The organism is Serratia sp. CY74737 (assembly GCF_052166775.1).
Lineage (GTDB): Bacteria > Pseudomonadota > Gammaproteobacteria > Enterobacterales > Enterobacteriaceae > Serratia > Serratia ureilytica.
The window spans coordinates 1-197,776 of record NZ_JBJNOF010000015.1 but is presented as its reverse complement, the minus strand read 5'-3'; the positions used below and the strand labels follow the sequence as shown (position 1 = coordinate 197,776).

General features: G+C 59.8%; 190 protein-coding genes, 3 tRNA genes, 1 other RNA gene and 1 other annotated feature. Of the genes, 87 read left to right on the top strand and 107 right to left on the bottom strand.

Annotated features, from left to right (window positions below):
* Together ACJ8PE_RS20685 and ACJ8PE_RS20680 are read right to left on the bottom strand one after the other, a co-directional pair.
* Window positions 1-3,599 (bottom strand): PAAR domain-containing protein (locus ACJ8PE_RS20685; RefSeq protein ID WP_442536859.1); only part of this gene is annotated, 3,599 nt, incomplete at its 3' end.
* A 31-nt stretch (window positions 3,600-3,630) separates the two neighbouring features.
* On the bottom strand, window positions 3,631-4,062 hold the full coding sequence (locus ACJ8PE_RS20680) for a DcrB-related protein (RefSeq protein WP_197760553.1): 432 nt from the start codon (window positions 4,060-4,062) through the stop codon (window positions 3,631-3,633).
* A gap of 232 nt (window positions 4,063-4,294) precedes the next feature.
* On the opposite strand from ACJ8PE_RS20680, the gene ACJ8PE_RS20675 reads away from it, so the two are divergent.
* Both ACJ8PE_RS20675 and ACJ8PE_RS20670 read left to right on the top strand, forming a co-directional pair.
* Complete coding sequence (locus ACJ8PE_RS20675) at window positions 4,295-5,299, top strand: alpha/beta fold hydrolase (protein ID WP_197760554.1); 1,005 nt, start codon at window positions 4,295-4,297, stop codon at window positions 5,297-5,299.
* A 69-nt stretch (window positions 5,300-5,368) separates the two neighbouring features.
* On the top strand, window positions 5,369-6,019 hold the full coding sequence (locus tag ACJ8PE_RS20670; protein ID WP_197760555.1) for a dihydrofolate reductase family protein: 651 nt from the start codon (window positions 5,369-5,371) through the stop codon (window positions 6,017-6,019).
* 41 nt (window positions 6,020-6,060) lie between these two features.
* Here the strand turns inward: ACJ8PE_RS20670 and ACJ8PE_RS20665 are convergent, their stop codons facing one another.
* On the bottom strand, window positions 6,061-7,677 hold the full coding sequence (locus ACJ8PE_RS20665; RefSeq protein ID WP_197792867.1) for a serralysin family metalloprotease: 1,617 nt from the start codon (window positions 7,675-7,677) through the stop codon (window positions 6,061-6,063).
* Between the two features lie 411 nt (window positions 7,678-8,088).
* On the opposite strand from ACJ8PE_RS20665, the gene ACJ8PE_RS20660 reads away from it, so the two are divergent.
* Window positions 8,089-8,442 (top strand): protease inhibitor Inh/omp19 family protein, encoded by a 354-nt coding sequence (locus ACJ8PE_RS20660; RefSeq protein ID WP_033650455.1) that lies wholly within the window; start codon window positions 8,089-8,091, stop codon window positions 8,440-8,442.
* A 4-nt stretch (window positions 8,443-8,446) separates the two neighbouring features.
* On the opposite strand, the gene ACJ8PE_RS20655 is transcribed toward ACJ8PE_RS20660, so the two are convergent.
* A complete protein-coding gene (locus ACJ8PE_RS20655) occupies window positions 8,447-8,968 on the bottom strand; it encodes a chromate transporter (protein ID WP_033644268.1) in 522 nt (173 codons plus the stop codon).
* Window positions 8,965-9,531, bottom strand: coding sequence for a chromate transporter (locus ACJ8PE_RS20650; protein WP_042785697.1), 567 nt, complete (start codon window positions 9,529-9,531; stop codon window positions 8,965-8,967). The genes ACJ8PE_RS20655 and ACJ8PE_RS20650 overlap by 4 nt, the downstream gene beginning before the upstream one ends.
* Before the next feature lie 103 nt (window positions 9,532-9,634).
* Here ACJ8PE_RS20650 and ACJ8PE_RS20645 point away from each other — a divergent pair, with 103 nt between their 5' ends.
* Together ACJ8PE_RS20645 and ACJ8PE_RS20640 are read left to right on the top strand one after the other, a co-directional pair.
* Complete coding sequence (locus tag ACJ8PE_RS20645) at window positions 9,635-10,546, top strand: LysR family transcriptional regulator (protein ID WP_033643004.1); 912 nt, start codon at window positions 9,635-9,637, stop codon at window positions 10,544-10,546.
* A 290-nt stretch (window positions 10,547-10,836) separates the two neighbouring features.
* Complete coding sequence (locus tag ACJ8PE_RS20640) at window positions 10,837-12,006, top strand: cupin domain-containing protein (protein ID WP_099782980.1); 1,170 nt, start codon at window positions 10,837-10,839, stop codon at window positions 12,004-12,006.
* Window positions 12,007-12,128: 122 nt separating this feature from the next.
* Here the strand turns inward: ACJ8PE_RS20640 and ACJ8PE_RS20635 are convergent, their stop codons facing one another.
* The 4 genes from ACJ8PE_RS20635 to ACJ8PE_RS20620 all read right to left on the bottom strand — a co-directional run bounded on the left by ACJ8PE_RS20635 (window position 12,129) and on the right by ACJ8PE_RS20620 (window position 16,666).
* Window positions 12,129-12,539: a GNAT family N-acetyltransferase gene (locus ACJ8PE_RS20635; protein WP_099782978.1), complete on the bottom strand. Its 411-nt coding sequence runs from the start codon at window positions 12,537-12,539 to the stop codon at window positions 12,129-12,131.
* 271 nt (window positions 12,540-12,810) lie between these two features.
* Window positions 12,811-13,776, bottom strand: coding sequence for a nucleoside hydrolase (locus tag ACJ8PE_RS20630; protein WP_197792870.1), 966 nt, complete (start codon window positions 13,774-13,776; stop codon window positions 12,811-12,813).
* Window positions 13,773-14,828, bottom strand: a complete 1,056-nt coding sequence (gene add, locus ACJ8PE_RS20625) for an adenosine deaminase (RefSeq protein WP_197792871.1) — start codon at window positions 14,826-14,828, stop codon at window positions 13,773-13,775. Before add (ACJ8PE_RS20625) ends, ACJ8PE_RS20630 begins: the two co-directional genes overlap by 4 nt.
* A 494-nt stretch (window positions 14,829-15,322) precedes the next feature.
* Window positions 15,323-16,666: an MFS transporter gene (locus ACJ8PE_RS20620; RefSeq protein ID WP_404768935.1), complete on the bottom strand. Its 1,344-nt coding sequence runs from the start codon at window positions 16,664-16,666 to the stop codon at window positions 15,323-15,325.
* 84 nt (window positions 16,667-16,750) lie between these two features.
* Here ACJ8PE_RS20620 and ACJ8PE_RS20615 point away from each other — a divergent pair, with 84 nt between their 5' ends.
* The gene (locus tag ACJ8PE_RS20615; protein ID WP_117188391.1) at window positions 16,751-17,665 is read left to right on the top strand and encodes an AraC family transcriptional regulator; all 915 of its coding nucleotides are present in this window, start codon (window positions 16,751-16,753) and stop codon (window positions 17,663-17,665) included.
* 39 nt (window positions 17,666-17,704) lie between these two features.
* Here ACJ8PE_RS20615 and ACJ8PE_RS20610 read toward each other — a convergent pair whose 3' ends face one another.
* From ACJ8PE_RS20610 to ACJ8PE_RS20585, 6 genes are all read right to left on the bottom strand, one after another.
* Window positions 17,705-19,168: an aldehyde dehydrogenase family protein gene (locus ACJ8PE_RS20610; RefSeq protein WP_197792873.1), complete on the bottom strand. Its 1,464-nt coding sequence runs from the start codon at window positions 19,166-19,168 to the stop codon at window positions 17,705-17,707.
* 22 nt (window positions 19,169-19,190) lie between these two features.
* Window positions 19,191-19,940 carry an SDR family NAD(P)-dependent oxidoreductase gene (locus ACJ8PE_RS20605; RefSeq protein ID WP_197792874.1) on the bottom strand — a complete coding sequence of 250 codons (750 nt, stop codon included), beginning with the start codon at window positions 19,938-19,940 and terminating at the stop codon, window positions 19,191-19,193.
* Between the two features lie 127 nt (window positions 19,941-20,067).
* Window positions 20,068-20,700, bottom strand: a complete 633-nt coding sequence (locus ACJ8PE_RS20600) for a LysE family translocator (RefSeq protein ID WP_099782968.1) — start codon at window positions 20,698-20,700, stop codon at window positions 20,068-20,070.
* A gap of 67 nt (window positions 20,701-20,767) precedes the next feature.
* Window positions 20,768-21,583, bottom strand: a complete 816-nt coding sequence (locus tag ACJ8PE_RS20595) for an AraC family transcriptional regulator (protein WP_232099387.1) — start codon at window positions 21,581-21,583, stop codon at window positions 20,768-20,770.
* A 167-nt stretch (window positions 21,584-21,750) separates the two neighbouring features.
* A complete protein-coding gene (locus ACJ8PE_RS20590; RefSeq protein ID WP_232095588.1) occupies window positions 21,751-22,596 on the bottom strand; it encodes an MBL fold metallo-hydrolase in 846 nt (281 codons plus the stop codon).
* Between the two features lie 168 nt (window positions 22,597-22,764).
* A complete protein-coding gene (locus tag ACJ8PE_RS20585; RefSeq protein WP_197792875.1) occupies window positions 22,765-23,508 on the bottom strand; it encodes an SDR family oxidoreductase in 744 nt (247 codons plus the stop codon).
* A gap of 110 nt (window positions 23,509-23,618) precedes the next feature.
* Between ACJ8PE_RS20585 and ACJ8PE_RS20580 the strand changes: the two genes are divergently transcribed.
* The gene (locus tag ACJ8PE_RS20580; protein WP_099783203.1) at window positions 23,619-24,512 is read left to right on the top strand and encodes a LysR family transcriptional regulator; all 894 of its coding nucleotides are present in this window, start codon (window positions 23,619-23,621) and stop codon (window positions 24,510-24,512) included.
* 29 nt (window positions 24,513-24,541) lie between these two features.
* On the opposite strand, the gene ACJ8PE_RS20575 is transcribed toward ACJ8PE_RS20580, so the two are convergent.
* The 13 genes from ACJ8PE_RS20575 to ACJ8PE_RS20515 all read right to left on the bottom strand — a co-directional run bounded on the left by ACJ8PE_RS20575 (window position 24,542) and on the right by ACJ8PE_RS20515 (window position 37,994).
* Entirely contained in the window at window positions 24,542-25,126 is a 585-nt protein-coding gene (locus ACJ8PE_RS20575; protein ID WP_099782964.1) for a LysE family transporter, read from the bottom strand.
* A 237-nt stretch (window positions 25,127-25,363) separates the two neighbouring features.
* On the bottom strand, window positions 25,364-26,668 hold the full coding sequence (locus ACJ8PE_RS20570) for a c-type cytochrome (protein WP_197760564.1): 1,305 nt from the start codon (window positions 26,666-26,668) through the stop codon (window positions 25,364-25,366).
* 11 nt (window positions 26,669-26,679) lie between these two features.
* Window positions 26,680-27,138 (bottom strand): (2Fe-2S)-binding protein, encoded by a 459-nt coding sequence (locus tag ACJ8PE_RS20565; RefSeq protein WP_033650458.1) that lies wholly within the window; start codon window positions 27,136-27,138, stop codon window positions 26,680-26,682.
* Entirely contained in the window at window positions 27,138-29,360 is a 2,223-nt protein-coding gene (locus ACJ8PE_RS20560; RefSeq protein ID WP_197794424.1) for a xanthine dehydrogenase family protein molybdopterin-binding subunit, read from the bottom strand. Before ACJ8PE_RS20560 ends, ACJ8PE_RS20565 begins: the two co-directional genes overlap by 1 nt.
* A gap of 201 nt (window positions 29,361-29,561) precedes the next feature.
* Entirely contained in the window at window positions 29,562-30,386 is an 825-nt protein-coding gene (locus ACJ8PE_RS20555) for a M55 family metallopeptidase (RefSeq protein ID WP_197792877.1), read from the bottom strand.
* Between the two features lie 15 nt (window positions 30,387-30,401).
* A complete protein-coding gene (locus tag ACJ8PE_RS20550) occupies window positions 30,402-31,457 on the bottom strand; it encodes a P1 family peptidase (RefSeq protein WP_197792878.1) in 1,056 nt (351 codons plus the stop codon).
* A 172-nt stretch (window positions 31,458-31,629) separates the two neighbouring features.
* Entirely contained in the window at window positions 31,630-33,729 is a 2,100-nt protein-coding gene (locus ACJ8PE_RS20545) for a peptidase domain-containing ABC transporter (protein WP_197792879.1), read from the bottom strand.
* Window positions 33,722-34,996: an HlyD family secretion protein gene (locus ACJ8PE_RS20540; protein ID WP_197792880.1), complete on the bottom strand. Its 1,275-nt coding sequence runs from the start codon at window positions 34,994-34,996 to the stop codon at window positions 33,722-33,724. The genes ACJ8PE_RS20545 and ACJ8PE_RS20540 overlap by 8 nt, the downstream gene beginning before the upstream one ends.
* Window positions 34,997-35,096: 100 nt before the next feature.
* Window positions 35,097-36,173, bottom strand: a complete 1,077-nt coding sequence (locus ACJ8PE_RS20535; RefSeq protein ID WP_232099388.1) for a TcdA/TcdB catalytic glycosyltransferase domain-containing protein — start codon at window positions 36,171-36,173, stop codon at window positions 35,097-35,099.
* Window positions 36,136-36,369: a TcdA/TcdB catalytic glycosyltransferase domain-containing protein gene (locus tag ACJ8PE_RS20530; protein WP_232099389.1), complete on the bottom strand. Its 234-nt coding sequence runs from the start codon at window positions 36,367-36,369 to the stop codon at window positions 36,136-36,138. Before ACJ8PE_RS20530 ends, ACJ8PE_RS20535 begins: the two co-directional genes overlap by 38 nt.
* A 60-nt stretch (window positions 36,370-36,429) precedes the next feature.
* The gene (locus ACJ8PE_RS20525) at window positions 36,430-36,696 is read right to left on the bottom strand and encodes a hypothetical protein (RefSeq protein ID WP_047026332.1); all 267 of its coding nucleotides are present in this window, start codon (window positions 36,694-36,696) and stop codon (window positions 36,430-36,432) included.
* A gap of 56 nt (window positions 36,697-36,752) precedes the next feature.
* The gene (locus ACJ8PE_RS20520) at window positions 36,753-37,037 is read right to left on the bottom strand and encodes a hypothetical protein (protein ID WP_161796309.1); all 285 of its coding nucleotides are present in this window, start codon (window positions 37,035-37,037) and stop codon (window positions 36,753-36,755) included.
* A gap of 213 nt (window positions 37,038-37,250) precedes the next feature.
* Window positions 37,251-37,994, bottom strand: a complete 744-nt coding sequence (locus ACJ8PE_RS20515) for a sulfite exporter TauE/SafE family protein (protein ID WP_197760571.1) — start codon at window positions 37,992-37,994, stop codon at window positions 37,251-37,253.
* Window positions 37,995-38,101: 107 nt separating this feature from the next.
* Between ACJ8PE_RS20515 and ACJ8PE_RS20510 the strand changes: the two genes are divergently transcribed.
* A complete protein-coding gene (locus ACJ8PE_RS20510; RefSeq protein WP_197760572.1) occupies window positions 38,102-38,983 on the top strand; it encodes a LysR family transcriptional regulator in 882 nt (293 codons plus the stop codon).
* 189 nt (window positions 38,984-39,172) lie between these two features.
* Here the strand turns inward: ACJ8PE_RS20510 and dcp are convergent, their stop codons facing one another.
* Window positions 39,173-41,374 carry a peptidyl-dipeptidase Dcp gene (dcp, locus tag ACJ8PE_RS20505; protein ID WP_197794434.1) on the bottom strand — a complete coding sequence of 734 codons (2,202 nt, stop codon included), beginning with the start codon at window positions 41,372-41,374 and terminating at the stop codon, window positions 39,173-39,175.
* 106 nt (window positions 41,375-41,480) lie between these two features.
* Window positions 41,481-42,395 carry a LysR family transcriptional regulator gene (locus tag ACJ8PE_RS20500; protein ID WP_197792883.1) on the bottom strand — a complete coding sequence of 305 codons (915 nt, stop codon included), beginning with the start codon at window positions 42,393-42,395 and terminating at the stop codon, window positions 41,481-41,483.
* Between the two features lie 103 nt (window positions 42,396-42,498).
* Here ACJ8PE_RS20500 and ACJ8PE_RS20495 point away from each other — a divergent pair, with 103 nt between their 5' ends.
* Window positions 42,499-43,662 carry an MFS transporter gene (locus ACJ8PE_RS20495; RefSeq protein WP_442536858.1) on the top strand — a complete coding sequence of 388 codons (1,164 nt, stop codon included), beginning with the start codon at window positions 42,499-42,501 and terminating at the stop codon, window positions 43,660-43,662.
* On the opposite strand, the gene guaD is transcribed toward ACJ8PE_RS20495, so the two are convergent.
* Window positions 43,647-44,963 (bottom strand): guanine deaminase, encoded by a 1,317-nt coding sequence (guaD, locus tag ACJ8PE_RS20490; RefSeq protein WP_108680664.1) that lies wholly within the window; start codon window positions 44,961-44,963, stop codon window positions 43,647-43,649. The genes ACJ8PE_RS20495 and guaD overlap by 16 nt on opposite strands.
* Window positions 44,920-45,249, bottom strand: a complete 330-nt coding sequence (locus ACJ8PE_RS20485; RefSeq protein WP_197760576.1) for a hypothetical protein — start codon at window positions 45,247-45,249, stop codon at window positions 44,920-44,922. Before ACJ8PE_RS20485 ends, guaD begins: the two co-directional genes overlap by 44 nt.
* Window positions 45,250-45,391: 142 nt before the next feature.
* Here ACJ8PE_RS20485 and fecI point away from each other — a divergent pair, with 142 nt between their 5' ends.
* From fecI to ydfG, 5 genes are all read left to right on the top strand, one after another.
* Entirely contained in the window at window positions 45,392-45,916 is a 525-nt protein-coding gene (fecI, locus tag ACJ8PE_RS20480; RefSeq protein WP_197792885.1) for a ferric citrate uptake sigma factor FecI, read from the top strand.
* The gene (fecR, locus tag ACJ8PE_RS20475; protein ID WP_197794442.1) at window positions 45,913-46,869 is read left to right on the top strand and encodes a ferric citrate uptake sigma factor regulator FecR; all 957 of its coding nucleotides are present in this window, start codon (window positions 45,913-45,915) and stop codon (window positions 46,867-46,869) included. The genes fecI and fecR overlap by 4 nt, the downstream gene beginning before the upstream one ends.
* Window positions 46,870-46,983: 114 nt before the next feature.
* Window positions 46,984-49,335, top strand: coding sequence for a TonB-dependent Fe(3+) dicitrate receptor FecA (gene fecA, locus ACJ8PE_RS20470; RefSeq protein ID WP_197760579.1), 2,352 nt, complete (start codon window positions 46,984-46,986; stop codon window positions 49,333-49,335).
* A gap of 200 nt (window positions 49,336-49,535) precedes the next feature.
* The gene (locus ACJ8PE_RS20465; protein WP_060660756.1) at window positions 49,536-50,057 is read left to right on the top strand and encodes a GNAT family N-acetyltransferase; all 522 of its coding nucleotides are present in this window, start codon (window positions 49,536-49,538) and stop codon (window positions 50,055-50,057) included.
* 125 nt (window positions 50,058-50,182) lie between these two features.
* Window positions 50,183-50,932, top strand: a complete 750-nt coding sequence (gene ydfG / locus ACJ8PE_RS20460; protein WP_033642989.1) for a bifunctional NADP-dependent 3-hydroxy acid dehydrogenase/3-hydroxypropionate dehydrogenase YdfG — start codon at window positions 50,183-50,185, stop codon at window positions 50,930-50,932.
* A gap of 36 nt (window positions 50,933-50,968) precedes the next feature.
* Here ydfG and ACJ8PE_RS20455 read toward each other — a convergent pair whose 3' ends face one another.
* A complete protein-coding gene (locus tag ACJ8PE_RS20455) occupies window positions 50,969-51,295 on the bottom strand; it encodes a YnfA family protein (protein ID WP_004938563.1) in 327 nt (108 codons plus the stop codon).
* 148 nt (window positions 51,296-51,443) lie between these two features.
* Here ACJ8PE_RS20455 and ACJ8PE_RS20450 point away from each other — a divergent pair, with 148 nt between their 5' ends.
* Both ACJ8PE_RS20450 and ACJ8PE_RS20445 read left to right on the top strand, forming a co-directional pair.
* Window positions 51,444-51,812 carry a DUF1283 family protein gene (locus ACJ8PE_RS20450; RefSeq protein ID WP_033633135.1) on the top strand — a complete coding sequence of 123 codons (369 nt, stop codon included), beginning with the start codon at window positions 51,444-51,446 and terminating at the stop codon, window positions 51,810-51,812.
* Between the two features lie 89 nt (window positions 51,813-51,901).
* Window positions 51,902-52,201 (top strand): DUF1161 domain-containing protein, encoded by a 300-nt coding sequence (locus ACJ8PE_RS20445; RefSeq protein ID WP_033642988.1) that lies wholly within the window; start codon window positions 51,902-51,904, stop codon window positions 52,199-52,201.
* Between the two features lie 51 nt (window positions 52,202-52,252).
* On the opposite strand, the gene ACJ8PE_RS20440 is transcribed toward ACJ8PE_RS20445, so the two are convergent.
* Complete coding sequence (locus ACJ8PE_RS20440) at window positions 52,253-53,740, bottom strand: MDR family MFS transporter (protein ID WP_197751949.1); 1,488 nt, start codon at window positions 53,738-53,740, stop codon at window positions 52,253-52,255.
* Between the two features lie 509 nt (window positions 53,741-54,249).
* On the opposite strand from ACJ8PE_RS20440, the gene ACJ8PE_RS20435 reads away from it, so the two are divergent.
* The 5 genes from ACJ8PE_RS20435 to clcB all read left to right on the top strand — a co-directional run bounded on the left by ACJ8PE_RS20435 (window position 54,250) and on the right by clcB (window position 59,111).
* Entirely contained in the window at window positions 54,250-54,966 is a 717-nt protein-coding gene (locus ACJ8PE_RS20435) for an ABC transporter permease (RefSeq protein WP_197792889.1), read from the top strand.
* 64 nt (window positions 54,967-55,030) lie between these two features.
* The gene (locus tag ACJ8PE_RS20430; protein WP_223524993.1) at window positions 55,031-55,888 is read left to right on the top strand and encodes a glycine betaine ABC transporter substrate-binding protein; all 858 of its coding nucleotides are present in this window, start codon (window positions 55,031-55,033) and stop codon (window positions 55,886-55,888) included.
* Window positions 55,889-55,897: 9 nt separating this feature from the next.
* Complete coding sequence (gene osmW / locus ACJ8PE_RS20425) at window positions 55,898-56,548, top strand: osmoprotectant ABC transporter permease OsmW (protein WP_015377782.1); 651 nt, start codon at window positions 55,898-55,900, stop codon at window positions 56,546-56,548.
* Window positions 56,545-57,684 carry an osmoprotectant ABC transporter ATP-binding protein OsmV gene (osmV, locus tag ACJ8PE_RS20420; protein ID WP_033642984.1) on the top strand — a complete coding sequence of 380 codons (1,140 nt, stop codon included), beginning with the start codon at window positions 56,545-56,547 and terminating at the stop codon, window positions 57,682-57,684. The genes osmW and osmV overlap by 4 nt, the downstream gene beginning before the upstream one ends.
* Window positions 57,685-57,809: 125 nt before the next feature.
* Window positions 57,810-59,111 (top strand): voltage-gated ClC-type chloride channel ClcB, encoded by a 1,302-nt coding sequence (gene clcB / locus ACJ8PE_RS20415; protein WP_197760584.1) that lies wholly within the window; start codon window positions 57,810-57,812, stop codon window positions 59,109-59,111.
* Here clcB and ACJ8PE_RS20410 read toward each other — a convergent pair.
* Window positions 59,108-59,500 (bottom strand): helix-turn-helix domain-containing protein, encoded by a 393-nt coding sequence (locus tag ACJ8PE_RS20410; protein ID WP_033642982.1) that lies wholly within the window; start codon window positions 59,498-59,500, stop codon window positions 59,108-59,110. The genes clcB and ACJ8PE_RS20410 overlap by 4 nt on opposite strands.
* A 69-nt stretch (window positions 59,501-59,569) precedes the next feature.
* Here ACJ8PE_RS20410 and ACJ8PE_RS20405 point away from each other — a divergent pair, with 69 nt between their 5' ends.
* A complete protein-coding gene (locus ACJ8PE_RS20405; RefSeq protein WP_197792891.1) occupies window positions 59,570-60,064 on the top strand; it encodes a DUF2938 domain-containing protein in 495 nt (164 codons plus the stop codon).
* A gap of 5 nt (window positions 60,065-60,069) precedes the next feature.
* Here ACJ8PE_RS20405 and bioD read toward each other — a convergent pair whose 3' ends face one another.
* From bioD to ACJ8PE_RS20390, 3 genes are all read right to left on the bottom strand, one after another.
* Window positions 60,070-60,735, bottom strand: a complete 666-nt coding sequence (bioD, locus tag ACJ8PE_RS20400) for a dethiobiotin synthase (protein WP_033642979.1) — start codon at window positions 60,733-60,735, stop codon at window positions 60,070-60,072.
* Between the two features lie 144 nt (window positions 60,736-60,879).
* A complete protein-coding gene (gene mlc / locus ACJ8PE_RS20395) occupies window positions 60,880-62,097 on the bottom strand; it encodes a sugar metabolism global transcriptional regulator Mlc (protein WP_197760586.1) in 1,218 nt (405 codons plus the stop codon).
* A gap of 159 nt (window positions 62,098-62,256) precedes the next feature.
* Window positions 62,257-63,147 (bottom strand): LysR family transcriptional regulator, encoded by an 891-nt coding sequence (locus ACJ8PE_RS20390; protein ID WP_047727629.1) that lies wholly within the window; start codon window positions 63,145-63,147, stop codon window positions 62,257-62,259.
* A 147-nt stretch (window positions 63,148-63,294) separates the two neighbouring features.
* On the opposite strand from ACJ8PE_RS20390, the gene ACJ8PE_RS20385 reads away from it, so the two are divergent.
* On the top strand, window positions 63,295-64,563 hold the full coding sequence (locus ACJ8PE_RS20385; RefSeq protein WP_197760606.1) for an MFS transporter: 1,269 nt from the start codon (window positions 63,295-63,297) through the stop codon (window positions 64,561-64,563).
* 50 nt (window positions 64,564-64,613) lie between these two features.
* On the opposite strand, the gene ACJ8PE_RS20380 is transcribed toward ACJ8PE_RS20385, so the two are convergent.
* Both ACJ8PE_RS20380 and ACJ8PE_RS20375 read right to left on the bottom strand, forming a co-directional pair.
* Window positions 64,614-65,900 (bottom strand): glycoside hydrolase family 10 protein, encoded by a 1,287-nt coding sequence (locus ACJ8PE_RS20380; protein WP_197760588.1) that lies wholly within the window; start codon window positions 65,898-65,900, stop codon window positions 64,614-64,616.
* 126 nt (window positions 65,901-66,026) lie between these two features.
* Window positions 66,027-67,823, bottom strand: a complete 1,797-nt coding sequence (locus ACJ8PE_RS20375; protein ID WP_197792892.1) for a glycoside hydrolase family 3 protein — start codon at window positions 67,821-67,823, stop codon at window positions 66,027-66,029.
* 365 nt (window positions 67,824-68,188) lie between these two features.
* On the opposite strand from ACJ8PE_RS20375, the gene tus reads away from it, so the two are divergent.
* Window positions 68,189-69,127, top strand: coding sequence for a DNA replication terminus site-binding protein (gene tus, locus ACJ8PE_RS20370; protein WP_042784423.1), 939 nt, complete (start codon window positions 68,189-68,191; stop codon window positions 69,125-69,127).
* On the opposite strand, the gene ACJ8PE_RS20365 is transcribed toward tus, so the two are convergent.
* From ACJ8PE_RS20365 to ACJ8PE_RS20345, 5 genes are all read right to left on the bottom strand, one after another.
* A complete protein-coding gene (locus tag ACJ8PE_RS20365; RefSeq protein ID WP_028128189.1) occupies window positions 69,117-69,485 on the bottom strand; it encodes a VOC family protein in 369 nt (122 codons plus the stop codon). The genes tus and ACJ8PE_RS20365 overlap by 11 nt on opposite strands.
* A gap of 90 nt (window positions 69,486-69,575) precedes the next feature.
* Window positions 69,576-70,265 (bottom strand): helix-turn-helix transcriptional regulator, encoded by a 690-nt coding sequence (locus ACJ8PE_RS20360; RefSeq protein WP_042784422.1) that lies wholly within the window; start codon window positions 70,263-70,265, stop codon window positions 69,576-69,578.
* A 61-nt stretch (window positions 70,266-70,326) separates the two neighbouring features.
* Window positions 70,327-71,724, bottom strand: a complete 1,398-nt coding sequence (gene fumC, locus ACJ8PE_RS20355; RefSeq protein WP_042784421.1) for a class II fumarate hydratase — start codon at window positions 71,722-71,724, stop codon at window positions 70,327-70,329.
* A 228-nt stretch (window positions 71,725-71,952) separates the two neighbouring features.
* A complete protein-coding gene (locus ACJ8PE_RS20350) occupies window positions 71,953-72,285 on the bottom strand; it encodes a hypothetical protein (protein WP_197792894.1) in 333 nt (110 codons plus the stop codon).
* A gap of 33 nt (window positions 72,286-72,318) precedes the next feature.
* Window positions 72,319-72,585, bottom strand: a complete 267-nt coding sequence (locus tag ACJ8PE_RS20345; RefSeq protein WP_127897192.1) for a hypothetical protein — start codon at window positions 72,583-72,585, stop codon at window positions 72,319-72,321.
* 176 nt (window positions 72,586-72,761) lie between these two features.
* Here ACJ8PE_RS20345 and manA point away from each other — a divergent pair, with 176 nt between their 5' ends.
* Together manA and ACJ8PE_RS20335 are read left to right on the top strand one after the other, a co-directional pair.
* On the top strand, window positions 72,762-73,940 hold the full coding sequence (manA, locus tag ACJ8PE_RS20340) for a mannose-6-phosphate isomerase (protein ID WP_046898452.1): 1,179 nt from the start codon (window positions 72,762-72,764) through the stop codon (window positions 73,938-73,940).
* Window positions 73,941-74,081: 141 nt separating this feature from the next.
* Window positions 74,082-75,614 (top strand): YdgA family protein, encoded by a 1,533-nt coding sequence (locus ACJ8PE_RS20335; protein WP_442536857.1) that lies wholly within the window; start codon window positions 74,082-74,084, stop codon window positions 75,612-75,614.
* 45 nt (window positions 75,615-75,659) lie between these two features.
* On the opposite strand, the gene ACJ8PE_RS20330 is transcribed toward ACJ8PE_RS20335, so the two are convergent.
* Window positions 75,660-76,814 (bottom strand): serine hydrolase domain-containing protein, encoded by a 1,155-nt coding sequence (locus ACJ8PE_RS20330; protein WP_033642966.1) that lies wholly within the window; start codon window positions 76,812-76,814, stop codon window positions 75,660-75,662.
* 103 nt (window positions 76,815-76,917) lie between these two features.
* Between ACJ8PE_RS20330 and ACJ8PE_RS20325 the strand changes: the two genes are divergently transcribed.
* Window positions 76,918-77,823 carry a LysR family transcriptional regulator gene (locus ACJ8PE_RS20325; protein WP_033650491.1) on the top strand — a complete coding sequence of 302 codons (906 nt, stop codon included), beginning with the start codon at window positions 76,918-76,920 and terminating at the stop codon, window positions 77,821-77,823.
* A 29-nt stretch (window positions 77,824-77,852) separates the two neighbouring features.
* Here ACJ8PE_RS20325 and blaSRT read toward each other — a convergent pair whose 3' ends face one another.
* Entirely contained in the window at window positions 77,853-78,989 is a 1,137-nt protein-coding gene (blaSRT, locus tag ACJ8PE_RS20320) for an SRT/SST family class C beta-lactamase (protein WP_182074775.1), read from the bottom strand.
* 206 nt (window positions 78,990-79,195) lie between these two features.
* Here blaSRT and ACJ8PE_RS20315 point away from each other — a divergent pair, with 206 nt between their 5' ends.
* Window positions 79,196-80,077 carry a LysR family transcriptional regulator gene (locus ACJ8PE_RS20315; protein WP_033650493.1) on the top strand — a complete coding sequence of 294 codons (882 nt, stop codon included), beginning with the start codon at window positions 79,196-79,198 and terminating at the stop codon, window positions 80,075-80,077.
* Here ACJ8PE_RS20315 and ACJ8PE_RS20310 read toward each other — a convergent pair.
* Window positions 80,074-81,105, bottom strand: coding sequence for a Mal regulon transcriptional regulator MalI (locus ACJ8PE_RS20310; RefSeq protein ID WP_197794455.1), 1,032 nt, complete (start codon window positions 81,103-81,105; stop codon window positions 80,074-80,076). The two genes, ACJ8PE_RS20315 and ACJ8PE_RS20310, sit on opposite strands and share 4 nt — an antisense overlap.
* Window positions 81,106-81,328: 223 nt before the next feature.
* Here ACJ8PE_RS20310 and malX point away from each other — a divergent pair, with 223 nt between their 5' ends.
* On the top strand, window positions 81,329-82,948 hold the full coding sequence (gene malX, locus ACJ8PE_RS20305; protein ID WP_197760595.1) for a maltose/glucose-specific PTS transporter subunit IIBC: 1,620 nt from the start codon (window positions 81,329-81,331) through the stop codon (window positions 82,946-82,948).
* Complete coding sequence (locus tag ACJ8PE_RS20300; protein WP_197792898.1) at window positions 82,941-84,122, top strand: MalY/PatB family protein; 1,182 nt, start codon at window positions 82,941-82,943, stop codon at window positions 84,120-84,122. Before malX ends, ACJ8PE_RS20300 begins: the two co-directional genes overlap by 8 nt.
* Before the next feature lie 32 nt (window positions 84,123-84,154).
* Here ACJ8PE_RS20300 and ACJ8PE_RS20295 read toward each other — a convergent pair whose 3' ends face one another.
* Together ACJ8PE_RS20295 and ACJ8PE_RS20290 are read right to left on the bottom strand one after the other, a co-directional pair.
* On the bottom strand, window positions 84,155-84,523 hold the full coding sequence (locus ACJ8PE_RS20295; protein ID WP_197794459.1) for an NUDIX hydrolase: 369 nt from the start codon (window positions 84,521-84,523) through the stop codon (window positions 84,155-84,157).
* Window positions 84,520-85,116 (bottom strand): NUDIX domain-containing protein, encoded by a 597-nt coding sequence (locus tag ACJ8PE_RS20290; RefSeq protein WP_197792900.1) that lies wholly within the window; start codon window positions 85,114-85,116, stop codon window positions 84,520-84,522. The genes ACJ8PE_RS20295 and ACJ8PE_RS20290 overlap by 4 nt, the downstream gene beginning before the upstream one ends.
* Before the next feature lie 96 nt (window positions 85,117-85,212).
* Here ACJ8PE_RS20290 and ACJ8PE_RS20285 point away from each other — a divergent pair, with 96 nt between their 5' ends.
* The 3 genes from ACJ8PE_RS20285 to ACJ8PE_RS20275 all read left to right on the top strand — a co-directional run bounded on the left by ACJ8PE_RS20285 (window position 85,213) and on the right by ACJ8PE_RS20275 (window position 87,757).
* Window positions 85,213-85,968 (top strand): DeoR/GlpR family DNA-binding transcription regulator, encoded by a 756-nt coding sequence (locus ACJ8PE_RS20285; RefSeq protein ID WP_033650520.1) that lies wholly within the window; start codon window positions 85,213-85,215, stop codon window positions 85,966-85,968.
* A 135-nt stretch (window positions 85,969-86,103) separates the two neighbouring features.
* Window positions 86,104-87,102: an adenosine deaminase gene (add, locus tag ACJ8PE_RS20280; RefSeq protein ID WP_019455941.1), complete on the top strand. Its 999-nt coding sequence runs from the start codon at window positions 86,104-86,106 to the stop codon at window positions 87,100-87,102.
* A gap of 109 nt (window positions 87,103-87,211) precedes the next feature.
* On the top strand, window positions 87,212-87,757 hold the full coding sequence (locus ACJ8PE_RS20275; RefSeq protein ID WP_069100785.1) for an AAA family ATPase: 546 nt from the start codon (window positions 87,212-87,214) through the stop codon (window positions 87,755-87,757).
* A gap of 11 nt (window positions 87,758-87,768) precedes the next feature.
* On the opposite strand, the gene ACJ8PE_RS20270 is transcribed toward ACJ8PE_RS20275, so the two are convergent.
* Window positions 87,769-88,773: a bile acid:sodium symporter family protein gene (locus tag ACJ8PE_RS20270; protein WP_033640474.1), complete on the bottom strand. Its 1,005-nt coding sequence runs from the start codon at window positions 88,771-88,773 to the stop codon at window positions 87,769-87,771.
* A 73-nt stretch (window positions 88,774-88,846) separates the two neighbouring features.
* A complete protein-coding gene (locus ACJ8PE_RS20265; protein WP_033650498.1) occupies window positions 88,847-89,887 on the bottom strand; it encodes an oxidoreductase in 1,041 nt (346 codons plus the stop codon).
* Window positions 89,888-90,109: 222 nt separating this feature from the next.
* On the opposite strand from ACJ8PE_RS20265, the gene ACJ8PE_RS20260 reads away from it, so the two are divergent.
* The 4 genes from ACJ8PE_RS20260 (at window position 90,110) to rsxC (ending at window position 94,030) form a co-directional block, all read left to right on the top strand.
* Window positions 90,110-90,550, top strand: a complete 441-nt coding sequence (locus tag ACJ8PE_RS20260) for a DUF2569 domain-containing protein (RefSeq protein WP_004938446.1) — start codon at window positions 90,110-90,112, stop codon at window positions 90,548-90,550.
* 135 nt (window positions 90,551-90,685) lie between these two features.
* Window positions 90,686-91,267: an electron transport complex subunit RsxA gene (rsxA, locus tag ACJ8PE_RS20255; protein WP_004938443.1), complete on the top strand. Its 582-nt coding sequence runs from the start codon at window positions 90,686-90,688 to the stop codon at window positions 91,265-91,267.
* Window positions 91,267-91,839, top strand: a complete 573-nt coding sequence (rsxB, locus tag ACJ8PE_RS20250) for an electron transport complex subunit RsxB (RefSeq protein WP_004938428.1) — start codon at window positions 91,267-91,269, stop codon at window positions 91,837-91,839. Before rsxA ends, rsxB begins: the two co-directional genes overlap by 1 nt.
* Window positions 91,832-94,030 carry an electron transport complex subunit RsxC gene (gene rsxC / locus ACJ8PE_RS20245; protein WP_442536856.1) on the top strand — a complete coding sequence of 733 codons (2,199 nt, stop codon included), beginning with the start codon at window positions 91,832-91,834 and terminating at the stop codon, window positions 94,028-94,030. The genes rsxB and rsxC overlap by 8 nt, the downstream gene beginning before the upstream one ends.
* A gap of 33 nt (window positions 94,031-94,063) precedes the next feature.
* Here the strand turns inward: rsxC and ACJ8PE_RS20240 are convergent, their stop codons facing one another.
* Window positions 94,064-94,957, bottom strand: a complete 894-nt coding sequence (locus ACJ8PE_RS20240) for a helix-turn-helix domain-containing protein (protein ID WP_033642950.1) — start codon at window positions 94,955-94,957, stop codon at window positions 94,064-94,066.
* A gap of 365 nt (window positions 94,958-95,322) precedes the next feature.
* Here ACJ8PE_RS20240 and rsxD point away from each other — a divergent pair, with 365 nt between their 5' ends.
* The 5 genes from rsxD (at window position 95,323) to dtpA (ending at window position 100,502) form a co-directional block, all read left to right on the top strand.
* Window positions 95,323-96,408, top strand: coding sequence for an electron transport complex subunit RsxD (gene rsxD / locus ACJ8PE_RS20235; protein WP_033652582.1), 1,086 nt, complete (start codon window positions 95,323-95,325; stop codon window positions 96,406-96,408).
* 9 nt (window positions 96,409-96,417) lie between these two features.
* A complete protein-coding gene (gene rsxG / locus ACJ8PE_RS20230; RefSeq protein WP_033652583.1) occupies window positions 96,418-97,047 on the top strand; it encodes an electron transport complex subunit RsxG in 630 nt (209 codons plus the stop codon).
* Entirely contained in the window at window positions 97,044-97,742 is a 699-nt protein-coding gene (locus tag ACJ8PE_RS20225) for an electron transport complex subunit E (protein WP_033642947.1), read from the top strand. Before rsxG ends, ACJ8PE_RS20225 begins: the two co-directional genes overlap by 4 nt.
* A complete protein-coding gene (gene nth, locus ACJ8PE_RS20220) occupies window positions 97,742-98,383 on the top strand; it encodes an endonuclease III (protein WP_019455952.1) in 642 nt (213 codons plus the stop codon). The genes ACJ8PE_RS20225 and nth overlap by 1 nt, the downstream gene beginning before the upstream one ends.
* Window positions 98,384-98,987: 604 nt before the next feature.
* On the top strand, window positions 98,988-100,502 hold the full coding sequence (gene dtpA / locus ACJ8PE_RS20215) for a dipeptide/tripeptide permease DtpA (RefSeq protein WP_033642946.1): 1,515 nt from the start codon (window positions 98,988-98,990) through the stop codon (window positions 100,500-100,502).
* Window positions 100,503-100,576: 74 nt separating this feature from the next.
* Here dtpA and ACJ8PE_RS20210 read toward each other — a convergent pair whose 3' ends face one another.
* Window positions 100,577-102,670 (bottom strand): prolyl oligopeptidase family serine peptidase, encoded by a 2,094-nt coding sequence (locus ACJ8PE_RS20210; protein ID WP_197792903.1) that lies wholly within the window; start codon window positions 102,668-102,670, stop codon window positions 100,577-100,579.
* A gap of 194 nt (window positions 102,671-102,864) precedes the next feature.
* Window positions 102,865-103,428 carry a helix-turn-helix domain-containing protein gene (locus ACJ8PE_RS20205; protein WP_197760055.1) on the bottom strand — a complete coding sequence of 188 codons (564 nt, stop codon included), beginning with the start codon at window positions 103,426-103,428 and terminating at the stop codon, window positions 102,865-102,867.
* A gap of 115 nt (window positions 103,429-103,543) precedes the next feature.
* On the opposite strand from ACJ8PE_RS20205, the gene ACJ8PE_RS20200 reads away from it, so the two are divergent.
* Window positions 103,544-104,731 (top strand): benzoate/H(+) symporter BenE family transporter, encoded by a 1,188-nt coding sequence (locus tag ACJ8PE_RS20200; protein WP_197792904.1) that lies wholly within the window; start codon window positions 103,544-103,546, stop codon window positions 104,729-104,731.
* A 100-nt stretch (window positions 104,732-104,831) separates the two neighbouring features.
* Window positions 104,832-105,335, top strand: a complete 504-nt coding sequence (locus ACJ8PE_RS20195; protein ID WP_033652588.1) for a cupin domain-containing protein — start codon at window positions 104,832-104,834, stop codon at window positions 105,333-105,335.
* Here the strand turns inward: ACJ8PE_RS20195 and ACJ8PE_RS20190 are convergent.
* Entirely contained in the window at window positions 105,300-106,154 is an 855-nt protein-coding gene (locus ACJ8PE_RS20190) for an aminoglycoside phosphotransferase family protein (RefSeq protein WP_033642940.1), read from the bottom strand. The genes ACJ8PE_RS20195 and ACJ8PE_RS20190 overlap by 36 nt on opposite strands.
* A gap of 180 nt (window positions 106,155-106,334) precedes the next feature.
* Here ACJ8PE_RS20190 and ACJ8PE_RS20185 point away from each other — a divergent pair, with 180 nt between their 5' ends.
* Complete coding sequence (locus ACJ8PE_RS20185) at window positions 106,335-106,715, top strand: RidA family protein (RefSeq protein WP_033644265.1); 381 nt, start codon at window positions 106,335-106,337, stop codon at window positions 106,713-106,715.
* 7 nt (window positions 106,716-106,722) lie between these two features.
* Here ACJ8PE_RS20185 and ACJ8PE_RS20180 read toward each other — a convergent pair whose 3' ends face one another.
* Window positions 106,723-107,103: a nuclear transport factor 2 family protein gene (locus tag ACJ8PE_RS20180; protein ID WP_033642939.1), complete on the bottom strand. Its 381-nt coding sequence runs from the start codon at window positions 107,101-107,103 to the stop codon at window positions 106,723-106,725.
* A 276-nt stretch (window positions 107,104-107,379) separates the two neighbouring features.
* Here ACJ8PE_RS20180 and ACJ8PE_RS20175 point away from each other — a divergent pair, with 276 nt between their 5' ends.
* Complete coding sequence (locus tag ACJ8PE_RS20175) at window positions 107,380-107,649, top strand: hypothetical protein (protein ID WP_072627680.1); 270 nt, start codon at window positions 107,380-107,382, stop codon at window positions 107,647-107,649.
* Here ACJ8PE_RS20175 and ACJ8PE_RS20170 read toward each other — a convergent pair.
* A complete protein-coding gene (locus ACJ8PE_RS20170; RefSeq protein WP_033642937.1) occupies window positions 107,646-108,038 on the bottom strand; it encodes a nuclear transport factor 2 family protein in 393 nt (130 codons plus the stop codon). The genes ACJ8PE_RS20175 and ACJ8PE_RS20170 overlap by 4 nt on opposite strands.
* 200 nt (window positions 108,039-108,238) lie before the next feature.
* Here ACJ8PE_RS20170 and ACJ8PE_RS20165 point away from each other — a divergent pair, with 200 nt between their 5' ends.
* The 4 genes from ACJ8PE_RS20165 (at window position 108,239) to gstA (ending at window position 111,238) form a co-directional block, all read left to right on the top strand.
* Window positions 108,239-108,934, top strand: coding sequence for an HD domain-containing protein (locus ACJ8PE_RS20165; RefSeq protein ID WP_197760053.1), 696 nt, complete (start codon window positions 108,239-108,241; stop codon window positions 108,932-108,934).
* Between the two features lie 95 nt (window positions 108,935-109,029).
* Window positions 109,030-109,293, top strand: a complete 264-nt coding sequence (locus ACJ8PE_RS20160) for a DUF3811 domain-containing protein (RefSeq protein WP_033642935.1) — start codon at window positions 109,030-109,032, stop codon at window positions 109,291-109,293.
* 362 nt (window positions 109,294-109,655) lie between these two features.
* A complete protein-coding gene (gene dapA, locus ACJ8PE_RS20155) occupies window positions 109,656-110,540 on the top strand; it encodes a 4-hydroxy-tetrahydrodipicolinate synthase (RefSeq protein WP_197792906.1) in 885 nt (294 codons plus the stop codon).
* A 92-nt stretch (window positions 110,541-110,632) separates the two neighbouring features.
* Window positions 110,633-111,238, top strand: coding sequence for a glutathione transferase GstA (gene gstA, locus ACJ8PE_RS20150; RefSeq protein ID WP_025302671.1), 606 nt, complete (start codon window positions 110,633-110,635; stop codon window positions 111,236-111,238).
* 39 nt (window positions 111,239-111,277) lie between these two features.
* On the opposite strand, the gene pdxY is transcribed toward gstA, so the two are convergent.
* From pdxY to anmK, 5 genes are all read right to left on the bottom strand, one after another.
* Window positions 111,278-112,138 carry a pyridoxal kinase PdxY gene (pdxY, locus tag ACJ8PE_RS20145; protein WP_197792907.1) on the bottom strand — a complete coding sequence of 287 codons (861 nt, stop codon included), beginning with the start codon at window positions 112,136-112,138 and terminating at the stop codon, window positions 111,278-111,280.
* Between the two features lie 88 nt (window positions 112,139-112,226).
* A complete protein-coding gene (tyrS, locus tag ACJ8PE_RS20140) occupies window positions 112,227-113,501 on the bottom strand; it encodes a tyrosine--tRNA ligase (protein ID WP_197792908.1) in 1,275 nt (424 codons plus the stop codon).
* Window positions 113,502-113,640: 139 nt separating this feature from the next.
* A complete protein-coding gene (gene pdxH / locus ACJ8PE_RS20135; protein WP_033642930.1) occupies window positions 113,641-114,294 on the bottom strand; it encodes a pyridoxamine 5'-phosphate oxidase in 654 nt (217 codons plus the stop codon).
* Window positions 114,295-114,382: 88 nt separating this feature from the next.
* A complete protein-coding gene (locus ACJ8PE_RS20130) occupies window positions 114,383-114,685 on the bottom strand; it encodes an MliC family protein (RefSeq protein ID WP_004931294.1) in 303 nt (100 codons plus the stop codon).
* A gap of 45 nt (window positions 114,686-114,730) precedes the next feature.
* Entirely contained in the window at window positions 114,731-115,852 is a 1,122-nt protein-coding gene (gene anmK, locus ACJ8PE_RS20125) for an anhydro-N-acetylmuramic acid kinase (protein ID WP_033652593.1), read from the bottom strand.
* Between the two features lie 351 nt (window positions 115,853-116,203).
* Here anmK and ACJ8PE_RS20120 point away from each other — a divergent pair, with 351 nt between their 5' ends.
* On the top strand, window positions 116,204-116,668 hold the full coding sequence (locus ACJ8PE_RS20120; protein WP_025159710.1) for a glycine zipper 2TM domain-containing protein: 465 nt from the start codon (window positions 116,204-116,206) through the stop codon (window positions 116,666-116,668).
* Window positions 116,669-116,761: 93 nt separating this feature from the next.
* On the opposite strand, the gene slyA is transcribed toward ACJ8PE_RS20120, so the two are convergent.
* Window positions 116,762-117,193, bottom strand: coding sequence for a transcriptional regulator SlyA (slyA, locus tag ACJ8PE_RS20115; RefSeq protein ID WP_004931301.1), 432 nt, complete (start codon window positions 117,191-117,193; stop codon window positions 116,762-116,764).
* Between the two features lie 180 nt (window positions 117,194-117,373).
* Here slyA and ACJ8PE_RS20110 point away from each other — a divergent pair, with 180 nt between their 5' ends.
* The 3 genes from ACJ8PE_RS20110 to ACJ8PE_RS20100 are packed head-to-tail and all read left to right on the top strand — an operon-like array spanning window position 117,374 to window position 120,511.
* Window positions 117,374-117,610, top strand: a complete 237-nt coding sequence (locus tag ACJ8PE_RS20110) for a DUF1656 domain-containing protein (RefSeq protein WP_025159708.1) — start codon at window positions 117,374-117,376, stop codon at window positions 117,608-117,610.
* 3 nt (window positions 117,611-117,613) lie between these two features.
* Window positions 117,614-118,477: an efflux RND transporter periplasmic adaptor subunit gene (locus ACJ8PE_RS20105; protein WP_015377735.1), complete on the top strand. Its 864-nt coding sequence runs from the start codon at window positions 117,614-117,616 to the stop codon at window positions 118,475-118,477.
* 3 nt (window positions 118,478-118,480) lie between these two features.
* Window positions 118,481-120,511 (top strand): FUSC family protein, encoded by a 2,031-nt coding sequence (locus ACJ8PE_RS20100; RefSeq protein ID WP_033642928.1) that lies wholly within the window; start codon window positions 118,481-118,483, stop codon window positions 120,509-120,511.
* Here the strand turns inward: ACJ8PE_RS20100 and sodC are convergent, their stop codons facing one another.
* On the bottom strand, window positions 120,512-121,033 hold the full coding sequence (gene sodC / locus ACJ8PE_RS20095) for a superoxide dismutase family protein (protein WP_033642927.1): 522 nt from the start codon (window positions 121,031-121,033) through the stop codon (window positions 120,512-120,514).
* Between the two features lie 241 nt (window positions 121,034-121,274).
* Between sodC and ACJ8PE_RS20090 the strand changes: the two genes are divergently transcribed.
* Complete coding sequence (locus tag ACJ8PE_RS20090) at window positions 121,275-123,119, top strand: polyurethane esterase (RefSeq protein ID WP_197792911.1); 1,845 nt, start codon at window positions 121,275-121,277, stop codon at window positions 123,117-123,119.
* A gap of 60 nt (window positions 123,120-123,179) precedes the next feature.
* On the opposite strand, the gene ACJ8PE_RS20085 is transcribed toward ACJ8PE_RS20090, so the two are convergent.
* From ACJ8PE_RS20085 to ACJ8PE_RS20075, 3 genes are all read right to left on the bottom strand, one after another.
* Window positions 123,180-124,076 (bottom strand): aldo/keto reductase, encoded by an 897-nt coding sequence (locus tag ACJ8PE_RS20085; protein ID WP_197760049.1) that lies wholly within the window; start codon window positions 124,074-124,076, stop codon window positions 123,180-123,182.
* Between the two features lie 100 nt (window positions 124,077-124,176).
* Window positions 124,177-124,416, bottom strand: a complete 240-nt coding sequence (locus ACJ8PE_RS20080; protein ID WP_019455980.1) for a DUF1289 domain-containing protein — start codon at window positions 124,414-124,416, stop codon at window positions 124,177-124,179.
* A 21-nt stretch (window positions 124,417-124,437) separates the two neighbouring features.
* Complete coding sequence (locus tag ACJ8PE_RS20075) at window positions 124,438-125,367, bottom strand: LysR substrate-binding domain-containing protein (RefSeq protein WP_187174031.1); 930 nt, start codon at window positions 125,365-125,367, stop codon at window positions 124,438-124,440.
* Between the two features lie 138 nt (window positions 125,368-125,505).
* Here ACJ8PE_RS20075 and ACJ8PE_RS20070 point away from each other — a divergent pair, with 138 nt between their 5' ends.
* The 6 genes from ACJ8PE_RS20070 to rnt all read left to right on the top strand — a co-directional run bounded on the left by ACJ8PE_RS20070 (window position 125,506) and on the right by rnt (window position 131,335).
* Window positions 125,506-126,147 (top strand): NAD(P)-dependent oxidoreductase, encoded by a 642-nt coding sequence (locus ACJ8PE_RS20070; RefSeq protein ID WP_046686966.1) that lies wholly within the window; start codon window positions 125,506-125,508, stop codon window positions 126,145-126,147.
* 136 nt (window positions 126,148-126,283) lie between these two features.
* Window positions 126,284-127,921: a phosphoethanolamine transferase EptA gene (eptA, locus tag ACJ8PE_RS20065; protein ID WP_046898485.1), complete on the top strand. Its 1,638-nt coding sequence runs from the start codon at window positions 126,284-126,286 to the stop codon at window positions 127,919-127,921.
* A gap of 102 nt (window positions 127,922-128,023) precedes the next feature.
* Complete coding sequence (locus ACJ8PE_RS20060) at window positions 128,024-128,644, top strand: TetR/AcrR family transcriptional regulator (RefSeq protein WP_033642921.1); 621 nt, start codon at window positions 128,024-128,026, stop codon at window positions 128,642-128,644.
* An 86-nt stretch (window positions 128,645-128,730) separates the two neighbouring features.
* The gene (locus ACJ8PE_RS20055; RefSeq protein WP_033642920.1) at window positions 128,731-129,834 is read left to right on the top strand and encodes an alkene reductase; all 1,104 of its coding nucleotides are present in this window, start codon (window positions 128,731-128,733) and stop codon (window positions 129,832-129,834) included.
* A 333-nt stretch (window positions 129,835-130,167) separates the two neighbouring features.
* Window positions 130,168-130,575, top strand: coding sequence for a lactoylglutathione lyase (gene gloA, locus ACJ8PE_RS20050; RefSeq protein ID WP_033652600.1), 408 nt, complete (start codon window positions 130,168-130,170; stop codon window positions 130,573-130,575).
* Window positions 130,576-130,651: 76 nt separating this feature from the next.
* Window positions 130,652-131,335: a ribonuclease T gene (gene rnt / locus ACJ8PE_RS20045; RefSeq protein WP_016927925.1), complete on the top strand. Its 684-nt coding sequence runs from the start codon at window positions 130,652-130,654 to the stop codon at window positions 131,333-131,335.
* A gap of 68 nt (window positions 131,336-131,403) precedes the next feature.
* Here rnt and ACJ8PE_RS20040 read toward each other — a convergent pair whose 3' ends face one another.
* On the bottom strand, window positions 131,404-131,751 hold the full coding sequence (locus ACJ8PE_RS20040) for a Grx4 family monothiol glutaredoxin (RefSeq protein ID WP_004931329.1): 348 nt from the start codon (window positions 131,749-131,751) through the stop codon (window positions 131,404-131,406).
* A 416-nt stretch (window positions 131,752-132,167) separates the two neighbouring features.
* Here ACJ8PE_RS20040 and ACJ8PE_RS20035 point away from each other — a divergent pair, with 416 nt between their 5' ends.
* On the top strand, window positions 132,168-132,986 hold the full coding sequence (locus tag ACJ8PE_RS20035) for a C40 family peptidase (protein ID WP_042784370.1): 819 nt from the start codon (window positions 132,168-132,170) through the stop codon (window positions 132,984-132,986).
* Between the two features lie 199 nt (window positions 132,987-133,185).
* Complete coding sequence (gene sodB / locus ACJ8PE_RS20030) at window positions 133,186-133,764, top strand: superoxide dismutase [Fe] (RefSeq protein WP_004931333.1); 579 nt, start codon at window positions 133,186-133,188, stop codon at window positions 133,762-133,764.
* Window positions 133,765-133,836: 72 nt separating this feature from the next.
* Here sodB and cydH read toward each other — a convergent pair whose 3' ends face one another.
* Window positions 133,837-133,926, bottom strand: a complete 90-nt coding sequence (cydH, locus tag ACJ8PE_RS20025) for a cytochrome bd-I oxidase subunit CydH (protein WP_004931335.1) — start codon at window positions 133,924-133,926, stop codon at window positions 133,837-133,839.
* Window positions 133,927-134,250: 324 nt separating this feature from the next.
* Between cydH and purR the strand changes: the two genes are divergently transcribed.
* Entirely contained in the window at window positions 134,251-135,276 is a 1,026-nt protein-coding gene (purR, locus tag ACJ8PE_RS20020; protein WP_004931336.1) for an HTH-type transcriptional repressor PurR, read from the top strand.
* Here the strand turns inward: purR and punR are convergent.
* Entirely contained in the window at window positions 135,264-136,220 is a 957-nt protein-coding gene (gene punR / locus ACJ8PE_RS20015; protein ID WP_197760047.1) for a DNA-binding transcriptional activator PunR, read from the bottom strand. The two genes, purR and punR, sit on opposite strands and share 13 nt — an antisense overlap.
* 123 nt (window positions 136,221-136,343) lie before the next feature.
* On the opposite strand from punR, the gene punC reads away from it, so the two are divergent.
* Window positions 136,344-137,555, top strand: a complete 1,212-nt coding sequence (punC, locus tag ACJ8PE_RS20010) for a purine nucleoside transporter PunC (RefSeq protein ID WP_197792912.1) — start codon at window positions 136,344-136,346, stop codon at window positions 137,553-137,555.
* A 344-nt stretch (window positions 137,556-137,899) separates the two neighbouring features.
* A complete protein-coding gene (cfa, locus tag ACJ8PE_RS20005; protein ID WP_033642914.1) occupies window positions 137,900-139,051 on the top strand; it encodes a cyclopropane fatty acyl phospholipid synthase in 1,152 nt (383 codons plus the stop codon).
* Window positions 139,052-139,123: 72 nt separating this feature from the next.
* Here the strand turns inward: cfa and ACJ8PE_RS20000 are convergent, their stop codons facing one another.
* Window positions 139,124-139,417: an I78 family peptidase inhibitor gene (locus ACJ8PE_RS20000; RefSeq protein WP_033642913.1), complete on the bottom strand. Its 294-nt coding sequence runs from the start codon at window positions 139,415-139,417 to the stop codon at window positions 139,124-139,126.
* A gap of 54 nt (window positions 139,418-139,471) precedes the next feature.
* The gene (locus ACJ8PE_RS19995; RefSeq protein ID WP_033642912.1) at window positions 139,472-140,122 is read right to left on the bottom strand and encodes a riboflavin synthase; all 651 of its coding nucleotides are present in this window, start codon (window positions 140,120-140,122) and stop codon (window positions 139,472-139,474) included.
* A 239-nt stretch (window positions 140,123-140,361) separates the two neighbouring features.
* On the opposite strand from ACJ8PE_RS19995, the gene ACJ8PE_RS19990 reads away from it, so the two are divergent.
* The 7 genes from ACJ8PE_RS19990 to ACJ8PE_RS19960 all read left to right on the top strand — a co-directional run bounded on the left by ACJ8PE_RS19990 (window position 140,362) and on the right by ACJ8PE_RS19960 (window position 144,968).
* The gene (locus ACJ8PE_RS19990; RefSeq protein WP_033652604.1) at window positions 140,362-141,738 is read left to right on the top strand and encodes an MATE family efflux transporter; all 1,377 of its coding nucleotides are present in this window, start codon (window positions 140,362-140,364) and stop codon (window positions 141,736-141,738) included.
* Between the two features lie 181 nt (window positions 141,739-141,919).
* A tRNA-Val gene (locus tag ACJ8PE_RS19985) sits at window positions 141,920-141,996 on the top strand.
* 20 nt (window positions 141,997-142,016) lie between these two features.
* A tRNA-Val gene (locus ACJ8PE_RS19980) sits at window positions 142,017-142,093 on the top strand.
* A gap of 20 nt (window positions 142,094-142,113) precedes the next feature.
* A tRNA-Val gene (locus ACJ8PE_RS19975) sits at window positions 142,114-142,190 on the top strand.
* A gap of 121 nt (window positions 142,191-142,311) precedes the next feature.
* On the top strand, window positions 142,312-142,617 hold the full coding sequence (locus ACJ8PE_RS19970; protein WP_046686960.1) for a cupin: 306 nt from the start codon (window positions 142,312-142,314) through the stop codon (window positions 142,615-142,617).
* A gap of 393 nt (window positions 142,618-143,010) precedes the next feature.
* Entirely contained in the window at window positions 143,011-144,423 is a 1,413-nt protein-coding gene (gene pykF, locus ACJ8PE_RS19965) for a pyruvate kinase PykF (RefSeq protein WP_033642909.1), read from the top strand.
* Window positions 144,424-144,731: 308 nt separating this feature from the next.
* Complete coding sequence (locus ACJ8PE_RS19960; protein WP_004931354.1) at window positions 144,732-144,968, top strand: major outer membrane lipoprotein; 237 nt, start codon at window positions 144,732-144,734, stop codon at window positions 144,966-144,968.
* 140 nt (window positions 144,969-145,108) lie between these two features.
* Here the strand turns inward: ACJ8PE_RS19960 and ACJ8PE_RS19955 are convergent, their stop codons facing one another.
* The 7 genes from ACJ8PE_RS19955 to sufA form a co-directional block, all read right to left on the bottom strand.
* Window positions 145,109-146,122 (bottom strand): L,D-transpeptidase family protein, encoded by a 1,014-nt coding sequence (locus tag ACJ8PE_RS19955; RefSeq protein ID WP_033652724.1) that lies wholly within the window; start codon window positions 146,120-146,122, stop codon window positions 145,109-145,111.
* 298 nt (window positions 146,123-146,420) lie between these two features.
* Window positions 146,421-146,837, bottom strand: a complete 417-nt coding sequence (gene sufE / locus ACJ8PE_RS19950; protein WP_047026200.1) for a cysteine desulfuration protein SufE — start codon at window positions 146,835-146,837, stop codon at window positions 146,421-146,423.
* A 35-nt stretch (window positions 146,838-146,872) separates the two neighbouring features.
* A complete protein-coding gene (gene sufS, locus ACJ8PE_RS19945; protein WP_197792913.1) occupies window positions 146,873-148,099 on the bottom strand; it encodes a cysteine desulfurase SufS in 1,227 nt (408 codons plus the stop codon).
* Entirely contained in the window at window positions 148,096-149,382 is a 1,287-nt protein-coding gene (gene sufD / locus ACJ8PE_RS19940) for a Fe-S cluster assembly protein SufD (RefSeq protein WP_197792914.1), read from the bottom strand. The genes sufS and sufD overlap by 4 nt, the downstream gene beginning before the upstream one ends.
* Complete coding sequence (gene sufC, locus ACJ8PE_RS19935) at window positions 149,357-150,103, bottom strand: Fe-S cluster assembly ATPase SufC (RefSeq protein ID WP_016927936.1); 747 nt, start codon at window positions 150,101-150,103, stop codon at window positions 149,357-149,359. The genes sufD and sufC overlap by 26 nt, the downstream gene beginning before the upstream one ends.
* Window positions 150,104-150,146: 43 nt before the next feature.
* Window positions 150,147-151,643 (bottom strand): Fe-S cluster assembly protein SufB, encoded by a 1,497-nt coding sequence (gene sufB / locus ACJ8PE_RS19930; protein WP_197792915.1) that lies wholly within the window; start codon window positions 151,641-151,643, stop codon window positions 150,147-150,149.
* A gap of 14 nt (window positions 151,644-151,657) precedes the next feature.
* The gene (sufA, locus tag ACJ8PE_RS19925) at window positions 151,658-152,029 is read right to left on the bottom strand and encodes a Fe-S cluster assembly scaffold SufA (protein WP_004931368.1); all 372 of its coding nucleotides are present in this window, start codon (window positions 152,027-152,029) and stop codon (window positions 151,658-151,660) included.
* Window positions 152,030-152,554: 525 nt separating this feature from the next.
* Here sufA and ACJ8PE_RS19920 point away from each other — a divergent pair.
* Window positions 152,555-152,959 (top strand): hypothetical protein, encoded by a 405-nt coding sequence (locus ACJ8PE_RS19920; RefSeq protein WP_004931369.1) that lies wholly within the window; start codon window positions 152,555-152,557, stop codon window positions 152,957-152,959.
* 45 nt (window positions 152,960-153,004) lie between these two features.
* Here the strand turns inward: ACJ8PE_RS19920 and menI are convergent, their stop codons facing one another.
* Both menI and ydiJ read right to left on the bottom strand, forming a co-directional pair.
* Window positions 153,005-153,421, bottom strand: a complete 417-nt coding sequence (gene menI, locus ACJ8PE_RS19915) for a 1,4-dihydroxy-2-naphthoyl-CoA hydrolase (RefSeq protein WP_016927938.1) — start codon at window positions 153,419-153,421, stop codon at window positions 153,005-153,007.
* The gene (gene ydiJ, locus ACJ8PE_RS19910) at window positions 153,418-156,474 is read right to left on the bottom strand and encodes a D-2-hydroxyglutarate dehydrogenase YdiJ (protein WP_182074608.1); all 3,057 of its coding nucleotides are present in this window, start codon (window positions 156,472-156,474) and stop codon (window positions 153,418-153,420) included. Before ydiJ ends, menI begins: the two co-directional genes overlap by 4 nt.
* Window positions 156,475-156,719: 245 nt before the next feature.
* Here ydiJ and ydiK point away from each other — a divergent pair, with 245 nt between their 5' ends.
* A complete protein-coding gene (gene ydiK / locus ACJ8PE_RS19905; RefSeq protein WP_042784360.1) occupies window positions 156,720-157,820 on the top strand; it encodes an AI-2E family transporter YdiK in 1,101 nt (366 codons plus the stop codon).
* 260 nt (window positions 157,821-158,080) lie between these two features.
* An RNA gene (gene rprA / locus ACJ8PE_RS19900) (antisense sRNA RprA) lies at window positions 158,081-158,190 on the top strand.
* A 109-nt stretch (window positions 158,191-158,299) separates the two neighbouring features.
* On the opposite strand, the gene ppsA is transcribed toward rprA, so the two are convergent.
* Window positions 158,300-160,678 (bottom strand): phosphoenolpyruvate synthase, encoded by a 2,379-nt coding sequence (gene ppsA, locus ACJ8PE_RS19895; RefSeq protein ID WP_033642901.1) that lies wholly within the window; start codon window positions 160,676-160,678, stop codon window positions 158,300-158,302.
* Between the two features lie 458 nt (window positions 160,679-161,136).
* Here ppsA and ppsR point away from each other — a divergent pair, with 458 nt between their 5' ends.
* The 9 genes from ppsR (at window position 161,137) to ACJ8PE_RS19850 (ending at window position 170,084) form a co-directional block, all read left to right on the top strand.
* The gene (gene ppsR, locus ACJ8PE_RS19890; RefSeq protein WP_160880175.1) at window positions 161,137-161,997 is read left to right on the top strand and encodes a posphoenolpyruvate synthetase regulatory kinase/phosphorylase PpsR; all 861 of its coding nucleotides are present in this window, start codon (window positions 161,137-161,139) and stop codon (window positions 161,995-161,997) included.
* A 196-nt stretch (window positions 161,998-162,193) separates the two neighbouring features.
* Window positions 162,194-163,240 carry a 3-deoxy-7-phosphoheptulonate synthase gene (locus ACJ8PE_RS19885; RefSeq protein WP_033642899.1) on the top strand — a complete coding sequence of 349 codons (1,047 nt, stop codon included), beginning with the start codon at window positions 162,194-162,196 and terminating at the stop codon, window positions 163,238-163,240.
* Window positions 163,241-163,345: 105 nt separating this feature from the next.
* Window positions 163,346-163,831 carry a glutathione peroxidase gene (locus tag ACJ8PE_RS19880; RefSeq protein ID WP_033642898.1) on the top strand — a complete coding sequence of 162 codons (486 nt, stop codon included), beginning with the start codon at window positions 163,346-163,348 and terminating at the stop codon, window positions 163,829-163,831.
* 172 nt (window positions 163,832-164,003) lie between these two features.
* Entirely contained in the window at window positions 164,004-164,186 is a 183-nt protein-coding gene (gene hemP / locus ACJ8PE_RS19875; protein ID WP_016927944.1) for a hemin uptake protein HemP, read from the top strand.
* A gap of 94 nt (window positions 164,187-164,280) precedes the next feature.
* The gene (locus ACJ8PE_RS19870; protein WP_197760039.1) at window positions 164,281-166,365 is read left to right on the top strand and encodes a TonB-dependent hemoglobin/transferrin/lactoferrin family receptor; all 2,085 of its coding nucleotides are present in this window, start codon (window positions 164,281-164,283) and stop codon (window positions 166,363-166,365) included.
* 66 nt (window positions 166,366-166,431) lie between these two features.
* Window positions 166,432-167,469 carry a hemin-degrading factor gene (locus tag ACJ8PE_RS19865; protein ID WP_033642896.1) on the top strand — a complete coding sequence of 346 codons (1,038 nt, stop codon included), beginning with the start codon at window positions 166,432-166,434 and terminating at the stop codon, window positions 167,467-167,469.
* Window positions 167,466-168,302 (top strand): heme/hemin ABC transporter substrate-binding protein, encoded by an 837-nt coding sequence (locus ACJ8PE_RS19860; RefSeq protein WP_170852773.1) that lies wholly within the window; start codon window positions 167,466-167,468, stop codon window positions 168,300-168,302. The genes ACJ8PE_RS19865 and ACJ8PE_RS19860 overlap by 4 nt, the downstream gene beginning before the upstream one ends.
* A complete protein-coding gene (locus tag ACJ8PE_RS19855) occupies window positions 168,302-169,306 on the top strand; it encodes a FecCD family ABC transporter permease (protein ID WP_033642894.1) in 1,005 nt (334 codons plus the stop codon). Before ACJ8PE_RS19860 ends, ACJ8PE_RS19855 begins: the two co-directional genes overlap by 1 nt.
* Complete coding sequence (locus tag ACJ8PE_RS19850; RefSeq protein WP_033642893.1) at window positions 169,299-170,084, top strand: heme ABC transporter ATP-binding protein; 786 nt, start codon at window positions 169,299-169,301, stop codon at window positions 170,082-170,084. The genes ACJ8PE_RS19855 and ACJ8PE_RS19850 overlap by 8 nt, the downstream gene beginning before the upstream one ends.
* Window positions 170,085-170,905: 821 nt before the next feature.
* Here ACJ8PE_RS19850 and ACJ8PE_RS19845 read toward each other — a convergent pair.
* The 23 genes from ACJ8PE_RS19845 to thrS form a co-directional block, all read right to left on the bottom strand.
* A complete protein-coding gene (locus tag ACJ8PE_RS19845; protein ID WP_197792917.1) occupies window positions 170,906-172,348 on the bottom strand; it encodes a protein adenylyltransferase SelO in 1,443 nt (480 codons plus the stop codon).
* 244 nt (window positions 172,349-172,592) lie between these two features.
* Complete coding sequence (locus ACJ8PE_RS19840; protein WP_142075454.1) at window positions 172,593-173,324, bottom strand: EAL domain-containing protein; 732 nt, start codon at window positions 173,322-173,324, stop codon at window positions 172,593-172,595.
* A gap of 511 nt (window positions 173,325-173,835) precedes the next feature.
* Window positions 173,836-174,849 (bottom strand): lipoate--protein ligase A, encoded by a 1,014-nt coding sequence (locus ACJ8PE_RS19835; protein ID WP_147880679.1) that lies wholly within the window; start codon window positions 174,847-174,849, stop codon window positions 173,836-173,838.
* A gap of 59 nt (window positions 174,850-174,908) precedes the next feature.
* Window positions 174,909-175,373 (bottom strand): NlpC/P60 family protein, encoded by a 465-nt coding sequence (locus ACJ8PE_RS19830; protein ID WP_016927954.1) that lies wholly within the window; start codon window positions 175,371-175,373, stop codon window positions 174,909-174,911.
* 176 nt (window positions 175,374-175,549) lie between these two features.
* A complete protein-coding gene (arnF, locus tag ACJ8PE_RS19825; RefSeq protein ID WP_033642888.1) occupies window positions 175,550-175,942 on the bottom strand; it encodes a 4-amino-4-deoxy-L-arabinose-phosphoundecaprenol flippase subunit ArnF in 393 nt (130 codons plus the stop codon).
* On the bottom strand, window positions 175,939-176,283 hold the full coding sequence (gene arnE / locus ACJ8PE_RS19820) for a 4-amino-4-deoxy-L-arabinose-phosphoundecaprenol flippase subunit ArnE (protein ID WP_033642887.1): 345 nt from the start codon (window positions 176,281-176,283) through the stop codon (window positions 175,939-175,941). The genes arnF and arnE overlap by 4 nt, the downstream gene beginning before the upstream one ends.
* Complete coding sequence (arnT, locus tag ACJ8PE_RS19815) at window positions 176,280-177,944, bottom strand: lipid IV(A) 4-amino-4-deoxy-L-arabinosyltransferase (RefSeq protein WP_197760034.1); 1,665 nt, start codon at window positions 177,942-177,944, stop codon at window positions 176,280-176,282. The genes arnE and arnT overlap by 4 nt, the downstream gene beginning before the upstream one ends.
* Entirely contained in the window at window positions 177,941-178,846 is a 906-nt protein-coding gene (gene arnD, locus ACJ8PE_RS19810; protein WP_033652453.1) for a 4-deoxy-4-formamido-L-arabinose-phosphoundecaprenol deformylase, read from the bottom strand. Before arnD ends, arnT begins: the two co-directional genes overlap by 4 nt.
* A complete protein-coding gene (gene arnA / locus ACJ8PE_RS19805; RefSeq protein ID WP_033644264.1) occupies window positions 178,843-180,825 on the bottom strand; it encodes a bifunctional UDP-4-amino-4-deoxy-L-arabinose formyltransferase/UDP-glucuronic acid oxidase ArnA in 1,983 nt (660 codons plus the stop codon). The genes arnD and arnA overlap by 4 nt, the downstream gene beginning before the upstream one ends.
* Window positions 180,825-181,805 (bottom strand): undecaprenyl-phosphate 4-deoxy-4-formamido-L-arabinose transferase, encoded by a 981-nt coding sequence (arnC, locus tag ACJ8PE_RS19800; protein WP_197792919.1) that lies wholly within the window; start codon window positions 181,803-181,805, stop codon window positions 180,825-180,827. Before arnC ends, arnA begins: the two co-directional genes overlap by 1 nt.
* Window positions 181,792-182,946, bottom strand: coding sequence for a UDP-4-amino-4-deoxy-L-arabinose aminotransferase (gene arnB, locus ACJ8PE_RS19795; RefSeq protein ID WP_197760032.1), 1,155 nt, complete (start codon window positions 182,944-182,946; stop codon window positions 181,792-181,794). Before arnB ends, arnC begins: the two co-directional genes overlap by 14 nt.
* A gap of 401 nt (window positions 182,947-183,347) precedes the next feature.
* Window positions 183,348-184,103: a vitamin B12 ABC transporter ATP-binding protein BtuD gene (btuD, locus tag ACJ8PE_RS19790; protein ID WP_116286377.1), complete on the bottom strand. Its 756-nt coding sequence runs from the start codon at window positions 184,101-184,103 to the stop codon at window positions 183,348-183,350.
* Between the two features lie 5 nt (window positions 184,104-184,108).
* On the bottom strand, window positions 184,109-184,660 hold the full coding sequence (locus tag ACJ8PE_RS19785) for a glutathione peroxidase (RefSeq protein ID WP_033642881.1): 552 nt from the start codon (window positions 184,658-184,660) through the stop codon (window positions 184,109-184,111).
* Between the two features lie 45 nt (window positions 184,661-184,705).
* On the bottom strand, window positions 184,706-185,713 hold the full coding sequence (btuC, locus tag ACJ8PE_RS19780) for a vitamin B12 ABC transporter permease BtuC (RefSeq protein WP_033652456.1): 1,008 nt from the start codon (window positions 185,711-185,713) through the stop codon (window positions 184,706-184,708).
* Between the two features lie 179 nt (window positions 185,714-185,892).
* Window positions 185,893-186,297 carry a DUF2502 domain-containing protein gene (locus tag ACJ8PE_RS19775; RefSeq protein WP_033642879.1) on the bottom strand — a complete coding sequence of 135 codons (405 nt, stop codon included), beginning with the start codon at window positions 186,295-186,297 and terminating at the stop codon, window positions 185,893-185,895.
* Window positions 186,298-186,847: 550 nt separating this feature from the next.
* Complete coding sequence (ihfA, locus tag ACJ8PE_RS19770) at window positions 186,848-187,144, bottom strand: integration host factor subunit alpha (protein WP_004931414.1); 297 nt, start codon at window positions 187,142-187,144, stop codon at window positions 186,848-186,850.
* 4 nt (window positions 187,145-187,148) lie between these two features.
* Window positions 187,149-189,536 carry a phenylalanine--tRNA ligase subunit beta gene (gene pheT, locus ACJ8PE_RS19765; protein ID WP_033642878.1) on the bottom strand — a complete coding sequence of 796 codons (2,388 nt, stop codon included), beginning with the start codon at window positions 189,534-189,536 and terminating at the stop codon, window positions 187,149-187,151.
* Between the two features lie 14 nt (window positions 189,537-189,550).
* The gene (pheS, locus tag ACJ8PE_RS19760) at window positions 189,551-190,534 is read right to left on the bottom strand and encodes a phenylalanine--tRNA ligase subunit alpha (protein ID WP_004931416.1); all 984 of its coding nucleotides are present in this window, start codon (window positions 190,532-190,534) and stop codon (window positions 189,551-189,553) included.
* 187 nt (window positions 190,535-190,721) lie between these two features.
* Window positions 190,722-190,844: a sequence feature (Phe leader region), on the bottom strand.
* Window positions 190,796-190,840 (bottom strand): pheST operon leader peptide PheM, encoded by a 45-nt coding sequence (gene pheM, locus ACJ8PE_RS19755; RefSeq protein WP_121626058.1) that lies wholly within the window; start codon window positions 190,838-190,840, stop codon window positions 190,796-190,798. It overlaps the preceding feature by 45 nt.
* Window positions 190,845-190,957: 113 nt before the next feature.
* Window positions 190,958-191,314: a 50S ribosomal protein L20 gene (gene rplT / locus ACJ8PE_RS19750; protein ID WP_004931417.1), complete on the bottom strand. Its 357-nt coding sequence runs from the start codon at window positions 191,312-191,314 to the stop codon at window positions 190,958-190,960.
* Between the two features lie 43 nt (window positions 191,315-191,357).
* Window positions 191,358-191,555 carry a 50S ribosomal protein L35 gene (gene rpmI / locus ACJ8PE_RS19745; protein WP_004931418.1) on the bottom strand — a complete coding sequence of 66 codons (198 nt, stop codon included), beginning with the start codon at window positions 191,553-191,555 and terminating at the stop codon, window positions 191,358-191,360.
* A gap of 98 nt (window positions 191,556-191,653) precedes the next feature.
* Window positions 191,654-192,205 (bottom strand): translation initiation factor IF-3, encoded by a 552-nt coding sequence (gene infC / locus ACJ8PE_RS19740; RefSeq protein WP_048233542.1) that lies wholly within the window; start codon window positions 192,203-192,205, stop codon window positions 191,654-191,656.
* 3 nt (window positions 192,206-192,208) lie between these two features.
* On the bottom strand, window positions 192,209-194,137 hold the full coding sequence (gene thrS, locus ACJ8PE_RS19735; protein ID WP_004931421.1) for a threonine--tRNA ligase: 1,929 nt from the start codon (window positions 194,135-194,137) through the stop codon (window positions 192,209-192,211).
* Between the two features lie 267 nt (window positions 194,138-194,404).
* Here thrS and ACJ8PE_RS19730 point away from each other — a divergent pair, with 267 nt between their 5' ends.
* The gene (locus tag ACJ8PE_RS19730; RefSeq protein ID WP_442536855.1) at window positions 194,405-195,112 is read left to right on the top strand and encodes an SOS response-associated peptidase family protein; all 708 of its coding nucleotides are present in this window, start codon (window positions 194,405-194,407) and stop codon (window positions 195,110-195,112) included.
* Window positions 195,113-195,367: 255 nt separating this feature from the next.
* Window positions 195,368-196,471: a hypothetical protein gene (locus ACJ8PE_RS19725; RefSeq protein WP_442536854.1), complete on the top strand. Its 1,104-nt coding sequence runs from the start codon at window positions 195,368-195,370 to the stop codon at window positions 196,469-196,471.
* A gap of 192 nt (window positions 196,472-196,663) precedes the next feature.
* On the opposite strand, the gene umuC is transcribed toward ACJ8PE_RS19725, so the two are convergent.
* A partial coding sequence (gene umuC, locus ACJ8PE_RS19720) for a translesion error-prone DNA polymerase V subunit UmuC (RefSeq protein ID WP_442536853.1) occupies window positions 196,664-197,776 on the bottom strand: 1,113 nt, incomplete at its 5' end.

Here is a 197,776-nt window from a genome sequence, read left to right as displayed (position 1 = left end):
CACAGGTTGCCCGCCGCGTCGGTCACCTCCAGCGGCGCGCTGTTCAGATCGGTGTGATACCAGTAAATATCTGCCGAGCGGCTGTCGCCCGCCTGCTCCAGCGCCGCCAGCGGGCTCCACGGGCTGGCCGGATCGTAGCTCCAGCTGCGGCGGCTGCCGTCATCGCGCTGCTCCTGCAGCAACCGGTAGCCCTGCCACAGGAAACGGATCGTCTGTTCGGTTTTGCCCTTGTAGCGCACCGCCTTGCGGCTGCGGCGGCCCAGCGCGTCGTAATGATACTGCGCCTCGAATTCGCCCTGCGGGCCGCGACCATGCGCCTGCACCAGCCGGTTGTCGGCGTCGTAGCGGTAGTGCTGTTCATACAGGCCGTTGCGCCGGCTGATCAGGTTGCCCCAGGCGTCGTAACGGTAAAACAGTTTTTGCCAGTGCGTCAGCCGGTTATCGGCGATCGGCGCCAGCGGCAGGTGCGCGTCGATGTCGCTCTGCGGCCTGCGTTCGCCCAGCAGGTTATCCGCCAGATCGTACACCAGCCGCGCGCCCGGTTTGCCCTGATTGGGTTCGCGGTGTTGCAGCAGGCGGCCCTCGGCGTCGTAACCGTAGTGCACTTCGCCGCGCAGCGCGTCGCTCACCCCGGCCAGCTCGCCGCGGCCGGTGTAGCGATAAGCGCGCCACAGCACGCCGTCTTCCGGCCGGGTCAGTTTGTCGTGGCCGAAGGCGCTGCTCTGCCAGCTGCGGCGGCCCATGGCGTCGTAACGCCGCTGCTGCTGCAGCGCGCCCTGACTGCGGCCGGTTTCCCGGTGCAGGCGATCGCGGGTGAACTCGCTCACCACCTGCTGGTTGAATTTGATAGCGCTGGCGTGGCCGGAACCGTAATACAGCCACTGCAGGCGATCGCCCTGGGGCAGCGTCAGCGCCTGCAGGTTGGCCAGCGCATCCCATTGGTATTGCAGTTCGCCATTCACGCCCTGCTCGCCGAGCAGCCGCCCGGCGGCGTCATAGCGCATCTGCACGCTGTCCGGCTCGATGCCCAGCGCCGCGCCGCTCGCCGTCGGCAGGCGGTTCAGCTCGCGCAGCCGCCCCATGGCGTCGAAACGGTAATGCCATTCAGCACTGGCGTTACTGCGCCAGACCAACTGCCCGGCCTCGTCGAAGCGGAAGCGCTGTTCGCGCTGCATCAGCTCGCCCGCGCCGCCCGGCAGGCCGACCTCACGGTGCTCTTCCAGCAGCCCGGCCGCGCCGTAGCGATAATAGTGGCGGGTGTCGTCCGGGCGCTCTTCGGCCACCACACGGCCCACCGCATCGTAGCTGAAGCGGTAGTCGCCGCCGTTGCCGTTCTCCAGCCGCGTCAGCCAGCCCTGCGGGCTGTAGTGATAGCGCCGGGTGCGGTTGATGCGATCGGTGATGCTGACCGGCAGCCCCAGGGCGTTGTACTGCCAGCGGGTCAGGCTGCCCAGCGCGTCCTGATGTTCGGCCAGCTGGCCGTGCGCGTTCCAGTTAAAGCGCTCTTCGCCGTCGTCCGGGTGGATCAGGGTATGCAGGCGACCGCCGTTATCCCACTGGTAGCGCGTCTGGTGGCCTTCGGCATCGGTCTGCGCCGTCAGTTGCCCCAGCGCATCGTAGGTATAAGCCGTGACGCTGCCGGAACAGTCGGTGTAGCGCGTCAGCTGGCCGCGGGCGTCCCACTCCAGCTTCACTTCCCCGCCCAGCGCGTCGATCACACTGGCCGGCAGGCTCTCTTCGTCATCCGGATAGCGGTAGAGCGTGGCATTGCCCAGCGCATCGACATAGCGCGTCGGGCGCCCCAGCGTGTCCCAGTGCTGCGCTTCGCTGCTGCCGTCCGGGTATGCGACGGCGAACAGCCGGCCGCTGTTGCGCGAATATTGATAGCGCGTCACGCGGCCGAGCGGATCGGTCTCCGACAGCAGGCGGCCATAAGGATCCCATTCGCTCCGGCGCTGCGCGCCGCCGGGCAGCAGCACGCTGCACAGTTCGCCGCGTTGGTAGATAAAGCCGTAGCGGCGCTGGTCGAAATCGGTGTACTGCGCCACGTTGTCGTCGTCATCCAGCCGCCACTCCGCCCGTTTGCCGTCTCCGCGCACCGCGCTGCGGCGCCCGCCGCCGAAGTCATAGCCGAACTCAAGGGATTCTCCGGCGCTGTTGCGATAGGCCGTCACGCGCGGCACGCCGTCGATCTCTTGCCATTGGTATTCGTTCAGCAGTCCGGCGGCGTCCTGGTGGCTGACCATCAGGCCGTCGCGCCAGCCAAAGCGGCGCGTCACCTCACCGGCGCGGTTGCTCACCGTCGTCAGTTGGCCCTGCTCATCGTAACCGTAGCGCGCCAGCGTCCGTTCGCCTTCGGCGGTTTGCAGCGCCACTTCGCACAGGCGGCCCTGCGCATAGCGGCACATCAGGCGCTGCCCGGCGCTGTCCACCAGTTCATTCAGCAGCCCCTCGTCGTCGTAGAACAGCGAGGTGGCGTTGCCGATGGCGTCGGTGATCATGCTGAGCCGGCTCGGCCGATCGCCCGCCAGCGGCGGATAGTGGAAAATCTGTTCGCCGACGTCAAACAGCTGCCAGCTGCCGTCGTCGTTGTGCATCAGCCAGCATTTTTCGGCTTCGCAGTAGGTTTTGTGGCCGCGCGGCACCATAGGGAAAGCGACGAAGTCGCCGGAAGGCGCACGCCACACCAGGCCGTCCTGATACGGCTGCAGGCTGCTCTCCCAAAACAGGTTCCAGCCGCGGCCCAGTACGCTGTCGCCGGGGTTGCCGCTGCGCCAATAGCGCTGCCAGGCGACCGGCAGGCGCGAAGGCAGCACGAAATCGAGATCGTCTTCGCCGTCGAGGAATTTCTGGCCGCTGACTATATCCACCGGCCGGGCGATAATGCCGACCGCGGCGGTGGCGGTCATCAGGGTGCCGGCGCGGCAGGCGATGCGCGCCAGCTTGTTGATGCCGGGCAGCTTGCCCAACAGTTTGCCCAATGCCCCCAGCTTGCCGGCGGCGCCGCCCACGCCGCCCACCAGGCCGGCGAACAGCAGCGTCAGGTCAGAGACCTTGTACAGCCAATCCGGCACTTCGGGCTTGATCGGCAAGGTGGTGACGGTGCCGCCGCCGATAAACACGTTGGGCGAACCTTCCATCACCTGCGCGTCGCAGTTGGTTTTGTCCCCCACGCGCGAGGCGGGCTGGCCGTTGATACTGACCTTGTCGGAGCCCTGCGCCATCTGCATGCTCGGGCCGTCGTCGCTGCAGGCCACCTGGCTGTTGGTGGCGAGCGCGGCGGGTTTGCCGTTGATGAAGACGTTGGGGGAGCCGGTGACGATATTGCCTTTGGGGGTCAGGCTACCGGCACCGGCGTCGGCAATGCCGTCGCGCGCCGCAGTGGCCGCCTCCCCGGTGAGATACCCCACCGCCAGGCTGGCGCCGATGAGCAGCACGCCGACGCCGATACAGGAAGCCGCCAGGCCGGCGACGAACAGCGCGCCCGCCGCCACCGCGCCTGCGGCGGCGATCAGGCCGCCGACAAGGGTGCCGGCAATCATGCCGGCCAGGGCATGGGAATGCCCGATGGTATCGCCGACGCGGGCCGCTTCGGTCATCGTAAGTTCCTTTTACGCAAAGAGTTCATCGTTAGGCCGCCCGGTAGCTGTTCAGCACCTGCTGCAGCAGCGCGTCGTCTTGCGGCGTCAGCTTGCGCGCCATCGCCAAGGTGAACACCAGCACCCGGCCTTCCGCCAGCGCGAACACCGCCTGGTTCTGCCAGATGCGTTTGCCGTCGCGCAGGTAGCTGGCGCGTACCCACTCACCGGCGGCCAGCCCATCGCCCAGCGACGCCGGCTCGCGGCTTTTGAATGCCCAACCTTTCAGCCCCTGCGCCAGCGCATCAAGCTGGCGGGTGACGTAGCTTGCCAGGTTTTCCGCCGGCTGCAGCGCATCGCGGGAAATATTGACTGAGGGGGAAACATCATCGCCGGCCAACAGCACGTTGACGGTGCGATCGGCATAGCCTTCCGGCAAAGCGACGCTGCCTTCGCTGAAAGCGCAGCGGGATAAAGCGGACATGCGAGGATCCTTTTGCATAAATAATACTTAAGCATCGCATAACTTAGCCTTGAAATAAAACCATCAGATACTGCGAATGTTGCACGGCGTGACCCCGTTCACTGTGAAAAAGACCGTTGTCGGAATCTTGCCGGGAATCAAACCTTAATATTACAGAATTATCTGAAACCACTGGCGCGCCAGCGCGCCGATTGTGGCTATACTCGGCTATCGCCCTTTTCAGGAGATCAGGATGCTGAGATTAACCCGCCGCGCGCTGTTATGCGCCACGTTGGCCGCGTTCACCGCCGGCGCTGCCGAAACGCCGAAATTCGGCCCGGAGCTGCAGGGCTTTCACTACCCCTACCCGTTGCAGCAGTTCAGTTTCACCTCGCAGGGGCAGCCGTTAAAAATGGGCTATATGGACGTGCCGCCGGAAGGCGCCGCCAACGGCCGCACCGCGCTGCTGCTGCACGGTAAAAACTTCTGCGCCGCCACCTGGCAGGACACCATCAAGGCGCTGAGCAAGGCCGGTTACCGCGTCATCGCGCCCGATCAAATCGGCTTTTGCTCCTCCACCAAGCCGACGCATTACCAGTATAGCTTCCAACAGCTGGCGCAAAATACCCACGGCCTGCTGCAGAACCTGAACATCAGCAAGGCCATCGTCATCGGCCACTCCACCGGCGGCATGCTGGCCACGCGCTACAGCCTGATGTATCCGCAAGCGGTGGAACGGCTGGTGATGGTCAACCCGATCGGCCTCGAGGACTGGAAGGCGAAAGGCGTGCCGTGGCGCAGCGTCGATCGGTGGTTCGAGCGCGAGCTTAACACCACCGCCGAGGGCATCCGCAACTATGAGCAGCGCACCTACTACGGCGGCCGCTGGAAGCCGGAGTACGATCGCTGGGTGGATATGCTGGCCGGGCTGAACAACGGGCCGGGCCACAGACTGGTGGCGTGGAACTCGGCGCTGATCTACGACATGATCTTCACCCAGCCGGTGTATTACGAGTTCAAGGATCTGCAAACGCCCACCACGCTGATGATCGGCACCGCCGACACCACCGCCATCGGCAGCGATATCGCCCCGCCGGCGGTCAAGGCCAAGATCGGGCACTACGCGGTGCTGGGCAAGCAGGCGGCGAAGCTGATCCCGCACGCCACGCTGATCGAATTCGCCGGGCTGGGCCACGCGCCGCAAATGGAGGAACCGGCGCGTTTCCATCAGGCGTTGCTCAAGGCGCTGCAGCCCTGAGCGGCCGGTTGGCGCAGCCGGCGCGCGGCGGCTAAACTTTCAGCTGGCACTCAACGGCAGGAGACAGCCATGCGACAGATTATTGCCAGCGCCTTCGTCAGCCTCGACGGCGTGATGCAGGCGCCGGGCGGGCAGGACGAAGACCGCAGCGGCGGCTTTCGCTTCGGCGGCTGGACCGCCCCCTACTGGGATGACGCCGTCGCGGAAACGATGGGCGAACTTTTCTCTGCGCCGTTCGATCTGCTGCTGGGGCGGCGCACCTACGACATTTTCGCCGGCTACTGGCCGCAGATCACCGACGAGGCCGATCCGTTTTCCGCCGACATCGCCCGCGTGTTCAATCAGGCCACCAAGTACGTCGCCACCCACCACGGCGAGACGCTGACGTGGGAGAACAGCCAGTGGCTGGGGCAAGACATCCTCGCCCGGCTGCGCGAGCTGAAGCGCACCCAGGGGCCGGTGCTGCTGGTGCAGGGCAGCAGCACGCTGATGCAACAGCTGCTGGCCAACGATCTGGTGGATGAACTGCGCTTGCTCACCTACCCGGTGCTGCTCGGCGGCGGCAAACGGCTGTTCGATGACAACGCGGCGCCGGCGGCCTTCACGCTGACCCACTCGGTGGTCTCGCCCGGCGGCGTCATTGTGGCTCACTACCGCCGCGCCGGCGCGGTGAAAACCGGATCTTTCGTGGCGGAAAGCGCCACAGCGGCCCAGTCGTAAAAAAAGGGCCGGTCGGCCCTTTTCTCTTCCCCTTCCTCACTTCAGGCAAACAAAATATCGCTCTGCTCCACCTGCCCGACCACGTGGATCTTGAAGTCGGCGGCATAGCTGTTGCTCTGGGTGTTCATCAACAGATCGGTGGTGCCGTTGAAGGCGTCGAAGTTGAGCTGGATCTCGCCTTTCTGGCCGCTGAAGGCGCTGCCGCTGTCGATAAAGCGCAGCTCGCTCAGGCTGTTGTTGAAGCGCAGGCCGGAGAGATCGATCTTGTCGATGCCGTGCTCGAAGTCTTCAATCACGTCGAACGCCGCCACCGTCGACTCTTTGGCGTTGAGATAGACGAAATAGTCGGTGAAGTTGTTGGCGTCTTTGCCGCCCCACAGATGGTCCGCCCCCCGCCCGCCGTACAGGATGTCGGAACCGGCGTTGCCCGCCAGCAGGTTGTCCTGATCGTTGCCGATGAGCAGATCGCGCCCGCTGCCGCCGATGGCGTTCTCGATGATCGCCCCGCGCGCGATGGCGACGTTCTGCGTGCCGCCGCCGACGCTGGAGAACGCGCCGTCGTTCAGGTTGATCATCTGCTGCTGGCTGTAGCCGGAGAAGTCCAGCGTGTCGTTGCCGCCGGCGTCCCACACCGCGAAGTTGACCGGTTTGCCGTTGTCCGCCGTGGCGGTCAGGAAATCACGGCCGCTGTTGGAGTTGAAGCCGTACACCGTGTCGCCGGTGCGGGTGTTCATGTTGGCGCCATACAGCTTCTGGATCGCGGCGATGTCATCCACCATCGGCCCATAGCCATACACCCCTTTGGTGTCGGCGCCGGTGTAACCGGCGTTGAAATAGCTCATGATCGAGTATTGCAGCGAATCCTGATAATAAGCCGCGTCGTTCTGGTAACTCGGGTTGCCTAACGATGCGTCATAAGATCCCGGATGCGCCAGCCCCAGGGCATGCCCCAGTTCGTGGGTGAAGGTCTGGCTGCTGAAGTCGCCGCTAACGGGCGCCTTATGGGTGGCGAAATTTTTGTTGAACCACACCGTGCCCGCAAAGGCGTTATCGCTGCCCGATTTGGAACTCGGCGGGTAATAGGCGTAAGCGTTGATGGCATTCGGGCCGCTGCCGGCGGCGGTGCTGCCGTCGGCGCGCTGCGTGAAGTAGGCGAAGGTGATATCCGCGCGGTGGTTGATATCGGTGGACGCCGCCTCGGTGAAGGTTACGTTCGCCACGTCGGCCCACGCCTGCATCGATTTCAGCGCCTGAGCCTGCGCCGCCTGGGTCAACGGCTGCAGCCCCTTGTCGCCGTCACCGGTCTGGCCGATGCGGTTCAGCGCGCTTTGCGTCAGGAAGGAATAGGTCAGCGCGACCGGCTGGTGATACACCTGGTCGCCGTTGTGCGTCAGGCCCGGCCGCGTCAACTGATCGGCGGCGCGATCGAAGCTGAAGTTATCGCGGATTTTACCCAAATTATTAATCGCCGCCCCGCCGCGCTGGTTACTGTACAGGTTCGCGTTGTCCAGCGTGAACAGCGCGCCGTAGCCCAATCCGTCATAGGGGCTGCCGGGCTGGTGATAGTAAAACTGATAGTTATGATCGTTGGGGGATGTGGCGGCCAGGCTGGTGAACTCATCGTCATCTTGCAAAATGTCGTTGTGGCGACTGCTCATTGCATTCTCCTTTTACACACTAGGAATCCACTCGATTTGTAAGACTATTCATCAGTCGTTCTTATCTAAGCCGAGGCTTAGGATTGACCAGTATAGTGACTCACTCCGGCGACGCGAGCCCGCCCAGCCTGGCTTCACCGCGCCGGGCGTTAAAAAGGAGATAACCATAACAATTTGTATTCTCACTATATTAATGAGAAAAATAAGCGCAATAACAGGTTAATCACTCGTCTTTTCGCGCCTTTTAGCGACGGTTAGATCAGAATAATCGAGGATTAAAAAACCTAATCCTTGCCTCATCATCCCGCCGGGAACGTGCTAAGGTGTGAACGGACAGCCGAAAGGAGTGACCCGATGCCAACCCATTTCCTTATGCGCGCCTTGCGTCGCGCCAGCCTGACAGGAGTCGTTATGAGCGTATTGTGCAGCAGTGCCCTGGGCAGTTCACTGCCGTTGCTGGAACCCGCCGCGCTGAAGGGCGACTGGCAGCTCGCCGCCATCGGCGACGGTAAAGCCGTCTGCGAGGTGCAGCTGAGCGACGAAACGGTAGCCAACACCAACGCTTTTCGCTTCAGCGCCTCCGCCGAGTGCCTGCAGCCGCTGGCGCTGCACGCGCTGCCAGTCGCCTGGCGGCCGACGCCGGACGGCATGACGCTGACCGACGCCGAAGGGAGCATGGTGGCGTTTCTGGCTCTGACCGCGCCGAAGCGCTATGAGCTGATCGACCGCAACGGCCCTTCACGCTTTGTGCTGATCCCGCGCTAATCCTTCAGGCAAACAGCAGGCCGAGCAGCGCGCCGCCCGCCAGCACCCACAGCGGATGGAGGCGCTTGCTCATGCTCAATCCCGTCGCCAGCGCCACGATCGCCGCCAGCCGCCAATGGGGCGCTGAAGCCTCGGCGATCAAAAGGCCGCTGGCCACCACCAGCCCCACGGTCAGCGGCACCAACCCGGCCTGCACGATGCGGCGCCACGGGCGATCCTTAAAGCGCCGCCAGGCGCCCATCACCAATAGCGTAACGATGGAAGACGGCCCGAACTTGGCGATCGAAGAAACCAGCAGCCCCGCCCAGCCGGCCACGTGCCAACCGACCAACGGCACGATCATCATGTTCGGCCCCGGCGCGGCCTGCGCCATGGCGAACAGCGCGCTGAACTCCTGGGCGCTCATCCACTGATGCACCTCTACCACCTGCCGCTGCATCTCCGGCAGAATGGTCATGCCGCCGCCGAACGCCAATAAAGAGAGCTCGGTGAAGATCAGCGCCAACGCCATCAACACCCCGCTCATGACGGCCACCGCCACATCAGCAGAATGCTCAGCGGCGCCAGCACCAGCATGGTCGGCAACAGCGGCAGGCGCAGCCAGGCAATGGCGATCAGCGCCAGCGCGACGATCGCCAGCGCCGGCCATTTGCCACGCAGCGGCAGCAGCATCTTGATCCCGGTCGAGAGCAGCAGCCCGGCGGCGGCGGCGGCCAGCCCGGCGAACACATGCTGCACATGGGGATCGTTTTGGAAGCGGGCGTACACCACGCCCAGCCCCACCACGATCGCCGTCGGCGCGCTGATGAGGCCCAGCAAGGCGCACAGCGCGCCGCGCAGCCCGCGAAATTCCATCCCCACCGCCACCGACAGGTTGATCACATTGCCGCCGGGCAAAAACTGGCACAAGCCGAGCAGCTCGGTGAACTGTTCCGCGTTCAGCCAGCGCCGGCGTTCCACCAACATGCTGCGCGCCATCGGCAGCACGCCGCCGAAGCCGATCAGTCCCAGCCACAGAAAGCCCAAAAACAGCGCCGCGTTGCCCGGCGCTGCAGCCGGGTGCGGTTTTAACGTATTGATATCTGACATGACATTGCCGTTCCACATCGCTTGTTTTGATGTCTGGTATCATGCGCGCCGCCGTGCCATGATGTCTAATGCATTCCGGAACAACGAAAGATACCTTTGAGGTATGGCTATGATTGAACTGCGTCGCCTGCGGGCGTTCGTCACCGTGGTGGAAGAAGGCAACATCACCCGCGCCGCCGAGCGGCTGTTTATCCAGCAGCCGCCGCTGACCCGCCTGTTGCAGGGGTTGGAAGACGAATTGGGCGTGAAGTTGTTACAGCGATTGCCGCGCGGCGTGCGCGTCACCGAAGCGGGCGGCGTGCTGTTCGAAGAAGCCCGCGCCCTGCTGGCGCGCGCCGAGCGCCTGCGCGAAGCGGTGCAGCGCGCCGCCCGCGGCGAGCAGGGCCACATCGCCATCGGTTTCACCAGTTCCGCCGCGCTGCACCCGTTCGTGCCCAACCTGCTGCGCCGCTACCGCGACATCCTGCCGGGCATCACCACTCAACTGGAAGAAGCCGGCAGCGGCGAACTGATGGAGGCGTTGCTGGAACAGCGCCTCGACGCCGCCTTCGTGCGCTCGCCGGCCAACGGCATTCCCGGCCTGAGCGTCGAGCCAGTGCTCAGCGAGCCGATGATCGTCGCCCTGCCGCTGGGCCACCGGCTGGCGCAAGAAACGCAGCAACCGCTGCCGTTGGCCGAACTGGCCCACGAGGCGTTTATTCTCTATCGCCGCCCGGCCGGCCAGGGGCTGTACGACGCCATCCTGGCCGCCTGCCACCGCGCCGGCTTCAGCCCGCGCATCGTGCAGGAAGCGCCGCGCCTGCCGGCCACCCTCAGCCTGGTGGGCGCCGGATTAGGGGTGTCAATCGTGCCCGGTTCCATGCGGCGGCTGGGCGGCGACGGCATCGTCTACCGCACCCTCGCCGCAGAAGCGCAGCTCAGCGCCCCGCTTTACCTGGCGCTGCGCCGCAGCCCGGCTTCGCCGATCGTCGAGCGCTTTCGTCAGCTGGTGCTGGAGACCGTGGGGCAGTCATGAAAAGCCCGAACGGCCAATAAAAAATGACGTTCGTTTATTATTTATTTAAGCCTATGAGCGGTGAAAATTAATTCCAATCCATGACTATTCAACTTCCGGTTAATTAATTAAACCCGCTCTCACTTAGTAACAAACGCAAACAAATAAGCGCCTACCCAATAAATTCCAGCCACTAGGATTTAAGGGTCACCGCCTGTTCCCACCGATGACAAAAAATCATTTCAATGGCGATCGCGCCTTCCCTGTCGCCTGCCTCTGCGGGCGCACGGTTTTATATTGGAGAAAACGCTATGCTATCGCGTCGTGATATATTGAAAGTCTCCGCCGTCAGCGCGGCGGCCGCCGGCATGATCGGCGGCATCGCTAAAAATGCCGCTGCCGATGACCATCGCAATATCGTGCCTCCCAGCAGCTATCAGCCGCCTGCCGATGCACAGCATCTCTATAAGTACAAATTCACCGACAGCAAAAAGCGCAGCCTGCCCAACGGCTGGGCGCGCGAAGCCACCGTCGAGCAATTCCCGATCTCCGAAGGTGTGGCGGGCGTCGACATGACGCTGGAGCCGGGCGGCGTGCGTGAGCTGCACTGGCACGCCATCGCCGCCGAATGGGCGTTTATGCTCGAAGGCCATGCGCGCATCACCATCCTCGATCCCGAAGGCAAATGCGAGGTGGCGGATTTCGGCCCCGGCGACGTGTGGTATTTCCCGAAAGGCTATGGCCATTCCATTCAGGCGCTGGCGGACGGCGCGCATTTTATTCTGGCGTTTGATAACGGCCACTTCTCCGAATTCGGCACTTTCAGCATTACCGATTGGGTGGCGCATATGCCGAAAGAGGTATTGGAAAAAAGCGTCAACATGCCGGCGGCGGTATTTTCCAAGGCCAAACAGGGCGAAGCTTATATTGTCGGCGGCGCCGTTCCGCCCGCTCTGCCATTGCCGAAAAACGACGGCGGATTAAATAATGCCCCGCTGACCCACCGCTATGAATTAATGAAGCAAAAGCCGTTCTTTGAAAATGACGCCGGCAGCGTCCATTTGGTGTCGTCGAAAGAATTTCCCATTTCCACCACCATGACCGGCATCATCGAGATCGTGAAACCCGGCGCGATCCGGGAATTGCACTGGCACCCCAACGCCAACGAATGGCAATACTATATCGCCGGAAAGGGCCGCATGACGGTGTTCAGCTCGCACGGCCACGCACAGACGGAAGAGTACGCCCCTTCGGACGTCGGTTACGTGCCGCAGGGCTTCGGCCATTACATCGAGAACATCGGCGATGAGGATTTGAAGGTGCTGATCGTGATGGACAACGGCATTTATCAGGATATTTCGCTGTCCGACTGGCTGGCGAAAACCCCGGCCTACCTGCTGGCGGATAACTTCAACAATCAGGTTGAGGACTGGCAGGATCGGCCGAAAGACAAACGGGTCATGTCACGGCGCAGCCGCTGACGCCACGGCGAGGGAGAGACTCCCTCGCCATCCGTCACATCGGCCAAAGCGTCATATTTCATATTAAGAACAACACCTTGCTCTCAGTGAGTTAACCGAATTCCTTTTATAAAAAACAGATATTACAGTTGTTTGTTCAGATAGGAGCGTGTTATTTCATTGCCGCAATCCAACTCGCCAATCATTTGAAAACCCTGTTTCAGGTAGAAATTGGGCGCCTGAAAGCTAAACGTGTCCACGGAGACGCTGGCGCATCCCAACTGTCTGGCATGAGCCTCTGCAGCTTCCAGCAGACGGTGGCCTAAACGCCGGCCGCGCTGCGCTTCATCAATCCAAAGATAATGGATGTAAAAAACGGCCCCGTAAGACTCTGCATAAAGTCCCGCGATTATTTTCTCATCGCCGTCTTTATAATAAACACCATACTCGTGAGCATTTAATCCCATGAACTTTGAATTAAATCTATCGAGCTGGCCCTCCAGAAAGGAGCGTGCATCATTGTCATGATGCAACGTTAAATTTTCATTTTCCACAACATGTTCCGCATATATAAAATAAAAAAAGAAGATTGGTTAATACTTTATGGCTCGGCTTAATTCGGCAAAACGCATCAATAATCAGACTGTACAGGGGCAACACTGTACTCAACATGCGCTAAACAAATACCAAACGCATCCATCGATTTGGATTCGCACTCCTGCGGATCGATAAATCCAGCCCGATCTCTTGCCCCCTTCTTCAGTGCTCATTCAGAGGCCTCCGGAAAGGCCTCTTATACACTCAGACGTTGTCGATAGAGACGAATTACGCCAACGACAACAGCTTCGCGAGCAGCAACTCCGACATATTAATCTCGGTGCTTAATACCACATGGCAGTTGGCATCGGGCTGCGGCGGATAGTTCATATATCGCCCCCGCATATCGCACAGGGTTTGCCCGCGGCCTGGCCCGTCAGAATCATCGATCGTCACCTTCACGTTAGGCGCAAGGCAGGCGCCGATGCCCTGCACCGCCAACACCGCAGCCACGGGATCGTGCAGCGCACAGGCTTTGCGGCCGTAGGTATTAATATAAAACTGGATATACCGTTCCAGCATTTGCCCTATCGCCTGCGCAAACCGGCTCTCGGCCGACAGCAGTTTGAGCCGATCCGCCTCTTCAAAGGTATGCGACATGGTGACATCAAGCGGCACCATCACGATATTCTTCATCGCCTTAAACACCATGGCCGCCGCCTCCGGATCGCAGGCAATATTCGCCTCCGCAACGGGCGTTCGGTTGCCGGGCGCCAGTGCCGCACCGCCCATGATCGTCAGCGTGCCGATAAGCTCTCCTAGCGCGGGCTCAAGCTGCAAGGCTTTGGCGATGTTGGTCAGCGGGCCAGTCGCCAAGATGTCCAGCTCCCCCGGGTGCGCTCTGGCCAGCTCAACCAGCAGCTCGGGGGCCGACAGCGGCGCCAGCTTGGTGTGTGAGGCTTCCAGCGCGATGTCGCCGATGCCGTTGTCGCCGTGTATATGCTGCACATCGCAAAGATACGCCTGGCGCAGGTAATCCCGTTCTCCCACGGCGACGGGGATCGCGGGAAAACCGGCCAGGCGGGCGAGCTCCAGCGTATTTCTGGCCCCGGCATCGGCGCCGACGTTGCCGCAAACCGTGCCGATCGCCAGAATATCCACCTTGTCACTTTCTGCGAGCAAATAGCCCAGCGCCATCGCATCATCGATGCCGGTATCGCAATCAAAATATAATTTTATTTTCTTCTCGCTCACCGCTTGTCTCCATTTTCTGTATTAAGAGAAGCAACCCAAGGGGCCATTTTCTTCCGATACGTCATTTTGGCCTCGTCGCCGGCAAAACTGGCGGCAAAGGCATTCAGGGCCACATCGACGATATCCTGGGTGGAAAATGCAAATTCGCTCTGACAGATCAGATATTCATCCACCAACGTGGTGTGCAATAAGACCGGGTCGTCGGTATTGATGGTCGCGATGACCCCGGCATCCCGCAGCCGGCGCAGCGGATGCTCCGCGTAGCCGGGATAGACGCCCAGTTTGATGTTCGAGGTCAGGCATACGCCGATAGGGATGCGCCGTTCGGCCAACAGTTCCACGACGGCCGGGTCATCTATCGCCCGAACGCCGTGATCGATGCGGTCGGCCCCCAGCAGCAAGATGGCGTCGCGCACGCCCTCAGCGCCGCTGGACTCCCCGGCATGCACGGTTCGCTTCAACCCGGCCCTGCCCGCCTGGGCGAAAGCCTGCGCGAAACGCGCACCGCTGCCTTTGGTGACGGCCTCATTGCCATCGACGGACAGCGCGACCACTCTGGGGTGCCGCAGCGCGGTTAAAAAATCCACCAGCTCACTCGCCTCGGCTGCGGTTTGCCGGCGGAGCAAACTGACGCACAGCCCAACGGACGCCAATCCATCTTCTTCGGCCGCGCGCAAGCCGGCGTCAATCGCGTCGATCATGTCACCGAGCCTGCCGCGCCACGCTTTCCAATGGGTCGGGTTGAAAATCAGATCGGCGTACAGCCCGCCATCCCGCGATAGCCGTTGTGCATAGGAGTAGCTTAACTGCGCCAGGCGTTCACGGTTGCTCACCAGGCTGCAGGACCAATCGAGGAAATCGAGAAAGTCGGCAAGCCCGTTAAAATTCAGCAGCTCGTCCTGCTTTCTGGGCATCGGTATCCCCGAGGATAACGCCCATGCCGAGAGCTGTTCCGGCTCAAAGCAGCCCTCCAGATGCACATGCACTTCCGCCTTCGGCAGGGAAACCATCTGCGCTCGAGAGAGCGTGGTTTGGTTTACATTCCATTCCATAAAATGGCTCCCAAGGGGTATTTATGCAGGCCAACGAGCACCTTTTCGCGCACCGTGAGTGACGGCATGGCTACGAAAGCCTCGCTGAAGGGGGAGTGAATGCGGTAAAAAACGCGGTGAGACGAGGAATGATCTAGGGTAAGCATCGCAATCTGTTAATCCTGTAATGAGTTAGATGGCAGGCCATCCAAAAATTCATCAACAGGTCAGTAACCTATGCGTGCGGCAACCGGTGAAGGCGGACACGTCTCTCATCACCGAAACCGGCACAGCATCACCCCATCCTCACTGCAACGCCCGATTTCTATGGGCGCCGGCAATCATCGATGGGGCCGTTCTCTTACCTGAACCTATATAAAACATGGCGTGTTAAAGCAGAGCCGCCGGGCAGCCGCTGTTATGCGCGGCAATCGCCAGCAATCAGCGCCAAAACACGCCGCCAAGCTTATGAAAGCCAGGGAGGCTTGTAAAGCCCTTCCCCAACGCTGGGAACGTCAGGCCTTTCTCAGCAACAGCGCCCACAGCGCCAGCACGGCAAAGGTGATGTATATCGCCATAAAAAGGACAATAGCGGCGAACAAAGCGCTCACTACCCCTATTTTATCCGCCAGCCAACCTGCGGCCGGCGGCATGATATTGAACAAATAGACGATAAAGTAAAACTTCGACACCGCGTTCCACCCTGGCACCGCTAGCGAGAGCTTATTGACCAGGATGGCTCCGCCCACAAAAACCGCGCCGTACGAAAAGCCGGACAGCGCCAGACTCACCGCCGCGCTGGCCACAGAACCGCTTTCGAGCGCCATAGTCATCATCACCATGGAGAAAACCTGCGCAATCAGCCCTAGTACCAAAGAAAACTCAGGCTTCAGAAAACGCGGGATCGTGAACTGCACCACGCCGGCCACCAGTAAATAACCGGTGGCGATATAGCCAAAGCCCGCGGGTGACTGGAGCCCGAAGACCCGGATCGCGGCCGTCGGCCCCAGCGACAGGATCAGCGCGGCGTATGACCAGGAGATAAACACGCACAGCGCAAGCAGATAGAACAGCGGTTGGCTAAAACCGGCGCCCTTTTCTGCCGTTTTCGTGTCCGCAACGCCGAGGGTAGGCAATCCCTTCTTCGGCCAAAGCAGGACGATGGCGATCGCGGAGAGGAAAACCAACGCGGCGATGGTCACCGCCGGCGAAGTGAGCGGGTAAAACGCCTGCTGGGCGTAAACGCTGCTGATCACCGGGCCCAGCGCCAGGCCGATCACCAAAGCCAGGCTGCCCAACAGCGCGGCGCGTTTGGCGCTGTCGCCGCGGCTGACGTTGATCAACAAGATGTTGATGATGGCCGTGGCCGTACCGGCCCCTAAACCGGACATAAACCTGAACAGGCACAGCGCCTGCAAAGAACGAGCAAAGGAAAAGCACAGCGTTGGCACCACCACCACCATCAGCGACACCACCACCAGCAACCGGGCATTTTTATCGGTGATGGTGAGCCTGCGCGATAAAAACAAGGCCAGCAATACGCCAAAGCCGTAGGAAGAGAAAATGAAGGTCAGGTCGATATTACTTAGGCCAAGGGTTTCTTGATAGAGGGGATATAACGGCGTGGGAGAGCCGCTGTTCAACAAGATAAAAAATAAAGCGATCGTCAACGCCGCCAATAGGCTCACCTGGCTGCGGTTTGTCTGGTCAGAAGTCATTATGCCACCATCATGGAAAATACCGATCGTAGCACCCGACCAGATCGCGAACTTTCGCGTTCGCACTTTTTTTCTTATCGTTCGGACAGGACGGCGGGATAGCCTGTACACCGGCTGGCGTCTCACCCATAATGCGCTCACCTCGCCGCACTGCCGGGATCATGCATAACCCTGGCGCAATAGCGACTATGCTCAACAGTAAACGCATCAGACAAGCAGGTAATAATGGATCCGTTATCCGATATTGTTTCCAGGCTAAAAATCAGCAGCCAGAAAATTGTGACGTTCGACATGAGCGCCAATACCAAAGCGCTGTTTCCCGGCTATTCCGGGATGAAAATTTATATCGCCAAGCGCGGATCTTTTTTCATTAAACTGGCGGGCGACGCCAACAGTTACCCGATTGAACAAGGCGATGTGCTGATCTTATCCAGCGGGCGCGAATTCAGCATTTTTGATAACCCTAACGCGCCGGCCATCGATATAAGAAAAATTCACGTGATGAAAGACCGCTCCTCCTGTTTCAGCAACGGCGGGTGCGATTTCTCCTTTGTGGGTTGCCGCTTCGTATTTCAGATCAACGATACCTTCCGCTTTATCACCAGCCTGCCCGAACCCATCGTGATTAAAACGCAGCGGGAGGAGAACGCCGGCATCAAGGATTTCCTGAGCCGCCTCTCGTCGGAGATAGAAACGCCAGGCCCGGGCAGTGAACTTATCACCGAGCATCTGCTGCAGATCATTTTGACGCAGGCGCTGCGCATGCTGCTCTCTTCCGGCGCGCTCGGCCGCGGCGAGGGCTGGTTTTACGCGATGGCGGACAAACATATTGGCCTGGCGCTGACCCGCATACACGACCAGCCGGGCAGAAAATGGCGCCTGGACGAGCTCGCCGGCGTGGCCGGCATGTCGCGCACCGCCTTTACTACCCGATTCAGAAAGCTGGCCGGCTACAGCGTCAACGAATACATTCGCATCTGGCGTTTTAGCCTGGCCATCGAGCGAATGGTCGCCAATAAAGAAAAAATATCCCAGATCGCCTTTGACCTGGGATATGAATCGGAAAGCGCTTTCAGCACCGCGTTCAAGAAAAGCATGGGCGCGTCGCCAAGGAGTTATATCGGTAGCCATACCCCCTGAAGCGGCCAACGGGGGCACGTCCCTGTGCCGATCTTATCCTTATTCTGCAAACCAGACCGCGGGCAGATCCGTCTGCAGCGTGATGGTTTTTATCTGCGTGTAGGCATTGAGCGTTTCCTTGCAGAACTCGCGGCCGATCCCGCTGTTCTTGTAACCGCCGAACGCGGTGCCATCGGTAATGTTCGAATAGCGGTTGATCCAAACGGACCCGGCTTCCAGCCGGTCTGCGGTCGCCAGGGCGTTTTTCAGGCTGCGGGTGTAGATCCCCGACGCCAGCCCATATTCGCTGTCGTTAGCTTGGGCGATCATCTCGTCGTAGTCTGACCATTTGATCAGCGTCAGCACCGGCCCGAAAATTTCTTCCTGGCAAATGCGCATGCCATTTTCCGCAGCAAAAATCGTCGGCTCAATGAAGTAACCGTGCTCGCAGCCGGCGACGGCGCGGCGCTTGCCGCCGGTCAGCAGGGTGGCGCCCTCCTCGAGGCCAGTCTGAATATAAGCCAGCACTCGCTTGCCCTGCTTCTCAGAAACCAGGCAGCTGACCCGGGATTGCTCGGCCAGCGGTGAACCGACGCGCACCCGTTCGAAAGCCGTCACCAGTTTGGCGCTGAAACGGTCGTAAATGTCCGCGTGGACGAACAGCCGGGTGCCCGCCAGGCAGGACTGACCGTTATTGTGGATGGCGGCAAAGGTCACGTTGTCCACTACCGCATCCATGTCCTCGATGTCCGGGAACACAATATTGGGGCTCTTCCCGCCCAGCTCCAGCGTGACGGGCACCAACCGCTCCGCGGCGGCCTTGGCCACCCGCTTGCCCACCTCCGTGCTGCCGGTGAACGAAAGCTTGCGCACCTTGCGGTTGCCGGTCAGCGCCGCCCCCGCCACGCTCCCCAGCCCGGTAATGATATTGACGACGCCGGCAGGGAAAATGTTGGCGATCATCTTGCCCAGCTCCAGCGTGGAGAGCGAGGCGTTTTCATCGGCCTTCAGCACCACCGTGTTGCCGGTCACCAGCGCCGGCGCCAGCTTGAACGCCGCCATGATCGCCGGCGCATTCCAGGGGATAATCTGCCCGCAGACGCCAAGCGGCTCGCGTTTCGCCAGGCTGTAGCCGTCCGCGATGCTTCTGCCGCTGTCTTCGTGCCCCATGACAACCGCGGCGAAATAGCGATAGTGTCTGACTGCCGTTTGATAATCGCGGCGCACTTCGCTGATACAGCGGCCCACATCCCGCGCGTCGATTTGCGCCATTCTTTCCAGATCGCTTTCCAGCACATCCGCCAGCTGCGCCACCAGGCGGGCGCGGGCCTGCTGCCCTAATGCCTTCCAGGCGGGGAAAGCCGCTTCCGCCGCCAATACGGCGCGTTCGACGTCCCGTTCGTTACAGTAGTGCAAATCCGCCAGGCGCTCCCCGGTCGAGGGGGAAATAACGGGATGAATGTCCGTGCCATCCAGCTCGAATACGCCGTTAATCAGTGGCCCGTAGGCTTTATCTAATGTCATTTCTGTTCCATTCTTCGCTAAATTAATGCAAACCGCCGCCGACGATCAGGCTCTCGCCGGTCACCCAACCCGCCTCGTCCGAGGCGAGATAGGCCACGGCCGGGGCGATATCCTCCGGTGTGCCGATGCGCCCCAGCGGGGTGATGGATTCAATGTGCGTTTTAAAATCGGCATCGAAAAAGCCGCTGTCATGCACGCCTTCCGTGATGACCAAGCCAGGATTGACCGCATTGACCCGGATCTTGCGCCCGCCAAGCTCGTTGGCCAGCGTCTTGGTGATCGAATCCACCGCGGCTTTGGAAGCGGTATAAACCAGCGAATTGGCCGGCGTAAACGAGGTCACGCTGGAGCTGATATTGACGATGCTGCCGCCCGATTCAGGCATGGCGGCGACCGCCGCCTTGCAGCAATAAATCAGCCCTTTGACATTTAAATTGAAGTGCCTTTCATATTCCGCGTCGCTGAAGGCTTCCAGGCTATTGGTGGCATAAACCCCGGCATTATTGACCAGCACGTCCAGGCGACCATACTGCTCGACAATGTTTTGCATCAGGCCGTTGACTTCGGCCTCAATGCCGACATCGGCCTGCAGCGGAAAAGCGACGCCGCCCTGCTCATTGATCTCTTTAACCAACCGGTTGGCATCTTCACGCCCGCGGGAATAGTTAATGAAAACCACGGCGCCTTCCGCCGCCAGGCGTTTAGCAATGGCTGCGCCAATGCCCTTTGAACTGCCCGTCACCAGGGCAACTTTATTTTCAAAGCGTTTCATTCGTCATTCTCCTCAGTGTCTGTGAAACTCGGGAGAAGATTACGGTAAATGCTCGCCGAGCAGCATAGCGGGGCGAACATAAAACCTTATCGAACGAACAACTTTGCCCAAAAGAGAAGTGGCATTTTTAGAGTAAACGCGCGGCCAAAATGGTGCAGGCTAATAACAGAATGACGCCACCGAAGCATTTATTGATATAAATCCCGATGACCGGACGCCGTTTTATCCTCAGCGCGATCTTTCCCGCCAGAAATACCAGGGGAACTTCAATCAGAAACATGATGACGATGAGTTCAATGCCTAATATCAGCATCTGCATTCCCGGCCTGCCCGCCTCCACTCGAATAAACTGCGGAATAAACGCCAGCATGAAAATAATGGCCTTGGGGTTAAGCAGGTTGGTCAGCAATCCTTGCGAATAGAGCCTTTTGCCGCTTTTGCGCTCGCCGTGGCTTTCCAGGCCAATCGCATTTGCCTGGGTAAAAATGCTCAACCCAACCCACATGATGTACAGCGCGCCGCCGATGACAAAAAGCTGATACAACAGCGGCGAAGAGGCGATCAGCGCCGTGACGCCGGCAATCGCAAAACAGACATGGCATATCACCCCGGTGACCGCCCCCAATACGGTAATCAGCCCCGCTTTCGTTCCCTGGCTGACGGCGTTGGACAATGCGCAAAGCATATCGGCGCCGGGAATAAGCGTTAAGGCGGCGGCCGAAAGGGCAAATAAACCCAGCGTGGATAATTCGATGACCATGATTTTCTCGCGTCGTAAATAGGCGCATTGTCGGCCCCCATAAGTCAGCGAGATAGAACGATATTGCTCAAATGCAGCGATCGCGATAGCCGCGCGGCGTCACGCCGTAACTCGACTTGAACGCCCTGCCCAGGTGCGACTGATCGGCGAACCCGCAGGCGATGGCGATTTCCGCGATGTCGCCGCCCCGGGATAGCAAGGCCTTCGCCTGCTGCAACCTAAGCTGCCGCTGATAGCGGCTCGGCGACAAGCCGAATGTTGCCGAGAACTGGCGGCAAAGGTGAAACCTGGACAGACCGGCGGCCTGCGACAGCCTCTCCAGACGCACTTCCCGCGCCGGGTTATCGTGCAGATACTCTTTCGCCCTGCGCAAGCCCGGTGCGATGCCGGCGTCTGCCAATGGCGCGCGCCGCGGGGAACACACCGCCAGCAGATCCGCCACACAGTGGCTCCAGGCCACCTCCTGGTCGAAACGGCTGGATTGCGCCGCGGTCAATACCGTCGCGGCCTCACACAGCCGGTTGGCGAAAGGCGCATGGTCGATATGCTTCCCCTTCACTGCCGGCGGCAGAGGCATCTCCATGTTTTCCGCCGCGTCCAGCAGCATCTCGTGGCTGGGGTAAAACATGAAATAATGGCATCCCTCTTCTCCCAGCACCGTCCCGGCATGCATATGCCCCGGCGCGATGAGGCTGACTTGCCCGCTGCTGACGATACCGTCGGCATCGCCTTTGGCGCTGTTGTTATTGGCGCCGCGCAGGACAACGCCAATCGACCAGGTATCATGCCAATGCACGTCAAACCGATGGTCTGAAAAGTCCGCGACGAGCAGTTCAAGCCCGCCCAATGCGTCAAAACGATGCATAAATGCCGAATTGCCCATCCTCTTTTACCCGATTGCCGGTTATCCACAGCGGCCAAAATAACACACAACGTACCGTGTGAAAGCCCTGCGCTCTGCACGGAAGCGGCTTTCTGAACGTCGGCAAAAAGGGGCCGCCTGGCCCCTTCACATTATTCGTCTGCCTTCTTGCCTTGCTCTCATGCCGATTAATGTGGATTCATCGCGCCATAGTTCAACGGCTGCCAGTCGTAACCTTTCCCTTGTTTATTGATGTAGCCAAGGCCCGGGAAAGACAAATGCGCCCCTGCGACCAGCGCCCTTTGCTGCGCGAGGTCATCGAACAGCCGCTTGCGCTGCGCAACGGCGGCGGGGACGTCGATGTCATAGGCGATGGCGACATTCGGATCGGGAAACTGCACCGAGCCGACGTGGATCATATCCCCCAGAATCACCATCTTTTGCCCTTTGCTTTCGACGGCGAACACGCTGTGCCCTGGCGTGTGCCCACGCGTATCGATAGCCGAAATGCCCGGGGTGAGCACCTGATTGCCTTCAAACGTTTTGAGTTTCCCCGCCGTGGCGTAAGGCTGCAATGAGGCGATGGCGGCATCGAAGAAACGTTTATCTTTCTCTTCCGCCTGCCGTTTTTTCTCTTCGCTCAGCCAAAAAGCGACTTCGTCTTTTTCCACCCAGACGGTGGCGTTCGGGAAGGCGAGACGCTTGTCCGCCATCAACCCGCCCACATGGTCGGGATGCAGGTGCGTTAAATAAATCTCATCCACCTGCTCCGCCTGATAGCCGGAAGCGTTCAGGTTTTTCATCATTTTGCCCAGCGCTTCGCCATGCAGCGCGCCGGTGCCGGCATCAACCAGAACCAGTTTGCTTCCGGTATTGATCAGGTAGGCGTTCACCGAGGTCGGCAACGGTAGCGACAGGTTGTTGGCCGCCATCGCCTTTTCAAGCTGCTGCGGCCGGGTGTTGATCAAGATTTTATCGGCGGGCATCGGGCTGATGCCGTCAGACAGGGCCGTCACTTCCACATCGCCCAGCATGATCCGGTAAAACCCGGGATTGTCTATTGTAGAAAAAGGCGCCGCGGCCATTGCAGCGGCAGAAAAAGCGGCGAAAAAGGCGCCAATAAGCAGATTGCGACGCATAGAAAACCTCATAACGATAAGAAGATACGGCTAAAAGCCCTGCTGGGAATGCCCCCTGGCGATTTAAAACTCCTGCACGGTCGGCCTGATGACAATCTCACTCACGTCCACATCCGAAGGCTGCTCGATCGCATAGGCGATGGCGCGCGCGATGGCATCGACAGAAATTGCCTGGCTCTGGTAGAGTTCGCCGACGGCCTGCAAACTTTCCGCGTGCGAACTGCCCTGTTTCAGTTCGGTGTCGATCAGGCCGGGGGCGATCGTCGTGGTTCTGATCTTCCCGCCGACTTCGTGACGCAAACCTTCGGCGATCGCGCTGACCGCGAATTTGGTGCCGCTATAGACCGTGCCGCCGGGGCTGAACACCTTCTTGCCGGCAATGGAGGAAATGGTGATGTAATGACCGAATTGCTGCTTTTCGAACAGCGGCAAGGTTGCCGCGATGCCGTACAGCACGCCTTTCACATTGATATCGATCATCCGTTCCCATTCATCGACCTTTACGGCACTCAGCGGTGCGATTGCCATCAGCCCCGCGTTGTTGACCAGGACATCAATCTTGCCAAACTGCCTGACGGCCTGGGCGATCATCGCTTCGACCTCCTGGCGCTTCGTCACATCCACCTGCAGCGCCAACGCGGTGCCGCCGTCGCCAACGATTTGCCGAACCAGCGCATCAAGACGATCTTTCCTGCGCGCCGCCACCACCACCGTCGCCCCTTGCGCGGCCAGATGTAATGCGGTCGCCTCGCCCAGCCCGCTGCTGGCGCCGGTAATCACCACCACTTTGCCTGAAATACGGTTCATTTCTCGTTCCTCTTGTTAGGGTCAGTGCGAATACTTTATCCGCCGTTTCCGCCCGGTAAATGGAAGTGTTATGCTTTGAGAATTCCATTTTTTGGAACAAAGAGGTCAACATGCAAAACAGACAAGAAGCCTTGCGCATTTTCTGCGCCGCCGCCGAGGAGATGAACTTTAAACACACGGCGACCAGGCTCGGCATTTCCCCGCAAAAAGTGACCCGAGCCATCAAAGAGCTCGAGTCGGTGCTCGGTGAGCAGCTGTTCCACCGCAATACCCGCAGCGTGAAGATCACGGATTTCGGCCTCGGTTTTCTTGAGCAGGCCAAAACGGCGATGGATCAGTTGAACAGGCTGTTTCAGCCGCAGGGGAAAGCGGCGGAAGATCTCGGCGGCGTGGTGCGCATTACGGCGCCGCATACCTATGGCAGCGAGGTCGTCATGCCGATACTGGCGGAATTCGCGCGCCAGTATCCTGCGATTACGATCGAGTTCCACCTGTCGAATATCCACAGCGATCTGGTCGAAGAAAGAATTGATATCGGCATTCGCATCGGCTTTCTGCACGACCAAACCTGTATCGTTCGCCAGCCCAGAACCATGCCTTTCCATCTGGTTGCCTCGCCGACGCTGCTCGATCGCCTGCCGCCGCCGGAGCAGGTAGACCAACTCGCCCATCTGCCGATTGTCGCGCTGGTGAACCGCAAGACCGGGCGCTACTGGCCCTGGGAATTTAGCCAAAAACGTTATCTCTACCCGAAGTCCGCCGCCTTCGTCACCGACACGCCCGATATAGAGCGTAAAGCGGTGCTCGCCGGTTTAGGCTTTGGCCAACTGGCCGGGTATTTGGTTGAAAAACACCTCGCTGCGGGTGAGCTGGTAGCCGTTCTGCCGGGCGACGCCCCGCCGCCCTGGCCGGTCAACCTCTATCATACGCATCAGCACGCCTGCCCGGCGCGCGTGCGCGTGGTCTTTGATTATCTTTTCAATCAATTAAGCCAGGGCGATTAACCGCGGCTCACCTACAGACCCCGAACAGCTTAAATAATCATTTTGCAGGCGAAATAGATCAGCACGGCGGCCATGGTTATATTCACCGCTTTGAAGTGCCTCAGATAAGCTTTTTTGAGAAACGCCCCTGCGACCGCCCAGGTCAGCGTGCCCAAACACGCTATCAATGCTGTGACCAGGCATGCCCCTAAAATGAACAACAGGCCGCTACCGACCGGAATGATAAAAGCGGAAATGGCCGTTATGGTGAACAGTATGATTTTTACATTGATAACCTGAAGAACAAAACCGCTAAGAAAACCATAACCGTTTTCGCGTTGTTCCTCGTCAAAACGGCTGCTGGTGGCAATTTTATACGCAAGCCAGACCAGATAAATAAATCCCAGTCCTCTTAAAAAAACGACAGCCGCCGGAAAGGTGAGCAAGATCCAGGAGGTCAATGCCCCCGTGACCAACATGGTCACGCCCATTCCGGCGCCTATTCCCAATAAAAAGGGGGCACTGCGCCTAAGACCGAGCGCCATGACCGATGCCAACGCAACGATATTGTTGGGGCCGGGCGTGAAGGCAGTTGCAAAAGTGTATGAAACCAAATCGATCATATTCCCTGTCATACCCGCCTCTTTGCATTCGGTTATTTTCTTTATGCACGTGCATAAATGCGCACAACGTTCATGCTGAGAAAAACAGAAAGCGAGAGGGAGAGATAGAATGAAATTGCGCCTTCACGTATGACGTCGATCCTTCTATGCAGAAAGAATAAACTGCTCTGTCCTGTTTTATAAAAAAAGCGGCAATATCCGCGATATCGCCGCCTTTATCCTGCTCGCCGCCGTGGCGGCCGCGATGCGCTACTGCTTGCGCTGCTCCGCCACCTGCTTGGCGGTGACGTTGCCCTGCTTATCGCCGAAGTGGCCGACCACGAAGTTGGCGACCGCCGCCACTTCCTCGTCGGAATACGCGCTGCCGAACGCCGGCATCATCTCATGCCGCTCGCCGACGATGATGCTTGTCCCCTTCAGGATGGCCTGCACCACGCTGCGCCCCTGCGGATCGTTCACCGCCGTGCTGCCGACCAGCGACGCGTACTCGCTCTGGCGGCCCGGCCCGTTCCACTGGTGGCAGCCGCTGCAGTCGTTGGCGAACACCCGGCGCCCGAGCGAGCTGTCTTGCCCGCCCGGCAGGATCGGCGTGGAAGCCCCCGCACCCTTCGGCTGCAGGTTCACCGCCGCGGCGTCGTCCCCGGCGATCGGCTCGATATCGCGCAGGTATTTCACCAGCGCCAGATTATCTTCCGGCGTCAGGAACTGCAGGCTGTTTTCCACCGCTTCCGCCATCGGGCCGGCGGCGCTGCTGCGCCCCGGCGCATGACCGGTGGCCAGATATTGCGACAGCTGCTGGTCGCTCCAGCCGCCGATGCCGGTTTGTTTGTCCGGCGTGATGTTGGCGGCGAACCAGCCCTGCACCACTTCACCGCTCAGGTGCTTGCTCTGGTTAAGGCCGAACCCCAGATTGCGCGGCGTATGGCACTCGCCGCAGTGGCCGAGCGCCGTCGCCAGATAGGCGCCGCGGTTCCACTGTTCATCCTTGTTGAGATCCGGCGCGAAGCGCTGCTCCTGGAAGAACGCCAGGTTCCAGAATTTCATGCCCCAACGCTGGTTGAACGGGAACGACAGATCGTTTTGCGGATTGGCCTGTTTCACCGGCGGCAGGCTGAACAGATAATCCTTGATCGCCAGCACGTCGTCGCGGCTCAGCCCGGTGTACGAGGTGTACGGCATCGCCGGGTACAGGTTGCCCTGCGGGCCGATGCCCTCACGCACCGCGCGCACGAACTGATCGTCGCTCCAGTTGCCGATGCCGGTCTCCTTGTCGGCGGTGATGTTGGTGCCGTAAATGGTGCCGAACGGCAGCTTAAAGGCGAAGCCGCCCGCATAAGGCGCGCCGCCCGGCGCGGTATGGCACGCCACACAGTCGGCGGCGCGCGCCAGGTACTCGCCGCGCGCCAGTTTATCGGTCATGCCGGCCGGCGCCCCGGCGATCGGCGCCGCAGGCTCCGCGCCGGCAGGCCGCAGCAGCGTGTACAGCACGTATCCTCCCGCCAACACCACCACGGCGATAATCAGCCATAACAGCCCTTTCAAGGCGTTGCTCATCGCATCTCTCCCTAACCCAACGCCTTGGCGGCCTGGTGGATGGCGGCGCGAATGCGCACATAGGTGGCACAGCGGCAGACGTTGCCGCCCATCGCCGCGTCAATGTCCGCATCGCTCGGGTTTTTGCTCTGGGCCAGCAGCGCGCTGGCGCTCATGATCTGGCCGGACTGGCAGTAACCGCACTGCACCACGTCCAGGTTGAGCCAGGCTTCCTGCACCGCCTTGCCTTCCGGCGTGGCGCCGACGGCTTCGATGGTGGTGATTTTCTTGCCGGCGGCGGCGGAGACCGGCGTCATGCACGAACGCACCGGCACGCCGTCCAGATGCACGGTGCAAGCGCCGCACATGGCGATGCCGCAGCCGAACTTGGTGCCGGTCAGGCCGGCTTCGTCACGCAAAAACCACAGCAGCGGCATGTGCGGATCGCCCTCAAAGGTCAGCGGCTGCTCGTTTACGGTTAAATGAATCATCAGGTTCTCTCCTTGTCAGACGCCGGATTCGCAGTGGGATTATGCAGCGGCAGGCTCAGCGAGGCGCGAGGCCGCCCGAGCAGCGCCAGCGCGTTGCCGACCGCCGGAGCGATGGTCGGCACCCCCAGTTCGCCCACGCCGGTCGGTTTCTCGGTCGAGGGCACGATGATCACCTCAACCTCCGGCATCTCATTGATGCGCAGCGGGCGGAAATTATTGAAGTTGGACTGTTCGACCACGCCGTCTTTCAGCGTGATATTGCCGTACAGCGCCAGGTTCAGGCCGTAGCCGATGCCGCCTTCGATCTGCGCACGGATCACGTCGGGGTTCACCGCCACGCCGCAGTCCACCGCGCACCACACCTTGTGCACTTTCGGGATGCCGCCTTCGCCGATCGATACCTCGGCCACCTGCGCCACATAGGTATCGAACGCCTTGGCGACGCCCACGCCGCGCGCGCGTCCGTCCACCACCTTGGCGCCCTGCCAATCAGCGGCTTTGGCCACCGCCCGCAGCACGCCCGCCGCGCGCGGCGCGTCGCCCATCAGCGCCAGCCGCCCTTCCACCGGATCCTGCCCGGTTTCCTGCAGCAGTTGATCGATAAAGCTCTCTACCGCGTGGCCAGTGTGGGTGCTGGCGACCGACCGCAGCGAGGTGGTCGGCACCTTGCCGGGCACGATATGCGCATCGCAGCGGAAGGCTTCGAAGGTATAAGGCACCTCGCTGGCGCCCTCGACCATCATCTGATCGAGGCCGTTGACCACCAGCGCATCCATCGCGCTGTGGCGCGTCCAGGAGTGTCCGACTACGGTATCGGTCCAGCCCACCACCTTGCCGCCGCGAATGGCGCCGCGCAGGCGATGCAGGATCATCGGGCGATACCACCCGTTGCGGATGTCGTCCTCGCGCGTCCATACCACCTTCACGCCGTGGCCGGGGCCGATGCCCTTGGCGGCCGCCGCCATGTCGGCCGCCAGATCCGGCCCCAGCGTCGGGTTGCCCAGATCGATACGCCGGCCGAAGCTGCCGCCCGCCAGAATGGTTTCAATCTGCACCTTCTCCGGCGGCAGCTCGAACAGATCGCACAGCTGCTTGTGGTCGAGCGTCTGGATTTGGCAGCCGTAGCGCGCCTTGACGCTCTCGCCGTCCCAGAACAGATAGCCGTCCAGCGGCTCCATCGGCGCGTGAGCGACGTAGGGGAAGGTGTATTCGGCCTCGATCACCTTATCGGCCTTGTCGAACACCTCGTCCGGCTTACCGAGACTCTTCGCCACTACGCCGGTTTTCTGCGCCACCTGGCGGAATTCGGCGTAGATTTCCTCGGTGTTGCGTCGCTCCGCCTGCGCATCGTCCCAGGTGACCCTAAGCCGATCCCGCCCCTGGATCGCCGCCCAGGTATTTTTGGCGTAAACCGCCACGCCGGTGGCAACCTGTTTCACCGCCACCACGCCCGGCACCGCCAACGCACGTTCGGCGTCGAACGTCGCCACCTTGCCGCCGAAGCGCGGCGGTTTCTTGATGGTGACGGTCAGCATGTCCGGCTCGTGGATATCCTGCGAGAACTGCGCGCTGCCGTTGGTTTTCGCCAGTGAATCGACGCGGTGCAAACCGCGCGTTTTGCCGATCAGGGTGAAATTGGTCGGATCCTTCAGCGCCAGGCTGGCGGGATCGGGCGGCGGCAGCGTGGCGGCCAACTCGGCGAACTCGCCGAAGCCCGCTTCGCGCCCGCTGGCGGCATGGCGGATCTTGCCCGCCTGCACGGTGATTTCCTGCGCCGAGGTTTTCCAGCTCTGTGCGGCGGCCTGCACCAGCAGCGCGCGCGCCATGGCGCCCATGCGCCGCATCTGTTCATAGGCGTTGGCCACCGAACTGGATCCGCCGGTGCCCTGGAAGCCGAACGCCAGGTTCTTGTAGACGGCGGTGTCCACCGGCGCGGCCACGACCCGCACCTGCGCCCAGTCGGCGTCGAGCTCTTCGGCGACCAGCGTCGCCATGCCGGTATAGACCCCCTGGCCCACTTCGGTGTGTTTACTGATGACGGTGACGATGCCGTCGGCGCCGATCTGGACGAAGGCGTTGGCGTCAAACGCCGTCGCGCCGGCGGCGGCCGGGGCGTTCGAGCGCGCCAGCGCACCGGTGGACGGCAGATAGGCGCCGATCACCAACGCCCCGGCGCCGACGATAAACCGCCGCCGCGAAAGCGGAACTTGGGATATGCTCATTGCTCATGACTCCAAAAAAACCGAAGGCGTCACTGCCTTCGGCGAAACAGCGCTAATTATGGGAATGGCTTGCCGCGCCGGTCAGGTGACATAGCACAACAGAGCAATAATTAGCGTAGCCTATTATCCAGTAGGCTTAATGTTGAAGAGGGATTTTCTATTGGAGAATCGTGCGGTGCGGGCGGAAACCCGCACCGGGGGTCAGCTCTGCGTCGTCGCCAGATAGGAGAAGACGCTGAGCAGGCGGATTGGCGCCGCCATGTTGTCGCTGTCGAAGGCCACGGTGAGCGCATCCTGGCGCTCCACGCCGGGCACCAGGCTGAACAGATCCGCCAGCACCGGTTTGGCCGCCATCAGCGTCAGCCGGTAAGGCGGCATAAAACGGCGCTCCACCGGCAGTCTGGCGCCCTGGCGCACCTGTTGCATCGCGCGCTCGCGGATCTCGGCGCGCTCCCGCTGTGGGCTGAGTGATTCGGCGGCGGTTTGCGAGAGGGCGCGCTTCACGCAAACATAGCCGGATTGCGGATAACGTTCAGCGATCCAGCGTTGCAGCTCGTCGTCACCGCTCACCAGCCACAGCGGCACGTTTAATTCGGCCGCCGCCGCCGCATACAGATCGCTTTCGCCTACCGCCTCGCCGTTCAGGCTGACACGGTAAAAGGCCCGGCCGTTGATGGTATGCGCCAGCACGCCGCGCTCGCCGGCGGCGCTGTGATAACCGATAAACATCAGGCCGTCGTAACGTTGATGCTGCAGCCCTTCCACCATCGACAGCCCGCGCGGTTTGCCCTGCACCAGGCGCGCCCGCGCATCGATGCGTTCGGCGCGCAGGTTCTGCATCATCGCGTGGCTGTCGGCCACCGTCACCTCGGTGGCGCCGCCGGCAAAAGCGCCGTCGATGGCGGCGTTGACCTCCTGCTCCATCAGCTCGCGCGCCGCCGCATAGTCGGCGTGGGCCGGGTTGCACTGCTCCGGCCGCATCACGCCGGCGATCCCCTCGATATCCGCAGAGATAAAGACTTTCACATCAGGCTCCTGTATTTAATTTGCCGCCAGCCGATCGAGCAGCGGGCCCAGCGCCACGCGCGCATGCTGCTCGAAGCCGCTGATGCCTTCGGCGCTGAGCAACGCATCCAGCACCGCGTATTCGGTGGCGTCCGCCGCCGCCGCGAACAGCGGCTCCAGCCGTTCGTCCGGCAGCGTCGCCCCCAGCAACCGAGTGGAGAACGCCAGCGCGATGTCGCCGGAGCCGTGCCCCCAATGGCTGCCCACCCGCCCCAGGCCCGCGCCCGCGCGGCGGGCGATGCGGTTCAGCTGGCGGCTGTCCAGCGCCCGATCGCAGGCGATGATGATGATGACCGAACCGGCGTCCACCTGCGGCGGCGGATCCGCCAACAGCTTGCCCAGCGCCTGGCCGACGCGCACGCCGCTCAGCGTCAGCGAGTCGAGAGTGCCGAAGTTGGCCAACACCAGCACGCCGAGCGTGGTGCCGAGCCCCGGGCAATAGCGCGAGGCGGTGCCGATGCCCCCTTTCAAGCCGAAACTGCTCATGCCGCGCCCGGCGCCGACGCTACCGCGCGCAAAGCGGGTGGAATGGTTATCCAGCGCGCTGAAGACGTGCTCCTCACGCACCGCCATCGCCTGAATATCGTTGAGGTAGCCGTCGTTGCACTCCAGCACCAGCGGGTTGATGGTGGCGCTGCCGCGGCCGATCTGCGGATAGCGCCGGCAGCTGCGCCGCACCATGGCGTTGAACAGCGTGCCGACCGCGAAGGTGTTGCTCAGCAGGATAGGCGTTTGCAGCACCCCCAGTTCGTTCAGCTGCACCAGCCCCAGCGGCTTGGCGAAGCCGTTGAGCACCGCGCTGCCGCACGGCAGCGGCTGGTTGAACAGATCGCCCGGCGGCACGATGGCGGTGACGCCGGTCTGGCATTCGCCGTCGGCCAGCGTGTGATGCCCGACGCTGACGCCCGGCACGTCGCACAGGGTGTCGGTCGGGCCGGCCGGATAACGCGCGCCCGGCAGGCGGCGGTGGCGCCGCCAATAGCTCAGCAGATTATCGAGGCTTTGTTGTTCAAATGCCTGGCTGTCTGTCATGGTTCCCTCATCCGCCGTTAGCCCATCAGAAAACCAGAATATCGCGCAATGCGCCGCGCCGTAAATTGAAAGCGGAATCGAGCAGCAAAAATAGCCTTGCCCCATCGCCACTTATTGGGTTTTTAGGGAGAAAAGCAATGTAAATGGCTTGTGGCACGGGTGATATCCCCCCTTATCCAAGATGGATAACCCGATCTGCCGACGCAATGGTCGTTTCACGGTGGGCAATGATCAGCTTAGTGATATTGAGTCTCTTAATTGCCTGATTCACGGCAGCTTCGCTCTCCTTATCCAGTGCACTGGTGGCCTCATCCAGGAACAAAATAGCCGGTTTCTTGTAGATTGCCCGGGCTATGAATAGCCGTTGTTTTTGCCCGCCGGACAATCCCTCCCCCAACTCGCCGATCGGGGTTTCATACCCCATCGGCATGCGCATGATCACCTCATGCAGATAGCTGGCACGGGCACAGGCTTCCATCCAGGCATCATCCATCTCGTCCGCGAACCCGCAGATATTTTCGCGGATTGAGCCGGAGAACAGTTTGTCGTCCTGCATCACGCAGGCAATCATTTTGTGGTAGTTGTTGATGCCGAGCTGCCGGATATCAACGCCGCTCACCTCAACCCGCCCTGAAGCCGGGGTAAACAGTCCGCACAACACCTTCATCAGCGTGGTTTTGCCGGCGCCGGACGGGCCCACGATGGCCACGCTTTCGCCCGGCGCAACGCTGATGTCCAGGCCATCAAAGATAGCCGGTGACTGGCTGTCGTAACGATAGCTCAGGGCATGGGTCGTCAATCCCAAAGGTTGCAGGCCCGCCGTGTAAGGGTGATCGGGTTTACGCTCCTCCCGCGGATGCAGGGCGATATCGGCAATGCGCTCGTTATGCAGGCTCATCATGCGCAGCTGCAGCAAAAATTCCGTCAGCGACCCGATGCGGTCGGAGAACTGCCCCCGAAAGGCGCCGAACGCCACGAACATGCCGAGGGTCATCTGGTTATCGATCACCAGGCTGGTTCCCAACCACAGAATGACGATCTGGTCACACGCCGCTATGAAGGTGTTGATCCCGCCAAACAGCATGTCCATTCGGGTGACGCGGATCCCCGTGTTGATGGTGTCGATTTCAAGGTTTAGCCAGTGAGCGATGCGGCGTTCTGCCATGCCCTGCATCTTGACGGTAGCGATACCGTACAGCGTTTCCATAAAATACGAGCCGGCCCGAGCCTCTCTCACCAGCGCCTCCTCGGACAGCTGACGGTAATAGCCGTAGGTCAGCAGTCGCATCAACACATAAAGCGCAGTGAAAGTGAGCACTACCCAGGTCAGCCAGCCGCCATACAGCGCCATCATCACCAGCACACCGATCACCATGATGCCGTCCATGATGGCGCCGACGATGCTGGTGGTGAAAGTGCTGCGCAGCGTATCCAGTGAACCGAAGCGTGACTGAATGTCCCCCAGCTTACGACGTTCAAAGTAACCGAGTGGCAGGCGCAGCAGATGGGTGAACAACCCGGACTGCCACTGAACGTTGATAAGCGTCGCCATGACCAATCCTGACCATGCCCGCACCATGCCGATGGCGGCCCGCAACAAGATAAACAGCATCAATCCGGCGCAGATGAGCGACAGTAACCCGCGATCTCCGGCAGGAATAGCGTGATCCATCACCAGCTGCGTGCCGATGGGCATCACCAGGTTGACGGTTTCGAATACCAGGGACAGGCAAAAGATTTTGCCGAGCGCCCCCTTGAGGCCATGCACGCTGCCGATCAGCGTGCGAAGATGAATGCGATGACGGACGCTGTCGGCGGTGAATTCGCTGCCAGGCCAGGCCTCAAGCGCTACGCCGGTGAAACTGTGCGACAGTTCCGTCAGGCTGACGGCCCGGCGCCCGCGCGCCGGATCATGCAGCACTGCGCGGTGGCCTTTGACGCTGACCAGCACCACAAAATGGTTGAATTCCCAGTGCAGAATGCAGGGCAGTTTTAGCGCGCCGAGTTCGTCCAGATCCAGAGACAGGGGACGGGTGCTCAACCCCAATTGCTCGGCGATACCGGTCAGTCCAACCAGCGTTGCACCGCGGGTTGACAGGTTGAACTGCCGGCGCAGCGCGATCAGGTCGATATTTTTGCCGTAATAACCGCAGATCATCGCCAGACAGGCCAGCCCGCATTCCGACGACTCGGTCTGGTGCACCATCGAAACCCGGTGGCGCAACCGCAGATCCAGTTGGCTGACCCGTTGTTTGAATGTGGCCCTACTCATTGACTGGCCCCGTCGCGCTGTGTTTCATGTCGTAGAACGGCGACAGCATCCATTTATAAATCTTCCTTTTTTCCAGAAACAGGGGGCTTTGCGCTTTCATGCCGTTTTCCAGGCTCAGACGTTTACCGTCATAGGCAATGGCCTGTTTCTCCGGCATGACGATCACCTTGTAGTACGGCACGGCGGCGGTCAGCGCCGCTTTGGGCGCTCCCTGATAGGTCAGCATTTCCTGCGGCGAGGCCGGGGCTTTGGAGATGACGGCCACCGTACCGGCAAACTGGCCAAATTTCTCCGCCGGAAAAGCGTCATAGCGCACATTGACCTTATCGCCGGCGGCGATGTAGGGGATAGCGTCGTTGGGCACCCACAGTACCAGGGCATAGCGATCGATGTTTTGCGGGATAATCTGCAGCAGACTGTCGCCGACGTTGACCATTTGGCCAACCGTGACGCTCAGCGAATCGATACGGCCGCCGGCCAGCGCGCGAACGATAATATCGCCAGTGGCATCTATGTTTTGCCGCTCCTTTTGCAGCTCGTAGCGCTGCAGCTCCATCTGGTAAATCTGGTTGTCGAATTCGGCAGCCTGGATATGGATCTGGCTTTCCAGCGCGGTGATCTGCAGCGCATTCTGTTCGTTCTGGCCGGACAGGCCCAGCAGGTTGTTCTGCTGCTGGTAATACAGCGCCACCTGGTTGGTAAGCTGGTCCTTATTGATCAGCCCCTTGGTCTGATAGTGCCGGTAGTTCTCCATGTTTTCCTTCATGATGCGTGTCCCTTCCTGGGCGCGTTTGAGGATATCGGTGGAACGGGTGAATGCGGCGGTGTATTGCGCCTTCTGTTGTTCCAGCATGATAAGCGTGGCCAGCTTGCTGCTTTCCAGTCGGTTGATGATTTGCGCAATGCGTGCCAGCTGGCCATCGATATCCCGGCGCTGATTGTCGCTGATCACACCGCTACGGGTACTCTTGCTGACGTCGATCTGGTAAATGGGGGCACCAGCGGCAATCACCTGCCCTTCGGTGACGAATTGCTTGACCACTATCCCCTGGACGACGGAATAAACGTTGGCGGCGCGCGGATAAGTGCTGATCTCACCGGTCACGTTGACCCGCCGGGTATAGGTACCGGCGATCGCGAAGGTGAGAAAGGCGATGAAGAAAAACAGGCAGAGCCCTGTCGTGCCCCAAACGGGAATACCGGGTAGCAGGAGCGCCCTGCCACGCCATTTCATTTTCTGATTCTCGATCGCTTCCTGGCGAAACATGAGCAGCGTCCCTTAGTGAAGTATAATGACAAAACTCACACGCTATTAGATTGGCAATAATCCATCGAAACTTAAACCACCTTGCGTCCAAAGCTATTTTTTATTTTCTCCATGTGGAATAGACGCCATCAGGTGTATCTATGTTGTGTTGAAATAATGCAATTCCAAAATCAGCATTTTGCATGTACTCGGCTATAACATGTGGCTCAACTGAATATTCAATATTGAATACTTTATAAGCCAACCCCAATAAAACCTCGACAATCAATCCCGGACCAGTTAAGACCTGAGTCACACAATAGTCCCTTGTTGTTAACTCGGTTCTCCATGTTAAAAGCCTGGTCAGATAACACTTGGGCTTGTCATCAACGTAACAATCAAATATGCAATTGCTTTTTTCCAAAAAGCGATACCTTTTCTTCATGGTTCTAAGGATGATCCTTATCGCTTTTGATTTTTGATGAGAAGATATGAAATTATTAAAATAAACACCTTTAAATCTTCTGAGTGATCCTAACGCCAATAAATTTTTATGAACGTATGTTTCACCCAATGGCAGTATCATATCCAAAGAAAAACCAGAGAGGTCCTGTTCGACAAGCTGTTTTATTTTTTCAAATCCAACAGCATCTACTCCTAACTCATTTTCATCGCAGCCGATCACTGCTGCAGGCCATAGCTCTTCTGAATTTGTCTTTTTTAAAAAACACACGGTCTTAAATAATAGAAACGAGTTACTCTCGATAATGCCCTCATCTTCTATATGTTTATTTAATCCATGATATATGCTGTCAGTATATGGGAGTGTATCAACATCTACATAAGTCCCGCCATATTGGTAGATAATTAAAAGCCGGACTATGTCGCTTGCACTGGCAAGATTACACCTTAATATAATCTCATAATAATAATATCTCATGAAATCATCGAAACCATTGCAAAAAAGCTCCGTTATACATTTTTTTGTAAAACCTCTACTTTCAAACCATGCGTCTTCAATCGCTTTTGGCGGTTTCTGATAAGGAATTTCATTTTTAATTAAGAATTCAACAATCAGTTCATCAAAAGAAAAGCCCTCCATTATCTTTGGGTATATATAATTAAAGGCGTGATTTTTTATTTTCAATTCAACCTTAAATTTATTTTTTTTCGGCGTTGACGAAATCGCGTATGGCATTGTTTAGCAAATGACACAGTGAAGCGTCTTTGTCATACCAAAAGAATATCTGCTTATCTTTATTCGTCTTTTTCCATATATCGACATAATGAGTATTTACTTCATTTAAGTCACCAATCCATATAAAGTGCAAGATATTTGGAACGGATGGCTTTTCTGTCTTTGATAAATCCACACCCAATATCTGATGGCTCATTTAAATCACCACGCAAAATATAGTATAAAAAATCCGAATGATTCAACTCTGGATTATGGGTCAGTTAAACAAATAAACCATGACCATAACAATGACACAAATAGAACAAAACAATAAATCACCAGAAAAATTTCTCAATGAGTCTAGGTAGTCATTGCTGTTCTTATTTAATTTGTTAATAGCATCGTTTTCGTTCTCAGCTTCTACTTCAACATGATGCTTTCTGAACCCCTTCCGCTTCATGTCTTTAATTATTTCTCGTGTAACCACTTCCTTTCTCAGTACCCTTGACTCATCGCTCTTTATAAAAACAACATATTTATTCATCATATACCCCATAAAAGCACAGAATGTTACTTCTGTGCTGGGATTGCAGCTGTTAATTAGCGTTTGGTTCCGGATTCTCTGGTTTCTCTCGGCCCAGTGCCATTGCCGCCATAACCATTTCCTGTAGAGCTGCCATTCCCCCAGAAACCACTGGCGCCGGAACCACTGCCATAAGGGCTGTTTTTTGACAAGAATGACTGAGGCCCGCGGTCACCGCCGTTATTTCCACCACGATCTGAAGCACCAGAGCCTCCGTTATCAGACGATCTTTTGCCGCTCCCATCTCGATCCTGCCATCCACCTGACACCGCATCGAATTGGCTACTTAAAATTTCCTTCATAAATACTCTCCTATGGGTTTACTGGTTTTACAGTCATTAAAAACAGCTGTAGTGGCAAATGTAAAACACACTAATAACAATCCATAACCACCCTGTATTTCATGAAAAAAAACCAATAAGAAAAGTGTGTTCTAAACATTGCAACTCATCATATTAAAATAAACCCCAGAATAATATATCGAACCTAATTACACGCACATGCTATCGATTCAATTAATTGAATCGCCAAATAATCTCAACGCCCAAGATTAATAGCCCAATAAAGAAGAGGCGGCGGAACAGCTGCGGGCGACAATGACGGCGCACCCTCTCCCCCAGCCACATGCCGCCCAACGCCGGCAACAGCGCCAACAGCGAACCGCCGAGCAGCGTGGCGGGCAGCGCCTGATGCCAGGCTAAACCGGCGGCCAGCGCCAGCGTCGAGACGGTGAACGACAGCCCCAGCGCCTGCACCAGATCGTCGCGCGCCAGGCCCAACGCATTCAGGTAAGGCACCGCCGGAATGACGAACACTCCGGTGGCGCCGGTCAGCGCACCGGTCACCAGGCCGCACAGCGGCCCCAACCAGGGTTCCGCCGCAGCGGAAACGCGCCAGTCGAAACGGGTAAAACCCAGCAGCGCATAACCGATCAGACACACGCCCAGCGCCAGCGGCGCCAGGCGGCCGTCGCCGGCAGTGAGCGCCCCCGCGCTCAACAACGTGCCCAGCGTGACGCACAGCATCATCGGCCAGAGCCGCCGCCACAGCGCCCCCAACCGCGGTCCGCACAGCAACTGCCACAGGTTGGTGATCAGCGAGGGCAACAGCAGCAGCCCGGCGGCCTGCCCCGGCGGCATCATCAGGCTGAGCAGCCCCATCGACACGGTCGGCAGCCCCAGACCGATCGCTCCTTTGACCGTGCCGGCCAGTGTAAAAATGCCCGTCAGGGCGACAATTTCGAGTAACGTCAGCGACATGCGTCTATCCTTATGGCGAATCAACGGCTCGATTGTGGCCGGTGATATAGCGCGGCACAATGCAGCAATGGCAGAGCCTGCCTGCGGCAAAGACAGAGGGAAAACGCATGCATTTTGACTTTATCGATCTGCGGCTGTTGGCGGCGGTACTCGAGACCGGCAGCATCACCGCCGGCGCCGAGCGCGTCGGGCTGTCGCTGGCCGCCGCCAGCGCCCGCATGCGCGGGCTGGAGCAACAGGCCGGCGTAGCGCTGCTGACGCGCAATCCGCGCGGCGTCCAGGCGACGCCCGCCGGTGAGCGCCTGTTGCATCACGCGCGGGTGCTATTGCAGCAGCGTGAGCGGTTGCGCGGCGACCTGGCCGAGTTCGCGCCGGGCCAGCGCAGCCGGCTGCGCATCGTCGCCAATACCGTCGCCGCCGACGCTTTTCTGCCGGAGCTGCTGGCGGATTTTCTGGTGCTGCACCCGCATACCGATATCGTACTGGAGGAGCTGCCCAGCCCGGCCATCGCGCAGGCGGTCGCTGAACGGGCGGCGGATATCGGCATCGTGGCGGATCACGCCGATCTGCGCGGGCTAACAAGCTACCCTTTTCGCCAGGATCGCCTGGTGCTGGCGCTGCCGCCGGGGCATGCGCTCAGCGGCCGCCGCACGCTCAGCTTTGCGGACGCCTTGCCTTTTGATTTCATCGGCCTGCCGGAAGAGAGTGCGCTGCAACAGCATCTGGAACAGCTGGCGATACGCAGCGGCGGCCCGATGCGGCTGCGGGCGCGCGCGGCTCATTTCGACGCCATCTGCCGCATGGTGCTGCGCGGTGCCGGATTGGCGGTGGTGCCGGAAGAGAGCGCCCAACGCCATCCGCAAATTCGGCACAGCGCACTGACGTTGACAGACGAGTGGGCAACCCGGCGCCTGTCGATCGCGGTGCGTGACCTGGCGCAGCTGCCGCTGCCGGCGCAGCGGCTGGTGGCGTTCCTGCGCCATGCCTGAGGCGGCTCAGTGCGCAGCCGCGCCATCTTGTGCCTGCGGTTTCACATTCAGCGTTGTCGTGACGCTCAGCGACATCACATCGCTGCCCAACCTCTCCGGGCTGGTGGTGAACCGCTGAGCGTCGGCCACGCCAAAAAGACGAAGGGCGCATAATGCGCCCTTTTGTTTGCTTACCGGGAATGGCCGAACTTACTCGTCCTTCAGCCCGCGGTTGATCAGCATCGGTTCGATGCTCGGCTCTTTGCCGCGCCAGTCGATGTACAGCTTCTCCAGATCCTGGCTGTTGCCGCGCGACAGGATCATGTCGCGGAAGCGTTGGCCGTTTTCGGCGGTCAGGCCACCGTGTTCGGTGAACCACTGGAAGGCGTCGTCCGCCAGCATTTCCGTCCACAGATAGGCGTAATAGCCCGCAGCGTAGCCGTTACCCCAGATGTGCTGGAAATAGCTGGAACGGTAGCGCGGCGGCACGTAGCTGAGATCGACCTTGTCTTTTTGCAGCGACTCGGCCTCGAACTTGTCCACGTCCTGCTGCGGCTGATCGGCGGTCAGCATGTGCCAGTGCATATCCAGCAGCGCGGCGGACAGCAGCTCGGTCATGCTGTAGCCCTTGTTGAACTTGTCGGCCTTCTTGATCTTGTCGACCAGTTCCTGCGGCATCGCCTCGCCGGTCTGGTAGTGCTTGGCGAAGTGGCTGAACACTTTCGGATCGCTGACCCAGTGCTCGTTGAACTGCGACGGGAACTCGACGAAGTCGCGCGCGGTGTTGGTGCCCGACAGGCTCGGGTATTCCTGATCGGCGAACATGCCGTGCAGCGCGTGGCCGAACTCGTGGAACATGGTGATCACGTCGTCATACGACAGCAGCGCCGGCTGCCCCGGCGCCGGTTTGGTGAAGTTGGCGACGTTGTAGATCACCGGCTTGGTGCCATTGAGCTTCGACTGATCGACGAAGTTGCTCATCCAGGCGCCGCCGCCCTTGTTATCGCGCTTGAAGTAGTCGGTATAGAACAGCGCCAGCGATTTGCCGTCCTTGTCGAACACTTCATACACCTTAACGTCCGGCTGGTAGACCGGAATGTCCTTGCGCTCTTTGAAGCTGATGCCGTACAGCAGGTTGGCGGCGTAGAACACGCCGTTGTTCAGCACGTTGTTCAGCTCGAAGTAAGGTTTGATCTGCGACTCGTCCAGATCGTACTTGGCCTTGCGCACCTGTTCGGCGTAGAACTGCCAGTCCCAGGCCTGCACCTTGAAGTCGCCTTTCTGCTGGTCGATCACCGCCTGAATGTCTTTGGCTTCACGTTCGGCGCGCGCGGTGGCCGCCGGCACGATGTTGCGCATAAAGCTCAGCGCGGCATCCGGCGTCTTGGCCATCTGGTTTTGCAGTTTCCAGGCGGCGTAGTTCGGGTAACCCAACAGCTTGGCCTGCTCGGCGCGCACCTTGGCCAGTCGGGAAATGGTCTGGCGGGTATCGTTGCCGTCGCCCTTCTCCGCCCGCGTCCAGGAGGCGTCGAACAGCGCTTTGCGGGTATCGCGATCTTTCAGGCTCTGCAGCAGCGGCTGCTGGGTGGTGTTCTGCAGCACCAACAGCCACTGTTTCTCCAGCTTGCGCTCGGCGGCCGCCTGCGCTGCCGCCGCCAGCTCACCTTCGGACAGACCGTTCAGCTTCGCCTGGTCGGTTATCGCCAGCGCGCCGTTTTTGCTCGCCGCCAGCAGTTTGTTGGTGAACTGGGTGCTCAGCGTCGCCGCTTCCTGGTTCAGCGCTTTCAGCTTGGCCTTGTCGGCGTCCGACAGGTTGGCGCCCGCCAGCTCGAAGTTCTTATAGGTGACTTCCACCAGCCGGCGCGATTCCGGATCCAGCTTCAGCGCATCGCGATCCTGATAAATGGCCTTGATGCGCGCGAACAATTTGCCGTTGAGCATGATGTCGTCGTTCAGCGCCGCCAGCTTCGGCGAGGTCTCTTCATCCAGCTTCTGCAGCGCGTCGCTGGTGTTGGCCGAGGTCATGGCGCCGAACACGTTCATCACCCGCGTCAGCAGCGAGCCGGCCTGCTCAAGCGCCACGAAGGTATTTTTAAAGTTGGGCTTGGCCGGGTTGTTGGCGATCTTCTCCACCTCTTCCCGCTTTTGCTTGATGCCCGCTTCGATCGCCGGCGCGTAGTCGCTCTCCTTGATCAGGTTGAACGGCGGCGCCTGGAACGGCAGACGGCTTTGATAGAAGAACGGGTTTTGGGTCTTTTGCTTGTCGTGCTGATTGGCTTCACCGGTCACGGTAGCCTCCTTCGCCTGGCCGCTGGGCAGCGCGCTATGGTCGGCGTGAGGTTGGGTTTCTGCTGCCTGTGCCTGCGAGCCCAGCGCCATGCCGATCGCCAGCACCAATGTGGATAAACGCATCAAATCGAAACTCCTCCATGTTCACGGAATAAGGTCTCGGGGAATGGCTCCCTCTGAGTCACCACCTAGCTTAGGCGCAGTTGGCAGTTTGAGCAAAAACAAGTGATTAGAAGTTAGTCGCCTCGCCAACCTGCTGTATCAGAAAGGTCAGCAGCGCGCGCGTTTTGGCCGGCAGATAGCGGCGGCCGGGATAAACGGCATACAGCTGCAGCGGCGCCGGCGGCAAGGCCAGCGGTATCTCAACCAAACGTCCGTCGGCCAGAAACGGCCGGCAACCGAGCTCGGAGAGCATGGCGAACCCCACGCCGGCCAGGGCCGCCTTCAGCGCCATCTCCCCGCTATTGACGCGATAGCGCGCATTGACCGGGACGGTAACGAACTTGCCGTCCGGGCGCACGAACTGCCACGGCATGCCCTTCAGCGCATCCACCGTACTGATACAGGGCAATTGCGTGAATTGCTCAATCTCCGCCGTCGGCGGCCACTGCGCCAGCAGCGCCGGCGCGGCCACCACGATACAGGGGAAAGACGCCAGCGGCTGCGCGACATAGTCGCTGTCGTCCAGCATGCCCCGGCTGATCATCACCGCCAGATCGACATCGTCAAGCAGGGACGCCATTCCCGCCAGATTGGTGACGCAGCTGATTTCGATCTGCGGATGCTGCAGGGCGAAGGCCGCCAACGGATCGCCCAACAGATATGGCCCCACTTCATTCGGCACGCACAGGCGCAGTGGCCCGCGCAGCTGTTGCTGCCGTTCGCTGAGCGTTTGCGCGGTGTGATCGAGCGACGCCAGCAACGGCTGAGCCCGCTCATGCAACAGTTGGCCGTTCGGCGTCAGCCGCATTGAGCGGGTGCTGCGCTCGATTAAGCGCTGGTCGAGCTGGCGCTCCAGCTGCGAGATAGCGCGGCTGACGTTGGAGGTAGGCATCGCCAGCGCCCGAGCGGCCCCGACGAAGCTGCCTTGCTCCACCACCGCCACGAAAATGCGTAACAGGTTTAAATCCAATTTGGCGCGCATGATTATCCCACATTTGATAACAAACCATGCCATTTCTACCACCTAATCCCGCGCAACGCCAAACGCTACACTGCCGGCCTGATTCTGCAACCCATGGATGCTTATGACACCCGCGAGAAAGCTGACGGCGATAGCGCTGGTCATCGCCTTTATTCAATTCACCAATGCCCTGGAATACATGGTGTTCAACCCGATATTTCTCTATATGGCCGCCGACTTTTCCGTGCCCGTCAGTTACGCCGGTTATGTCAGCGCGGCCTATACGCTGGCGGCGGTGATTTCCGGCATCGGCGCGTTCTATTGGATCGGCGGCGTTGAGAAGCGGCGTTTTCTGCTGCTCAACGTCGCGCTGCTGGGGGTGACGACCTTACTGATCGCCGCAACCCAGCAGTTTTATTGGCTGTTGGCGCTGCGGCTGCTGGCCGGTCTGCTGGGCGGCACCACGATGGGCGTGGGGATCGGCTTGCTGCTCAACGCCGCGCCGGCCGCGCTGCACGGCCGAATGTTGGCGACGGTGATCGCATCTTTTTCGCTGGTGAGCATCGTCGGCATGCCGGGCATGCTGTACCTGTGCGAGGTGGCAAGCTGGCGCGCCGCGCTGGTGACTATCGGCGGGCTGTGTCTGCTGGCGGCGGTGTTGGTGGCGCTGTTCGTTCCCAGGGATGCGCCGCAGCCACAGGCTGCCGCGCCCGTCACGCTCGATCGCCGGCTGTTGCTGTTCGCCTCCGCCGCCGGTCTGACGCAGTTCAGCCCGATGCTGCTGATCCCGGTGCTGGCGCCGCTGCTCACCCAGCGGTTACAGGTGGCAGACGCGCATTTGTCCTGGCTGTTTCTCATCGGCGGCGTGGCCGGCTATCTGGCGACCGTGCTGGCGGGCCGCTGGTTGCAACGCGTTGGCGCCGTGACGCTGACGGTGAGCGCCACGCTGTTGCTGCTGGGCAGCCTGTGGCTGGCGGCGCGCGGTGGCGATCGCGCTGAACTGTTTATGGTGACGTTTCTCGCGGCGGCCTACGCGCGGCTGGTGGCGATCTCTTCCCTGAGCATGCGCTGGCCGGACAATCGGCAACGCGCCGCCTTCTGCACGCTGCAAACCGCCCTGATACACCTGAGCGCCACGGTGGCCTTCTTGCTCTCTTCCGCGCTGCTGAGCGGCGGCCTCACCCCGCGCAGTTTGCAACGCCTGCTGTGGTTATGCGCACTGATCGCCGTCGCCGTCTCGCCGCTCAGCGTTTGGCTGCAGGCGCGGCTGCGTCAGCGCGGCGCCTGATAAACCACCTTACCGTCCACATAGGTGCGATAAATGTTGCGATCGTCCCCCAGGGTCATCAGCACAAACCCTTGCTCCATCAGCGTGGCGCTGTTGGCGTGACGCAGCTGCTGCAGCGGCGTGACCGCCGGATCGAGCACCACGAAATCCGCCTCTTTGCCGACGTTGAAGTTGCCGATTTTGTCGTCCAGCGCCAGCGCGCGCGCGCCGCCCAGGGTGGCATGATAGAACGCTTCTACGGCCGAGAGCCGGTAATGCTGCAGCTGGCCGACCTTGTACGCCTCGCCTAACGTGCGCAGCATATTGAAGGTGGTGCCGGCCCCCACGTCGGTGCCGATACCGAGCTTCACCCGCTTGCGCCAGGCCTGCTGCAGGTCAAACAGCCCGCTGCCGAGAAACAGGTTGGAGGTGGGACAAAAGGCGATCGCCGAGCGGGTATCGCACAGGCAGTCCCACTCCTGCTCCTCCAGATGCAGGCAATGGGCGAATACGCTTTTATCGCCGGTCATGCCGTAGCGGTGGTAAACATCCAGATAGCTGCGGTGTTGCGGGAACAACGCTTTTACCCAGGCCACTTCCTGCGGGTTCTCGCTCAGGTGCGTCTGCAGCCAAACGTCGGGATATTCTTCGCGCAGCCGCTGCACCTGCGCCAGCAGCGCCGGCGTACTGGTGGGCGCAAAGCGCGGCGTAATGGCGTAACCGAGGCGGCCTTTGCCGTGCCAGCGCTCGATCAGTTCGCGCGTCTGGCGATAACTCTGCTCCGGCGTTTCCAGCAGCGCCTCCGGCGCATGGCGATCCATCATGACCTTGCCGGCGATCAGGCGCATGTTCAGCGCCGCCGCCTGGCTGAACAGCGCATCGACCGACTGTGGATGCACGGTGCCGAACACCAGCGCGGTGGTGGTGCCGTTACTCAGCAACTGCTGCAGAAAGAAAGCCGACATCGCGTCGGTGTGCTGCTCACAGTCGTAACGGCTTTCGGTCGGGAAGGTGTAATTGTTTAACCAGTCCAGCAGTTGATCGCCATAGGCGCCAATCATTTCGGTTTGCGGATAGTGGATATGGGTATCGATAAAACCCGGCACGATCAGCTTGTCACGATACTCCGTGACCGCGAAGCCCGGCGGCAGCAGCGCCTCGCCCTGCCGCCAGCTGCCGAACCAGACGATGACGCCGTCGTTCAGCAGCAGCAAACCGTCGGGAACATGCCGCAGGCGTTCTTCGAGCTGTTGCGGCGCCTCCACACAGGCTGCGATATCAAAAAAATTGCCACGAATAGCCGTGGTAAATTGCAGTGCCATTATTTTCTTCCTTGTGACGACCGGCCAAGCCCATCCGCATAATAAATTGCGATGATGAAACAAGGCCCTTTTTACCCAAACGCAAAGACCGGATTAAGCATAGCAAGCCGTGTGCCAACAGGCGGCGATAAAATACATTTTTAAATAAAAACAATTGATTGGTAATTAACCTAAAAGCATAGGCCGGCGAAAGAGAATAAGACCCACGCTCAGTCTTCGACGGCGGATAAATAGCAACCGTTTGCTTGCCGAAATAACACCGCGCCGCTGCACCTTTAATGGGCAAACGACGCTCTTTACGACCGTCCGCTTTATTTCAACGCCGCGTCCGGGGGCGGAACCCCAGCCTGGAGGCAACGGCCAAACTTGAAACGATAACTATTCTCAATTATCATCCGCGCATCTTTTTGACCAGCAATGCGAAAACCATGTCCGCCACCGCCTCTGCCCCGCACGCCGCGCTGTCGCGCCTTTACGCCACCCACCACGCCTGGTTGCAGGGATGGTTGCGTCGGCGGCTGGGCTGCGCTTTCGACGCGGACGATGTGGCGCAGGACACCTTTATGCGCCTGCTGAAAAACGACGCCGCGGCGACCCTGCGCGAGCCGAAAGATTTTCTGGTCACCGTCGCCAAGCGGGTGATGGTCGATCTGTTCCGCCGCAGAACGCTGGAGCGCGCCTATCTTGAGATGCTGGCGCTGATCCCGGAAGGCTACGCCCCGTCGCCGGAGCAGCGCCAGAGCCTGCTGGAAAGCCTGCAGCAGATCGACGCCATGCTCGACGGCCTGGGGCCGAAGGTAAAGCAGGCCTTTCTGTTGTCGCAGCTCGAAGGCTTGGGCTATGCGGACATCGCCGCGCGCCTCGGCGTGTCGGTCAGTTCGGTTAAAAAATACATGGCCAAAGCCACCGAGCATTGCCTGCTGTTCAGCCTCGAAAACGACGTTTATTCATGAGCAACGCCATCACCTCCGAGCAGCGCCAGGCGCTGAAAATGGCCGCACACTGGTATGCCCTGCTGTGCGACGAGCACGTCACCGAACGCCAGCGCCAACAGTGGCAAGCCTGGCACCAGCAGCATGACGATCACCGCTGGGCCTGGCAGCGCGTCGAAGCGTTGCAGAGCCAGCTGCAGGGCGTGCCGGGCAAATTCAGCTATCGCGCGCTCGATCGCGCCGGCCGTCAATCGGCGATCGATCGCCGCACCCTGCTGAAAAGCCTGCTGCTGTTGCTCGGCGTGGGCGGCGGCGGCTTCTTCTACCGGTCGCCACTCGGCCAGGAGCTGCGCGCCGACTACCGCACCGCCACCGGCGAAATCAAACCCATTGTGTTAAGCGACGGCACCCAGTTGGTGCTGAACACCGCCAGCGCGGTGGACGTGCATTACGACGATCGCCAACGGCTGATCCGCTTGCACGCCGGGGAAATCAGCCTGGTTACCGGACGCGATGCCCGGCCGCTGTGGGTGCAGAGCCCGCAAGGGGCGATGCGTGCGCTCGGCACCCGTTTTTTGGTGCGCGAGAGCGGCGGCGAAACGCGCCTGACGGTGCTGGAGCATGCAGTCGAAGCGCAGCTGGCGCAAGACTCGCAACAAAAGCGCCGGGTGAACGCCGGCGAACAGATAAGCTTCAGCGCGGCGGCCTTCAGCGATAAGCAACCGGCTGCGGCGGAAGACGGCTGGCTGCACGGCGTGCTGAGCGTCAGCCAGTGGCGGCTGGACCGGGTGATCGCCGAACTGGCGCGCTATCGGCGCGGCCACCTGAGCTGCGATCCGGCCGTTGCCGGCCTGCGCGTCAGCGGCAGTTTCCCGCTCAACGATACCGATCGCGCCCTCGCCCTGCTCAGCCAGACGCTGCCGGTACGCCTGCAAGGCTTTACCCGCTATTGGTTGCAAATCGTCCCCGCCTGAATTTTTTTAATGAAAATGATAAAAAATCGCATTCTTGATTATCCCTTTTGCTTTGCTCATCCGACTCCCAGGAAAACACTGCAGCAATAAATAAAAAATGATTCAGGAGAAGGTATGAACAACGCTTGGGGAAAGGTCGCTCCGGCTTCGCTTTGGGGAAAACGGGCCACGCCGCTGGCCGTGGCCATTGGTTTGGTCTTCGCTGCACCGCAGATGGCGAGCGCCGCCAGCGCCGCTGCCGCCTATCACATTCCGGCCGGTGAGCTGGACGGCGCGCTGAACGCTTTCGCCGCGCGCGCCGGCATCGCGCTCTCGGTGGACGGCGCACTGACCGCCGGTAAACGTTCGCCGGGCCTGAGCGGCAGCTACGGCGTCGATGACGGCCTGCAGGCCCTGCTGGCGGGCAGCGGCCTGCAGGCTAAAGCGCTCGGCAACAACGGCTACACGCTGGCCAAACTGCCGCAGCCGCAGAAAGAAGAGGACATCACCGTGGTCGGCGACTGGCTGGCGGAAGGCCGTCAGGCAGACGTGTTCGAACACCCCGGCGCGCGCGACGTAGTGCGCCGCGAAGACTTCGTCAAAACCGGCACCACCACCGTGCGTGAAGCGTTGAACCGCGTGCCGGGCGTGGTGGCCCCGGAGAACAACGGCACCGGCAGCCACGATATGGCGCTGAACTTCGGCATACGCGGCCTCAACCCGCGCCTCGCCAGCCGCTCCACCGTGCTGATGGACGGCATTCCGGTGCCCTTCGCCCCTTACGGCCAGCCGCAGCTGTCGCTGGCGCCGGTCTCGCTCGGCAATATGGATGCGATTGACGTGGTACGCGGCGGCGGCGCGGTGCGCTACGGGCCGCAGAGCGTCGGCGGCGTGGTCAACTTCGTCACCCGCGCCATCCCGAAAACCTTCGGCCTGGAGGCCGGCATGCAGGGGCAGCTCAGCCCGACCTCGCGCCAGGATCACCCCAAAGGCACCGGCAACCTGATGATCGGCGGCACCGCCGACAACGGCTTCGGCGCGGCGCTGCTTTACTCCGGCACCCGCGGCAGCGACTGGCGCGAGCACAGCGCAACCAAGATCGACGACGTGATGCTGAAAAGCCGCTACGCCCCGAACGAGGTGCACACCTTCAACAGCCTGCTGCAATACTACGAAGGCGAAGCGAACATGCCGGGCGGCCTGAGCCGGGCGGACTACAACGCCAACCCGTTCCAGTCTACGCGTCCGTACGACAAGTTCTGGGGCCGCCGCCAGTTGGCGAACTTCGGCTACCAATATCAGCCTGATCAGCAGCACAAGTTCGACGTGCAGAGCTTCTACACCTACACCCTGCGCAGCGGCTATCTGGATCAGGGCAAGAACCTGACGCTGTCGCCGCGCGAATACTGGGTGCGCGGCGTAGAACCGCGCTACAGCCAAAGTTTCCGCTGGGGAGATTCCGCCCATGAGGTCGGCGTCGGCTACCGTTACGTCAGTGAATCCACCCATGAGCTGCGCTACACCAGCAAGGCCAGCACCGGCAGGCTGCCGTCCACCGCCAGCCCGTACGATCGCGACACCCAGTCCGGCACCGAGGCGCACGCCTTCTATCTCGACGATCGCATCGACATCGGCGACTGGACCATCACGCCGGGCATGCGCTACGAGTACATCAAGTCGTATCAGAACAACTACATCAAGAACAACCGCCTCGACGTCAGCTATAACGCGCCGCTGCCGGCGTTGAACGTGATGTATCACCTGAACGAATACTGGAACCTGTACGCCAACACCGAAGGCTCCTTCGGCACCGTGCAATACAGCCAGATGGGCAAGGCAGTCAACAGCGGCAAGATTGAACCGGAGAAGGCGCGCACCTGGGAACTGGGCACCCGCTACGCCGGCGATGCACTGACCGGCGAGATCGGGCTGTTCCTGATCAACTTCAACAACCAGTACGATTCCAACCAGGTGACCGACAGCGTGACCGCGCGCGGCAAAACCCGCCACGCCGGACTGGAAGGCAGCCTGCGTTACGATCTTTCGCAGCTGACGCCGAAACTGGACGACCTGACCGCCTACGCCAGCTACGCCTACGTCAACGCCACCATCCGCGAAGACGGCGGCTACAAGGGCAACCAGGTGCCGTTCTCGCCGAAGCATAAAGGCACCCTGGGGCTGGACTACACGCCGGGCAACTGGGCGTTTAACCTTAACGGCGAGTTCCAGTCCAGCCAGTTCGCCGACAACGCCAACACCGTGGCGGAAAGCGCCGACGGCAGCACCGGCCGCATTCCCGGCTACATGCTGTGGGGCGTGCGCGCCGCCTATGATTTCGGCCCGGAAATGGCCGGCCTGAATCTGGGCGTCGGCGTGAAAAACCTGTTCAACCACGAGTATTTCACCCGCGCCTATGACGACAACAACAAAGGTCTGTACATCGGCCAGCCGCGCACGATCTATCTGCAAGGTTCGGTGAAGTTCTGATCCTCAACGGCGGGCGCGGTTAACCGTGCCCGCCGCCTTTCCCATCAACGTGACGACGTCACATAAAAACGTTCCTCCGCGCCGTCGCAGCGGCGAAAAATAAGTCGCTTCTGCCGCCAATGCGCGTAGTATCGACGATCCGCCCCGACTTATGGGCGCGGATTTTTTTGCCATTCTGGCCTGAAAAGCGAGGGAATAACATGAATCATAATGACCTTTCTCAGTGCCGCGTTGACACCGACCGTTTGTTGATTGCCCCCTTTACCGCAGCAGACGCCGACGATGTTTACCAGGCGATCACCCCCACTCTGACGCGCTTTATGACCTTTGAGCCGGAGGCGTCGCCGGAGGATTTCGCCAACGTTTGGCAAAGCTGGCTGCCGCTGATGCGCGAAGGCGAAGAAGTGATCTTCGTCGCCCGCCGGCGCGAAGACCGGCAGTTCGTCGGCGTCGGCGGCGCGCACAACCTGCGCAGCCCCACCCCGGAGCTGGGCATCTGGGTGAAAGAGAGCCTGCATGGCCAGGGCTACGGCCGCGAAATCGTGCAGGGCATCGCGCGCTGGGCCAGCGAGCGCTTTCAGCCGCCGCACTTTCTCTACCCGGTGGCCGAGCAGAATACCGCCAGCCGCCGCCTCGTCGAGTCGCTGGGCGGCGTGCTGGCAGGCCGTTGCGAACGCATCAAGTATGACGCCGTGGTCTACCACCTGCCGCCTCAGCGCTAATCAGCATCGGGCCGCTGGCCCGGTGTGACCTTTTTTCCTTTCCGCCGTGATAACCGCTGCCACTGCCTGCGGGTTTGTGCTAATGATAGAGGCATGTAGGGTAAAAACAGTTGAGGAACAGCAACATGATTATTTTTGTTACCGGCGCCACCTCCGGTTTCGGCGAGGCGATCGCACGCCGTTTTATCCGTGAAGGCCACCAGGTGATCGCCGCCGGGCGCCGCCTTGAGCGTCTCGAAGCGCTGCAGGAAGAATTGGGGGAAGCGCTGCACATCGTGCGGCTCGACGTGCGCAACCGCGCCGCCATTCAGCAGGTGATAGAAGCGCTGCCGGCCGAGCTGCGCCAGATCGACGTGCTGGTGAACAACGCCGGGCTGGCGCTGGGGCTGGAGCCGGCGCACAAGGCCAACGCCGATGACTGGGAAACCATGATCGACACCAACGCCAAAGGGCTGGTGAACATGACCCGCGCGCTGCTGCCGGCCATGGTCGAGCGCAACGTCGGCCACGTGATCAACATCGGTTCCACCGCCGCCAACTGGCCCTATGCCGGCGGCAACGTGTACGGCGCCACCAAGGCGTTCGTCAAGCAGTTCAGCCTGGGCCTGCGCGCCGATCTGCACGGCACGCGCATCCGCGTGACCGATATCGAGCCGGGCCTGGTGGGCGGCACCGAATTCTCCAACGTGCGCTTCAAGGGCGATGACGGCAAGGTCAATAAAACCTACGAAGGCGCCGATGCGCTGACGCCGGAAGACATCGCCGAGTCGGTATTCTGGGTCGCCACGTTGCCGGCGCGCGTCAACATCAACACGCTGGAAATGATGCCGGTCAGCCAGTCCTTCGCCGGGCTGAACATCCACCGCGGCGCCTGAGCCCTGTCGGCGGGAGGCGACTCCCGCCGTGTTTCCTCAGGCCGCGCGCCAGCCGGAAACGATAATCAGCATGCCCGCCAGCGCCACCCCGGCGCCGACCCAATCCAGCGCAGACAGCTTCACGCCGTCCACCACTCGCAGCCACAGCAGCGCCGTCGCCACATACACGCCGCCATAGGCCGCGTAGACCCGCCCGCTGGCCGCAGGATGCAGCGTCAACAGCCAGACGAACAGCATCAGGCTCAAGGCCGCCGGTAGCAGCAGCCAGGCGCTGCCCTGCTTCTTGAGCCACAGGTAAGGCAAGAAACAGCCGATAATTTCAGCGAGGGCGGTGGCGAAAAACAACAGCGTAGTTTTTAACATCGGTCGCAGTTTTCTCTCGATAAAGTAAACGAATCGGCGCTTGGCTGGTGAATTCCAGGAGCGCGGTGGTATATTTGTCACCACGCCTGCGGGCGAGGTAACGCCAGTGCCGCCTTCATCAGGCGCACTCACTCATAAGGATGAAACGATGAAAACATTTTCGACCCAACGACTGCTGCGCGGGATGCTGCCGGTCGCCATGCTGGCCGTAATGGGCGCCTGGCAGGCGCCGGCGCTGGCCGCCACCTGCACTCAGGGCAGCACCTGCGTCACCGTCGATGGCAAAGGCAGCGGCGCGATGAGCACCGAAGAAGCGCGCCAGAGCAAAGAGCAGTGGAATGATACCAAATCCCTGCGCCACAAGGTTAACACCCGCGTCGAGAAAGAATTCGACAAGATCGATCGCGCGGCGGATGACGAAGATCGCTGCAACGACAGCAACAACGTCAACGCCTACTGGGAGCCGGACACCCGTAAATGTCTGGATCGCCAGACCGGGCGTCGGATTAATCCTTAATCCGCCTGCGGCGGGCGGGCAAGCGTGAAACCCGGCCGCCGTTGCTGCTATCCTGTTACAGGAAGTCCATTGTCTAAAAGGATGACGTGATGAAAAAAACGCTGATATTAACCGCTGTGTTGCTGGCCGGCGCGCCGATAGCGGCCCTGGCCTCCTGCGAAAGCGTGAAAGCGGACATTTCGCAAAAAATCGTCAATAACGGCGTACCGGAGTCCGGCTTCAAACTGGAGATCGTGCCCAACGATCAGGCCGATCAAGCGGGCGGCCAGGTGGTCGGCCACTGCGAAAACGACACCCAGAAGATCGTCTATACCCGCCTGAACAACGGCGACGATCGCGGTGATGCGGCGCAGACCGGCACCAGCCAGGATACCTCCAACACGCAGTAAGCCGCACCGGCTACCAGGGCGCTCTGCAGCAGCGCCCGCTCCTTATCTTCCTTACGCCTGTTCCGCCTCTTCCTCTTCGCCCTGCGGCCGACAACGCGACGGGATCAGCATCGCCGCCGCCAGCGCCAGCAACGACACCAGCGCCGAAACCAGAAACACCCAATGCAGCGAAGCCGCCACTTGCTGGGTCAGCTGCGCCAACGCCTCGCTCCCCATGCTCTGGCGCACTGCCGGTTCCATCAGCCGCTGCACCGGATCGTCAATCTCCGGCAACCGCCACTGCAGGTTGAGATTCAGCGTCGCGCCCAAAATCGCGGTGCCGATGGCCGAGCCCACCATGCGGGTAAACACCGTACAGGCGGTGGCGATGCCGCGAATGCTGTAATGGGCCGCGTTCTGCACCGAAACCAGAAACGTGGTATTGCACAGCCCCATGCCGGCGCCGACCATAAACGCCGCCACCCGGCCCCACAGCAAGCCGCCCTCCGGCTGCAGCAGCAGCAAGATCAGGCCGCCCGCCACCAACAACAGCGCGCCCAGCAGCGCCGTGGCGCGGTACGAGGTCATCAGCATCAAGCGGCCGCTCAGCGTGCTGGCCAGCGGCCACCCGATCGACATCAGCGCCAGCGTGGTGCCCGCCTCCAGCGGCGAGCCCCCCATCACGCCCTGAATGAAGGTCGGCAGAAAGGCGCTGATGCCCATCATCGCCGCGCCGATCACCAGCCCGCCGATGTTACCGGCGACGATCACCCGGCTTTGCCACAGCGCCAACGGGAACAGCGGTTCGACCGCGCGCCGCTCCTGGCGGACAAGCAGCGCCAGCGCCGCTGCCGCCAGCGCAAACAGCGGCACCACCCACCAGCCCAGGCTTTCCATCTGCAACAGCGCCAGCAGCAGCGCCGAAACGAACAGCGTCAGCCAGGCGGTGCCGGCCAGATCCAGCGCGTGCTGGCGCAATGGCTGATGCGCCGGCAGATAGCGCCAGAGGAAGAACATCGCCAACAGGCCGATCGGCAGGTTGACCCAGAACACCAACGCCCACGGCAAATGCTGCACGATAAACGCCCCCAACAGCGGGCCGATGATCGCCGACACGCCCCACACGCTCGACAGGTAGCCCATCACCTTCGGCCGTTCGGTGGCGCTGTAGATATCGCCGATGATGGTAGAGGCGATCGGCATGATGGCGCCGGCGCCCAGCCCCTGCAGCAGACGAAAGCCGATCAGCCAATACATGTCGGGGGCGAAACCGCACAGTACCGATCCCAACAGGAACAGCGTGGCGCCGAAGAAGAACACCCGCTTGCGGCCGTAGAGATCCGCCAGCCGCCCGTAGATGGGAATGGTGATCGCCTGCGACAGCAAATAGACCGCGAACACCCAGCCCAGCAGCGAGAAACCGCCGAGATCGCCGATGATGGTCGGCATGGCGGTGGCGACGATGGTGGCTTCGATCGCCGACATGAACATCGCCAGCATGCAGGCGATCAGAATCAGCGGGCGGTGAGCGATGGGTGCGGGTGAAACGTTATTTGTCATGGCGTTATGCAGGTTTCCTGGCGTTTTTGTTTTCCCTGAGTATATCAGCAAGCGCCTGCGCCGAGTCTATCCGCCCTCACATCCCGTCTTCGCCGACGGCGGATCGCACCATTTGGACTTGTTGTTACGGCGTAACGTTATGCGGCGGATTTTTTTCACTTTCCCCCCATCCCAGCGCTGACGCGGGCTGAGACGCCGATCGGCGCAAACTCAATCACCTGATTTTGTTCATAAAACTTGGTACGGTCAACGACAGGGTGCTATACCTTCCCTAGCCGGAGTCGTTGGGCTTCGTGCTTTCTCGGGTTTAAATATCAGTATCTTATGCTGATTAACTCACGTATTGAGCCTACGTTCAGCACGCTGTGCCGAACGCACCCTTCGCTCAATGTCGCTAACCTCATGCGAAACACCCGTTTTGTACCGCCACGCCCGCCGGGCCGTGGGTAACAATCAGAGCGGAATGCGCCGTCTCGTCGGCCGCTCCGCGCAACGGAGGACGCAACATCATGCACAAGTCAGCGCCATACCGGCGCCTGCTCCTCGGGAGCCTGTTGTTTATCGCCGTCATCGCACTGCTGGTTTACGGCATCGGTTGGGACACCCTCAAGTCGCGCCGGGAAGATTTGATCTACCTCGGCCAGCAACACATGTTCCTGGTGGCCTGCTCCATGCTGCTGTCGCTGCTGGTCGGCATTCCCAGCGGTATCTTGCTGAGCCGCCCTTTCGCCGGCCGCTGGGCGGAACACGTGATGCAAATCTTCAACGTCGGCAACACCCTGCCGCCGCTGGCGGTGCTGGCGCTGGCGATGGTGATCATCGGCATCGGCGATCGGCCGGCGGTGGTGGCGCTGTTCCTCGCCTCGCTGCTGCCCATCGTGCGCAATACCTATGCCGGCCTGCGTTCGGTGCCGCCGGCGCTGGTCGAGGCCGCCAACGGTATTGGCATGACCGCCGGGCAGCGGCTGCGCCAGGTCGAACTCCCTAACGCGCTGCCGGTGATCTTCGCCGGGATACGCATCGCGATGGCGATTAACGTCGGCACCGCGCCGCTGGCGTTTTTAATCGGCGCCAGCAGCTACGGCGAGCTGATTTTCCCCGGCATCTACCTGAACGACTTCCCGACGCTGATCCTCGGCGCCGCCGCCACCGCGCTGATCGCCCTGCTGCTCGATCTGGCGCTGGCCGGTCTCGGCCGCCGGCTCAGCCCGCACACCGCATCCTGATGGGAGAAACGCGATGACTCGATGGTTACAACGCCTCCGCCACGCGCTGCTGTTCTCCTTGCTGATGACCGGCGCGGCCGCCTGGGCCGCCCCGCTGACGCTGGCGAGCAAGAACTTTACCGAACAGCGCATTCTGTCGGCGATCACCGTGCAATACCTGCGGGCCAAAGGTTTTCAGGTCGAACCCAAGACCAACCTGGCCACGGTGATCACCCGCAACGCCATGATCAACAAGCAGATCGACATGACCTGGGAATACACCGGCACCTCGCTGATCATCTTTAACCACATCAATAAGCGCATGACGCCGCAGGAAACCTACGACACGGTGAAAAAGCTCGACGCCAAACTCGGCCTGGTGTGGCTGCAGCCGGCGGACATGAACAACACCTACGCCTTCGCCATGCAGCGCCGGCGCGCGGAAAAAGAGCAGATCCGCACGATGTCGCAGCTGGTGGCCAAAGTGGAACAGGTGCGTAAAACCGACCCGAAACACAACTGGCTGCTGGGGTTGGATCTGGAGTTTGCCGGCCGCTCGGATGGCCTGAAGCCGATGCAGGCGCTGTACGACATGCCGCTCGATCGCCCGCAAATCCGCCAGATGGACCCCGGACTGGTCTACAACGCCATCCGCGACGGCTTCGTCGACGCCGGGCTGGTGTACACCACCGATGGCCGGGTGAAAGGGTTCGATCTGCAGGTGCTGGAAGACGACAAAGGCTATTTCCCGAGCTACGCGGTCACGCCGGTAGTGCGCGCCGACGTATTGCAAAACACGCCGGGGCTGGAAGCGGCGCTGAACACGCTGTCGAAACAGTTCAATAACCAGGTGATCACCGAGCTGAACGCTAAGGTGGATATCGACTATCAGACGCCGCAACAGGTCGCCGACGCGTTTCTCAAGCAGCGCGGCCTGATTTAAGGAGGCATGATGAATACCTTACTCTACGCCTGGCAAAACTGGGCCTATATCGCCGGGTTGACGCTGGAACACCTGCTGCTGGTCGGCGTCGCCGTGGGTCTGGCGATCCTGATCGGCGTGCCGCTTGGCGTGCTGATCGTCCGCCACAAATGGCTGGCGACGCCGGTGCTGAGCCTGGCCACGCTGGTGCTGACCGTGCCCTCCATCGCCCTGTTCGGGCTGATGATCCCGCTGTTTTCATTGATTGGCCACGGCATCGGCTACGTGCCGGCGATCACCGCGGTGTTCCTCTACTCGCTGCTGCCGATCGTGCGCAATACCCACACCGCGCTCGACAACCTGCCCGGCGGGCTGCGCGAAGCCGGCCGCGGCATCGGCATGACCTTCTGGCAACGGCTGCGCTGGGTGGAGATCCCGGTGGCGCTGCCGGTGATTTTCGGCGGCATCCGCACCGCCGTGGTGATGAATATCGGCGTGATGGCGATCGCCGCGGTGATCGGCGCCGGCGGCCTCGGCCTGCTGCTGCTCAACGGCATCAGCAGCAGTGACATTCGCCAGTTGATTACCGGCGCCGTGATGATCAGCCTGCTGGCGATCGTCCTCGATTGGTTATTGCACCGCTTGCAAATTGCGCTAACGCCCAAGGGGATCCGCTCATGATTAAATTGGAAAATCTGACCAAACAGTTCATGCAAAAGAACGGCACGCCGTTCAACGCCGTCGACAACATCAATCTGGACGTGCCGGAAGGCGAAATCTGCGTGCTGCTCGGCCCTTCCGGCTGCGGCAAAACCACCACGCTGAAGATGATCAACCGCCTGATCGAACCCACCGGCGGCACCATTCTGATCAACGGCGAAGACACCAGCGCGCTGGATACCGTCAGCCTGCGCCGTAAAATCGGCTACGTCATCCAACAGATCGGTCTGTTCCCCAACATGACCATCGAGGAGAACATCACCGTGGTGCCGCGCATGCTGGGCTGGGACAAAAAACGCTGCCACGCCCGCGCCGAGGAGCTGATGAGCATGGTGGCGCTGGATCCCAAGCGCTTTTTGCACCGCTACCCGAAAGAGATGTCGGGCGGGCAGCAACAGCGCATCGGCGTGATCCGCGCGCTGGCGGCCGATCCGCCGGTGCTGCTGATGGATGAACCCTTCGGCGCGGTGGATCCGATCAATCGCGAAACCATCCAGAACGAGTTTCTCGACATGCAGCGCCAGCTGAAAAAGACCGTGATGCTGGTCAGCCACGACATCGACGAAGCGCTGAAGCTCGGCGATCGCATTGCGGTGTTCCGCCAAGGCAAAATCGTGCAGAACGCCAGCGCCGATGAGCTGCTGGCGCGGCCGGCGAACGAGTTCGTCGCCTCCTTTGTCGGCCAGGATCGCACGCTGAAGCGCCTGCTGCTGGTGCAGGCCGGCGACGTGGCAGGCCAACAAGAGACGGTGACGGTGCGCCGGGAAACGCCGCTGGTGGAGGCGTTCGGGCTGATGGACGATATCGACGCCCGTTCGGTGACGGTGGTGGACGCCGACGGCAAGCCACTGGGCTACGTCAAACGCCGTGAGGCGCGAGGCGCGCCGGGGGTGTGCGCCGACAGCCTGCACCGTTTCCGCGTCACCGCCCGCGCGGAAGAGAACCTGCGCGTGGTGCTGTCGAAGCTGTACGAACACAACACTTCCTGGATGCCGATCGTCGATGAAGACGGCCGCTACAGCGGCGAAATCTCGCAGGATTATATCGCCGACTACCTCAGTTCCGGCCGCACACGCCGGGTGTTGACGCCGCAATAACCCACGCCGGGGCGCTCGCCGCCCCGCCCATGCCGCAGTTTGCTAAAGATTCACTGGTCATCGGCCGGAGCGCCAAGCACAATGCGCTGATGACCCTTTGATTTTTCTCACGACGCCGCCCACGCATGAAAAGATTGGTCCACCTGCACCACTATCGCGCCCTGCTGCGCAGCCTGCTTATCGCCGTGTTTATCGGCGTCGCCGCCGCCCTGGCGGTGTGGCTGTTTCACCGTTCGATGATTGGCCTCGAGTGGCTGCTGCTCGGCAATGCCGACGGCAGCCTGGTAGCCGCCGCCGCCGCGCTGCCCGGCTGGCGACGCGCGCTGACGCCCGCGCTGGGCGGTCTGGCGGCGGGCCTACTGCTGTACATTCACCAGAGCTACCGCCACCAGCGCCCGGCGGCGCCCACCGACTATATGGAAGCGATTGAGACCGGCAACGGCAAGCTGGATACCGGCGCCAGCCTGGTGAAGTGTCTGGCGTCGCTGCTGGTGGTGTCGAGCGGCAGCGCCATCGGCCGCGAAGGCGCGATGATCCTGCTGGCGGCGCTGGTGGGATCGCTCTTCGCCCAGCGCTTTACGCACGAGAAAGAATGGAAACTGTGGGTGGCCTGCGCCGCCGCCGCCGGGATGGCCAGCGCCTACCATGCGCCGTTGGCGGGCAGCCTGTTTATCGCCGAGATCCTGTTCGGCACCCTGATGCTGGCCTCGCTCGGCCCGGTGGTGATCGCCGCTGTGAGCGCCCTGCTGATGACCAATCTGCTCAACGGCGGCCAGGCGCCGCTCTACCTGGTGACGCCGCTCTCCGCCCCCTTGCCGACGCAATACCTGCTGATGGCGCTGGTCGGCGTGGTGGCCGGCGCCGGCGGGCCGCTGTTTTTGTGGTTGATGACCGCCACCGGCCGTGCCTTCCGATCGCTGCGCCTGAAGCCGCCGTTGCAGCTGGCGTTGGGTGGCCTGATCGTCGGGCTGCTTTCGCTGCTGTTTCCGCAGGTGTGGGGCAATGGCTACAGCGTGGTGCAGGCGCTGCTGATCGCGCCGCCGGGGGTGTTGCTGCTGGGCGCGATCCTGGTGTGTAAACTGTTGGCGATCCTCGCCAGCAGCGGCTCGGGCGCGCCCGGCGGGGTCTTCACCCCGACGCTGTTCGTCGGCGCCGCGCTCGGATCGATAATCGGTCAGCTGTTCGGCCTGTGGCCGGGCATGGATGCGGCGGTGCCGCTGCTGCTGGCGCTGACCGGCATGGCCACCCTGCTGGCCGCCACCACCCATGCGCCGATCATGGCGGCGCTGATGGTGTTTGAAATGACCGGCGAATACGCGCTGCTGCCCGGCATTCTGCTCGCCTGCGTGATCGCCACCACCGTGTCGCGCGGCCTGCGGCCGATCTCGGTGTACCACACGGCGCCGCTGCCCAAACGCGAGGCTTAGAACTCACCCTGCTGCAATATTTTCCTGAACTGCGGGCACTGCAGGTGCTCGGGTTCAGGGCAATCGACCATGTGCCGCAGCCCGTCGCGCACCTGTATCAGGCGCTGGATATGGCGATCCAACTCATCCGCCCGCGCCGCCAGCAACACGCGATCGAGCGCGATTTTGCCCCGTTCGTCAAACAAGGCGCTCATCTCATCCAACGTAAAACCGGCCAGGCGCGCGAGGGCGATCAACCGCAGTTGATCGAGCACCCCGGCGGCGTATTGACGGCGCAAACCGTGGCGGCCTATCGACGCGATCAGCCCCTTTTTCTCGTAATGCCGCAGCGCAGAAGGCGCGACTCCGCTCAGGCGCGCCACCGCGCCGATATCCAGCTCTTTTGCCATTGACTTGAAGTCGACTTTAAGTTGCACACTGTGCGCACCTTATCACGTCACCGAGCCAAGGACACCCCTATGACCCCCGATTTGTTATTGCGCATTCTGTTAACCGGCGCCGGCGCCACCCTCTGCATGGATTTGTGGGCGTTGCTACTGAAGCGGCGCTTCGGCATCCCTTCCCTCGATTACGCGCTGGTGGGCCGCTGGTTTCTCGGCATGTTCGACGGCCGCTGGTTTCACGCCACCATCGTCACGGAGCCGCCGCGCCAGGGTGAGAGAAAAATCGGCTGGATACTGCACTACGCCATCGGCTTGGCGTTCGCCTTTATCCCGCTCGGTTTGGCGGGCATCGAGTGGTATGCGGCACCGGAACCGCGCATCGCGCTGTTGAGCGGCTGGCTGAGCCTGGCGGCGCCGTTTCTGGTGATGCAGCCCGCGCTGGGCTTTGGCGTGGCGGCGGCGAAAACCGCCAATCCGCGCAGAGCGCGGCTCCTCAGCCTGCTCACCCACACGGTGTATGGGCTGGGCCTGCTGATCGCCGCCCGGTTGTTGGTGACGTTCTGCGCCTGAATGGGCTAGAGCAACGTGGAAATATCGAGGTAGTGCGCCAGTTCGCGCTGCTCCGCGCGCGGCAGATACGGAATTTCACCCAGCAGCGGCGCGGAAATGCGCTGCTGCAGCGCCGTGATGGTTTCGGCATAGTGCGCCAACCCCGGATTGATGCGGTTGGCCACCCAGCCCAGCAGCGGCAGGCCGTCGTTGATGATCGACTGCGCGGTCAGCAGCGCGTGGCTGACGCAGCCCAGCTTGATACCCACCACCAACACCACCGGCAGTTGCTCCTGCACCACCCATTCGGCGTACGGCCGCAGATCGTTCATCAGCACGCGCCAGCCGCCGCTGCCCTCCACCACCACCGTATCGGCTTTGGCGGACAGATCGCGCAGGCCGCTGCTCATCAGGCCGTAGTTGATGTCCTCGGTGGCATGCGCATGAAACACCTCATCCAGACAGGTGATGGGATTGATCTCCTCATAGCACAGCGGCAAGGTGGAAGATGCCTGCAACACCAAAGCGTCTTTATTGCGGATGCCCTCGCTGGTTTCCTGGCAGCGCGCGGCGATCGGCTTGTAGCCCGCGACCGAGCGGCCATCGGCGGCCAGCGCCTGCATCAACCCGCGGGAAACCACGGTTTTACCGACGTCGGTATCCGTGCCTGTCACAAATAAACGCTTCAACATGAATAAAATGCCCCAGAATGCCCCGTTAACAATGTATCGCCGCACCGGCGGCGAAGAAGTCTTGCGGAAAAATTCTAGGGGATGCCGCCACGTAGGGGCTTGAGGTAGCTCAATCTTTTGCAGGATTAATAAGAAGTTCTGATGTTAGCCTTGCAGCAGCTGCACCAGCAATGAACCGTTATACAGCGCCTCTTTCACCAGCGCCGCGCCGGGCATGGTGCCCTGATTGAAGAACTGCGTGGATTCAACCTTGACCTGCTCGCTGTAGGCCGGCAGCGCCTGCTGGCGAATGCAGGAGGCGATGGCCGGGTGCAGGATCTCCGCCGCGCGGTTGAGCGGCGAACCCACCAGGATCTTCTCCGGATTGAACAGGTTGACCATGATAGCCAGAATGCGCCCCACGCTGTGGCCGACGCCGAGGATGATGTCCCGCGCCAGTTGATCGCCCGCCAGCGCGGCGTCGCACAGCGATTCAACGGTCAGCGGCGCGCCGTGCAGGCTGGAGCTCATCGAGCCGCTCAGCCGCTGCTGGGCGATCTCCAGCATGTTCTCGATGCTGGCCACGGTCTCGAGACAGCCATGGTTGCCGCAGTAGCAACGTTTGCCGTAAGGATCGACCTGGGTGTGGCCGATCTCCACCACGCTGTGGCTGCCGGCGTGCAGCACACGGCCGCCGGTGATCACCCCGGCGCCGACGTTGTGGTCGATCACCACCTGAATGACGTTCTGGCTGCCGCGCGAGGCGCCGTACAGCGCCTCGGCCATGGTCCAGGCGCTGATGTCGTGTTGCAAATAGACGGGCAGACCGGTCCGGGTTTCCAGCGCCGGGCCGAGCGGCATCTCCAGCACGTCGTAAAACGGCATGCGGTGCACCACGCCCGACTGCACGTCGATAATGCCCGGCAGCGTAATGGCGATCGCCGTCAACCGTTCCAGCTTGCTTTGGTGGCGAATAAAGAATTGATCGACTTCGGTCAGGATGCGTTTCAGCAGCGGTTCGGGATCTTCGGCCGCCAGCGGCAGCAGCTCTTCCACCACCAGTTTGCTGCTCAGATCGCGCAGCGCCAGTGTGATGCTCCCGCGGCTGATGCGGGCGGACAGGTAGTGCCAGGCCTCGGTGTCCAGCACCAGCCCCACCGCCGGGCGGCCCCGGCTGCCGATTTCCTGGTACTCGGTTTCCTTGACCAGATGGGCTTCCAGCAGTTCGCGCACGATCTTGGTGATGCTGGCGGGCGCCAGCTGTGCGCGTTTTGACAGTTCGATGCGCGAAATCGGGCCCAGTTGATCGATTAGCCGATAAACCGCCCCCGCATTGGTCTGTTTGATTTGATCAATATGCCCAGGCTGCCCAACCGCAATCACAAACCGGCTCCTACTATTTTTCGCGCTTCTAAATAAAGACTAGGGGTTATGGTGGGGCTTTTGTCATACAGCGTCAACTATTTGATTCGTTATGTGATTTGCTGCACAAATTCCTCGCAATTTCAGCGCGAATTGATTTTTATTTGCCCAATCTCAACGTCATTTCAGCATCAACGCCATCAGCGCCTGCGCCGCGGCGGTCAGCGGCCGTCGGCGGTGATGCACCAGCCACACTTCGGTCGTGGCGTCCGGCTCCGCCAGCGGCAAATAACGCACGCCGTCCACCCGCACCCGGGCGAAAGATGCCGGCAGAATCGAGACCCCCAATCCGGCGGAGACCAAACCGATGATGGTCATCGCTTCCCCCACTTCCTGAGTGATATACGGGGTAATGCCGGCCTTGCCGAGCAGCAGCAGAATTTCGTCATACAGCGCCGTGCCCACTTCGCGCGAGAAGAACACGAACGGCTCCTGCGCCAGGTGTTGAAAACGCAGCGCGCCGCCGGGCGTTTCCGCCAGCGGATGCCCCTCCGGCACCACCGCCACCAGCGGTTCACGCAGCAGCAGCTGATAGTGCAGCGCTTCCGGCAGCCGCGTGTTGCGCATCACCCCCAGATCCAGCTCACCGTTCAGCAGCGGTTCGATCTGCTGTTTGGTGTTGATTTCGCGCATTTTGATGTGCACCTGCGGAGACTGCTGACGGAAAGCACGCAGGCTGCGCGACACCACGCCGATGAAGGGCGCGGAAGAGGTAAAGCCGATGGTCATTTCCCCCAGCTCGCCGCGATCCAGACGCGCCGCCTTTTCCGCCGCTCGCCCGACCTGATCGAGCACCTGATAGGCTTCTTTGAGGAACATCTCCCCGGCCTGGGTCAAACTGACGTTGCGGTTGTTGCGCGCCAGCAGCCGCGCGCCGACCATCTCTTCCAACGCCTGGATTTGCTGGCTGAGCGGCGGCTGGGAGATACGCAGCCGCTCCGCGGCGCGGCCAAAATGCAGCTCTTCCGCCACGGCGATAAAGTAACGCAGGTGTCTCAACTCGATATTCATATTTAAAAAGTCTTAATTGTAATTATTAATATATTAGACAAAAAAATCGCCGCTCCCTATCATTTTGTTATCTGCAAAGTGTCTGTTTATCTCCCCGAAGTTCGGTAAGGAAACGCTGTGACAACCCCTGTGCGTTCTGCGGCCGTGATGCCGTCGACGCTGGCCGCCAACGATGACGCGGCCGCTGCGCCAAAAGTAAAACGCTCCACCCTCAACAACAAACTCCCCTATATCGAACGCGGCACGCCGCAGTTTATGCGCGTAACGCTGGCGCTGTTTTCCGCTGGGCTGGCGACCTTCGCGTTGCTTTACTGCGTGCAGCCGATCCTGCCGGTGCTGTCGCAAGATTTCGGCGTCTCGCCGGCCGAAAGCAGCCTGTCGCTCTCGGTCTCTACCGGCCTGCTGGCGATCGGCCTGATGTTCACCGGGCCGCTGTCCGACGCCATCGGCCGCAAGTCGGTGATGGTGGTGGCGCTGTTGCTGGCGGCAGTCTGCACGCTGATTTGCGCCTTTATGACCAGCTGGCACGGCATTTTGCTGATGCGCGCGTTGATCGGCCTGTCGCTGAGCGGCGTGGCGGCGGTCGGCATGACCTATCTCAGCGAAGAGATCCATCCCAGCTTCGTCGCCTTCTCGATGGGGTTGTACATCAGCGGCAATTCGATCGGCGGCATGAGCGGCCGCCTGGTGACCGGGGTGTTGACCGACTTCTTCTCCTGGCGCGTCTCGCTCGGGGTCATCGGTCTGTTCGCCCTCGCCGCCGCCTTCATGTTCTGGCGCATTCTGCCCGCTTCGCGGCATTTTCGCGCCAGCTCGCTGCGCCCCCGCACGCTGCTGATCAACTTCAGACTGCATTGGCACGATAAGGGGCTGCCGCTGCTGTTCGCGGAAGGCTTTCTGCTGATGGGCAGCTTCGTCACCCTGTTCAACTACATCGGTTATCGCCTGCTGGCGGATCCTTATCATCTGAGCCAGGCGATCGTCGGCCTGCTGTCGGTGGTCTACCTCACCGGTTCCTACAGCTCGCCCAAGGCCGGGGCGCTCACCTCGCGCTTCGGGCGCGGCCCGGTGCTGCTGGCGTCGATCGTGATTATGCTGATCGGGATTCTGATTACCGCGTTGCCGCAGGTGCCGGCGATCTTTATCGGCATGATGCTGTTCACCGCCGGTTTCTTCGCCGCCCACTCGGTGGCCAGCAGCTGGATCGGCCGCCGTGCGCGCCGCGCCAAAGGCCAGGCGTCGTCGCTGTATCTGTTCTGTTATTACGTCGGCTCGAGCGTGGCCGGGACCCTCGGCGGCGTGTTCTGGCACAGTTTCGGCTGGAATGGCGTGGCGGCGTTCATCAGCCTGATGCTGTTGCTGGCGCTGCTGGTGGTGCATTACCTGAAGCGCCTGCCGGAAGCGGCGCGCCTGTGAATAAAAAAGCCGCGGTGGATTACCGCGGCTCGCTATGCCAATGCCGGTGATTATTGAGCGGTTTTCCAGCGGGTACGCAGGTACTCCACGGCCTTATCCGTTTGCGGCTCGGTCAGATAACGTTGCCGGAACAGGATGGTTCCCCCCATCCCCGGCAAGCTCTCGTTGAGATCCAACTGCCTTTTCAGCTCAGGAACGCCGCCGTCGACGGTCCATGCCGGTTCGCTCGCCGATGGCGTGCCCACTTTATACAGCGCCACCCCGGCATAAAGCCGAACCGGCGTGTCTTTCACCACCTCGGCCCACCAGTTGGCCAGCACGTCGTAGCGAACTATTTCACGATCGAAGGGCCAGTACAGCTGCGGTGCGATGTAGTCGAGCAGCCTCAGTTTGACCCACTGGCGCGTATCGGCATAGGCCGCATCGTACGATGGCGCGCCGGCCTGAGTCGCCGAGCCGGCGGGATCGTCCGCTTTGTTTCGCCAGACGCCCGCCGGGCTGACGCCAAACGCGACAGCGGGCTTTAGCGCCCTGACGGTGGCTGAAACCTGTTTTATCAATTGCAGCGTGTTGTCTCTTCGCCAACTGGCCTTGTCTGCAAACCCTTTGCCGTATTCGCGATACGTCTTTTCATCATCCAGCGGCGATTGCGGCGTCTCATAATAGAAATAATCGTCAAATTGAATGCCGTCGACGTCATAGTTTTTGACGACTTCGGCCACCACGCCGGTGATCCAGTTGCGCACGTCGGGTAAGCCAGGATCGAGCGCAAAGCGGTCGTTGGCCGTACGTATCCAGTCGGGATGCAGCGCATAGACGCTGGCCGGCGGAGACTGCAGCGTTTGATTAAGGGCATCAATCGTTTGCTGCCGGGTATTCATGGAAACCCGATAAGGATTCAGCCAGGCGTGCACTTTGATGCCGCGCCGGTGCGCTTCTTTCAGCATAAAGGCCAGCGGATCGTAACCCGGATCCTGGCCCACGGTGCCGGTCAATACCTCCGACCAGGGCAAGATGTCAGAACGCCACAGGGCCGTTCCGTCCGGTTTAACCTGAAAATACACCGTGTTAATCCCGGTTTTCACCATGTCGTCCAGTGCGTCCGTCAGTGCCTGCTGCTGCAGGCGAATTCGCTCTGGCGCGGTTTCCGCTTTCAGGGAGGCCGCCGGCGGCCAGTCCAGCCCCATGACGGTGGCCAGCCAGATGCCCCGCATCGGTGTGACCGGCGGTGCAGGCTGCGGAGGCTTTTCCGGCTCAGGGGGTTTGGCGCATCCGCTCACGCCCAGCATGGCGGCCATCAACAGCCATCCGCCTAATTTTGTTGCGCCTGTCGGCATAAATGTTCTCCTTCCGTGAGTGACGGTTATCCCATGTCGTATCGTGCAGAGCAAGAAACCGCACGCTTTATCAACGCTATCCCGCGACCGGCGTCGCCCTTTCTGACGACGCCGGTACTTGTCCCATTACCAGCTCAGCCCCGTCCCGCGAGGGAACGCCACCTTGCCCGTATTGGTTTCCTCATCGTAGTCATGCCAGGTGTTGACCGGCAGTTTTCCGTGCGGTGTGATTTTCCCCGTCAGCACCTGTGCCAAAGCGATCATCGAAGGGCCACGCCATACGCCGCTGTCATACCCGTAGTAAGAATAGGTGGCGACGGCTGCATCCACGTCTGCGGCATAGTTCACGATATCGTAAGGCGCGCGCAATGAGAGGTGAACGCGTTTTTTCCCCTGCTCGGCGGCGTATTTCAACCAGCCCGGATAAGGACTGGTATCATTAGCCGCCCCGGTTGCGGAGGTCACGACCCCATCCTGCTCGGCAGGCGTAAAGCGAGTCGAAAGCGTGCCGAGCAGGAACACGTCGCAATCGGCAATATGCGCCCTGATTTGGGCATCGCTCAGTTCCGTTTCCTTCGCGGCAACGACGTTCTGGTAGCCCTCCTGCGCCATCACGTTAGCGATGCCTTTGGCCTGCTCACCCCACGGGGTCAGGATAAAATAGCGCAGTGCCTTGTCTTTCAACGGCAGCAGGCTGTGGCGGTTAATGACCACGGTAATGGAGCGCTCGGCGATGCGTTTTTCCAGCTTATGCGCTGAGGACGAAACGCAGCTGGAACAAGGGGCCTCGCGATGCCCCATCAGGTGATGGCGTAATTTGAGGCGCAAAATGCGCTCAACCGAAGCATCGATATCGGCCTCGCTGAGATGCCCTGTTTTCACCCGGTCCGCAAGGTAACGAATCAGGTCCGGTAGCAATTTAGCCTGGGCCGGCGAAGCGATGCTGACAGGCATCAGGGCGATATCCACCCCGGCGGCAAAGACGTTTTCAGCCGCCCCTTGCTGGCTGAAATGCTCGGCAATCGCCCCCATATCCAGCGCATCTGAAATCGTTACGCCGGCATAACCCAGCTCATCGCGCAGGATGCGGGTCTGAATTTCATGCGACATGGTGGCCGGCACCGTGATTTTTTCGCCGCTGCGGGTGTCGATCTGGCGGTTATCCAGCGCGGGGTACTGAATATGCGCGGTCATGACCATGTCCGGCGCCGCACAGCGGTCAATGGCCTGTTTGTAAGGCGCGATATCGATGGCAAACGCCTCTTCCCGCGTACGATCGACGCGCGGCAAACCGGTATGCGAGTCGGTGGAGGTGCTGCCATGGCCAGGGAAGTGTTTGTAAGCGGTGATAAGCCCTTGCTGCTTCATCCCCGCCACCATTTTCTCGGCCAGGCGGGAAACGGCGTTCTTATCATCGCTGAAGGCGCGAACGTTAATCACCGGGTTGAACGGGTTGGTGTTGACGTCCACAACCGGTGCAAAGTTGGTATTGATATGCAACGCGCGCATATCCTGGGCCATCAGTTTGCCCTGTTCAACGGCGAGCTGTTTATCGGCGCCGCCCTCAATCGCCGCGGCGAGCGCCATATTGCCGGGGAATGAGGCATAGTCGCCGCGCGGCAGCCGGAAAACGTTACCGCCCTCGTTATCCGTGCCAATGAACAGGCGGATGCCGGCGTGGGTTTTCATCGCGGCATACCAGGCCGTTAACGTATTGATCTGCTGCTTATCTTTCAGATTATTGGCAAACAGGATCACCCCGCCCACATGGTTATCGGTGATCAGCTTGCCAATGGCTTCATCGGGAACGGTCATATCCTGATTGCTGCTACCGTTCCGATCCCAGTAGCGAAAATCCAGCATGATTTTTTGCCCGATCTTCTCTTCCAGCGTCATGTTTTTGACTTTCTGTTTAATATCCACAGTAAACCTCCTGTTAAAGCACCCGTTAATGACAGAAGAAAAGATAACCCCAAGGGCTCATAGCGTCCTGCCATTCTGTTTGTTCCAGCGTTTGGACAACGGCAAACGGGAAATGGATTAAACAGAAGACAAACGAACAGGAAAAAATCCATCAATGAATCAAACCATAAGAAGAGCAGGTTTATTTTCGACAATCACACTTGCCCGCATGCGTAGCAGACGAGCGAGAGAATTCCCCCTGCTGCCCGCCCTATTTCCTCCTGGTAAGCCGGGCGGACAGTTAAGCCGAGTATTGCCCCATTGCCGATGTTGCCCCCAGTCCGCTACTCTCCTATAGTATGTTGTAACTAAAATAGGGGCATATGATGAGCAAATACGATGTGATTGGCCGGATGAACGCCTGCTTTGCCGAACTGGAGCAAGCCCTCGGCGCATTGCAGCAGCAGATAACCCCGCTGCGGCTGCTGGCGGCGCGGGTGTTTAGCCTGCCGGAGGTAGAAAAAGGCCAGGAACATCAAGCTATTTCGCATATCGCGGTCGAGCAGCATGTGGGGCAAGCGGCGCGCGATCTGGCGCTGGAACACTATCAGCGGCTCTTCATCCACCATAACCGTGAGAATGTCAGCAGCAAGGCCGCCGTGCGCCTGCCCGGCGTCATCTGTCTGGCGGTGGAGCAAGCGGAGTATCAGGCGCTGCAGGCGCAGCTGGCGCTGATCAACCGCCTGAAGGGCGAACTGGAGCAGATTATCACCGTCGATTCCGGCCTGGCGCCGGAGCAGCGTTTCGAATTCGTGCACACCCATTTGCACGGGCTGATTACCCTCAGCGCCTACCGCACCCTCACCGCCCTGACCAATCCCGACTCGGTGCGCTTCGGCTGGGCCAACAAGCACATCATCAAAAACGTCAAACGGGACGACATCCTGGCGCAGCTGGAGAAAAGCCTGAAAGCCGGCCGCGCGGTGCCGCCGCACAGCCGTGAACAGTGGGCCGCCCTGGTCAGCCGCGAGATAGACGATGTCAGCCGCCTGCCGCAGCATGCGACGTTGAAAATCAAGCGGCCGGTAAAAGTGCAGCCGATCGCCCGCGTGTGGTATCAGCAGCAGCAAAAACAGGTGCAACATCCCTGCCCGCTGCCGCTGATCGCCCTGTGTCAGGTTGAAAGCGGCGCTGCGGTGCCGAAGATCGGCGAACTGCTCAACTACGACGCCGACGCAGTAAAGCATCGCTACAAACCCGACGCCAGACCGCTGCGGCTGCTGGTGCCGCGCCTGCACCTGTATACCGACGGCACTACTCGCTGAGGGCATATACCCGCAGGCGATGACCGTCCGGATCCCGCGCCACAAAGGTGTAGCCGAATTCCATTTCGGTTGGCGTTTGCTCGATAGGCAGCCCGAGCTCGCGCCACTGGTTATAGCGCGCCTCCACTTCTTGCGGATCCTGGCATAAAAAGCCCAGTTCACCGCCGCCGCCGGTCAGCGTGGCGGCGGGTTTTACCCCCTGTTTGGCCCACATCCCGAGCTTGAAGCCGTTGTTGAGCACGAACAGGGCAAAGCCGGGAGAAAGCTCTACCGGCGCCTGCCCCAGCAGGCGTTGATAAAAGGCGGCGCTGTTGAGCGGGTTATCGACGTAAAGCAGGGTCATGCTGGGAAGGGTCATCGGTCTGTCCTCTGGGTGATGGGAACCGGTTGGTTCCCGATAGGCACAGACTAAAGGAGGCGACTGACAGTTTATGGCAGCAGCGTGTCGTTATTGTTCCGCAATGCCTTCGCTCAACCGCCACTCTTTCAATAGTCGCCGCCGGCCATGCGGATAACGCTGTTCAAGCGGCGTGGCGGCCTGAATGCGATCGAGGCGAAAATGACGAAAGGCCTGACGCAACTCACACCAGGCAACCAGCATCTGGAACTGGTCGAAAAAGCCCAGCGCAAAGGGCCACAGCAGGCGTTCGCTGCGCTGCCCCGCCAGGTCGAGATAGTCGATATGCAGCTTGCGCTCGCGGCGGATGCTGTCACGGATTAACACCCGCATCTCATCCGCCACCGGCGGCGACTGAGCCGGTGCGATAAGCAGCGTGTTGGCCTCCAGCTCCTCCCGCAGCGCCGTCGGCAGCACGTCGGCGATCTTGGCGAGCGCCTGGCCCGCGGCGCTCGCCAACTGGCTGTCGCCGCGGCGGCTGACCCAGCGCATGCCCAGCACCAGCGCTTCTATTTCCGCTTGCGAGAACATCAGCGGCGGCAGCATAAAACCGGGGCGCAGCACATAGCCGAGCCCCGCTTCGCCGACGATCTCCGCTCCCTGCTGCTGCAGCGTGGCGATATCGCGGTAAAGCGTGCGCATGCTGATGCCCAGCGTCTGCGCCAACGCATGGCCCGCCACCGGATAGCGGTGGCTGCGCAACAGCTGCATCAGATCGAGTAAACGTTGTGCGCGCGACATCTTAATTTCTCCATAAAAAAGGGGCTTACCTCAGTAAGCCCCCGGTTGCCTCACAGATCAATTATTTCTGCATGCTGCCGACCATCGCCTCCGGGCGCACCCATTCATCGAACTGCGCTTCGGTCAGATAGCCGAGCTTCAGCGCCGCGGCTTTCAACGTCAGCCCTTCCTTGTGCGCTTTCTTGGCGATTTCCGCCGCTTTGTCATAACCGATATGGGTGTTGAGCGCCGTCACCAGCATCAGCGATTCATTCAGCAACTGGGTAATGCGATCGCGGTTCGGTTCGATGCCCACCGCGCAGTGCTCGTTGAAGCCCTGCATACCGTCGGCCAGCAGGCGGATCGACTGCAGGTAGTTGTGGATCACCATCGGGCGGAACACGTTCAGCTCGAAGTTGCCGGAAGCGCCGCCGATATTCACCGCCACGTCGTTGCCCAGCACCTGCGCGCACAGCATGGTCATCGCTTCGCACTGGGTCGGGTTGACCTTGCCCGGCATAATGGAGCTGCCCGGCTCGTTCTCCGGGATAGAAATCTCGCCGATGCCGCAGCGCGGGCCGGACGACAGCCAGCGCACGTCGTTGGCGATCTTCATCAGCGAAGCCGCCAGCCCTTTGAGCGCGCCGTGCCCCTGCACCAGCGCATCGCAGGTCGCCAACGCTTCGAACTTGTTCGGCGCGGTGACGAACGGCTGATGGGTCAACTCCGCCAGCGCTTTAGCGACGCGTACGGCGTACTCCGGATGGGTGTTCAGGCCGGTGCCGACCGCCGTGCCGCCCAGCGCCAGCTCGGCGATGTGCGGGATGCTGTCTTCGATGTGTTTCAGATTGTGCGCCAGCATCGCCGCCCAGCCGGAGATTTCCTGCCCCAGGGTCAGCGGCGTGGCGTCCTGCAGGTGGGTGCGGCCGATTTTAACGATGTCGCGGTAGGCTTCGGCCTTGTCGCTCAGCGTCTTGTGCAGCACTTTCAGCTCGGGGATCAGGTGCTCGCGCAGCGCAATCACAGCCGCCACGTGCATCGCGGTGGGAAACACGTCGTTGGAGCTCTGACTTTTATTGACGTCGTCGTTCGGATGCACCTTGCGCTCTTCACCGCGCACGCCGCCCAGCAGCTCGCTGGCGCGATTGGCCAACACTTCGTTCATGTTCATGTTGGTCTGGGTACCGGAGCCGGTTTGCCAGATTGACAACGGGAACTGGTCGGCATGGCTGCCCGCCAGCACTTCGTCGGCGGCGTTGATGATGGCGGCACCCCGCTCGGCCGGCAGCAGCCCCAGATCCACGTTCACCTGCGCGGCGGCGCGCTTGGTCAACGCCAGCGCATGGATCAGCGCGGTCGGCATCTTTTCGGAGGAAATGCGGAAATGCGCCAATGAGCGCTGGGTCTGTGCGCCCCACAGCTTGTCGGCCGGTACTTCGATGGGGCCCATGGAGTCTTTTTCGATACGAACGCCTGCCATCATTGTCTCCTTAGCATAATTCCTAAAATTGTAGGGTTAGGCCGACGCGCTACCCCCCGTCGGCACGCATTCCCAGTATAGTGACATAATAACTATTCGCATTAAGAGAGTTATCTCACAGCACGATTCATCTCTTTTACCCATTCATGACGCGGTTATTTGCCGTCGGTTAACCCGCGCCGAAATAAAGACGAAGAAAGAACCGGGATAATAAACGCGGAGATGAAATTAACGCGCGTGACGCGAATTAAAATTATTGATGCGCTGCGCCTGTAAGTGATTGAGTTCATCGATCCGCTGCTGTTGCAAATGATTGATCTCATCGTAGGCATCCTGCCGTTCATTATGGCGATACGCCCCGGTCGCCACCGCGCCGGCGGTGAGCGCCAGCGGATGTGTCACGGGTGCAGTCACGGCGGGAAGCGCGACCGGTGCGGGCGCAACGACGATCGGCGCCGGCGTTATCACCACGGCGCGCGGGGCCGCGTAGGGATAGGTGACGATCACCGCCCCCTGAGCCGCCCCGGTGCAAAGCCCCAACAACAGCAACCATTTTTTCATGCAACAGACCTCTCATTTCGTTAAATCGACTCGTTAACGGCTACGGTAAAGCGGTCTGTCGTTCAGGTTTAAGCTCGGCGTGTGATCGCCCGACTTGGCGCAAAAATAATAATAAGGGAATGGCTCAGAAGGTAAAAAATAAATTCCGCCGACATACTTTGACATGCCGATAAATAAATAATGACGTAGAAAGCCTGCGCTGTCGGCAATAATTTCTTTCCCTCCCATCAACGATCGATTGGCGGATTTGCCGGGCCCTCTTGAGGCCGGTGAGCCATTTGAGACGCCGATCGTTATCACGCTATACTCTGGCCGCGTGGCCGGACGCAACCTTATCCGGCGTTGTTTTGATCGCGCCCATGAGGGTTCCTGCCGACACGGGCGTATGATGGTTGTCGGCACAGATGAAGCGAATCGTATAAAATCAGTAAGTTATTGCCATTAGTGCGGCAATGACGCAAAGGACGTTTATCGACATGCAAAAAATGACCAACGCGGTACAGAATTACGCCTGGGGCAGCCACGATGCGCTGACCCGTCTTTACGGCATCGCCAACCCGGATAATCAGCCGATGGCCGAACTGTGGATGGGCGCGCATCCCAAGAGCCCTTCCCGCGTGCCCGGCGCCGATGGCGCACTGCGTTCGCTGCGCTTTCTTATCGATGAAGACCAGCCAAAGCAGCTGGGCGCTGACGTCGCCAGCCGCTTTGGCGAGTTGCCGTTCCTGTTTAAAGTGCTCTGCGCCGATCAACCGCTTTCGATCCAGGTCCACCCGAGCAAAGCGGCGGCCGAGATCGGCTTCGCGAAAGAGAACGCCGCCGGCATCCCGCTGAGCGCCGCCGAACGCAACTATAAAGATCCCAATCACAAGCCCGAGCTGGTCTTCGCCCTGACGCCGTTCCTGGCGATGAACGGCTTTCGCGAACTGGCCGATATCGTCTCCCTGCTGCAACCGATCGCCGGCGCGCACCACGATATCGCCACCTTCCTGCAGCAGCCGGACACCGCCCATCTGTCTACCCTGTTCGCCAGCCTGTTGACGATGAGCGGCGAGCAAAAGTCGCTGGCGCTCGGCGTGCTGAAAGCCGCGCTCAACAACCAGCAGGGTGAACCCTGGGATACCGTGCGCTTCATCGCCGGTTTCTATCCGGACGACAGCGGTCTGTTCTCACCGCTGCTGCTGAACGTGGTGCAGCTCGCGCCGGGCGAGGCGATGTTCCTGTATGCCGAAACGCCGCACGCCTATCTGAAAGGCGTGGCGCTGGAGGTGATGGCCAACTCGGACAACGTGCTGCGCGCCGGCCTGACGCCGAAATTTATCGACGTGCCCGAGCTGCTGGCCAACCTGCAGTTCCGCCCGCAGCCGGCGTCCGGCCTGCTGACCCAACCGGAGCGGCGCGGCAACGAACTGTTCTTCCCGATCCCGGTGGAAGATTTCGCCTTCTCGCTGCACGATTTGACCGCCGCGCCGCAGGCGCTCGCGCAACGGAGCGCGGCTATCGTGTTCTGCGTCAGCGGCGAAGCGACGCTGGAAAAATCCGGGCAGCGCCTGACGCTCAAACCGGGTGAATCCTGCTTTATCGGCGCCTTCGAATCGCCGGTCAACGTCAGCGGCAGCGGCCGTATCGCCAGGGTTTATAACCAACTGGCCTAACCGTTGATAAATTTCAGCAAATTGCTTGCTGAAAGCGAGAGCTGCCCCCACAATTAAACGCCTGCGGGCGTTTTTTGTCGGCCCACATTTGCCCCCTCCCTCGCAACGGAGGGTTATAAGAAAAAAGGATGAAACAGAGCTATGAAAAAATCGTTAGTCGCTGTCAGCGTCATTGTCGTTCTTGGCGCAGCATGGACCGGGGCATCCTGGTACACCGGGAAACAGATCGAGCAGCACATGGGCGAAGTCGTCGACAACGCCAACGGCCAACTGAAAGCCTACCTGCCGAAAGCCGGCGTCAAGCTGAGCTATGAAAATTACCAGCGCGGCCTGTTCAGCAGTAAAGTGCGTTATGTGCTGCGTTCCGACGGCACGGATACCAGCGAAAACGCGGCGCTGAAAGCCGGTGAAGAAGTGGCATTCCTGGAAACCATCGATCACGGTCCGTTCCCGTTCGCGCAGCTGAAAAAATTCAACCTGCTGCCGAGCATGGCGTCGGTGCATACCGAGCTGGAAAACACCCCGGCGGTGAAAGGCCTGTTTGAAACCACCAAAGGCAAATCGCTGTTTACCGCCGATTCGCGCATCTCGTACAGCGGCGATACCGCGTCCACCATCGACTTTATCCCACTGGACTACCAGAAGGATAAGTCTTCGCTGAAATTCAGCGGCGCCACCATTGACGCCGACGTGTCCCGCGATCTGAAAAAAATCGCGTTGGACGCCAACAGCGACAACATCGTGTTCGCCAGCCCGAACGAATTCGGCCAAAACGAGCAGATCACCTTCCAGGGCTTCAACCTGAAAGGCAACAGCAACGAAAGCAAGTTCGGCGTGAAGCTCGGCGATCAGACGATGACCCAGAAGCAGTTCAAACTGACGATCGACGGTAAAGACACCGTGGCGTTGGACGGTTTCAATCTGGTGAGCAAGTTCGGCGAGCAAGGCAGCAGCAATATCGGCGGCCAGATCGATTACACCATGGACGCGCTCAAGGTGCAGGGCAACGACTTCGGCGCCGGTAAACTGACGATGAAAATCGACAACGTCGACGGCAAGGCGCTGAAAGACTTCTCCGACAGCTACAACCGCCAAACCATGGCGCTGCTGCAGCAGGGCGAGAACCTGGATCCGGACGTCTACGAACAGCAGACCTCCGAGATGCTGCAAAAGAACCTGCCGCTGCTGCTGAAAGGCAACCCAAGCCTCAGCATCGCCCCGCTGAGCTGGAAAAACAGCAAGGGTGAGAGCATCTTCACGCTGGATCTGGCGATGACCGATCCGAGCAAGGCCGCCTCCCCGGCACAGTCGCCGGATCAAGTGATCGCTCAGGCGGTTAAAAAGCTGGATCTCAGCCTGACCATTCCGGAAGCGATGGCTACCGAAGTGACCGCGAAGACCGCCTTGTTGCAGGGTTACAATGAGGAAGACGCGCAGAAACTGGCGCAGCAGCAAGTGCAGGGCCTGGCGGCCATGGGTCAGATGTTCAAGCTGACCACCCAGAAAGACGGCGTGATCGCGAGCAAGTTCCACTACGCTGACAATCAGGTTGACCTGAACGGCAACAAAATGTCGCTGCAGGAGTTCATCAGCCAGTTCGCCATGCTGGGCGCCCCGGCGGAAGACGCTGAACCGGCGCAGGAAGCGGAACCCGCTCCGGCACCGGCGCAGTAATCGCCTGAAAGCCTGAACAAGGGCCCCCTGTGGGGCCCTTGTTATTTACGCCGCATAAACCGCATCGCGGATCTGCTGCGGATAGCGGCCGCACATGCCCTCAAATGCGGTATTGGTCAAGACGACTACGCTCAGCTGCGCCTCTGGATCAAAGAACCAGCTGTGGCCGTAAACGCCGCCCCAGGTCAGGGTACCGGCATGCTGCGGCGTCTGCGCAGCGTCGGGATCCACCAGCAGCGCGCCGCCAAAGCCGAAGCCCCAGCCCGGCCCTTGCGTTTGCGCCTCGGCGCCGACGTGCGGGTGACGCAGCAACGCCACCGTATCCGGTTGCAAAATGCCCTGCCCGCCGCTGCGCAGCGCCTCCACCAGCCGCAGCACGTCGTCGGCATCACCGACCATGCCCGCGCCGCCGGAGGGATAGGCTCCGACGTTAAGCGCGCGCGCCGGCGAGAACGTCACTTCTCCCCCCGCCATGCCTTCCGGCAAGGCGATCCGCACGCCTTCCGGCATGCGCCGCGGCCCCTGCGGCGTATTGTAATAAGGCGTCGCCAGGTTAGCGGCATGGGTCGCATGGAACGCGGTATTGCCGAGCCCCAGCGGCCGCGCCACCCATTCGACAAACAGCTGCGGCAGCGGCATGCCCGTCACTCGCTCCAGCACCGCGCCGAGCACGTCGATCGCCAGCGAATAGTTGAAGCGCGCGCCCGGTTCCGATAGCAACGGCGCCTGCGCCAACAGCCGCAGGTTTTGCTCCAGCGTCAGCGTCGACAGCTCCACGCCGTCCTGGATCCCCAACTGATGGTAAACGCCTGCTGGCGGTTGATTCAGCCGATAGTCGAGCCCGGCGGTATGACTCAGCAAATGACGAATCTTGATCGTCGGGCGCCGGCCGTCGGCCAGCGCCGGGGTAAACCACGGCAGCCAATCGCTGACCGCATCGTCGAGGCTCAGCTTGCCTCGTTCAATCAGGCGCAGCGCCGCCAGCGTGGTGTAGGGCTTGGAAACCGACGACAGCCGAAACTGCGTTTCTCGCCGCATCGGTTGCCGCGCTTCGCGATCGGCATAACCGGCCGCACCGGCGTAGCAAATTTCACCCCGCCGCGCCACCAGCACCACGCTGCCCACGATGCGCCCTTCGGCCATCGCCTGTTGATCGATCGCCGCGATCCGTTCTGTTAACGCCCGTTGTTCTGCCGACATGATTTTTATCTCGCTGAGGGAAAGTAAAAATCAGTCTAAAACGTTCGTCATAAATTAAAATAAGGCATAATTTAATGAATCATTAAGCACAGGTTATTGATAGATGAGTTCACTCCTGCAGCTGCTGCCCTATTTCGAAGCCGTCGCGCGGCTGGGCAACTTCACCCGTGCGGCCAACCAACTGGGCGTCACGCCGCCGGCGGTGTCGCAAAACATTCAGGCGCTGGAGAATCAGCTGGGGGTGCGCTTATTCCACCGCACCAGCCGCTCGGTGCGCCTCAGCGACGAGGGCCGACTGTTTTACCAGAAGGTCTCGCCGGCGATGAACCAGATCGACGTGGCGGCGGACGACGTGCGCGCCCTGGGCGCGCAGCCGGCGGGCCTGCTGCGCATCACGCTGCCGCAACTGGCCGCTTCGCTGCTGGTGATGCCGCACCTGGCGGAGTTTCAGCGGCGCTATCCCGAAGTGCAGCTGGAGCTGTTTACCGAAGACCGCTTTTCCGATCTGGTGCTGGGCAGTTTCGATGCCGGCATTCGCATGCACGCCATGCTGCAAAAGGACATGATCGCCGTGCCGATCGACAACGGCCAGCGCCGGGTGCTGGTCGCCTCACCCGATTATCTGACGCGTTGCGGCGCGCCGGCCACGCCGGACGATCTGCTCGCGCACCATTGCCTGCGCTACCGTTTTCCCGGCAGCGGCAAATTGGAGCCCTGGTATTTCAGTCGGCACGGCGATGAGCGGGCGCTGGACGTCAGCGGCAGTTTGATCTTTAACGAAGATCGGCTGATCAAGGATGCGGCGTTGGCGGGCCTGGGGATCGCGCAACGTTTTCAGGGCACGGTGGTGCAGGAACTGGCGCAGGGCGATCTGGTGGAAGTGCTGCCGGAGTATGCCAGCGAGGCATCGGGATTTTTCATCTACTTTCCCGCCGGTAGGCATCTGCCGCTCAAGCTGCGCGCCTTTATCGATTTCATGCGCGAGCGGCGAGAGCGACAGCACCGGTAACAGGGGCGCCCCGACGGCGCCCCCCACGATCAGCGCTTATCCAGCGCTTGCACGATGCGGTAAGCCGCCTCGACCCGATCGTCGTTCGGGAACCATTTGTTGGCCAGCATCACCACGGCGATATTTTTCGCCGGGATAAACACCGCGTAGGTGGAGAAACCGCCGGTCGAACCGGTTTTATTATACCAACCGGCGCGCAGCTCCGGCTGCGGCGGCGTGATGGCGGTGGCCGGCGTGCCGTTCATTATCATCCCGGCGTTGTTGCCCTCGATCAGCCGCGACAGTTTTACCGGGTACGGGTAGTTCTCCCACATCAGATCCTGCGTGAACACGCCCGCTTTGTAATAGCCGACGTGCGTGGCGGCCAGCGCCTCGCGCCACGGCTGCGCGACCTTCGCCTGCTGCAGGTTGGCGTCCAGGTAACGAATCAGATCGCGGGCGTTGGATTTGATGCCGTAAGATTCGGCGTCCAGCGGGCCGGGATTGACGCGCACCGGCTTATCGTCCTTGTTGTAACCCTGGGCATAGTTGGCCATCTGCGCCGCCGGCACCTGAATGTAGGTGTGGCTCATGCCCAGCGCCGGCAGCATGCCCTGCTCCATGGCCTGGATAAACGGCCGATCGAGACTCTTGGCGGCGATCATGCCCAGCATGCCGATACCGAGGTTGGAATAGACGCGGTAGCTGCCCGCCGGGTGCTTCGGCTGCCAGGCCCGGTAGTAAGCCATCAGTTGGGCGTTGTCGGTCACGTCGTCCGGCACGAACAGCGGCAGGCCGGATGTGTGGGTCGCCAGATTCAGCAGGCTGACGCCGTCGAAGGCGCTGCCGCGCAGCTCAGGCAGATAATGGCTGGCCGGATCGCTGAACGACAGCTTGCCCTGCTGCTGCGCATAGACCGCCAGCGTCGCGGTGAAGGTTTTGCTCAGCGACCCCACCTCGAACAGCGTCTGCTCGGTGATCGGTTTGCCGGTCTGTTTCGAGGCGACGCCATACGGGTAAATCTGCTGTTTGCCATCGACCGATACGGCGATCGCCATGCCCGGCACGCCGTATTTTTTCATCAGCGGCTGAATAACGGCGTCGATATCCTGCTGCTGCGTGGCGTGCGCGGTCGGCAAGATCAGTGCGGCGATCAGCGCGGCCGCCAGGCGGTTCATTTTCGTCATGATAGAGGCTCTTCGGTTGCAGGGCATCGGCCGCGGCCAAAAGTTTTTATTGGCGTTGCGCACGGCGCACTCCCTGATGGATGATGTCATTCCTTTACGGGCTCCGCCAATCTTGCGGCAGCCGCGCCAAATATCGGTTTTTGCCGCCGGGTTGACAAGCGATAATAATTTCAGCCAGCATAAAGAAAAACTTATGGCTATCAACAATGCGCAACCGACTTCCCCTCAACGCCCTGCGAGCGTTCGAATCCTCCGCCCGCCACCTGAACTTCACCCGCGCCGGTCTGGAGCTGCGCGTCACTCAGGCCGCCGTCAGCCAGCAGGTGCGCATGCTGGAAGAACAGCTGGGCATTCAGCTGTTCCGCCGCCTGCCGCGCGGGTTGGATCTGACCGAAGAGGGCCAGGCGCTGCTGCCGGTGTTGAGCGACGCTTTCGATCGCATCGAGGCGGTGTTGCAGCAGTTCGAAGGCGGGCATTTCCACGAAGTGCTGACGGTGGCGGTGGTCGGCACCTTCGCGGTCGGCTGGCTGATGCCGCGGCTGGCGGCGTTCCGCGCGGCGCATCCGTTCATCGATCTGCGGGTGCTGACCCACAACAACCTGGTCAATCTGTCGGCCGATGGCATGGATTTCGCCATCCGTTTCGGCGAAGGTTTATGGCCCGCCACCCGCAATATTAAGCTGTTCGACGCGCCGCTGACGGTGCTCTGCTCGCCGGCGGTCGCCGCGCGGCTGCATACGCCGCAGGATCTGCAGCACGAACTGCTGATGCGCACTTACCGCCAGGATGAATGGGAACGCTGGTTCACGGCTGCGCAGGTAACGCCGTGGCGAATCAACGGCCCGGTGTTCGACTCATCGAGGCTGATGGTGGAAGGCGCGCTCCAGTGCGACGGCGTGGCGCTGGCGCCGGTCAGCATGTTCCGCCGCGAACTGGCCGCCGGCGCGCTGCAGCGGCCGTTCGCCGCCGAGGCCGCGCTCGGCGCCTACTGGCTGACCCATTTGAAATCGCGGGATCTGACGCCGGCGATGAAGGCCTTTATCGGCTGGATTTGCCGCGAAGCGGAAGAGGAACAGCGGCGGGACTAAGCGGAGCCGCGCCGGATCAGCGTCGGCGGCAAAATGACGTTCTGCGCCGGCAGATCGGCGTCATTGATGCGCTGCAGCAGGCGCGCGGCGGCGCTGCGCCCCACTTCCCGCGCCGAGCTGGAGACAAAGGTCAGCGGCGGTTCGGTCAGCTCGGCCTCCGGCACGTCGCCGAAACCGATCAGCGCCACCTGCCGGCCGTAGTAGGCGTCGACCCCGTCCGAACCGATGCTGCGGCCGCTGCGCGTCAGGCCAAAATAGGCGCCAAGCGCCACCGACGCCTTGTGGCAAACGACAGCGGTGATATTCGGGTAGTGGCGCAGCAGCTGTTCCGCCGCTTCCGCCGCCTCACGCTGCCGGCAATCGCACTCGACGATCCATTCGCTGCGAAACGGCAGGCCGTACTGCAACAGCGTGGCGCAAAATCCGCCCAACCTTTCGGCGCGCGTCAACGAGTCGCTCTGGCCGCCGAGATAAGCAATCTGGCTGTGGCCGCGTTTGATCAAAAATTCGGTGGCCAGCTTGGCGGCCTGCATATTGTCCGGCCGCACCACGTCCACGCCCTCGAGACCGCTGGAGCGCGCCACGCACACCAGCGGCACGCCCTGCTCGGCCGCCTTCTCCTTCAACCCAGCCGCCACGCGAATGCCGCCGGCCAGCACGATGCCGTCGACGCCCTGCGCCAGCAGCGCGTCAAACGCCCGCTGCAGCCCCTGACCATCGCGCCCGCTCTGGGTTAAAAACAGCAGTTTGTCGTGCGCCTCCAGCGCTTCGCTCAGCCCGGCGGTCATTTCGGCATAGAAAGGTTCGCAAATGTCGCGCAGGATCAGGCCGATTACCCCGGATTCGCCGCCGCGCAGCGTCGCCGCCTGGCGATTGCGCACGTAGCCCAACTGCTCTATCGCCTGATTGACCTTCTCGACGGTGGTCGGCGAAATCCGCCCCTTGCCGCTCAATACCAGAGAAACCGTGGTGACCGAAACGCCCGCCTGTTGCGCCACATCGGTAATGGTGATCTTTTTGATGCTCATAGTCTCTGCGAACCCGTTCCTGGGCAACCCGCGCCGTAATGATCAAGGGTATACCGAATCCGTCAACGCAGTAAAACGTTTTACTGCCCGCCGCATTGTCGCCAAAAACCGGGCGGCAGATTTGTGATTGGTGGCGCATTTTTGCTAGGTAAAACGTTTTATCTTCTTTTTACCTAATCAGCAGTCCCCTTTTTGCTCGTCTTTTCGCCAGGAGAAGTCGGTTATGTCAGCAGCCAACAAACCCAAAATCACCCTCTGGGAGTTCTTCCAGAGCCTGGGCAAAACGTTCATGTTGCCCGTCGCCTTGCTCTCTTTCTGCGGCATCATGCTGGGGATCGGCAGCTCGCTGAGCAGCCGCGACGTGATCACCCTGATGCCGTTTATCGGCCACCCGATCTTCCAGCTGATCTTCACCTGGATGAGCAAGGTAGGCTCCTTCGCCTTCAGCTTCCTGCCGGTGATGTTCGCCATCGCCATTCCGCTGGGCATGGCGCGCGACAACAAAGGCGTCGCCGCCTTCTCCGGTTTCGTCGGCTTCGCCGTGCTGAATCTGGCCACCAACTTCTACCTGACCGCTGCCGGCGTGCTGCCCACCAGCGATCCGCTGGTGCTGAAGGCCAACAACATCCAAAACATTCTCGGCATTCAGTCGATCGACACCGGCATCCTCGGCGCAGTGATCGTCGGCATCATCGTGTATCTGCTGCATGAACGTTTCCACACCATCCGGCTGCCGGATGCGCTGGCCTTCTTCGGCGGCACCCGTTTCGTGCCGATTGTCACCACCGTGACGCTGGGCCTGTGCGGCCTGCTCATCCCCGTGATCTGGCCATGGTTCGCCGCCGGCATCAACGGCCTGGGGCGCATGATCAATGGCGCCGGCATTTTCGGGCCGATGATTTTCGGCACCGGCGAACGCCTGCTGTTGCCGTTCGGACTGCATCACATACTGGTGGCGCTGATCCGCTTTACCGAGGCGGGCGGCACGATGGAGGTGTGCGGCCACAGCGTCAGCGGCGCCCTGACCATCTTCCAGGCGCAGCTCTCCTGCCCGACCACCACCGGTTTCGCCGAAAGCGCCACCCGCTTCCTGTCGCAGGGTAAAATGCCGGCGTTCCTCGGCGGCCTGCCGGGCGCGGCGCTGGCGATGTACCACTGCGCCAAACCGGAGAACCGCCATAAAATCAAGGGGCTGTTGATTTCCGGCGTGGTGGCCTGCGTAGTTGGTGGCACCACCGAGCCGATCGAGTTTCTGTTTCTGTTCGTCGCGCCGTTCCTGTATCTGATCCATGCGCTGCTCACCGGGTTGGGCTTTACCGTCATGGCGCTGCTGGGCGTGACCATCGGCAACACTGACGGCAACATTATCGACTTCGTGGTGTTCGGCATTCTGCACGGCACCGCCACCAAGTGGTATCTGGTGCCGGTGGTGGCCGCCATCTGGTTCGTCGGCTATTACGCCATTTTCCGCTTCGCCATCCGGCGCTTTAACATCAAAACGCCGGGCCGTGAGAGCGACGGCGCCGTCACCCAAAGCGCGCCAAGCGGCGCAGTGGGCAAATCCGGCTACAATGTGCCGGTGATTTTGGCGGCGCTCGGCGGCCCGGACAACATCATTACGCTGGACAACTGCATCACTCGCCTGCGCCTGTCGGTCAACGACATGAGCCAGGTGGACGACGCGGCGCTGAAGGCCAACCGCGCCATCGGCGTAGTGCATCTCAACGACCATAATCTGCAGGTAGTGATCGGCCCGCAGGTGCAATCGGTGAAGGATGAATTAGACTCACTGATAGCCACGGCGCGCCCTGCCGCGGCGCTGCAGGGAGCCACCCATGTTTGATTTCTCTACCCCGATCGACCGCCACGGCACCTGGTGCACCCAGTGGGATTACATCGCCGATCGCTTCGGCAGCGCAGACCTGCTGCCGTTCACCATCTCCGATATGGATTTCGCCACCGCGCCGTGCATTCTCGAGGCGCTGCAACAGCGCCTGCAGCACGGCGTGCTGGGCTACAGCCGTTGGCAGCATGAGGATTTTCTCGGCGCGCTGCGCCACTGGTATCAACAACGTTTCAACACCGCTATCGACACCGCAACGGCGGTGTACGGCCCTTCCGTTATCTACATGGCGGCGCAGCTGATCCGCCAATGGTCCGTGCCGGGCGACTACGTGGTGACCCATACCCCGGCCTACGACGCCTTCTATAAGGTGATCCTCGCCAACCAGCGCCAGCTGCTGGCCTGCCCGCTGCACAAGGCCGCAGATGACTGGCGCTGCGACATGGCGCACCTCGAAGCGTTGCTGGCGCGGCCGCAGACCAAGATCCTGCTACTGTGCAGCCCGCATAATCCCACCGGCAAAGTGTGGCGCCGCGACGAGTTGCAGCAGATGGCCGAACTGTGCGAGCGCCACGACGTGCGCGTCATCAGCGACGAAATCCACATGGATATGGCCTGGGGGGAACACCGCCATACGCCGTGGAGCCAGGTGGCGACCGGCGCCTGGGCCTTGCTGACCTCCGGCTCCAAGAGTTTCAATATCCCGGCGCTGACCGGCGCCTACGGCTTTATCAGCGATGACGCCAGCCGTGAAGCCTATTTCCAGCAGCTCAAAGCCCGTGACGGCCTCTCCTCGCCGGCGGTGCTGGCGGTGGCGGCGCACGTGGCTGCCTACCGCCACGGCGAACCCTGGCTGGACGCCCTGCGCGACTATCTGCAGGATAACCTGACCTACGTCGCCGAACGGCTGGCGGAGGCGTTTCCCGCGCTGGGCTGGCGCCCGCCGCAGGCCACCTATCTGGCCTGGATCGATCTGCGGCCGCTGGCCGTGGACGATCGGGCGCTGCAGCAGGTGCTTATCGAGCGTGAAAAGGTGGCGATCATGCCGGGCTTTACCTACGGCGAAGAAGGCCGCGGGTTCCTGCGCCTCAACGTCGGCTGCCCGCGCAGCAAGCTGGAAGCCGGCATGGACAAACTGATCGCCGGGTTGAAGTTTGTGCTGGACGAGCAATAACGCGAGGGGGCGAGCCTCTGCCCGCCCCTCGGTTACGCCTGAACAGACGGAATTTCCTCCAGATGACGATAGACCGTCAATCCCCATTCGTTAGCCAACCGCACGTCGTTATCGGCCCCCGCAGACGCCCCTTCGATGCGATACACCGCCTGACACTGCGCAATCAGTCGGTGAGCCACCGGGTAAAGAAACGCCTCGCTGACCGCATCGCCAACCTGAGTGGAACCGGCCGCGGCCGCCAAAGGCAGCGCCAGCCATTCACCGATCACCGGCACGTGCCCCCGTTGGTAGACCGCCAGCGCCGCCTGTTCGAGGCGCGTCAGATTGGCGGCGATACGCTGCGGATCGCCATCGGTGCCGCTGCGATAAGGGCCGGCGATCAAGATTTGTTGGGCTTTCATCGTTGTTCCTCCAACGTCCGATTCAAGGCGACAAACTGCAGCAGCATGATGGTTTTGGCGTCAACGATCGTACCCTGACGAATCGCCTGCAGGGCCTGCGCCAGCGGCAGCTCGATCACCTCCAAATCTTCCCCCTCCGCCGCCAGCCCGCCGCCCTCGTTGAGGCGATCGCTCGCCTGATATTCACCGACGAAAAAGTGCAGCTTTTCGGTGACCGAGCCAGGGCTCATGTACGCCTCAAACACTTTCTCCACGTTCTGCACGAAATAGCCGGTTTCCTCTTCAACTTCGGCGCGGATGCGCGCCTCCGGCGACGCGTCGTCCAATAGCCCGGCGGCGGCCTCAATCAGCATGCCGTCATGACCGTTGACGAACACCGGAAAGCGGAACTGGCGCGTCAGGATCACCGTTTGCGCCTGCCGGTTGAACAGTAAAATGGTGGCGCCGTCGCCGCGATCGTAAGTCTCACGGCTCTGCCTTTGCCAGACGCCGTCGCGCCGCAGAAAATCAAAGGTGGTTTTTTTCAGCAGGTACCAGTCATCGGACAACACCCGGGTTTCGACAATGCGAACCCTGTCTTTGGTGGCTATCATCGGTTTACTCCGCCAGAGGAAGGAAATTGATACTATCGTGCAGTTTCGTGTATGATCAAGATATTTCGTGCATAGGAAATTTGAGAGGAAATGGCCATGTTGACCAGCCAACGCAAGAAGATCATTTTGGAAAAACTGGCCCAGGAGGGTCAGGTCTTGGCCAAACAGCTCAGCGAGATGTTCGGGCTGTCGGAAGATACGATCCGGCGCGATCTGCGTGAACTGGACGCCGAGGGGTTGCTGCAACGGGTGCATGGCGGCGCCCTGCCGGTTTCTTCCGCCATCGCCAGCTTCGCCGAACGCAATCAATTGGAATCCGGCGCCAAACGCGCGATCGCCAAAGCGGCGGCGGCGCTGATCGCCCCCGGCCAGGTGGTGATCATCGACGGTGGCACCACCTCCGCAGAGCTGGTCAGGCAACTGCCGGCCAACCTCAACGCCACCATCGTCACCCACAGCCCCAGCGTCGCCGTGGGCCTGGTCGATCACCCCACGGTCGAGGTGATCCTGATCGGCGGCCGACTGTATAAGCATTCGATCGTCAGCGTCGGCGCCGCCGCCGTAGAAGCGATGTCGCATATCCGCGCCGATATTTATTTCATGGGCGTGACCGGCGTGCACCCCACCGCGGGGCTGAGTACCGGCGATCTGGAAGAAGCCTACATCAAGCGCGCGCTGGCGGCCCGTGCGGCGGAAACCGTGGTGCTGGCTTCTGCCGCCAAGCTTAATGCCGCCTCGCAGTATGCGATCGGCGATATTACGCTGGCGCACACCATCATCGTTGAGCGGGCTACCGATGACGCGCTGATCGCGCCGTTGCAGCAGGCGGGCGTCAGCGTGTTGAAAGCCTGATTCACGACGATAATGCGATATATCGCGCATTATTTGTGACTCACGTCACTTTTTTATGCAACGCAATGGCAAGTTTCATCCATTTGTTTTTATACTGTTCTGCACTTTACCTACGATAATTAGCGAGTGCCCAGCATGATCGATCCCCGCCTACCGCTTACCGATATTCACCGCCATCTCGACGGCAACATCCGCGCGCAGACCATTCTCGACCTCGGCCGCCAGTTCAATCTCGCCCTACCGGCCAACGATTTGGAGAGCCTGCGCCCGCACGTGCAGATCACCCATGCCGAACCGGATCTGGTCAGCTTCCTGCAGAAACTGGACTGGGGCGTGGCGGTGCTGGGCGATCTGGACGCCTGCCGCCGGGTGGCATACGAAAACGTCGAGGACGCCGCCAACGCCGGCCTGCACTATGCCGAGCTGCGTTTCTCCCCTTACTACATGGCGATGAAGCATCAACTGCCGGTCGCCGGCGTGGTGGAAGCGGTGATCGACGGGATCCGTTCGGGCTGCCGCGATCGTGATATCGACATTCGCCTGATCGGCATCATGAGCCGCACCTTCGGCGAGGCCGCCTGTCTGCAGGAACTGGAAGGATTGCTGGCGCACCGCGACGGCATTACCGCGCTGGATTTGGCGGGCGATGAGCTGGGCTTCCCCGGTAGCCTGTTCCTCAACCACTTCAACCGCGCCCGCGACGCCGGCCTGCGCATCACCGTGCACGCGGGCGAAGCCGCCGGCCCGGAAAGCATCTGGCAGGCGATCCGCGAGCTGGGCGCCGAACGTATCGGCCACGGGGTGAAAGCGGTCGAAGATCCGGCGCTGATGGACTTCCTGGCGGAACACGGCATCGGCATCGAATCCTGCCTGACCTCCAACATCCAGACCAGCACCGTGCCGTCGCTGGCGCAGCATCCGCTGGCCACCTTCCTGCGCCACGGCGTGCTGGCGTCGATCAACACCGACGATCCGGCGGTTCAGGGCATCGAGATCGAGCATGAATACCGCGTCGCCGCGCCGCAGGCCGGGCTGACACCGGAAGAAATCCGCACCGCGCAGGAAAACGGCCTGAAGCTGGCTTTCCTCAGCGAACAGGAAAAACAGGCGCTGCGCGCCAAAGTTCAGGGCTAAATCCCCCAGGCGCCAAACGGCGCCTTCTTCTCATCCCCCGTTTTCTTCCGCCTGCTCGTCTTTATCGCTGTTTTCACCCCATCACTCTGTGGCAAGAGAGGAATTTCGCATGTCTGACAAAACACGCCGCATCGTGCTGACCGGCGGCCCCGGCTCGGGCAAAAGCACGCTCATCGACGTTCTTCATCGCCGCGGCTTTCCGCACTCGCAGGAGGCCGGCCGGGCGATTATTCAGGATCAGGTGAGTATCGGCGGCCATGCGCTGCCGTGGGGCGATCGCCAGGCCTTCGCCGAGCGGATGCTCGATTGGGAACTGCGCTCATGGCGTGAAGCAACGGGGGAAACATGCTGGTTCTTCGATCGCGGGCTGCCGGATATCGCCGGGTATCTCACGCTGTGCGGACTGCCGATCCCCGCGCATTTGACGGCGGCGATCGGCGTCTTTCGCTATGCCGAAAGGGTGTTCATCGCCCCGCCGTGGCAAGCGATCTACGCGCAGGACAGCGAAAGAAAACAATCTTTCGCCGAAGCCGAGCTGACCTACCGGGCGATGGTGGCCGTCTATCGCCGTTATGGCTATCGGCTGCAAGAGCTGCCGCGCGCCTCACCGGACGAGCGCGCCGACTTTCTGCTCGACGCGCTGGGCCGCCGTTAGCGGCCTGCGGCCTATTTGGCCGCCAGCGCCTCCGCCTCGGCCCGCTGTTTAGCGGTTTTACGCGCATAGCGCTGCGCCAGCACCGCGCACACCATCAGCTGAACCTGGTGGAAAATCATCAGCGGCAGCACCATGGCGCCCACCGCCGCGGCCGGGAACAGCACGTTGGCCATCGGGATGCCGTTCGCCAGGCTCTTTTTCGAACCGCAGAAGACGATGGTGATTTCATCGGCGGTGTTAAAGCCCAGCCAGCGCGCCGCGTAGGTGTTGATCACCAGCACCACCGTCAGCAGCACCAGCGACATCACCAGGATGGTCAGCAGCGACCAGCCGTCGATGCGATGCCAAATCCCTTCCACCACCGCCGCGCTGAACGCGGTATACACCACCAGCAGGATCGACGAACGGTCGGTCAGATTGATCAATTTGCGATGGCGATCGATCCACTTGCCGATCAATGGCCGCGCCAGGTGACCGATCACGAACGGCACCATCAATTGCAAAATGATTGAACCGATGGCGTGCAGCACGTCAGTATTACCGCCCTGAGTATGCATCAACGCCCCCACCAGCAGCGGCGACAGGAACACGCCGAGAATGCTCGACGCCGAGGCGCTGCAGATCGCCGCCGCCACGTTACCGCCCGCCGCCGACGTAAAGGCAATGGCCGACTGCACCGTGGCCGGTAGCGCACACAGATAGAGGAAGCCGAGATAGACTGTCGGCGTCATGATGCCCGGCACCAACAGGTTCATCGCCAGCCCGAGCAGCGGGAACAGCGCAAAGGTGCTGAGGAACACCAGCAGATGCAGCTTCCAGTGACTCATGCCGGCGATGATCGCCTCGCGCGACAGCTTGGCGCCGTGCATAAAGAACAGCAGCGCGATGGCGGCGGTGGTCAGGTGTTCAAAGAAGGTTTTCCAGATGCCTTCGCAGGGGAACAGCGAGGCGACGATCACCACCAAAATCAGAACCAGCAAAAATTTATCAATGCGCAAACGCTGCAACCAGGACATGAAACGGATTTCCTTGCACGTAGAGTCGTAAAAAGGCCCGACGTTGCGCCGGGCCACAGAAAAGTGGGCGGGATCAGACCACCGGCAGCGCCTGCTGCAGCCGGGCCGATTCCAGCCCCAGTTCGATCAATGCCATCACCGCGATGGCGTCGGCGGCCGGCACCGGATTTTCGCCTATGCCGGCAATCGCGTCGCGCACCGCCGCGTAATAAGCCGGGTAGTTGCCGGGAATATTGAGCAGCGGCTGTTCCGCCAGCAGGTCGCCGCGTGACAGCGTCACCACACCCTCGCGCATGTCATAGCCCCAGTCGGCCTGCGGCAAGCGTTCGCCGGCCTTCAGCCGGTCTTCCTGCGGATCCAGGCCGTATTTGACATAGCTGCCGCGAGTGCCGTGCACCACATAGCGCGGGCTCTCCGCCGCCGCCAGCATGCTGGCGTGCAGCACCACACGGCGATCGCCATAGCTCAGCAGCGCGTGGAAATAATCCACCGCCTGCGCCCCCGGCCGCAGCTCACCCAGATCGACAAACAGCCGCTCGGGTTTGCCGAAGAGTTGCAGCGCCTGATCGAGCAGATGCGGCCCCAAATCGAACCAGATGCCGCTGCCGACGCCGCCCTGTTCGCGCCAGCGCTGACGCACCTGTGGCCGGTAACGATCAAAGTGCGACTCGAAGTACACCACCTCGCCCAGCGAACCGTCGTTCAGCAGCGCTTTGAGGGTCAGGAAATCGCTGTCCCAGCGACGGTTGTGGAACACCGACAACAGCAAACCGCTCTGCTGCGCCTGCTGCTGCAGCGCCTGAGCTTGTGACAATGTCACGGTAAACGGTTTGTCCACGACCACGTGCTTGCCGGCGGCCAGCGCCTGTTGCGCCAGCGGGAAATGGGTATCGTTGGGGGTAGGAATCACGATCAGATCGAGGGCCGGATCGGCGAACAGCGCCTGCGCATCGCCCACCACCGTCATCGACGGCCAGTCCGCGCGCACTTTGCCGGCATCGCTGCTGGAAACGGCGGCCAGCTCCAGCCCGGGCGTACCGGCGATCAGCGGCGCATGAAAGGTTTTGCCGGCGTAGCCGTAACCGACCAGCCCGACACGAATTTTCTCAGCCATGGGATTTCCTCTTGCAGGCTCACGACAGACCCTTTCGATTTGACACCATGCGGACGGCTGGAACAAGAAGTAAATGAGATGTTAATTCGAAGCGGGGTCGGAGTAGCCAAACGTGCGGCCCGGCCCCGCGACGCCGAGCTAGCCGGTTGATAGGGATGACGAAGCCGGTATTACCCGCTAAGCTATGCCGCCTGTGATCCCCGATTCAATCAGGAAGCCTTTATGTCTCAAGCTGAATACTCTCGTATCGGCGGTTGGTTGCTGGCCCCGCTGGCCTATCTGATCGTCACCCTGCTCAGCGCCAGCCTGATGCTGCTCCTGTACGCCATGGCGATCTTCATGCCCGAGTCGCGCGACTATCTGTTGACCAACGCCCAGGCGTTTACCCTGCAATGGTACTTTTCGGTGTTGACCACGCTCTTGATGTGGGGCTTCACCCTGTGGCTGGTGTTTCTGTTTTGCCAGCGGTCGCAGCGCTTCCCTAAACTGTTCTTGTTATGGCTGCTGATCACGGTGATCCTGGCGGTGAAAGCCTTCGCCTTCGCGCCGGTGCCGGATGAAGTAGCGGTGCGCAGCCTCGGCTGGCCGCTGCTGATGGCGGCGCTGCTGGTGCCTTACATCAAGCGTTCGCAGCGGGTCAAAGGGACCTTTACCGAACGTTAAAGGCGATTGCAGCACGTTTTATTGGGTGATTTGTGTAAATTTTCACCAAAAAAGGCAATACCCCTGCGATTCATATGTTGTCGTCCGGCCGCCGATTCCCGATAATAGGCGGCTTTTATTTTTTTAGGCATCGCAATGACCGAATACCTGCTCCTGTTTGTCGGCACCGTACTGGTGAACAACTTCGTTCTGGTGAAGTTTCTTGGCCTGTGCCCGTTCCTCGGCGTTTCCAAGAAGCTGGAAAGCGCCATCGGCATGGGAATGGCCACCACCTTCGTCATGACGCTGGCCTCCGTCAGCGCCTGGGTGATCAACACCTTTATTCTGGTTCCGCTGGATCTGGTGTATCTGCGCACGCTCTCCTTCATTCTGGTGATCGCCGTCGTCGTGCAGTTCACCGAGATGGTGGTGCGCAAGACCAGCCCGGCGCTCTACCGCCTGCTGGGTATCTTCCTGCCGCTGATCACCACCAACTGCGCGGTGCTGGGCGTGGCGTTGCTTAACGTCAACCTCGGTTATAACTTCCTGCAGTCCGCCGTTTACGGTTTCAGCGCCGCCGCCGGTTTCTCGCTGGTGATGGTGCTGTTCGCCGCCATTCGCGAACGTCTGGCGGTGGCCGACGTGCCGGCGCCGTTCCGCGGCTCCTCGATCGCACTGATCACCGCCGGGCTGATGTCGCTGGCCTTTATGGGCTTTACCGGGCTGGTGAAATTCTAATGACTGCGTTGTGGATAGCTATCGCGGCTTTGAGCGCGCTCGGGCTGCTGTTCGGACTGGTGCTGGGCTACGCCGCGCGCCGTTTTGAGGTGGAAGAGGATCCGGTCGCCGAGCAGGTCGACGCGATCTTGCCACAGAGCCAGTGCGGCCAGTGCGGCTACCCCGGCTGTCGCCCCTATGCCGAGGCGGTGGCCAACGGCGAGATGATCAACAAATGCGCGCCGGGCGGCGAACAGGTGATGCTGAAACTGGCGGAGCTGCTCAACGTGGAGCCGCAGCCGCTGGGCAGCGAAGCCGCCGCCGAGCCGGAGCGTAAAGTGGCCTATATCGACGAAGCCAACTGCATCGGCTGCACCAAGTGCATTCAGGCTTGCCCGGTTGACGCCATCGTCGGCGCCACCCGCGCGATGCATACCGTCATTACCGACCTCTGTACCGGCTGCGATCTGTGCGTCGCCCCTTGCCCTACCGACTGTATTGAAATGAGACCGGTCGCCACCACCACCGCCAACTGGAAGTGGGACATGAAGACGATCCCGGTGCAAGTGATCCACGTGGAGCAACATGCTTAATCTGTTCGCCGCCTTTAAAAAAGACCGGATCTGGGATTTCGACGGCGGGATCCATCCACCGGAAATGAAGACTCAGTCGAGCGGCGCGCCGCTGCGTGTCGCCCCTCTGCCCAAGACCTTTATCATTCCGTTGCAGCAGCATCTGGGGCCGGAAGGTGAACTGTGCGTCAACGCCGGCGATCGGGTGTTGAAAGGCCAGCCGCTGACCGTCGGCCGCGGGCGCACCGTGCCGGTGCACGCCCCAACCTCGGGCACCGTTAGCGCCATCACGCCGCACATCACCGCTCACCCTTCCGGGTTGTCGGAGCTGTGCGTGATTATCGAGGCAGACGGCGAAGACCGCTGGTGCGAGCGCGAGCCGGTAGCGGATTACCGCCAATCGCCCGCCGCAGAGCTGATTCAACGTATTCATCAGGCCGGCATCGCCGGTCTGGGCGGCGCCGGTTTCCCGACCGCCAGTAAACTGCAAGGCGGCATGAGCGGCGTGGAAACGCTGATCCTCAACGCCGCCGAGTGCGAACCTTACATCACCGCCGACGATCGCCTGATGCAGGAACATGCCGATCAGATCGTTGAAGGCACGCAGATCCTGCAACACATTCTGCAGCCCAAGGTCACGCTGATCGGCATTGAAGACAACAAGCCGGAGGCGATCGCGGCGCTGAAACAGGCGTTGCGCGGCCAGTCCGGCATTGCCCTGCGCGTCATCCCCACCAAATACCCGTCCGGCGGCGCCAAGCAGCTGACCAAGATTTTGACCGGCAAGGAAGTGCCGCACGGCAAGCACTCCTCCGCTATCGGCGTGCTGATGCAAAACGTCGGCACCGCCTTCGCCATCAAGCGGGCAATCGTCGACGGCGAACCGTTGATTGAGCGCGTGGTGACCCTGACCGGCGAGGCGGTCGAGCGCCCTGGCAACCTGTGGGCGCGCATCGGCACGCCGGTGCAGCACCTGCTTGATTTCGTCGGTTTCCGTCCGCAGGCGCAGCAGATGGTGGTGATGGGCGGCCCGCTGATGGGCTTTACCCTGCCCGCGCTGAACGTGCCGATCGTCAAGATCAGCAACTGCATTCTGGCGCCGACGGTGAATGAAATGACGCCGCAGGAACCCGAGCAATCCTGCATCCGCTGCGGCCTGTGCGTGGACGCTTGCCCTGCCGGGCTGTTGCCGCAACAGCTGTACTGGTTCAGCCGCGGGCAGGAGCACGACAAGGCGCGCAACCACAACCTGTTCGATTGCATCGAATGCGGCGCCTGCGCGTTCGTCTGCCCCAGCAACATTCCGCTGGTGCAGTACTACCGGCAGGAAAAGGCCGAAATCAAGGCTATCGATTTGGAAGCGGCGCGCACCGCCGAGGCCAAGGCGCGTTACGAGGCCAAGCTGGCGCGTCTGGAGCGCGAGAAACTGGCGCGCGAAGAGCGGCACAAAAAGGCCGCCGTCAAACTGACCGACGACGATCAGGGGGCGGTACAGGCCGCACTGGCGCGCGTACGCAGCAAGAATGCCGAAGCGGCGGTTACGCCGGTCGACGGCCAGCAGCCGGACAACAGCGAGATGATCGCCGCCCGCGAAGCGCGTAAAGCGCAGGCGCGTGAACGGCGCGCCCAGTTGGCGGCCGAAGCGGAACAAGCCTCGCCGGCAACCTCAGGTGACGACGCGCGTAAGGCCGCCGTGGCCGCGGCGCTGGCCCGCGTGAAGGCGCGCAAAGAGGCACAGGCCGCAGATATGACCGCCCCTGCCGCGACAGAAGACGATCCGCGTAAAGCGGCAGTCGCCGCCGCCCTGGCGCGCGTGAAGGCCAAGAAAGCGGCGCAGCAGGCGGACGCTCCGGCCGAGACAGAACCGGCTCCGGCTACCGCCGAAGAAGATCCGCGCAAAGCGGCGGTCGCGGCGGCTATCGCCCGCGCCAAAGCCAAGAAAGCGGCGCAGCAGGCGGACGTTCCTGCCGAGACAGAACCGGCTCCAGCTGCCGCCGAAGAAGATCCGCGCAAGGCGGCGGTCGCGGCGGCTATCGCCCGCGCCAAAGCCAAAAAAGCGGCGCAGCAGGCGGACGCTCCGGCTGAGACAGAACCGGCTCCGGCTGACGCCGAAGAAGATCCGCGCAAGGCGGCGGTCGCGGCGGCTATCGCCCGCGCCAAAGCCAAAAAAGCCGCCAGAGAATCGCTGGCGGCGGAAACGGAAGACAAATGATGACGGCGGCGCCTGGCCTACGCCGGGCGCCGTTTAATCGATAGAGATCAGATAGGTATAGTCCACTTCAATCTGACGCAGTTTGGACTCCGGGTTCCACTCTTTGGTTTGAATGATCTCCATTTCCATACTGCCGCGCACCTTATCCTTCAGCCCCGGCATCACATGCGACACCAGATAACCGAAAAACTGCAGACACTCCTTCGCCGTGCCCTTATGGTTGATGGAGATAAACTCGCGGCTCGGCAGATGGATGGTGTCTATCTGATGATTGGAAAGAATGTCCTTTTTATGTTCAGGATCGACCGCCATCACCAGCGTGGACGACAGCTCGTCGCCTTCCCCGGCCTGCGGGCAATAGATGCTGTAAATTCGCCGGCAGTCGACGTGCAACCCCTTGAAGAAGTCATTGAAAATCTCGTCCTTCATCGCCATGCAGGACGCGTACTCCAGCTCTTGTTCGGAGGCGAAATCCAGCCGGCGCGAGAAGCCGACCAGCTGCATCTCGGGCAGCGTCAGCCGCTTCACTTCCGGATAATATCCCGCGCCGTAGCTGGCTTCGAAGTTAAAGCGCGGCATCAGGTTTTTCACGTCCCAGTGCTCCATTGAGCGGTAGCGATTGGGCGTGGTGCCGAAGCGCTGCTTGAACATGCGAGTAAAGGTCTGCTGCGAGTCGAAGCCCAGCTCATCGGAGATGTCGATGATGGAGCGACGGGTGATGCGCAGCGCCACCGCGGCGCGCGTCAGGATGCGCGAACGGATATAGGTGGCGAGTTGAATGCCGGTAATACGCTTGAATTTACGCTGCAGATGCCACTTGGAGTAGCCCGAAATACGCGCAACTTCATCCAGGTTTGGCCGTTTCTCCAGATGTATCTCCACCCACTCAATTAGCTCTTCAATAAAAAAAATGTCTTCATTTGTCATTATTATGGATTCACTGACTCAATAATGTTCGCGATAGTAACCTACACGTATTATGTGAAAGTTGTTATTTTGTGCGGAAATCTGGACAAAAATGATATTTCATTCATACGGTTACCCCGTTTCTCAGGGGCAATGGCGGCACAAGTTCCACAGACAATTCCTCACGTTAGCCCATTTTCCGGCCAAAAAAAAATCAAATCGCGCCACGCCGATCTCAACGGGTGCGAAAAGCCGAATACCCCTATCATTAAGGCGTATTACCCTCGCATCGAATCAGGTAGAATGCTCGGCTATTATTTTTGCCGCGCCCGCAATTCGGCGCATCGAAACTGCCGCAGGCGCGGCGCAGAAGGTATCGTTACTCTATGAAGTTCAGGCCGGTATCACCCACAGCCGCCAAAGGCTTACACATCGCCAGCTCGCCGTTCACCCACAACCAGCAAAGCACCAGCCGCATTATGCTGTGGGTGATGTTGGCCTGCATTCCCGGCATCGCAGCACAGATTTGGTTCTTCGGTTATGGCGTGCTGATTCAGGTGGCGCTGGCGGCGATCGTCGCGCTGGCCGCAGAAGGCGCGATCCTCAGGCTGCGCAAGCTGCCGGTGCGCAGCCGGCTGGCGGACAACTCCGCCCTGCTGACCGCGCTGCTGCTCGGCATCAGCCTGCCACCGCTGGCCCCGTGGTGGATGATCGTCATCGGCACCTTCTTCGCCATCGTCATCGCCAAACAGCTGTACGGCGGCCTTGGGCAGAACCCGTTCAATCCGGCGATGGTCGGTTACGTGGTGCTGCTGATCTCCTTCCCGGTGCAGATGACCAGCTGGTTGCCGCCGGATGAGCTGCGCGCCACCGCGCTGTCGTTCCACGACACGCTGCTGGCCATTTTCAGCGGCCATACCGCTCAGGGCGCGACGCTGCACGAATTGCAGATGGGCGTTGACGGCATCAGCCAGGCTACACCGCTCGACGGCTTCAAAACCGGTTTGCGCAGCGGCCACAGCGTTGAACAAGTGTTGCAGCAGCCGCTGTTCGGCGGCGCGCTGGCGGGCATCGGCTGGCAGTGGGTCAACCTCGGCTTTCTGGCCGGCGGCCTGTTTATGCTGGCGCGCCGCCTGATCCACTGGCAGATCCCCTTCAGCATGTTGGCCGCCATCGCCTTCTGCTCCGGTCTGGCCTGGTGGCTCGATCCGGCGCATCAGGCTTCGCCGCTGATCCACCTGTTCTCCGGCGCCAGCATGCTGGGCGCGTTCTTTATCGCCACCGACCCGGTCAGCGCCTCCACCACGCCGAAGGGCCGTTTAATCTACGGCGCGCTGATCGGCGTGCTGGTCTGGCTGATCCGCGTTTATGGCGGCTACCCTGACGGCGTGGCCTTTGCCGTGCTGCTCGCCAACATCACCGTCCCGTTAATCGACCACTACACGCAGCCGCGCGTGTACGGCCATCGCTAAGGAGCCGCCATGCTGAATTCCATGAGAAAGCACGGCACCACGCTGGCGGTGTTTGCGGCGGTCACCACCGGCCTCACCGCCGTGGTCTACGCCCTGACGAAAACCACCATCGCGCATCAGGCGGCGCTGCAGCAAAAAGCCCTGCTCGATCAGGTGGTGCCGCCGGAAAATTACGACAACGTCATGCAGAACGAATGCTTCCTGGTCAGCGATCCGGCGCTGGGCGACGGCGCGCCACACCGTTTATATCTGGCGCGCAAAAACGGGCAACCGACCGCCGCGGCGCTGGAAACCACCGCGCCTGACGGCTACTCCGGCGCCATCAAGCTGCTGGTGGGCGCCGATTTCAACGGCACGGTACTCGGCACCCGGGTGATTGAACACCATGAAACCCCGGGGCTGGGCGACAAGATCGAACTGCGCATTTCCGACTGGATTTCCTTCTTCAGCGGCAAGAAAATCGAAGGCCCGGACGACAAACGCTGGGCGGTGAAGAAAGACGGCGGCATGTTCGACCAATTCACCGGCGCCACCATCACCCCGCGTGCGGTGGTCAATGCGGTGCGCCGCACGGCGTTGTATATGGAAACGCTGCCGCCTAAACTTGAAAGCTTACCTGCGTGTGGAGCCAGCGAATGAGTGAAGCCAAAGAATTGATCGTCCAGGGGTTGTGGAAGAACAACTCCGCCCTGGTGCAGCTGCTGGGCATGTGCCCGCTGCTGGCGGTGACCTCCACCGTCACCAACGCGCTGGGCCTGGGGCTGGCCACCACGCTGGTGCTGACGCTCACCAACGCCTCCATCTCCGCGGTGCGCCGCTGGGTGCCAAGCGAAGTGCGTATTCCGATCTACGTCATGATCATCGCCGCGGTGGTGAGCATCGTGCAGATGCTGATCAACGCCTATGCCTTCGGTCTGTATCAGTCGCTCGGCATTTTTATTCCGTTGATCGTGACCAACTGCATCGTCGTGGGCCGCGCCGAAGCGGTGGCCGCCAAGAAACCGGTCGGCCTCTCGGCGCTGGACGGCATGGCCATCGGCCTCGGCGCCACCGGCGTCATGGTGACGCTGGGTTCAATGCGCGAGCTGCTGGGCAACGGCACGCTGTTCGACGGCGCCGATCAACTGCTGGGCGGCTGGGCCAAATCGCTGCGCATCGAAGTGGTGCACTTCGACAGCCCGTTCCTGCTGGCCATGCTGCCGCCAGGCGCCTTTATCGGCCTGGGCCTGCTGTTGGCGGTCAAGTATCTGATCGACGAAAGAATGAAGGCGCGCAAAGCCCGCGCCGTGGCGGCGGAACCGCTGTTGGAACAAGGACGTGCTGAGAAGGCCTGATGAACAAGCAGAAGCGACTGGAAATTCTGACCCGGCTGCGCGACAACAATCCGCATCCGACCACCGAGCTGGTGTACACCACGCCGTTTGAGCTGCTGATCGCGGTATTGCTGTCTGCGCAGGCCACCGACGTGAGCGTTAACAAGGCGACCGCCAAACTCTATCCGGTCGCCAACACCCCCGCCGCCATGCTGGCGCTGGGGGTTGATGGCGTCAAGGAGTACATCAAGACCATCGGTCTGTTCAACAGCAAGGCCGAAAACGTGATCAAGACCTGCCGCATGCTGCTGGAGCTGCACGGCGGCGAAGTGCCGGAAGATCGCGCCGCTCTGGAGGCGCTGCCGGGCGTTGGCCGCAAAACCGCTAACGTGGTGCTCAACACCGCCTTCGGCTGGGCGACCATCGCCGTGGACACCCATATCTTCCGGGTGTGCAACCGCACCCACTTTGCGCCGGGCAAGAACGTCGATCAGGTGGAGGAGAAACTGTTGAAGGTGGTGCCCGCCGAATTCAAGGTCGATTGCCATCACTGGCTGATCCTGCACGGACGCTACACCTGCATCGCGCGCAAACCGCGCTGCGGCTCCTGCATCATCGAAGACCTGTGCGAATATAAAGAAAAGGTTTATCCGGAATCCTGAGTCCGTTGGGTGCGGCAAACCGCACCCGCCGCGTCCTCTTCCCTCGCCAACGCCGCTTTTTTATCAAAAATGTGATATCGCGCAGCAGTAACCCCGGCGTTATCGCGGTTTTCAGTAAGAAACCCATCGCAGCGTTATTTTCAAGCAAAAAATTAGTCGAAAATTGCGGTGAACGTCACGCTTTCAGGATCACAAGGCGTTCACAAATGCCAGCCCCGTTTTCCTAAATTTCTATAATTTTACAAATCGCGCCATATACACAACATTCCAACGGATTAATAACCTCACGTACACTGATGCGCTAAAAAATAGCAATTCAGCAGAATATATCCCTGTTTAAAATTCGTATAGCTTTTAGTCAAAACAAAAAATCGATAAACCACTAAAAGCCGAAAGTTAATACTGCATAACATTTGCAACATCGCGGCATAATCCTGTCGGCGTTAAATGTAACCGAATATGACAAACTGCTTGCCACGTTGACAAAGATAGTGAACATTAACCGCCGTCCCCATCCTATAACAACGCAAAAGGATGCCGTTCCGCATCAACTTTTGTACTTTCCCGTCCCCTAAAGACGGGCTGCGAAAAAACAGAGGTACCAGTGTCAACAGCAAACAACCAACACCAGGAGAGCGTGAGCCTTAACGCGTTCAAACAACCGAAAGCATTCTATCTGATCTTCTCGATCGAACTGTGGGAGCGCTTCGGCTATTACGGCCTGCAAGGCATCATGGCGGTTTATCTGGTCAAGATGCTCGGTCTGAGCGAAGCCGACTCCATCACCCTGTTCTCTTCTTTCAGCGCCCTGGTATACGGCTTCGTCGCCATCGGTGGCTGGCTGGGCGACAAGGTGCTGGGCGCCAAACGCGTGATCGTGCTCGGCGCGCTGGTGCTGGCCGCCGGTTACGCCATGGTGGCCTACTCCGGCCACGACATCTTCTGGGTCTACCTGGGCATGGCGACCATCGCCGTGGGCAGTGGCCTGTTCAAGGCTAACCCGTCCTCTCTGCTCTCCACCTGCTATGAGAAAGACGACCCGCGTATCGACGGCGCCTTCACCATGTACTACATGTCGGTGAACATCGGTTCCTTCTTCTCCATGCTGGCTACCCCGTGGCTGGCGGCGAAGTACGGCTGGAGCGTGGCGTTCTCCCTGAGCGTGGTCGGCATGCTGATCACCCTGGTCAACTTTATGATGTGCCACAAGTGGGTGAAGAAAAACGGCTCCAGGCCTGACTTCAAGCCGCTGCATCTGCCGAAACTGCTGATGGTGCTGGTCGGCATCGTGGCGCTGGTCGCCGTGTCCAGCTGGCTGCTGCACAACCAGGTGATCGCGCGCTGGGCGCTGGCCTTCATCTCTGCCGGGATCGTGATCGTGTTCGCCAAGGAAGCCTTCGCCCTGCATGGCGCCGCACGCCGCAAAATGATCGTCGCCTTCCTGCTGATGCTGGAAGCGGTGGTATTCTTCGTGCTGTACAGCCAGATGCCGACGTCGCTGAACTTCTTCGCCATCCACAACGTGGAGCACAGCATCTTCGGCGTCGCCTTCGAGCCGGAGCAGTACCAGGCGCTGAACCCGTTCTGGATCATGCTCGCCAGCCCGATTCTGGCCGCGTTGTATAACAAGATGGGCGATCGCCTGCCGATGCCGCACAAGTTCGCTTTCGGCATGATCCTGTGTTCCTGCGCCTTCCTGGTGCTGCCATGGGGCGCCAGCTTCGCCAACGAACAGGGCATCGTGTCGGTCAACTGGCTGATCCTGAGCTACGCGCTGCAGAGCATCGGCGAGCTGATGATTTCCGGTCTGGGTCTGGCGATGGTGGCGCAGCTGGTGCCGCAGCGTCTGATGGGCTTCATCATGGGTTCCTGGTTCCTGACCACCGCCGCCGCGGCGCTGATCGCCGGTAAAGTCGCCGGTCTGACCGCCGTCCCTAGCGACATCAACGACGCGCACGCTTCGCTGGCCATCTACAGCCATGTGTTTATGCAAATCGGCATCGCCACCGCCGTCATCGCCATCCTGATGATGCTGACCGCGCCGAAACTGTACCGCATGACGCTGGACACCAGCGAAGACCTGAATCAGAAAGCGCAGGAAGCCACCGCGGCCCACTGATCGCCGACGGATTGAGCGTAAATAGAAACGCCGGGGTTAATCCCCGGCGTTTTTTATGCCCGCAAGAAACGTGTTTACGCTGGCTTGCGCTTGCCGCTCAGGTTGGCCCACATGAATTCGCTCACCAGCGCGCTGTGGAACGCCGCCTGTTGCTTGTCGGCGGCGGCGCTGTGCCCACCCTCGGTATTTTCGTAGAAGTAAGCCTGCTGATACCCCATCGCCTGCATGCGCGCCGCCATTTTGCGCGCGTGGGCCGGGTTGACCCGATCGTCGCTGGTGGCGGTATAGAACAGCACCGGCGGATAGGCCGTTTTCGCCTGAATATTGTGGTATGGCGAGAAGGTTTTGATATAGGCCCACTGCTCCGGCTTGCTCGGATCGCCGTATTCCGCGATCCACGACGCGCCGGCGGAGAGTTGGGTATAGCGCTGCATGTCCAACAGCGGCACTTCGCAGACGATGCAGCCGAACAGCTGCGGATACAGCGTCAGCATATTGCCTACCAGCAGGCCGCCGTTGCTGCCGCCGCGCGCGCCGAGATGCGGCGCGGAAGTCACCTTGCGCGCGAACAGGTCTTCGGCCACGGCGGCGAAATCCTCATAGGCGCGATGACGATTCTGTTTGAGCGCCGCCTGATGCCAGGCCGGACCATATTCACCGCCGCCCCGAATGTTGGCCACCACGTATACCCCGCCGCGCTCCAGCCAGGCCGGCGCCTTACCGCCCAGATAGCCCGGCAGCAGCGGCACTTCAAACCCGCCGTAGCCGTACAGCAGCGTCGGCGTGCTGCCGTCCAGCTTGAGATCTTTGGCGGCGATCTGGAAATACGGCACGCGGGTGCCGTCCTTGGAGCGCGCGAAATGCTGGCTGACCTGATAGCCGGCGGCGTCAAAGTCCTGCGGCGCCTGTTTCAGCAGCGTCGCTTCCCCGCCGTCGAGGTTGCCCATATACAGCGAGGTCGGCTGCAGGAACCCGCTGACCGTCAGGAAATAGGCGTTGCTCTCGTCGTCGATGCCGCCGGCGGAAAGGGTGCTGATGGCGCCGGGATTGCCCAGCGGGCGACGTTGCCAGCTGCCGCCCTGCGGCGACAGCACTTCCAGTCGGTTGACCACGTTATCCATGATGCTGAGGATCAGGTGATCGCGAGTGCCGCTGTAGCCGCTCAGCGCCTGCTCCGCCGTCGGGGTAAACAGCGGCTGCAGCTCGCGCTTGCCCGCCAGATAGTCGTCGAAATTGGCCGCCAACAGCGAGCCGGACGGATAGCGCTTGCCGCCCACGTCCCAATCGCTGCTCGGCTTGATCAGCAGCCATTCCCGATGCGTATCCAGCTCGGCGTCGGCGGGGATGTCGATTTTTTTCTGCCGGCCGTCCTGAGTCAGCAAGAAATAGTCGCGGCGGTAGAAGTCCAGGCTGCGGCCGACGAAATCGCGCTCAAAGCCCGGCGTGCGGTCGTGATAGGCGAAGACCGCCATGTCCTCGGGCTGCGCTTCGTACAGCGTTTCGGCGGCGCTCAGCGGCGTGCCGCGCCGCCAGCGTTTGGCGATGCGCGCGTAGCCGGACTGGGTCATCGAGCCGGGGCCGAAATCGGTGGCGATGAACAGCGTGTCCCGATCGACCCAGGAAACCCGGCTTTTCGCCACCGGCACGTTAAAGCCGTCTTTGACGAAGCGTTTGGCCACCAGATCGAATTCGCGGATTTCGGTGGCGTCACCGCCGTCCGGCGACAGCTGCATCAGGCAATAGCGGTATTCCGGCGCCAGCGGCTGCGAGCCCTGATAGACCCAATCCTTGCCCTCCGCCTTGCCCAACGCATCGATATCCAGCACCGTCTCCCAAGCCGGTTTGGCCTTGCGGTACTCGTCCAGCGTGGTGCGCCGCAGCAGGCCACGCGGGTTGGCCTGATCCTGCCAGAAGTTGTAATAGTACTCGCCGCGTTTGCTCACCCACGGGATCTGGGTGTCTTTATTGAGGATATCCAGGACTTCGCGCTCAATGCGCTGAAAGTCTTCGCCCTGGCCGAAACGCGCCACGGTGCGCTGATTTTCCTGCTGCACCCATTGCAGCGCTTTTTTACCCTGCAGCTCTTCCAGCCACAGGAATCCATCGCCGGCGGCCGCGCCGCCCTCCGCCGCCATCGCCAGGCGGATACTGTTGGGTAATGAAGTCATCGCGAATACGGCTCCTGCGGTTTGCGCACTGAGTTTAATGAACTGACGTCGATTGGTGACCGGCAAAATCAAGCTCCTTTTGAGTCGGCTGCAACGCCGCCCCGTCATGGGCGACAGCCTGTGAAATAAGAGTCATTTTCAACAAGGTAGGCGTTTGGCGGCGCGGAGTCAAAGCCCGCGGCCGCCGCGTTGAGTCAGGATTGAGGATAGTGGATCAGATCGTGGATGCGCACCGTGTTTGAACCGGCGTTGCGGTAGGCATGCGGCCGATCGGCCTGAAAGCGCATCGCCTCGCCGGCCGCCAGGCTGTGCCACTCGCCGTCTATCGCCAATTCCAACCGGCCGCTGATCACGATCACATGCTCAATCACGCCCGGCTCATGCGGCGACGATTCGCTGAGCGCGCCCGGCGCGAGATCGATGACAAACATGTCGAAACCCAGCTGGCGATCGTAGGGAAACAGCGGCACCACACGCATATCGGCGTTGTCCTGATCGTACACCGGCAGTTCGCCGTAGCGGTGCAGCGTCGCCTGCTGCTGCGCGGGCGACGCCTCAAGAAAGGCGGAGAACGCCACGTTGAAACCGGTGGCGATCTTCCACAGCGTCGCCACCGTCGGGCTGGATTCGCCGCGCTCAATCTGCCCGAGCATCGCTTTGCTGACGCCGGTGTATTCCGCCGCCTGCGTCAGGCTCCAGCCGCGCTGCGCGCGCAGCGTGCGAAGGGTGTGCGCCAAATGGCCGGCAAGTTCCTGCATCCTGTTCTCCTCTGCGTATCGCGCTCGATTATACTCGCTTGTGCGCTATAGCGCACGGTGCTATGCTGATTTCTGACCGTGCGTTATAACGCACAATTATCGATTGGAGCTGCTCATGCGCCCTGCCGTCACCCTGCGTCACCTGACTCTGCCTGCCGTCATGGCTGGCTTTGTCGCCGTTCTGGTCGGCTACACCAGCTCTGCCGCCATCATTTTCCAGGCCGCCGCCGCTGCTGGCGCCACGCCGGCGCAGATCGGCGGCTGGCTGAGCACGCTTGGGATCGCGATGGGCGTCACTTCCCTCGGGCTGTCGCTTTACTATCGCACCCCGATCCTCACCGCCTGGTCGACGCCAGGAGCGGCGCTGCTGGTCACCAGCCTGCCCGGCACGCCGATCAATGAGGCGATCGGGGTGTTCATCTTTGCGTCGGGCCTGATCCTGCTCTGCGGCGTCACCGGGCTGTTCGCCCGCCTGATGGATTATATTCCGCAGGCGATTTCTGCCGCGATGTTGGCGGGGATCCTGCTGCGTTTCGGGCTGGACGCCTTCGCTTCACTGCAGCTCAATTTCCTCCTCAGCGCCGGTATGGGGCTGGCCTATCTGCTCAGCCGCCGTTACCTGCCGCGCTACGCCATCGTATTGACGCTGGCGATTGGGCTGGCGATCGCCGCGCTACAGGGCGATATCCATCTGGCGCAACAGGCGCCGGCGGTCGCCGTGCCGGAATTTATCGCGCCGCATTTCAGTTGGCCGACGCTGCTCGGCATCGGCGTGCCCTTCTTCGTGGTCACCATGGCTTCACAGAACGCCCCCGGGATCGTTACGCTGCAGGCGGCGGGCTACCGTGTCCCCACCTCACCGCTGATCGCCTGGACGGCGCTGACCGCGCTGCTGCTGGCGCCATTCGGCGGTTTCTCGGTGTGCATCGCCGCCATTACTGCCGCCATTTGCATGGGGCCGGACGTGCATCCCGATCCACAGCGGCGCTATATGGGCGCGGTGGCCGCCGGCGGCTTCTATTTGTTGGCCGGGTTGTTCGGCGGCGCCATCGGCCTGCTGTTCAGCGCGTTGCCGGTCGCCTTGATCCACACCATCGCCGGGCTGGCGCTGCTCGGCACCATCGGCGGCAGCCTGCAACGCGCGCTGCATGATGAAAAACAGCGCGACGCGGCGCTGATCGCCTTCCTCATCACCGCCTCCGGCGTCACGTTGCTCGGCATCGGTTCGGCATTCTGGGGCATTGTCGGCGGCGCCATCGCGCATCTGCTGCTGTCGCTGCCGCGGCGAACCACCGTGACCTAACGGGCGGTCTACATTGACAAGCGGCGCCGTGGCGCCTTCACTTTCTCTGTCGTCTGAATGTCAATTCACATAATAAGTGACGCCGTCACCAAGGAAGCTTATGACCGAGAAAGCCGCGCTGTTAGCCCAGCGCTTGATACGCAATGTCGAACAGGTAGAGATGAAGCATGACCGGCGGCCGCCGCTGTATGACAGCGTCGGCGCTCGTCTCGGCACCGGCACCGCCGCCGACAAGCTGGGCGCCTCCTTCGATTGTGTGGCGCCAGGCATGCGTTCCTGCCCCTATCATTTTCACTACGCTCAGGAGGAAATGTTCATCATTCTGGAAGGCAGCGGAACGCTGCGGGTAGCCGGAGAAATGCTGCCGATCGTCAGTGGGGATGTCATTTTCATTCCGCCTGGCCCGGAATACCCGCACCAGATCATCAACACCTCCGATGCGCCGCTGAAGTATCTGTCCGTCAGCACGCGCGAACAGCCGGAAGTGGTGATGTATCCGGACTCAGGTAAATACCAGGCGATGGCGCGCGGCAATGACGGCGAGCAGGTGCGTTATCTGCAGCGTCCTTCAGCCTCGCTCGATTACTGGCAGGATGAACCCTGAATCGCCGTCCGGCAACGTGAGATCCAGCGCGCGCGCCGCCAGTTCCGCGACGCGAAAATCGATGTCCGCCGCCTGCCCGTCTTCCATGAACCAGGCGGCGGAAAGCCCCGACCAGGCCAGGATCCATTGCAGCAGACGCCGGCGATCCAGCCCGGCCAACCGGCACACCTGTTCCACGCGGCGATGGAAAATGGCCGGATCGGTGGCGACGCCGTAGTTGGGATTGCAGAAGATATTGGCGTAATCGAAGCCCCGTTCACCGTACAAACGCTTGGGATCGATCGCCAGCCAACCGCGTGCGCCAAAGTCCAGCACATTGTCATGGTGGATATCGCCGTGCAACACGCTTTCTTCTCGCGGGCTGCTCAACAGCTCCGCCGCCGCCGTGGCGCTGAGACGCAGCATGCCGCCGTGCGCCTGGGCCGCCGGCCACAGCGAGCTGAACCACTCCTGCAACGGGATAAGCTCAGGCAACGGCGCCGCCCGCGGCGCATGCAAGGCGGCGATCGCCCGGCACAGGATCTGCGTGGCTTGTTCATCGTCGCCGTCACGCACCAGCTGCGCCAACGACCCTTCGCCCTGCGCACGCTCCAGCAAAATGCCGTCGTCGTGCCACGCCAGCACCTGCGCGGCGCCTTCTCCACGCCACCAGCACATCAGCTGCCCGCCGAAGCGCTCCTCCTGCTCGCGGGCGATCTTCAGCATGGCCGCCGCGCCCCGGTAACGCACCGGCATCAATAGACTGCTGTGGGTTTCGAAGGCTTTGCCGTCCTGCTCCAGCCGCCAGCGCTGCAGGTAAGGCGTAAAAAGCGGGTTCATCGTCTCTGCGTCCTTGTTGCCGATCTGCGCCGCACTGTCACATTCGCGTGAGAGACGGCGTATAACATAAGGGGGATGATTCTCTCAGATATCATCGGCGTGCGGCGCTTTGCCGCGTTTTCTCCAGTATCCTAACCAAGTTTGTCGATTTTATTAACCGGTCTTGCGCGGGGTTTGACCATGACATCATTAAAACGCATTAATTATCCGCAATTGCCTACGCCGGGTGGCCCTTATGTGCACGCCGTGCGCCACGGCGATCGCCTGTACGTATCTGGCTTGACGGCCTTCGCCACCGACGCGCAGGGCTTGAGCGCGCCGCAGCAAACGCAGGAGATCCTTGAGCAATTGGCGACCATCGCCGCCAGCGAAGGCGTCAATCTCAAGGCATTGATTAAAATCAGCGTGTTCCTGACCGACATCGCCGATCTGGCGAGCGTGCGCCCGGTGCTGTTTGACTATTTCGACGGCGCGCTGCCGGCCTGTTCTTTGATGGCGGTCAGCGCGTTGTTCTCACCCGCAGTGTGCGTAGAGATAGAGGCGGTGATGGCGTTGCAATAAGGCGCGGCTAGAGCGCGCCTTCGTCCGGCACGCAGGGGCCGATCTTGAACCAGGCTTTGGCGATCCGCCCCTGTTCCACTTCGTAAATGGCGATGACATCCATTTTGCCGCGCCCCTGCGGGAAGTTACGCGTCACCACCTCCTGATCGACCACCATATTCCCCACCGCCATGCGTTTTATCCGTTCGCCGTACAGGCTCGGCTCGCGAAAGCGCGCCAGATGCCGTTCGCGGATCGCCGCTTTGCCGCTGGCCAGCAGCGTGTCGGGGTGTTCGTAATACTGCGCGTCATCCGCCCAGCAGGCCATAAAGGCCTCGATATCGCGGGCGTTATAGGCGTCAAGCTGTTGTTGAACCACATCCTGCGGGCGTGCCGTCTTATCGTTCATCACATTCTCCTGCCAAAGTTAACCGCCGCATGCGTCGAACCCATCACGTTAACCGCCCAGTGCTACGGGTTGATGACACAGTGATAGTTGAATAAAAACCCATAAATAGCGAATAAATAACCTATCACGCCCGATAAACAATTCAAGCGTCCGCGCATAAATTTTCAGCGTATCCCCAGGAACGCTGAAAACCGCCTGACGGCGTGCGTTAATCTTTGCGGCAGTTGGGAGGATTCTGCTAATTTAGCGTGAACAGCCTGATGATAACGAAACGCTATGCAGCAAAAACCGGTGTTGGACGAAGCCAGACAGTTAAAACGACTCAACGCCGCCACGCGGCGCCAATCCCATATGTACAAATGGATCGCGCTGATTGCTGCGCTGGATGCGCTGTTGGTGTTTTGGTATGACCGGGATATGCGCAACGTCACCTTCTCGGGAGCGGTTGCGCTGGTGTGCGGCTATTTGTGGATCCGCGATCGCAACAAGGCTCGGGGTTACCGGCGCGAGTTTGATCGCAAATTCGGCAAGCACAGCGGCAATTAAGGCTGCATCGCTTCCAGCACTTTAGCGCTGTCGACAATCTGCACGAACTTCACGATCTTGCCGGCGCGCACCGTATAAATATGCGCAAAGGAGGCGCTGAAGGCTTTGCCGGTGGCCCGGTAAGTGCCGTGATAAAAACCCTGAGCAATCACGTTGTCGCCGGCGTCGTAAAAGTGATCGACATCGGCGCGGTAACCTTGCCATTCGCTGCCCAAACGCTGATGCACGTTCTTGATGATATTCTCCGGGCCGATATAAGTACCGGCGTAAGGGAAACCGGCGGCTTCGGTCCACTCGGCATCGGGGGCCAGCGCCGCCAGCAGATTACGGCCGTTTTCTTCGGAACTGCCTTCGTAAGTCGCGCGCACTATCTCAAGAGGGGTTGGCATGTCTCTTCTCCCATGGCTGATAAGGATATTCCGACCATCTCCGCGGACACAGGCTCTCACCAGGCGGAGACGGCGGAATACGGCTATTCTAGGTTGCTTGTTTCGCTGCAAAAACCGCAGTTGTGACAATAGTAGGTTGCACTTTAGTAAACAATAGTCGTCTTCTGTCATTCTCTCGACCTCCGACGCGGCTATGCTGATTGCCCGATTTCCCCCAACAGGAGCTGAACGTGTCTTTACCCTCGCTAACGCAAGAGCTGTTACAGCCGTTTTCCCCCTACCAGACGCTGGCGCAAACGCTGCTGCCGCTCACCCTCGAATCGGACGATGGCTCGCACGATGTGGCGCACCTACACCGAGTCTGGAAGAACTGCCGCCGCATCAGCAAGCTGGAAGGCGGCGACCGACGCATTCTCTGCGCGGCGGTGCTGCTGCATGACGCCGTGGCGGTGGAAAAGAATTCGCCGCAGCGTCACCTGGCTTCGCGCATGGCGGCGCAGCAAGCCACGCTGACGCTGACCCGGCTCGAATGGTCGCCGGCGGACATCGCGGCGGTGGCCCACGCCATTGAAGCGCACAGTTTTTCCGCCGGCATCCCCCCGCAAACGCTGGAAGCGAAGATCCTGCAGGACGCCGATCGTCTCGACGCCATTGGCCTGATTGGCGTAGCCCGCTGCTTCTATATCAGCGGCCGCATGCGCAGCGCGCTGTATGACGCTGCGGATCCGCGGGCCGAACATCGTCAATACGATGACAAGCGTTTCAGCCTGGATCACTTCGAAACCAAGCTCTTCAAGCTGCAAGACGGCTTCCAGACCGCCGCCGGGCGACAGATGGCCGAGCAGCGCACCGAACGGATGCGGCGCTTTGTCGACGATCTGCTGGAAGAGGTGTAACCTGGGCTTACGGGGCATTTTCGTTATGCCCATAACATTTTCGGTCACATAACACCGTTAAACTGAAAGCCAACTTCACCGAACGGGCGGCAAAGATGAAAAAGTTGACGTTGAAAGAGATGACGGAAAGCGAGCAACGAGAAGTCAAAACCGAGCTGGACAAAGCGCGTAAAAGCCACGGCCGGCCGCTGACCAACGCCGAACAGCACAAGGTCAAAGATGAAGTGGTGGCGCGCATCATGGCCGCCAGAGCGAAGCTCGCCAAGGCAGAGCGCGCGGAACGCAAGGCCAACCGCTACCGGCCAAGCGGCGACACCTTCAGCTGGTCCGCCACCATCGGTACCCGCCCGCCGCGCTGAATCAGCCAAACAATCCCCGCCGCCGCGGGGATTGTCGTTTATTAGCCAAACTCATCTGCCCTCACCCATCATGAATAACAATGTTATCAATCTGTTGTAAATTGACAGCCTGATGAAGAATATTCATTATCACCCCCACATCCTCTTTTCACGAGACTGCCATGGCCTATCCGCGCAACGTTAATACACCGATTCTCCCGGCGTTGCCCGTTGGCGGTTTGGCGGCGGTTACATCGAAGAAACAGACGCTCATTTGACCGGGGCGAGCTGTCCCGTCAGATGAGCTGACTGGATGGCCTGCAACGCCCCGCCTTCAATTTTCTCATCTGGCTTCTCTGTCGGTCACACAGAAGGAATATTTTATGGCCTCATTTTCGGGTATTTGGGTGGCGATGGTTACCCCTTTCAATCAAGATGCCGTCGATCTGCCGGCGGTTAAACGCCTGGCGCGGCACCTGCTCGACGCCGGCATCGACGGCCTGGTGGTCTGCGGCTCTACCGGTGAAGCCGCCGCGCTAAGCAAGGAAGAACAGCTGGCGGTGCTCGACGCCGTGCTGGAGGTGACGCCCGCCCATCAGGTGGTGATGGGCCTTTCCGGCAATAACATGGCCGCCACGCTGCAGATGCAGCAGGCCATTCAGCTGCGCGACATCGCCGGCGTGCTGATCCCGGCGCCTTACTACATCCGCCCTTCGCAATGCGGCCTGATAGACTATTTCACCCAGTTGGCCGACGCCTCCACCGTGCCAGTGATCCTGTACAACATTCCGCAGCGTACCGGCATCGCCATGGAGCTGGCCACGCTGCGCCAGCTCGCACGCCACCCGCGCATCGCCGCCATCAAGGACTGCGGCGGCAACCCTGACGCCACCATGGCGCTGATCGCCGACGGCGAAATCGATGTGATGACCGGGGAAGACAATCTGATCCTCACCACGCTGTGCCTCGGCGGCACCGGCGCCATCTCCGCTGCCGCGCATGTTCACCCGGAACGTTTCGTCCAGCTGGTGCAGCAAGTCGCCGCTGGCGATCTGGCCGCGGCGCGCAGCAACTTCTATGAGCTGTTGCCGATGATCCACCAGATGTTCAGCTTCCCGAATCCGGCGCCGGTCAAGACCGTACTGGCCCAACAGGGGCTGATCGCCAACGAACTGCGCTCGCCGATGCAGGTGGCGCCGCAGGCGCTGCAGCAGCAGATCGCCGCGACGCTGGCGCAACTGCAGCCCGCCGAGGCGATCGTCGGTTAAATTTGTTAGCTAAGCCGCTGTAATTTTGGCGCTGTGGGACTACGATGAGAGGTTAAGCATGCCCGTCATTCGTCATCAACAAGGAGCTTCCGATGAAACTGTTCTATAAAGCCGGCGCCTGTTCGCTGTCCCCGCATATCGTGCTGCGTGAGGCAGGGCTGGATTTTACGGCGGAGAAGGTCGATCTGGCGCAGAAGAAAACCGAGAGCGGCGCCGATTACCTCGCCATCAACCCCAAGGGACAGGTACCGGCGCTGCTGCTGGATGACGGCAGCCTGCTGACCGAAGGCGTGGCGATCGTGCAATACCTGGCGGACCGCGTGCCGGACCGTAACCTGATCCCGGCGGCGGGCACCCTGTCGCGCTACCACGCGATCGAATGGCTGAACTACATCGCCACCGAGCTGCACAAAGGTTTCAGCCCGCTGTTCAACCCGAAGACGCCCGAGGAATATAAAACCATCGCGCGCGCCAGGCTGGAGCAGCAGTTCAGCTATCTGGATTCGGTACTGGCGAAGCAGCACTTCCTGTTGGGAAGCCGTTTCAGCGTGGCCGACGCCTACCTGTTCACCGTGCTGCGCTGGGCATTCGCCCTGCAGTTCGATGTGCGCAAGCACGCCCATCTGGCGGCCTGGTTCGATCGCGTTGCGGCGCGCCCGGCGGTAGACGCGGCGCTGAACGCCGAAGGATTGAAGTAAGGTTCAGCCCCGGCGGCTCTCGCCGGGGCCCGATGCCGCTTACAGTTTTACCGCTCTGAACTCGCTGCGCGGCTGCACGATCCGATCCTGCGCCGCCACCACCTGCAATTCATACTCGCCCATCGCCTGCGTGGTCAGCATCACCTCATACACGGCGGCGGTCACGTGCTCCAGCGCTTTATCCAGCGCCTCGCCCTTCAGCAGATCCACCAGCAGCAGACCACTGGTCAAATCGCCGACGCCAACCGGCTGACGCGCCCCGAAGTCCACCAGCGGCCGGCTAATGTGCCAGGCTTCGTCCGCCGTCACCAGCAGCATTTCGAAACAGTCGGTGTGATAGCCGGCACGAGCCAGGTGCTTGACCAGCACCAACCGCGGCCCCTTGACGATCAGCGATCGAGCGGCCTGCACCGCGTCGTCCACGTTGGCGACGGCCATCTGGCTCAGCATTTCCAGTTCCAGCAGGTTCGGCGCCACCATGTCGCTGCACGGCAACGCCTGACGGCAGTGAAACTCGGCCACCCCCGGCGCCACGATGCAGCCCTTTTCAGGATGTCCCATCACCGGATCGCAGAAATACCAGGCGTTCGGATTCGCCTGCTTAACCTGACGCACGATCGCCAGAATATGGTCGCCCTGCTCCGGCGAACCGATATAACCGCTCAGCACCGCATCACAGCGTTTCAGCTGATCGATATTGGCGATGCCCTGCGCGATCTCGCTCAGGTGGCTGGCCGGCATGACGCAGCCGGTCCACTGACCGTATTGCGTATGGTTGGAGAACTGCACCGTGTTCAGCGGCCAGACGTTGACGCCCATGCGGCGCATCGGAAACTCCGCCGCACTGTTGCCGGCGTGACCAAACACCACGTGCGACTGGATAGAAAGAATGTTTTTCATCGACAGAACTCGTTGGGAATGCGGCAGCCAGCCTGGCGGCTGCCCAAAAAGAAAGGGGCCGCCTGGGCCCCTTACCATCATTATACGCTTACTGCCAGTCCACCAGGCAGTAGTGTTTCTTGCCGCGGCGCAGCAGCGTGTAACGGCCAAACAGACGGTCCGCATCGCTGAAACGGTATTCGGCATCCGACTGTTTCTCGCCGTTGATGGTCACCGCGTTGGAACCGATCATGGTGCGCGCCTGGCCACGTGACGGCACCAGTTCAGCATTCACCAGCGCCTGCTGCAGATCGGCGTCGCGCTCAAGTTTGATGGTCGGCATGCCGTCCTGCGCCAGCTGGGCGAAGTCCGCTTCGGTCATGTCATGCAGCGCGCCGGAGAACAGGCTCTGGGTGATGCGCTTGGCGGCCGCCAGGCCTTCCGCACCGTGCACCATGCCGGTCACTTCTTCCGCCAGCACGTACTGGGCGCGCGGCGCCTTGCCGCTGTTCTTGTCTTCTTCTTCCAGCGCGTTGATCTCTTCCAGGCTCATGAAGGTGAAGAACTTCAGGAAGCGGTAAACATCGGCATCGGCGGTGTTGATCCAGAACTGGTAGAACTTGTACGGGCTGGTTTTTTCCGGCGCCAGCCAGACCGCGCCGCCTTCGGTTTTACCGAACTTGGTGCCGTCTGCCTTGGTGATCAATGGCACGGTCAGGCCGAACACCTGCTTCTGATGCTGACGACGCGTCAGATCGATACCCGAGGTGATGTTGCCCCACTGATCGGAACCGCCGATCTGCAGCTCCACCTGGTGGCGGTTGTACAGCTCGGAGAAATCGTAGCCCTGCAGCAGGTTATAGGAGAACTCGGTGAAGGAGATGCCGGAGTCGTCGCGATTCAGGCGCTGCTTAACCGCTTCCTTGTTGATCATCTGGTTGACGGAGAAGTGCTTGCCGATGTCACGCAGGAAGGTCAGCACGTTCATGCCGCCGAACCAGTCGTAGTTGTTGGCCGCGATGGCGCTGTTGCTGCCGCAGTCGAAATCGAGGAATGGGGAAACCTGTTTGCGGATCTTCTCGACCCACTCATTCACCGTATCGGTGGTATTCAGCTTGCGCTCCGCCGCTTTGAAGCTCGGATCGCCGATCAGGCCGGTGGCGCCGCCCACCAGCGCTACCGGTTTGTGGCCGGCCAGCTGGAAGCGCTTCAGGCACAACAGAGGAACCAGATGGCCCAAATGCAAGCTGTCAGCGGTCGGATCGAAACCGCAATACAGTGCAATTGGCCCTTGCGCCAGTCGCTCCGCTAACGCTTCCTCATCCGTAACCTGGGCAACGAGGCCCCGCTCTTGCAGTTGTTTAATCAAGTTGCTGCTTGCCATCAATGACTCCATGTATAAACGAATGCACCTTTGCCGGTACACGGCCTTTCGCCCAGTGGCGAAATAAAAATTCAGGGTAGCGCATAGAATAAAGCGCCGGCGGCGTCAGCACCAGCGCTTAGAGGGGGATTTTACGTCTTCAAGGTGCCAGTCGGTCAATTTTCCAGTCATTCCCGTCCCGCTGATACAGGAAACGGTCATGCAGGCGGTGGGCGCCACCCTGCCAGAACTCGACGGAGTCGAATTTCACGCGGAATCCGCCCCAGAAACTCGGCAACGGCACCTCGCCCTGCTGGAACTTTTGCTTCAACTCGAGGAATTTGCTTTCCAGCACGCCACGCGCGGAAATGCGTGACGACTGCTGCGACACCCAGGCGCCAATTTGGCTGTCCTTCGGCCGGCTATGGAAATACTTCAGCACTTCGAGGGTCGACAGGCGCTCCGCCTGACCGAGGAAAATCACCTGACGATCGAGCATGTGCCAGGGGAACAGCAGGCTGATATGCGGGTTTTGCGCCAACTGCTGCGCCTTGCGGCTGCCGAGGTTGGTGTAGAACACCAACCCCTGCTCATCGAAATGCTTGAGCAGCACGATGCGCTGATACGGCTGGCCGCGTTCGTCGACGGTGGCGACACACATGGCGGTCGGATCGGCCAGGCGCGCGTCGCAGGCCTGTTTCAGCCAACGCTCGAACAGCTCGAGCGGATTGGCGGTCAGATCGTTGCGGCGCAGGCCGCCCCGGGTATATTCACGGCGCAGGTCCGCAACATCAAACTCATTCTTTTCAATCATCTGGGTTATCGACCAACTGAAAAATCCGTCGTTACATTCTGCGCCTGCGGCGCCAGGAACTCAATCGCTCCGACGCCGCCGCTGACCGTCACTCCGTCAACACGCAGTCGCTCATGACTACCTTGCCGTTGCGCTCAAGATAGGCATTGCGGTCTTTCGACCAAAAAGTGTATTTGCCGTCGCTGTATTTGGCGCCGGTCAACGCCAACACCTGCTTGAGATGCAGCTGTTCGCCATCCATCAGCAGGCTGACTTCGCTCGCCTTGCCGTCGAGCGCCACCGTCAACGGCGTGGTGCCGCACTGGTAGTGCATCGTCTGGCTGCTCTGCGGCAGGATATAGCTGCAGCCGGACAGCGCCAGCGCGCCGGCGACGAAAATGACTTTTTTCATGCTGTTGCTCCTTAGAAAAATCCTTCACAGGCTATCCTAACAGAGCTAGCGCCCCCCGAATGGCAAAACCGGATAAATCCCACCCAGCACCGTTTCACGGCTGGCGCCGGTCACCGAAGGCAGGTTGCCGGCCTGGCCGGACAGCGTGCGAAACGCCAGCCAGGCGAAGGCCAGCGCCTCCATGTCGTCGCCGCTGACGCCGCAATCGTCGGTCAGGCCGACCTCGGTGCCCGGCAGCAGCGCCGACAGGCGCGCCATCAGCAGCGTGTTGCGCGCCCCGCCGCCGCAGACCAGCAGGCGCTCACACCCGCCGGCCAGCTGCACCTGTTCGCTGATGCTGACGGCGGTCAGCTCCGTCAGCGTGGCCTGCACGTCGACCGGCGCAATCGCCGGTAATCCGGCCAGCTGACGCTCCAGCCAGGCGATGTTGAAATACTCGCGGCCGGTGCTTTTCGGCGCAGGCAGCGCGAAGTAAGGGTCCGCCAGCATCTGCTGCAACAGCGGCAAACAGACGCGCCCCTGCATGGCCCAGCCGCCGTCCTGATCGTAAGGTTGCGCGCGGTGGCGCCAGATCCAGGCGTCCATCAGCATGTTGCCCGGCCCGGTGTCGAAACCGCGCACCGGCGCACCGGGCAACAGCAGAGAGAGGTTGGCGATGCCGCCGATGTTCAGCACCATACGCCGCTCGACGGGATGCCCCAGCAGCGCCTGATGAAACGCCGGCACCAGCGGCGCGCCCTGCCCGCCGTAAGCCATGTCGCGCCGGCGGAAATCGCCGACGGTGGTGATATTGGTCAGTGCGGCGATGCGGTTGTTGTCGCCGAGCTGCATGGAGAAACGCGCATCACCTTCCGGTTCGTGCCATACCGTCTGGCCGTGGCAGCCGATGGCGGTGATATGATCCGCGTCGATGCCGGTTTGCTTCAGCAGGCCGAGCACCGCCTCGCCAAACAGCGTGCCCAGCTGTGCGTCCAACCGGCCGACGGCGGCCAGCGTGGTTTGCTGCCCCTGGCACATTCCCAGGATCTCTTTTTTCAGCGCGATCGGCATCGGATGGCTATAGCTGGCCTGCTGCGCCACCATGCGATCGTCAATCGCGGCCAATACCACATCGATTCCGTCCAGACTGGTGCCGGACATGACGCCTATATAGCGGCCTGACTTCATAGCAACATCCTCTAACCCGCACGGTAAGCAAATTTTATCCTGACAAATAAACCAGAATTGACGAATTAACGCCATGAATTATGATGCTTTTTTTACGCGCCGTGAGCCAGGTGCGTCGCTGTGGCACATTTTATGTGTTAAACCGTGCGTTAACCGGCAACGGAATGTCGGTGAGGCTGTCATAAAGGTAAACCGCGGTTTATTATTGGTTGAACAGAGAAAAGTTAAGCTGCGTGCAGCGATGAAGCATGGCGCTGTATCAACTTTCAGCCATACTTTGTCTATCATTTTCACTGAATCTTGCCTGGTGAGCATTGCCAGGTTATGGACTACTACCATCAGGAGTTTTATATGATCAAGCGTCTTCTCGTCGTTGCCGTCGCCGCCGTTACGTTGGCTGGGTGTGCCAATGAATCCATGTCCGGCGATGTCTACTCGTCCTCGCAGGCCAAGCAGGTGCAGAACGTCACTTACGGGACGCTGGTTTCCGTGCGTCCGGTTAAAATTCAGGGCGGCGAAGGCTCCAACGCCTTGGGGATGATCGGCGGCGCGGTAATTGGTGGGCTGTTGGGCAACACCGTTGGCGGCGGCACCGGCCGTACGCTGGCTACCGCGGCGGGCGCTATCGCCGGCGGCGCGGCGGGCAACAGCATCGGTGAAGTGGCCGGTCGTACCTCAGGCTACGAGCTGGAAATCAAAACCGACCAGAAAGAGAACATCGTCGTGGTGCAGAAAGCAGGCGACACCAAGTTCAGCCCGGGTCAGCGCGTGCGCATGGCGCGCATGGGCGACACCATCACCGTCTCTCCGCTGTAAGTCAGCAGGCGGCACACGGCAAACCGGAGGCAATCGCCTCCGGTTTTATTTCTGATGCTGTGAAACTGTAATCGTAGAAAAATAAGAATATTATTATTTGTTCTGCAGTTCGGTGATATTTTGTTCTAACTTGCCAATCAGCCCTACCAACAGATGCACTTCGTCGGCGGTAATGCCGCTTAAAATCTCACTGCGCGTAGACGTGATCACACTGTCGACTTCCCTGATGATCGGATCGGCCGCTTCGGTCAGCTTGATGCGCTTCGCGCGGCGATCGTTGGCACAGGTGTGACGCGTGATAAGCCCCTTCTCCTCCAGTTGGTCCAGCGTGCGAACCAGTGACGGTTGCTCGATACCGATCGCCTTGGCCAGCTGGATTTGCGACTGCTCCGGCGGCAAGCGATTGATATTGTGCAACGTAACCCAATGCGTTTGGGTCAGCTCCAACGGCTTGAGCCGATGATCGATGAGCGCTCGCCAAACACGAACCAATCGTGCTAAATCTGAACCTAATGTTGACTCCACTTACCCCTCCTTATAATTAGCATGCTAACATTACCTCCCAGAGCTTAGACTATTTTGGGTAACTCACATTAAAAACACAAATGTATATAATGTATATTGTGGAAATAACCACTATTTTTAGCCGCTATTGTTTAATCGTTATGCAAATATTCAACATATTCACCCGTAGGGATTGTTAATGTGAATACATCATGGTTACACGCCTCATCGCCCTTACCCGATTTGGTCCTGGGGGCATCGCTTTATTTTCCACCCATATTTAAAGCTTTTTTGCTAGGACTGGTCTTATGGTTGCTGATTCATCAGCTGCTCAGGGACTGGATGTATTCCGGTGAAATCTGGCACCCCATGTTGATGGACCTGTCCATTTTCGTCCTGACCGTCAGCGGTTCCTTATGGATTTTAGCGAGTTGGTAACCCATGCAGCATAAAACATTAAAATACTTTTCTACGGTGATCGTCTGCGCCATTGCCGTCTGCGCCGGTTGGTGGCTCTGGAATTATTATATGCAATCCCCATGGACCCGTGACGGAAAAGTGCGCGCAGAACTCGTCAATATCACCCCTGAGGTTTCTGGAAGATTAGAGAAAATAAGTGCGAATGACAATCAATTCGTACCTGCGGGAAGTCTGATTTTTACCCTCGACCCGGTGCCTTATCAGATCGCGCTGGACAATGCCGAGGCCGCGGTGGCAAAAGCGCAATCGGATCTGGCCAAGGCGGACCATGAAGCCGCCCGACGCCGCGGGTTGCCGCGCAACGTTATTTCCGCTGAAGATTTGGATGAGTCCAATTTAGCCGCTCAGGCAATGAAGGCCGCCTATAAAGCCGCCCTGGCCAACCTGGAACAGGCCAAATGGAATTTGAGCAAAACTAAAATTTACGCGCCGACCGACGGTTATATCACCAATCTACAGGCGCGGGTCGGGAACTACGCCAACGCCGGCACGCCTTTGGTCGCACTGGTGGATGTCCATTCGTTTTATGTACTCGGTTATTTCGAAGAAACCAAGCTGAAACATATAAAAGAAGGCAATAAAGCCGATATTGTCTTATATAACGGCAACACCCCGCTGCAGGGGGAAGTAGAGAGTATCGGCCGCGCTATTTACGATCAGAGCGTTGACAGCAACAACGATCTATTAATGGATGTTAAGCCCAATGTTCCCTGGGTGCGTTTGGCTCAGCGCGTGCCGGTGCGGATAAAATTGCTCAACGTGCCCGCCGATTTGACGCTGGTTGCCGGCACCACCTGCACCATTTCGATTCATCAGCGGAACTAAAGTGTGAACCTGCCCTTTCTGGAGTGGAGCCGTACCCCCTGGGGTAAAGCGACCGGCGGCCAATGGCGCTATGCGCTGCGCAACTCGCTGGCGATGTGTCTGGCGCTGTGGGTGGCGTTCGTGCTCGAGCTCGACGAACCTTATTGGGCGCTCACCTCCGCCGCGGTGGTCAGCTTCCCCACCATCGGCGGCGTGATCAGCAAAAGCATCGGCCGCATCTTCGGCAGCCTGGTGGGCGCCGCCGCCTCGGTGGCGATCGCCGGCCACTGCCTGAACGATCCCTGGCTGTTCACGCTGTTCATCGCCGCCTGGATCGGGCTATGCACCTATATCTCCAACCATTATCAAAACAACGTTTCCTACGCGTTCGCGCTGGCGGGCTATACCGCCGCCATCATCGCCTTCGGTACGGTCAACGTCACCGATACCCAGCAGATCTTCGATATCGCCCAGGCGCGGGTTTGCGAAGTGATCACCGGCATTCTGTGCGGCGGGCTGATGATGATGATCCTGCCCAGCACCTCCGACGGCGAAGCCTTGCTGACTTCGCTGCGGCGCATGCAGCAGCGGCTGCTGGAGCACGCCGCCATGCTGTGGCAGCCGGAGGTCACCGCGCAGATGCGCACCTCGCACGAAGGGGTTATCGGCCAGATCCTGACCATGAACCTGCTGCGCATTCAGGCGTTTTGGAGCCACTACCGCCTGCGGCGGCAAAATAACCTGCTCAACTATCTGCTGCACCAGCAGCTGCGCATTACCAGCGTCATCTCCAGCCTGCGCCGCATGCTGCTGAACTGGCCGGATCGTCCCGCCAATCTGATGCCGGTGCTGACGCAACTGCTGGATGAATTGCGCGATCCCGCCACCGATAAATATCGCTTGGCGCGCCTGCTCCAGCAGATCGCCCCGCAAGATGCAGCGGACTACCGCCATCGCGCCTTCTGGCTGCGTTTGCGTGATTTCTGCTGGCTTTACCTGCGCTGCAACCGCTGGCTGCAGCGATTGGAAAGCGCCACGGCGGTCAGCGATCTCCAGCCGCCGCGCGTCACCTCGCTGGCGCGCCATACCGACAGCTACGAAGCCGCCTATAACGGCCTGCGCACCTTTTTATGCATCGTGATCGGCTGCGCCTACTGGATCAACACGCAGTGGGACGCCGGCAGCGCGGCGCTGACGCTCACCGCCATCAGCTGCGTGCTCTACTCCTCCACGCCTTCGCCGATCAACAGCGTCAGCACCTTGCTCAAGGCGGTGCTGCTGCTCTCGGTCGCCTGCTTCGTGGTGAAATTCGGTTTGATGATCCAGATTGACGATTTCTGGGTGTTCTGCGCCTTCCTGTTCCCGATCCTGGTGACCATGCAGATGCTCAAGCTGCAGAATCCGCCTTATGCCGCGCTTTGGGGGCAGCTGATCGTCTTTATGGGCTCATTTCTGACCGTCAGCAATCCGCCGAGCTATGACTACCAGTCCTTTATCAATGACAACATCGGTAAAATTGTCGGTGTGCTGCTGGCCGGGCTGGCGTTTCAGATCCTGCGCCCCAGCTCGGACAAGCGAAAGAGCCGCCGTATTATCCGCGCGCTGCGCCGCGACTTTATCGATCAGTTGAGCAAAAAGCCGCAGCAGAGCGAAAGCCAGTTTGAATCGCTGATCTACCATCGCATCAGCCAGCTCAATCAAAGTCAGGATCAGGAGGCGCGCACCTGGTTGCTGCGCTGGGGCGTGGTGCTGCTCAACTGCAGCCATATCGTCTGGCAGCTGCGCGACTGGCAAACCCGCTCAGATCCGCTGTCGGCGGTGCGCAACGTCTGTATCCACTGCCTGCGCGGCATCATGACGGAGAAAGGCGTGCAGCACAGTTCGCTGGACGCCACGCTGCAAGAACTGCTGCGCATGAGCAACGCCCTGGCGCACCACCCGGAACAGGCGGCGCGCGATCTGGCCGGCCTGATTTGGCGGCTCTACTGCTCGCTGCAGCAACTGCAACAGGCCATTGGCCAGCCCGCCGCCACTGCGGCCGTCAGCGGCGGATGATCACTTGATCACGCCGCAGGCGAAGCGCTCGCCGCCGCCGCCGAGCGGCAGCGGATGATCCGAGTGATTATCGCCGCCGGCGTGCACCATCAGTGCCTTGCCCTCAATTTCACTGATTTTTTTCAGCCGCGGCGCCAACACCGGATCGTTCGCCATGCCGTCGGCGGTCACATAGATGGCCGGCAAATCGCCCAGATGCCCGTCGGCATACGGCCCGAGGTGTTTCCCGGTTTTTTGCGGATCAAAATGCCCGCCGGCCGCCAGCGCCGCCACCGCCTTGCCGTCCTTCATGCCCGGCTCGCAGCTGCCTTTCTCATGCACATGGAAACCGTGCACCCCGGCCGGCAAGGCTTTCAGGCTCGGCGTGAACAGTAAGCCGTAAGGCGTTTCGCTGATGGCCACTTTGCCGATATCCTGACCGATGCCCTGCCCGGTCACCAAGTTCATCTCAACGTCGACCGTCGCCGCCTGAGCGGCCCCGCAGGCCATCAGGCCAAGCGCCGCATACCAATAACGTTTCATCAATCAGTCTCCTTAATGACTATATCGAGTTATCAGTATAGGAGAGCCAGCGCCAGCACTGTTAACCAACGCACAATCTCGCCAATTTGATTCGCGGGCCTAATATTTAGCACCAATAATAATTCTACCGATGTTGGTCCTCTGACCAGCTGTCGTTCGGCTAACGTTGTTTCCCTGTTTCCACCGCCGACGCGCGAGAGTTCACTTCCCGGCCAGGCGGCATACTTCATAAGGAACTGATATGGGCATCTTTAGCTATAAGGATCTGGACGAAAACGCGTCAAAGGCGCTGTTTTCCGACGCCTTGGCCATCTCTACCTACGCTTACCACAATATCGATAACGGCTTCGATGAAGGCTATCACCAGACCGGTTTCGGCCTCGGTCTGCCGCTGACGCTGATCACGGCGCTCATCGGCAGCACCCAGTCGCAGGGCGGCCTGCCCGGTCTTCCCTGGAACCCCGACTCCGAACAGGCCGCGCAGGACGCGGTGAACAATGCCGGCTGGTCAGTGATCGACGCCGCGCAGTTGGGTTACGCCGGCAAAACCGATGCGCGCGGCACCTACTACGGCGAAACCGCCGGTTACACCACCGCTCAGGCCGAGGTGCTGGGCAAATATGACAGCGAAGGCAATCTCACCGCCATTGGCATCTCATTTCGCGGTACCAGCGGCCCGCGCGAGTCGCTGATCGGCGATACCATCGGCGATGTGATTAACGATCTGTTGGCCGGGTTCGGGCCGAAAGGCTATGCCGACGGCTATACGCTGAAGGCCTTCGGCAATTTGCTGGGGGACGTGGCGAAATTCGCGCAGGCCCACGGGCTGAGCGGCGAAGACGTGGTGATCAGCGGCCACAGCCTCGGCGGGCTGGCAGTCAACAGCATGGCGGCGCAGAGCGACGCCAACTGGGGCGGCTTCTACGCGCAGTCCAACTATGTCGCCTTCGCCTCGCCGACCCAGTACGAAGCTGGCGGCAAGGTGATCAACATCGGCTATGAGAACGATCCGGTGTTTCGCGCGCTCGACGGCACCTCGCTGACCCTGCCGTCATTGGGCGTTCACGATGCGCCGCATACCTCCGCCACCAACAATATCGTCAACTTCAACGACCACTACGCGTCGGACGCCTGGAATCTGTTGCCGTTCTCCATTCTCAACATTCCGACCTGGCTATCCCACCTGCCGTTCTTCTATCAGGATGGCCTGATGCGGGTGCTGAACTCCGAGTTTTATTCGCTGACCGACAAAGACTCGACCATCATCGTCTCCAACCTGTCGAACATCACGCGCGGCAGTACCTGGGTGGAAGATCTGAACCGCAACGCGGAAACGCACAGCGGGCCGACGTTTATCATCGGCAGCGACGGCAATGATTTGATCAAGGGCGGCAAAGGCAACGACTATCTCGAGGGCCGCGACGGTGACGATATCTTCCGCGACGCCGGCGGCTATAACCTGATCGCCGGCGGCAAAGGCCACAATATCTTCGATACCCAGCAGGCGTTGAAAAACACCGAGGTCGCCTACGACGGCAATACGCTTTACCTGCGCGACGCCAAGGGCGGCATTACGCTGGCGGACAACATCAGCACCCTGCGCAGCAAAGAAACCTCCTGGCTGATTTTCAGCAAAGAGGTGGATCATCAGGTGACCGCCGCCGGATTGAAATCGGATTCGGGCCTCAAAGCCTATGCGGCCGCCACCACCGGCGGCGACGGCGATGACGTCCTGCAGGCTCGCAGCCACGACGCCTGGCTGTTCGGCAACGCCGGCAACGATACGCTGATCGGCCATGCCGGCGGCAACCTGACCTTCGTCGGCGGCAGCGGCGATGACATTCTGAAGGGGGTCGGCAACGGCAATACCTTCCTGTTCAGCGGCGATTTCGGCCGCGACCAGCTGTATGGCTTCAACGCCACCGACAAACTGGTATTTATCGGCACCGAGGGCGCCAGCGGGAATATCCGCGACTATGCCACGCAGCAAAACGACGATCTGGTGCTGGCCTTCGGCCACAGCCAGGTCACGCTGATCGGCGTCTCGCTCGATCATTTCAACCCCGATCAGGTGGTGTTGGCCTAAAGAGCGACGTAAAAAAAGCCGGGCGCTTTCGCCGCCCGGCTTTCCTCTTTCTGCTCCGCCTTAGGGCACGTCATACCCCAACGCCGCCTTGCGAATGCGGAACCACTGCTGGCGGTTCAGCGCCAGTTTCTGCGCCTTCAATGCCGAACGCACCCGCTCGATCTTGCCGGAGCCGATAATCGGCAGCGGCGAAGACGGCAGGCGCATCACCCAGGCATAAACCACCTGTTCAATGGTCTCGGCGCCGATCTCTTGCGCCACCCGCAGCAGCTCGTCGCGCAGCGGCTGGAACTCGGCGTCGTTGAACAAGCGGCCGCCGCCCAGACAGGACCAGGCCATCGGTTTGATGCGCAGCTGCTGGCACTGGTCGAGCGTGCCGTCCAGGATCGCCGGTTGGTGAATCGGCGAGATTTCCACCTGATTGGTGACCAGAGAGAACGGCAGACGCGACTGCAGCAGTTGGAACTGCGCGGGCGTAAAGTTAGAGACGCCGAAATGGCGCACCTTGCCGCTTTTGTGCAGCGCGACAAAGGCTTCGGCCACGTCGTCAGCGTCCATCAACGGATCCGGGCGGTGGATCAGCAACAGGTCGAGGTAGTCGGTATGCAGATGGCGCAGCGAGTGTTCCGCGCTCTGTACGATATGATCGCGATCGGTGATGTAGTGGCCGATCGGGTTGCCGGGCTTGGCGGTGGTGGCGATGCCGCACTTGCTCACCAGCTCCAGCGACTGCCGCAACGCGGGCTTCAAGCGCAGCGCGTCGCCGAATGCCTGCTCGCAGGCATAACCACCATAGATATCTGCGTGATCGACGGTGGTGACGCCCAGTTCGACATGCTGTTCGATAAACGTCAGCAGCTGCTGCGGCGAGATGCCCCACTCCATCAACCGCCAGTAACCGCAAATCATACGGGAAAATTCAGGCCCCTGCGGCGCGAGACGAATGCGTTCTACCATTGCGAAAACCTCATGACATTAGTTGTCAGCCAGCATACACAAGCCGGTGAGGCGCAGGGAAGCGCAAAGGCGCATGAACGTGCGGCAGATCAGGAAAGGGTCAAAACAGCGAAGGCTGTTCCGGCAGCGGCTCGTCGGGGGCTTTGTTGGCGCGCTGCAGGCGCAGGAAACGTTGGCGACACAGACGCAGCACTTCGCGCTTTTGCGCGTCGCTCATGCTCATCCAGCCGAACCGCTCCTCGCGGCTGCGCAGGCAGCCACGGCAGAAACCGCGATCGTCGGCCTGGCAAATGCCGCGACACGGGCTGGGGATGTCGAAAAATTCAAGCTGCTGTGCCACTGACCCTCCTGCATTCTCCTGCTAATTGAAGACGTCATCGCCGCCGCTGGCAAGTCCCTTTTCGCCATTGCGGCGAAAATAGTCGCGCAAATAGCGCAGCGCCTGGCGGCTTTTCTCCGGCATAGTGCGTTCCAGCGTCAGCGCGTGCAGCCGCAGCGGCGCCGGCCGCCACTCCGGCAACAGCAGCAACAGCTCGCCGCGCTGCAGCTCGTCGCCAATTTCATACAGCGGCTGAACGGAAATGCCCAGACCGGCGCGGGTAAAGGCGCGCATCACGTTCATGCTCTCGCTGACGATCTGCCCCTCCGCCAGCCGCAGCTTGACCTGCTGGCCGGATTGATGCAGCAAATCCAGATGGGCCCCGCTGTAGCCGCTGGAGATCCAGCGGTGCTGCACCAAATCCTGCGGCTTTTCCGGCACCCCATGCTGGCTGAGGTAACGCGGCGCCGCGCACAGCACCATCGGCCACGCCGTCAGCGGGTGAGCGATCATATTGGCGTCCGCCAGTTGACGATTGGCGCGCAGCGCAATGTCGACCCGCTGTTCTATCATGTCGACGATGCGATCGTCCGCCAGCACCCGCAGCGTCAGCTTGGGATGCGCCTGCAACAGCGGCGCCAGCGCCTCCGCCAACGAGCGGCCGCCGATGCCGACCGGAGTGGCGATGCGCAGCTCGCCCACCAGCGTGTCCCGCAGTTCCGCCAGCCGCTGCTCCGCCTGCTGCGCCTGTTGCAGCATCGCCTCGCAGCCGGGATAAAACGCCGCCCCCGCCTCGGTCAACGCCAGACGGCGGGTGGAGCGGTGCAACAGCGGCACCCCGAGCGCCTTCTCCAGCGAGCGCATATGCTGACTGACCGCCGACGGCGTCATGCCCAGCCGCCGCGCCGCACCGGCCAACGATCCCTCCGCCACCACGGTGGCGAACACCGCCATTCGATTGAGTTTATCCACGATTATGAAGTTTTACTTAATCAAGAAAGCATGAATATGGCACTAATCACGGCTATTGTTAAGGACTAGAGTAGATCCCACGCAGCAGGCACATCGGCCTGCCTTACGATACTGACCCATCCCTGAAGGAGCATACAGATGAAAGTAGCCATTATTGGAGCAACCGGTTTTGTTGGCCGCCGTGTGGTGGATGAAGCGCTGGCTCGCGGCATTCAGGTAACGGCGATCGCCCGTCAGAAAAAAGATTTGCCGGACCACGCTAATCTGACCGTCGCGCTGGGCGACGTCGCCGATACCGCCTGGCTGGCGGGGCAGTTGCACGGTCAGGATGCGGTGATCAGCGCCTACAATCCCGGCTGGGGCGAAGACAACCTGTATGAGAAGACTACGCGCGGCGCCCAGCAAATCCTTACCGCGGTCGAGCAGGCAGGCGTCAAGCGCCTGTTGGTGGTGGGCGGCGCAGGCAGCCTGGAAGTGGCGCCGGGCGTTGAACTGGTGGATACGCCGCAATTCCCGGAAAATATCCGCCCCGGCGCGCAGGCGGTGCGCGATCTGCGCAATAAACTGCGCAACGAATCAGCGCTCGACTGGACCTATCTCTCTCCGGCCGCCCTGCTGGAACCGGGCAAACGCACCGGCCAGTTCCGCCTCGGCACAACGCAGCTGCTGATGAACGGCGACGCGCCGGCCAGCATTTCGGTGGAAGATCTGGCGGTGGCTATCGTCGATGAGATTGAAAAACCTCAGTTTATTCGTGCCCAATTCACCGCCGCCTACTAAATCCCCTCACCGCCAGGCCACCGGCCTGGCGTTTTCCCGCGTTCGCCGCCGCCAGTATTCTGAATTTCTAAGGTTTTCTTAAGTTTCATCCGGTAGATTTCAAGGCATTATCTACTCTCAGGATCCAGATTTGGCAATGTGGTTACGTCAACGCTTACAGTGCAACAGCCTCGGTTTTATCCTCGCCACCGCCCTGTTCTTCACTCTGTTCCAAAACGCGTTATTCCTGCATCGCGCCTGGTCGTATATCACCTTCGATAGCGTCCACAGCGTGATATTCGCCGCCAGCATGCCGGTGGTGATCTTCTGTGCGCTGAATATTATCTTCAGCGTGTTGACCGTGCCCTACCTGCGCAAACCGCTGATCGTCTTTTTCTTGCTCGGCAGCGCCGCAGCCAACTATTTCATGTACAGCTATGGCGTGGTGATCGACGGCAACATGATGCAAAACGCCTTTGAAACCAACACCCACGAAGCGACGGCGTTGCTGACGCCGCGCATGGGGCTGTGGCTGGCGCTGCTCGGCGTCCTGCCGGCGGCGGCGGTTTGCTTCACCCATATTCGCCAGACCCGCCCCTGGTGGTACATGGTTGGGCTGCGCGCCGCCAACGTCATGCTGTCATTGGTGGTGATCCTGATCATCGCCGCGCTGTTCTACAAAGACTACGCTTCGCTGATCCGCAACAATAAAAGCGTGGTGAAGATGTTAACGCCTTCCAACTTCGTCGCCGGCACCATCAAGTTTACCGAGCAGCGCTACTTCACGCGCAATCTGCCGCTGGTGAAGATCGGTGAAGACGCGCGCAAAGGGCCGCTGATCGCCGGACAGGCCAAGAAAACGCTGGTTATCCTGGTGGTGGGCGAAACCGCCCGCGCCGAAAACTTCTCTCTCGGGGGCTACGATCGCGAGACCAACCCGCGCCTCAAGCAGGACAACGTGGTCTATTTCAAGAACGCCAGCTCTTGCGGCACCGAAACGGCGATCTCCGTCCCCTGCATGTTCTCCAACATGCCGCGCAAAGCGTACGACGCAACTCAGGCGACGCACCAGGAAGGCATGCTCGATGTGCTGGCGCATGCCGGCGTCAACGTGCTGTGGCGTGATAACGACGGCGGCTGCAAAGGCGCCTGCGATCGGGTGCCGCACATCGACATGACCAAACTGAAACTGCCGCAGGACTGTGACGGCGAAGTTTGCATGGACAATGTGCTGTTGTACAAACTGAACGACTACATCAATAGCCTGAAAGACGACGGCGTGATCGTGTTGCACCAGATGGGCAGCCACGGCCCGGCTTATTACCGCCGCAGCACGCCGCAGTTCCAGACGTTTTCGCCGACCTGCAACAGCAATCAGATCCAGGATTGCAGCCATGAGCAGTTGGTGAACACCTACGACAACTCGATCCTGTATACCGACGCGATGCTCGATGCCACCATCAAGCTGCTGCAGCAGTATGACGACCGGTTCAATACCGCGTTGGTCTACCTGTCCGATCATGGCGAATCGCTGGGAGAAAACGGCATGTATCTGCACGGCACGCCTTATGTCTTCGCGCCGAGCCAGCAAACTCACGTGCCATTCCTGATGTGGATGTCGGCCGACTATCAGCGCAATTTCGGCATCGATCGCCAGTGCCTGAGCGCACTGGCGGAAAAGGACGACGTCTCGCAGGACAATCTGTTCCACACCCTGTTGGGCATGCTGAATGTGCAGACTCGTGAATATCAATCCCAGTTGGATATTCTGCAACGCTGCCGCAACGCGGCGTAAGCGCTTAACTTCCGCGTGCCGCTGAGGCACAATGCTTGAGACCAACCGGCGTTTTGTGCGCCGGTTTTTTTATTCCCATTGACCTAGACCAATCGGTCTATTATGCTCGGCGCCATGATGACCAAATCAACGCATTGCAACGTGGATACACGTGAACATCTGCTCGCCACCGGCGAAACCCTCAGCCTGCGCCTGGGCTTTACCGGCATGGGGCTGAGCGAACTGCTGGCCACGGCGGGCGTGCCGAAAGGATCGTTCTACCACTATTTCCGCTCGAAGGAAGCCTTCGGCGAAGCGATGCTGCAACGCTATTTCGCGCACTATGATGCGCAAATGCAAAAGCTGTTTGCCGACGAGCATACCGATGCCCGCCACCAGCTCTTGGGGTATTACGCCCAGGCCATCAGTTACCACTGCCGCAGCGAATGTCATAACGCCTGTCTGGCGGTGAAACTCTCCGCCGAGGTGAGCGACCTGTCGGAGCCGATGCGCCATGCGCTGGAAACCGGGACCGCCCGGGTGATCGGCCACCTGCAGGCGGCCATTGAGCGCGGCATCGCCGAGGGATCGCTGTCGGTAGCCATGAGCCCGGCGGCAACTGCAGAGACGCTGTATGCCCTGTGGCTCGGCGCCTCGCTGCGCGCCAAGATCCGGCGATCGTTGGCCCCGTTGACCAGCGCGCTGGAAAGCATCGAGTTGCTGCTGCGCCCGCCGCAGCCGTAACGCCACCGTCTTTTTTCGTGAAAATGCAGTTCGTGTTTTTTATCGCCCATAACTAGACGACCGGTCTATTAAATACAGGATGCACTATGAAGACTGAAAAATTGCTCTCTCCGCTGAAAGTTGGCGCAGTCACCCTGCCCAACCGCGTGTTTATGGCTCCGCTGACGCGTCTGCGCAGCATCGAACCGGGCGACATTCCCACGCCGCTGATGGCGGAGTATTATGCGCAGCGCGCCGGCGCCGGTCTGATCGTGACCGAAGCGACGCAGATTTCCTTCCAGGCGAAAGGCTACGCCGGTGCGCCGGGCCTGCATACCCCGGAGCAGATCGCCGCTTGGAAACACATCACGCAGGCGGTACACGACAAAAACGGCCACATCGCCGTACAGCTGTGGCACGTAGGCCGCATCTCCCACACCAGCCTCCAGCCGGGCGGACAAGCGCCGGTCGCCCCTTCGGCGATCAACGCAGACACCCGCACCACCGTGCGTGACGAAACCGGCGCCTGGGTGCGCGTACCGACCTCTACGCCGCGCGCGCTGGAAACCAGCGAGATCCCGGGCATCGTCAACGATTTCCGCCAGGCGACCGCCAACGCGCGTGAAGCCGGCTTCGACTTTATCGAGCTGCATGCGGCTCACGGCTATCTGCTGCACCAGTTCATGTCTCCGGCGTCTAACCAACGTACCGATCAATACGGCGGCAGCATCGAGAATCGCACCCGCCTGACGCTGGAAGTGGTCGACGCCGCCATCGCAGAATGGGGCTCCGAGCACATCGGCATCCGCATCTCGCCGCTGGGGCCGTTCAACGGCCTGGACAACGGTGAAGATCAGGAAGAAGCAGCGCTGTATCTGGTGGAAGAGCTGAATAAGCGCAATATCGCCTATCTGCACATCTCCGAACCGGACTGGGCCGGCGGCAAACCGTATTCCGACGCCTTCCGCGACTCGGTGCGCGCCCACTTTAAAGGGGTGATTGTCGGTGCCGGCGCCTACACCGCTGAAAAAGCCGAAGCGTTGATCGAAAAAGGCTTCATCGACGCGGTGGCCTTTGGCCGTAGCTACATCGCCAATCCGGATTTGGTCGAGCGTTTCCGTCAACACGCCCCGCTCAACGAACCTAAGCCGGAAACCTTCTACGGCGGTGGCGCCGAAGGTTATACCGACTATCCGTTTCTGACGAAGTAACCCGTCCTGACCCTAAACGGCCACGCAACCGCCTGGCCGTTTTTTTATGCACGCAAAAAGGCCCGCACAAGGCGGGCCGACGTTCCCTGGTGTTGTTATCTGCTACAGGTCAATTTCTACACGGTTACGCGCGGAATTGATAATTGATTGTGCAGATCAATTACTTCGTATCGATCGGTACACTCGATCAATATTTAAACACCCATGGCGAGGGGGCGAAAAGTGACATCGTCACCAACTCGTCACGTTGAATTCCCTTGCGGGACAAGGCTATACTCGCTTGTGCTTCAATCCACCCGCCGTCTGCCACGGCACAGTCAATTCAGAGGAATTATGCGCTTACTCCATACCATGATCCGCGTCGGTGATTTGCAACGCTCCATCGACTTCTACACCAAGGTATTAGGCATGCGCCTGCTGCGCACCAGCGAAAACCCGGAGTACAAATACTCGCTGGCTTTTGTCGGCTATACGGAAGAGAGCGAAGGCGCGGTTATCGAACTGACCTATAACTGGGGCACCGACAGCTACGACATGGGCACCGCCTTCGGCCACCTGGCGCTGGGCGTGGACGACGTCGCCGCCACCTGCGACAACATCCGCCGCGCCGGCGGCAACGTCACCCGTGAGGCCGGCCCGGTGAAAGGCGGCACCACGGTGATCGCGTTCGTCGAAGATCCGGACGGTTATAAAATCGAGCTGATCGAAAACAAACACGCCGGCCAAGGCCTCGGCCACTAAGCCTCTCTCGGGGCGCGCTGCGCCCCGCTGATTCTCCGCGCGATAGCGCCTGCAACCGGGCGCAAAATTTGCCATAATGCGCGCTGCATTCGATGAAGATAAGAAACTGATGGCCGAAAAAAGTGATCTTAACGCCCTGAGTGGTCGTTTTCGTGGGTTTTATCCCGTAGTAATAGATGTTGAAACCGCCGGCTTCAACGCCAATACCGATGCGCTGCTGGAAATCGCCGCCGTGACGCTGAAAATGGATGAAGACGGCTGGCTGCAGCGCGACGAAACCCTGCACTTCCACGTGGAGCCTTTCGAGGGTGCCAACCTGCAACCGGAAGCGCTGGCGTTTAACGGCATCGATCCGCACAACCCGCTGCGCGGTGCGGTCAGCGAATACGACGCGCTGCACGCCATTTTCAAAGCGGTGCGCAAAGGGCTCAAGGATCGCGGTTGCAACCGGGCCATTATCGTCGCGCACAACGCCAACTTCGATCACAGCTTCCTGATGGCCGCGGCCGAACGTGCCGGTTTGAAGCGTAATCCGTTCCATCCGTTCGCCACCTTCGACACCGCTGCGCTGAGCGGCCTGGTGCTGGGGCAAACGGTGCTGGCCAAAGCCTGCATCGCCGCCGGCATGCCGTTCGACAGCAGCCAGGCGCACTCCGCGCTGTACGACACCGAACAAACCGCCCTGCTGTTTTGTGAGCTGGTTAACCGCTGGAAGCGTCTCGGCGGCTGGCCGCTGCCCGCCGGCGATCTCGCCGAATAAGCCCAATAAAAAAGGCGGCCCAGTTTGCACTGGCGCCGCCCGTTACGCGATAACCGCAAGTCTGTCGATTAAGACTGCTGGTCTTCCTGCGCTTTATACTTTTCTGCCGTTTCTTTGATCAGCTGCTGCAATTCGCCGCGCTGATACATTTCGATGATGATATCGCAACCGCCGACCAGCTCACCGTCTACCCACAGCTGCGGGAAAGTCGGCCAGTTGGCGTATTTTGGCAACTCGGCGCGGATGTCCGGATTTTGCAGAATATCCACATAGGCGAAACGCTCGCCGCAGGCGGACAGCGCTTGCACAGCCTGCGCAGAGAAGCCGCAGCTCGGCAGCTTTGGCGAACCCTTCATGTACAGCAGAATCGGGTTTTCAGCGATCTGGTGCTGAATTTTTTCAAGTGTCGTCGTCATTTATTGCTTCCTCAAGCCACATTTCATGGCTACAACATGCATCACGCGGGCTATTGTAGCGGCTGGAACAGTCGCAAGAAAACGCCATCTTTTGCAAGGATATTCGCCCGCCGCCGATCGCGTTTCACCGGCCACGTCATTCCGGTCAAAACATACGTTGAGAATAACATTTTTAATCCGACCATTTCACTAATATATTGCGCCGCGATGACGGCGCGGCTTAATTATATCCGCCACCGCCGCCTGGCGCTTTTTTATACACCAACAGGCTGATTTTAAACCAAAAAAAATGTCATTAACGTTTTCTCACAATATGGATTATTATTTATGAGTTCTTCGCTGTTTTATATGGCGAAATTCGGGAATACTGTAACTCTTTCGATATCCGTTTCGGGGCCAAGGTTGGTGACGTCGACATGCGTTTAATTCTTACGCTCTTTGCGCTGCTGTTTACGCAGCTCTTCTTCAATTTGGCGCACGCTGCGCCACAGGCGCGTGTTGCCGCCGAGCAGCGTAAAAGCCATGCCAATGAAGCGCGGCCCGATGACCGCAGAAAAAAGAAAGCGGATAAAGCCGCCAAAAAAGCCAAAGTGACGGCCCCCGAGAAAAAAACTAAGACCGCCAAGGTCAAAAGCGAGAAAAGCGCGAAAAAGATCGTCAGCGCCAAACCCAAGGCCAAAGCGCAGAAAACCGCCAAAATTAAAGTCACCCCGCCGAAAAAGGGCTACAAAAAAGGCTATGGCCGCCACCGCGAAGCCGGTATGGCCACCGCCAAGCTGGCGCGTGATGAAAAACCGTTGAAACTCAGCCCGGCGCACAAAAAGCGTTACCAGCACGCCAAGCAGACCGCGATGGCCAAGCTGATGGATCAGATGGGCAAGCCTTACCGCTGGGGCGGCAGCTCGCCGCGCACCGGCTTCGACTGCAGCGGCCTTATCTATTACGCCTATAAGGACGTGGTGAAAATCAAGATGCCGCGCACCGCCAACGAAATGTATCACCTGCGCGACGCGGCGCCGATCAAGAAAAGCGAACTGGAAAGCGGCGATTTGGTGTTCTTCCGCATTAACAACCGCGGCGTGGCGGATCATGTCGGCGTCTACCTCGGCAACGGCAAATTCATCCAGTCGCCGCGCACCGGCGAAGAGATCCGCATCAGCCAGCTCGACAACGACTATTGGCAGAACCACTACATCGGCGCACGCCGCGTAGTGACGCCGAAAACCATTCGTTAATTCCCTATTCTGCGCGGTTGCGGCCCCGGTCACAACCGCCTGCTCAAGCTATCGCCCATCGCACTCCCCCACGCGCATTTCTCGCTTTTCCTCCTGTTTTTTATGATGAAAATTGTTAAGATTGAATGACCACAATAAAAAACGGCCCATCTGGCTCCCGCCTGGGCGGGAAGAAAGTGGCGCTGTAAAGGAGGAAGCAATGTCGTTTGAATTACCTGCATTACCGTATGAGAAAAACGCGCTCGAGCCGCACATCTCCGCCGAGACCCTGGAATACCACTACGGCAAACACCACAATACCTACGTGGTTAACCTGAACAACCTGGTGAAAGGCAGCGAGTTCGAGGGCAAATCGCTCGAAGAGATCATCAAGACCTCCAACGGCGGCGTGTTCAACAACGCCGCGCAGGTGTGGAACCACACCTTCTACTGGCACTGCCTGTCGCCACAGGGCGGCGGTGAACCGCAGGGCGAACTGGCGGCGGCGATCGTCAAATCCTTCGGCTCTTTCGCTGCGTTCAAAGAGCAGTTCACCGATGCCGCCGTGAAAAACTTCGGCGCCGGCTGGACCTGGCTGGTGAAAAAACCGGACGGCGCGCTGGCGATCGTCAACACCTCCAACGCGGCAACTCCGCTGACAGGTGAAGATAAACCGCTGCTGACCGTTGACGTGTGGGAACACGCGTATTACATCGATTACCGCAATGCGCGTCCAAAATACCTGGAAAACTTCTGGGCGTTGGTCAACTGGACATTTGCGGCGGAAAACCTGGCGTAAACGCAGGCCTTGCCTAAGTGATGAGGCGCAGCTGGGCTGCGCCTTTTTTATAACTGGCGAACTGGCGGGAAATCAGTTCAACGCGGCGACAAAGCTGAAAGCGATGATCATCGCCAACGCGCCGACGGTAGTGAACAGAGACATCTTCAGATCGGTATCCATGACAACTCCTTTAAAATGGGCTTTCCTAAGGATAAAAGGCGCACAATTAGTACGTCAAATCATTTTCCCACAGTTCGCCGATAAAATCTTGTTATCATTTCCCGGTTTATAATCTCGATTACCTCTTCCACTTTTGTTCAATATGCGACAAAATTCGCAGTTCACAACTGCGTACCGGCATCCATGCCCCTCCTGATTAAGCGCTGAAGACTTCAACACACTAAAAACTCAGTTTTCGCTTCTCTGGAGAAGGATCTACGTAGGCAAACGATTAACATCACACTTACATGCTGTAAACATGTGAGTTCAGGAGTCATTCCTTACATGGCAACGATTAAAGATGTGGCCAAACGCGCGGGCGTTTCCACCACCACCGTTTCGCACGTCATCAATAAGACTCGTTTCGTCGCCGAAGAGACCAAAGCGGCCGTGTGGGCCGCGATCAAAGAGCTGCACTACTCGCCGAGCGCCGTGGCACGCAGCCTGAAAGTCAATCACACCAAGTCTATCGGTCTGCTGGCCACCTCGAGCGAAGCACCCTATTTTGCCGAAGTGATCGAGGCGGTGGAAAACAGCTGCTACAGCAAAGGTTACACCCTGATCCTGTGCAACTCGCACAACAATCTGGACAAGCAGCGCGCCTACCTGGCGATGCTGGCGCAAAAGCGCGTCGACGGCCTGCTGGTCATGTGTTCCGAATACCCGGATCAACTGCTGGGCATGCTGGAGGACTACCGTAATATCCCGATGGTGGTGATGGACTGGGGCGCCGCGCGCGGCGACTTCACCGACACCATCATCGATAACGCGTTCGAAGGCGGCTATCTGGCCGGCCGTTACCTGATCGAGCGCGGCCACCGCGATATCGGCGCTATCCCGGGCCAGCTGTCGCGCAACACCGGCGGCGGTCGGCATCAGGGCTTCATGAAGGCGCTGCAGGAAGCGCATATCGATATTCGCGAAGAGTGGATCGTCCAAGGTGACTTCGAGCCGGAGTCCGGTTACAAGGCGATGCATCAAATTCTGTCGCAAAAACAGCGACCGACCGCGGTATTCTGCGGCGGCGACATCATGGCGATGGGCGCCATCTGCGCCGCCGACGAACTGGGGCTGCGGGTGCCGCAGGATATTTCCGTGATCGGCTACGACAACGTGCGCAACGCCCGCTACTTCACCCCGGCGCTGACCACCATTCATCAGCCGAAAGAACGTCTGGGCGAAATGGCCTTCACCATGCTGCTGGATCGCATCATCAGCAAGCGCGAAGAATCGCAGGTGATCGAAGTGCATCCGAAGCTGGTCGAACGCCGTTCGGTCGCCGACGGTCCGTTCATCGACTACCGCCGCTGATCGTCCTCCCTACCGGAAGCCGGCGCGGCTTCCGGTGCCGCCTCACTCAGCCACTCCTGATTCAGCGTCTCGCCATCGCCCAAATACGCCAGCAGCCAGCTCATCGCCGGTGACGGTTTATCCTGTTGCCAGGTCAGGCAGCAGGGGCTGGCGGGAAACGGCTGCTGCAACTGCAACGCCTTCAGCTCACCGCGCTGCACCCGCGGCAGCGCCAGATGCGCCGGCATCATGCCGACGCACAGCCCGGCGCACAGACAGTCGAGCGCCGATGTCCAGTCCGGCACCACCAGCCGCCGCTGGTTATCCAGCGTCCAGGTGACGCGCTTGGGCAGATTGCGCGAGGTGTCTTCCAGACAAAGCGCAGGGTACGGCCTCAACCGATCGTCATTTAACGGCCCTGCCAGCTGCGCCAGCGGATGCTGTGGGCTGACTACGCACAGCCAGTTCATATCCCCCATGTCGCGGAAAGCGAAGCCGCCGCCGACCGGCACCGCGCGGGTGGCACCAATCGCCATGTCCACCCTACCGTCCACCAACGCATCCCACACGCCATTAAACACTTCGGGTTGCAGCATCAGTTCAACATCGGGGAAATGGCGGTAGAAATCCAGCACCAGCTGGCGGCTGCGCTGGGGTTTGACGATGATGTCGACTGCGATATTCAGCTGGCCGCGCCACCCGTTGGCCACCTGCTGACAGTGGCGACGGGTGTCGAGCATTTTTTTGATAACAACTCTCGCATCCTTGATAAACAGCGCGCCGGCCGGCGTCAACTCCACATCACGGTGACGCCGCTCAAACAGCGGCACCGCAAGCCATTGTTCCAGTTGCCGCACGGTATAGCTCACCGCCGACGGCACCCGGTGCAGCTCCTGCGCCGCCGCGCTGAAACTGCCAGTGCGCGCGACCGCGTCAACAACTTCAAGAGAATATTCAGACCACATCGCTTTGCCTTCAATTTTTTTAACAGCACTTTGCAAATATTACCGTTTCACAAGCAGAGATCCAGCCGGATACACTGGCCGGCGCTAAAAACCTGCGACACTAAAATATTAACGAGAAATACCATGCGAAATTCTTTTGGCTTTATGTTCTACCTCGCCGGCCTGAGCATGCTGGGTTATCTGGCGACCGATATGTACCTGCCCGCCTTCGGCGCCATGCGGGAGGAACTGCAAATTTCCGCCGGCGCGGTCAGCGCCAGCCTGAGCATCTTTCTGGCCGGCTTCGCCTTCGCGCAACTGCTGTGGGGGCCCCTCTCCGACCGACTGGGCCGCAAACCGGTATTATTGATTGGCCTGACGCTGTTCGCGCTCGGCTGCCTGGGCATGCTGTGGGTAGAAAATGCCGTGCAGCTCTGGATACTGCGCTTTATTCAGGCCGTCGGCGTCTGTTCCGCCACCGCCATCTGGCAAGCGCTGGTGGTCGACCGCTATCGCGAAGGCCAGGCCAACCGCGTGTTCGCCACCATCATGCCGCTGGTGGCGCTGTCACCGGCGCTGGCGCCGCTGCTTGGCGCCTGGCTGCTGAACCACGCCAGCTGGCGTGCGATCTTCGCCGCGCTGTTGGTGATCACCGCACTGCTGCTGCTGCCGACGCTGCTGCTCAAAGAGCGCGCCAAAACGCACCCCGCCGCCGACGCGCCGAAAAACGGCGTCAGCTTCTGGCAACTGTTGAAATCTCCGGTGTTCAGCGGCAACGTCGCTATGTACGCCGCCTGCTCGGCCGGTTTCTTCGCCTGGCTGACCGGTTCGCCGTTCATCCTTGGCGATATGGGCTATAGCCCGAGCGACATCGGTCTGAGCTATGTGCCGCAAACGCTGGCCTTCCTGCTGGGCGGCTACGGCTGCCGCGCCGCGCTTAAGCGCATCAATGGCAAAACTCTGCTGCCGTGGCTGCTGGTAGCTTATGGTGTCAGCATGGTGGCGCTGTATCTGGTGGCGACCCTGACCAATCCGACGCTCACCACGCTGCTGATCCCATTCTGCGTGATGGCGCTGGTCAACGGCGCCGGCTACCCGATCATGGTGGCGAATGCGCTGATGCCGTTCCCGGAAAGCAGCGGCAAAGCCGCCGCGCTGCAAAATACGCTGCAGCTGGGGCTGTGTTTTGTGGCAAGCATGCTGGTGTCGGCGTTTATTGCGCAGCCGCTGTTGGCGACGGTGACGGTGATGGTGTCCACGGTGATACTGGCCGCGCTGGGGTATTTCCTGCAGCGGGGAAAAGCGGCCAAGGCGCCGCAAGAAACGCCGCGCGAACATGCTAACTCAGCGTCATAATTGCCAAGCTAAATAATCACTTAAAGAATATGCGTGCCGAGTGCGATTTACAGTTGAGTCAATGCCTCGGCGCGCCTATACTCAAAAACAACCTTGTAAAGTAACATCTTATAATCTCTATATCTCAATTAGCTGTTGTGTACGCGTCTCGCGTCACACTCTTTTTTTGAAGAGGCGTTTATCCTGCGCCGTTTGCGTCGGGTCGCCTCTTTAAATTTCCTCTGTTCATAGTCGGATATCAGACGCCGCGGGCTTATTTCCCGTCGGTATACGTATGCACCCGCAGAAATTGTCTAAGCTGTTTCCTAACGGGTCATCAGTCAGAAGAAGGTGATGGAGAAGCTATGAGTTCATCGTGTATAGAAGATCTGAGCATCCAGGATAACCAGTGGTACCGTATCGCGCACGAAATGCTCGGTCTGGCCGGTATCGAAATCAACGGATCGCGCCCTTTCGATATTCAGGTTAAAAACCCCGAATTCTTTAAACGCGTTTTGCAGCAAGGCTCCCTGGGTCTCGGCGAGAGCTATATGGATGGTTGGTGGGAATGCGAGCGGCTGGATATATTCTTCCAGCGCGTGGTCAGCGCCGGGCTGGAGAAGAAGCTCCCCCACCACCTGAAAGATACCCTGCGTATCGCCGCGGCGCGCCTGACCAATCTGCAATCGAAAAAGCGCGCCTGGATCGTCGGTAAAGAGCATTACGATCTTGGCAACGATCTGTTTACGCTGATGCTCGATCCTTACATGCAATACTCCTGCGGCTACTGGAAAGACGCCGCCACGCTGGAGGAAGCGCAAGAAGCGAAACTGCGGATGATCTGCGAAAAACTGCAGCTGCAGCCGGGCATGCGCTTGCTGGACATCGGCTGCGGCTGGGGCGGCCTCTCCGCCTATGCGGCGAAAAATTACGGCGTGTCGGTGGTCGGCGTGACCATTTCTGCCGAGCAGCAGAAGCTGGCTCAGGCACGCTGCGCCGGGCTGGACGTGCAGATCCTGCTGCAGGATTACCGCGATCTGCATCAGCAGTTCGATCGCATCGTCTCGGTCGGCATGTTCGAGCACGTCGGGCCAAAAAACTATCGCACCTATTTCAACGTGGTAGAGCGCAATCTGGCGCCGCACGGCCTGTTCCTGCTGCACACCATCGGTTCCAACAAGACCGACATGAACGTCGATCCGTGGATCAACAAATATATCTTCCCGAACGGCTGCCTGCCCTCGGTGAGGCATATCGCCGAGGCCAGCGAAGGCCATTTCGTGATGGAAGACTGGCACAACATCGGCGCCGACTACGATCGCACGCTGATGGCCTGGTTCGAGCGCTTCAAGCAGGCGTGGCCGCAGCTTGCTCCACGTTATTCCGAGCGCTTCGAGCGGATGTTCAGCTATTACCTGAACGCCTGCGCCGGCGCGTTTCGGGCGCGCGATCTGCAGCTGTGGCAGGTGGTGTTCAGCCCGAAAGGCGTTGAAGGCGGCATCCGCGTCGCACGCTGAACGCTCCCCTAATAAAAAAATCCCCGGCAACCTCATCGCCGGGGCTTTTTTTGCTCTTTCGAACCAGGCGGCTTAGCCGCAGTAAACGCGGATGATTTTATCGTTGCTATCGCCGAGGAAGTTCAGACGGCGCAGGTTGAAATCCATGGTGACGGCAGAGTTGTATGGAATGGCGCGCACCTTGGATTCGATCCGCACGCCTTCCAGCGACGTCATCGGCTTGCCGACGTAGTTTTGATACTGCGAAGCGCCGCAGGTATCGTCCGCATCGGCCACTTGCGCGCCGCCGCCCTGCTCAGGTGAACTGCTGCAGGCGCTCAGCGCCAGCAACGCAGTTAACAACAACGTTTTCCCATAAAACTTCACGCGTTTCTCCTCTCTGCTTATGATTCGACTCCGGCGGCAACGCCCGAATCGCTGTCAGTCTTTGTGCGCCGGCGCCACCGCCGCCGCCAGCGTCGCTTCCCGATTGGCCAGCACGCGTTCGACGGTGTCCACTACCGCCTGCGTCTGCGGATCGATCTCGATGTTCACCTTATCGCCCAGGCGTTTTTTACCCAGCGTAGTGCGCTCCAGGGTTTCCGGGATCAGATGCACGCAGAAACGGTTATTCACCACTTCGCCGATGGTCAGGCTAATGCCGTCGATGCCGATGAAACCTTTGTGCAGCACATATTTCATCAATTCCGCATTCGGCATGCGCAGCCATACCTGACGGTTATTTTCCGAGGTATAAATTTTGGCCACTTCCGCCGTGCAGATAATATGGCCGGACATCAAATGACCGCCAATTTCATCATTGAATTTCGCCGCGCGCTCGATATTGACGATGTCGCCCAGCGCCAGATCGCCGAGGTTGGTCAGGCGCAACGTTTCCTTGATCAAATCGAAGCTGACGCGGTTGCCTTCCACCGCGGTGACGGTCAGGCAGCAGCCGTTATGGGCCACCGACGCGCCCAGCTCCAGCCCCGGCAGCAGTTCTGCAGGCATCTCGATCACATGGGTGCGGAAATTGGGTTTCTCATCAATGGCGACCAGCGGCGCGGTGCCTTGTACGATACCGGTGAACATATGTGCCTCTTCTTACTCAATAGATTAAAACGCTTCCGGCAGTTTGCCCCAGTTGGCGCTGAAAACCAAATCCGCGACGGCAAAAAACGCGTCCCTGCGCATTTAATAACTATTTATCTGCGACGTTTGCTTAACGACGCCGAGCAGGTACAATATTTTTGACAAAATTCCGCTATTTTAATTGTTGTCCTCTCGCGGCAGCCCTCCCTCCCACATATATAAAATAGAAAGGTGTATGCGTGCAGAAGTACTTAATTGAAGCGCGTAGTTTATTGGCTCTCGCTATCCCGGTGATCATCGCGCAAATCTCGCAAACCGCCATGGGCGTGGTGGATACCATCATGGCCGGCGCTTACAGCGCCACCGATATGGCGGCGGTTGCGGTCGGCACCTCTATCTGGCTGCCGGCCATCCTGTTCGGCCACGGCCTGCTGCTGGCGCTGACCCCAGTGATCGCCCAGTTAAACGGCGCCGGCCGTCGCGATCGTATCGCCCATCAGGTGCGTCAGGGCTTCTGGCTGGCCTCCGGCGTTTCCGTGCTGTTGATCGTCGTGCTGTATAACTGCAAATTCGTCATCGACATGATGCACAACATCGATCCGCAGCTGGCGGATAAAGCCGTCGGTTATCTGCACGCCATCATGTGGGGCGCGCCGGGCTATCTGTTCTTCCAGGTGATGCGCAACCAGTGCGAAGGGCTGTCCAAAACCAAGCCCGGCATGGTGATCGGCTTCCTCGGCCTGCTGGTGAATATCCCGATCAACTACATCTTCATCTACGGCAAGTTCGGCATGCCGGAGCTGGGCGGCGTGGGCTGCGGCGTCGCGACCGGCAGCGTCTACTGGATCATGTTCCTGATGATGCGCTGGTACGTGAAGCGCGCGCCGTCGCAGCGCGACATCAAGCGCCAGGCAGGCGATCTCGGCGGCCCGGACTGGGCGGCGCTGAAGCGCCTGATCGGCATCGGCATGCCGGTGGCGCTGGCGCTGTTCTTCGAAGTCACCCTGTTCGCCGTGGTGGCGCTGCTGGTATCGCCGCTCGGGATCGTCGCGGTCGCCGGCCACCAGATCGCGCTTAACTTCAGCGCGCTGATGTTCGTGTTACCGCTGTCGCTGGGCGTCGGCGCCACCATTCGCGTCGGTTATCGTCTGGGAGAAGGGTCGGTCGAAGGCGCGCGCGTCGCCGCATACTCCGCCATCGGCGTGGGCATCACCATGGCCGTCTGCACTGCGCTGTTTACCGCCACCTTCCGCGAACCGATCGCCCTGCTGTACAACGACAGCCCGGCGGTGGTGGCGATGGCCTCGCAGCTGATGCTGCTGGCGGCGCTGTATCAAATCTCGGATTCAATCCAGGTGATCGGCAGCGGCGTGCTGCGCGGTTATAAAGATACTCGCGCGATCTTCTTCATTACCTTCATCGCTTACTGGGTGTTGGGCCTGCCGAGCGGCTATCTGCTGGCGCTGACCGATGCGGTGGTGCCGGCGATGGGGCCGAGTGGTTTCTGGATCGGCTTTATCATCGGCCTGACCTTCGCCGCCATCATGATGGCGCTGCGCATGCGCTGGCTGCAGAAACAGCCGACCACCGTCATCCTGCAGCGTTCTACCCGCTGAGTCCGTTCCCGGCCGGTTTTCTCCCCGGCCGGGCAGCGGGTTGCGGAAAAAAACGCCTGTCTGCGCACAACCTCAGCAATCGCGTGAAATACCGAATAAAATTGCGTTTTTCCCCTTGCCAGCACGCGGGTAGCTCGTTAATATTCGTCCCCGCTGTCAGCCATGACAGACAGGAAAAGATGCGTCCGTAGCTCAGTTGGTTAGAGCACCACCTTGACATGGTGGGGGTCGGTGGTTCGAGTCCACTCGGACGCACCAAATTCCAGAAACAGTACAGTGCGTCCGTAGCTCAGTTGGTTAGAGCACCACCTTGACATGGTGGGGGTCGGTGGTTCGAGTCCACTCGGACGCACCAAATTTCAGAAGCAGTGCAGTGCGTCCGTAGCTCAGTTGGTTAGAGCACCACCTTGACATGGTGGGGGTCGGTGGTTCGAGTCCACTCGGACGCACCATATTGCTGATTCACCTCTCCCCCTATCGCGTTATAATTCTCGCTGTTTCGTCTCTGCCCGACCGCTCGATTTTTCATGTCGATTGCGCCGAACTACCGCCATCAGCCATCAGGAACGCCACATGACCACCTTCACCGCCAACACCCCCTTTTTACCGCTCGACAATGGCCTTGCCCGTCGTGAAGGCGTGATGAGCGACGGTTCGCCGGCAGCGGAAGTGCGTTTCGAGACCGGGGCCTTCGGCCAGCTGCAAAAGCCCGCGCACGCGCTGCAAACCCGGGTGATATCGGGTGAATTCGAGTTCACCCTCGGCGGCGACACGCGGATAGTGCGGACCGGCGAGAGCCTGACCCTGCCGGCCAACGTCGCCAGCGGCTGCTTCTGCCTGAGCGCCGGTGTGCTGCTGGAAATCCCGCAAACGCGCTAAGCCGCATTTACAGCAAGGTTATTTGCGCAACAAGCCGTACGCAACGCGTTGCATTTGCGCCACATTTGCCCTCGTTTTGACATATCCGCCGCACCGCCGCGGTTTTTTATTTTGTTTCCCGCCGCTTAGCCTTTATAATGCGCAACGTCTATCAGTTGAATGGTTTCAGCCCTTGATCTGCGAAAACGCAATAACAACACGATTTAATCTCACCCCGTTGCGCAGCATCCCCGCGCCCCCGCGCGGGCTGAATTTTTCCGCCCCACATCAACTGTCGTCACCTATCCTTAACTATGTTTTTCACCACCAGGCACGGCTCAAATTCCCTATCGGCGTAAACAACGCCGGTCAAATTCGTTTTTTTATCCATCACAACTTGTAGAAAACTCCGCCATGAAAAAGACCAAAATTGTTTGTACCATCGGTCCAAAAACCGAATCGGAAGAAATGCTGACCAACCTGCTCAATGCGGGCATGAACGTGATGCGTCTCAACTTCTCTCACGGCGACTATGAAGAGCACGGCAACCGCATCAAGAACATGCGCGCCGTGATGGCGAAAACCGGTATCAACGCCGGCATCCTGCTGGATACCAAAGGCCCGGAAATTCGCACCATGAAACTGGAAGGCGGCAAAGACGCCTCTCTGGTCGCCGGCCAAACCTTCACCTTCACCACCGACCAGAGCGTGATCGGCAACAGCGAACGCGTGGCGGTGACCTACGCCGGCTTCGCCGCCGACCTGAAGATCGGCAACACCGTGCTGGTTGACGACGGCCTGATCGGCATGGAAGTCACCAACGTGACCGAGAACGAAGTCGTTTGCAAGGTGCTGAACAACGGCGACCTGGGCGAGAACAAAGGCGTCAACCTGCCGGGCGTGTCCATCCAGCTGCCTGCGCTGGCCGAGAAAGACAAACGCGACCTGATCTTCGGCTGCGAGCAAGGCGTCGACTTCGTGGCGGCGTCCTTTATCCGTAAACGCTCCGACGTGCTGGAGATCCGCGAACACCTGAAAGCGCACGGCGGCGAGCAGATCCAGATCATCTCCAAGATCGAGAACCAGGAAGGCCTGAACAACTTCGATGAAATTCTCGAAGCGTCCGACGGCATCATGGTTGCCCGCGGCGATCTGGGCGTTGAAATCCCGGTAGAAGAAGTGATCTTCGCCCAGAAGATGATGATCGAAAAATGCAACCGTGCGCGTAAAGTGGTGATCACCGCCACCCAGATGCTCGATTCCATGATCAAGAACCCGCGCCCTACCCGTGCTGAAGCCGGTGACGTCGCCAACGCCATTCTGGACGGCACCGACGCCGTCATGCTGTCCGGCGAAAGCGCCAAGGGCAAATACCCGCTGGAAGCGGTCAACATCATGGCGACCATCTGCGAACGCACCGATCGCGTGATGCCAAGCCGCATCGATACCCTGAACGATCGCCGCAAGCTGCGCATCACCGAAGCGGTATGCCGCGGCGCGGTTGAAACCGCCGAAAAACTGGACGCGCCGCTGATCGTCGTCGCCACCAGCGGCGGCAAGTCAGCGAAATCCGTGCGTAAATACTTCCCGAACGCCGTGATCCTGGCGCTGACCACCAACCAGACCACCGCGCATCAACTGGTGCTGAGCAAGGGCGTTATCCCGCAGATGGTCAAAGAAATCGCCTCCACCGACGACTTCTACCGCATCGGTAAAGAAGCCGCGCTGGCCAGCGGCCTGGCGCAAAAAGGCGACGTCGTGGTGATGGTTTCCGGCGCGCTGGTGCCGAGCGGCACCACCAACACCGCCTCGGTACACGTGCTGTAATATAAAACGTGACATAATTATCTTGATCAAAACGCCGCTTTGCGGCGTTTTTTTTATCGGCAGTAAACTATTTTTCTCAAAACGCAACCGCGATCTGCTCATTATTTAGCTAATAACAAATCGGAGTAGTCCCATGGAAGCCGGCTGTTTTCCCTCGTTTTTTTAACTAATTTGTAAAACCAGATGCAAGTTTGAGCGAACGATCAAAATAAAGCACCTCAACACTAAAAAATTATTCTCTTTCGAAAAAAGTTTGTGTAATACTTGTAACGCTACATGGAGATTAACTCAATCTAGAGGGTGTTATAATGAATCGTACTAAACTGGTACTGGGCGCGGTAATCCTGGGTTCCACTCTGCTGGCTGGCTGCTCTAGCAACGCTAAAATCGATCAACTGTCTTCTGACGTTCAGACTCTGAACGCTAAAGTTGATCAGCTGAGCAACGACGTGAACGCAATGCGTTCTGACGTTCAAGCGGCTAAAGACGACGCAGCACGCGCTAACCAGCGTCTGGACAACCAAGCTCACGCTTACAAAAAGTAAGATAGCTTTGGTTATTGAAAACGGCGCACATTGTGCGCCGTTTTTTTTGTCTGTTTGTCGGCCTGGGCTTTCCAGCGCGGCAGGCAAAAAAAAGAGGTTCAGCACGCTGAACCCCTCTTCGACCGCTCAATCCGGCAAACTTAGTTCACCGAGCTGATTGGCGCTGCCTTGAATGGGCTCTTATTCGCCGCAGGAGCCGCTGCAGGCGTTAAACTCACCTCAGACGGGCTCTCCCCTACGTTGACCAGCACCGGCATGCCAGAGCGGCGTACAACCGCGCTATCGAACACGGCGCGATCGGTTTGCCCATCGGCAGCAAAGGCTTTCTCCGCTTTAGACAACGCGATCGGCATGGTCTGCGGATCGTCGCTTTCCACCCGCGACAGCGGCTGGTGCACTTCCACATAGCGTTTGCCGTCCGGCTCGACCGAAATCTTCACCGGATCGTTGATCACTTGCACCCGCGTACCGCGCGGCACCATGTTGAACAGCGCCTCGATATCCGTCGGACGCAGGCGAATACAGCCGGAGCTGACGCGCATGCCGATACCGAAGTTGGCGTTGGTACCGTGGATCAGGTATTCACCGCGCCCCATCGCCAGACGCAGGGCGAACAGCCCCATCGGGTTCTCAGGGCCGGCCGGCACCACCGCAGGCAGCGTCACGCCCTGGGATTGATAGCGCTTGCGGATGTTGGCGGTGGGCGTCCAGGTCGGGTTAGGGATCTTTTGGCTGATGGAAGTCACCTCCAGCGGCGTGTGCATCCCGGTCTGGCCGATACCGATCGGATAGACGATCACTTTATTCTCGCCTTTCGGATAGTAGTAAAGGCGCAGCTCGGCCAGGTTGACGATGATCCCTTCACGCTTGGTGTCAGGCAGCAGCATTTGGGTCGGAATGGTCAGCACCGTACCCGGCTTAGGCAGGAACGGATCGGTGCCGGGGTTGGCTTCCAGCATGCCCAGCAGGCCAATCTTGTAGTCGGCGGCGATCGCCTCCAGCGGACGGCCGTCGTTTGGCACGGTATAAGTGGTGTTTTCACCGATCAGACGGCTGTCCGGCGGCGGCAGCGGGTATTCGGTCGCACTGGCGGCCTGCGTGCCGGCCAGTACGGTGGCGAAGACCATGCCCATTAAACTCAACGCACGTTTCATTATCATCCCTATATTTTTTATGACGGTTCGCCCCCAAGGCTAACGAGCGCCTGGCGGTGGGTAAATCAGACAATACCTGATTAATACTAGCAACGCTGGCATCAAAGGCAATAAGTTCTCTAAAAATCAACACGTTATAACGTAATCGCCGTCGCTGATTGTCAACGAAACGTCAATGGGTAAGCTGCTGAAATATCACTGAATTGGGGGATGAATCTTGGGGAAAACGGCGGATTGTAAAGACTCATTGACAAAGCGAATATATCAATGAGCCTTTAAAGAGCAGTGGCGTTAAGGATCAGGCCAACTGAGCGGCTTTACTGCGAATGGCGCGGATCATCGCCTCCAACCCCTGTGAGCGCGAAGGCGTCAGATGTTGGCTGAGCGCCAGCTCGGTGAAAAACGGCCGCACGTCGAGCTCGACGATTTGCTGTGGCGTTAATTGACGATAAAGAATAAACACCACCGCCAGCAGCCCTTTGACGATCGCCGCGTCGCTATCGCCATGGAATTCGACCTGCCCTTGCTCATCGCGGCGCATCACGATCCACACCTGGCTTTGGCAGCCGGAAATCAGGTTCTCGGCCTGCCGCTCGGCCTCGTCCAGCGGCGGCAATTTGGCGCCGAGTTCAATCACGTACAGGTATTTCTCCTCCCAGTTCAAACAGCGGGAGAAATTACGCACCAATTTGTCTTTGTCCGGCAAATTCGCCATGGGGATCCTTTTGTACCGCCGAGGACGCGCCCCGGCTAGCCTAACAGCTGATGAATGCGTTGCAGCCCGGCCACCAGCCGGTCCACCTCTTCGCGGGTATTATATAACGCCAGCGACGCGCGGCACATGCTCGGCACCTGATAAAACGCCATCAGCGGCATGGCGCAATGGTGGCCGGTGCGAATGGCGATGCCGTACTGATCGAGGAAGCTGCCGACGTCATAGGCATGGTGTTCCCCCAAATTGAAGGCGATCACCCCGGCCCGATGCGCCGGACCATAGATTTTCAGCGTCGGCACCTGCTTGAGCGCCTCAAGCGCGTAATGCATCAGCGACTGTTCATAATCGCGAATCGCATTCAGCCCCAGGGCTTCGACGTAATCGAACGCCGCGCCCAGCCCCATGATGCCGGCGGTGTTCGGCGAACCGGCCTCGAAGCGCCAGGGCGGATCGGCGAAGGTGGTGCCCGCCGTCAGGCTGACCTGACGGATCATCGAACCGCCCCCTTCCCACGGCGGCATCTGCTGCAAGAGCGCCTGGCGCCCATACAGCATGCCGATGCCGGAAGGGCCATACAGCTTATGGCCGGAAAACACATAGAAATCGCAGTCCAGCGCCTGAACATCGACGCGCTGGTGCATCACCGCCTGCGCGCCGTCCACCAGCACCGTCAGATCCGGTGACAGGGTTCTGGCACGGGCGATGATCTCGCGCACCGGGTTGACGGTGCCCAGCACGTTGGAGACCTCGGTCAGCGCCAGCAGTTTACAGGACGCGTCGACCAGTTCCGGCAACCGAGCCAGATCCAGCGTGCCGTCGGGCTGCAGCGGCCACACCCGCAGCTGCAGACCGCGCTCCTGCGCCAGCATCTGCCAGGGCACGATGTTGGCGTGGTGCTCCATCTCGGTGATGAGAATCGCGTCGCCCGGCTGCAGCCGGTGGCGGCCAAAGCTGTTGGCCACCAGGTTGATGCCTTCGGTGGTGCCCTTGACGAACACCATCTCTTCCGCCGAGGCGGCGTTGATAAAGCGCGCCGCCTGTTCCCGCACCGCTTCCATCTGCTGAGTCGCCTCGGCGCTCAGGGTGTGGATGCCGCGATGCACCGCGGCATAGCCGTGGCAATAGAAATCCAGTTCGCGGTCGATCACCGTCTGCGGTTTCTGCGCGCTGGCGGCGCTGTCGAGGTAGGCCAGCGGTTGGCCGTTCACCTCGCGCGCCAGCAGCGGGAAGTCACCACGCACGCGTTCAATCGGATAACTCATGCAGCCTCCCCCGGCAGGCGCTGGGCGATGCGCGCCAGCACCCGTTCCCGGATGGTGTCATTGGCGATGCCTTCGGTCAGCTCGGCGGCGAAGGCGAAGATAATCATCTGCTGCGCCGCGCGTTTGTCGATGCCGCGCGACTGCAGATAAAACAGCTGTTCTTCATCGATACGCCCCACGGTGGCGCCGTGGCTGCACTTGACGTCGTCAGCGTAGATCTCCAGCTGCGGCTTGGTATCCACTTCCGCCACTTTCCCCAACAACAGATTGTGGTTGGTCATCTGCCCATCGGTTTTGATGGCGTGTTTGGCCACTTTGATCATGCCGTTGAACACCGCTTTGCCGCGATCGCTGACCACGGTTTTATGCAGCTGGCGGCTTTCGCAGTAGCCCTTGTTGTGTTCCAGATAAGTGCGGGTATCGCAGATCTCCTTGCCCACCGGCAGCACCAGGCTGTTGATCACCAGATTGGCGCCTTCGCCGTTCAGCTGCGCGCTGGTGTTGTGGCGCGTCAGGCCTGCGCCCAACAGGAAGCTGTCGCTTTTCACCCGCGCGTCGCGGCCGATGACCAGATCGTTATGGGCAAAGTGGTAGCTCGGCCGGCTTTCAAACGCCAGCTTGCAGTGCAACAGCCCGGCGTTGTCCGCCACGTTGGCGGTCAGGCGCGCGCCGGTAAAGTGCGCGGCCTCGCCCAGGCTGACATAGTGTTCAATCACTTCCGCCTCGGCCCCGCGCCCAATCTCCAGATGATGACGATGATGCACGGTATTCACTTCCCCCGTCACGCCGCGGCCGCTGCTGATATGCAGCAGGTACAGCGGCCGTGTGGGGGCTTTACCGGCCGGCAGACGGATCAGGCTGGTTTCCTGCGCCAGGCTTTCGGTCAGATGCAGGAAGACTTCGGGCTGAATGGGCTCCGGCAGCGCCTGCGGCGTGCCGTAGGCGGTCAGCTCGAACTGGTAGTCGCCCAGATCGCCATCGCTGAGCGCGGCACTGTAGCGGCCGTCGATAAACACCAGCCGGCAGGCGTCGATACCGAGCGCCAGCGCCTCGAGCTGCGCGGCGTTCACGGATGCGGGCGGCGGCTCAAGGAATTGCTGCTCTAGCAGCCCCTCGAGCGGCGTGTATTTCCAGTTCTCATGTTTGCGCGTCGGCCAGCCGAGTCTCAGCGCCTGCTGCCAGTGCGCCAGCGCATGGGGCGAACGCTCGCCGCCGCGGCCTTCGAACAGACGATACAGCTGCTGCAACGCGTTGGCGTTACTGTTGGTCGGTAAGCCAGCCATAGCCTTGCTCCTCCAACTGTTTCACCAGCGAGAAATCGCCGGATTTGACGATGCGCCCCTGGGACAGCACGTGTACGTAATCCGGCTGGATGTAGTCCAAAATGCGCTGGTAGTGCGTGACGATGATAAAGGCGCGCTTGCCGTCCCGCAGCGAGTTGACGCCGTTGGCGACGATTTTCAGCGCATCGATGTCCAGACCGGAGTCGGTTTCATCGAGAATGCACAGATCCGGCTCCAGCGCCGCCATCTGCAGAATGTCGTTGCGCTTTTTCTCGCCGCCGGAAAAGCCGACGTTGACCGAACGCGTCAGCAGATCGGCCGGCATATCCAGCAGCGCGATCTTCTCTTCGATGAAATCGGCGAAGTCAAAGCGATCCAGCGGCTCCTGTTCGCGGTATTTGCGCACCGCGTTGACCGACGTCTGCAGGAAGAAGTGGTTGCTGACGCCGGGGATCTCGACCGGGTACTGGAACGCCAGGAACACGCCTTCGCCCGCGCGATCTTCCGGATCCAACTCCAGCAGGTCCTTGCCCTTGAAGGTGACTTCCCCTTCGGTCACTTCGTACTCTTCACGCCCGGCCAGCGTGGCGGAAAGCGTGCTCTTGCCCGAGCCGTTCGGCCCCATGATGGCGTGCACTTCACCCGGTTTGATCTCCAGATCCAATCCCTTGAGGATCTCGTTGCCTTCCACGCTGACTTTCAAATTCTTGATGCTTAACATGCTGTGTCCTCAGATAGCGCCGACGGCGCTAAAAATGCGGCGATTAGCCCACGCTGTGTTCCAGACTGATGGCCAAAAGTTTCTGCGCCTCGACGGCGAACTCCAACGGCAGCTCGGAGAAAACGTCCTTGCAGAAACCGTTGACGATCATCGAAATGGCGTCATCCTCGCTGATGCCCCGCTGCAAGCAGTAGAACAGCTGGTCGTCGCCAATCTTCGAGGTGGTGGCTTCGTGTTCCAGCTGCGCGCTGTTGTTGCGCGCTTCAACGTAAGGGAACGTGTGGGCGCCGCTGTCCGGCCCGATCAACATCGAGTCGCACTGGGTAAAGTTACGGGCGTTTTCCGCCCCCGGCAGGATTTTCACCAGGCCGCGATAGGTGTTCTCGCTGTGCCCGGCGGAAATGCCTTTGGCGATGATGGTCGACCTGGTGTTTTTGCCGATGTGAATCATCTTGGTGCCGGTGTCCGCCTGCTGATGGCCGCTGGTCAGCGCCACCGAGAAGAATTCGCCGATCGAATTGTCGCCCTGCAGGATCACGCTCGGGTATTTCCAGGTGATGGCCGAGCCGGTTTCCGACTGGGTCCAGGACATTTTCGAGCCGGCGCCTTCGCACAGCGCGCGCTTGGTGACGAAGTTGAGGATGCCGCCCTTGCTCTCACCGCCGGAGAACCAGTTCTGCACCGTCGAGTATTTCACTTCGGCGTCTTTATGCAGGATCACTTCCACCACCGCCGCGTGCAGCTGATAGCTGTCGCGAACCGGGGCGGAACAGCCTTCGATGTAGCTGACGTAGCTGCCTTCGTCGGCGATCAGAATGGTGCGCTCGAACTGGCCGGTTTTGGCGGCGTTGATACGGAAATAGGTCGACAGCTCCATCGGGCAGCGCACGCCCTTCGGCACGTAGACGAAGGTGCCGTCGGAGGCCACCGCGGCGTTCAGCGCGGCGAAGAAATTATCGTTGGACGGCACCACGCGCCCCAGATACTGGCGCACCAGATCCGGGTATTCCTGGATCGCTTCGCCGAACGAGCAGAAGATCACCCCGCTCTCCGCCAGTTTTTCACGGTAAGTGGTGGCGACCGAGACCGAGTCGAAGATAGCGTCCACCGCCACCTCGCTGCCCTCGCGCACCGGCACGCCGAGCTGGTTAAACGCCAGCTCCACTTCGCTGGTCAGGTAATCTTTTTCCGTCCCCGCGCCCGGTTGCTGCTCGGCGCCGGGCTGCGAACCGCAGGCGTCGTCGCAGCTGCCGCAGGACGGCGCCGAATAGTAACTGTAGTCCTGGTAGTTAAGGCGTTCGTAATTGGCCTTCAGCCAGTGCGGCTCTTCCATCTGCAGCCAGGCGCGGTAGGCCTCGAGGCGGAATTCCAGCATCCACTCGGGTTCGTTGCGCTTGGCCGAGATGGCGCGCACCACCTCTTCGTTGATGCCCTTGGCCAACTCATCGGTTGCCAGCTGGGTGAAGAAACCTTCTTTGTAGCGACCTTCGCTGACCCAAGCCTGCACTTCATTAGGCATTTCTACATTGCTTCGTGTCATGTTGATTGCATCGCTCAAACGCCAAAACTCTCGCCGCACCCGCAGGCATGCTGAGCTTTAGGGTTATTGAATTTGAATATCTGATTCAGCCCTTCGCGGACATAATCTACCGTGGTGCCGTCAATAAACGGCATCGCCTTCAGCGGCACATAGAGTTTGGCGCCGTCGCGCTCAAACAGCAGATCGTCATCGGCGGGTTCGCGGGTCAGATCCAGCACATAGGCAAAGCCGGCGCAGCCGGATTGTTTTACCCCTAGCTGCAGCCCTTTCACCTGCGGATCCTGCTGCATCAGTTTCGTTATTTGTCGTACGGCGCTGTCGCTGAGCGAAATGCCTTGCCAGACATTCTCGTCCAAAGAAAAAGTGCCGACATTTTCCGTTTGCATAGGGTCTACCTCACACTCGTGTTTGGCCACAGCCAATCTGGGTTACTTATATGTTAGTGATAACGATTATCACTTCAACCGTTTGTTTTGCGGGGGTATCCGCCGCGAGCGCGGTTTTTCGCTGCGGCGTGCGTCAAGCCAGCGGGACATCCGTGGCGGCTTGCGGCGTGTGGCGGCAAGGCGTGCATGCTATCCCTATGAATTTGTTCTTTATCCTGCATCACCGTACCGCACTCCCCGGTGGCCCGTCAGCATTACAGCGCCGCGGTGCGTTGCCGATCTAAACATTCATAGAAAATACCTATTTCTGCATTCTGTCTGTCGTAAATGTGCGTTTATCGGCATTTTGCGCCGCGGCGCAAGGCGCGGCCTTTAAGTTAAAGTTTAGTCGCTCTGGGTTAAGTTGGGCCGTCGATGGCCTTTTACCCCCATGGAATGAAAAAACGCCGCCACGGGGATTGATCGGCAACGCGGCAGTTTATATGATAATGATTATCATTCAATTTGAATTTGAGCGCGAAGCCAATGACTCTTTCGATCAACGCATGGTTGCTGGGCAAGATTGATGACTACAAATTCAGCGTGCGCGACGCCACGGTGGACTTTTATATGGCCGAAGCGGCGCTGCGCCGCCCGGAATGCAATATTGATCATCTGAAGCGGTACAACAGCGTCAGCCTCACCATGGCCAATCTGTGCCTGGAGAACGGCGATGATGACAGCTATCTGCACGCGCTCAGCAAGCTGCACAACCGGCTGATCGTCGAGATCAACAATCCGCAGCGCTGCCAGCTGTTTCGGGTGCAAAGCTACCACTTCGCCCGCCACACGCTGACGCTGATCTGCCAAAAATATGCGATGGAAGGCACCTGGGAGAAGGCGAACGCGTTTCAGAAGGACTTCGTCAAACGCGTGCCGTTTCAGCTGTAAAATTAAGCGCTCCGCAGGCCGATCGCCTGCGGAAACCGGCGGGGATCAGTCGATGACCGCCGTGGTCAGACGCGAGGTGCAGCACAGCCGATCGCGCGCGTCGAAGATCTCTATCTGCCACACCTGATGACGGCGGCCAACGTGCAGTGCGCGGCACACCCCGCGCACCTGGCCATCGAACACCGCCCGCAGGTGGTTGGCGTTGATCTCCAGCCCTACCACCTTCTGTTCGCCTTCGCTGCACAGGTAGCCGGCCATCGAGCCCATCGATTCCGCCAGCACCACCGACGCCCCGCCGTGCAACAGCCCGAACGGCTGCCGGGTGCGGCCATCGACCGGCATGGTGGCTTCCAGGAAATCCTCGCCCAGCTGAGTAAACTCGATGCCCACATGGCTGACCATGCAGCCGTCGCCGGCGCGGTTCAGCTGCTCCAGCGATGTTTCACGTTTCCACAATTTCACTCAATCATCTCCAGAAGTGCCTGTAATGGGTGGCGCACGCCATTGCCCTCAATGCGTTTCACCTGGCTGCGGCAGGAATAACCGGTCGCCAGGCAGCGCTGACGCGGCAAACGCTGCAGCGTCGGATGCCATGATAGCTCATAAATGCCGAGCGAGTTTTGCAGGTTCTTGGCTTCATGGCCGTAAGTGCCGGCCATGCCGCAGCAGCCGACGCTGACGTTCTCCAGTTTGGCGCCGAAGCGGGCGAAGATCGCCGCCCACTGTTGGCCGCTGGCCGGCAGCGCGGTGGTTTCAGTGCAGTGACCGAACAGATACCAGGGTTCGCCGGTCGCCGGCTGTTCGGCGCGATCCGCGATCCGCTGTTGCAACCATTCATGCACCAGCTGCACCTGAAAATCGCCGCGCTCGGCGCCGAGGATCTCGCGGTATTCGTCGCGATAGCACAGCACCAGCGCCGGATCGACGCCCACCAGCGGCATGCCGAGCTGCGCCACGCGGTTGAGGAAATCGGCGGTTTTGCGCGCGGTGCGGGCGAACCGCGTCAGGAAGCCCTTCACATGCTGCGCCTTGCCGTTCGGCGAGAACGGCAGCAGCACCGGTTTATAGCCGAGCTTTTCCACCAGCCGGACGAAATCCGCCACCACTTTGGCGTCGTAATAGCTGGTGAACGGATCCTGAACAATCAGCACGTGTTCTTCGCGTTGCTCGGCGTTCAACCCTTCCAACTGTTCCAGCGTCAGCGTGGTCGCCCGGTGGCCGGACAGCTGCTGACGCAGCGTCGGGCTGGACAACAGCGGCAGATCGACCATGCCGACGGCGTTGCGGCTCATCTCCCGCAGCCACGGCTGGCGGAAGAAGAAGTTGAACACCTTCGGCGCGCGGGCCATCAACGGGGTATAGCTCTCTACGCCGGCGACCATGTAGTCGCTCACCGGGCGCAGGTAGCGGGTATGGTAAAGCTGCAGGAAGCGCGAACGGAACCCCGGCACGTCAATTTTGATCGGGCACTGGGTGGAACAGGCCTTGCAGGCCAGACAGCCGGACATCGCCTCTTTCACTTCGTGCGAAAAGTCGTACTCGCCCTTGCCGGCATGCCAGCTGTTGCGGGTTTTCTCGATTAGACCGCGCAAGCTGAGGCGCTGCTGCGGCAGCTGTTTCTCCAGCGCCAACGGATCGACGCCCTGCTCGGCCAACAGACGCAGCCACTCGCGCACCAGCGTCGCCCGCCCTTTCGGCGAATGAATGCGGTTGCCGCTGATCTTCATCGACGGGCACATCGGGCTGCGCACGTCGAAGTTGAAGCACAGGCCGTTGCCGTTACACTCCAGCGCGCCGCGGAACGAGGTGCGCACCTCAACCGGGATCTGGCGATCGAAGGTGCCGCGTTTGACCGCATCCACCTGCATCATCGGCGCATCCACCGCCAGCGGCGCACAGATCTTGCCCGGGTTAAGACGGTTATCCGGATCGAACGCCGTCTTGATGCGGCGCAGCTCCTCGTACAGCGTTTCCCCGAAGAATTCAGGGCTGTACTCGGCGCGGAACCCCTTGCCGTGCTCGCCCCACAGCAGGCCGCCGTATTTGGCGGTGAGCGCCACCACCCGATCGGAGATCTGCTTCATCAGCACTTCCTGCTGGGGGTCGCACATGTCGAGCGCCGGACGCACGTGCAGCACCCCGGCATCGACGTGGCCGAACATGCCATAGCTCAGCTTGTGGTCGTCGAGCAGTTGGCGGAACTCGACGATATAGTCCGCCAGGTGCTGCGGCGGCACGCAAGTATCCTCGGCGAACGGGATCGGCTTGGCGCGCCCTTTGGCGTTGCCCAGCAGCCCGACCGCCTTCTTGCGCATGTTGTAAATGCGCTCGATGCCCGCCAGGTCGCCGCAGATCTGGTACCCGATCACGCCGGCCTGCCGCTGGGCGATCAGTTCATCCAGCCGTTGGCACAGGGTCTCCATCTGGCCGTCGATCAGCGCGCGATCGTCGCCGGCGAATTCGACGATGTTCAGCCCAAGCATCTCTTTATCCGGCACGTCGGCGATCAGTTCGCTTACCGAATGCCAAACGATATCTTCACGCGCCAGATTCAGCACCTTGGAGTCGATGGTTTCCACCGACAGCGCCTTGGCCTCGACCATAAAGGGCGCATTACGCAGCGCCGAGTCGAAGGAGTCGTATTTCACGTTAACCAGACGACGCACCTTCGGCAGCGGCGTGATGTCCAGCCGCGCTTCGGTGATAAAGGCCAGCGTGCCTTCCGCACCGGTGAGGATGCGCGTCAGATCGAAGGTTTGCAGATCGTCGCTCAGCACGTGGCGCAGGTCGTAGCCGGTGAGGAAGCGGTTGAGTTTAGGGAATTTTTCCAGGATCAGCGCGCGCTGCTCGCGGCAGCGATTCAGCACCGTGCGGTAGATGCGCCCTTCGGCGGTCTCTTCCAGGGCAATCGTTTCCGCCAGCGCCGTCGGCATGGCGCGGGTGTCGATCATCTCGCCGCCCAGCAGCACCGCCCGCAGGCCCAACACGTGATCGGAGGTTTTGCCGTATACCAGCGAGCCCTGGCCGGAGGCGTCGGTGTTGATCATGCCGCCCAAGGTGGCGCGGTTGCTGGTGGACAGTTCCGGCGAGAAGAAGTAGCCGAACGGCCGCAAATATTGATTCAGCTGATCCTTGATGACCCCGGCTTCGACTTTCACCCAGCCCTGTTCGACGTTGATCTCCAGAATGCGGTTCATATGACGCGACATATCGACCACGATGCCGGTATTAAGCGACTGACCGTTGGTGCCGGTGCCGCCGCCGCGCGGGCTGAAGGTCAGCGTATTGAAACGCTCTTCCCCCGCCAGGCGGGCAATCAGCGCCACGTCGGCGGTGGAACGGGGAAACACCACCGCATCGGGCAACAGCTGGTAAATGCTGTTGTCGGTGGCCATCGTCAGCCGGTCGGCGTAGCTGGTGGCGGTATCGCCGTTGAATCCGTTTTGCTTCAGTGCTTCCAAAAAGTCGAGCACCCGTTGAACGAGGCCGGGCGCCTGAGAAATCTGTGGGATCATTCGCTTTTTTGACCCTGTCCGTCTATTTTTTATGCGCTGATGTACGCTGAATCGGGCCTTTAATTCAGACCCACCCTATTTTTTAGTGACACTAAAAACTAACATACTCGTTTAGTGAAGGCATTCACATTATTGCCGCCCTGCGAGCGCCGCCACAGGCGGCCGCCCGGCGGTGATAAACCGACCGACAGGCACCCCGATTCGCCGGTGCCAGGGATTTAATTGACCAGGATGAGAACCCACTGATGCCACTCCCGCAATCGCGTTACGACTTACCGCGAATTATTTTCGGCGTGCTGTTTATCGCCATCATGATCGTCGCCTGTTTCTGGGTGATCCAACCGTTCATTCTCGGCTTCGCCTGGGCGGGCATGGTGGTCATCGCCACCTGGCCGCTGCTGCTCAAACTGCAAAAGCTGCTGTGGGGCCGCCGCTCGCTGGCGGTGCTGGTCATGACCCTGCTGTTGATCCTGCTGTTCATTCTGCCCATCTCCCTGCTGATCAGCAGCGTGGTGGATAACAGCGCGCCGTTGATCGCCTGGGCCAGCTCGCCAGGCAAGCTGCATATTCCCGATCTCGCCTGGCTGCAATCCGTCCCGATGATCGGCGACAAGCTCTATACCAGCTACCATACGCTGGTTAACGCCGGCGGCGCCGCGCTGCTGGCGAAGGTACAGCCATACTTCGGCCAGACCGCCACCTGGTTCGTGGCGCAGGCGGCGCATATCGGCCGCCTGCTGCTGCACTGCGCGCTGATGCTGCTGTTCAGCGCCTTGTTGTACGCGCGCGGCGAACAGGTCGCGCTGGGTATCCGTCACTTTGCGGTACGCCTCGGTTCCGCGCGCGGCGATGCGGCGGTGCTGCTGGGCGGCCAGGCGATCCGCGCGGTCGCGCTGGGCGTGGTAGTGACGGCGCTGGTGCAGTCGGTGCTGGGCGGCATCGGTCTGGCGGTAAGCGGCATTCCGGCCGCCACCCTGTTGACGATGCTGATCTTCATCTGCTGTGTGGCGCAATTGGGGCCGCTGTTGGTGCTGGTGCCGGCCATCATTTGGCTGTACTGGCACGGCGACACCACCTGGGGCACCGTGCTGCTGGTCTGGAGCTGCGTGGTGGCCACGCTGGATAACGTGCTACGCCCGGTGCTGATCCGCATGGGCGCCGATCTGCCGCTGCTGCTGATCCTGTCCGGCGTTATCGGCGGTTTGCTGGCCTTCGGCATGATCGGCCTGTTCATCGGCCCGGTAGTGTTGGCGGTGTCTTATCGCCTGCTGACCGCCTGGATGGATGAAGCGCCGGAGCCGACCACCGCGCCGGAGCAAGTGATCGAAGAACTGGAAAAACGCTAATCGCCCTCCCTTCCGCCCGCATCGCCGGGCGGAAGAGTTTCCCCTCTCATTACGCCTACCTCATTCGGGTAATATCTTCGCCAAATATAATGCCGTTGTTTATTGATTAAGGCGCGGCAAATGGAAAGGTGCAATGTAAATCCGTGTTTGCTGCAAAATGCAAAAAGAGATAACGCCCGCAAATAAATGGTGATACCGCTATCGATTAGGATGATTCTTAATGACTAGTCGCGTTCAAATATCTAGTATTATGGCCATCTATTGCTTCAAATCACTGATTTTAAAGCAACCTTTCTGAACAATGTAATGCCATACATGTGAATTGCTGTGTGTAGTCTTTGCCCATCTCCTACGATGGGCTTTTTTTTATTCTTTTTTCGCCAAATTGATTATTTAACGCGCCGTTATTTACATTCAGAAATAAAAAGGCCGCAGCGTAAACTGCGGCCGGGTATTAATGCCTTAGCAGCGCCGAAGCATTATTTCTTTTTCGACAAGTTGATCCAGGTCTGCACTACGGTATCCGGATTGAGCGACAGACTATCGATGCCCTGCTCCATCAACCACTCGGCGAAGTCTTCATGGTCGGACGGCCCCTGGCCGCAGATACCGACGTATTTGCCGTGGCGTTTGGCCGCCTGGATCGCCATCGACAGCAGCGCTTTCACCGCGTCGTTGCGTTCGTCGAACAGTTCCGACACCACGCCGGAGTCGCGATCCAACCCCAGCGCCAGCTGGGTCATGTCGTTGGAGCCGATGGAGAAGCCGTCGAAGTGCTCAAGGAACTGATCCGCGAGCAGCGCATTGGACGGGATCTCGCACATCATGATCACTTTCAGCCCGTTTTCGCCACGCTTCAGCCCCTGACGCGCCAGCTCGGCCACCACCGCTTCCGCCTGCGCCACGGTGCGCACGAACGGCACCATGATTTCGACGTTGGTCAGCCCCATTTCGTTACGCACGCGTTTCACCGCTTCGCACTCCAGCGCGAAGCAATCGCGGAAGCTGTCGGCCACGTAGCGGCCGGCCCCGCGGAAGCCCAGCATCGGGTTCTCTTCGTGCGGTTCATACTTGTCGCCGCCCACCAGGTTGGCGTACTCGTTGGATTTGAAGTCGGACAGACGCACGATCACGCGCTTCGGCCAGAAGGCGGCGCCCAGCGTCGCGATCCCTTCGGTCAAACGACCGACGTAGAACTCGACCGGGTGGTCATAGCCCTGCATCAACGCGCGAATTTCGTTTTGCAACGCCGGCGTTTGCTGATCGAACTCCAGCAGCGCGCGCGGGTGCACGCCGATCATGCGGTTGATGATGAATTCCAGCCGCGCCAGGCCCACGCCTTCGTTCGGCAAACGCGCGAAGTCGAAAGCACGATCCGGGTTGCCGACGTTCATCATGATCTTCAGCGGCAGATCCGGCAGTTCGGTCACTTCGGAGCTCTGCACGCTGAAGTCCAGCATGTCGCTGTAAACGAAGCCGGTGTCGCCTTCCGCACAGGATACGGTGACTTTCTGGCCGTCTTTCAGCACGTCGGTGGCGTGGCCACAGCCCACTACCGCCGGGATGCCCAGCTCACGGGCGATGATCGCCGCGTGGCAGGTGCGCCCGCCGCGGTTGGTGACGATCGCAGCGGCCTTCTTCATGATCGGCTCCCAGTCCGGGTCGGTCATGTCGGTCACCAGCACGTCGCCCGGCTGGATGCGATCCATTTCGCTGATATCGTGAATCACTTTCACCGGACCGGCGCCGATGCGATGACCGATGGCGCGGCCTTCCACCAGCACCGGGCTGGAGCCGTTCAGCTGATAGCGTTCCATGGTCTGTTCGTTGGAGCGAACGGTCTCCGGGCGCGCCTGCACGATCAGCAGTTTGCCGGTATGGCCGTCTTTCGCCCACTCGATATCCATCGGGCGGCCGTAATGTTTTTCGATCAGGATCGCTTGATGCGCCAGCGCCTGCACTTCGTCATCGGTCAGCGAGAACCGGCTGCGCTGCGCTTCCGGCACGTCTTCGATGCGCACCTGCTTGCCGTGATCCTGCGACGGCGCGTACACCATGCGGATTTTTTTCGAGCCCAGGTTGCGGCGCACGATCGCCGGCTTGCCTTTTTGCAACGTCGGCTTGTGCACATAGAACTCATCCGGGTTCACCGCGCCCTGCACCACCATCTCACCCAGACCGAAGGCGGAGGTGATGAACACCACCTGATCAAAGCCGGACTCGGTGTCGATGGTGAACATCACGCCCGAGGAGGCCAGATCGGAGCGCACCATGCGCTGTACGCCCGCCGACAGCGCGACGCCGCGGTGGTCGTAGCCCTGGTGCACGCGATAAGAGATGGCGCGGTCATTGAACAGCGACGCGAACACGTGCTTGATCGCCACCATCACGGCGTCGATGCCCTGCACGTTGAGGAAGGTTTCCTGCTGGCCGGCGAAGGAAGCGTCCGGCATGTCTTCCGCCGTGGCGGAGGAGCGCACCGCAAAGGAGGCTTCCGGTTCGCCGTCGGCGAGCTGTTGGTAAGCCTGATGAATTTCACGCTCGAACTCGGCGTGGAACGGCGTGTCGATCACCCATTGGCGGATCTGGGCACCGGCCTTGGCCAGTTGTGCAACGTCGTCAACGTCAGTCTGATCCAGTAACTGATAGATGCGCTGGTTAACACCGCTTTGTTCGAGGAAATCGTTAAACGCCTGCGCGGTGGTGGCAAAACCGTTCGGCACGGCCACGCCCAAATCGGAAAGATTGGTGATCATTTCACCGAGGGAAGCGTTTTTGCCGCCGACACGGTCAACGTCGTGCATGCCAAGCTGGTTGTACCAAAGCACATTACGCAAGTCTGGGCCATTGTTGGACATCGAGACAATCCTTATTGCTATCAGTAGGGTAAAGACGGATTTAATTCGCTTGCTTTACGGCGCCGCTAAACGCGGAGCCGAATCAGACTAGCACACTGATCCGGGGAAAATGGAAAGGTGAATCGATCAACCCACTGAAGAAAGTGGTTTTTAAGAGAATGTCCTAACCGGCTGATTTGCCTGGGAACCGTTCCCAAACGCACGAAAAGCTTAGTTCTCAACTAATTACGTTCTTTTTAAACTTCTGTTTTAATGACCGCGCAAACGCTACCGTTTTTGGTGAAAATAACGGCAAACTCGCGCTTCAGGTGGAAAAGCGCCGCTGGGCCGCACTTTTTACGGCCGCTAATCGCGCTTTCCGCCTGCGCCGCCGCATGGCGGTTTATCGCCCCGCCGTCACAATTTTTTCTCTCGCCCCTTTACCGACGGATCGTCTGCGGCCCATGATATTGACAGTGATGACAGCAGGAACACCGTTTTCAGGTAAGGAGCCTCGGGTGGAAAGAAGCGTTTTTTATATTTCGGATGGTACGGCGATCACCGCCGAAGTGCTGGGACACGCGGTGCTGTCGCAGTTCCCGGTCACGGCGACCACCTATACCCTGCCGTTTGTCGAAACCGAGGCCCGCGCGCGCGCAGTTCGCCAGCAAATCGATGATATTTACCATGAAACCGGCGTGCGCCCGTTGGTGTTTTACTCCATTATCTCGCCGGAAGTACGCGATGTGATCGTCCAGAGCCAGGGCTTCTGCCAGGATATCGTGCAGGCGCTGGTCGGCCCGCTGCAGGGCGAGCTGGATGTGGAACCGACGCCGGTGCCGAACCGCACCCACGGCCTGACCGCCAGCAATCTCGGCAAGTACGACGCCCGCATCGCCGCCATCGACTATACCCTGGCGCACGATGACGGCATTTCGCTGCGCAACCTCGATCAGGCGCAGGTGATCCTGCTCGGCGTCTCGCGCTGCGGCAAAACCCCCACCAGCCTCTATCTGGCGATGCAGTTCGGCATCCGCGCCGCCAACTACCCGTTTATCGCCGACGATATGGACAATTTGCATCTGCCGGCCTCGCTGAAACCGTTTCAGCATAAATTATTCGGCCTGACCATCGATCCGGAGCGCCTCGCGGCGATCCGTGAAGAACGGCGCGAAAACAGCCGTTACGCCTCCTTGCGCCAGTGCCGCATGGAAATCGCCGAGGTCGAGGCGCTGTTCCGCAAAAACCAGATCCGCTACCTCAACACCACCAACTATTCGGTCGAAGAGATCTCCACCAAAATCCTCGATATCCTCGGCATGAGCCGCCGCATGTTCTGATCTTTCCCTGCGGGGCCATCGCGCCCCGCCGCCTGCCGTTTATTTCAGCAGCAGCTGATTTTTTTGTGCTTTTTTTCGCGGCTTTGATCAAGAGAACGCAATCTCTACGGTTGAATTCAGCGCTTTTTGCGTTATTGTGATCGCCATCACTTCCCGGCGCTCCTGCCGCAGAGAAGAACAGTTTCCAGGGAACAACATGCACAAAACAGATGAACTGCGGACCGCGCGCATCGACAGCCTCGTCACGCCGCAAGCGTTGGCGGATAAGCTGCCGATCTCGGCGGCCGTCGCCGATAACGTGACAGCGTCACGTAAACGCATTGAAAAAATCCTTACCGGTGAAGACCGCCGCCTGCTGGTGGTGATCGGCCCCTGCTCCATCCACGATCTCGACGCCGCCGTCGATTACGCCGGCCGGCTGAACGCCCTGCGCGAACGCTATCAGGATCGCCTGGAGATCGTGATGCGCACCTACTTCGAAAAACCGCGCACCGTTGTCGGCTGGAAAGGCCTGATCTCCGATCCGGCACTGGACGGCACCTTCCAGGTCAACCGCGGCATCGAAATGGCGCGCCGCCTGCTGCTGGAGGTGAACCAGCTCGGCCTGCCGACCGCCACCGAATTCCTGGACATGGTCGTCGGCCAATACATCGCCGATCTGATCAGCTGGGGCGCCATCGGCGCGCGCACCACCGAAAGCCAGATCCACCGTGAAATGGCCTCGGCGCTCTCCTGCCCGGTCGGCTTCAAAAACGGCACCGACGGCAACACCCGCATCGCCATCGACGCCATTCGCGCGGCACGCGCCGGGCACATGTTCCTGTCGCCGGACAAACATGGTCAGATGACCATCTACCAGACTAGCGGCAACCCGTACGGCCACATCATCATGCGCGGCGGCAAAACGCCGAACTACCACGCCAGCGATATCGCCGCCGCCTGTGACAGCCTGCGTGAATTCGATCTGCCGGAGCACCTGGTGATCGACTTCAGCCACGGCAACTGCCAGAAGATGCATCGCCGTCAGTTGGAAGTGGCCGACAATGTCTGCCAGCAGATCCGCGCCGGCTCTGCCGCCATCACCGGCGTGATGGCGGAAAGCTTCCTGGTGGAAGGCACGCAGAAAATCGTCGCCGGCCAGCCGCTGACTTATGGCCAGTCGATCACCGATCCTTGCCTGAGCTGGTCCGACAGCGAACAGCTGCTGGCGATGCTGGCGGATGCCATCGATAGCCGCTTCTAGCCTATCGCAGGCCGGGGCCACGCCCCGGCTTTATCTCCCCTGTTTCGCTCATCTATACTGATCGCAATCCTTTAACACCCGCCGCAACGCACTGGGAGTCCCGGCATGATTCACTCTCTGTTATCCATCCCCTGCGTCACGCTGCAGGGCGAGCAAAAAACGCTGGGCGATTTCCCGGCGCGCGCTTACCTGGTGGTCAACACCGCCAGCAAGTGCGGCTTCACCCCGCAATACCGCGGGCTGGAAAATTTGTGGCAATACTATCGCGAACGCGGGTTGATGGTGCTCGGCTTCCCTTGCAACCAGTTTGGTTCTCAGGAGCCGGGCAGTCCGCTTGAGATCGCCAATTTTTGCAGCCTCAACTACGGCGTCAGTTTCCCGCTGTTCAACAAAATAGAGGTCAACGGCCCCGGCGCCCATCCGCTGTTCAACGAACTGAAACGCCTGGCGCCCGGCATTCTGGGCAGCCGCCGCATCAAATGGAATTTCACCAAATTCCTGCTCACCGCCGATGGTCAACGTGTCACGCGCTTTGCGCCGATCACCAAACCTGAGCGTCTGTTCGACCGTATCGAAACTCTGCTGAAATAATCCCCTCTTTTTTACGGGCCGAGCGCGTTCGGCCCGTCGCCGGATGTCCGTTCGACAAAAAGGTTCCATCGGTAAGAAAATTTTCCTTGATGTAACCTTTCCATCACATGATAATGATTCTCAATTTGATATTAATTACCATTTAATGGTCTGTTTTATAAGCACAAAGATGATGGATACTGCCAACACGCCAACTCCCGCCGCCGCGGCCCCGACCGAGCACAGCGCAAACGCGCCGCCCAGCTACGACAGCGCACAGCTGCTCGGCGCCGACGGCATCGCGTTCATTACCCATCAGGGCCAGCGCTATCAACTGCGGCAGACCAAGGCAGGGAAATTGATCCTGACCAAATAACCACAGCATCCTCAAACGCCAGCCACCCCGATCTTGTGATCCAGGCAGCCAGCAAATCTATTGATATGTTTCATTACATACGGAGAGTTGCAACATGCCTCTGACATTTTCCACCCGGCTGCGTTTTTCCGCGTTGAGTCTGGCGATTGCCTGCGCTCTGCCTACGGTGGCCTTGGCACAAAACACCAGCACGACACCCTCTTCTTCCCCCGCGACGCCGGCCCAAAAAGCCAAAGCCGCTGACGAAACCATGACCGTGGTCGCCACCGGTAATCAGCGCAGCAGCTTTGAAGCGCCGATGATGGTGACGGTCATCGAAGGCAGTTCGCCGGAAAGCCAAACTGCGGGGACCGCTGCCGATATGCTGCGCCGCGTGCCGGGTATTACCGTCACGGGCTCCGGCCGCAGCAATGGGCAGGATCTCATGATGCGCGGTTACGACCGACGCGGCGTGCTGACGCTGGTCGACGGCATCCGCCAGGGCACCGATACCGGCCATATTAACGGCACATTTTTAGATCCTGCGTTGGTGAAGCGCATCGAAATCGTGCGCGGCCCTTCTGCCCTGCTGTACGGCAGCGGCGCGCTGGGTGGCGTAGTGTCTTATGAAACTGTCGACGCCGCCGACCTGCTGTTGCCAGGCCACGACAGCGGGTTCCGCGTCTACGGCACCGCCGGCAGCGGCGATCACAGCTTGGGCATGGGCGCCAGCGCCTACGGCAAGACCGATAACCTCGACGGCCTGCTGTCGTTCGGCACCCGCGACGTCGGCAATCTGCGCCAGGGCAATGGCTTCGATGCCCCCAACGACGAAACCATCAACAACGTGCTGGCCAAAGGCACCTGGAAGATCGACGACAACCAGTCGCTGGGCGGCAACCTTCGTTACTACAACAACAGCGCCCAAGAGCCGAAAAACCCACAAACGCCAGCCAGCTCCGCTGGAAACTTAATGACCGATCGTTCGACGATCCAACGCGACGCGGCTCTGAGTTACAAACTGAAGCCGGTCGGCCAGGATTGGCTGGATGCTGAAGCGAAAGTGTATTACTCGGACGTGAAAATTAACGCGCACGCCAGCGGCAGCGAAGATGAAGCGCGCAAACAAACCACTAAAGGCGCCAAACTCGAAAACCGCACACGCCTGTTTGCAGATACTTTCGCTTCGCACCTGTTGACCTACGGCACCGAGGCTTACAAACAGGAGCAAACGCCGGGCGGAGCGACCGAAAGTTTCCCGCACGCAAAAATCAACTTCGCTTCAGGCTGGCTGCAGGACGAAATCACGCTGCGCGATCTGCCCGTCACCCTGCTCGCCGGCACCCGCTATGACAATTACAAGGGCTCAAGTGACGGCTATGCCGATGTGGATGCGAACAAATGGTCCTCACGCGGCGCAGTCAGCATTACCCCCACCGACTGGCTGATGCTGTTCGGCTCCTATTCTCAGGCGTTCCGCGCACCGACGATGGGTGAGATGTACAACGACTCCAAACACTTCTCCATCCCAATGGGGCCTACCACCATCACCAACTATTGGGTGCCGAACCCTAATTTGAAACCGGAAACCAATGAAACTCAAGAGTACGGATTTGGTCTGCGTTTCGACGATCTGCTGCTCGCCGATGATAGCTTGCAGTTCAAAGCGAGCTATTTCGATACTAAAGCCAAGGATTACATCACAACCGACGTCACCATGGAGCTGGGACGCGGCCCGCGCGGCCCTTACTGCATCAGTTGCACCACCTTTTCGACCAATATCGATCGCGCAAAAATCTGGGGATGGGACGCTACGCTCAGCTATAAAACCTCTTGGTTCGGCTGGGATTTGGCTTATAACCGCACCCGCGGCAAAAATGAAGCGACCGGTGACTGGTTGAGCAGCATCAATCCGGACACCGTCACCAGCTCGCTGGATGTGCCGCTAGGCGAAACCGGTCTGTCCGCCGGTTGGGTCGCCACCTTCGCCGAACGCGCCACCCGCGTGCAGACGGGGACGCCGGAGCAAGGCGGCTACGGGGTTAACGACTTCTATCTGAGCTACAAAGGCCGCGACCGTCTGCAGGGCGTCACCACCACCGTGGTGCTGGGCAACGCCTTCGACAAAGAGTACTACTCGCCGCAGGGCGTCCCGCAGGATGGCCGCAACGCCAAACTGCTGGTCAGCTACCAGTGGTGATCATTTGACTATCTGGCGGACATCCGGTGTGTCCGCCATTCGCATCACAGCGCAGGAGAATCCCGCATGAGCAACACCCTGTACGAACGTTACCAACAGGCTAAAATCGACCATCCCGGCAAATACGCCCGCGATCTGGCGGCGATCCTTGGCGTCAGCGAAGCGGAACTGACGCACGCCCGCGTTGGCCACGACGCTCGCCGCCTGCAGGCCGACGCCCGCACGTTGCTGACCGAACTCGAGCAAGTGGGCGTCACCAAGTCCATCACCCGCAACAGCTATGCGGTGCATGAGCAGATGGGCCGCTACCGCAACCAGCACCTCAACGGCCACGCCGGGCTGATCCTCAACCCGCGCGAGCTGGATCTGCGCCTGTTCCTCAACCACTGGACCAGCGTCTTCGCCATGAGCGAAACCAACAAGCGCGGCGTGCGCCACAGCATTCAGTTCTTTGACCCGCAGGGCGATGCACTGCACAAGGTCTACACCACCGAGGAAACCGATCTGCCGGCCTGGATGGCGCTGGTGGAACGCCACCTGAGCGAAGAAAACCCGGCGCTGGCGCTGCAGCCCGCCGAGGCGGCCACCTCCGATGAAGCCACGCAGGATCAGGCCAAAATCGACGCTGAATGGCGCGCGATGACCGACGTGCACCAGTTCTTCCAGCTGCTGAGCCGCAATAAGCTGACGCGTCAGCAGGCCTTCCGTGCTGTCGGCGACGATCTGGCCTATCAGGTGGACAACAGCGCGCTGTCGCAACTGCTGGAGGCGGCGCAGCAACAGCAAAATGAGATCATGATCTTCGTCGGCAACCGTGGCTGCGTGCAGATTTTCACCGGCCAGATCGAACGGTTGATGCCGCAGGAAGGCTGGATCAACGTGTTCAACCGCCGCTTCACGCTGCACCTGATTGAAAACGCCATCGCCGAAAGCTGGATCACCCGCAAACCGACCAAAGACGGCATCGTCACCAGCCTGGAGCTGTTCGCCGCAGATGGCACGCAGATCGCGCAGCTGTATGGCCAGCGCACCGAAGGCCAACCGGAACAAACCCAGTGGCGCGAGCAGGTCGCCGCGCTCGCCGCCAAGGACATCGCCGCATGAAATCCTCCTTGATCCGCCGCCTGGCGTTGATGGTGACGCTGACGCTGCCGCTCACCGCCGCCGCCGCCGCCGCGCAGCGCATCGTCTCGATCGGCGGCGACGTGACGGAAATCGCCTTTGCGCTCGGCGCCGGCGACGACGTGATCGCCCGCGACAGCACCAGCCTGCATCCGGAAGCGGTGAAAAAGCTGCCGGACGTCGGCTACATGCGCCAGCTGAACGCCGAAGGCATTCTGGCGCTGAAACCGACGCTGGTGCTGACGACCGAGCTGGCGCAGCCGGCGCTGGTGCTCAAACAACTGGCGGACAGCGGCGTCAAAGTGGTCAGCGTGCCGGGTGACACCACCCTGCAGGCGGTGCCGCAAAAAATCGCCGCGATCGCCGCCGCGCTGCAGCGTGATGAGCAAGGCAAGCAGTTGAGCGAGCGCTATCAACAGCAGCTGGCGGCGGTCGATACCACTCCGCTGCCGGTCAAGGTGCTGTTTGTGATGAGCCACGGCGGCATTACGCCGATGGCGGCCGGGCAACACACCGCCGCCGACGCGGTGATCGCCGCCGCCGGACTGAAAAACGCCATGCAGGGCTTTGACCGCTACCGTCCGCTGTCGCAGGAAGGCGTCATCGCCAGCGCGCCGGACCTGTTGCTGGTCACCACCGACGGCGTGCGCACCCTCGGCGGCGAACAGCAACTGTGGACGTTGCCGGGTCTGGCGTTGACGCCGGCAGGTAAGCAGCGTCGCGTGCTGATCGTCGATGACATGGCGCTGCTGGGCTTCGGTCTGGAAACGCCGGCGGCGCTGGCCAAACTGCGCCACGCGGCGGAGCAAAAGTAATGCGCTGCCGCACCTCGCCTCAGTTAGCCATCATCGGCCTGCTGGTGCTGCTGACGCTGCTGGCGCTGGTCGCCGCTAACCTGGGCGCGCTGACGCTGTCGTTTGGCACCCTGTGGCGCGAACCCTTCAGCGACGCCGCCTGGCACATCTGGCTGAACATTCGTCTGCCGCGCGTGCTGTTGGCGGTGGTGATCGGCTGTGCGCTGGCGGTATCCGGCGCGGTAATGCAGGGGCTGTTCCGCAATCCGCTGGCGGATCCGAGCCTGCTGGGCATCAGCAGCGGCGGCGCGCTGTTTGTCGCGCTGTTCATCGTGATGCCGCTGGCGTTGCCGGTGACGATCGCGTTGTATGGCCACATGCTGGCGGCGTTCCTCGGCAGCCTGCTGGTATCGCTGTTGATCTACGGCATCAGCCGCAGCGGGCACGGCAATCTGTCGCGGCTGCTGCTGGCGGGCATCGCGATCAACGCCCTGTGTATGGCTGCCATCGGCGTGCTCTCCTACATCAGCAGCGATCAACAGCTGCGCCAATTCTCGCTGTGGATGATGGGCAGCCTCAGCCAGTCGCAATGGCCGACGCTGGCCGTTTCCGCCTCGCTGATCCTGCCCACGGCACTGCTGACGCTGCTGCAGGCGCGTCGTCTGAACCTGTTACAGCTGGGGGACGAAGAGGCACACTACCTCGGGGTAAACGTTCAGCGCGCCAAGCTGCAGCTGCTGCTGTTGAGCGCCCTGTTGATCGGCGCGGCGGTGGCGATGAGCGGCGTGATCGGCTTCGTCGGTCTGGTGGTGCCGCATCTGGTGCGCATGCGCCTCGGCGGGGATCACCGCTGGCTGCTGCCCTGCTCTGCTCTGGGCGGCGCCTGCCTGCTACTGGTCAGCGACACGCTGGCGCGCACGCTGGTGGCGCCGGCCGAAATGCCGGTGGGATTGATGACCAGCCTGATCGGCGGCCCTTACTTCTTGTGGCTGGTGATGCGCCAGCGGGAGCGAACCAGTGGATAACGCCGCCAACCTCACGGCCCGGGAGCTGCGCTACAGCCTCGGTACGCGCCGCTTGATCAACGATGTTTCGCTCAGCCTCGCCGGCGGTGAAATGGTGGCGATTATCGGCCCTAACGGCGCCGGCAAATCGACGCTGCTGCGTTTGCTGACCGGCTATTTGACGCCGGACTGTGGCGAATGCCGGCTGCTTGGCCGCCCGCTGGAACACTGGGCGCCGCAGCAGTTGGCCAAAGTCCGAGCCGTGATGCGTCAATACAGCGATCTGGCGTTCCCCTTCAGCGTGGAAGAAGTGGTCAGCATGGGACGCGCGCCGCACGGCAAACGCGACGAGCACCAGGCGATCCAACAGGTTATGGCGCAGACCGATTGCCTGGCGCTGGCGCAGCGCGACTATCGTCAGCTGTCCGGCGGCGAACAGCAGCGGGTGCAACTGGCGCGGGTATTGGCACAGCTGTGGCAGCCGCAGCCGTCCCCCGCCTGGCTGTTCCTCGACGAGCCGACTTCGGCGTTGGATCTTTACCACCAGCAGCATACCCTGCGCCTGCTGCGCTCGTTGACGCGCCAACAGCCGCTGGGCGTCTGCTGTGTGCTGCACGATCTCAATCTGGCGGCGCTGTACGCCGACCGCATCCTGCTGTTGCATCAGGGGCGCCTGGTGGCGAGCGGCACACCGCAGGAAGTGTTGCAGACGGAAATCCTCACCCGCTGGTACCAGGCCGATCTCGGCGTGATTCATCATCCCGAAGTGTCGTTGCCGCAGGTCTATCTGCGCCAATGAAACGTTCAAGGGCGCCATGAGGCGTAATGCCGCTCCGTTAATTCCTGAGTGGCATTTTTTTATCCAGCCTCTGGGCGTTCTGTGCAGGGGAATTGCCGTAAATGTCCCGCATTTCTCTGTGGCCAATATGAACGGCAATTGGAGGGGCCGAAGGCGCGGCCCCTCCACCCGCGCCCTTGCTTAACACCGTCTGTCCGCTATGCGGATACCCTCGCCGCGTCTGCATTGTCGGGCGGGTCGGCTGCGACAAACGTCCCTGTTAGTCTCGCCTCAACCGGCCTTCCCTGGCCGGTTGCCCCTGACAATGCCGTCTTGCTCGGCAGCCGGTGATGCGCGCCTAAGGTCAACACCCGAGCTGGCAGCTACCGGGCAACCTGTCCCTTATGAGGTTATGACAGAGAAGAGAAATCGGAGATGAGCACGGTATTGGACGCCCTTGAAGACGCCGAACGCAGGCATAGCGCATTAGGAGAAACCGCCATGGACGGCGGTTTCAGGTGAGACAGGCAGGGACGCCTGTCGCAACCGGCCTCAATGCGCTATGGCGGAGGGAGGACAAATCTGCCTGGAGCAGATTTGAACGCTGCTTGCAGCGGCCCCGAAGGGGCGAGGCCCATGGATGGGCTGAGTAACGTTGGCAAAGCCAACCGTCTGACAGGGCAAAGGCGCGGGTTGCCAGGGGCCGCGCCTTCGGCCCCTGGCTCGGTCGAGGTGCGTGAGCCACATGAGGCATCTCACTTTTATCGACCGAAAATTTCACGAACGCCTGCATAAAAACGCTAACTGACCAGCATTACGCCATGAGGCGCCCTTTTTTCATCTCAGCTGGAACAGGAAATCTCCAGATGTTTGCCCCAGTCCGGCGGCAGCGCAGCGAGATCGTCATACTCCGGCGCATCGTCGAACGGCCGCAGCAAGGCCTGATGCAACCGCTGCAAACGGCCGACGTCGTCTTTCTCCGCATCCTTAATCGCTTGCTGGGCCAGGTAGTTGCGCAGGATCAGCCGCGGGTTCACCGCCTTCATCGCCCGTTGCCGCTCCGCGTCGCTGACCTGCTCCTGCTGCAAACGCTGACGATATTGCTGATACCAGGCGTCGAAGGCCGCGCGGTCGATAAACTCATCGCGCAGCGGCGACTGCGCCTGTTGCTGTTCGGTTTCGCCCAACAGGCGGAACGTGCGGGTATAGTCCCGCCCTTCCTGGGCCATCAGGCTCAACAGGCCGGTCAGCACGTCGTTATCCTGCGCCGTCGGCGTGAAGAAGCCCAGTTTGGCGCGCATCTGTTCGCCATAGGCGCGCATCAACGCCGGTTCATACGCCGCCAACGCCTGCTGCAGCTGTTCGGCAGTCATCAGCCCCGACAAGGTTTGCGCCAGGCGATGCAGGTTCCATAACGCCACCGCCGGCTGATTATCAAAGGCGTAACGCCCTTGATGGTCGGAATGGTTACAGATGTAGCCGGGCTGATAGTCATCGAGGAAACCGTAAGGGCCGTAATCGATGGTGATGCCGAGAATCGACATGTTGTCGGTGTTCATCACGCCGTGGGCGAATCCGACGGTTTGCCAATGGGCGATCAGGCGCGCCGTGCGTTCGACCACGTCGGTAAACCACAACAGGTAACGATCGGCCTGATCCTGCAACTGCGGCCAGTGACGGGCGATGACGAAATCCGCCAGCTGCCGCACCAGCTCCGGCTGTTTGCGGTAATAAAAGTGTTCGAAGTGACCGAAGCGCACATGGCTTTCCGCCACCCGCAGCAGCATCGCGCCGCGTTCCGGCTGCTCGCGGTATACCGGTTGTTGACTGGTGACAATAGTTAACGCACGCGTGGTGGGGATCCCCAGATGGTGCAGCGCCTCAGAGGCCAGAAACTCGCGGACAACCGAACGCAGCACCGCGCGGCCATCCCCCATGCGTGAATACGGCGTCAGCCCGGCGCCCTTCAGGTGCCAGTCGCGGTGACTGCCGTCCGCCAGGACTTGTTCGCCCAGCAAAATGCCGCGCCCATCGCCCAGTTGCCCGGCCCAGACGCCGAACTGGTGGCCACTGTACACCTGCGCCAACGGCTGCATGCCCGGCAGCAGCGTTTCCCCCGCCCAAATCGGGGTTTTATCCTGAGTAAACCAACTGTCATCCAGCCCCAGCTCGCGCGCCAGCGGCTCACTGTGGTACAGCAGGCGCGCATCCTTGAGCGGCGTCGGGTTCAGGGCGGTGTAGAACCCGGGTAATTGTTGATAGTAAGCGTTATCGAATTGCGGCATAGGCCCTCCGTTTCAGCGTAGTGTAGAGCCTGAACGGGAGGATTAACACCGAAGGAATGCAGGGAGAACGCATCCGCCTGTCGCCAGAACGGATGCGGGAGGTTTCGCGTGAGGAAACGCGCTGAACGTCGGCTGACAAACGCGGTTATCAGCAAAACGTGGGGGAATAACGGCGACTGAATCACGCTAAACATCACCCCGTCGCTTATTTACCTCATTGTGTGTAGTTTTTTTGTATCACTTCTTAATTATTGAACTCGCTGGGCATCACCAGCAAAGCTTGCAGATTATCCACACCAACGCTGGGCCATAAAAAACCTTGCAGGCCTAAAACACCGGCGTATCTGAGTTTATTAAAGTACTCTTTTTTCTCTATTCCTCCGACGATCACGCCTTTACACAACAGGTTGATATTCTTTAACAACGAGTCGATGACCACGTCATACCCCTGATGGGTAAACAGCTGCCAGTAAAAACGCTTGTCTATCTTTACGTAGTCAAACAAACCATCGTACAACGCGGTCAGCGTGGCTTTACCGGAACCGAAATCATCGAGCCACAGCGTAAACAATTCGCTTAATCGCCGCACGCTCGTATTGTTCTTTCCGGCAGAAAGATTCGGAAAACTCTCACTCATTTCAAATGCAATAAAAGGATATTGCCGGATCCTCTGGCACAAGGCCGGATCGGAAAGAATAAGCTCGACGATGGTTTCTTCGATATTGATGGTCAACTGCACGCTGTTACCGGTAAACCAGGCAGCATGCTGCTCCGCCAGTCTCAATTGCTCATTAAATAACTCAATCCTTTGTTCAGGCGCCAATAAATTAATCCCAATTTCGGCCGGCATGGCTAAATCACCGTCGAGACTGTTGAAACGGCTCAACATTTCCACCGCCAACAGCCCGCCCTCCATTGAGTAAACAGGTTGAAAAACATAGCTACTAATAAAGTCAGCTTCGAGTTGGATGTTCATTTTAATGCCACAGGATGAATGGCTAGCGTATCATCGTATATCAATATATTTTATCGATCAATCCTTCTGGGATTAATCGGAAATATCAATGCAAATGCTCGTAAAATATCATTTAATTGATAGATTAAAGCTATACGACAATCGCGAACGGCGCAAAGAAAAGCAGCCGCACTTATGCCAGCTTTCTCGTTCGGCGCGTGATGCGAAAAGATATTTGGCTTAAGTGGAATGGATTTGAGGCCAAATTTGACTTATCTCCTTTGTTTTAATTAAGAAAAATCCTAAATAAAGTAAAATAATCTTTCTGACTTAACGCCAATTTTTCCGGCCGTTAACGATGACTGATTAAATTTAATAACGCATCAATTCCGCCCGTTATTCGCAGCATTGAAAACCTGAAAAAATGCCCACCTTGATTTTCAGAAAATCTGCGCTACGCCCAGCGAAACGTCGCTTTCAGCGATAAAAAAAGGGATGAGCACGCTCATCCCCTCGCAGCCAGACCGCCCGGCTAGCGGATGGTATCGCTCAGCCATTGCCGCAGCTCGGTCAATTCAGCCGCCTGTTGCGGATAGGCCGCCACCAGGCGGTCGCAGCAGGCGGCGACGGGCTCACTGCGGTACGCGCAGCCCACCAGCATGTCCGCCAACCGCTGTAGCGGAGCCGGATTCAGGCTGTCGGTGAATACCTGCGCACGAACAATTGTCCCCTTCTCGACATCAAAGAACAGGTCCACACCACCCCAGACGAAGCGTTCATTTAGCAGATGGCTGAACGCCGGCGCCTTGCCGAAATTCCATTCCCAACTGCTCTGTTTGGCGAACTGCGCGGCAAAATCGGGCAGATCGGGGAATACATCCGGCGAAATGATCTCCGGCTCGGCCGTCTCGCCATAGTGGGCGAAGAAGGCCTGCACGATCGCCTCACACACCTGCTCATGGTTGATGCCCGGCAAAAACTCCGCCAGGTTGGCGACGCGCGAACGCACCGAGGTGATGCCCTTGGCCTGCAGTTTTTTGGGATCCGGATTGAGGTAGTCCGCCAACCGCTCCAGATCGGCATTCAGCAACAGCGTGCCGTGGTGGAAACCGCGATCCTGCGTTTCGCGATAGGCGGAGCCGGATATTTTGCGCGGCCCATCGGCAGTTTCCATCACCAGATCATTGCGCCCCGATGCGTCGGCCGTTACGCCCAACTGCCGCAGCGCTTGCAGAATGATGTTCGTGGAGACGCTTTTATCGTACCCCGGCTTGCCGGCCATAAAGGTGAAACAGGTGTTGCCCAAATCGTGGAATACCGCCCCGCCGCCGCTGCTGCGCCGCGCCAGCCGAATGCCATCCTGTTCCATACGCCGGGTGTTGCACTCTTTCCAGGGGTTCTGCGACTGGCCGATCACCACCGTTTCGGCATTGCGCCACAGGAAGAGGATTTTTTGCGTGGTCATTTCACGGAAGATGCACTCTTCCACCGCCAGGTTGAACCAGGGATCGTAGGAGTCGGAGATCAGTAAACGCAAACTGTTCATGGCAGGCACCGTTCAAAACACGTGATGCCGCCATGATACACCAAATCAACGGGTTAAGGCTAAATGCGCCGCGCCTGCCAGTACACCCGTTTCCAGTAAACGTTATCGAGCGAGGAGCGGATCACCCCGCGGCTGGTCGAAGCGTGGATAAATTGGTCGTTGGTATCGTAAATGCCGACGTGCAGACCGTTCTCACCGCCGCCGGTTTTGAAAAACACCAGATCGCCCGGCATCAGTTCGTCGCGCGAGACCTTGGTGCCCAGCGAGGTTTGCTCTTCGGTCGAACGGGGCAGCTGCATATCGAAGCGATCGCGGAACGTGCGGTAAACAAAGCCGGAGCAATCCACGCCGCCGCGATCCAGGCCGCCGTAGCGGTATGGCGTGCCGTACCACTGGCGCAGTTGTTCATTGAGCTGAGCCACCACCACGATAGAATCCGCCAGGCGGCCGCTGGGTGGCGGCGCATGGCTGCTGCAACCGGCGAGGATTAAACTGGCTAATAAAAACCACACACGCATCCGCATAATATCCCTTCATTGAACACGTTGCCGCATTATGCCATTCGGTACACCACTACACTGCCTGCGAGGCAAAGCCGGCACCACGTAAGGAAAGCGCTATTTCGCGTTAATTTATCTCCCGCACGGGGAAAAAGGCAAGCGCCATGAGGGAGATAATAGCAGGATCGCCGGTTTTGGCCCTATTGCGGCGATTTGGTCTCGGATTTGCTGTTAATCAGCCAGACGCCGAACAGAATAAACAGCGTGCCCAACGTTTTCAGCAGCGTAGCGGATTCGTTAAACCACGGCAGGATCACCGCCGCCAGGTAAACCAGCGCATAGCTGACGCTCAGCAGAGGATAAGCGCGGTTTAACGGCAGATGGCGCAGCGCAAAGAACCAACACAGCATCGACAGCGCATAGCCAAAGATGCCGCCGCCCACCGCCAGCAGCGGCAGCCAGTAGTCGCCGATCAGCGTCAGCGAGACGTCGGCGAACGACATCAGCGGGATCTGAACCATGCCCCACTTCATCAGCAACTGCGCCAGCGTCACCAGCAGTACGCTGGCGGCGCCCCAGGCATAGCCCTTCATGAATGCACGCTCATCAGCAGGATCCCCAGCATAATCGACGCCACGCCACACCAATGGCGCGCGGTCGTCGGCTCATGAAACAGCCAGCGCGCGGCCAGCGTCACCATCACGAAGTTAAGGCTGAGCATCGGGTAAGCCAGGCTGAGCGGCAGGCGTTGCAGCACATTGAGCCACACCGCCATGCCCAGCCCCAGCAACAGCACCGCCAGCGCCAGCCAACGCAGCGTCTGCTTGAGCCGCGCCTCGTCCGCCCGTTCCCAGCAGTGCGCCGCCTGCTTCTGGCACAGCTGCCCACCACAGGTGAGCAGACTGACCACTATCACCAACAGAAAACCGATCATGGTTGCTGTTTATACCACATCAGCACCAGACGGTTCATGCGATCCACCTTATCTGCGGCAGGCAGTTCCTGCGGCAGCGCTTCGCCGCGGGAGAGCTGCAACACCAGCGACACATTCCCCTGCTTGCGCGCCTGCGCCAGCCACTGCGGGAAGTCGGCGTCGCTGATCAGGTGCCCTTTGGCGTCCGGATACTCCAGACCATAGGCCACCTCGCCTTTCTGGCTGTACATCAGCACGTCGCTGCGCTTGAGTTCCCAGGCCAGGCCGGCCGCCACCCCAACGCTGTCGGTCAGCACGTAACGGCTGTCGCCCAGTTCGGCCATCGTGGCGCGGGCGAAGTTCTGCGGCAGTTTGGAATCGGTCACCTGCTGCGGAATCGCGTAACCGATCACCAGGCACAGCAGCACCGGGCAAGCGGCCGCCCAACGCCATTGGCGGCCGTTATCGCGCGCGGAGACCAGCGCGAACAGCAGCCAACCGCCGAACGCAATCAGGCCGAGCACCACTTTCGGCCACTCCTGCGGAGTAAACAGATGCGCTTTCGGCAGCAGGCCGGAGCTCAACACCACCAGCGCCACGATGCCAATCAGCCCGAACAGGCCGTTCAGCCAGGCGTTGGCCTTAAACAGCCTGGCGCGCAGGGTGGCGGCGTAGTCTTCCGCATAGGCGGTCATCAGCAGCGCCAGCGGCGCCATGCAAGGCAGAATATAGGTCGGCAGCTTGCCTTTGGCGATGCTGAAGAAGATCAGCGGCATCATCGCCCAGCTCAGCAGGAAGAACAGCTCCGGGCGCTGCACGCGTTCGCGCCAACCTTTGAGCAGCGCGCCGGGCAGCAGCGCCAGCCACGGCAACACCGCCGCCAGCAGGATCGGCAGGTAATACCAGAACGGCGCCTTGTGCTGGGCGTTATCTTCGGCGAAGCGCTGAATGTGTTCGACCCAGAAGAAGTAATTCCAGAAATCGGGCTCACGTTGCGCGATCGCCAGCGCCCACGGCAGGCTGAGCAACGTGGCGGTCACGATCGCCACCGGGCCGTAGCACAGCAGATCCTTGATGCGACGTTGCTGAATGACAATCGGGATCACCGCGATCACCGGCACCGCCAGCGCCAGGAAGCCCTTGGTCATAAAGCCCATGCCGCAGGCCAAGCCCAGCAAGGCGTAGGCGCCCAGCTTGCCTTTGACCGAGGTGGCTTTCAGCGTCAGGTAATAGCTGACCATCGCCGCCGCCAGCCACAGCGAAATCATCGGATCCAGCACGCTGTAGGTGCCGATGCTGAACACCAGCACCATCGACAGGAACATCAGCGCCGCCAGGCTGGCGCGGCGCGCATTGCGCCACATCAGCATCGCCAGCGCGAACACCAGCAGCGCGGTCATGCCGGTGCTGAACACCGAGCCGAAACGCACCGCAAAGTTGTTTTCCCCGAACAGCCACTGGCTGATGTTATTGAACCAGTATCCCGCTACCGGCTTCTCGAAATAGCGCAGCCCCAGCAGGTGCGGCACCACCCAATCGCCGCGTTGCAGCATTTCACGGCTGATCTCGGCATAACGCGTTTCATCCGGCTGCCACAGCAGGCGACCGTTAAGCGGGATCAGATAGACCAGAGCAAAAAAAACGGCCAGCAGAATGGCCCAGGATCCTTTTAGCGCCTTCATGTAACGTCCTTCACATCGGTTTGACAGCCCAGCCAACCTTCGCGGCCGGGGAAAGGAGCGCGCTTGATGCGGCCCAACGGCAGTGACGCCAAATCTTGCGGTAACAGCGCGCTCAGCGGACAGAATTCGATGCCCTGCTGCCGTGCGCGTTGCAATAACTGTTCGAACATCGCCGCTTGCGACATGCCTTCCACTTCGGTGTGAATGGTGTACACCGGTACGCCGCGATCGTTCTCGATGGCGCGCAGAATGTAGTCGTTGAAGTCGGCCATGCTGACTTCGCTGCCGATCACTTCGTCGAAGGTCGGCAACGTCACCGGGATCTGCACCGTACCGTGACGCCCGTCGCTCAGCACCGGACGGAACGGATGGGTGCCGCGGCAATCGCTGTTGTAATGGAAGCCGAAGCGCTGCTTGACCTCCAGCACGCGCGTGTCGGCACGCCACCCTGCTACGGCGGAGCATTTCACCGGCTGGCCGGTGCTGGCGCTCAGGGCATCGACGCCCCGCTGCACCTGTTCGGTCAGCTGCGCCTCGCTCCATTTGCCGACGTTGGCCTGCCATCCCTGGTGATCCCAGGCGTGCAGCCCGACTTCATGGCCGGCTTCGGCGGTGCGCTTCATCAGCGGCCCCAGCGCGCGTGAAATGTTGCGCCCCGGCCACGCGGTGCCGGCCAGCAGAATATCCAGACCGTACAGCGAAGCGGCGTTCGAGCGCAGCATTTTCCACAGAAATTTCGGACGCAAAAGGCGCCAAAGATGGCGCCCCATGTTGTCCGGTCCCACGCTGAAGAAGAAGCTGGCCTGAATGTCGTACTTTTCGAACAGGTCCAGCAACTGCGGCACCCCTTCACGGGTGCCGCTGAAGGTATCTACATCAACCCGCAGACCGACTTTCTTCATGCATCGTTCCCTTCCTGAACGGTAGTGCGCAGGAAGTAGTCCAGCGTATCGGCGACGGTTTGCTTCATCTCGATGGTCGGCTGCCAGCCCAGCAGGCGGCGCGCGTTCTTGATGCTCGGCGTGCGGTGCTCGACGTCCTGGTAACCTTTACCGTAGTAGCTGCTGCTCTCCACGTCCTTGAAGCCGGCAAACGGCGGGAAGCGGTCGCGCAGCGGGTGGTTGTTGAAGCTTTCCAGCAGCATTTCCGCCAGCTCGCGAATGCTCGCTTCGTTGGTCGGGTTGCCGATGTTGACGATCTGACCGTCGCAAAGGCCGTCGCGGTTCTCAATGATGCGGAACAGCGCTTCGATGCCGTCGTTGATGTCGGTGAAGCAACGCTTCTGTGCGCCGCCGTCCATCAGTTTGATCGGCGAACCTTCTACCAGGTTGAGGATCAGCTGGGTGATGGCGCGGGAAGAACCGATGCGCGCGGCGTCCAGGTTATCCAGACGCGGCCCCATCCAGTTGAACGGACGGAACAGCGTGAACTTCAGGCCTTCTTTGGCGCCGTAAGCCCAGATCACCCGATCCAGCAGCTGTTTGGAGACCGAGTAGATCCAGCGTTGTTTGTTGATTGGCCCGACGATCAGACGCGAATGGTCTTCATCGAACTCTTTGTCGTCGCACATGCCGTACACTTCTGAGGTGGACGGGAAGATGATGCGCTTGTTGTATTTCACGCAGTCGCGAACGATCTTCAGGTTCTCTTCGAAGTCCAGCTCGAACACGCGCAGCGGGTTGCGGGTGTATTCGATCGGCGTCGCGATCGCCACCAGCGGCAGCACCACGTCGCATTTCTTGATGTGATACTCGATCCACTCGGAGTGGATGCTGATGTCGCCTTCCACGAAATGGAAACGCGGGTTGTCGAGGAAGCGGCTGATGGCGTCAGAGCCGATATCCAGGCCGTAGATGTCGTAGCGATCGTCGCGCAGCAGGCGCTCGGTCAGGTGGTTGCCGATGAAACCGTTGACCCCGAGGATCAGCACGCGGGTGCGGCGTTTCATCACGGCGTTCGGCTTGGCGGCCAGACGCACGTCGGTGACGATGCCCATTTCCTGCGCCAGGCGGCTGCCCTGCACGTACAGGCCACTTTCGTTCTGCCCGGCGACGATTTCCAGCGCGCCTTCGCCACAGGCGATGACCAACGGGGCGGTGCTCAGCACGGTGCCCGGTTGTTTATCGTGTTGGGTATCCAGCACGCGGGAACGCCAGACGATCAGCTTGCGCTGGCCGAGGTAGCTGAATGCCCCCGGGTACGGTTCAGTGACGGCGCGCACCAGGTTGTTGATCTCTTTGGCGGATTTGTGCCACAAGATCTCGCCGTCCGCCGCGGTGCGGCGCCCGAAGTAGCTGGCCTGAGACTCATCCTGCTTGGTAAAAGTGGCGGTGCCGTTCTTCAGCTTCGGCAGCTGCTCTTTCAACACGGCCTGTGCGGCTTCCAGCACTTTTTTGTGCAGCGTCAGCGCGGTGTCGTTGTCGGCAATAGCCACTTTCTGCTGGCCCACAATGTCGCCGGCGTCAGGGCGTTTCACCATTTTGTGCAGGGTGGCGCCGGTTTCGGTTTCGCCATTCACCAACGCCCAGTTCACCGGCGCGCGGCCACGGTAGCGCGGCAGCAGCGAACCATGCAGGTTGAAACCGCCCAACGGGGCCAGCGACAAGATCTCGTCGCTCAGCATGTGACGGTAGTAGAACGAGAAGATCACGTCCGGCTGCAGTTCGCGAATGCGATCAACCCACAGCGGGTGGTTCACGTCTTCCGGCGCATAGACCGGCAGATCCAATTCGGCGCCCAAACGGGCCACGGAGGAGAAGAAGTTGTTCTCACCTGGGTCGTCGGTGTGCGTGAACACAGCCTGCACGTCATAACCCGCCTCAGTCAGCGCTTTCAGACCTGCGCAGCCAATATCATGGTAAGCAAATACAATAGCTTTCATCATTCTTCTTCCTGAGTATTGTGGTCTTGCTGTACGCCGACCACTTTCTGAACAAAATAGCGAGGACGTGCGCGCACGTCGGTATAGATGCGGCCGATGTATTCACCCAGTAGCCCCATGCCGACAAACTGGGCGCCGATAAAGGTGAACAGGACGGCGAAAAGCGTGAACACGCCGCCGGCGGCCCATTCAGGACCGAGCAGCAGACGCAGCGCGATCAACACCAGCGCCAACACGAACCCGGACAGCGCTACGATGCTGCCGACCACGCTGAGCAAACGCAGCGGCGTAGTGGTCAGACAGGTGATCAGGTCATACATCAGGTTGATCAGCTTCATCAGGCTGTATTTGGAGTCGCCGAACTCGCGCTCGGCGTGACGCACGTCGATCTCGGTCGTGCGACGGGCGAAGGTATTCGCCAGGATCGGGATGAAGGTGCTGCGCTCATGACAGTGCAGCATCGCCTCAACGATATGACGACGGTAGGCGCGCAGCATGCAGCCGTAGTCCCCCATCGATTTGCCGGTGGCGCGTTGAATCATCATGTTGATTACGCGCGAAGCGCTTTTGCGGAACCAGGAGTCCTGACGGTTAGCGCGCACGGTGCCCACCACGTCATAGCCCTCTTCCGCCACGCTGACCAGCCGAGGGATTTCCTCCGGCGGGTTCTGCAGATCGGCGTCAAGGGTAATCACCAGATCGCCGGTCACCTGATTGAAACCGGCCATGATCGCCGAATGCTGGCCATAGTTGCGGTTAAGCAGGACGGCAATCACGTGACTGTCCGGCTTTTCGGCCGCCGCGGTCAGCATGTCAGCGGAGTTGTCGCTGCTGCCATCGTCGACGAGAATGATTTCATAAGGTTGGGATAACTGCTTACAGGCGGCGGTAGTGCGCTCCAGCAACGCAGGCAGGCTTTCCTGCTCGTTGTATACCGGGATGACTATCGACACTTTTTTGATCAGTTCAACGCGAGACACGTAAAGACTCCACAACAGAAGACAAGGCATTGACCACGCGATCCACATCGGCGTCGGTCATATCAGGGAATAGCGGTAAGGTGCACAGCCGCGCCGAGTTCCATTCGGTATTCGGCAACGACAGCTGCGGATAGCGCTCACGGTAGAATTTCTGGGTGTGCGCGGCACGGAAATGCAGCCCGGTGCCGATGCCAACCTCTTTCAGGCGCTCCATCAGCTGGTCGCGATCGAGGCCGCAGCACTCGGGATCGACGCGCACCATAAACAGGTGCCAGGCGTGGTCATGCGGATAATCCGGCACGCCCAACGGCTGGAACGGCGAGCCTTCCAGCGCGCTCAGGTAGCGCTGCGCCAGCGCCTTACGGCGCGCGTTCAGCTCCGCGAAGCGCGACAGTTGCACCACGGCGATCGCCGCGTGAATGTCGGACAAGTTGTATTTGTACCCCGGCTCCACCACTTCGGCCTGCGGTTTGCGGCCAAGCTGCTGGCGATCGAAGGCATCGACGGCCAGGCCGTGGAACTTCAGGCAACGCAGGCGATCCGCCAGCGCATCGTCGTCGGTGGCGATCAGGCCGCCTTCGGCGCAGGTCACGTTCTTAATCGCGTGGAACGAGAAAATCGCCGTGCCGCGCGCGCCGACCCATTCGCCGTTGTAACGCGTGCCGACCGCATGGGCGGCGTCTTCGATCAGCGGCAGACGATAGCGTTCGGCCACGGCGCGCAAAGCGTCCATCTGCAGGGGGGCGCCGGCATAATGCACCGGAACAATCGCTTTGGTTTTCGGGGTGATGGCAGCCTCAACGTCGGCGGCGCTGACCATCAAGGTCTCACGGTCAACGTCGATCATCACCGGCGTAGCGCCCAGCAGTTCGATCATGTTGAGGGTGGAAACCCAGGTTTGGGAAGGGGTGATGACTTCATCGCCGGGCCCCACGCCCAGCGCCATCAAAGTGATGTGCATGCCCGCTGTGGCGGAACTGACGGCGATGGCGTGCTTACAGCCGAAGGTGGAACAGAAGTCGCTTTCCAGTTGCTGATTTTGCGGGCCGGTGGTGATCCAACCGGAACGCAACACTTTCTCTACCGCGGCGATTTCTTCGTCGCCGATGGCTGGACGAGAGAAAGGTAAAAATTGATCCATAGTTAACCCCAAACGTATCGGACTGCTTTTGATGACACTATAAATCCCTTTCGTTTAACGAATATTAAACGCCAGAGAAGAATCGTTTCCGTGGATTAACTGCCAATGTAAGGCCGCAAGCTTAACTAAACCTTAAGACGAGACTTGTCATCAGTGGGAGAACTGATAGGAAGGTGCCGTCATCATTAATATAATTTTATTATGTAAATCAATTTCTTATATTTTTTAATAATTACTTACGTATTTTATTTTTGCCGAATCAAGCGTAGCACGTCATCGACGTTTTTCAAGAAAATCGGTATGAAAATGAGAGACCGCACAATATTCGCCGATGCTTATCTGACTATTTATATTCACTGTGTTTAGTTTCCGTTTACGTTGCGCCCCGCCGACTGGGTTAATTAAGCCGTGCGGGTCATGATCCAACGCTGGTCCCCTACCCATTGCAGCTGGAAATCCACTTCATAAATCTGCGACAGCAGCGCGGGCGCCATCACTTCACGCGTGACGCCCTGCGCTACCAGCCGGCCGGCATGCAGCAACCAAACCCGATCGGCCTGCTGCAGGGTGTGATTCAGATCGTGCGCGCATACCAGCGCGCTGCGCCCGCTCTGGCAGAATTCGCGCAGCAGGCGATCCAGCGCGACTTTCTGCGCCACATCCAGGCTGTTGGTCGGCTCATCCAGCAACAACAGGCGGCTGTGCGGATTGACGCTGGGCCACACCTGCAGCAAGACCGCCGCCAGCCGCACCCGTTGCCATTCTCCTCCAGAAAGCTGCGTCAGCATGCGTGACAGCTTATCCACCAGCTTCAACCGCCGGCACAGATAGAGGATGGCGTGCTCCACATCGGTTTGCGCCGCCGCCGCAGGCCGGTGCAGCGCCAAATACTGAAACACCGGCATCAGCGACACCGGCGGCTGTTGCTGGCTTAGGTAACCGCGCCGGGATGCCAGTTCGCTCCCCGGATAATCGGAGAGCGCGCGTCCGTCCAGACGAACCTCGCCCAGCCCCGGCAGCATGCCCGCCACCCGCGCCAGCAGAGTGCTCTTCCCGGCGCCGTTTGGGCCGATCAGGTGAACCTGCAACCCGCCGTCAATCTGTGCCGAAAAAGGCGCCAGGCGCCCCGCCACCCCAACCTCAACGAGTTGCAGCATTCGTCTTACCCTGCCAGCGCTTGTTTCACCGCCGCCACCAGCGCCGGATCTTCCGGCGTGGTGTCCGGCGAGAAGCGCTGGATCACCGTGCCGTCGCGCGCGATGAGGAATTTCTCGAAGTTCCACAAAATATCGCCGGCGTGCTTCGGCGCACGCCCTTTGCTGGTCATCCGCGCCAGGAACTCGCTGCCCTGCGGCGCGACAGCAGCCGGCTGCGCGGCAATCAGCGCCTGATACAGCGGATGACGGTGTTCGCCGTTCACCTCAATCTTGGCGAACATCGGGAATTGCACGCCGAAAGTGCCGCGGCAAAATGCCAGGATCTCTTCGTTGCTGCCCGGCTCCTGCCCCAGGAATTCATTGGACGGGAACCCCAGCACTTCCAGCCCCCGATCGCGATAGGTTTCGTACAGCGCTTCCAGCCCTTCATATTGCTTTGTCAGGCCGCACTCCGAGGCCACGTTGACCACCAGCAGCACTTTGCCCTGATAGGCCCCCAGCGTGGTAGCCTGATTTTCGATGGTCTGTAACGGCAGGTTATAAATTGGATTGCTCATCGGTTGTCATCCTGTAGTTTTTTAATGGCAGGTGAATGAAGAAAACTACCTTACGCCTTTTGCCCGGGTCAGTAACCAGATAAATAGCGGCGCTCCCAGCGTAGCGGTCACCACGCCGATCGGCAGTTCGGCCGCCAGCAGCGCAACGCGGGCAATCACATCGGCCACCAGCAACACGCCGGCCCCCGCCAGCGCGCAGGCCGGCAACAGATAGCGTTGGTCGGTCAGGCCGGTGAGACGCAAAATATGCGGGATCACCAGCCCGACGAAGCCGATCACCCCGGCGAGCGCCACGCTGACACCCACCAGCCAGCCGATCGCCAGCACCAGCAGGTTGCGCCACAGATGCAGCGACAGCCCGAGCTGCCGCGCCTGCACCTCGCCCAGCGCCATCAGGTTAAGCGCTCGCCCCTGGCCACACAGCCACAGCAGCACCGGCAGCAGCGCCAACACCAGCCACTTTTGGCGCCAGTCGACGCCGCCGAAGCCCCCCATCATCCAGTACATCAACTGCCGCAGATCGAGACTGGTGCTGAAATAGACCGCCCAGGTCATCAGCGCGCTGCACACGATGCCCAGCGCCACTCCCACCAGCAACAGCCGCGCATTGGTCAGGCGGCGCCGGCGAGCGAAGCCCAGCAGCAAGAACGTCATCGCCAGCGCGCCTGCTATCGCGGCGGCGCTCATCAGCGCTACCGGCAGCAGACCGTGGCCCAGCAGCACCGTCAGCACCAGCGCGACGCCGGCGCCGTTCGCCACCCCCAGCAGGCCAGGTTCCGCCAACGGGTTTTCAAACAGCGCCTGCATCACCGCCCCGGCTACCGCCAGGGCTGCGCCGACCAACATCACCGCCAGCGCCCGCGGCAATCGCAGTTGCCAGACGAACAGCTGCGCCCGATCGCTGAACCATTCTGACGGCCATATCCATCGATCGCCGGCGCAAAGGCTAAACAACAATGCCAGCACCACGCCCAGCGCCAACAGAATGACCTGGCGTTTATCGCGGTAACGTTGATGTTGCAACAGTAAGGTGAAGGTACGGCTGGTTGGCATGGCGCGGCGATTCCCTGCCGGCCGCTGTCGTGGCCGGATAATTGACGTCTGAGTCAAATATTAGGGGGTTAACGCCGCAAGGGGAAGCCTTGCGTAAGCGATGGCACAGGAAAGCAGCGGCTGGCTCTGCCCGTCATCGCCAGGATGATGGCAAAACCAGCCGCCGATAAACTCAGGGGTTAACGATGCTGACCGGGGTTGCCCTGCGGATAAGGCCGGCCGCGGCCGTCATCGCGCCGGTCATGGTCGCCGCGATCGTCATGATCACGATTATCGCGATCGCCGTGGAAAGGATTGCCGCTGCGCGCCGGCTCGCGATGCTCATAGCCGCGCGGCGGCGAAGGCTGCCAGCGCCCGCCGTCCCAGTACAGGCCGCGCGCATTGCGCTCCCCCAAACCGCGGCCCTGGTGTGCATGCCACCATTGCGGGGGACGCCAGTCGTAGCCATCCCAGTAGTAACCACGGCGGTCCTGATCCCCCAAATGCAGGGAAACGCCCGGCACGTTGATATCGACGGAGACATCGGCCTGTGCCGCCAGCGGCAGCAACAGAGGGAAACACACCAGCAACAGAATCTTTTTCATTTTGCCTTCTCACTCTATTTTTCTTGCTGCAGTGGTTATATCAGTGCGCTTATTTAGCGACTATCTCACCGGTGCCTATTTTCAGATCGTTTTCGACGGCCTTACACAATCCCGACACTGTTTGCCGACGTCTTTAATTATTATTGCCTCTGCCAAGGCTTAACGAATAACTGATATCGCTTAAGCGGCGCGACAATGATAATTAAACGGATCCCCACCGGAGGATAATAAGATGATTAAACGACTCGGTATGCTGCTGGCCGTGGTCGCCCTGGCCTCAACCCTTAGCGCCTGTTGCTGGGGCCCTCACGGAGGCGGCGGCCACCGTGGCGATGGCCCTGGCCATTATTACGGCCGTTATTGAAGTGAGAAATAAAAGCCACGCATTACATGAAATAAGATATAAGAATATTCCGCAATTAAGGACAATGATTTTCGCCGTGCCGACTTAACGGCTCAATGAAGTCATGTCTATCGATTAGGAATAAACTGAATTTTGTCCCAGAAAAGAAAAAGGCCGCGCAAGCGGCCTTTTTTGATGTCACGTCACTCACCCTTTCGGGCTGGCGTTTTCTACCCGGCTTTTCAGCTTCTGCCCCGGACGGAAGGTCACCACGCGGCGCGCCGTAATCGGAATGTCTTCGCCGGTCTTCGGGTTACGCCCCGGACGTTGGTTCTTGTCACGCAGATCAAAGTTGCCAAAACCCGACAGTTTTACCTGTTCGCCATTCTCAAGGGCCCGACGGACCTCTTCAAAGAACAGTTCCACCAGGTCTTTGGCGTCCCGTTTGCTAAGCCCAAGCTTCTCAAACAGGTGTTCTGACATTTCAGCTTTAGTAAGCGCCATAGGTTCAATCCCTCAAGGATGCTTGGAATCGCTGTTTTAGAGCCTCTACGCATTTTGCAACGGTAGCGGCTATCTCCTCTTCTTCCAGTGTACGAGCGGTATCCTGCAATACCAGACTGATAGCCAGGCTCTTGTCACCTTCTGCCACGCCCTTGCCACGGTACACGTCAAACAAGTTTACGCCAACTACCTGATTTGCGCCAACTTTCTTACACTCGGCCAAAATATCTTCTGCGGGGACGTTTTCAGCCACCACAATGGCGATATCACGGCGGTTTGCCGGGAAGCGCGAAATCTCCCGCGCCTGAGGCACGGCGCGGCTCGCAAGCTTGTTCCACTCCAGTTCAAACACCACGGTGCGGCCGTTAAGATCCAGTTTACGTTCAAGTTCCGGGTGAACCACACCGATGAAACCAACGCGTTCGCCGTGCAAATAAATCGCCGCACTTTGCCCTGGATGCAGGGCCGGATTGGCTTCTGCCCGGAACTGAATTTCGGATAATTTACCGGTCAGCTCGAGGACAGACTCCAGATCCCCTTTTAAATCATAGAAGTCGACGGGCTTGCGCGCCAGATCCCAATGTTCATCGTGCGTATGGCCGGCGATCACGCCCGCCAGCATGACGTCCTGACGGATACCCAGATCTGCCGCACTATCAGGCACAAAGCGCAGGCCGCTTTCGAACAGGCGCAGGCGCGTCTGCTGACGGTTCTGGTTATACACCACCGCAGACAGCAGGCCGGTCCACAACGACAGACGCATCGCCGACATTTCGACCGAAATCGGGCTTGGCAGGATCAGCGCTTCTTCATTCGGGTGCAGCAGCGCCTGCACTTTCGGATCGACGAAGCTGTAGGTGATCGCTTCCTGATAACCGTGATCGACCAGCATGGTCTTCACGCGCTTGAGCGTCAGATCGGCTTCGCGATGCTGGGTCATCACCAAATCGGCGCGCACCGGTACATCCGGAATGTTGTCGTAGCCGTAAACGCGCGCCACTTCTTCCACCAGATCCTCTTCGATCTCCATATCGAAACGCCAGCTCGGTGCGACCGCTTGCCAGCTGTCGCCCTGTTCGGTCACCTGGCAACCCAGACGGCGCAGAATGTCGCTGACCTGCTCGCTCGGCACCACGTGGCCGATCAGGCGATCCAGCTTCTCGCGGCGCAGCGTGATGGTGGCGCGTTTCGGCAGTTCATTCTCGTGAGTCACGTCGATAATCGGGCCTGCCTGGCCGCCGCAGATGTCGAGCAGCAGGCGCGTGGCGCGCTCCATGGCTTTGTACTGCAGCGCCGGATCGACGCCGCGCTCATAGCGGTGAGAAGCATCGGTGTGCAGGCCGTGACGGCGGGCGCGGCCGGTGATCGACAGCGGGCTGAAGAAAGCGCACTCCAGCAGCACGTCCTGGGTTTCGCCGTTGACGCCGGAATGCTCGCCGCCGAAGATACCGCCCATCGCCAATGCTTTTTGGTGATCGGCGATCACTAAGGTGTCGGCGTTCAGTTTGGCTTCGTTGCCGTCCAGCAGCGTCAAGGTTTCCCCTTCTTCCGCCATGCGCACCACGATACCGCCGTCGATGCGGCTCAGATCGAAAGCGTGCATCGGCTGGCCAAGTTCCAACAGCACATAGTTGGTGACGTCGACGACGGCATCGATAGAACGGATACCGCAACGACGCAGTTTTTCACGCATCCACAGCGGGCTTGGCGCCTTCACGTTGATGCCTTTGACCACGCGGCCCAGATAACGCGGGCACGCCTGCGGTGCATCAACGCGGATCGGCAGCGTGGCGTCAATCGTCGCGGGCACCGGGCTCATGTCCGGCTCGGTCAGCGCAACCTGGTTCAGTACGCCTACGTCACGCGCGACGCCGATGATGCCCAGGCAGTCGGCGCGGTTCGGGGTGACGCTGATCTCGATGGTGTTGTCGTTCAGTTTCAGATAGTCACGGATGTCGGTGCCGATCGGCGCATCCAGCGGCAGTTCGATAATGCCGTCATGATCGTCAGAAATGCCCAGCTCGGAGAACGAACACAGCATGCCTTCCGAAGGTTCGCCGCGCAGTTTGGCGGCCTTGATTTTGAAATCGCCCGGCAACACCGCGCCCACGGTGGCAACCGCCACTTTCAGGCCGGTGCGGCAGTTCGGCGCGCCGCAGACGATGTCGAGCAAGCGATCGCCGCCCACGTTAACTTTAGTGACGCGCAGTTTATCGGCGTTCGGGTGCTGACCGCACTCGACAACCTCACCCACCACGACGCCGTTAAACGCGCCGGCAACCGGATCCACGCCGTCCACTTCCAAACCGGCCATGGTGATTTGATCGGATAATGCTTCGCTGCTGATGGCCGGGTTTACCCACTCGCGCAACCAGAGTTCACTGAATTTCATGTGATATTCCCGCCTTACTTAAACTGTTTGAGGAAACGCAGATCGTTTTCGAAGAATGCGCGCAGGTCGGTGACGCCGTAACGCAGCATCGTCAGGCGCTCCATGCCCATACCAAAGGCGAAGCCGGAGTAAACTTCTGGATCGATGCCCACGTTGCGCAGCACGTTCGGATGCACCATGCCGCAGCCCAGCACTTCCAGCCATTTACCGTTTTTGCCCATCACGTCCACTTCGGCGGACGGCTCGGTGAACGGGAAGTAGGACGGACGGAAACGAACCTGCAGGTCTTCTTCAAAGAAGTTATTCAGGAAATCGTGCAGCGTGCCCTTTAGGTTGGTGAAGCTGATGTCTTTATCGACGATCAGCCCTTCCATCTGGTGGAACATCGGGGTGTGAGTCTGATCGTAGTCGTTACGATAAACGCGGCCCGGCGCAATGATGCGGATTGGTGGCTGCTGGTTCTTCATGGTGCGGATCTGCACGCCGGAGGTCTGAGTGCGCAGCAGGCGCGTAGCGTCGAACCAGAAAGTATCGTGGTCGGCGCGCGCCGGGTGATGCCCTGGAATGTTCAGCGCGTCGAAGTTATGGTAATCGTCTTCAATCTCCGGGCCGGTAGCGACGGAGAAGCCCAGCTCGCCGAAGAAGGTTTCGATGCGGTCGATGGTGCGGGTCACCGGGTGCAGGCCGCCGTTTTCCATGCGACGGCCCGGCAGGGAGACGTCGATGGTTTCAGCCGCCAGGCGCGCGTTCAGCGCTGCGCTTTCCAGCGCGTTCTTGCGCGCGTTCAGGGCGTCTTGCACCTCTTGCTTGGCCTGGTTGATCACCGCGCCGGCCGCCGGACGGTCTTCCGCCGGTACGTCGCGCAGAGACTGCATCTGCAAGGTGAAATGACCTTTCTTGCCAAAATATTCGACGCGCACCAAATCTAACGCGGCAACATCCTGGGCATCTTCTACGGCTGCCTTGGCATTGGCAACCAGCTCTGCGAGATGTGGCATTGCTTTCCTCTTCCTCTGGCCGGGATGGCCCTAAGTAATTGTTATCTATTATTCGAACACGCCTTTGAGCAATCTTCAAAGACTTTTCAATGCGTTGCCGGCCAGGCGGCTCGCCTGCGCGGCGCAGGGCCGGCTGAGTACCCGCCGTTCTCACCGCAACGCTTTGCAAGGCGGGACGATGGCCAAAAACAAAAAAGCCTCCACGAGGGAGGCTTAGGCGCTACTTTTCGTTTCTTTTCTTACGCGCAAAGCCTCCTGAAATCAGGCGCTAAAGTAAAAAAAGAAACGAAAAATAGCTGCGTGCATGATTGCGGTACCTTGTCGATGATTGTCCACCAGTGATATAGCGGCGGGCAATGAAAGTCAATATTTGTCGCTGAAAACAAAGATTAAAAGAGGGAGCAAGCTCCCTCTTCTACTGACTTACGCCAGAGCTGCTTTCGCTTTCTCAACCAGTGCGCCGAAGGCCACTTTGTCGAAGACTGCGATGTCAGCCAGGATCTTACGGTCAATTTCGATCGAGGCTTTTTTCAGGCCGTTGATGAACTTGCTGTAAGACAGACCGTTCTGACGAGCAGCTGCGTTGATACGTGCAATCCACAGCTGACGGAACTGACGCTTACGTTGACGACGGTCACGGTAAGCATACTGACCTGCTTTGATTACTGCCTGGAAGGCAACACGATATACGCGCGAACGGGCACCGTAGTAACCTTTCGCCTGCTTCATGATTTTCTTGTGACGTGCGCGTGCAATTACACCACGTTTTACGCGAGCCATATGCTCTCTCCTAAAGTCTTATTCTAAATTCAAAAAAAATGGCTTATGCGTACGGCAGGCACGCGGTAACCAGGACCAGATCGTTTTTAGACACCATGCCTTTCGGACGCAGGTGACGTTTACGCTTGGTTGCTTTTTTGGTCAGAATATGACGCAGGTTGGCATGTTTACGCTTAAAACCACCGCTGCCGGTTTTTTTGAAGCGCTTGGCTGCACCACGTACAGTTTTAATCTTTGGCATTTTAATTAAATCCACTTCGCATTGTTAAACAACGAATCAGTTGGGCGAATAAAACCCACACAGCGCAAGCGCCGCGCGGGTTCCATTACTTGTAAGCCTTACTGTTTCTTCTTAGGAGCGAGCACCATAATCATCTGGCGGCCTTCGATCTTCGTAGGGAAGGATTCGACCACTGCCAGATCCATATCTTCACACAGGTCTTTACGGACGCGGTTAAGCACTTCCATGCCGATCTGCTGGTGCGCCATCTCACGCCCGCGGAAACGCAGGGTGATTTTGGCTTTATCGCCATCTTCCAGAAAGCGAATCAGGTTGCGTAGTTTGACCTGATAGTCGCCATCATCGGTGCCAGGACGGAATTTGATTTCCTTAACCTGGATAACTTTTTGCTTCTTCTTCTGTTCTTTCGTCGACTTGCTCTTCTCGTAGAGGAATTTGCCGTAATCCATGATTCGGCAAACTGGCGGTTCGGCATTTGGGCTGATTTCTACTAAATCAACGCCCGCTTCCTCAGCTTTTTCAAGAGCTTCATTCAGACTGACAATACCAATCTGCTCGCCATCGACGCCGGTTAGGCGAACTTCTTGCGCGCGAATTTCTCTGTTAATGCGATTAGGACGCGCCGGTTGAACTCGTTTTCCGCCTTTAATACTTTATTCCTCCAGTTGATGAAGACTACGGCTGCGAATCTCTTTCAGCAGCTTGTCTACGACTTCGTTTACGTCCAGGCTTCCCAAGTCTTTGCCACGGCGGGTACGAACGGCAACTTTGCCTGCTTCGACCTCTTTGTCACCGCACACCAACATGTAAGGGACTCGACGTAAAGTATGTTCGCGAATTTTAAAGCCAATCTTCTCATTTCTCAAGTCCGCTTTCACGCGAATACCTGCATCCTGCAGTTTTTTGGTCAATTGCTGGACGTAATCAGACTGGCTGTCGGTGATATTCATCACCACCACCTGCACCGGAGCGATCCAGGTCGGGTAGAACCCGGCATATTCTTCGGTAAGGATACCGATGAAGCGTTCCATGGAGCCCAAAATGGCGCGGTGAATCATTACCGGCACGACGCGATCGTTGTTTTCGCCAACGTACGATGCGCCCAAACGGCCCGGCAAGAAGAAATCGAGCTGCACGGTACCACATTGCCATGCGCGATCCAAACAATCATGCAGGGTAAATTCAATTTTCGGTCCGTAGAAGGCGCCCTCGCCCGGCTGGTACTCGAACGGAATGCCGTTCTCGGTCAGCGCGGCGGCCAGGTCTTCTTCTGCACGGGTCCACATGTCGTCGGTGCCGATACGTTTTTCCGGACGCGTGGACAGCTTGACGGCGATCTTGTCGAAGCCGAAAGTGCCGTACACGTCATAGACCATGCGAATGCATTCGTTCACTTCGGCGCGCACCTGCTCTTCGGTACAGAAGATGTGGGCGTCATCCTGCGTGAAGCCGCGCACGCGCATCAGGCCGTGCAGGGAACCCGAAGGCTCGTTGCGGTGGCAGCTGCCGAATTCGCCCATGCGCAGCGGCAAATCGCGGTACGACTTCAGGCCCTGGTTGAAGATCTGCACGTGACCCGGGCAGTTCATCGGCTTGATGCAGTATTCGCGGTTTTCCGACGCGGTGGTGAACATGGCGTCTTTGTAGTTTTCCCAGTGGCCGGTTTTTTCCCACAGCACGCGGTCCATCATGAACGGACCTTTCACTTCCTGGTACTGGTACTCTTTGAGCTTCATGCGCACGAAGGCTTCCAGCTCGCGGAAGATAGTCCAACCGTCGTTGTGCCAGAACACCATGCCCGGCGCTTCTTCCTGCATATGATACAGGTCGAGCTGTTTGCCGATCTTGCGGTGATCGCGCTTGGCCGCTTCTTCCAGGCGTTGCAGGTAGGCGTTCAGCTGCTTCTTGTCTGCCCAGGCGGTACCGTAGATACGCTGCAGCATTTTGTTTTTGCTGTCGCCGCGCCAGTAAGCGCCGGACGTTTTCTGCAGTTTGAAATGGTGGCAGAAACGCATGTTCGGCACGTGCGGACCGCGGCACATGTCGATGTATTCTTCGTGGTGATACAGGCCCGGACGATCGTCATGGCTGATGTTCTCATCCAGGATCGCCACTTTATAGATTTCGCCGCGCTCAGCGAAGGTGTCGCGGGCTTCTTGCCAGCTGACCTTCTTCTTGATGACGTCGTAATCCTTATCGGCCAACTCGTGCATCCGCTTTTCCAGCAGATCCAGGTCTTCCTGCGTCAGGGTGCGGTCGATATCCACGTCATAATAGAAACCGTTGTCGATCACCGGACCGATCGCCATTTTGGTATCCGGCCACAGCTGCTTGATCGCATGACCCAGCAGGTGCGCGCAGGAGTGGCGCATGATTTCCAGACCGTCTTCGTCTTTGATGGTGATGATGGCCAGCTGCGCATCTGATTCGATCAGATCGCCGGCGTCGACCAGCTCGCCGTTGACGCGGCCGGCGATACAGGCTTTCGCCAGGCCAGGGCCGATATCGCGCGCGACATCCATCGGGGAAACGGGGTGGTCGAAATGACGCTGACTTCCGTCAGGAAGGGTAATAACAGGCATTAATAATTCCTTATCTACAGTGGTGACCCACACGACAGATCACATGAAGAAATACAATATTGTTTAACTACATGATGTTATCGACGCTATCCAGCTTTACCCTGCCAGATATGTACACTCATATGTACACAATTTGAAATGTACTATGTTGTTACGCCATAACGGGATGAGTAGTCTATCACTAGAGAAAGGCCATCATCTACAAGAGGATTTACAAACCCTCCCCTCGTCTATACTTCCACTATCCTTCTCTAAAGGGATATCAGTATGTGTGGCCGTTTTGCTCAAATTCAAACTCGTGCAGATTATCTAGATGTTCTGGCATCCGATCTAGAATTTGCCGGCGCATTGGATAACGTGCCGATTGCACGTTACAACGTGGCGCCAGGCACTCGCGTACTGATATTGAATCAGCGTAACGACAAGCTACACCTTGATCCTGTTTACTGGGGGTATGGCCCTGATTGGTGGCGTGAAATGAAGCGTCAGCCGGTTATCAATGCTCGCGTTGAAACAGCCGCCACCAGCAGAATGTTCAAGCCGTTATGGAATCACGGTCGCGCGCTGGTGATGGCAGATGGCTGGTACGAGTGGAAGAAAGACAAGCACGACGCCAAAGTAAAGCAACCCTATTTCATCTATCACGAATCAAAAGCACCTATATTTTTCGCCGCGATAAGCCGCCATCATCCCGATGCTAAAGAGCCTCCTGATGATGACGGTTTTGTCATCGTGACCAGCGCCAGCGATTCGGGCCTGCTCGATATTCATGACCGCCGGCCTGTCGTTCTGCCGCCAGCAGCTGCACGGGAGTGGATAAGTCCGGACACTACATCCTCGAGAGCGGAAGAGCTCGCAAACGAAGCGTCAACTCCTCCCGATGATTTCGCCTGGCATCCTGTAGGAAAATCAGTCGGCAATATAAACAATGATAGCGTCGATCTGGTTAAGTGTATTAGCGTAAGCATGTCCTGACACAACTACGACATAGTACTTAAACTAACGGGTCTTGCTGAATTCATCTGTCCTTGTTAATGCAAAATTGCATTAGTAAAGGGAGAATTAGTGCTATGATCAACATCACCAATCTGTTTGGTTCGAGATCGAATGTGGTAATTTATCAGATTGCACAATCCAAACTAATGTTTCTATAATTAATCAGCCACTCGAAACAGGAAGCTAGAGTTATCAAACTAGCTCAGATCACATTAAACCTTTAGGTGTATAATAATGACACTCCGTGATGTTTTTGACGAATATATTAAACTCATACACAGCATGGCATATGAGAAATCCAAATCCATTGGAAAAACCATTGATGAACCAAGCTTTATAAGCTCATTTGTTGAAAACCACAAGACACTGGAAGAACTTTTAAACAAAAATCACTCTCAAAAATACTATATAATCGACGCGGTTTATACCCATCAAACGCCAAAAGTAACACCTGCCAAAAGTAAAATGTCTGTAGAAATTGCAGATCTATTAATAATTAATACTCATCATTCTGCATCCCAGCCGAATACGGTAGGCAATGCAATGTTGTTTCAGGCCAAACGACACTCTTCACCTAAGACAGGTTCTCTTGCGGCAGAAAATGAGAAAACACAATTCCATCTATATAAGAAATGGCCTAAATTCACCTTCAAAAACCGAAAATTTCATTTTAATGGCTCAGGTTACAAATGGGATTTCAATTTAAAAAAAGATACAGCCCTAGAGCATTCAAAATACATTGTAATATACGACGGCGAAATATCCACCAGTCAATCAGGTCAGTTGAGCCAACAATTTATGAATGCGAAATTTATTGACAACTCCCCCTGGAATAGCTCAGCATGTGAGAGTTCAAAGAACCAACCCAGTCAGGGGTTAACCTGCGAGGAAAGTTTCTCAGCAACACTCGAAAAAATAATATTAGGGACTAACGGTAGACATTTTGATACAAGTGAAAATGTTGCAAACGACCATTGGTCTAATTTTATACAAGGAATGATGGGATTAGCAGTCGGTGGGGTTTATACGTACAAACTTTTAAGGCAAAACATAATAAAAGGAAATAGGTTTAGATCAATATCATCTTCTTTCTTATATAACACCGCTGAGTTAGTCTTAAGACATGAGAGGAATAAAATTCATAACCTCACTAATCACCCCATAGAAAACAAGCCGTCGTTCTATTATACTAAAATAGTGCTTAATTCCATGGATAGTAGCAATAGCATGTCACCTCCAGCAATCGGTGATGACATTGCCGTTATGATGCCACCTTCTCACCCGCCAATGTTAATAATCAACTCTTTTGATAAAGAAGAATTCGATAGGAATGGATAAATCAAAAATTATCCTCACATGAAGATTTACTGGTTTTTATAATAGAAACTTAGGTTATAACTTAATAGTAATAGTCAGGCCGGAAAGTGAGGCATCTAATCCGGCCTAAATAGAGAAATTTGGCAAGGCTGCTTGTAAGGCACTTCCCTCTCGATAATACATTATGTGAAAATAGAGTCACACCCTACCGATTTAATAAACCCGAGCGCGCGGCAGATCACTAAGCCGTGTAGTGTATGCCGGTGACAGTAGCTCACGTTTCATTGACCAAGCCTGATGCGCTCCTTGACCAGCGAACCACAGTTTCGCCCTACCCGAATTGTTGATCCGATCAAGCACTCCCATCAGTTGCTCACTGTTATGCCGTGGTTTGCACTCATCGAATAGCCCTAACTGAGCCACGCCTTGACTGTAAAAATCCTGCAGCATCACCCCGCCTTTTTGATACCGATGACCGGGTTGCCAAATCGCATCAAGGCAACGCATAGCCGCGGCGATAATGTCGCGAGTATCCTGTGTGGGTACGCTCAGTTTTATGCTTGCGGTGTTGCCGTAGTATTCCTCATTGATGGCAAATGGGCTGGTTTTGAGCCACGCGCTGACATGCCGGCAATACTGATGCTCCTCCCTCAGCTTCTCCGCTGCACGCGTCGCGTACATGCAAATAGCCTGATGCATCTGGTCATACTCGGTGATCCGGTCACCGAAGCTGCGGCTGCAGATGATTTGCTGTTTTGTCGGCGCAAACTCCTCCAGCTCGAGACAAGGCTGACCACGTAGCTCACGCACCGTTCGCTCAATGACAACGCTGAAATGCTTGCGGATCATCGCAGTGCTTGCATCGGCCAGCTGCAGTGCGGTTTCAATCCCCATCATGTTGAGCTTTTTCGAGATTCGGCGTCCGATACCCCAAACCTCCTCTACAGGCACCAGCCCCATCAATTTACGCTGGCGCCCTTCGTTGGATAGATCCACCACCCCGCCAGTCTTTTCCCACTTCTTCGCCGCGAAGTTTGCCAGCTTGGCCAACGTCTTGGTTTGGGCCATACCAACGCCCACAGTTAACCCAGTGTTGCGCAGTACCTTGGCCCTCACCTGACGACCGAAAGTATCCAGATCAATGCAGTTACGAACGCCAGTCAGGTCAAGGAAACTTTCGTCAATTGAATACACTTCCACGCGAGGTGCCATCTCTTCTAAAACAGCCATCACACGCTGAGACATGTCGGCGTATAGCTCATAGTTGCTGCTGAACGCGATGCCCCCTGCGCGCTCAAATTCCCGCTTAATTTTGAAATAGGGTTC

Coding starts and splice junctions, on each gene's coding strand:
- ACJ8PE_RS20680 (WP_197760553.1), bottom strand. CDS start 4,062: ATGTCCGCTTTATCCCGCTGCGCTTTCAGCGAAGGCAGCGTCGCTTTG.
- ACJ8PE_RS20675 (WP_197760554.1), top strand. CDS start 4,295: ATGCTGAGATTAACCCGCCGCGCGCTGTTATGCGCCACGTTGGCCGCG.
- ACJ8PE_RS20670 (WP_197760555.1), top strand. CDS start 5,369: ATGCGACAGATTATTGCCAGCGCCTTCGTCAGCCTCGACGGCGTGATG.
- ACJ8PE_RS20665 (WP_197792867.1), bottom strand. CDS start 7,677: ATGAGCAGTCGCCACAACGACATTTTGCAAGATGACGATGAGTTCACC.
- ACJ8PE_RS20660 (WP_033650455.1), top strand. CDS start 8,089: ATGAGCGTATTGTGCAGCAGTGCCCTGGGCAGTTCACTGCCGTTGCTG.
- ACJ8PE_RS20655 (WP_033644268.1), bottom strand. CDS start 8,968: ATGAGCGGGGTGTTGATGGCGTTGGCGCTGATCTTCACCGAGCTCTCT.
- ACJ8PE_RS20650 (WP_042785697.1), bottom strand. CDS start 9,531: ATGTCAGATATCAATACGTTAAAACCGCACCCGGCTGCAGCGCCGGGC.
- ACJ8PE_RS20645 (WP_033643004.1), top strand. CDS start 9,635: ATGGCTATGATTGAACTGCGTCGCCTGCGGGCGTTCGTCACCGTGGTG.
- ACJ8PE_RS20640 (WP_099782980.1), top strand. CDS start 10,837: ATGCTATCGCGTCGTGATATATTGAAAGTCTCCGCCGTCAGCGCGGCG.
- add (WP_197792871.1), bottom strand. CDS start 14,828: ATGGAATGGAATGTAAACCAAACCACGCTCTCTCGAGCGCAGATGGTT.
- ACJ8PE_RS20615 (WP_117188391.1), top strand. CDS start 16,751: ATGGATCCGTTATCCGATATTGTTTCCAGGCTAAAAATCAGCAGCCAG.
- ACJ8PE_RS20610 (WP_197792873.1), bottom strand. CDS start 19,168: ATGACATTAGATAAAGCCTACGGGCCACTGATTAACGGCGTATTCGAG.
- ACJ8PE_RS20605 (WP_197792874.1), bottom strand. CDS start 19,940: ATGAAACGCTTTGAAAATAAAGTTGCCCTGGTGACGGGCAGTTCAAAG.
- ACJ8PE_RS20600 (WP_099782968.1), bottom strand. CDS start 20,700: ATGGTCATCGAATTATCCACGCTGGGTTTATTTGCCCTTTCGGCCGCC.
- ACJ8PE_RS20595 (WP_232099387.1), bottom strand. CDS start 21,583: ATGGGCAATTCGGCATTTATGCATCGTTTTGACGCATTGGGCGGGCTT.
- ACJ8PE_RS20590 (WP_232095588.1), bottom strand. CDS start 22,596: ATGCTGGGCGATGTGGAAGTGACGGCCCTGTCTGACGGCATCAGCCCG.
- ACJ8PE_RS20585 (WP_197792875.1), bottom strand. CDS start 23,508: ATGAACCGTATTTCAGGCAAAGTGGTGGTGATTACCGGCGCCAGCAGC.
- ACJ8PE_RS20580 (WP_099783203.1), top strand. CDS start 23,619: ATGCAAAACAGACAAGAAGCCTTGCGCATTTTCTGCGCCGCCGCCGAG.
- ACJ8PE_RS20575 (WP_099782964.1), bottom strand. CDS start 25,126: ATGACAGGGAATATGATCGATTTGGTTTCATACACTTTTGCAACTGCC.
- ACJ8PE_RS20570 (WP_197760564.1), bottom strand. CDS start 26,668: ATGAGCAACGCCTTGAAAGGGCTGTTATGGCTGATTATCGCCGTGGTG.
- ACJ8PE_RS20565 (WP_033650458.1), bottom strand. CDS start 27,138: ATGATTCATTTAACCGTAAACGAGCAGCCGCTGACCTTTGAGGGCGAT.
- ACJ8PE_RS20560 (WP_197794424.1), bottom strand. CDS start 29,360: ATGAGCATATCCCAAGTTCCGCTTTCGCGGCGGCGGTTTATCGTCGGC.
- ACJ8PE_RS20550 (WP_197792878.1), bottom strand. CDS start 31,457: ATGACAGACAGCCAGGCATTTGAACAACAAAGCCTCGATAATCTGCTG.
- ACJ8PE_RS20545 (WP_197792879.1), bottom strand. CDS start 33,729: ATGAGTAGGGCCACATTCAAACAACGGGTCAGCCAACTGGATCTGCGG.
- ACJ8PE_RS20540 (WP_197792880.1), bottom strand. CDS start 34,996: ATGTTTCGCCAGGAAGCGATCGAGAATCAGAAAATGAAATGGCGTGGC.
- ACJ8PE_RS20535 (WP_232099388.1), bottom strand. CDS start 36,173: ATGCCATACGCGATTTCGTCAACGCCGAAAAAAAATAAATTTAAGGTT.
- ACJ8PE_RS20530 (WP_232099389.1), bottom strand. CDS start 36,369: ATGAGCCATCAGATATTGGGTGTGGATTTATCAAAGACAGAAAAGCCA.
- ACJ8PE_RS20525 (WP_047026332.1), bottom strand. CDS start 36,696: ATGAATAAATATGTTGTTTTTATAAAGAGCGATGAGTCAAGGGTACTG.
- ACJ8PE_RS20520 (WP_161796309.1), bottom strand. CDS start 37,037: ATGAAGGAAATTTTAAGTAGCCAATTCGATGCGGTGTCAGGTGGATGG.
- ACJ8PE_RS20515 (WP_197760571.1), bottom strand. CDS start 37,994: ATGTCGCTGACGTTACTCGAAATTGTCGCCCTGACGGGCATTTTTACA.
- ACJ8PE_RS20510 (WP_197760572.1), top strand. CDS start 38,102: ATGCATTTTGACTTTATCGATCTGCGGCTGTTGGCGGCGGTACTCGAG.
- dcp (WP_197794434.1), bottom strand. CDS start 41,374: ATGCGTTTATCCACATTGGTGCTGGCGATCGGCATGGCGCTGGGCTCG.
- ACJ8PE_RS20500 (WP_197792883.1), bottom strand. CDS start 42,395: ATGCGCGCCAAATTGGATTTAAACCTGTTACGCATTTTCGTGGCGGTG.
- ACJ8PE_RS20495 (WP_442536858.1), top strand. CDS start 42,499: ATGACACCCGCGAGAAAGCTGACGGCGATAGCGCTGGTCATCGCCTTT.
- guaD (WP_108680664.1), bottom strand. CDS start 44,963: ATGGCACTGCAATTTACCACGGCTATTCGTGGCAATTTTTTTGATATC.
- fecI (WP_197792885.1), top strand. CDS start 45,392: ATGTCCGCCACCGCCTCTGCCCCGCACGCCGCGCTGTCGCGCCTTTAC.
- fecR (WP_197794442.1), top strand. CDS start 45,913: ATGAGCAACGCCATCACCTCCGAGCAGCGCCAGGCGCTGAAAATGGCC.
- fecA (WP_197760579.1), top strand. CDS start 46,984: ATGAACAACGCTTGGGGAAAGGTCGCTCCGGCTTCGCTTTGGGGAAAA.
- ACJ8PE_RS20465 (WP_060660756.1), top strand. CDS start 49,536: ATGAATCATAATGACCTTTCTCAGTGCCGCGTTGACACCGACCGTTTG.
- ydfG (WP_033642989.1), top strand. CDS start 50,183: ATGATTATTTTTGTTACCGGCGCCACCTCCGGTTTCGGCGAGGCGATC.
- ACJ8PE_RS20455 (WP_004938563.1), bottom strand. CDS start 51,295: ATGTTAAAAACTACGCTGTTGTTTTTCGCCACCGCCCTCGCTGAAATT.
- ACJ8PE_RS20450 (WP_033633135.1), top strand. CDS start 51,444: ATGAAAACATTTTCGACCCAACGACTGCTGCGCGGGATGCTGCCGGTC.
- ACJ8PE_RS20445 (WP_033642988.1), top strand. CDS start 51,902: ATGAAAAAAACGCTGATATTAACCGCTGTGTTGCTGGCCGGCGCGCCG.
- ACJ8PE_RS20440 (WP_197751949.1), bottom strand. CDS start 53,740: ATGACAAATAACGTTTCACCCGCACCCATCGCTCACCGCCCGCTGATT.
- ACJ8PE_RS20435 (WP_197792889.1), top strand. CDS start 54,250: ATGCACAAGTCAGCGCCATACCGGCGCCTGCTCCTCGGGAGCCTGTTG.
- ACJ8PE_RS20430 (WP_223524993.1), top strand. CDS start 55,031: ATGACCGGCGCGGCCGCCTGGGCCGCCCCGCTGACGCTGGCGAGCAAG.
- osmW (WP_015377782.1), top strand. CDS start 55,898: ATGAATACCTTACTCTACGCCTGGCAAAACTGGGCCTATATCGCCGGG.
- osmV (WP_033642984.1), top strand. CDS start 56,545: ATGATTAAATTGGAAAATCTGACCAAACAGTTCATGCAAAAGAACGGC.
- clcB (WP_197760584.1), top strand. CDS start 57,810: ATGAAAAGATTGGTCCACCTGCACCACTATCGCGCCCTGCTGCGCAGC.
- ACJ8PE_RS20410 (WP_033642982.1), bottom strand. CDS start 59,500: ATGGCAAAAGAGCTGGATATCGGCGCGGTGGCGCGCCTGAGCGGAGTC.
- ACJ8PE_RS20405 (WP_197792891.1), top strand. CDS start 59,570: ATGACCCCCGATTTGTTATTGCGCATTCTGTTAACCGGCGCCGGCGCC.
- bioD (WP_033642979.1), bottom strand. CDS start 60,735: ATGTTGAAGCGTTTATTTGTGACAGGCACGGATACCGACGTCGGTAAA.
- ACJ8PE_RS20390 (WP_047727629.1), bottom strand. CDS start 63,147: ATGAATATCGAGTTGAGACACCTGCGTTACTTTATCGCCGTGGCGGAA.
- ACJ8PE_RS20385 (WP_197760606.1), top strand. CDS start 63,295: ATGCCGTCGACGCTGGCCGCCAACGATGACGCGGCCGCTGCGCCAAAA.
- ACJ8PE_RS20380 (WP_197760588.1), bottom strand. CDS start 65,900: ATGCCGACAGGCGCAACAAAATTAGGCGGATGGCTGTTGATGGCCGCC.
- tus (WP_042784423.1), top strand. CDS start 68,189: ATGAGCAAATACGATGTGATTGGCCGGATGAACGCCTGCTTTGCCGAA.
- ACJ8PE_RS20365 (WP_028128189.1), bottom strand. CDS start 69,485: ATGACCCTTCCCAGCATGACCCTGCTTTACGTCGATAACCCGCTCAAC.
- ACJ8PE_RS20360 (WP_042784422.1), bottom strand. CDS start 70,265: ATGTCGCGCGCACAACGTTTACTCGATCTGATGCAGCTGTTGCGCAGC.
- fumC (WP_042784421.1), bottom strand. CDS start 71,724: ATGGCAGGCGTTCGTATCGAAAAAGACTCCATGGGCCCCATCGAAGTA.
- ACJ8PE_RS20350 (WP_197792894.1), bottom strand. CDS start 72,285: ATGAAAAAATGGTTGCTGTTGTTGGGGCTTTGCACCGGGGCGGCTCAG.
- manA (WP_046898452.1), top strand. CDS start 72,762: ATGCAAAAAATGACCAACGCGGTACAGAATTACGCCTGGGGCAGCCAC.
- ACJ8PE_RS20335 (WP_442536857.1), top strand. CDS start 74,082: ATGAAAAAATCGTTAGTCGCTGTCAGCGTCATTGTCGTTCTTGGCGCA.
- ACJ8PE_RS20330 (WP_033642966.1), bottom strand. CDS start 76,814: ATGTCGGCAGAACAACGGGCGTTAACAGAACGGATCGCGGCGATCGAT.
- ACJ8PE_RS20325 (WP_033650491.1), top strand. CDS start 76,918: ATGAGTTCACTCCTGCAGCTGCTGCCCTATTTCGAAGCCGTCGCGCGG.
- blaSRT (WP_182074775.1), bottom strand. CDS start 78,989: ATGACGAAAATGAACCGCCTGGCGGCCGCGCTGATCGCCGCACTGATC.
- ACJ8PE_RS20315 (WP_033650493.1), top strand. CDS start 79,196: ATGCGCAACCGACTTCCCCTCAACGCCCTGCGAGCGTTCGAATCCTCC.
- ACJ8PE_RS20310 (WP_197794455.1), bottom strand. CDS start 81,105: ATGAGCATCAAAAAGATCACCATTACCGATGTGGCGCAACAGGCGGGC.
- malX (WP_197760595.1), top strand. CDS start 81,329: ATGTCAGCAGCCAACAAACCCAAAATCACCCTCTGGGAGTTCTTCCAG.
- ACJ8PE_RS20300 (WP_197792898.1), top strand. CDS start 82,941: ATGTTTGATTTCTCTACCCCGATCGACCGCCACGGCACCTGGTGCACC.
- ACJ8PE_RS20295 (WP_197794459.1), bottom strand. CDS start 84,523: ATGAAAGCCCAACAAATCTTGATCGCCGGCCCTTATCGCAGCGGCACC.
- ACJ8PE_RS20290 (WP_197792900.1), bottom strand. CDS start 85,116: ATGATAGCCACCAAAGACAGGGTTCGCATTGTCGAAACCCGGGTGTTG.
- ACJ8PE_RS20285 (WP_033650520.1), top strand. CDS start 85,213: ATGTTGACCAGCCAACGCAAGAAGATCATTTTGGAAAAACTGGCCCAG.
- add (WP_019455941.1), top strand. CDS start 86,104: ATGATCGATCCCCGCCTACCGCTTACCGATATTCACCGCCATCTCGAC.
- ACJ8PE_RS20275 (WP_069100785.1), top strand. CDS start 87,212: ATGTCTGACAAAACACGCCGCATCGTGCTGACCGGCGGCCCCGGCTCG.
- ACJ8PE_RS20270 (WP_033640474.1), bottom strand. CDS start 88,773: ATGTCCTGGTTGCAGCGTTTGCGCATTGATAAATTTTTGCTGGTTCTG.
- ACJ8PE_RS20265 (WP_033650498.1), bottom strand. CDS start 89,887: ATGGCTGAGAAAATTCGTGTCGGGCTGGTCGGTTACGGCTACGCCGGC.
- ACJ8PE_RS20260 (WP_004938446.1), top strand. CDS start 90,110: ATGTCTCAAGCTGAATACTCTCGTATCGGCGGTTGGTTGCTGGCCCCG.
- rsxA (WP_004938443.1), top strand. CDS start 90,686: ATGACCGAATACCTGCTCCTGTTTGTCGGCACCGTACTGGTGAACAAC.
- rsxB (WP_004938428.1), top strand. CDS start 91,267: ATGACTGCGTTGTGGATAGCTATCGCGGCTTTGAGCGCGCTCGGGCTG.
- rsxC (WP_442536856.1), top strand. CDS start 91,832: ATGCTTAATCTGTTCGCCGCCTTTAAAAAAGACCGGATCTGGGATTTC.
- ACJ8PE_RS20240 (WP_033642950.1), bottom strand. CDS start 94,957: ATGACAAATGAAGACATTTTTTTTATTGAAGAGCTAATTGAGTGGGTG.
- rsxD (WP_033652582.1), top strand. CDS start 95,323: ATGAAGTTCAGGCCGGTATCACCCACAGCCGCCAAAGGCTTACACATC.
- rsxG (WP_033652583.1), top strand. CDS start 96,418: ATGCTGAATTCCATGAGAAAGCACGGCACCACGCTGGCGGTGTTTGCG.
- ACJ8PE_RS20225 (WP_033642947.1), top strand. CDS start 97,044: ATGAGTGAAGCCAAAGAATTGATCGTCCAGGGGTTGTGGAAGAACAAC.
- nth (WP_019455952.1), top strand. CDS start 97,742: ATGAACAAGCAGAAGCGACTGGAAATTCTGACCCGGCTGCGCGACAAC.
- ACJ8PE_RS20210 (WP_197792903.1), bottom strand. CDS start 102,670: ATGACTTCATTACCCAACAGTATCCGCCTGGCGATGGCGGCGGAGGGC.
- ACJ8PE_RS20205 (WP_197760055.1), bottom strand. CDS start 103,428: ATGCAGGAACTTGCCGGCCATTTGGCGCACACCCTTCGCACGCTGCGC.
- ACJ8PE_RS20200 (WP_197792904.1), top strand. CDS start 103,544: ATGCGCCCTGCCGTCACCCTGCGTCACCTGACTCTGCCTGCCGTCATG.
- ACJ8PE_RS20195 (WP_033652588.1), top strand. CDS start 104,832: ATGACCGAGAAAGCCGCGCTGTTAGCCCAGCGCTTGATACGCAATGTC.
- ACJ8PE_RS20190 (WP_033642940.1), bottom strand. CDS start 106,154: ATGAACCCGCTTTTTACGCCTTACCTGCAGCGCTGGCGGCTGGAGCAG.
- ACJ8PE_RS20185 (WP_033644265.1), top strand. CDS start 106,335: ATGACATCATTAAAACGCATTAATTATCCGCAATTGCCTACGCCGGGT.
- ACJ8PE_RS20180 (WP_033642939.1), bottom strand. CDS start 107,103: ATGAACGATAAGACGGCACGCCCGCAGGATGTGGTTCAACAACAGCTT.
- ACJ8PE_RS20175 (WP_072627680.1), top strand. CDS start 107,380: ATGCAGCAAAAACCGGTGTTGGACGAAGCCAGACAGTTAAAACGACTC.
- ACJ8PE_RS20170 (WP_033642937.1), bottom strand. CDS start 108,038: ATGCCAACCCCTCTTGAGATAGTGCGCGCGACTTACGAAGGCAGTTCC.
- ACJ8PE_RS20160 (WP_033642935.1), top strand. CDS start 109,030: ATGAAAAAGTTGACGTTGAAAGAGATGACGGAAAGCGAGCAACGAGAA.
- dapA (WP_197792906.1), top strand. CDS start 109,656: ATGGCCTCATTTTCGGGTATTTGGGTGGCGATGGTTACCCCTTTCAAT.
- gstA (WP_025302671.1), top strand. CDS start 110,633: ATGAAACTGTTCTATAAAGCCGGCGCCTGTTCGCTGTCCCCGCATATC.
- pdxY (WP_197792907.1), bottom strand. CDS start 112,138: ATGAAAAACATTCTTTCTATCCAGTCGCACGTGGTGTTTGGTCACGCC.
- tyrS (WP_197792908.1), bottom strand. CDS start 113,501: ATGGCAAGCAGCAACTTGATTAAACAACTGCAAGAGCGGGGCCTCGTT.
- pdxH (WP_033642930.1), bottom strand. CDS start 114,294: ATGATTGAAAAGAATGAGTTTGATGTTGCGGACCTGCGCCGTGAATAT.
- ACJ8PE_RS20130 (WP_004931294.1), bottom strand. CDS start 114,685: ATGAAAAAAGTCATTTTCGTCGCCGGCGCGCTGGCGCTGTCCGGCTGC.
- anmK (WP_033652593.1), bottom strand. CDS start 115,852: ATGAAGTCAGGCCGCTATATAGGCGTCATGTCCGGCACCAGTCTGGAC.
- ACJ8PE_RS20120 (WP_025159710.1), top strand. CDS start 116,204: ATGATCAAGCGTCTTCTCGTCGTTGCCGTCGCCGCCGTTACGTTGGCT.
- ACJ8PE_RS20105 (WP_015377735.1), top strand. CDS start 117,614: ATGCAGCATAAAACATTAAAATACTTTTCTACGGTGATCGTCTGCGCC.
- sodC (WP_033642927.1), bottom strand. CDS start 121,033: ATGAAACGTTATTGGTATGCGGCGCTTGGCCTGATGGCCTGCGGGGCC.
- ACJ8PE_RS20090 (WP_197792911.1), top strand. CDS start 121,275: ATGGGCATCTTTAGCTATAAGGATCTGGACGAAAACGCGTCAAAGGCG.
- ACJ8PE_RS20085 (WP_197760049.1), bottom strand. CDS start 124,076: ATGGTAGAACGCATTCGTCTCGCGCCGCAGGGGCCTGAATTTTCCCGT.
- ACJ8PE_RS20070 (WP_046686966.1), top strand. CDS start 125,506: ATGAAAGTAGCCATTATTGGAGCAACCGGTTTTGTTGGCCGCCGTGTG.
- eptA (WP_046898485.1), top strand. CDS start 126,284: ATGTGGTTACGTCAACGCTTACAGTGCAACAGCCTCGGTTTTATCCTC.
- ACJ8PE_RS20060 (WP_033642921.1), top strand. CDS start 128,024: ATGCTCGGCGCCATGATGACCAAATCAACGCATTGCAACGTGGATACA.
- ACJ8PE_RS20055 (WP_033642920.1), top strand. CDS start 128,731: ATGAAGACTGAAAAATTGCTCTCTCCGCTGAAAGTTGGCGCAGTCACC.
- gloA (WP_033652600.1), top strand. CDS start 130,168: ATGCGCTTACTCCATACCATGATCCGCGTCGGTGATTTGCAACGCTCC.
- rnt (WP_016927925.1), top strand. CDS start 130,652: ATGCGCGCTGCATTCGATGAAGATAAGAAACTGATGGCCGAAAAAAGT.
- ACJ8PE_RS20040 (WP_004931329.1), bottom strand. CDS start 131,751: ATGACGACGACACTTGAAAAAATTCAGCACCAGATCGCTGAAAACCCG.
- ACJ8PE_RS20035 (WP_042784370.1), top strand. CDS start 132,168: ATGCGTTTAATTCTTACGCTCTTTGCGCTGCTGTTTACGCAGCTCTTC.
- sodB (WP_004931333.1), top strand. CDS start 133,186: ATGTCGTTTGAATTACCTGCATTACCGTATGAGAAAAACGCGCTCGAG.
- cydH (WP_004931335.1), bottom strand. CDS start 133,926: ATGGATACCGATCTGAAGATGTCTCTGTTCACTACCGTCGGCGCGTTG.
- purR (WP_004931336.1), top strand. CDS start 134,251: ATGGCAACGATTAAAGATGTGGCCAAACGCGCGGGCGTTTCCACCACC.
- punR (WP_197760047.1), bottom strand. CDS start 136,220: ATGTGGTCTGAATATTCTCTTGAAGTTGTTGACGCGGTCGCGCGCACT.
- punC (WP_197792912.1), top strand. CDS start 136,344: ATGCGAAATTCTTTTGGCTTTATGTTCTACCTCGCCGGCCTGAGCATG.
- cfa (WP_033642914.1), top strand. CDS start 137,900: ATGAGTTCATCGTGTATAGAAGATCTGAGCATCCAGGATAACCAGTGG.
- ACJ8PE_RS19995 (WP_033642912.1), bottom strand. CDS start 140,122: ATGTTCACCGGTATCGTACAAGGCACCGCGCCGCTGGTCGCCATTGAT.
- ACJ8PE_RS19970 (WP_046686960.1), top strand. CDS start 142,312: ATGACCACCTTCACCGCCAACACCCCCTTTTTACCGCTCGACAATGGC.
- pykF (WP_033642909.1), top strand. CDS start 143,011: ATGAAAAAGACCAAAATTGTTTGTACCATCGGTCCAAAAACCGAATCG.
- ACJ8PE_RS19960 (WP_004931354.1), top strand. CDS start 144,732: ATGAATCGTACTAAACTGGTACTGGGCGCGGTAATCCTGGGTTCCACT.
- ACJ8PE_RS19955 (WP_033652724.1), bottom strand. CDS start 146,122: ATGAAACGTGCGTTGAGTTTAATGGGCATGGTCTTCGCCACCGTACTG.
- sufE (WP_047026200.1), bottom strand. CDS start 146,837: ATGGCGAATTTGCCGGACAAAGACAAATTGGTGCGTAATTTCTCCCGC.
- sufS (WP_197792913.1), bottom strand. CDS start 148,099: ATGAGTTATCCGATTGAACGCGTGCGTGGTGACTTCCCGCTGCTGGCG.
- sufD (WP_197792914.1), bottom strand. CDS start 149,382: ATGGCTGGCTTACCGACCAACAGTAACGCCAACGCGTTGCAGCAGCTG.
- sufC (WP_016927936.1), bottom strand. CDS start 150,103: ATGTTAAGCATCAAGAATTTGAAAGTCAGCGTGGAAGGCAACGAGATC.
- sufB (WP_197792915.1), bottom strand. CDS start 151,643: ATGACACGAAGCAATGTAGAAATGCCTAATGAAGTGCAGGCTTGGGTC.
- sufA (WP_004931368.1), bottom strand. CDS start 152,029: ATGCAAACGGAAAATGTCGGCACTTTTTCTTTGGACGAGAATGTCTGG.
- ACJ8PE_RS19920 (WP_004931369.1), top strand. CDS start 152,555: ATGACTCTTTCGATCAACGCATGGTTGCTGGGCAAGATTGATGACTAC.
- ydiJ (WP_182074608.1), bottom strand. CDS start 156,474: ATGATCCCACAGATTTCTCAGGCGCCCGGCCTCGTTCAACGGGTGCTC.
- ydiK (WP_042784360.1), top strand. CDS start 156,720: ATGCCACTCCCGCAATCGCGTTACGACTTACCGCGAATTATTTTCGGC.
- ppsA (WP_033642901.1), bottom strand. CDS start 160,678: ATGTCCAACAATGGCCCAGACTTGCGTAATGTGCTTTGGTACAACCAG.
- ppsR (WP_160880175.1), top strand. CDS start 161,137: ATGACAGCAGGAACACCGTTTTCAGGTAAGGAGCCTCGGGTGGAAAGA.
- ACJ8PE_RS19885 (WP_033642899.1), top strand. CDS start 162,194: ATGCACAAAACAGATGAACTGCGGACCGCGCGCATCGACAGCCTCGTC.
- ACJ8PE_RS19880 (WP_033642898.1), top strand. CDS start 163,346: ATGATTCACTCTCTGTTATCCATCCCCTGCGTCACGCTGCAGGGCGAG.
- hemP (WP_016927944.1), top strand. CDS start 164,004: ATGGATACTGCCAACACGCCAACTCCCGCCGCCGCGGCCCCGACCGAG.
- ACJ8PE_RS19870 (WP_197760039.1), top strand. CDS start 164,281: ATGCCTCTGACATTTTCCACCCGGCTGCGTTTTTCCGCGTTGAGTCTG.
- ACJ8PE_RS19865 (WP_033642896.1), top strand. CDS start 166,432: ATGAGCAACACCCTGTACGAACGTTACCAACAGGCTAAAATCGACCAT.
- ACJ8PE_RS19860 (WP_170852773.1), top strand. CDS start 167,466: ATGAAATCCTCCTTGATCCGCCGCCTGGCGTTGATGGTGACGCTGACG.
- ACJ8PE_RS19855 (WP_033642894.1), top strand. CDS start 168,302: ATGCGCTGCCGCACCTCGCCTCAGTTAGCCATCATCGGCCTGCTGGTG.
- ACJ8PE_RS19845 (WP_197792917.1), bottom strand. CDS start 172,348: ATGCCGCAATTCGATAACGCTTACTATCAACAATTACCCGGGTTCTAC.
- ACJ8PE_RS19840 (WP_142075454.1), bottom strand. CDS start 173,324: ATGAACATCCAACTCGAAGCTGACTTTATTAGTAGCTATGTTTTTCAA.
- ACJ8PE_RS19835 (WP_147880679.1), bottom strand. CDS start 174,849: ATGAACAGTTTGCGTTTACTGATCTCCGACTCCTACGATCCCTGGTTC.
- ACJ8PE_RS19830 (WP_016927954.1), bottom strand. CDS start 175,373: ATGCGGATGCGTGTGTGGTTTTTATTAGCCAGTTTAATCCTCGCCGGT.
- arnF (WP_033642888.1), bottom strand. CDS start 175,942: ATGAAGGGCTATGCCTGGGGCGCCGCCAGCGTACTGCTGGTGACGCTG.
- arnE (WP_033642887.1), bottom strand. CDS start 176,283: ATGATCGGTTTTCTGTTGGTGATAGTGGTCAGTCTGCTCACCTGTGGT.
- arnT (WP_197760034.1), bottom strand. CDS start 177,944: ATGAAGGCGCTAAAAGGATCCTGGGCCATTCTGCTGGCCGTTTTTTTT.
- arnD (WP_033652453.1), bottom strand. CDS start 178,846: ATGAAGAAAGTCGGTCTGCGGGTTGATGTAGATACCTTCAGCGGCACC.
- arnA (WP_033644264.1), bottom strand. CDS start 180,825: ATGAAAGCTATTGTATTTGCTTACCATGATATTGGCTGCGCAGGTCTG.
- arnB (WP_197760032.1), bottom strand. CDS start 182,946: ATGGATCAATTTTTACCTTTCTCTCGTCCAGCCATCGGCGACGAAGAA.
- btuD (WP_116286377.1), bottom strand. CDS start 184,103: ATGCTGCAACTCGTTGAGGTTGGGGTGGCGGGGCGCCTGGCGCCTTTT.
- ACJ8PE_RS19785 (WP_033642881.1), bottom strand. CDS start 184,660: ATGAGCAATCCAATTTATAACCTGCCGTTACAGACCATCGAAAATCAG.
- btuC (WP_033652456.1), bottom strand. CDS start 185,713: ATGCCAACCAGCCGTACCTTCACCTTACTGTTGCAACATCAACGTTAC.
- ACJ8PE_RS19775 (WP_033642879.1), bottom strand. CDS start 186,297: ATGAAAAAGATTCTGTTGCTGGTGTGTTTCCCTCTGTTGCTGCCGCTG.
- ihfA (WP_004931414.1), bottom strand. CDS start 187,144: ATGGCGCTTACTAAAGCTGAAATGTCAGAACACCTGTTTGAGAAGCTT.
- pheT (WP_033642878.1), bottom strand. CDS start 189,536: ATGAAATTCAGTGAACTCTGGTTGCGCGAGTGGGTAAACCCGGCCATC.
- pheS (WP_004931416.1), bottom strand. CDS start 190,534: ATGCCACATCTCGCAGAGCTGGTTGCCAATGCCAAGGCAGCCGTAGAA.
- rplT (WP_004931417.1), bottom strand. CDS start 191,314: ATGGCTCGCGTAAAACGTGGTGTAATTGCACGCGCACGTCACAAGAAA.
- rpmI (WP_004931418.1), bottom strand. CDS start 191,555: ATGCCAAAGATTAAAACTGTACGTGGTGCAGCCAAGCGCTTCAAAAAA.
- thrS (WP_004931421.1), bottom strand. CDS start 194,137: ATGCCTGTTATTACCCTTCCTGACGGAAGTCAGCGTCATTTCGACCAC.
- ACJ8PE_RS19730 (WP_442536855.1), top strand. CDS start 194,405: ATGTGTGGCCGTTTTGCTCAAATTCAAACTCGTGCAGATTATCTAGAT.
- ACJ8PE_RS19725 (WP_442536854.1), top strand. CDS start 195,368: ATGACACTCCGTGATGTTTTTGACGAATATATTAAACTCATACACAGC.